Origin of the sequence: Paraburkholderia translucens, assembly GCF_020881035.1 — a bacterium.
In the GTDB taxonomy this organism is placed as follows: Bacteria; Pseudomonadota; Gammaproteobacteria; order Burkholderiales; family Burkholderiaceae; genus Paraburkholderia; species Paraburkholderia translucens.
Genome location: NZ_JAJITC010000001.1, coordinates 514,308 through 695,404 on the forward strand (window position 1 = coordinate 514,308; position 181,097 = coordinate 695,404).

General features: G+C 63.8%; 172 protein-coding genes and 10 pseudogenes (1 of these 182 only partly in view). 70 read left to right on the forward strand and 112 right to left on the reverse strand.

Annotation, left to right across the window (positions count from 1 at the left end):
- From LJ655_RS02320 to LJ655_RS02380, 13 genes are all read right to left on the reverse strand, one after another.
- On the reverse strand, positions 1–607 hold the 5' portion of the coding sequence (locus LJ655_RS02320; protein WP_230559639.1) for a type II secretion system protein. The gene continues 14 nt to the left of window position 1, outside the view; 607 of the gene's 621 nt are visible here — the first part of the coding sequence; the start codon lies at positions 605–607; the stop codon falls past the left edge of the window.
- Positions 604–999 carry a type II secretion system protein gene (locus LJ655_RS02325; RefSeq protein ID WP_230559640.1) on the reverse strand — a complete coding sequence of 132 codons (396 nt, stop codon included), beginning with the start codon at positions 997–999 and terminating at the stop codon, positions 604–606. The genes LJ655_RS02320 and LJ655_RS02325 overlap by 4 nt, the downstream gene beginning before the upstream one ends.
- Before the next feature lie 19 nt (positions 1,000–1,018).
- On the reverse strand, positions 1,019–1,609 hold the full coding sequence (locus LJ655_RS02330) for a type II secretion system protein (RefSeq protein WP_425605760.1): 591 nt from the start codon (positions 1,607–1,609) through the stop codon (positions 1,019–1,021).
- Positions 1,610–1,612: 3 nt separating this feature from the next.
- Positions 1,613–3,823, reverse strand: coding sequence for a secretin N-terminal domain-containing protein (locus LJ655_RS02335; RefSeq protein ID WP_230559817.1), 2,211 nt, complete (start codon positions 3,821–3,823; stop codon positions 1,613–1,615).
- 102 nt (positions 3,824–3,925) lie between these two features.
- Entirely contained in the window at positions 3,926–4,546 is a 621-nt protein-coding gene (locus tag LJ655_RS02340) for a hypothetical protein (RefSeq protein ID WP_230559641.1), read from the reverse strand.
- Positions 4,543–5,109, reverse strand: coding sequence for a hypothetical protein (locus tag LJ655_RS02345; RefSeq protein ID WP_230559642.1), 567 nt, complete (start codon positions 5,107–5,109; stop codon positions 4,543–4,545). The genes LJ655_RS02340 and LJ655_RS02345 overlap by 4 nt, the downstream gene beginning before the upstream one ends.
- Positions 5,106–5,636 carry a PilN domain-containing protein gene (locus LJ655_RS02350; protein ID WP_230559643.1) on the reverse strand — a complete coding sequence of 177 codons (531 nt, stop codon included), beginning with the start codon at positions 5,634–5,636 and terminating at the stop codon, positions 5,106–5,108. The genes LJ655_RS02345 and LJ655_RS02350 overlap by 4 nt, the downstream gene beginning before the upstream one ends.
- Positions 5,633–6,541 (reverse strand): hypothetical protein, encoded by a 909-nt coding sequence (locus tag LJ655_RS02355; RefSeq protein WP_230559644.1) that lies wholly within the window; start codon positions 6,539–6,541, stop codon positions 5,633–5,635. Before LJ655_RS02355 ends, LJ655_RS02350 begins: the two co-directional genes overlap by 4 nt.
- Complete coding sequence (locus LJ655_RS02360) at positions 6,522–8,243, reverse strand: GspE/PulE family protein (protein WP_230559645.1); 1,722 nt, start codon at positions 8,241–8,243, stop codon at positions 6,522–6,524. The genes LJ655_RS02355 and LJ655_RS02360 overlap by 20 nt, the downstream gene beginning before the upstream one ends.
- A gap of 14 nt (positions 8,244–8,257) precedes the next feature.
- A complete protein-coding gene (locus tag LJ655_RS02365; RefSeq protein ID WP_230559646.1) occupies positions 8,258–9,460 on the reverse strand; it encodes a type II secretion system F family protein in 1,203 nt (400 codons plus the stop codon).
- A gap of 43 nt (positions 9,461–9,503) precedes the next feature.
- Positions 9,504–9,953 carry a type II secretion system major pseudopilin GspG gene (gene gspG, locus LJ655_RS02370; RefSeq protein ID WP_230559818.1) on the reverse strand — a complete coding sequence of 150 codons (450 nt, stop codon included), beginning with the start codon at positions 9,951–9,953 and terminating at the stop codon, positions 9,504–9,506.
- 153 nt (positions 9,954–10,106) lie between these two features.
- Complete coding sequence (locus LJ655_RS02375) at positions 10,107–10,799, reverse strand: response regulator (protein ID WP_230559647.1); 693 nt, start codon at positions 10,797–10,799, stop codon at positions 10,107–10,109.
- A 23-nt stretch (positions 10,800–10,822) separates the two neighbouring features.
- Complete coding sequence (locus LJ655_RS02380; RefSeq protein WP_230559648.1) at positions 10,823–11,623, reverse strand: SCO family protein; 801 nt, start codon at positions 11,621–11,623, stop codon at positions 10,823–10,825.
- Between the two features lie 272 nt (positions 11,624–11,895).
- On the opposite strand from LJ655_RS02380, the gene LJ655_RS02385 reads away from it, so the two are divergent.
- Positions 11,896–13,038, forward strand: a complete 1,143-nt coding sequence (locus LJ655_RS02385; protein ID WP_230559649.1) for a sensor histidine kinase — start codon at positions 11,896–11,898, stop codon at positions 13,036–13,038.
- A 23-nt stretch (positions 13,039–13,061) separates the two neighbouring features.
- Here LJ655_RS02385 and LJ655_RS02390 read toward each other — a convergent pair whose 3' ends face one another.
- Positions 13,062–13,853: a response regulator gene (locus LJ655_RS02390; protein WP_230559650.1), complete on the reverse strand. Its 792-nt coding sequence runs from the start codon at positions 13,851–13,853 to the stop codon at positions 13,062–13,064.
- Between the two features lie 545 nt (positions 13,854–14,398).
- Between LJ655_RS02390 and LJ655_RS02395 the strand changes: the two genes are divergently transcribed.
- The gene (locus LJ655_RS02395) at positions 14,399–15,049 is read left to right on the forward strand and encodes a lytic transglycosylase domain-containing protein (RefSeq protein ID WP_230559651.1); all 651 of its coding nucleotides are present in this window, start codon (positions 14,399–14,401) and stop codon (positions 15,047–15,049) included.
- Between the two features lie 14 nt (positions 15,050–15,063).
- Here the strand turns inward: LJ655_RS02395 and LJ655_RS02400 are convergent, their stop codons facing one another.
- The 7 genes from LJ655_RS02400 to LJ655_RS02430 form a co-directional block, all read right to left on the reverse strand.
- On the reverse strand, positions 15,064–16,671 hold the full coding sequence (locus LJ655_RS02400; RefSeq protein WP_230559819.1) for a c-type cytochrome: 1,608 nt from the start codon (positions 16,669–16,671) through the stop codon (positions 15,064–15,066).
- 53 nt (positions 16,672–16,724) lie between these two features.
- Complete coding sequence (locus LJ655_RS02405) at positions 16,725–17,564, reverse strand: LolA-like protein (protein WP_230559652.1); 840 nt, start codon at positions 17,562–17,564, stop codon at positions 16,725–16,727.
- A 28-nt stretch (positions 17,565–17,592) separates the two neighbouring features.
- Positions 17,593–18,414: a LolA-like protein gene (locus tag LJ655_RS02410; RefSeq protein WP_230559653.1), complete on the reverse strand. Its 822-nt coding sequence runs from the start codon at positions 18,412–18,414 to the stop codon at positions 17,593–17,595.
- 35 nt (positions 18,415–18,449) lie between these two features.
- The gene (locus LJ655_RS02415; RefSeq protein ID WP_425605761.1) at positions 18,450–18,920 is read right to left on the reverse strand and encodes a hypothetical protein; all 471 of its coding nucleotides are present in this window, start codon (positions 18,918–18,920) and stop codon (positions 18,450–18,452) included.
- Entirely contained in the window at positions 18,917–27,157 is an 8,241-nt protein-coding gene (locus LJ655_RS02420) for an Ig-like domain-containing protein (RefSeq protein WP_230559654.1), read from the reverse strand. Before LJ655_RS02420 ends, LJ655_RS02415 begins: the two co-directional genes overlap by 4 nt.
- Positions 27,158–27,176: 19 nt before the next feature.
- Positions 27,177–28,718: a multicopper oxidase family protein gene (locus tag LJ655_RS02425; RefSeq protein ID WP_230559821.1), complete on the reverse strand. Its 1,542-nt coding sequence runs from the start codon at positions 28,716–28,718 to the stop codon at positions 27,177–27,179.
- Between the two features lie 67 nt (positions 28,719–28,785).
- Positions 28,786–30,351 carry a multicopper oxidase domain-containing protein gene (locus LJ655_RS02430; RefSeq protein WP_230559655.1) on the reverse strand — a complete coding sequence of 522 codons (1,566 nt, stop codon included), beginning with the start codon at positions 30,349–30,351 and terminating at the stop codon, positions 28,786–28,788.
- Between the two features lie 310 nt (positions 30,352–30,661).
- Between LJ655_RS02430 and LJ655_RS02435 the strand changes: the two genes are divergently transcribed.
- Together LJ655_RS02435 and LJ655_RS02440 are read left to right on the forward strand one after the other, a co-directional pair.
- Positions 30,662–31,198 carry a thioesterase family protein gene (locus LJ655_RS02435; RefSeq protein ID WP_230559656.1) on the forward strand — a complete coding sequence of 179 codons (537 nt, stop codon included), beginning with the start codon at positions 30,662–30,664 and terminating at the stop codon, positions 31,196–31,198.
- Positions 31,191–32,159: an alpha/beta hydrolase gene (locus LJ655_RS02440; RefSeq protein WP_230559657.1), complete on the forward strand. Its 969-nt coding sequence runs from the start codon at positions 31,191–31,193 to the stop codon at positions 32,157–32,159. The genes LJ655_RS02435 and LJ655_RS02440 overlap by 8 nt, the downstream gene beginning before the upstream one ends.
- 41 nt (positions 32,160–32,200) lie before the next feature.
- On the opposite strand, the gene LJ655_RS02445 is transcribed toward LJ655_RS02440, so the two are convergent.
- On the reverse strand, positions 32,201–33,163 hold the full coding sequence (locus LJ655_RS02445; RefSeq protein ID WP_230559658.1) for a response regulator: 963 nt from the start codon (positions 33,161–33,163) through the stop codon (positions 32,201–32,203).
- 609 nt (positions 33,164–33,772) lie between these two features.
- On the opposite strand from LJ655_RS02445, the gene LJ655_RS02450 reads away from it, so the two are divergent.
- Positions 33,773–34,471 (forward strand): hypothetical protein, encoded by a 699-nt coding sequence (locus tag LJ655_RS02450; RefSeq protein ID WP_230559659.1) that lies wholly within the window; start codon positions 33,773–33,775, stop codon positions 34,469–34,471.
- Positions 34,472–34,483: 12 nt separating this feature from the next.
- Here the strand turns inward: LJ655_RS02450 and LJ655_RS02455 are convergent, their stop codons facing one another.
- A complete protein-coding gene (locus LJ655_RS02455; RefSeq protein ID WP_230559660.1) occupies positions 34,484–35,158 on the reverse strand; it encodes an HAD family hydrolase in 675 nt (224 codons plus the stop codon).
- Between the two features lie 523 nt (positions 35,159–35,681).
- On the opposite strand from LJ655_RS02455, the gene LJ655_RS02460 reads away from it, so the two are divergent.
- On the forward strand, positions 35,682–36,842 hold the full coding sequence (locus LJ655_RS02460; protein ID WP_230559661.1) for a porin: 1,161 nt from the start codon (positions 35,682–35,684) through the stop codon (positions 36,840–36,842).
- A 34-nt stretch (positions 36,843–36,876) separates the two neighbouring features.
- Here LJ655_RS02460 and LJ655_RS02465 read toward each other — a convergent pair.
- Positions 36,877–37,036, reverse strand: a pseudogene (locus LJ655_RS02465) (LysR family transcriptional regulator); the annotation flags it as partial.
- 119 nt (positions 37,037–37,155) lie between these two features.
- On the opposite strand from LJ655_RS02465, the gene LJ655_RS02470 reads away from it, so the two are divergent.
- Positions 37,156–37,905, forward strand: a complete 750-nt coding sequence (locus LJ655_RS02470; protein ID WP_230559662.1) for a TerC family protein — start codon at positions 37,156–37,158, stop codon at positions 37,903–37,905.
- On the opposite strand, the gene LJ655_RS02475 is transcribed toward LJ655_RS02470, so the two are convergent.
- From LJ655_RS02475 to LJ655_RS02490, 4 genes are read right to left on the reverse strand one after another with little or no spacing between them, the layout of a single operon-like run.
- Entirely contained in the window at positions 37,902–38,537 is a 636-nt protein-coding gene (locus tag LJ655_RS02475) for a DUF2894 domain-containing protein (RefSeq protein WP_230559822.1), read from the reverse strand. The genes LJ655_RS02470 and LJ655_RS02475 overlap by 4 nt on opposite strands.
- Before the next feature lie 22 nt (positions 38,538–38,559).
- The gene (locus LJ655_RS02480) at positions 38,560–39,213 is read right to left on the reverse strand and encodes an OmpA family protein (RefSeq protein ID WP_230559663.1); all 654 of its coding nucleotides are present in this window, start codon (positions 39,211–39,213) and stop codon (positions 38,560–38,562) included.
- Positions 39,210–41,306: a DUF802 domain-containing protein gene (locus tag LJ655_RS02485; RefSeq protein WP_230559664.1), complete on the reverse strand. Its 2,097-nt coding sequence runs from the start codon at positions 41,304–41,306 to the stop codon at positions 39,210–39,212. The genes LJ655_RS02480 and LJ655_RS02485 overlap by 4 nt, the downstream gene beginning before the upstream one ends.
- Positions 41,307–41,316: 10 nt before the next feature.
- Positions 41,317–42,090 carry a DUF3348 domain-containing protein gene (locus LJ655_RS02490; protein ID WP_230559665.1) on the reverse strand — a complete coding sequence of 258 codons (774 nt, stop codon included), beginning with the start codon at positions 42,088–42,090 and terminating at the stop codon, positions 41,317–41,319.
- Positions 42,091–42,340: 250 nt separating this feature from the next.
- Between LJ655_RS02490 and LJ655_RS02495 the strand changes: the two genes are divergently transcribed.
- On the forward strand, positions 42,341–43,573 hold the full coding sequence (locus tag LJ655_RS02495) for an NAD(P)/FAD-dependent oxidoreductase (RefSeq protein WP_230559666.1): 1,233 nt from the start codon (positions 42,341–42,343) through the stop codon (positions 43,571–43,573).
- Between the two features lie 121 nt (positions 43,574–43,694).
- On the opposite strand, the gene mctP is transcribed toward LJ655_RS02495, so the two are convergent.
- Together mctP and LJ655_RS02505 are read right to left on the reverse strand one after the other, a co-directional pair.
- Positions 43,695–45,176 carry a monocarboxylate uptake permease MctP gene (gene mctP / locus LJ655_RS02500; protein WP_230559667.1) on the reverse strand — a complete coding sequence of 494 codons (1,482 nt, stop codon included), beginning with the start codon at positions 45,174–45,176 and terminating at the stop codon, positions 43,695–43,697.
- Positions 45,173–45,370, reverse strand: a complete 198-nt coding sequence (locus LJ655_RS02505; RefSeq protein WP_230559823.1) for a DUF3311 domain-containing protein — start codon at positions 45,368–45,370, stop codon at positions 45,173–45,175. Before LJ655_RS02505 ends, mctP begins: the two co-directional genes overlap by 4 nt.
- Before the next feature lie 238 nt (positions 45,371–45,608).
- Here LJ655_RS02505 and LJ655_RS02510 point away from each other — a divergent pair, with 238 nt between their 5' ends.
- The 7 genes from LJ655_RS02510 (at position 45,609) to LJ655_RS02540 (ending at position 53,195) form a co-directional block, all read left to right on the forward strand.
- The gene (locus LJ655_RS02510) at positions 45,609–47,024 is read left to right on the forward strand and encodes a cache domain-containing protein (RefSeq protein ID WP_230559668.1); all 1,416 of its coding nucleotides are present in this window, start codon (positions 45,609–45,611) and stop codon (positions 47,022–47,024) included.
- Positions 47,021–47,674, forward strand: a complete 654-nt coding sequence (locus LJ655_RS02515) for a response regulator (protein WP_230559669.1) — start codon at positions 47,021–47,023, stop codon at positions 47,672–47,674. The genes LJ655_RS02510 and LJ655_RS02515 overlap by 4 nt, the downstream gene beginning before the upstream one ends.
- A 50-nt stretch (positions 47,675–47,724) precedes the next feature.
- Complete coding sequence (locus tag LJ655_RS02520; RefSeq protein WP_230559670.1) at positions 47,725–48,267, forward strand: hypothetical protein; 543 nt, start codon at positions 47,725–47,727, stop codon at positions 48,265–48,267.
- 216 nt (positions 48,268–48,483) lie between these two features.
- A complete protein-coding gene (locus LJ655_RS02525; RefSeq protein ID WP_425605765.1) occupies positions 48,484–50,358 on the forward strand; it encodes an arylsulfatase in 1,875 nt (624 codons plus the stop codon).
- Positions 50,359–50,365: 7 nt separating this feature from the next.
- Positions 50,366–51,457: a formylglycine-generating enzyme family protein gene (locus LJ655_RS02530; protein WP_230559672.1), complete on the forward strand. Its 1,092-nt coding sequence runs from the start codon at positions 50,366–50,368 to the stop codon at positions 51,455–51,457.
- A complete protein-coding gene (locus tag LJ655_RS02535; RefSeq protein ID WP_230559673.1) occupies positions 51,454–52,248 on the forward strand; it encodes a MetQ/NlpA family lipoprotein in 795 nt (264 codons plus the stop codon). Before LJ655_RS02530 ends, LJ655_RS02535 begins: the two co-directional genes overlap by 4 nt.
- Positions 52,249–52,304: 56 nt before the next feature.
- The gene (locus LJ655_RS02540) at positions 52,305–53,195 is read left to right on the forward strand and encodes a hypothetical protein (RefSeq protein WP_230559674.1); all 891 of its coding nucleotides are present in this window, start codon (positions 52,305–52,307) and stop codon (positions 53,193–53,195) included.
- 35 nt (positions 53,196–53,230) lie between these two features.
- Here the strand turns inward: LJ655_RS02540 and cls are convergent, their stop codons facing one another.
- The 4 genes from cls to LJ655_RS02560 form a co-directional block, all read right to left on the reverse strand.
- Entirely contained in the window at positions 53,231–54,505 is a 1,275-nt protein-coding gene (gene cls, locus LJ655_RS02545; protein ID WP_230559675.1) for a cardiolipin synthase, read from the reverse strand.
- A gap of 87 nt (positions 54,506–54,592) precedes the next feature.
- Positions 54,593–55,099, reverse strand: a complete 507-nt coding sequence (locus LJ655_RS02550; protein ID WP_230559676.1) for a hypothetical protein — start codon at positions 55,097–55,099, stop codon at positions 54,593–54,595.
- Between the two features lie 22 nt (positions 55,100–55,121).
- The gene (locus LJ655_RS02555; RefSeq protein WP_230559677.1) at positions 55,122–55,970 is read right to left on the reverse strand and encodes an H-NS family nucleoid-associated regulatory protein; all 849 of its coding nucleotides are present in this window, start codon (positions 55,968–55,970) and stop codon (positions 55,122–55,124) included.
- A 211-nt stretch (positions 55,971–56,181) separates the two neighbouring features.
- Complete coding sequence (locus tag LJ655_RS02560) at positions 56,182–56,520, reverse strand: hypothetical protein (RefSeq protein WP_329959671.1); 339 nt, start codon at positions 56,518–56,520, stop codon at positions 56,182–56,184.
- Positions 56,521–56,932: 412 nt separating this feature from the next.
- Between LJ655_RS02560 and LJ655_RS02565 the strand changes: the two genes are divergently transcribed.
- A complete protein-coding gene (locus LJ655_RS02565; RefSeq protein WP_425605766.1) occupies positions 56,933–57,184 on the forward strand; it encodes a hypothetical protein in 252 nt (83 codons plus the stop codon).
- 97 nt (positions 57,185–57,281) lie between these two features.
- Here LJ655_RS02565 and LJ655_RS02570 read toward each other — a convergent pair whose 3' ends face one another.
- The 3 genes from LJ655_RS02570 to LJ655_RS02580 form a co-directional block, all read right to left on the reverse strand.
- Positions 57,282–58,355 (reverse strand): DUF6765 family protein, encoded by a 1,074-nt coding sequence (locus LJ655_RS02570; protein WP_230559679.1) that lies wholly within the window; start codon positions 58,353–58,355, stop codon positions 57,282–57,284.
- Between the two features lie 271 nt (positions 58,356–58,626).
- Positions 58,627–59,088 carry a DUF488 domain-containing protein gene (locus tag LJ655_RS02575; RefSeq protein WP_230559680.1) on the reverse strand — a complete coding sequence of 154 codons (462 nt, stop codon included), beginning with the start codon at positions 59,086–59,088 and terminating at the stop codon, positions 58,627–58,629.
- Positions 59,089–59,192: 104 nt separating this feature from the next.
- Positions 59,193–59,594, reverse strand: coding sequence for an FKBP-type peptidyl-prolyl cis-trans isomerase (locus tag LJ655_RS02580; RefSeq protein ID WP_230559681.1), 402 nt, complete (start codon positions 59,592–59,594; stop codon positions 59,193–59,195).
- A gap of 74 nt (positions 59,595–59,668) precedes the next feature.
- On the opposite strand from LJ655_RS02580, the gene LJ655_RS02585 reads away from it, so the two are divergent.
- The 4 genes from LJ655_RS02585 (at position 59,669) to LJ655_RS02600 (ending at position 65,522) form a co-directional block, all read left to right on the forward strand.
- The gene (locus tag LJ655_RS02585; RefSeq protein WP_230559682.1) at positions 59,669–60,115 is read left to right on the forward strand and encodes a hypothetical protein; all 447 of its coding nucleotides are present in this window, start codon (positions 59,669–59,671) and stop codon (positions 60,113–60,115) included.
- A gap of 712 nt (positions 60,116–60,827) precedes the next feature.
- Positions 60,828–62,192, forward strand: a complete 1,365-nt coding sequence (locus LJ655_RS02590) for a hypothetical protein (protein ID WP_230559683.1) — start codon at positions 60,828–60,830, stop codon at positions 62,190–62,192.
- Between the two features lie 1,134 nt (positions 62,193–63,326).
- A complete protein-coding gene (locus tag LJ655_RS02595) occupies positions 63,327–64,715 on the forward strand; it encodes an FAD-binding oxidoreductase (protein WP_230559684.1) in 1,389 nt (462 codons plus the stop codon).
- Positions 64,716–64,931: 216 nt separating this feature from the next.
- A complete protein-coding gene (locus LJ655_RS02600; protein WP_230559685.1) occupies positions 64,932–65,522 on the forward strand; it encodes a BPSL1445 family SYLF domain-containing lipoprotein in 591 nt (196 codons plus the stop codon).
- A 50-nt stretch (positions 65,523–65,572) separates the two neighbouring features.
- On the opposite strand, the gene LJ655_RS02605 is transcribed toward LJ655_RS02600, so the two are convergent.
- Entirely contained in the window at positions 65,573–67,132 is a 1,560-nt protein-coding gene (locus LJ655_RS02605; protein ID WP_230559686.1) for a methyl-accepting chemotaxis protein, read from the reverse strand.
- Between the two features lie 107 nt (positions 67,133–67,239).
- Entirely contained in the window at positions 67,240–67,794 is a 555-nt protein-coding gene (locus tag LJ655_RS02610) for a YbaK/EbsC family protein (protein WP_230559687.1), read from the reverse strand.
- 152 nt (positions 67,795–67,946) lie between these two features.
- On the opposite strand from LJ655_RS02610, the gene LJ655_RS02615 reads away from it, so the two are divergent.
- The gene (locus LJ655_RS02615) at positions 67,947–69,194 is read left to right on the forward strand and encodes a YihY/virulence factor BrkB family protein (RefSeq protein ID WP_230559688.1); all 1,248 of its coding nucleotides are present in this window, start codon (positions 67,947–67,949) and stop codon (positions 69,192–69,194) included.
- Positions 69,195–69,641: 447 nt separating this feature from the next.
- A complete protein-coding gene (locus LJ655_RS02620; RefSeq protein WP_230559689.1) occupies positions 69,642–70,844 on the forward strand; it encodes a porin in 1,203 nt (400 codons plus the stop codon).
- A 146-nt stretch (positions 70,845–70,990) separates the two neighbouring features.
- On the opposite strand, the gene LJ655_RS02625 is transcribed toward LJ655_RS02620, so the two are convergent.
- The 5 genes from LJ655_RS02625 to LJ655_RS02645 all read right to left on the reverse strand — a co-directional run bounded on the left by LJ655_RS02625 (position 70,991) and on the right by LJ655_RS02645 (position 76,199).
- Complete coding sequence (locus tag LJ655_RS02625; protein ID WP_230559690.1) at positions 70,991–71,863, reverse strand: proteasome-type protease; 873 nt, start codon at positions 71,861–71,863, stop codon at positions 70,991–70,993.
- Positions 71,864–72,063: 200 nt separating this feature from the next.
- Complete coding sequence (locus LJ655_RS02630; RefSeq protein ID WP_230559691.1) at positions 72,064–72,864, reverse strand: transglutaminase family protein; 801 nt, start codon at positions 72,862–72,864, stop codon at positions 72,064–72,066.
- Positions 72,865–72,876: 12 nt separating this feature from the next.
- Positions 72,877–73,827 (reverse strand): alpha-E domain-containing protein, encoded by a 951-nt coding sequence (locus tag LJ655_RS02635; RefSeq protein ID WP_230559692.1) that lies wholly within the window; start codon positions 73,825–73,827, stop codon positions 72,877–72,879.
- Between the two features lie 159 nt (positions 73,828–73,986).
- On the reverse strand, positions 73,987–75,396 hold the full coding sequence (locus tag LJ655_RS02640) for a circularly permuted type 2 ATP-grasp protein (RefSeq protein WP_230559693.1): 1,410 nt from the start codon (positions 75,394–75,396) through the stop codon (positions 73,987–73,989).
- Positions 75,397–75,746: 350 nt separating this feature from the next.
- Positions 75,747–76,199 carry an HU family DNA-binding protein gene (locus LJ655_RS02645; RefSeq protein WP_230559694.1) on the reverse strand — a complete coding sequence of 151 codons (453 nt, stop codon included), beginning with the start codon at positions 76,197–76,199 and terminating at the stop codon, positions 75,747–75,749.
- Between LJ655_RS02645 and LJ655_RS02650 the strand changes: the two genes are divergently transcribed.
- A complete protein-coding gene (locus LJ655_RS02650; protein WP_230559695.1) occupies positions 76,198–76,509 on the forward strand; it encodes a hypothetical protein in 312 nt (103 codons plus the stop codon). The genes LJ655_RS02645 and LJ655_RS02650 overlap by 2 nt on opposite strands.
- A 35-nt stretch (positions 76,510–76,544) precedes the next feature.
- On the opposite strand, the gene pdxR is transcribed toward LJ655_RS02650, so the two are convergent.
- Positions 76,545–78,032: a MocR-like pyridoxine biosynthesis transcription factor PdxR gene (gene pdxR, locus LJ655_RS02655; RefSeq protein WP_230559696.1), complete on the reverse strand. Its 1,488-nt coding sequence runs from the start codon at positions 78,030–78,032 to the stop codon at positions 76,545–76,547.
- A gap of 116 nt (positions 78,033–78,148) precedes the next feature.
- Here pdxR and LJ655_RS02660 point away from each other — a divergent pair, with 116 nt between their 5' ends.
- The gene (locus tag LJ655_RS02660; protein ID WP_230559697.1) at positions 78,149–78,586 is read left to right on the forward strand and encodes a carboxymuconolactone decarboxylase family protein; all 438 of its coding nucleotides are present in this window, start codon (positions 78,149–78,151) and stop codon (positions 78,584–78,586) included.
- Between the two features lie 24 nt (positions 78,587–78,610).
- Here the strand turns inward: LJ655_RS02660 and LJ655_RS02665 are convergent, their stop codons facing one another.
- The 7 genes from LJ655_RS02665 to LJ655_RS02695 all read right to left on the reverse strand — a co-directional run bounded on the left by LJ655_RS02665 (position 78,611) and on the right by LJ655_RS02695 (position 85,242).
- Positions 78,611–78,910: a hypothetical protein gene (locus LJ655_RS02665; RefSeq protein ID WP_230559698.1), complete on the reverse strand. Its 300-nt coding sequence runs from the start codon at positions 78,908–78,910 to the stop codon at positions 78,611–78,613.
- A gap of 101 nt (positions 78,911–79,011) precedes the next feature.
- The gene (gene panE / locus LJ655_RS02670) at positions 79,012–79,947 is read right to left on the reverse strand and encodes a 2-dehydropantoate 2-reductase (RefSeq protein ID WP_230559699.1); all 936 of its coding nucleotides are present in this window, start codon (positions 79,945–79,947) and stop codon (positions 79,012–79,014) included.
- Positions 79,948–80,120: 173 nt separating this feature from the next.
- Positions 80,121–81,545: an efflux transporter outer membrane subunit gene (locus LJ655_RS02675; RefSeq protein ID WP_230559700.1), complete on the reverse strand. Its 1,425-nt coding sequence runs from the start codon at positions 81,543–81,545 to the stop codon at positions 80,121–80,123.
- Positions 81,546–81,554: 9 nt separating this feature from the next.
- Entirely contained in the window at positions 81,555–83,126 is a 1,572-nt protein-coding gene (locus LJ655_RS02680) for a DHA2 family efflux MFS transporter permease subunit (RefSeq protein WP_230559701.1), read from the reverse strand.
- A gap of 7 nt (positions 83,127–83,133) precedes the next feature.
- A complete protein-coding gene (locus LJ655_RS02685) occupies positions 83,134–84,234 on the reverse strand; it encodes an HlyD family secretion protein (RefSeq protein WP_230559702.1) in 1,101 nt (366 codons plus the stop codon).
- 81 nt (positions 84,235–84,315) lie between these two features.
- Entirely contained in the window at positions 84,316–84,738 is a 423-nt protein-coding gene (locus tag LJ655_RS02690) for a MarR family winged helix-turn-helix transcriptional regulator (RefSeq protein WP_230559703.1), read from the reverse strand.
- Between the two features lie 81 nt (positions 84,739–84,819).
- On the reverse strand, positions 84,820–85,242 hold the full coding sequence (locus tag LJ655_RS02695; RefSeq protein WP_230559704.1) for a MarR family winged helix-turn-helix transcriptional regulator: 423 nt from the start codon (positions 85,240–85,242) through the stop codon (positions 84,820–84,822).
- Positions 85,243–85,301: 59 nt separating this feature from the next.
- Between LJ655_RS02695 and LJ655_RS02700 the strand changes: the two genes are divergently transcribed.
- Entirely contained in the window at positions 85,302–85,625 is a 324-nt protein-coding gene (locus LJ655_RS02700) for an energy transducer TonB (protein ID WP_230559705.1), read from the forward strand.
- On the opposite strand, the gene LJ655_RS02705 is transcribed toward LJ655_RS02700, so the two are convergent.
- From LJ655_RS02705 to LJ655_RS02720, 4 genes are all read right to left on the reverse strand, one after another.
- Positions 85,618–85,791, reverse strand: a complete 174-nt coding sequence (locus LJ655_RS02705) for a hypothetical protein (RefSeq protein WP_230559706.1) — start codon at positions 85,789–85,791, stop codon at positions 85,618–85,620. The two genes, LJ655_RS02700 and LJ655_RS02705, sit on opposite strands and share 8 nt — an antisense overlap.
- A gap of 3 nt (positions 85,792–85,794) precedes the next feature.
- Positions 85,795–86,607 carry an META and DUF4377 domain-containing protein gene (locus LJ655_RS02710; protein WP_230559707.1) on the reverse strand — a complete coding sequence of 271 codons (813 nt, stop codon included), beginning with the start codon at positions 86,605–86,607 and terminating at the stop codon, positions 85,795–85,797.
- Positions 86,604–86,762 carry a hypothetical protein gene (locus LJ655_RS02715; protein ID WP_230559708.1) on the reverse strand — a complete coding sequence of 53 codons (159 nt, stop codon included), beginning with the start codon at positions 86,760–86,762 and terminating at the stop codon, positions 86,604–86,606. Before LJ655_RS02715 ends, LJ655_RS02710 begins: the two co-directional genes overlap by 4 nt.
- Positions 86,763–86,881: 119 nt before the next feature.
- A complete protein-coding gene (locus tag LJ655_RS02720) occupies positions 86,882–87,415 on the reverse strand; it encodes a hypothetical protein (protein WP_230559709.1) in 534 nt (177 codons plus the stop codon).
- A gap of 88 nt (positions 87,416–87,503) precedes the next feature.
- Between LJ655_RS02720 and LJ655_RS02725 the strand changes: the two genes are divergently transcribed.
- Positions 87,504–88,436: a LysR family transcriptional regulator gene (locus LJ655_RS02725; RefSeq protein WP_230559710.1), complete on the forward strand. Its 933-nt coding sequence runs from the start codon at positions 87,504–87,506 to the stop codon at positions 88,434–88,436.
- On the opposite strand, the gene LJ655_RS02730 is transcribed toward LJ655_RS02725, so the two are convergent.
- The 4 genes from LJ655_RS02730 to LJ655_RS02745 all read right to left on the reverse strand — a co-directional run bounded on the left by LJ655_RS02730 (position 88,423) and on the right by LJ655_RS02745 (position 95,754).
- Positions 88,423–88,653, reverse strand: a complete 231-nt coding sequence (locus LJ655_RS02730; protein ID WP_230559711.1) for a hypothetical protein — start codon at positions 88,651–88,653, stop codon at positions 88,423–88,425. The two genes, LJ655_RS02725 and LJ655_RS02730, sit on opposite strands and share 14 nt — an antisense overlap.
- Positions 88,654–88,730: 77 nt before the next feature.
- Positions 88,731–89,621 carry a transglutaminase family protein gene (locus LJ655_RS02735; RefSeq protein WP_230559712.1) on the reverse strand — a complete coding sequence of 297 codons (891 nt, stop codon included), beginning with the start codon at positions 89,619–89,621 and terminating at the stop codon, positions 88,731–88,733.
- Positions 89,618–92,239 (reverse strand): circularly permuted type 2 ATP-grasp protein, encoded by a 2,622-nt coding sequence (locus LJ655_RS02740; protein ID WP_230559713.1) that lies wholly within the window; start codon positions 92,237–92,239, stop codon positions 89,618–89,620. The genes LJ655_RS02735 and LJ655_RS02740 overlap by 4 nt, the downstream gene beginning before the upstream one ends.
- 29 nt (positions 92,240–92,268) lie before the next feature.
- Entirely contained in the window at positions 92,269–95,754 is a 3,486-nt protein-coding gene (locus tag LJ655_RS02745) for a transglutaminase family protein (protein WP_230559714.1), read from the reverse strand.
- Between the two features lie 314 nt (positions 95,755–96,068).
- Between LJ655_RS02745 and LJ655_RS02750 the strand changes: the two genes are divergently transcribed.
- Entirely contained in the window at positions 96,069–97,187 is a 1,119-nt protein-coding gene (locus tag LJ655_RS02750; RefSeq protein WP_230559715.1) for a zinc-binding metallopeptidase family protein, read from the forward strand.
- A gap of 205 nt (positions 97,188–97,392) precedes the next feature.
- Positions 97,393–98,541: a GNAT family N-acetyltransferase gene (locus LJ655_RS02755; RefSeq protein WP_230559716.1), complete on the forward strand. Its 1,149-nt coding sequence runs from the start codon at positions 97,393–97,395 to the stop codon at positions 98,539–98,541.
- Between the two features lie 278 nt (positions 98,542–98,819).
- Here LJ655_RS02755 and LJ655_RS02760 read toward each other — a convergent pair whose 3' ends face one another.
- Both LJ655_RS02760 and LJ655_RS30045 read right to left on the reverse strand, forming a co-directional pair.
- Positions 98,820–99,242 carry a phasin family protein gene (locus LJ655_RS02760; protein WP_230559717.1) on the reverse strand — a complete coding sequence of 141 codons (423 nt, stop codon included), beginning with the start codon at positions 99,240–99,242 and terminating at the stop codon, positions 98,820–98,822.
- Between the two features lie 693 nt (positions 99,243–99,935).
- Positions 99,936–100,061 (reverse strand): hypothetical protein, encoded by a 126-nt coding sequence (locus LJ655_RS30045; RefSeq protein ID WP_268991294.1) that lies wholly within the window; start codon positions 100,059–100,061, stop codon positions 99,936–99,938.
- Between LJ655_RS30045 and LJ655_RS02765 the strand changes: the two genes are divergently transcribed.
- Positions 100,039–100,830, forward strand: a complete 792-nt coding sequence (locus tag LJ655_RS02765; protein WP_230559718.1) for a DUF4410 domain-containing protein — start codon at positions 100,039–100,041, stop codon at positions 100,828–100,830. The two genes, LJ655_RS30045 and LJ655_RS02765, sit on opposite strands and share 23 nt — an antisense overlap.
- A 76-nt stretch (positions 100,831–100,906) precedes the next feature.
- Here the strand turns inward: LJ655_RS02765 and LJ655_RS02770 are convergent, their stop codons facing one another.
- The 4 genes from LJ655_RS02770 to LJ655_RS02785 form a co-directional block, all read right to left on the reverse strand.
- Positions 100,907–101,044: a hypothetical protein gene (locus LJ655_RS02770; RefSeq protein ID WP_230559719.1), complete on the reverse strand. Its 138-nt coding sequence runs from the start codon at positions 101,042–101,044 to the stop codon at positions 100,907–100,909.
- A gap of 41 nt (positions 101,045–101,085) precedes the next feature.
- Entirely contained in the window at positions 101,086–101,583 is a 498-nt protein-coding gene (locus LJ655_RS02775; RefSeq protein WP_230559720.1) for a universal stress protein, read from the reverse strand.
- Positions 101,584–101,759: 176 nt separating this feature from the next.
- Entirely contained in the window at positions 101,760–102,110 is a 351-nt protein-coding gene (locus tag LJ655_RS02780) for a hypothetical protein (RefSeq protein WP_230559721.1), read from the reverse strand.
- Positions 102,111–102,128: 18 nt separating this feature from the next.
- Positions 102,129–102,446, reverse strand: coding sequence for a DUF1840 domain-containing protein (locus LJ655_RS02785; RefSeq protein ID WP_230559722.1), 318 nt, complete (start codon positions 102,444–102,446; stop codon positions 102,129–102,131).
- Between the two features lie 290 nt (positions 102,447–102,736).
- On the opposite strand from LJ655_RS02785, the gene LJ655_RS02790 reads away from it, so the two are divergent.
- The 3 genes from LJ655_RS02790 (at position 102,737) to LJ655_RS02800 (ending at position 106,237) form a co-directional block, all read left to right on the forward strand.
- Entirely contained in the window at positions 102,737–103,903 is a 1,167-nt protein-coding gene (locus tag LJ655_RS02790; protein ID WP_230559723.1) for an HPP family protein, read from the forward strand.
- A gap of 115 nt (positions 103,904–104,018) precedes the next feature.
- A complete protein-coding gene (locus tag LJ655_RS02795; protein ID WP_230559724.1) occupies positions 104,019–104,435 on the forward strand; it encodes a MarR family winged helix-turn-helix transcriptional regulator in 417 nt (138 codons plus the stop codon).
- A gap of 2 nt (positions 104,436–104,437) precedes the next feature.
- On the forward strand, positions 104,438–106,237 hold the full coding sequence (locus LJ655_RS02800) for a chloride channel protein (RefSeq protein WP_230559725.1): 1,800 nt from the start codon (positions 104,438–104,440) through the stop codon (positions 106,235–106,237).
- Positions 106,238–106,306: 69 nt separating this feature from the next.
- Here LJ655_RS02800 and LJ655_RS02805 read toward each other — a convergent pair whose 3' ends face one another.
- Both LJ655_RS02805 and LJ655_RS02810 read right to left on the reverse strand, forming a co-directional pair.
- On the reverse strand, positions 106,307–106,618 hold the full coding sequence (locus LJ655_RS02805) for a hypothetical protein (protein ID WP_230559726.1): 312 nt from the start codon (positions 106,616–106,618) through the stop codon (positions 106,307–106,309).
- A 210-nt stretch (positions 106,619–106,828) separates the two neighbouring features.
- A complete protein-coding gene (locus LJ655_RS02810) occupies positions 106,829–107,731 on the reverse strand; it encodes a glutamate/aspartate ABC transporter substrate-binding protein (protein WP_230559727.1) in 903 nt (300 codons plus the stop codon).
- A 262-nt stretch (positions 107,732–107,993) separates the two neighbouring features.
- Between LJ655_RS02810 and LJ655_RS02815 the strand changes: the two genes are divergently transcribed.
- Positions 107,994–108,617, forward strand: a complete 624-nt coding sequence (locus tag LJ655_RS02815; protein WP_230559728.1) for a LysE family translocator — start codon at positions 107,994–107,996, stop codon at positions 108,615–108,617.
- Between the two features lie 18 nt (positions 108,618–108,635).
- Here LJ655_RS02815 and LJ655_RS02820 read toward each other — a convergent pair whose 3' ends face one another.
- Positions 108,636–110,051: an aminotransferase-like domain-containing protein gene (locus LJ655_RS02820; protein WP_230559729.1), complete on the reverse strand. Its 1,416-nt coding sequence runs from the start codon at positions 110,049–110,051 to the stop codon at positions 108,636–108,638.
- 190 nt (positions 110,052–110,241) lie between these two features.
- On the opposite strand from LJ655_RS02820, the gene aptA reads away from it, so the two are divergent.
- On the forward strand, positions 110,242–111,570 hold the full coding sequence (gene aptA, locus LJ655_RS02825) for an omega-aminotransferase AptA (RefSeq protein WP_230559730.1): 1,329 nt from the start codon (positions 110,242–110,244) through the stop codon (positions 111,568–111,570).
- A gap of 63 nt (positions 111,571–111,633) precedes the next feature.
- Here aptA and LJ655_RS02830 read toward each other — a convergent pair whose 3' ends face one another.
- On the reverse strand, positions 111,634–112,158 hold the full coding sequence (locus LJ655_RS02830; RefSeq protein ID WP_230559731.1) for a DUF6496 domain-containing protein: 525 nt from the start codon (positions 112,156–112,158) through the stop codon (positions 111,634–111,636).
- A gap of 187 nt (positions 112,159–112,345) precedes the next feature.
- Between LJ655_RS02830 and LJ655_RS02835 the strand changes: the two genes are divergently transcribed.
- Positions 112,346–112,597 carry a hypothetical protein gene (locus tag LJ655_RS02835; protein ID WP_230559732.1) on the forward strand — a complete coding sequence of 84 codons (252 nt, stop codon included), beginning with the start codon at positions 112,346–112,348 and terminating at the stop codon, positions 112,595–112,597.
- 67 nt (positions 112,598–112,664) lie between these two features.
- Here LJ655_RS02835 and LJ655_RS02840 read toward each other — a convergent pair whose 3' ends face one another.
- From LJ655_RS02840 to LJ655_RS02865, 6 genes and pseudogenes are all read right to left on the reverse strand, one after another.
- Complete coding sequence (locus LJ655_RS02840; RefSeq protein ID WP_230559733.1) at positions 112,665–113,873, reverse strand: ABC transporter substrate-binding protein; 1,209 nt, start codon at positions 113,871–113,873, stop codon at positions 112,665–112,667.
- Positions 113,874–113,953: 80 nt separating this feature from the next.
- Positions 113,954–114,235, reverse strand: a pseudogene (locus tag LJ655_RS02845) (c-type cytochrome); the annotation flags it as partial.
- Between the two features lie 27 nt (positions 114,236–114,262).
- Positions 114,263–114,976 carry an ABC transporter ATP-binding protein gene (locus LJ655_RS02850; RefSeq protein WP_230559734.1) on the reverse strand — a complete coding sequence of 238 codons (714 nt, stop codon included), beginning with the start codon at positions 114,974–114,976 and terminating at the stop codon, positions 114,263–114,265.
- Complete coding sequence (locus LJ655_RS02855) at positions 114,973–115,785, reverse strand: ABC transporter ATP-binding protein (RefSeq protein WP_230559735.1); 813 nt, start codon at positions 115,783–115,785, stop codon at positions 114,973–114,975. Before LJ655_RS02855 ends, LJ655_RS02850 begins: the two co-directional genes overlap by 4 nt.
- The gene (locus LJ655_RS02860; RefSeq protein ID WP_230559736.1) at positions 115,782–117,734 is read right to left on the reverse strand and encodes an ABC transporter permease; all 1,953 of its coding nucleotides are present in this window, start codon (positions 117,732–117,734) and stop codon (positions 115,782–115,784) included. The genes LJ655_RS02855 and LJ655_RS02860 overlap by 4 nt, the downstream gene beginning before the upstream one ends.
- Positions 117,735–117,906: 172 nt before the next feature.
- A complete protein-coding gene (locus LJ655_RS02865; protein ID WP_230559737.1) occupies positions 117,907–118,326 on the reverse strand; it encodes an amino acid synthesis family protein in 420 nt (139 codons plus the stop codon).
- Between the two features lie 5 nt (positions 118,327–118,331).
- Between LJ655_RS02865 and LJ655_RS02870 the strand changes: the two are divergent.
- From LJ655_RS02870 to LJ655_RS02900, 7 genes and pseudogenes are all read left to right on the forward strand, one after another.
- A pseudogene (locus tag LJ655_RS02870) lies at positions 118,332–118,532 on the forward strand (TetR family transcriptional regulator); the annotation flags it as partial.
- A gap of 660 nt (positions 118,533–119,192) precedes the next feature.
- Entirely contained in the window at positions 119,193–119,516 is a 324-nt protein-coding gene (locus LJ655_RS02875; RefSeq protein ID WP_268991319.1) for a tlde1 domain-containing protein, read from the forward strand.
- Entirely contained in the window at positions 119,513–119,893 is a 381-nt protein-coding gene (locus tag LJ655_RS02880) for a hypothetical protein (protein ID WP_230559739.1), read from the forward strand. Before LJ655_RS02875 ends, LJ655_RS02880 begins: the two co-directional genes overlap by 4 nt.
- Before the next feature lie 161 nt (positions 119,894–120,054).
- On the forward strand, positions 120,055–120,222 hold the full coding sequence (locus tag LJ655_RS02885) for a hypothetical protein (RefSeq protein WP_230559740.1): 168 nt from the start codon (positions 120,055–120,057) through the stop codon (positions 120,220–120,222).
- Between the two features lie 33 nt (positions 120,223–120,255).
- On the forward strand, positions 120,256–120,459 hold the full coding sequence (locus tag LJ655_RS02890; RefSeq protein ID WP_425605762.1) for a hypothetical protein: 204 nt from the start codon (positions 120,256–120,258) through the stop codon (positions 120,457–120,459).
- A 735-nt stretch (positions 120,460–121,194) separates the two neighbouring features.
- On the forward strand, positions 121,195–121,584 hold the full coding sequence (locus LJ655_RS02895; protein WP_230559741.1) for a hypothetical protein: 390 nt from the start codon (positions 121,195–121,197) through the stop codon (positions 121,582–121,584).
- A gap of 14 nt (positions 121,585–121,598) precedes the next feature.
- A complete protein-coding gene (locus LJ655_RS02900; RefSeq protein WP_230559742.1) occupies positions 121,599–121,946 on the forward strand; it encodes a hypothetical protein in 348 nt (115 codons plus the stop codon).
- Positions 121,947–122,092: 146 nt separating this feature from the next.
- On the opposite strand, the gene pcaC is transcribed toward LJ655_RS02900, so the two are convergent.
- The 5 genes from pcaC to LJ655_RS02925 form a co-directional block, all read right to left on the reverse strand.
- Positions 122,093–122,494: a 4-carboxymuconolactone decarboxylase gene (pcaC, locus tag LJ655_RS02905; RefSeq protein ID WP_230559743.1), complete on the reverse strand. Its 402-nt coding sequence runs from the start codon at positions 122,492–122,494 to the stop codon at positions 122,093–122,095.
- Positions 122,491–123,282: a 3-oxoadipate enol-lactonase gene (gene pcaD / locus LJ655_RS02910; protein ID WP_230559744.1), complete on the reverse strand. Its 792-nt coding sequence runs from the start codon at positions 123,280–123,282 to the stop codon at positions 122,491–122,493. Before pcaD ends, pcaC begins: the two co-directional genes overlap by 4 nt.
- Positions 123,283–123,287: 5 nt before the next feature.
- Positions 123,288–124,667: a 3-carboxy-cis,cis-muconate cycloisomerase gene (locus LJ655_RS02915; RefSeq protein WP_230559745.1), complete on the reverse strand. Its 1,380-nt coding sequence runs from the start codon at positions 124,665–124,667 to the stop codon at positions 123,288–123,290.
- Between the two features lie 300 nt (positions 124,668–124,967).
- Positions 124,968–125,627, reverse strand: a complete 660-nt coding sequence (locus LJ655_RS02920; protein WP_230559746.1) for a 3-oxoacid CoA-transferase subunit B — start codon at positions 125,625–125,627, stop codon at positions 124,968–124,970.
- Positions 125,628–125,640: 13 nt separating this feature from the next.
- Complete coding sequence (locus tag LJ655_RS02925) at positions 125,641–126,348, reverse strand: 3-oxoacid CoA-transferase subunit A (RefSeq protein ID WP_230559747.1); 708 nt, start codon at positions 126,346–126,348, stop codon at positions 125,641–125,643.
- A gap of 437 nt (positions 126,349–126,785) precedes the next feature.
- On the opposite strand from LJ655_RS02925, the pseudogene LJ655_RS30155 reads away from it, so the two are divergent.
- From LJ655_RS30155 to LJ655_RS02935, 3 genes and pseudogenes are all read left to right on the forward strand, one after another.
- Positions 126,786–126,891, forward strand: a pseudogene (locus LJ655_RS30155) (LysR family transcriptional regulator); the annotation flags it as partial.
- A 98-nt stretch (positions 126,892–126,989) separates the two neighbouring features.
- The gene (gene folE, locus LJ655_RS02930) at positions 126,990–127,628 is read left to right on the forward strand and encodes a GTP cyclohydrolase I FolE (RefSeq protein WP_230559748.1); all 639 of its coding nucleotides are present in this window, start codon (positions 126,990–126,992) and stop codon (positions 127,626–127,628) included.
- A gap of 194 nt (positions 127,629–127,822) precedes the next feature.
- A complete protein-coding gene (locus LJ655_RS02935) occupies positions 127,823–128,932 on the forward strand; it encodes a VTT domain-containing protein (RefSeq protein WP_230559749.1) in 1,110 nt (369 codons plus the stop codon).
- 62 nt (positions 128,933–128,994) lie between these two features.
- On the opposite strand, the gene LJ655_RS02940 is transcribed toward LJ655_RS02935, so the two are convergent.
- Positions 128,995–130,590, reverse strand: coding sequence for a sensor domain-containing diguanylate cyclase (locus LJ655_RS02940; protein ID WP_230559750.1), 1,596 nt, complete (start codon positions 130,588–130,590; stop codon positions 128,995–128,997).
- A 287-nt stretch (positions 130,591–130,877) separates the two neighbouring features.
- Between LJ655_RS02940 and LJ655_RS02945 the strand changes: the two genes are divergently transcribed.
- Both LJ655_RS02945 and LJ655_RS02950 read left to right on the forward strand, forming a co-directional pair.
- Entirely contained in the window at positions 130,878–131,471 is a 594-nt protein-coding gene (locus LJ655_RS02945; protein WP_230559751.1) for a short chain dehydrogenase, read from the forward strand.
- Positions 131,472–131,710: 239 nt separating this feature from the next.
- On the forward strand, positions 131,711–133,297 hold the full coding sequence (locus LJ655_RS02950; RefSeq protein ID WP_230559752.1) for an inorganic phosphate transporter: 1,587 nt from the start codon (positions 131,711–131,713) through the stop codon (positions 133,295–133,297).
- A gap of 14 nt (positions 133,298–133,311) precedes the next feature.
- Here the strand turns inward: LJ655_RS02950 and ppk2 are convergent.
- Both ppk2 and LJ655_RS02960 read right to left on the reverse strand, forming a co-directional pair.
- Positions 133,312–134,238 (reverse strand): annotated as a pseudogene (gene ppk2, locus LJ655_RS02955) (polyphosphate kinase 2).
- Positions 134,239–134,390: 152 nt separating this feature from the next.
- Positions 134,391–134,789: a VOC family protein gene (locus tag LJ655_RS02960; protein WP_230559753.1), complete on the reverse strand. Its 399-nt coding sequence runs from the start codon at positions 134,787–134,789 to the stop codon at positions 134,391–134,393.
- 168 nt (positions 134,790–134,957) lie between these two features.
- On the opposite strand from LJ655_RS02960, the gene LJ655_RS02965 reads away from it, so the two are divergent.
- On the forward strand, positions 134,958–136,010 hold the full coding sequence (locus tag LJ655_RS02965; protein ID WP_230559754.1) for a S1C family serine protease: 1,053 nt from the start codon (positions 134,958–134,960) through the stop codon (positions 136,008–136,010).
- A 33-nt stretch (positions 136,011–136,043) separates the two neighbouring features.
- On the opposite strand, the gene LJ655_RS02970 is transcribed toward LJ655_RS02965, so the two are convergent.
- Positions 136,044–137,447, reverse strand: a complete 1,404-nt coding sequence (locus LJ655_RS02970) for an MFS transporter (RefSeq protein ID WP_230559755.1) — start codon at positions 137,445–137,447, stop codon at positions 136,044–136,046.
- Between the two features lie 112 nt (positions 137,448–137,559).
- Positions 137,560–137,810 (reverse strand): annotated as a pseudogene (locus LJ655_RS02975) (CDP-alcohol phosphatidyltransferase family protein); the annotation flags it as partial.
- 185 nt (positions 137,811–137,995) lie between these two features.
- Between LJ655_RS02975 and LJ655_RS02980 the strand changes: the two are divergent.
- Complete coding sequence (locus LJ655_RS02980) at positions 137,996–138,427, forward strand: hypothetical protein (RefSeq protein ID WP_230559756.1); 432 nt, start codon at positions 137,996–137,998, stop codon at positions 138,425–138,427.
- Between the two features lie 61 nt (positions 138,428–138,488).
- Here LJ655_RS02980 and LJ655_RS02985 read toward each other — a convergent pair whose 3' ends face one another.
- Positions 138,489–139,025 carry a hypothetical protein gene (locus tag LJ655_RS02985; protein WP_230559757.1) on the reverse strand — a complete coding sequence of 179 codons (537 nt, stop codon included), beginning with the start codon at positions 139,023–139,025 and terminating at the stop codon, positions 138,489–138,491.
- Between the two features lie 523 nt (positions 139,026–139,548).
- Here LJ655_RS02985 and LJ655_RS02990 point away from each other — a divergent pair.
- Entirely contained in the window at positions 139,549–140,058 is a 510-nt protein-coding gene (locus LJ655_RS02990; protein ID WP_230559758.1) for a hypothetical protein, read from the forward strand.
- Between the two features lie 140 nt (positions 140,059–140,198).
- The gene (locus LJ655_RS02995) at positions 140,199–140,711 is read left to right on the forward strand and encodes a metal-dependent hydrolase (protein ID WP_230559759.1); all 513 of its coding nucleotides are present in this window, start codon (positions 140,199–140,201) and stop codon (positions 140,709–140,711) included.
- An 8-nt stretch (positions 140,712–140,719) separates the two neighbouring features.
- On the opposite strand, the gene epsC is transcribed toward LJ655_RS02995, so the two are convergent.
- Both epsC and LJ655_RS03005 read right to left on the reverse strand, forming a co-directional pair.
- Positions 140,720–141,646: a serine O-acetyltransferase EpsC gene (epsC, locus tag LJ655_RS03000; RefSeq protein WP_230559760.1), complete on the reverse strand. Its 927-nt coding sequence runs from the start codon at positions 141,644–141,646 to the stop codon at positions 140,720–140,722.
- A 157-nt stretch (positions 141,647–141,803) separates the two neighbouring features.
- Positions 141,804–142,037, reverse strand: a complete 234-nt coding sequence (locus LJ655_RS03005; protein WP_008920927.1) for a hypothetical protein — start codon at positions 142,035–142,037, stop codon at positions 141,804–141,806.
- 283 nt (positions 142,038–142,320) lie between these two features.
- Here LJ655_RS03005 and LJ655_RS03010 point away from each other — a divergent pair, with 283 nt between their 5' ends.
- Positions 142,321–142,773 carry a DUF3005 domain-containing protein gene (locus LJ655_RS03010; RefSeq protein ID WP_230559761.1) on the forward strand — a complete coding sequence of 151 codons (453 nt, stop codon included), beginning with the start codon at positions 142,321–142,323 and terminating at the stop codon, positions 142,771–142,773.
- Positions 142,774–142,919: 146 nt separating this feature from the next.
- Positions 142,920–143,525 carry a short chain dehydrogenase gene (locus LJ655_RS03015; RefSeq protein WP_230559762.1) on the forward strand — a complete coding sequence of 202 codons (606 nt, stop codon included), beginning with the start codon at positions 142,920–142,922 and terminating at the stop codon, positions 143,523–143,525.
- A gap of 3 nt (positions 143,526–143,528) precedes the next feature.
- Here LJ655_RS03015 and araD read toward each other — a convergent pair whose 3' ends face one another.
- From araD to LJ655_RS03050, 7 genes and pseudogenes are all read right to left on the reverse strand, one after another.
- Positions 143,529–145,265 carry an L-arabinonate dehydratase gene (gene araD, locus LJ655_RS03020; RefSeq protein WP_230559763.1) on the reverse strand — a complete coding sequence of 579 codons (1,737 nt, stop codon included), beginning with the start codon at positions 145,263–145,265 and terminating at the stop codon, positions 143,529–143,531.
- Between the two features lie 31 nt (positions 145,266–145,296).
- The gene (locus LJ655_RS03025; protein WP_230559764.1) at positions 145,297–146,232 is read right to left on the reverse strand and encodes an ABC transporter permease; all 936 of its coding nucleotides are present in this window, start codon (positions 146,230–146,232) and stop codon (positions 145,297–145,299) included.
- Complete coding sequence (locus LJ655_RS03030; RefSeq protein WP_230559765.1) at positions 146,232–147,119, reverse strand: ABC transporter permease; 888 nt, start codon at positions 147,117–147,119, stop codon at positions 146,232–146,234. The genes LJ655_RS03025 and LJ655_RS03030 overlap by 1 nt, the downstream gene beginning before the upstream one ends.
- Positions 147,116–148,195 (reverse strand): ABC transporter ATP-binding protein, encoded by a 1,080-nt coding sequence (locus tag LJ655_RS03035; RefSeq protein WP_230559766.1) that lies wholly within the window; start codon positions 148,193–148,195, stop codon positions 147,116–147,118. The genes LJ655_RS03030 and LJ655_RS03035 overlap by 4 nt, the downstream gene beginning before the upstream one ends.
- Before the next feature lie 72 nt (positions 148,196–148,267).
- Positions 148,268–149,437 carry an extracellular solute-binding protein gene (locus LJ655_RS03040; RefSeq protein WP_230559767.1) on the reverse strand — a complete coding sequence of 390 codons (1,170 nt, stop codon included), beginning with the start codon at positions 149,435–149,437 and terminating at the stop codon, positions 148,268–148,270.
- 247 nt (positions 149,438–149,684) lie between these two features.
- Complete coding sequence (locus LJ655_RS03045) at positions 149,685–150,629, reverse strand: SMP-30/gluconolactonase/LRE family protein (RefSeq protein ID WP_230559768.1); 945 nt, start codon at positions 150,627–150,629, stop codon at positions 149,685–149,687.
- A pseudogene (locus tag LJ655_RS03050) lies at positions 150,626–151,078 on the reverse strand (dihydrodipicolinate synthase family protein); the annotation flags it as partial. The pseudogene LJ655_RS03050 and the gene LJ655_RS03045, both read right to left, overlap by 4 nt.
- A gap of 547 nt (positions 151,079–151,625) precedes the next feature.
- Between LJ655_RS03050 and LJ655_RS03055 the strand changes: the two are divergent.
- Positions 151,626–152,330 carry a helix-turn-helix transcriptional regulator gene (locus LJ655_RS03055; RefSeq protein WP_230559769.1) on the forward strand — a complete coding sequence of 235 codons (705 nt, stop codon included), beginning with the start codon at positions 151,626–151,628 and terminating at the stop codon, positions 152,328–152,330.
- On the opposite strand, the gene LJ655_RS03060 is transcribed toward LJ655_RS03055, so the two are convergent.
- On the reverse strand, positions 152,314–152,631 hold the full coding sequence (locus LJ655_RS03060) for a helix-turn-helix domain-containing protein (RefSeq protein ID WP_230559770.1): 318 nt from the start codon (positions 152,629–152,631) through the stop codon (positions 152,314–152,316). The two genes, LJ655_RS03055 and LJ655_RS03060, sit on opposite strands and share 17 nt — an antisense overlap.
- A gap of 156 nt (positions 152,632–152,787) precedes the next feature.
- Between LJ655_RS03060 and LJ655_RS03065 the strand changes: the two genes are divergently transcribed.
- Entirely contained in the window at positions 152,788–153,381 is a 594-nt protein-coding gene (locus tag LJ655_RS03065; RefSeq protein WP_230559771.1) for an acyl-homoserine-lactone synthase, read from the forward strand.
- 57 nt (positions 153,382–153,438) lie between these two features.
- Here the strand turns inward: LJ655_RS03065 and LJ655_RS03070 are convergent, their stop codons facing one another.
- Complete coding sequence (locus tag LJ655_RS03070; protein ID WP_230559772.1) at positions 153,439–154,128, reverse strand: FadR/GntR family transcriptional regulator; 690 nt, start codon at positions 154,126–154,128, stop codon at positions 153,439–153,441.
- 281 nt (positions 154,129–154,409) lie between these two features.
- On the opposite strand from LJ655_RS03070, the gene LJ655_RS03075 reads away from it, so the two are divergent.
- The 3 genes from LJ655_RS03075 to LJ655_RS03085 all read left to right on the forward strand — a co-directional run bounded on the left by LJ655_RS03075 (position 154,410) and on the right by LJ655_RS03085 (position 157,315).
- Positions 154,410–154,877, forward strand: a complete 468-nt coding sequence (locus LJ655_RS03075) for a universal stress protein (RefSeq protein ID WP_230559773.1) — start codon at positions 154,410–154,412, stop codon at positions 154,875–154,877.
- A 374-nt stretch (positions 154,878–155,251) separates the two neighbouring features.
- Positions 155,252–155,908, forward strand: coding sequence for a helix-turn-helix domain-containing protein (locus LJ655_RS03080; protein ID WP_329959672.1), 657 nt, complete (start codon positions 155,252–155,254; stop codon positions 155,906–155,908).
- 114 nt (positions 155,909–156,022) lie between these two features.
- Complete coding sequence (locus LJ655_RS03085; protein ID WP_230559775.1) at positions 156,023–157,315, forward strand: SUMF1/EgtB/PvdO family nonheme iron enzyme; 1,293 nt, start codon at positions 156,023–156,025, stop codon at positions 157,313–157,315.
- 289 nt (positions 157,316–157,604) lie between these two features.
- Here LJ655_RS03085 and LJ655_RS03090 read toward each other — a convergent pair whose 3' ends face one another.
- The 7 genes and pseudogenes from LJ655_RS03090 to LJ655_RS03120 form a co-directional block, all read right to left on the reverse strand.
- Entirely contained in the window at positions 157,605–158,351 is a 747-nt protein-coding gene (locus LJ655_RS03090; protein ID WP_230559776.1) for an SDR family NAD(P)-dependent oxidoreductase, read from the reverse strand.
- A 122-nt stretch (positions 158,352–158,473) separates the two neighbouring features.
- Positions 158,474–159,463 carry a zinc-dependent alcohol dehydrogenase family protein gene (locus LJ655_RS03095; protein WP_230559777.1) on the reverse strand — a complete coding sequence of 330 codons (990 nt, stop codon included), beginning with the start codon at positions 159,461–159,463 and terminating at the stop codon, positions 158,474–158,476.
- A 27-nt stretch (positions 159,464–159,490) separates the two neighbouring features.
- Positions 159,491–160,599 (reverse strand): annotated as a pseudogene (locus LJ655_RS03100) (LLM class flavin-dependent oxidoreductase).
- 56 nt (positions 160,600–160,655) lie between these two features.
- On the reverse strand, positions 160,656–161,492 hold the full coding sequence (locus LJ655_RS03105; RefSeq protein WP_230559778.1) for an alpha/beta fold hydrolase: 837 nt from the start codon (positions 161,490–161,492) through the stop codon (positions 160,656–160,658).
- Positions 161,493–161,645: 153 nt separating this feature from the next.
- Positions 161,646–161,966 (reverse strand): hypothetical protein, encoded by a 321-nt coding sequence (locus tag LJ655_RS03110; RefSeq protein WP_230559779.1) that lies wholly within the window; start codon positions 161,964–161,966, stop codon positions 161,646–161,648.
- Positions 161,963–162,310, reverse strand: coding sequence for a winged helix-turn-helix domain-containing protein (locus LJ655_RS30305; protein ID WP_425605763.1), 348 nt, complete (start codon positions 162,308–162,310; stop codon positions 161,963–161,965). The genes LJ655_RS03110 and LJ655_RS30305 overlap by 4 nt, the downstream gene beginning before the upstream one ends.
- A gap of 257 nt (positions 162,311–162,567) precedes the next feature.
- Positions 162,568–163,449: a LysR family transcriptional regulator gene (locus tag LJ655_RS03120; protein ID WP_230559781.1), complete on the reverse strand. Its 882-nt coding sequence runs from the start codon at positions 163,447–163,449 to the stop codon at positions 162,568–162,570.
- 150 nt (positions 163,450–163,599) lie between these two features.
- Here LJ655_RS03120 and LJ655_RS03125 point away from each other — a divergent pair, with 150 nt between their 5' ends.
- The 7 genes from LJ655_RS03125 to LJ655_RS03155 all read left to right on the forward strand — a co-directional run bounded on the left by LJ655_RS03125 (position 163,600) and on the right by LJ655_RS03155 (position 168,871).
- A complete protein-coding gene (locus tag LJ655_RS03125; RefSeq protein ID WP_230559782.1) occupies positions 163,600–164,346 on the forward strand; it encodes an SDR family NAD(P)-dependent oxidoreductase in 747 nt (248 codons plus the stop codon).
- A 58-nt stretch (positions 164,347–164,404) separates the two neighbouring features.
- A complete protein-coding gene (locus tag LJ655_RS03130) occupies positions 164,405–165,607 on the forward strand; it encodes an MFS transporter (protein WP_230559783.1) in 1,203 nt (400 codons plus the stop codon).
- A gap of 65 nt (positions 165,608–165,672) precedes the next feature.
- Positions 165,673–166,083, forward strand: coding sequence for a DUF427 domain-containing protein (locus LJ655_RS03135; protein WP_230559784.1), 411 nt, complete (start codon positions 165,673–165,675; stop codon positions 166,081–166,083).
- A gap of 42 nt (positions 166,084–166,125) precedes the next feature.
- Entirely contained in the window at positions 166,126–166,872 is a 747-nt protein-coding gene (locus LJ655_RS03140; RefSeq protein ID WP_230559785.1) for an SDR family NAD(P)-dependent oxidoreductase, read from the forward strand.
- Positions 166,873–166,923: 51 nt separating this feature from the next.
- The gene (locus LJ655_RS03145) at positions 166,924–167,325 is read left to right on the forward strand and encodes a nuclear transport factor 2 family protein (RefSeq protein WP_230559786.1); all 402 of its coding nucleotides are present in this window, start codon (positions 166,924–166,926) and stop codon (positions 167,323–167,325) included.
- Between the two features lie 215 nt (positions 167,326–167,540).
- Positions 167,541–168,290: an SDR family NAD(P)-dependent oxidoreductase gene (locus LJ655_RS03150; protein WP_230559787.1), complete on the forward strand. Its 750-nt coding sequence runs from the start codon at positions 167,541–167,543 to the stop codon at positions 168,288–168,290.
- Between the two features lie 17 nt (positions 168,291–168,307).
- Positions 168,308–168,871: an MFS transporter gene (locus LJ655_RS03155; RefSeq protein WP_268991295.1), complete on the forward strand. Its 564-nt coding sequence runs from the start codon at positions 168,308–168,310 to the stop codon at positions 168,869–168,871.
- Here the strand turns inward: LJ655_RS03155 and LJ655_RS03160 are convergent.
- Positions 168,839–169,021 (reverse strand): annotated as a pseudogene (locus LJ655_RS03160) (helix-turn-helix domain-containing protein); the annotation flags it as partial. The gene LJ655_RS03155 and the pseudogene LJ655_RS03160 overlap by 33 nt on opposite strands.
- A gap of 112 nt (positions 169,022–169,133) precedes the next feature.
- On the opposite strand from LJ655_RS03160, the gene LJ655_RS03165 reads away from it, so the two are divergent.
- The gene (locus LJ655_RS03165) at positions 169,134–170,120 is read left to right on the forward strand and encodes a zinc-dependent alcohol dehydrogenase family protein (protein WP_230559788.1); all 987 of its coding nucleotides are present in this window, start codon (positions 169,134–169,136) and stop codon (positions 170,118–170,120) included.
- A gap of 358 nt (positions 170,121–170,478) precedes the next feature.
- Here the strand turns inward: LJ655_RS03165 and LJ655_RS03170 are convergent, their stop codons facing one another.
- Positions 170,479–170,667 carry a hypothetical protein gene (locus LJ655_RS03170; protein WP_230559789.1) on the reverse strand — a complete coding sequence of 63 codons (189 nt, stop codon included), beginning with the start codon at positions 170,665–170,667 and terminating at the stop codon, positions 170,479–170,481.
- An 11-nt stretch (positions 170,668–170,678) separates the two neighbouring features.
- Here LJ655_RS03170 and LJ655_RS03175 point away from each other — a divergent pair, with 11 nt between their 5' ends.
- Positions 170,679–171,263, forward strand: coding sequence for a TMEM175 family protein (locus LJ655_RS03175; RefSeq protein ID WP_230559790.1), 585 nt, complete (start codon positions 170,679–170,681; stop codon positions 171,261–171,263).
- A gap of 33 nt (positions 171,264–171,296) precedes the next feature.
- On the opposite strand, the gene LJ655_RS03180 is transcribed toward LJ655_RS03175, so the two are convergent.
- Together LJ655_RS03180 and LJ655_RS03185 are read right to left on the reverse strand one after the other, a co-directional pair.
- Complete coding sequence (locus LJ655_RS03180; RefSeq protein WP_230559791.1) at positions 171,297–173,051, reverse strand: MOSC and FAD-binding oxidoreductase domain-containing protein; 1,755 nt, start codon at positions 173,049–173,051, stop codon at positions 171,297–171,299.
- 5 nt (positions 173,052–173,056) lie between these two features.
- Positions 173,057–173,722, reverse strand: a complete 666-nt coding sequence (locus LJ655_RS03185) for a DUF427 domain-containing protein (RefSeq protein ID WP_230559792.1) — start codon at positions 173,720–173,722, stop codon at positions 173,057–173,059.
- 264 nt (positions 173,723–173,986) lie between these two features.
- Here LJ655_RS03185 and LJ655_RS03190 point away from each other — a divergent pair.
- Positions 173,987–174,100 (forward strand): annotated as a pseudogene (locus LJ655_RS03190) (short-chain dehydrogenase/reductase); the annotation flags it as partial.
- A 204-nt stretch (positions 174,101–174,304) separates the two neighbouring features.
- On the opposite strand, the gene LJ655_RS03195 reads toward LJ655_RS03190, so the two are convergent.
- The 3 genes from LJ655_RS03195 to LJ655_RS03205 form a co-directional block, all read right to left on the reverse strand.
- Positions 174,305–175,120 (reverse strand): methyltransferase domain-containing protein, encoded by an 816-nt coding sequence (locus tag LJ655_RS03195; protein WP_230559793.1) that lies wholly within the window; start codon positions 175,118–175,120, stop codon positions 174,305–174,307.
- Positions 175,121–175,541: 421 nt separating this feature from the next.
- Complete coding sequence (locus tag LJ655_RS03200; protein ID WP_230559794.1) at positions 175,542–175,871, reverse strand: DUF4148 domain-containing protein; 330 nt, start codon at positions 175,869–175,871, stop codon at positions 175,542–175,544.
- A gap of 328 nt (positions 175,872–176,199) precedes the next feature.
- Positions 176,200–176,478, reverse strand: coding sequence for a hypothetical protein (locus LJ655_RS03205; protein WP_230559795.1), 279 nt, complete (start codon positions 176,476–176,478; stop codon positions 176,200–176,202).
- Between the two features lie 503 nt (positions 176,479–176,981).
- Between LJ655_RS03205 and LJ655_RS03210 the strand changes: the two genes are divergently transcribed.
- Positions 176,982–180,608, forward strand: coding sequence for an AAA family ATPase (locus LJ655_RS03210; protein WP_230559796.1), 3,627 nt, complete (start codon positions 176,982–176,984; stop codon positions 180,606–180,608).
- 57 nt (positions 180,609–180,665) lie between these two features.
- Positions 180,666–180,950 carry a DUF4242 domain-containing protein gene (locus tag LJ655_RS03215; protein WP_230559797.1) on the forward strand — a complete coding sequence of 95 codons (285 nt, stop codon included), beginning with the start codon at positions 180,666–180,668 and terminating at the stop codon, positions 180,948–180,950.
- Positions 180,951–181,097: the final 147 nt, after the last annotated feature.

Consider the following 181,097-nt stretch of genomic DNA (forward strand, 5'->3'; position numbering starts at 1 on the left):
CGAGGCTGCGGGGTGTAAAACTCGGCAAACCGTTATTCATCGGGTCGAAAGGCGCGTTGAGCGAACCGGGCTTGGCCGGTCTGGAAGCGCCATTCATACTCGATGTATTGTGATGCACCGGTGGAAGATAGACGAACTGCCAGTCCGCGTAACTCTGCTGCCCTTCGAAGTTCTCATATTGCTGAGGAAAACGCGCGATCTTGATCGGCACATCGGTCGAACTGCTGTGTAGTCCTCCAATTCGCCCCGCCTGATAGATGAGCACCCAATCGTTCTGGCCGGTGACAGGGTCGGCATAGGCGCGCCGCAGATGATGCAGCGGCACAGGAACACGCGTGTCGTTGAGCAGATCGTCGATCGACGCGGGCAGCGCACGTCCTGCGCGGTAATAGCGCAGTATCGCGAGCCGATATTGATCGCCGACGAACAGCAGTTGCAGCTCGGCTTCGCGTTTGCGCTGAAGCGACCAGACGTCGAGCGCGCCCATCAGCGCAATCGACAGCAGCAGGAGCGCGATCAGCAACGTCAGCATCACGAGACCGCGTTCGCGCGTCGAGCGAATTGCCATCCGTTTCACGCAGCGAATACGTGACCCAGCAATGGTCATCTGCCGTCTCCCACTGCCGCATCCGACGCGCTCGCCTGCGGGCTGCTCGCGGGCACGATGTCATAGACGCCGGGCTTCGTCTCGTCCGGCGAAGCGACCACGGCCCACTTGTCGTCGCCATTCACGGGGTCGAGAGGAATCGAGCGCAGATAGCGACGCGTCACGAGCACGTCGAGCGTCTCAGGATACACGCCGTTATCGCCGTAGTACTTGTCGATCGCATCACGCATCACAGCGAGGTTCTGCGCACGCACCTGTTCCTTGCCCCGGTCGATGCTGTGCATATAGCGCGGCAGCGCGATCGACAGCAGCAATCCGATGATCGCCATCACGACGATCAGTTCGATCAGCGTGAAGCCAGCGCAGCGCTGGCGTGTATGGGCACTTATCATGGCCGCGCTCACTCTGTCCTCACCACAGACGATAAGGAATGCCGTTGATGCCGACGCGATCCGACTTCGACGTCACGTCGAACACGTCTTTGCCCGCCACGTTCGGTCCCGAAGAATCGCTGCTACTGCTGTTGGTCTCGCTGTCGGTGCCGCCGGAATCAGCGTGCGCAGGAGGTTCGCCAAATGCTCGCACGTTCCAGGTGTCTTCGGGCGGCGTGTCGGGATCTCCCGGGAAAAACGGATCGCGCGGCACGCGGCGCAGGAACATCAGCAAGCCACCCTTCGGGTCCTTCGCATTCTTCACGCCGTCCACCAGCACCGTGAGCGACGGCGGATAGCCGGACGCGTCCGCCGCACGGTCGATCAGACCGACGTCGCTGGCTTCCTTGTACGCATCGAGTGCCGTACGGATCTCGCGCAACGCGACGCTCAGTTGCTGTTCTTTCTCGCGCTGCACGATCAACTGGGAAAATGGCACGACGGCGAGCGCCAGAATACCGACGAGCGCCAGCGTGACCACGAGCTCGATCAGCGTAAAGCCGCGCGATGCCGCGTGGCGCGCGTGGCGCATGCGGTCGAAGTCTTGATCGAAGTACGCGAGGCCGAACATGGTCTAGTACCCGCCGTTCTGGACCGGGTGAAGCGGGTTGTCGCTGGACATGTCGCCAGGCGGCATCACGAGGATCGGCGGCGGCGTGGTGGGTGCGGCAGGCGCCGCGGGCTCTGGCGGCGTTGTGGAAACCGCCGCTTGCGCCGCGGGCGCTGCGCTGCTGTTCTGCGCCGCGCCGCCGTTGGCATTGGCATTGGCACTATCGCTGCCTGACGGCGCTTCGGCCGCACCCTGACCGGCGGGCGGCTGAGGGCCGTTCGTGGCAGGCGCCGGCAGCGCGGGCAAGGTCGAATACCGGCCGCCAAATGGCTGGGGCGGCGGCGTCGTGCGCGGCTGCGCGGGCGGCTGGCCGAACGCGCTCTCGGGCGGCGAAGTCGCCGGCCTGCTCTGGGTGCTGCTGTGCGGCGTGGCGGCCGGCGCGCCTTCTGTGGTGCCGCCGCCCACGCTGCCCGGCCTGCGGACCACGGGATGAGGCGTCGTCGGCTCCAGTTCCGCGACGACCGGATCGAGCCGCAACTGGTCCGCGTGGACGTTGACGTCGGTGCCCGACCAGACTTCCTGCGTATCCGCATCGGCGCTCGTCTGCGCACGCACGATATGCGGTGTGATCTGCAGCACGATCTCGGTCTTCACATGATCGTTGTTGTGATTGGAGAACAGCCGTCCGAGCACGGGCAACTGGCCAAGACCCGGCACCTTGTCGGCCGACGCCCGGTCATTATCGGAAATCAACCCGCCGAGAATCTGCGTCTCGCCGTCGCGCAAGCGCAGACTCGTCGACGCGTTGCGGGTGCCGATCTGATACGCCAGCGTCGTCAGTCCGCCCGAGGAACTGCCGCCGGTCTGAATCGTATTGGTGATATTGCTCACTTCGAGGCTCAGCTTCATGCCCACGTCGCCGTCCCGATAGACCTGCGGCTCGATTTCGAGCTTGATGCCGACGTCGAGATACTGCACCGTCTGCGTATAGGACGGCCCGCTCGTGCTCGGCGTGCTCGAACTCGAAATCACCGGCACCTTGTCGCCGATCAGAATGCGCGCCTTTTCCTTGTTGCGCGCGCGTATGCGCGGACTGGCAAGCAGGTTGGCGTCGGTATCGGTCAACTTGAAGTTGGCGGTCGCCGACAGCCCGCTCACGTTCAGCGCGTTGATGGGCAAGTGATGCAGATCGCCCCAGGTACTGGCGGTGGACGGCGTGGACATGGTGAACGAGTTCGGCCATTCGATGCCGAGATCGGTTAGGCGCTCGTGCGACACTTCGAGCACCTGCACTTCCATCATCACCTCGGGCTCGGGAATATCCTGCGCGGCGATCATTTCCTCGGCCACGCGGATCGTATCGGGGGTGCCGCGGATCGTAACGGTATTCGCATGCTCGTCGACCACCACTTCCTTGAGCTTGAGCAGGCTCTTCAACAAGCCCTGGATCTGCTTGGCATCGACATTCGAGAGCTGGAACGTACGCACCTTCAGTTCCTGATACTCCAGTTCCTTTGCCGGCGTGGCCGGGTAGATGAAGAGCGTACTCGCGTTCAGTTGCTTCTTGTCGAGCTGGCTCTGCATCAGGATCATGTCGACGGTGTCCTGCAGCGTCGCGTTCGTGACGAAGATCGTCGTCTTCAGATCGGCGCGCACGTCGCGATCGAAAATCACATTGAGTCCCGTCGTTTTCGACAGCGCTTCGAACACCATGCGCACGTTGGCATCGCGAAACTGCAGCGAGACGGGCGTGTGCATGATCGACGAGGCGGCGACCTTCTCCTCCTTCAGGGCACGCTGCTGATTGCGTTTGTCCTGAATCTCCCGGAGCATCTGCTGCGCGAGCGGGTTGGTCGGATTCTGCACCAACACGCGATGCACCCGTTCTTCAGCGAGCGCATACGAGCCGCGCTGCATCATGCGGTCGGCTTCCTGCAAGGAAGTGAGGTCGCGCCGGTCGCGGTCGAGCCGCGCGCCGATCTTGCGGCCGCGCTCGCTCGTCGGATCGATCTGGTAGGCCCGGATGAGGACCTGAACCGCGAGATCATACTGGTAGCTTGCGATGTACGCTTCCGCTTCGTCGAGCAGCGCATTCATGCGCTCATCGCGATCGCGCAGATAATCGACCTGCAATTGCGCGTTGGTGGGCTCGGTCTGACGCGTAGGTGCCGCGCAACCGCCTAGCGCGAGCACGGCCAATGCGATGTACGCGGCCACGCGCTTCGTGAGCGGCATGTCGGTGGAGCGGCGCCTGCGGGGCGTCGAAGCGCGCGGATCACACCCAGGCGAGCCGCCGCCCCCGACGCGGCACTGATCGTGGCTGCATGCGGTTTTCATTTATTTTCCTTCGCTTCGCATGGAGATGACCTGCCGCTGGTTCAAAGGCAGATAGGTCAGCACGATGTCGGTATCAGAGATCGACTCGACGCGATACTGTCCATCGACGACTTCACCCTGAGACACGATCAGCAACTGATCGCCGCTGCTGAGAAAGACGCGCGGCTTGAGCGCCGAGCCATCCATCTTGCCGAGATACACATAGGGCAACGGCGGTGCGATTGGCGGCGGCGGCGGTTCGGGCGGGGCCTGCACCACCGGGGGCGGCGGCGGCAGCCACGACGACGCGGCAAACGGGTTGTTGCGCGATTCGAGCGACATTGGCTTGCGCAGGGCCGCGAGTTTGTCGCTGGCCGTGTTCGCTTCGTCCGGCGGGTTCGGCGTCCTGGGAGCGCTCGCGCTCGCAGTCTGTGCTGGCTGCTTCGGCCGCTCCACACTCCCATGGTCCGCCGCAGCATCTCGCGCGGCGGAAGCCGGCAGCGCGCTACCCGGACGATTGAGGTTCACCGCCGCCAACGCGGTGGACGTCCAGCGCGAGACATGCCATTGCTTCACCGACAGCGCGATCGTCGCGACCAGGCACAGGCCGAGCACGGTGCGGCGAATGAAAGCGCTTTTCATGGCCGTGCGGACCGATAGACGAGCTCGAAGCGAACCCGCGCATCCAGCACATTGCCGTCGACAGCCGGCCGCTCGACATGAATCTCGCGCAACGCGGCATTCGGTACCGTGTTCAACACCGAGGCAAGGAAGCGGCGGATCGTGCCGTACTGATCCTTGACGGGCAGCAGCATCTGATAGCGCATGTAAGGTCCGCCGGAATCGGCGACCACCAGATAGTCGGCGGAACCGATTGCCAGATCGCTTTCGCGAGCATGCGCGAGGATCACGGCGATATCGTCCGCACTGCGCGCGAAGCGCGGAAACAGTTCGGGCAACGTCTCCAGCATCGCGGCGTCGGGGCGCGGACCAGCGTTGTCGGTCGCGTGGGGCTTCTTCGCGGCATGCGTGGGCCGCGCGTCATTCGAGAGTTCACGTGTCTCGTTGCGCATACGCACCGTGCTGTCCACCATGACGGCGGCCACACACAGCAACAGGACAGCCACGAGGCCGGGCAAACCGAGGCGGCGTGTCAGTTCGAAGCGCAAGGTCACAAGGTGTTCACGCAGCGCGCCGGGATTCATGATCGGCTCCAGACAGCGGTGATCTGAAAGCGCACGGGCGTGCCCGGCACATTCGCTTCGATCTGTTGATCGTTGAGTACCGCCTCGCGCAGCAGCTTGCTCGATTGCAGATAGCGCAGATATGCAATCATCGAGTCGAAGTCCTTCGCCTCTGCCGTGATGCGGACCTGGCTCTGCACCGGGTTCTGGTCGATACCGATCAGCGCGACATCATGCTCCGGATAGTCTTCGACGATCGACAGCAAGTCTTGCCACGGCACGGTCAATTCCCGCAGCACCGCGAGATTTTGCTTTTCGGCGAGCAACGCGGCGGGTGTCGCCTGCACCTTGACAGGATGGGACTTCGAGAGCGAACGGTGGCGTTCTTCGTCAACTCGCGCTTGCATCTGGAGGTTCTCGTCATAGCCTTGCCATAGACGCGCACCGCTGACGAGCACCAGCGTCAGCGCAACGCATAGCAGGACCAGACCGGCCGGTGCGATACGCGGCCGGTTGCGGGCGAAGTCGATATCGAGCGCGCGGCTCATTGCGCGTACTCCAGCAGACGGCGCGCGAAACTCTCACCCGTGTCGTCATCCATCTTGCCAACCGGCGAGGCGAGCGCCGTTACGCTCGCGAAGCGCGCGTTCAGCGGTGCAGGATCGATATCGAAGCCGTACAGGGTGAGCCCGCACTCGTCGCGTCTAACTGTCGTCCCTTCCGCGCAGCGCTCGAGAGCCTGCTCCGCGAGTACGGCGACCTGTTGCGGATCACATGCGTCGCCGGCGAACAGCCGTTGCGCGTCATAACCGACCCAGCCCTTAGGCTCGACCAAGACGGCTTGCATCAGTGCATCCGTGGCGAAGATCAGCATCGCGCTCGCCCGAGGCATCTTGTCGAGCGCGCGATTGAGCATTTCAGGCAGACACAGTTTCAGCGTCCGCACGCCGACGCCGGCCGACGCACCCGCCTCGCGGATGCCGTCCGCCAGCGTACGCGGCAGCGCACTCGCGAAGACCGCGCGGCCGCCGCGCTGCACGCACGCGCGCACCATGACCGCTTCGGCGTCGATACCGTAGGCGTCCGCGAAATGAGCGAGCGCGACCTCGTCAACCTCTCTTGTGCGCAACGAGCGGAAGTCGCCGCGCAGTATCGCGTGATTGCCCCAGAAGTCGTCGAGCACGATATGTGCGCCACGGATGTGCGCAGGCGTTCGCTTTTCAGGTGCCGCCTCGCTGTCCGGCGCTGGGTCCAGCGCGGCTCGCAATCCATTGAACACGCCTGTTTCGGTAAAGCATTGTTCCTCAGGCATCGGCACGCAGAACGGTTCTGACGGGGGCGTGGATTTGCGCATCCAAGTCCAGCGTGACGCACGCGGTCCCACGGCAATCTCGCGCGTACCGATACCGATGTTGATACGCGCGCCCGACGATTCATTCGACCATGGTGACACGATTGATCTCCTCCAGGGTCGTTTCGCCCTGCCGCACAAGCCTGATCGCCGAGCCGCGCAGCGTCTTCATACCCTGACGCATCGCGGCCGCCTTGATCTGCGTGAGCGGTGCGCGTTCCGACAGCAACTGCCGTAACTCGTCGTCCATCCGCAAAGCCTCGGCGATTGCACGACGTCCGCGATAGCCGCTGCCGCGGCATGCGGCACAACCTGTGCCGTGCCGGAACAGATACTCGCCCGCCGTATCGGGATCGATGGCCGAGCGCCGCAAGGTATCAGCGTCGATGGTGTCTTCAGTGACGCAATCGGGACAACACTGCCTCAATAGGCGCTGCGCGACGACACCGTTCAGCGCGGAAACGAAGCTGTACGGATCGACTTCCATATTCGTGAAGCGCCCGATCACGTCGAACACGTTGTTCGCGTGAACGGTGGTGAAGACCTGGTGACCCGTCAATGCGGCTTGTACGGCGATTTGCGCCGTCTCCGGATCGCGGATTTCGCCGACCATGATCTTGTCCGGGTCGTGACGCAAGATCGAGCGAAGCCCGCGCGCGAAGGTCAGCCCCTTCGCCTCGTTGACGGGAATCTGCAGGATGTCGCCCAACTGATACTCGACGGGATCTTCGATGGTCACGATCTTTTCGAGGCCGTCATTGATTTCGGTGAGGATCGCGTAGAGCGTCGTGGTCTTGCCGCTGCCCGTCGGTCCCGTAACGAGCAGCATGCCGTACGGCATCGCGGCGACCGTGCGCATGAAGCGCGCGTCTTCCTGCTGAAAACCCAACGCTTCGAGCGTCAACCCGCCGGACGCCTGCGACAGCTGATACCGGTCGAGAATCCGCAGCACCGCGTCTTCGCCGAACTGGTTGGGCATGATCGACACACGAAAATCGATTTCGCGGCCTGCGTAGACCGCCTTGAAGCGGCCGTCCTGCGGCACGCGCCGCTCGGCAATATCCAGTTCGGAAATGACCTTCACGCGCGACAGCACCTGATCGGCGACGTCGCGCCCTTCGGCGCGCCCCACCACGGTCAGCACGCCGTCCACGCGGCATTTGATCATCAAGCCATTGGCGCGGCATTCGAGGTGAATGTCGCTCGCCATCATCTTGAGCGCGTCGTAGATGGTCGAATTGAGCAGGCGCACGACCGCGCTGTCGTCGTTGCTGATACCTTGCAAGGTGAGCGCGAGCGATGTTGGGTCGCCGGCGTGCTGGCTCGTCTGCTCGAGCGCTAGCGAGTCCATCGCGCGCACGTCTTTTTCGCGCACCGCGAGCCAGGCAGTGATATCGCCGACGCTCGCGAGCGCCCATCGGTAAGGCACCGTGGGCCGCGCGCGCATGCGCTGCTCGATGCTGCCGCGCGTGCGCCGGTCGAGCGGATCGGCGATCACGAACAGCAGGCCACGCTCCTCGTCCGGATCGCGAAAGCAGATGGACAGACGCGCCGCCGCCTCGACGAACGGCACGATCTCGAAGTCCGGCTCCAGACCGTTCAACTGCCGCATCGTGAAGGGCCGCAGGTGAAACTGCGCGGCGAGTTGCGCGAGCACTTCGTCGGGGCCGGCGGGCGTTTGCGCGTACAGGTTTTCGAGCGCGCGTATGCCGGACCCGTGCCGTTCGGCGAGTGCGCGCAGCGCGTCGCGCAGATCGACGCTGTCCGTGCCATCGATGCTTTTCGCCATGCTCCCCGTGTCCATGACACCCTCGCCGGCTATTGAACGCTCGAAGCGATTTCGAAGATCGGCATATACATCAGCACGACGATGCCGCCGATCACGACGCCGATGAAGATCATCATCGCCGGCTCGATCAGCCGTGAGATCAGATCGATTGCGCGCGCGACCTGCGCCTCCTGAAACGCCGCGATCCGGTCGAGCACGGGGCCGAGTCCGCCCGTCTTTTCGGCAACGGTCAACAGCCGATAGGTAATGGCATCTGCAAGCGACACCTGCTGGAACGCATCGGAAATCTTCGCGCCGTTGCGCACCTGGTCGAGCGCGCGGCCAAGGGCAGCCTGATCGGAACGGCCCACGAGGCCCCGGGCAAGATCGAACGCGCGCAGGGCGGGAATGCCGCCGTCGACGAGCATCGCTGTCGTACGATAGAACTGCGATTGACGAAACACGCGAACATACTGGCCGACGCCCGGCAAAGCGAGAATGCGATCGGCGATCCATTCGCGCGCGGACGGGCGGCGCAGCATGATGGCTGCCGCGAGCACCAGCACTGCGAAAGCGACGGCGAGTTCCCGGCCATGCGCGTGAACCATGCCGCCCCACGCGATCAGCCATTGAGAAAGCAGCGGAAGTTCGCGTCCGCTATGCTCGAGCAGTGTCGCGAAGCGCGGGACGACGAAGCCCAACAGAAAGATCACGACTACCGCGCCCACCACGAGCAGGACTGTCGGATAGATCGCGGCCGACACCACGCGGCCGCGCAGCTCATGCAACATCGCGCTGTTGCGCGAATAGCGCGTGAGACTGTCCGCGAGACCGCCCGTCTGCTCGCTCGCTTTCACGCAGGCCACGAGCACGGGTGGAAAGACATCGCTGGCCTGTTCGAGCGCCGCGGACAACGACTGCCCCTCTTCGAGCCGCCGCAACAGTCCGCGATAAACGGCGGCGGAACCCTCGCGCCGCTCGTTGCTCGCGAGGGTACGCAACGCATCGACGACACCGACGCCCGCCGCCAGCAGCGCCGCGAGTTCGCGTGCAAAGAGCTCGACGTTGAACTTGCCGCGTGCGATCGCGGGTGCGCGCAGGCGCATCCGCGCGGCTGCGCGCTCGCCGCGCACCGACACCACGCGCCAGCCGCGTGCTCGCGCGATCGCTGCCGCTGCCGTCGTCGAATCGCTTTCGACGCGCACCGTCTGCACCGATCCATGGGTATCGAAGACACGCAGCACATACTTCACGTCGTTTCTCCTTGCCTGGCTTGCGGTTCCGTTCTCGCAGCGCTCACCACGACGACACGGTCGCGTTCTCGCCCGAACCGCCGGGCTGACCGCCCTTGCCGTACGTGTACAGGTCGTAATCGCCATGCTCGCCGGGCGAGCGGTATTGATAGGGGCGATCCCACGGATCGAGCGGCACGGCCTTCTGCAGATAAGGGCCGCTCCAGTGCGGCGCGTCCTGCGGCTTCGTCATCAGCGCCTGCAAGCCCTCTTCCGTGGTCGGGTACTGGCCGACGTCGAGCCGGTATTGATCGAGAGCCTTGCCGAGCGAATCGATCTGCGCATGGGCGATCTTCGTATTCGACTTGCCAATCTGCTCGAAGTAGCGAGGCGCGACCAGACCAGCCAGCAGTCCGATGATGACCATCACCACCAGCAGTTCGAGCAGCGTAAAGCCGCGTTGGTGTGTGAGCTTCCGTAGACGGGTATCGACGTCGCTGCTGGACGGGGACATGAACCGGATGTCGCTCATGTTGTTGTCCTCCCTGTGGACTGCTGCGCCTTGAACCGCCGCGACGCTAGGTGCATTCTTGTTCACACCGGCATGCCCGCTAAGTAGGGAGACTCGTGCAATCGGATGGGTAAAGACCCTCCAGTTTTTCGGGGCTCAGATGAAGTGCTTCAACCCATCTGTGGCGTCGTCGGGTAACGCGAGCACGCCAAGATCGAGGGCCGCGTGCACGAGTCCCGTCGCATTCGACACGCCGAGCTTGCGCATCAGGCTTGCACGATGTTTTTCAATGGTTTTCGGGCTCAGATGCAACTGCTCGCCTACCTCGCGGTTCGTGCATCCTTCCGCGACGAGGCGCAGCACGGTGCGCTCGCGGCACGTCAGCGAGCTCCAGGTCTGCGTATGCCGCATGTTCGACGCAAGATCGGGTGCTTCGTCGTGCCGCGCGCCGTATGCGTCGAGGGTCGCGTTGCGCTGGCCGAGCATGACGAGCCGCATCGCTTCGACAAGTTCGTCGAACGACGCATCCTTGAGGACATAGCCGTCGACGCCTGCGGCCAGCGCCTTGCGCATATGAAAGTCGCTCGAATGAATGGTCAGGGCGATGATCCGTATCTGCGGAAGATGCCTCTTGATATGCGCGATCGCTTCGACGCCGCTTTTGCCGGGCATCGACAGATCCATCAGGATCAGATCGGGCAGCAGCGTCGCGGCAAGACTGCATGCCGCGATGCCGTCGCCCGCCTCGCCCGCCACGCTATAGAGCGGCAGCGCGCGCACCATTGAACAGAGGCCACCGCGCAGCAGCGGCTGATCGTCGACGATCAGCACCCGGTGGATCTTCGCCACTTTGCCAGCTCCGCGCGCTGCGTTCACGATCCGTTGCGGGCGACGACTTCGTGATACGCGCTGAGCAGTTCGCCAGGTGTCGCGGGACCGTCCAGACGCAGCCACGGCTTGCCCGGCGCGGCGCGCAGGAATGCGACGGCAGTGTGATTCATCTTGTCGCCGCGATAGACGTTGAATGCGCGCTGCGCGGCGATGCTCGCATCGACGGTGCCGGTGTAGTACTGCCATTGCGGGCCTGCGCCGAAGCGTTCCGCATAGGCTCTCAAACGGGCGGGCGTGTCCTGTTCCGGATCGATCGAGATCGACACGAAATGCACCTTGTCGCGCTCGCTGCCCAGTTCTTCCTGCAACTGTTCGAAGGTTTGGCTGACCATCGGGCAGATCGTCGTGCACGACGTGTAGATGAACGTCAGGACGACGGGGCGGCCATCGTTCAGTTCATCCACGAGCGAAACGGACTTGCCGTCGGCGCGCACGAGCGTCACCGGCGGCAACGTGTAGTCGGCTGTGGTGCGGGTCGTGCCCGGCGCCATGTTGTGATGATGCGCGTGCATGTCCTGCTCGCCGGACATGGAGTGGAGTTTGTCCGAGGTGTCCTCGGCGCCGATGTCCTGAGCCGGCTTCGCGTCGTGCGCAGCGGCTGCGTCGCGGGTTGGCGGCGTCGACATGTCGTCCATCGGCATATTCATTTGCATCGCGTGGGCGTTTTGTGCTGTCGCGTCGGCCGCGAGCATCGGTTCCGCCCCGGCGCTCAGCGCCGTTCGGGCGGTCAGTCCCGCGCCCGTCAGGATAAGCGCAGCAACGACGAGCTTTGGAGTTTTCATCGCGACCTCCTCATGACGCAACAGGCTGCGGCCTGGCACGGCCCGCCTCTCGCCTTTGCTCACCCAGTCTCGTCAATCGCGTCCAAGGTGTCACTGGATGAAGCCCCCCAAAGCACGGTAGGACACCTCCACCTACGTGATGCCCCGCCGTTCGCAGTACGAGTGTTCCCCGTGCGTAATGCTGCATATGCCCCGTTGTGGCGCACCCATGTCGCGGCTTACAATCCGCCAAAGGCTTGGGAATTTCGCGGCTCAACCAGTCTGGAGCACCCATGCATGCCATTCCGCCGCCTGAACCACCTCTGAGGCTGCGCGATCTCATCGACGCAATGCGCAAGCTGGGCCACGCGGTACGGCAACTGCAGCCGCCGGCCCACGTCAGTGACGCACGCGGCGCGGCGCTTGCAGTGACGACGTGCGAGGGTGCCATCGTCAGTGTGAATCGCAGCGCCGCGGGGCTGCTCGGCTATGCGAGCGCGGATCTCGTCGGCAAACAACTGGCCGACTTCGCACATGATGAAGACCGCGCTGCCTTCGAAAAGCCCCTATGCAGCGGCACTGACGATGCGTTCCGTTCGTTCGATGTAATGCTCGCCGGCAGGACCGGCCGTCGCATGTCGTTTCACGTGTATCAGCAGACCTTCGCATCGGGCGACCCAGGCAGACGACTGCGACTGATGCTGTTTGTCGAGCCTGTTGTAGGGACCGCTGCGGAACTTGCGCCAGCGGCTGCCCATACGGAATTGCATGAAGATGCCCAACACCGGCGAGCGGCCTGGCTGAGCATGGGCCAGCAGCGTGAACGCCAGCGCCTGGCCGCTGAACTTCACGATGGCATGGGCCAGGCACTCACGTTGATCAAACTGATGGTCGAAGATGCGCGCATGCGCTTGCGTCGCGGCCAAGCCGACGACGCCGCGCAACTGCTCGATGCGACCGTTCTGCAGATCCGCGACACGATCGGCGAGATGCGGCAGATCTGCGGAGAATTGCGGCCGCTCGCGCTGCAAAGGCTTGGGCTGCCCGCCGCGTTGAGCACGCTGTGCAGGCGTGTGGAGCAAAGCAGTGAACGGTTGCGGGTCGTATTCGCTTGCGGCATCAACGACGGGAACATCCCCGATCACCTGAAAGCGGACATCTTTCGGGTCGTGCAGGAAGCGCTCAATAACATCGTCAGCCATGCGGCTGCGTCGGAGATTCACGTCGAACTGCAAGGCGATGCAACGACGCTGCTGCTGTCGATTCGCGATGACGGAAGCGGGTATGACATGCATCCGCTCACTGGCGGCGCTGCCCACTCGAACGGGCTCGGCCTGATCGGCATGCAAAATCGCGTCGAAGCACACGGCGGTGCGTTCACGGTCAGCTCGCGCAGCGAAGGCGGCACTGAAGTCGCGGCCAGTTGGCGCCTCTAGTTCCCGTCATTGTTCGTCCTCCACTAGCCCGCCTTGGTACTGCTCAAACGCGGCAGTTCATCGTTGTGGACCTCGCCTGAATCGCCTTGCATCTGAACACCGGCAACCGGCAAGTGCGGCAGTTTGCCGTCGCTCTCCGACTCCGCGCATTTCGAAGCCAGCGTCGTCAGCAATCCCATGCTGATCGCCGCAAGCACCAGTTCCGTGACGTTCTCGATTGCGAGCTTGTGCATCACGCGCGCGCGGTACTTTTCGATCGTCTTCGGGCTCAGGTTCAGATACTGCCCAACCTGCCGATTGGTGCGCCCTTCCGCGATCAGCTTCAACACGCTGCGCTCGCGTGCGGTCAACACGCTCCATGCTTTCTTCGGCGCGGTGGTCTCGTGCCCCGTGACGAACGGCTCAACCATGAAGCCGTAGACGTCCGCGCTCAGATGTTTCTTGCCCAGCATGACCGTGCGCATCGCGAAGAGCAGTTCGTCGAACGACACATCTTTCAGCACATACCCGTCGACGCCCGCACGCAACGCTTCGCGCACGTAATCCTCGCTCTGATGCACGGTCAACGCGATGACGCGCACGAGCGGCGTGCGCCGTTTGATGGCCACCGTTGCGTCGATGCCGTTCATGCCTCGCATCGACAGGTCCATCAGGATCAAATCGGGTGCTAGAGACATCGCCATCTGACATGCCTCCTTGCCATCGCGCGCTTCGCCCACCACCTCGTAGTCGTTTTGCGCCGAGAGCATCGAACGCAACCCGTTGCGCAGCAGGTCGTGATCATCGGCGATGATCACCCGGTATTTGATGTTCACGATCGGCTCCTCGTTCGCGAAGTGGTGTGCGCCCGTTCATCAGCAGGCGCAAAATTCTTCTTTTCTCGATTATTACTTTCGACCTAATTTCTTTAATATTCCAATTTGCTGACATTACCCGGAAATCCCAGCCCAACACGCGTTTGCGTGCGAACAAGCAAAGATCTTGCCAATTGGTCAAACCCAACGTCCGTACCCAATCGCTCAAAAATCGTTGGTGATCGGTAAAAAGTGCATGTCTAAATGTTTCATTCTCGATCAATTTATTACCGCCCTCTCGCACGGTAATAATTTTGGAGAATTTGGTTCTACGCAGAAATCGGTTTTAGGGGGCGATTCTCACTCCGGCAGCGTCATTTCTGATGGTTCCGCTTCGTCGCCCGTAGCCGGACCATTGGGGGAGCAACGACGCGAGGCTGCGCGGCTGTAACATTTCTGTACATTGGGTGAACGCCCGCCGTGCGCGCCCCTGAAAATGGGGAACCCGCCCCATTGCTTCCCGCTAGCCGCCACACCACAATCAATGGCACCAGTGGAGATCCAGCATGCGCGGGCATCCAGCGAGACGACCGGCTCACTCACTATCCGCGTCATCGCTCGTACCCGGGATCGTTCTCAGCGTGGCCTTCGCGCAGCCCGCGTGGGCCGATATCTTCGGCCAGGTTGATAGCTCGGGCGCGGTCGTGCTGACCGACACGCCAGGCAAGCCGGGGATGTCCGTCATCGTCGCCGCGCCGCCGTCTGCTTCGCCCGGCCGCGCGAAGCAATCCGGCACGGCGCCGTCCGCACATGCCGATGCCGCCCGGTACCGGAACGTCATCGCGGAGGCGAGCCGGGCCTTCCACCTGCAACCCGAACTCCTGCACGCCGTCATCGACGTGGAATCGCGCTACAACCCGAATGCCGTCTCCGACAAAGGCGCCTTGGGTCTCATGCAGTTGATGCCCGACACCGCGCGCCGTTTCTCGAATGGCGACATGTTCAATCCGCGCGAGAACGTGCTGGCGGGCGCGCGTTATCTCCGCTTTCTGCTCGATCTGTTTCAGGACGATATGGAACTGGCGCTCGCCGCGTACAACGCCGGTGAGAACGCTGTGATTCGCGCGGGGTACCACATTCCTTCGATTCCCGAGACGCGCTCATACGTGCCGCGCGTGCTCGAAAAATACCGGCAACTGCTGCCTGCGAACAGTTGATTACGTTGCTTCGATTACGGCACGATCCAGTCGCTATCCGCAACGACGCGCATCCGGTCGGGCTCCGCGAAACGCACGATGTAGCCGCCCTTCGACGCGAAACGCTGACCCGGCGCCAGCGTGAGGCGTGGATAGTAGCCGGTGAGAATGCGGTGCTCGAGCATGTCGTCGATACGCTCGACCAGATAGTCGCGCACGAACGCATCGACCATATGACTGAGGGTCTCCGCCAGCAGTCCGCAGGCGAGATAGGTATCGGCCTGCACACGTTCATCGAGGACAGGAATATGGCGTATCGCGAACCAGCCGAACGCATAGTCGAGGCGCACGCGCCGTCCTTGAGGCAGATCGATGGGATAGGCGAGGCGCGCGCTGTCGCGCCATCGAGCGGGCATCGGCGCACGATCGAGCCCGCCCATGAGCCCGGATACATACACCGTCGCCGATCCGGGAGGCGCGTCGCCGAGTGTGGCAAGGTCCGGCGGCCGCAGCCACAGCACGATTGCATCTTCATGTGATGCGCCACGCAGCGCCGTGGCGACATGCGCGCTCGCCGGCAACGCGCGGTTCCGGACCTCGATGCGGCTCCTGCTCAAATCCGCGGCGAGCGCTTGCGCCGCCGCTTCGCCGCTGTCACCCGCGCGATACACCTGCACCACCCTCCTGACCGGCTGCCCCGAGCCAGCCGGCTCCTGTAGCCGCTTTGCGATCAGCGCTGCTTCAAGCAACACCCCACGCGAGAAATACATCGAGTACACATCGTGCTCGCCTTCGACTGGCACTTCCACATTCGGAAACAGACACGGCACCTGTTCGTGTTCGCAGAAGTCATGCACCGGAGCCCAGTTCCGTCCACCCAGGCCCGACAGCACCGCGAACACTGGCTGTTGCGCAAGCTGCTGCTTCAACTGCGCTTCCCATGTATCCGGCGCGCCGTGCAGCTCCCACACATGCAGTTCCCAGCGCCGGTTGACCATGAACATCATCTTGCGCGACGAGCGCAGCGCGGGCGTCGCGCCGAGCGGCGCGGCATTCTTGTCGGCGAAGTAGTGATTGAGCACATCGAGCATGCCCTGCTTCCTGACGGGATCGGCATCGGGCGTGATGATCGTCGCGAAGTGCAGCACCGTATCGGTGACCCCAGGCGCCCGGCGTTGGTCGAGCGTCTTCAGATACGCGACGAGTGCCTGCATATCCGCGTCGTTGAGCGCGAACTGCGGCATCAGATAGTCGAGTGGTCTGCCTTCGGAATCGAGACCTTCGCGAATCGCGCGCGCGAGCGTCGCCTCCGTATAGGGCTCGCGATTCGTCCGCATGCCGTCGACGAACGGCACCGTGACTTCGTCGGGGCTCTGCGCGCGCGGAAGAAAGAGATACTGCGCAGCGATAGGCGGAATTGTCGTGTTGCCTTCCTTCGAGCCGAGGCCGCTGCGCCTATGGCAGTTCATGCAGGCGGCCGCGGCGCCCTTCATTGCAAGCTGGCCCTGATGCGTGGCTTCGACAGGGCGGCCATCTCCTGCGATGCCATTGCGGAAGATCGCTTCGCCGACTTCGACGGGCGGCGCACCGCGCGCGCACTGCGCGGCGGCAAACAACGCGCAGCACAGCGCGCCTGTCCACATGATCCGCACGGCCAAAATATAGGCCCATGCATGGAACCGGTCCTTCATCATGATCAGGGCATCTGCCGGAATGCGGAACGCGGCGGCGGCGCCCCCTCCACGCCCACCGTCACCGATCCACGCCGCCCCGCTATCGCGGGCTTGACGAACATGCCGTCGTTGAACGGCGGATTGATCGACACCCTGTCGATCACGAGCTTGTCCTTCTTCGGCATACCCACGACACCGCTTTCGATCGTGTACGGCAGCTTCAGGCCGTCCACGTCGCGGAAGTCGCGGTAGCTCACTTCGACCGTCACCGGCTTGCCCGTCAGACTCGGCGCTTCACGGTCGTACTTGACGTCGAGGAACGATTGGGCATCGACCCACACATGACGATGCGCGCCCGAAGGCAAGGTCACGAGCAGCCGGTACGCCTTTCTGTCGTCGATCACGTCATTGCCGTCGAGCGACACCGCTATGCCCTTCGCGGCGTGATCGAGCAGCGGCCCGTCGATCACCTGCTCTTCGCTTGCATAGCGCACCTCCGCGGGCGAATAGGCCTGCACGTCCGGCATGCCGCCCGAAGATGGCCGAATTTTCCAGCCCTCCTTGCCGTCGAACATGCGCAGAACGCGCTGGTTCATCGCGGTCATTTCGAAGCGCGTGCTGCTGGGGCGCTTGAGCGCGAGCACGAAAGGCACGCTCGGGGTCGGCGCATTGGCGCTGTCGATGTGTCCCGCCCACATCATCGCCTGGACCTTGCGCCATGCGTCGTCGCCGCCGCGCGCGGCTGCGTTCCTCGCGACGATTTCGTCCACCGTGAGCGTCTGCTCGGCGGCAGGCATCTGCATCCACGCAACCGCCAGCGCAGACGCACAGCCCGCCAGTAACCATGGTCTGATGCGTTTCATGATCGTCACCTCATCGAGCGCAGGAGCGTCATTTCGCGGCGACCCTGGCCGCCGGCGCGTGGGGTTGCGTTTGCGGTTGCGCGGGCAACTGCGGTTTCGCGAAGAGCGCATCGTCGGCAGGCTGATTCACGGTGACGTGCTGGATCGTCATCTGATGCGTCTGCTTCACGCCCGCAACCGTGGTTTCGAGCACGTGCGGGATCATCAGACCGTCCTCGCGCCGGTAGTCGCGGTAGTACACGGCGACGTCATGCATGCGGCCATCGAGCTTGCGCGGGTCGCCCTCGACCTTCAATTCCAGAAAGCTCGATGCGTCGATCCACACCTGCCGTTGCACGTGATCCTTCGTGGTCAGCAGAAGCCTGTACGCACGGTGGCCCTCGATGGTATCCGTCCCCTGCAACTCCACCTGACTGCCCTTGGCCGCATAGTCGATCAGCGGTCCGTCGAGGTCAGCCGTTTGCGCCGCCGATTTCGCTTCGACCGGCGTATAAGGCTCGGCTTCATTGCGTCCAAGGAAGGGCCGCACCTTCCAACCCTGAGTGCCGTCATACGCCTGGTACGCGATCTGGTTGTCGAAATTCACTTCGAAGCGGCTCTTGTGCGGCCGCTTCATCGTCATGATGAACGGCAGCTTGACGGGCTTCGTGCCTCCCACGTCGATCTGTCCGCTCAGCGACAGCGTATTGACGGCGCGCCACGCCTGCAAGCCGCCGCGCGCCGCGACATTGCGCTCGACGATCTGTGCCGCGCTCATGCCGCCGCCTGATGCAGCCAGCGCACCCAGCGAAGCGAAGCCCGCGGCCACCGCGGCCGACATCGAAATTGCGCTCAGTAATCCCCGGGTCATGTCGATCTCCTCTGTGTGATGCCGCACACTGCGTTCTATTCGACCACCAGCCCATCGATGTGGAGCGAACCGATCAATACGCTGACGCGGTCCCCCGCCTTCACCAGATTGCCCTTGTTCGAAAACACCATCCAGTATTCCTGCCCGGCGTCCAGTTGGCCCGTCTGCCGCAACTGGCCGATGTTGTCCATCACGGGTATTTCAAGCAGCACGTGATTCGCCGTGCCGTACAGATAAGGCGTCGCGTTCTTGTCGCCGAGCAGTTTCGCCTGCGCCGGGTCCGTCACGCGATAGCTGAAGCGCAACAGGTTGCCCGACGCCGTGCGGCGGACGTGCATGTGGTCGATGCCCCCAGTCGACTGATAGAACTCGCGCTCATGCAGGGTCAGCTTCATCGGTTCGTAGCGCGACACATGCTGCGACACCGTTTGAGCCTGCTGGGCCGCCGCCGGCATCGCTGGCAGTGCGGCACAGCAGGCCCACGCGACGATCGTCGTGCGTCTCATTGCAGCACTCCGGAGAGCGGTCCGTACAGTTGTAGCAGCAGCTGCGCCAGGTTACCCGTTCCGTTGCCGTTGCCGTTGCCGTTGCCGTTGCCGTTGCCGTTGCCGTTGCCGTTGCCGTTCCCGTTGCCATTGCCCGCAGATTTACTTTGCAGGAGTTCGACTGCACCGATGTCGTAGCCTCCGTTCTGCGGTCTCGCCGTGCCGAAGAAGTCATGATCCGGCGCGCCCGCACCCGTAGCCGCATTGAGAGCCGGCGAAGTCGACCGGATCGAGTAGTTGCCGAGCGGTAGACCGTAACCCGTGCTGCCTGAACCCAACGTCATGTTGAACAGCGAAAGCGGCCCATACGACATGTTGATCCACTGGTTGCCTTCGTCCGGTGTGGCCGACGGCAGCAGGCTGAACAGCGGGTTAGGCAGCACGGTATCCGCAATGCCGGGCGGCACCGCGAAGCCCGCGAAGGCATTGGCACCGGCGGTAACGGCTTCGGGCGGCACGCGCGAGCCGTTGCAGTATTGGCTCGTCACGAGCGGATTCGCTCCGCTGTTATGCGCGGACGCACTGTTGTAGTCCGTGATGTCTGTGATGATCGAATACTGCGGCGACAGCGTCACGCCCGACGAGTGATTCGCCGGTCCCGTATCGCCGTACGCGCCGATATCCCAGTACACGGCGGCCGGATCGCAATAGCCGGTCGCATGTCCCGCCTGGTTCAACGTCGGGTTCAGCGTCACGAGGTTCTGCACGCCCGGAATACTCGTGTTCTGGCCGGCCACGGTGATGTGGAACGTGCGGTTCTGCCAGAACACGTCGTTGGTGAGCACAGGTATCGAGAAATGGCTGCAGTCCTGTCCGGCCGGGCAACCCGCGTTTCCTTGCGTGAACGCCGCCAGGAAGTTCTGCGTATGCCTTGCGGTCTCGAGTCCCGACGGCTGATTCGTCGACGTCGTGATCGGGCTGCACGTCGTTTCCGACCCAACGGTCGTGCAGTTCGGCGGACCGACGTTGGCCTGCGCGGCGAGTGCCGTGTTGAACAGCACGCCGGCGGAAGCCGTCGAGTCGTTCGAGATCACGGTATTGTTGATGAAGCTCACCCGCACCGCGTCCTGCAGCGACACGCCGCCACCAGACCAGCCCGCTACGTTGTTCGCGATGATGTTGTTGATCACGCTCACCGCGTACCAGCGGTCCGGCTTGTCCGGGCTGCGCTGCACGTCCATGCCGTTGATGTTCTGCAGCCGCAGGCCACCGCCCTTGCCGCTTTCAGCCGTATTGCCGAGAATCAGATTGCCGTCGATCACCAGACCCGGCCCGACGCCATCGGGAAGCTCCGGCGCGCAGTCGAGATCAACCGGCGAGTTCTCGCAGAACGTGCCGTCGGGCGGAACGCCCTGGGCGATCAACCCGCCACCGTAGGTCGGCAGTGTCGGGTTGTTGCTCTGGTTGAACAGGATCCAGTTGTGCGACAGATCGCCGTTGTAGCTGAAGCCGAAGTGCGCGACACCGCCGCCGTCGCCGCTGCTGATGTTGCCGCAGACCCAGTTGTTGTTGAAGTGGTAGTAGTCTGCTCCCGAGCAGAATGTCACACCCGCTGCCGACGAAGGCGTCGTCGAGTTGATCTCGTCGCCGTACGATGCGTTCGATGTCACCGAATTGTGATGCACGTTGACATACGTGTTGTACAGGAAGGGCAACTGGGTATAGCCGTTGGCCGCGATCGTGCCGTCGGGCACTTCCACCTGGCCCACAGTGATCCCGCCGGTCAGCGTACCCGCGTTGCTGAACACGCGGTTGTTCGACACCTCCGTATAGTGGTTCCAGCCGTGCAGGAAGATGCCGCCGCCGCCCTGGGAGCTGTTCGTGATCGTGAGGCCGTCGATACGCGACGGATTGCACAGGAAATTGCTCGGGTACGCGGTGCAATCCGACTTGCTGCTCGTGAGCGGGGTGCAGATGCCGTTCGCGGTACAGTTCGCGTCGGCCTGCCCGTTCACATCGCGCACGCCCTTGGCGAGCACCGTGATGCCGGCGCCTTCGTACGCACCCATCAGCGACGGTTCCTGCAGCAGTTCTCCCAGGTTGCCGTTGAGCGTGTTGTCCCAGCCGACGGTCGGTTCAAGCGGAATTGCGTCCACCTTGCGTTGCATCGCTGTGGAGCACTTGTACGTGCCGGTGGGATCATACGGGTTGCTCGACGAGATCGGGGTGCCGTTCAGCGCGATGCCGAACAGGCAGTCGACCTGTCTGCGCCATGGGTCCATCTTGCCCGACGGATGCGTGTTCGCGTTCACGACCACCGAAGGCGCACCCACGCCCTGCAGACGCACCGGCTTCCACATCAGCACCATTTCGTTGTAGGTGCCTGGACCGACGATGATGAGGTCGCCCGGCGTGGCATTGTCGATAGCTGTCTGGATCGCGTTATTGGTCGCGTTCTCGCCGCCGACATAGCTCGGCGCCTTGCCGCCGATCGTGACCGTGACGGCATCGATCGACTGCTTGCCGTTTGCCGCCGTGACGACCAGTTCACCGCACCTCGTCTGTGGAGCGCCGCTCTGCGGGATCGTGCAGCTCGACTGGTTCGCATTGAGCGACGGCGTGTCGACGACGATCTGCGTATCCGACCACGACCGGACGTTCGCACTCACCCCGCCAATCGTTACGCTGCCTTGCGACGCCCCGAAACCGTAGTGCCGCGTGATGAACTTCTTGTTGTACGGATCCGCCGTCGCCGACGGTCCACCGTACGCGTGGTTCAGCACGGTCTGGTCGCCGAGCGCCTTGATGGTCAGCTGATGCGTGCTGCCCTTGTTCGGCGTCGCGTCACTCACCCACGGACCCGCACCGCCGCCGCTCGCATCGCCCGTCACCGACGAGATCGCCGGCGTACCGTCCGGATACGCGCAATCGGGCGGGTTATAGCCATCGGCGAAGGCCGATACGGGCACGACAGGCGTGTCCATGTATTGCGTCTGACCCGGCATGAACGGAATCTCGTAGCAGAACTGGCTGTACATAGGGTTGAAGAGCGGATCGCGGATCGTCTGCCCCGGATGCGCGGGGTCCGGCTTGTCGGGGTCGTTCATGCAGGCGACCATCATCGTCGGCGCGTAGCCCGTCGGGTTCGGCGGGTTCACTTCCCACGTCGAATAGTTCAGGCCGTTGAAGATGCCCCACGAATCCGAATACACGCGGCTCACTTCGTTGCCCGCAAAGTCCTTGAGCGAGACAGGCACGTTCGGCACCGCGAACTTTTCGCCGAATTGCGGCGAGTACGGATCGAACTCCGACGAGAAGTCATCGAGCATGAAGCCCGTGAAATGCGCGGCCACGTGCGTCGAACTGAAGATCCAGAACTTGGCGCGCGCCGTCATCTGATCGCTCAGCGTGACTTCCTTGCGATCGCACAGATGGCGCGATGCACCCGCGAACGGCGCGACTTCCTGCGACCTGGGGAACAGGCTGATGTAGTCCGGCACGACGCGCAACGCGCCCACGCACGGCCACAGCTGTTCATCGCCCTGCTTGCCTTCGTCGGTGCGCGGCGGCGAGCCCAGATCGGTGGTCGAGTTCACCGCGTTGTTCTTGTTGTACGTCGCGTTCACTGCTGCCTGGTCGGGCAGGATGAAAATGTTGCCGAGCGAGCCGAACTGCTGCGTGACGGGCGCGATGTAGTTGTCGCCGATCAGGATGTTCTTGTCCTCCTCCTTCACGAGTTCATAGCCCGGCGGCACGATGATCTCGACCACGTACTTGCCAGGAGGCAGCATCTTCGAGTTGTACCTGGTATCCGTAGGGTTCGCCACGCAGACGGTGCAGTTCGTGCCCGTCACTTTGCCCGCCGAATCACGGCCCGTTACGCTCGGGAACTGGTACATGCCGTCGTACGGTGCAGGCTGCAACTGATTGAAAGCATGCATGCCGTCATAGCACTTGAACTGCGAGTTATTCGGCAGCGTGCGCTTCTGCGGATCGAGCCATTGCGTGGAGTTTTTCAGCGTGAAGAAGAACGGATCCTTGGTAGGCCCGGTATCGGCTTCCTGGCCCGGGCAGTTCATGTTCGGCGTTTTGCCGTCCGGACGGAAGCCCTGCGCCCAGTCGTCCCAGCTGCTGGTCTTCGTCGTATCGACGAGCGTCAGGCTCTGCGTACCGTCGGGCGCCGTGCCCTCCTGATACAGATTGACCGTCACACCCGGAACGTTCGGTGTCCAGCTGGCGTGAACGAGCAGGGTCGGGTCATCGAACGGGCGCGTCGACGCGTACACCACCTCGCCGACAATTCCGCCGTTCTCGCCGGTGGCGAACGGCGCCTTGCCGAACTCGAGGAACGAGCTCTGCCCCGAGAATCCCTGCCAGCCTTCCGTCGTGACCCATGGCGGGTCGATGCGGCCCGTGGACGGATTGGTCCCTGAGCGGTCGTTGCAGTCCGCGTCATTACAGTAGATCGCGCCCGGCACGCGCAGATTGGTCGGCAGGTGCGCCGTCGCCGATTCCTGCGTGTTCGCGTAATGCGCGGCGATCGTCGAGCCGCCGCCGCCCGGCGTGCCATCCGGCGGCCCGCCCGCGTCATAGACGGCATGCACGCCGGTCTGCTTGTAGCGCGTCGTGTCGGCCTCTACGACGTACCAGTTGAAGAGCGGGAACACTTCGTTGAACGACGCATAGCCGTTCAGGTCGGTGGTGTTGAAGTTCGAATAGCTGCCGTCGCGGAAGCGGACGTTGGTCGGCACGAGCGCAAGCCCCGCCTCGCCGTCCTTCGACACGCCGGTATTGCTCGAATCGAGATACGTCCGCGTGTACAGGTTCGTGTGCCATTGCAGCACGGCAAGCTGGCCGACATCCGCCGTCTGCCCGCCCTTGACCTGCACCGCCGTCGCGAGACCATCGACGATCTGGTCGTTCCACTGGTCGAACACGGTGATACGGAACGTGCCGTCCGGCAGTCCGCCGATGCTGAACGTACCGTCCGCATTGCACCTCGTGAACGCGATATCTTCGCCATCAGGATCGCCGACGCTCACGTAGCACTGCGTGAAGCTCAGCGACTGGCGCGAACCGCTGCTGTACAGGTTCTCGTTGGGCGGACGGCTGTAGTGCAGGTTCGTGATCATGCCTTTGATGCCATTGTTGCAGGTCACGCCCTGGCAGTAGCCCGGCAGCCGGCCGTTGATGATCTTCGGGTTGGCGAAGCCGATCGTCACATGGAACCCCGCCGGACCAAACTCCTGGAAGTACGCGGGACCGCCGACCTTGATGAACGCGTCATGCGCCTTCTGGCCGTCCAGCGTGTTGGTTTGCAGCCATTCCTCGCCGCGTCCGATACGATCGGCACCCGGCGTGGCGACGACGCCATAGCGGCCCGGCATCAGGTTCGCGATGACCGCCTGGCCGACCAGCGGCGAAAGCGTCTTGCCGTCGGACTCGAACTTCGGGCAGGTCGGAATCATGCCGACGAGACCACCGTTCGTGGTCGTCGAGATCGGGCACGCGTTGAGGCCCGTGCTCGGGTCGATCATGCCGTTCAGCGAGTTCGAGAGCGGCATGTTGAACATGTCGTACGTCATCTGGCCGGTGGCATCGCCCGTGCCGCCCGCATCGTCGAAGAGCTTGATTTCGAAGCCGCCCAGGCCCGGCTCGCGGGCGGTGCCGAATGCATCGGTGCCACCGCTCACATCCACTTCTCCATTGACGGGCGCATCGTCTTCGAAGACGAACACGGAGATCTTCGCGGTCTGCAACGGCGTCTGCTGCAGCGCCACGTTGACGCTTGTCTGCGCGGGTGCGATCGGCGCACCACCCATAGCGTGACCACATTTACCCGTGCCGGGAGCGAAGTCCGCGCCGCCCGGACCCGACGGACAATCCTTCGCGATATCGAACTGCCGCTGCGCACCGGTCGGGTTCTTCGGGTTCACGGGCTGTGGCGCGCCCGCGCCGTTCGAGAAGGTGTTACCCGCGTCGCCCGGCAGGATCGACAGGTAGTAGTGCTTGGTCGGATCGAGCGCGACCTGTGACGGATCGACGGGAGTCTGTTGGGCGGTGCCATCCGTGCGGCACTGGCCATCGCCGATGTCGCACACCGTGCTCACGTGGGAGTTCGTGGCCGGGTTGAACACCGTCTGACCGGACTCGCACGAGACCGTGCCGACGCATCCCGCCGCGACAACGGGCATATAGCTCGTATGGAAATTGGTGCCGAGGCTCGGTACGGGAAGCGGCGGACAATTCGACGGACGTGTCGACGAATTCACCTGGCACGCCGGGTCGATCTGGAACGTGCGGTCTTCCTCGATGATCCAGCGGTAATCGGTGAGCTGAACAGGGGTCTTTCCCGGCGCGGTGCTCGGTGCATCCAGCACCTTCACAGCGAGCCCGCTGCCGCCCTTGAAGGTGACGGTGACCTTGGCCGTATTGCTCGACGTGTTTTGCGAATTGACGGCCTTGTACTGGAACGTGACCGTTGCGGTCGCGCTGCCTTTGGGCGGCGTCGACGGCACGGCATTGAACGAGCCGTCCGCGTTGAGCGTCACCGTGCCGCCCGTCGCGCTGCCGACGATCGACGCCGTGAGCGGCAGACCTGACGGATCGTGGTCGGGAAGCAGCACACCGGGCGCGCCGAGATGATATTGCGACGCGATGTAGCTCGTATAGGCGCCATCCACTGCAACAGGCGCACTCGACAGGCACTTCGCCGCCGTCGTGCAGGGCGCGAGCGTTACCGTCGCGGTGATCGCCGGATTGCCGTTGGCCTGATAGACGAAGCTGTCCGAGGTTGCGCCGGCTTTCGGTACATAGGTGAACGTGCCATTGGCATTGAGCGTGAGCGTGCCGTTCTTCGGCGGGGTCTTGAGCTGCACGCCATAGACGCCCACGTCGTTCGCGATCACGCCCTTCGCCGGGTCCGAGACCGTGAGCGTATTGCCGGCGACGAGGAAGTACGAGTCAGGATTGGCAACCGCATTCGCACTGCCGGCAGCCGATGTCGGTACGGCGCCGTTGTTCACGGCGATATAGCCCTGCATGCCGCCGTCGCGCTGGTTGTTCGCCGACAGGCTCAGTTGACGGTCGAACACCGGCAGGGCGAGCGAGCCCGTTGCGGGTGCGTTGATCATGACGTCAGTGGTTTTTCCCGCGGCAAGAAACACGGCCGACTGAATGCGCGGATTGCCGGGTAGCACGTTGCCGTCCTCGGCCATTAGCGAGAAGCCGGATGCGGATGCAGTACCCGTTTGCGCGCCGACGATGGACGGGACATGCATGCGCAAACCCGCGTTCACGAAGCGCACCAGCACCTGGCCATTGGCGGCGGGTGCCGTCGCGGGGAACGCCGAAACGGTCGGGTTCGTCCGATCGAATGAAAGGCCGTTGATCAGGTAGTAGCGCGGGTCGTAGTTCACCGCGGGCGGATAGCAGGTGTTGTACGTCGTCGAAGCGGGATCGCCGCATTGGCCCGCGAGGCCGGACCACACGCGGGTCTCGCTGAAGCCGGGGGTGGCGACGGCCGTTGCGACCGACTGGTTCTGCACGGGGTCGATCTCGCTCAGCACGAGGGGCACGTCCGCGTCATAGTTGATGCCCGGATAGGCCACTCCTTGCGTGCCGGTACCGGGGGGCGTCGTGACGACGAGCACGCCGTAAAGGCCCATCGGCCCCTGAATCGACGGATGCGTGCCCGATTCGATCAGGTAGGTGCCGGGGCTCAGATTGTTCCAGGTCATCGACACGGGCATGGTATTGCCGTTCGGCACTTCCGTCGCGAACGACTGCACGCGCGGCCCCTGCGCCGGGGGCGTGAAGGTCGCGCTCGTGCTCGTGCTGGCCAAGGGCCAGGTCGAAGTCTGCGTCGCGTGAACAGGGCTCGGCGTCGACGTGGCGGTGCTGCCGAGACCGCCGCCCAGTTGCCCGACGATCACGAGTGACGTCGGCACCCGTGCAGGCAGGTTGTTCGTGAGGTTGATGGTCAGCGAGCCGGGCAGCGACGTGATCAGGATGGGCGACCAGTTCGTGCCCGCGCTCGGGTTCGCCGTTGCACAGGTTGCCGCGCCGGTAGGCGTACCGGTGCATGTGTAGCCCCACATCGGCACGGTTTGCCCATCAGGGAGCGTGACCGTCTGCGCCTTGGCGATCAGGTTCACGCTATGTGCGGACACCATCGCGCTCGCCGTCATCAGCAACGACGCCACGACGCCCGTTTTCACGACGCGTGCAAGCGTCCTTTTGAAATCGTCGGCTCTCATCGCGGTTCTCCCCGTATTCCTAGTAGCCTTCGTTGATCGTGAACGCCTGAGGATCGACGAGCATCATCATCATCATCCCGCCGGGGAACGTGTTGTTCGTCGTGATCTCACGTTCATTGTGCGAATGCCACATGTAGGCGAATCCGGCTTCCCCTGTCGGCGAATTCGCGACCGTGCCGCTCGGCGGCGTCGTACCCGTATATGACGTGGCTCGCATCGTCGCGTCGGGACCGAGATAGGGACTGCCGCCGAACCAGGTGCCATTCGTCACAATGCGCGCGTCGGGCAGCGTCACAGGACCGCCGCTGGCGACGTTGCCGAACGGATGCGCTTCGAGCGGCTTGTCGTGATCGGCGCACCACTCGTAATAGTTGGGCGCGGTCGGATCGGCCGTGTAGTAGCCGTTTGCATCGGGAATGCACACGCTGCCGTCGCCCGGTTTGTGGCCATACACGTCCCAGTTCAGCCCTTTACCCGTCCAGTAGAAGATGCCGTCCATCGCGAGACCGGGCGTCGTGGTCGTCGTGAAGAGCAGCGGTCCGGCGAGCTTCGTCGAGTCCGTCTTGCTCAGCAAAAGGTTGCCGTCGCGCGCGAGAACACGCACATGATTGCCGTGCTCGTGAAACGGATGCTGCCAGCGGCCCAGGCCAATTACGCGCAGCAGCACGAGTTCGCCCGGATGCATGTGTGGATTGCCGTTATACGGCTGGTGCGGGTACTGCTGCGAGTAGTTCGGATCCATGTCGTCGGGCATCGAGCGGCCGTTGATCATGAAATACGCGGGGTGATACGGCTCTGTCTCGACAGTCATGCAACCCGTCTGACGCGTGCATGGCTTGCTCGCTTCCTGTTCGGCCTCGCTATGAATGCGCGAGTCCATCTCCGAGAACTGGAACAGGTACTCGCGGTCGTAGCACGTCGCCGGATGGTCGTACGCCGCAGCGGCGTTGCGATAGTCTGGCTGTCCGTCGGGCAGATTTGACTGAACGGTGCGGCAACCGCTCGGCACCGTGTTCGGCAGCACGATGATCGCGCCCGACAGGCCCATCTCGACCTGCAGGTCGCCCTGTGTCCCGCTGTAGTAGGTATGCGTGCCCGGCGTCGTCGCGACGAAGCTGTAGGTCACGGTGTTGCCGTGCGTCGCCTCGCGCGTCAAGAGGCCCGGCACGCCCGTGAGGGTCGAAGGGCACGTGCCGTCCGCATTGAGCACGGCGGCGCAAACCTGGAAGCCCGGAAAGAGAATCGAGGTATTGCCTGCCGCGACCGGCAGGTTGTTGGTCAGCGTGATGGTGACGACGGCGCCCTCCTTCACGATCAGCGTGGGCCCCGGCACCTGCATGCTCGGACAGGTCGCGTTCGTGATGTTCGCGGGCAAGAAGCCTGACGGGGCCGTGCTGCAGCCATAGCCCCACGCGTAAACGCTCGACCCGTCAGGCTGGCTGATGCGGTTGGCTTCCGCGCTCAGCCTGAATGACGTCCCCGTAATGCCGGGCGCGGCGGCTTGCGCGTTCACGCAGTGAATGAGCGCAATGACGATCGCATAGAACAGCGCGAGACGCACGGCGGATCCGCGGCGCACAAGCGTATTGCGCCGGAAGTTGTCGATGATGTTGCCCACGGCTCATCTCCTAGGTACAGGACTTCGTGGTCGGGTCCACCGAATTGCAGATGTGAACCTCGGTCATCAAACCGCCGAAGTTCTCGGCATCGTTCGACAGGTGATCGAGGTTCGGTGTGTACAGGTAGAAGATCGAGCCCGCCGTATATCGAGTCGTGTCGCTTGCATCGAGAATCACGTCGACCGATTCGCCGCCGCCGAGCGTCACCGAGTTGGTCAGGTACGTCATGTCGTTGCCCGCCATGTCACGCAGCAGGCGCGCGTTGACGCCTATCACGTGCATAGGAATGCCCAGCGAGGCGAGCGTCTGGAACTCCGTGACGTCGAGATCCGAAATGCGCAGCAATGCCTTGCCACCCGCCGGAATGTTGATGAGCGCAGGCAGCGGCTGCGAATAGTGCAGCGTGCCGTCGGCAACCGGCGTTTGCATCGGGCCGGGCGTGACGGTGTCCGGGTAGCTGCGTCCGTTGAGCAGGAAGTACTTGTCCTTCATGTCGACGAACGGCTCGGGGTTGAACGTCATGCCCACGAAGTGGAAGTTCGGATCGAAGCCGTGTATCTGCACGGGATACTCGACGTCGTAGGCCGTCGATCCGTCGCCGTCGTTGTACGCGTACAGCGTCGGCTTGCCGCTCTTGTTGTTCACGTGAAGCACGCTGTTTGACGGCGGTATCGGCGTCGAGCAGAGAATGTCGGTGCCGCATGCCGTGCGCGGATCCTTCTGCTGTTGCATCAGTGCGTTGTACAGCGAGGCGCCGCCCGGCACACGATCCTGGCGCGGTCGAACGTAAATCTGGCCAACCATGCCCATTTGCAGGTGCTCCGGCGGCGTGATGTGGCAGTGCCAGAAGTAGGTGCCGGCATCGGGCGCGACGTAGTAGTACGTGAAGCTCCCGCCGATGTTGATCGCCACCGAGGCATCCGGCACCCCGTCATAGAACGACGACGCATTCGGATAACCGTGGAAGTGCACGGTGTGCTGCTCGAACAGGTCGGGGCGCATGATCATCCCGACGTTGGTCAGCGTGAGGAAGAACTCATCGTCTTCGTCGATGGCCATCGTCGGCGCGGGGATGTTGCCGTTCATCACGCCCGTCTGCATGATCTGCCGGGGATCGACGTGGCCGGTTGTCAGCGAACCGGGCGGCGTCGATTCAGGATCGGGTACGAGTCCGATCGCTCCGTTGTAGTTCGGATCGGCGGACGTGCCCTTGACGTTGAACACCGACGCGAATTCGGTGCCGGGCTGACCATTGCGAATATCCGCGAGGCCGGACAATGGGCCGAACGAGAACAGGTAAGTCTGTGTCCCGTCGCCCATCGTTGCGTAGCCGTCGCCGCCCGAGATCTGCTGGCACTTGATGGCGCCGTTGACGACGCCGGTCGACTGCGAATTCTGTCCGGTCACAGATGGACCCGTATACGCAGGCTCGCCAGCGCCTGCCGGCAGCGCGTTCGGATGCAGGGTGGTCGTCGGCGGGCATTGCACCCGGAACGACTGCGCGAGTGACGGCAACGCGAACAACAGCAGCAACAGTGCCGCCACGCCGTTGCGGTAGGCGAGGGTGCTGAACATAGGACCTCCGCTGAGGTGTCCGACAGCGCCGGAAGTGTGCTGCCGTCAAGCTCTGCGATCACGAGACCGGGTGCATCGTTGCGAACCCCGTATCTGGATTCTGCAGATCGCCTGTGTGGGAGGAAATGGGGCACCTCCCTACACTTGCGGGAGGATTGACCCAACGGGCAAGGGGAACCGTGGTATCGTGCGATGGGCTCGGCGCAGTGACGAAAGCTGCGGGTTTTAGGACGCGGGTCGGGGCTGACAAGCGGTACGATCCGCTACGATCCGCCGCGACCAGCGCATTCGATCGAGGAGAAACCTGCTCATGTCGCATCCCGTTGCCCTGCCCTCCTACCGCGACAGCGTGCGCGCCGAATGGGTCGACTACAACGGCCACATGCGCGACGCCTTCTACATGCTGATCTTCAGTCTCGCGGCCGACGTGCTGATCGATCTCATTGGCCTGCCCGACGCGGTGCGCAAGGAGCGGCATCGTTCGATCTATACCCTCGAAGCGCACCTCAACTATCTTCACGAAATCAAACAAGGCACGCAGCTTCGCGTCGACATGAGGGTGCTTGGGCACGATGCGAAACGAATGCATCTGTACTTCGAAATGTTTTCGCTGGACCCGACGCCGAACCAGCACAACGGCCCGGTCGCCGCGGGCGAGCAGATGCTGCTGCACGTCGATACCAGCGGCCCGCGTGGCGTCGCTTTCGACCCGGACGTCAAAGCGCGCATACACGAGCTCGCGCAAGCGCACGCGGCGTTGCCGCCGGCGCGATTCGCCGGACGTGTGATCGCTCTGCCGTGCGCCGCGCAACCCGAAACACAAGCCGAACGGAGTGGCCATGCTTGAGCCGCAAATCGCCGCCTTTATCGAACGGGCCAGCGCGCTCTATCCGTCGCATCACGCGGCGATGACGCCGCGCGAGCAGCGCGATCTGTACGACCGCTATGCCGCATCGTTGACGCCGCCGCTGCCCAGCGAACTGATCACACAGGACGCGAGCTTGCACATCGACACGGGCCATGCGATCCCGCTGCGGCTCTACCGGCATCCGGCGAAGGCGCGCGAAAACGGCGGAATCCGCGGCACGGTGCTGTATTTCCACGGCGGCGGCTTCGTGCTCGGCTCGCTGAACAGTCACCAGATGATCACCGCGCGGCTCGCCGCCGATACCGGCCTTGACGTGATCGCGGTCGACTACCGGCTCGCGCCCGAGCATCGGGCGCCGGCCGCGCACGAGGACTGCCTCGCCGTCACCCGTGCCGCGTTGACCCACCGCCTGCCGTTCGACCTGCCCGACAACGGCGCATTGCAACTCGCAGGCGACAGCGCCGGCGGCACGCTCGCGGCAAGCATCGCGCTGCGCTTGCGCGACGACGGCGTGAGCGGGGTGCGCGGCATCGCGCTCGTTTATCCGATGCTCGGCACCGAGCCGCAATGGCCCGCGCGCGACACGGAGGCTCATGCGCCGATGCTGACGCTCGCGGACGTGCATCAGTTTCGCGACGCTTACTGGGGAAAAAGTGAGGATGGAGGCGAAGCCGCGCCCGGTCCTGCATGGACGATCCCGCTCGCCGCCACCCGCTTCGACGGACTGCCACCGACGCTCGCCATCGGCGCCGAGCACGACCCGCTACGCGACGACGCGCGCGTGTTCGTCGAACGGATTCGCGCGGCAGGTGGAGATGCCCGGCTCCTGATCGGTGCGGGGCTCGTACATGGATGCTGGCGTGCGCTCGAAACGAGCCCGGGCGTGCAGGCCATGCACCGGGCCGTATGCGATTTTCTCCGCGAACACGCACGCGACTAGCGCACCGGCACGAACCGCCGCGCCCGACGCGTGAGGGCAGATCAGCGATTGCGCTCGCTACGCCACTGCGCGAACGTCACGAGATCGAGGCCGACCTCGGCCAGCTCGATGCGGGTCCAGCCGAAGAACGCGTCGTCCCAGCCGGGGATGCTTTGCGGCGCCAGCGAACGGAACTTCATGCCGGAGCGATACGCGAGGTCAGGCCAGAACAGCGGCATCACCTCGCGCACGGCGAGCTGCCGCAGCAGGTCGGATGGCCCGCCCTCGTCAGCGACGATCTCACCCTGCGAGATCCAGTCGTTCTCGGCCCACGCGACGAACACGCTGGGGTTGCCCGCGCCGTCGAACATCAGGATCACGTTCTGCTCGGGCCGCCAGTAATATTCGACGATGCCATGCGCGGTCACCACTTCGTCGATCACCTTGCGCGTGCGCGGATCGCAGTACGTCATGCCGTTTTCGCCGAGCGCGAGCCAGCCCGACTCCGCGCAATGACGGCTCTTCGCGTCCTTGAGGAAATGCGTGAGGCGATTGGCCGAGTCCGGGTCGGTCTTGCGCAGGTACAGATCGACGATGCCGGCGTTGAACGCCTTCACCGCGACGGTTTCATCGGCGACTCCGGTGAGCAACACCTTCGCGCAACGCAAATGCGAGATCGACGACAGAAATTCGACGCCGCCGATGCCCGGCATGTCGTAGTCGACGACGACCGCCGCCACCTCCTCGAAGCGCGACGGCCGCGCGACGATGTCACGCTCCGCCGACGTCTCGACGAAGCGCTCGACACCCGGCTCGCTCAGACACGCCGACCCCGCCGCGAACTCCAGCGCATTCTCGCGCGCGTGCTGGCGGATGTAGTTGAGCGCCGCTTGCGGACGCGTGAAAAAGAGGTTCGTGTAGGTGCCGGGGAAAAACCGGCGCAGCGCATCGAGGTAGCTGTCGTTGTCGTCGACGAATACCACCGTGGACGGATAAAAAACGGGAGGTCGAATAAAGTTGTTCATATCTTCACGTGTTTCTCACGCTCTCACGCCGCCGCTGCAAGCGCCCCGGACCAACCGGCCAGGATGGCGTCTCGCAATGCGACTGCCCAAGGTATGCCGGGCGATGTCTCGCCCGCGGGTCCGCATGATCATTGGGTTGTTGCCGCTACTTCCGGTCACCGCCTGCCGTCGCCACCGCTAGCAATGCTGTTCGCGCATGCCGGGTGGCGCAGTATGGCGGGCCTCCCGTGTGCATTGTGAGCGAGTCGTGGCAAGTCACCTCTGCACGCCGGATAATCGAACGGTGGCTGCCGGTCGTCTCCAACGGTTCGTATAGTACAGGGTCCGTGCATTGGCGGTCCAACTCATATCGTATTGCCGCCTATTCCTGCCGCGCGAATGCGGCGACATTAATCGAGTCAAAAAAGAAAATCGCTGCACGCGGAAAAATATCTATTTTCCATATTACATGCGAGTCGCCATATAGGCAGGCATGCTCCCTTTTGGTGCCTGGCCGATTCGGACATCGACCATCGAGAAGCGTCGCGAAATACAGGGCGGGAAGCCTCGGTGGCGGAGCTGTCGTTTATCATCCATTCATCACCGTTGTTGAATGGTAGTTGCTTAGATATGACGAATACCGGCAAGTTGTTGATAGTCGGGCTGCTCGTGGTCGACGCGGGCGTCGCCGGTTATCTGCTTTACCCGAGGGACGATCAGTTGCCGGCCGTGACCGGCACAGTGACTCGTGGCGCCACCGGCGCGGCTGACCAGCAACCTCAGACCGACACGACGCGCGCGGCCGGCGGCAGGATGATGCCGGCGGAACCGGCGAGCCCGGCGCCGCCGCATATGGGTATCGCGAATAACGTCGTGATCGCGCCACAAGCCGCGCTTCCGCGGACGGATTCCGCCGCACCGGCTCCGGCTGCGCCCCCTTTGGCGAACCCGGCCGAAGTCGCGCATGCACGCTCGAAGCCGCAGCCGTACGCACAGCAATCAGCCCAAGCGAGGCCGCAGTCGGGACCGCGCGTCGATCAGACCCAAGCCCGCCGGCGCGAGAACACGCAGCCGAACGGTGCGAATTCCGTTGCCGCGATGCTGACGAACGAACTGGTCAGGGAATCGGCCAAGCCTGACCCGTCGCTGCCGATGCCGTCGGGCTTCACCGTCCCGATGCCGGCTGGCACCGACGCTGGCAATGGCGCTGCCACCGGCCGCGGCTCGAATCCGGTCGCCTCGGCGATGACCGACCAGCTCGTGCGGGAATCGTCGAAATTGACGCCGACGCGCCCTGCGTCGGAGCCGCCGCCCCTCAACAAGCCCTGATCACCGCTGGCCTCACGGCCGCGACGCTACTTCGTCGAGATGCGCGAGCAGATCGGCGGGATCGTCGTAGACGCGCAACGCCCCCGCGCGCTCCAGTTCCTCGCTGCCGTAGCCACCCGAGAGCAGGCCGACGCCGAGCGAACGGCAGCGGCGCGCGGCAAGCATGTCCCAGATGCTGTCGCCGACCACGACCGTGTGCTCGATCGGCACGCCGAGCCGCGCGGCCGCGGCGAGGAACAGATCCGGATCGGGCTTCGCGTATTTGACGTCGTCGCGCGTGACCACGACCGCCTTCGCCGGATCGACGCCGAGCGCCGCCAGATTCACCGCGGCGGTCTCCATCCGCCCGCTCGTCGCGATGGCCCACGGGGTGCCGGCTTGCGTCAGGGCGTCGAGCAGTGCGCGCGCGCCCGGCAGCGGACAGACCTGAGCGCGCATCCGCTGATAGGCGGCCGTATGTGCGAGCCGCAGCCGGTCGGCGCGTTCGACGCTGATCTCGCCGTGCGTCTCACGCAGCAACTGGTCCGTGAACAGCCCGCCGCTCATGCCGATCTTGCGATGAATGCGCCACACTGACAGCGCAATCCCTTCGCTGTCGAGCGCCTCTTTCCACGCCAGCACGTGCTGATAAACGCTGTCGACGAGCGTGCCGTCGAGATCGAAAAGAAAGGATGTCTGGATACGCATGCCGGCCTCCGGTGATGATGGATTCAATCACAATGCCACGTGCCGATGAAGCCGCCAGGGCAAACCGCACGCCCTGAAACCGCTCATCGCGTCTACAAGATGGTGCGGATCCGCGCAAACCCGGACCGAGTTGCCCCGATTTCGCTCGCCCCGCTCCGGGCGCGCACCGGAACGGGGTACGCTCGCTCCCTTCGTCGTTTGCGTCGTCAACCGCTTTTCGTTCAGTCCCTGCCTTATTCGCCGCGAGACGGCCGGAGCGTAAGCTCCACGCTCCGCGCCATACGTTGGCACGCCGCTTGCTTTCGACTGGTTCGCCAAATTATCCGAGCACCGGCTCGCTGGCCGCGTGCAAAGACATTGGTACGCCGTTGTTCGCAATAAAAAGCGAGGAAACAACCGACATTTTTCGATTATCACAATAGCTCGATATCACACGCTGAATGCACGCGCGACAGCATCCCGCGAATCGCGCAACGGGCTCAATTCAATCGAAAACACGTTTGTAAATCAAAAGGAACCCGCTATGAAAAAGACCCTACTCGCCGCCGCGCTGTGCGGCGCTTTCACCATGTCCGTGCACGCTGAAAGCAGCGTGACGCTGTACGGCCTGTTGGACACCGGCCTCGTCTACACGAATAACCAGCTCGGCCACAGCAACTGGCAGCTCGCGAGCGGCACCACGCAAAACACGGTGTTCGGCCTGAAGGGTACGGAAGACCTCGGCGCGGATCTGCACGCTGTCTTCAAGCTCGAGCAGGGCTTTCTGATGAACAACGGCGCGCAGGCGTTCGCCGGCAGCGCGTTCGGCTCGCAGGTATGGGCCGGGCTGCAAAGCGATCCGTACGGCACCTTGACGTTCGGCCGCCAGTTCGACGTGATGAACGACGCCGTCGGTCCGCTGACGGCCGGCTTCAACACCTGGGGCGGCAGCATCGCCGCACATCCGTTCGACAACGACAACCTCGCCGCGAACTCGGTCGTGATCAACAACTCGGTCAAGTACGCGAGCCCGGCGTTCCACGGCGTCACGTTCGAAACGATGTACTCGTTCAGCAACAAGGCCGGCGCCTTCGCGAACAACCGCTCGTACGGCTTCAGCCTCGCGTACGCGCAGGGCCCGCTGAACCTGGCGGCCGGCTACCTGCAGTTCAACAACGCGGGCAACGGCAGCGGCGCCGTGACCACCGCCGACACGAGCGCGAACTTCATCGCCGAACGCCAGCGCATATGGTCGCTCGGCGGCAACTACACGTTCGGAGCGGCGACCGTCGGCCTCGTCTGGAGCCACACGCAGATCGACAACGTCGCGGGCGTGTTCTCGTTCGGCACCGGCACTTATCTCGGCGCGGCCGGCGACGCCACCGGCACGCTCGGCGGATCGCTGCGCCTCGACAACTACGAGGTCAACGCGAAGTACGCGCTGACGCCGGCATTGAGCGTATCGGGCGCGTACACGTTCACGCATGGCGCTTATAACGGCTCGTCGCCGGCATGGAACAGCGCGATGCTGCAGACCGACTACGCACTCAGCAAGCGCACCGACATCTACCTCGAAGGCGTGTACCAGAATGCGCACGGCGCGCCCGCGGACTCGGTGTTGTCGCACGCGATGCTCAACACGCTGTCGCCGTCGTCGACGAGCACGCAGGTCGCGGTGACGGTCGGCATGCGTCACGCATTCTGATGCAGCGCGGCGCGGGCGTGGCGGCGCGATGCCGTCACGACTGCGCCGCCGCGATCAGCTGCGACACGAGCGCATGATGCTGGCCGCGTCGCGAGCGGATCGCGTGAATCTCCTCGATCACGCCGTCCGCGGCCGAGCCAGCGCAAGCCCCTCGATAACGCGAGATCTTCGGCGCCGAGTTCCGCGAGTGGAAAGGCCTCGCTGAAAGATCTGCTCCGCGCGATTCGTTCAGGTTATCACTGGTTCATCCGAACCCCGAACGGGCCCATGATGGCGGTTCCGCCGCCCACGGCACAACCGGTTACGCCACGTCATGGACTCCCTGCTCGCACTCGTTGCCGATCCCGCCGCCTGGGCTGCGCTCGTCACACTGATCGTGATGGAAGTCGTGCTCGGCATCGACAACCTGATCTTCATTTCGATCCTCAGCAACCGCTTGCCGGAAGCCCACCGCGCGCGCACGCAGCGCATCGGGCTGCTGCTCGCGCTGGTCATGCGGCTGGTCCTGCTCAGTACAATCGCGTGGATCGCCAAGCTGACCTCGGTCGCGTTCGAGCTGTTCGGTCATGGCTTTTCCTGGCGCGATCTGATCCTCGTCGCCGGCGGCCTGTTCCTCGTGTGGAAGGCGACCAGCGAAATCCGCCAGCACGTAACCGCCGACGACGAAGCCGCCGCGAGCGTCAGCTCGACCGTGCCGTTGAGCGTGGCGGCCGCAATCGGCCAGATCATCGTGCTCGACCTCGTGTTTTCGGTCGACAGCATCATCACCGCCGTCGGCATGACCGAACATTTGCCGATCATGTTCGCCGCGGTCATCGTGTCGATCATGGTGATGCTGTTCGCCGCGCCGCCGCTCGCGCGCTTCATCGACCGCAATCCGACCATCGTGATGCTGGCGCTGAGCTTCCTGCTCGTGATCGGCGTGACACTGATCGCCGATGGCTTCGGCTCGCATGTGCCGAAGGCCTATATCTATGCGGCGATGGCGTTCTCCGCGTTCGTCGAGTCGATGAACATGCTGGCGCGGCGCGCCAAAAGGCAACGTGCGGCAAGCCGCCCTTAACGCGTTTTCTTGCGAGCGCCCTTGCCGCTGGCCGCGGCGCGCGGCGCCTCCTTCTCGAGCGGCGCGCCGCCGTTCATCTGCTCGAACCACGACAGCGTATCGACATACGACAGGAACTGCTTCAGATAGCCCGGCGACAGCTCACGCATCAACGACAGCGCGCGATGCACGAGCGTGCTCGAATTGAGCGGCCCCGCGTTGCCGGGCACCTGCGCGAGCGACTGGCGCAGCTGCTTTTCGGTGCGGACTTTGGACCAGACTTCACGGAAGTACTCGAGTGCGGGGAGTTCGGGGTACGCCTCGGCGTGCGGTGCATCGGCGCTCGCGTGGTGACGGGCAAGGTGTTCGAGCAGCGCCGCAAGCGTGGCGTCGTTGGCTTCGTTAGCTTCGATGACGGTGGATGGCGACGCCCCCGCATCCGCAGTCGCGCGCTCGACCTCCGCCGTATATTCGTCCAGCAATACTGACAACCGGTGTTCGAGCACGCGTCGCGCCTCACCGCTGTGCTGCGCCGCGCGCCGCGCAAACGCCTCGAGCAGATGAAAGCGCACGGGATCGAGCCGATCCGCACCGCGCGCGCGCCATGCATCGAGCGTTACGCGAGCCGCGTCGATCACGCCGTCGGCGGTCATGGCGTTGCCGTTACGCGCGCCGTCAAGCACCGGACTTCTCCGCTGCCGCTGCGCTCGACAGCCGCGGCACCGGCGCGATTTCGACGCGGCGGTTTTTCGCGCGGCCCGCTTCGTCGCTGTTCGAACTGACCGGCTGCTCGGAGCCGAACGCAGCCGCAAACACCGACGACGCCGGTACACCCTCGTCGATCAGCGCGCGCGTGACCGTCAACGCGCGTTGTGCCGACAACTCCCAGTTGTCGGCGAAACGCCGGTTGCCTTCGCGCAGGCGTTGATCGTCGGTGAAGCCGCTGACCATCAGGATCTGGTCGCTCGCGCGCAGATACGCGGACAGCGGCCCGGCGAGACTCTTCAGCAGCGCGCGGCCCTCGGGCTGCAACTGGGCGGAGTTCAGCGCGAACAGCACGTTGCCGCTAATCCCGATGCGGCCGTTGACGAGCGTTACACGCCCCGCCGCCAGCGGTCCGGCGAGCGCCTGTTCGAGCGTCTTGCGACGCTGCGTTTCGGCCTGACGTTGCTTGACCTCCTGCTCGAGCTGGTTCGACAGTTCGAGTTGCACGCCTATCACGCTCACCAGAATCAGCACGAAGGCGCCGAGCAACACCGACATCAGATCGCCGAACGCGGCCCAGATCGGCGCGGACGTTTCCACGCCGCCGTCGATGTCCTCGCTCATACCGCATCGGCTCCGGCGGTCGCGCGCTGCGCGGCCAGCGACTGCAGATCCTCGACGATCTGCTTCTGCGACATCACACTGAGGTCAACCACGTCACGCGCCTGCGCGACGTAGTAGGCGAGCTGTTCGTCGCTGCGGGCGAGCGATTTGTCGAGCGCCGCTTCGATGCGTTCGAGATGCGTGAGGAGCTTGTCGTTCGCTTCGCCGAACAGGCGCACGGCCGCGCCGAACGCTTCGCCGAGGCTCGCGACCTCGACCGCACTGCCCGTGACCTGCGCGGCGACCGAGCCGAGCTTGCCGGTCTCGCGCTCCAGATGCTCCGTGAAGCGGTTGCCGACGCGTTCGAGCAGATCCGCCGACGTCGCGACGAGGGCATCGACGGCCGTGCGCTGTTCGGTCGACGCGTGGTTGACCGCGTCGAGCAACGTCTCCAGCGTGGCGAGCAGACGGCTGCGCTCGTCGAGCATCGCGGTATCGCGGACCATGCTGTCGGAGAGCTTCTGCCGCAGCTCCGCGACGACTTCGGCAGCGGCCTTCGGTGCTTCCGACGCCGCCTGCACGAGGCGCTCGATTTCGGCGATCGTCGCGTTGGCATGCGCTTGCGTCTGCGCAGAGATATCGCGGGCGGTGCGCGCAAGCGCGTCGCAGATCTCTTGCTGATGGCTCGCGGCTTGCGCACCCGTCCGTTGCCACTGTTCGCTCAGCTTCGCACCGAGTGCGTCGAGCGTCTCGGCCCAGACGCTCAGACGCTGCTCGTCGCGCACGGTCAGTTCCGTCTGCAAGTCCGCATGCGAGCTGCCGACCGCGCTCAGCAACGCCGCAGCATGCTGCTCGAACGTCGCGGCGGCGCGCGCCAGCGCCTGTTCGTTGTCAGCGGCGAGCTTCTCGCCCGCGCTCTGCTGCCGCGCCAAGGCGTCGCGCCAGGCCTGCGAGATGCCGCTCGCCGTCGCTTCGAACCGCGCGGACACGCCGTCGAGCAACGCGGCGGAGCGCTGTTCGAACAGTTCGGCGACGCGCTCGATCGACGCGCGCTGCTGCGCAGCCAGCTCGTCGCTCGCGTCTCGATGACCGGCAAGCGCGTTATTGCAGATTTCGGCAACGTTCGCGCTGGTCGCCGCGAAGCCGCTCGACATGCCGTCGAGCTGGCGCTGCACGGCCTGCGTCACGGCGGCGTGCAACGCCGCGGTTTCGCGCGCAACACCCGCCATCGTCGCTTCGACGACCGGTTGCAGCGCTTGGCCCGCGGCCTGCGCGCTGCCGGCCACGCTATCCTTCAGCGATTGCTCGATCACGCCGGCCAGGCGCAGATACGCAGCCTCCGTGCGGCCGTAAAACGCGTCGAGGCTCGCAATCTGCCGCTCGTTCGACGCCACGCTCTGCTGTTCGAGCGCGCTCATCATCGTCTGCAGACGTTCGACCAGCAGCGGCATCGCCTCGGCCTGGCGTTGCAGCAGCCGGAAGCTCTCCTCACGCTGATGGCTCTGCGAGTAGACGCGCAAGGTCGTCGCGATCTTCACGTCGAGCTGTTGCGCTGCTTCGAGCCGCTCGCGGCGGCACAGCGCGGACAGCAGCCCGAGCATCGCCGACGTCGCGACACCCGCGATCGAGGTGCCGAACGCGAAGCCCAGCCCCTTGACCGGCGCGGCCAGCGACGCGCGAATCGCCTGCAGGTCGCTCGCGCTTTCCAGCGCGAGGCCGGTGCCGCGCAGCGTCATCACCATGCCGAGCAAAGTGCCGAGCATGCCGAGCAGCACCAGCAGGCCGACCAGATACGGCGTCAGCGCGGGTCCCGGCAACGCGATGCGCTCGCCTTCGACGCGCAGCCGCACGCTATTGCGCAAGCTCGGATGCACCGGTTCGAGAAACGCAGCGAGGCTCGGCGGCGGTCCCGACTGCGCGGCGAGCGCGCCCGTCAGCGTGGCGCTCGCCTGGCTGTAGCGGCGCAATTCGAGCGCGCCCAGCACGTAGAAGACGCCGATCAGCAGCGTAACGGCGAACGCGAGTGGATTGGAGACGGCATAACCAGCGGCGATCCAGCACGCCGCGGCGAGCCCCGCGAGAAACACAACGAGTTCGATACGATATCTGGACATGGGGTCCCAGTTAGCAGGCGCGAAGAGCCGCGAGCAGCCCTTCGACCGGTTGAAAACGAACATCCAGTTCGGCCAGCAAAACGCTCTGCATGTCCTTGCGAAATGCGTCGAGCCATGCTCCGGACGCGGCGGCGTTGGCCTGGACCGAGGCGACCTCGAGTTGAATGTCTACGCTTGGGGTGGTGTTTGCCGCTTCAGCGCCGGCTCTCGAGCGCTCGAAGTGTGCGCCGAGCAACCCGGGGACCGCGCCGAGCAAAGTCCGCTCGCGCTCGCCGAGTGCACGCTCCATCACCGCATCGACGACCGCGAGCCGCGCGAGTGCAGGCGCTTGCGTCGCCAGCAGCGCGCGCAGGCGGCCGCGCAACGTGCCGATCGCCGTTTCCATCGACTGCTGAAGCGCGAGATAGCGCTGCCGGAACACCGCATAGTCGGCTTGCGTGCCGATGGCCGCGTGCGCCGACATCCGGGCGGACGACGCCGCCGATCCACGCCGCCGCGAGCCGGCGAGCACGCTGTCGCTGGCGATCGCGTTCACCAGCGAGCGGCGCACGCGCGTGCATTCGTCCTCTTCCGCTTGGCCGAACGCGCGCGCACCAGCGGCGACGGCCGGCGGCTTGGCGTTCAGCGCCGAAGACAGCGCGATCGCATCGGTCCAGCCGAGCCACTGGCTCAGCCGATCCGCCAGCGATTGCCGCGATTCGGCGACGTCGGCCTCGGCGAGACGGGCCAGTAAGCGAACGAGCGCGGGCCCGCTGAGGGCGCTACGCTGAGGGGCTTGCAACATACCACCGGAGGCAAAAAAGTCAGCAGTTTACACGCTGAGGCCAGCGAGTCCGAAGTCGTCCGCTCGAACGCGGGATTAAAGACAGCATTTCGTCCGAGCGAGCAGAACATTCGCGCGTTTTTCCGGGCGCGGCATTTGCCAATGGCGAAGCGAGCCGGTCCCCGTATAAGATGAAAGCACGCACTTCGCCGCCCGCTGGCACACGGCGCAGCGTCGACAACACAGAACACACGCAAGGCGGACAGAAAGAATGAAATTCGATACCGTGGTGCTCGGCGCCGGCATTGTCGGTGTGAGCGTCGCAGTGCATCTGCAGAAGCGCGGGCGAGCGGTCGCGCTGATCGATCGCAAGCCGCCGGGCAACGAGACCTCGTTCGGCAACGCCGGGCTGATCCAGCGCGAGGGCGTTTACCCATACGCATTTCCGCGCGGGCTCGGCACCCTGCTGCGCTACGCGCGCAACCAGTCGCCCGACGTGCGCTATCACGCCGACGCCATACTCGAAGTCGCGCCGTTTCTGTGGCGCTATTGGCGCAATTCGCATCCGGCAAAGCACGCGGAAATCGCGAAGTCGTACGCGACGTTGATCGAGCATTGCGTCAGCGAACATCGCGCGCTGGCCGCGCAAGCCGGCGCGAGCGCGCTGCTGCGGCCGATCGGCTGGATCAAGGTATTTCGCCATGCCGCCGCGCGCGACGCCGAAACCACGATCGCTGAACGATGGCATCGCGAGTACGGCGTCGAGTTCGAGACGCTCGACGCGCCGCGCCTCCAACAGCTCGAACCCGATCTCGACAAGCGTTTGCAAGGCGGACTGCGCTATCCGCAATCCGATTCGGTCAGCGATCCGAATGCGCTCGTCACCGCGTACGCGCGCTACTTCGAAGCGCTCGGCGGACGGTTCTTCATCGGCGACGCCGATACGCTGCGCGAAGGCTGGCAAGTCGATACGCGCGAAGGGGCGATCACGGCCGCGTCGGCGGTGATCGCGCTCGGACCGTGGTCGGATCGCGCGAGCACGCGGCTCGGGTATCGGCTGCCGCTCGCGGTCAAGCGCGGCTATCACATGCACTACGCGCCGCGTCAGGCCGCGCGGCTCAATCATCCGATTCTCGATGTCGAACACGGCTATCTGCTCGCGCCGATGGCGCGCGGCATCCGGCTGACGACGGGCGCTGAAATTGCGCGAGCCGATGCGGCCAGGACGCCGGTACAGCTCGACGCGGCCGAGCCGATCGCGCGCACCCTGTTTCCGCTCGGCGAGCGTCTGGACGCCGAGCCGTGGATGGGACGCCGCCCGTGCACGCCGGACATGATGCCGATCATCGGGCCCGCGAAAAAACATCAGGGACTGTGGTTCGCATTCGGCCATGCGCATCATGGCCTGACGCTCGGACCGATTACGGGGCGGCTGATCGCCGAGATGATGACGGGCGAGCAGACGCTGGTCGATCCGCGGCCGTTTCGGGTCGAGCGGTTTTAGCGGAACGATCTGTTAGGTCGCTGGCCCGATGCCTGAAGCCGGCGAAAGACTCCGAAGAAAATAAAAAACGCCGCGGGCCGGCAGCCCCGCGGCGTTCTTCATCGAGCCGGACGAACGTCGATCAGGCCGGCACGACAGCCCGTCGCGGCGCTACCGCCGACACCGCGAAGCTCACGACGATATTGGCAGCCAGTGCGATCAGGCCGATATACAGCGGATAGTTCTCGTGGCCGAAATGCAGCCCATACACCGGCTTGAGCCCTTGCGAAATCGCGAGGCCCGTGCCGAGCGCGATACCGACGAGCCAGCCGACGAACAGACCCTGCGTGTTCAGACGACGCGTGTACAGCGAGAACACGACGGCCGGGAAAATCTGCAGAATCCACACGCCGCCGAGCAGTTGCAGATCGATCGCGTACTGCGTCGGCAGGAACACGATGAACAGCAGCGCACCGAACTTGACGACCAGCGAGACGATCTTCGCATTGGCCGCTTCCGCTTGCGGCGTGATGTTCGGCGACACCAGCGGACGCCACAGATTACGCGTGAACAGATTCGCCGCGCCGATCGACATGATCGCGGCCGGCACCAGCGCGCTGATCGCAATCGCGGCGGCAGCGAAGCCGACGAACCACGACGGGAACAGCGTGTTGAACAGGGCCGGCACCACGTCGCTCGGCGACTTCACGTTCACGCCTGCTGCGATCGCCATATAGCCGAGCAGCGCGATCAGGCCAAGCAGCACCGTGTAGGCGGGCAGGAAGATCGCGTTTTTGCGCACCGTCTTCGCCGACGCCGAGGACAGCACCGCCGTCATCGTATGCGGATACATGAACGCGGCGAGCGCCGAGCCGAGCGCGAGCGATGCGAACGCGGTGTACTGGGTCGGCTTCAGCAGGATGCCGGTCGCGCCGCCCTTCGCCTGGAAGTGCGCATCCGCCAGTTCAAACACGTGCCCATAGCCGCCGAGTTTCACCGGAATCAGCCATACCGCCGCGATCACCACGATATAGATCATGATGTCCTTGACGAACGCGATCATCGCCGGGGCGCGCAGGCCGCTCGCGTACGTGTACAGCGCGAGGATCACGAACGCGACGATCAGCGGCGTTTCGCCGCTCACGCCGAGCCCCTTGATCACGACCTGCATGCCGACCAGTTGCAGCGCGATATACGGCATCGTCGCGACGATACCGGTCAGCGCGACGGCCGCCGGGAACCACTTGCCGCCGTACTCGCCATGCACATAGTCCGCCGCCGTGATGTGGTTGCGCGCATGCGCGACCTTCCACAGTTTCGGCATCACCGCGAACACGAACGGATAAACGATGATCGTGTACGGCAGCGCGAAGAAGCCATACGCGCCCACCGAATAAACGAGCGCGGGCACCGCGATTACCGTATACGCGGTGTAGAAATCGCCGCCGACGAGGAACCACGAAATGACCGTGCCGAACTGCCGGCCGCCCAGGCCCCACTCGTGCAACTGCGTCAGATCGCCGCGCTTCCAGCGCGCGGCAAAAAAGCCGATCACCGTGACGAGCACGAAGAACGCGATGAAAACCGTCATCGCAACCGGGTTCACAGGATTGAGTTCGCTCATTTGAGACCTCGATACACGATGTAAATCAGCAAAGAGGTCAACGGCACCCACAGAAACTGATACCAGTAGAAGAAAGGAAAGCCCGCGAGCGGCGGATGCGTGTCGTTATAGAACGGCAGCCACAGCAGCGCGATATAAGGGATCAGCAAAATGAGCCAGAGCCATGAACGGCCGGCCGGGGGGGAGGTCTCCACGAACGTCTCCTGAGTAATTATCGACAGCACGCGCGATGGCTCGTGGCCCGGCGCGCGGATGCCCGGTTGCCTGAGATCAGGCGGGAAAACGGGGAACGCCGCATACTTGCCCGCCAGGCGCAGCGCAGCGCGGTATACGACGGGCATGTAGTATTCGCCTTCACGCGTTTCCTTACAAGCGCGCAACTACGTAAGCCGGCTACGTAATAATACGTAGCCTGTCAGCCGGTTTTCGACGATGAAACTCAAAGCAAAGATTGTGTTGCTCGCGATCGTGCCCTTCCTGGTCTCGATCGTCAGCATCGAGACGGGCGTGCGCCGCGAAGCCACGGCGCTCGCCGAGCGGCAGCACGCGACCACCCAGGCCGCGTACATGGCGAGCAAGGAGATCGAGCTCAAGCACTATGTCGAACTGGCTACCACCGCGATCGCGCCGCTCTACGAAGCGGGCCGCGAGAATGCGCGCGACGACGCGCTGTTGCGCACGCGCGCCCTCGATATGCTCGAAAAAATGAATTTCGGCAAGGACGGTTATTTCTTCGTCTATGACATGCACGGCCGCTCGCTGATGCATCCGCGCGAGCCGGATCTGGTGGGCCGCGATCTGTGGTCGTTGCGCGATAGCCAGGGCACGCCGACGATCCAGCGACTGCTCGCCGCGGCCGCGCGCGGCGGCGGCTCCGTGCGCTACCTGTGGCATCGTCCGTCGACCGGCAAGGTCGAGTCGAAACTCGGCTACGTGGTGCCGCTCGAGCGCTGGGGCTGGATGCTCGGCACCGGCATCTATCTCGACGACGTCGACACCGCGCTCGCGCATATCGACGCCGAGGCCGCGGCCAATATCGATCGAACGATGCGGTGGATCGACGCGATCGCGTTGGCCGGCCTCGCGGTGATCGCGCTGTGCGCGCTCGTGCTGAACGTCACCGAATATCGCAGCGCCGACGCGAAACTGAAGCGGCTCGCGCAGCAGGTCGTCGAATCGCAGGAAAACGAACGCGCGCGCCTGTCGCGCGAATTGCATGACGGCATCAGCCAGATGATGGTGTCCGTGAAGCTGCTGCTCGAATCGGCGCTCGCGCGACTCGAACGCGGCGAGGCGCGCGAGCCCGCCGCCGAAGCCGCATTGTCCACCGGACTCGCGCGGCTCGGCGAGACGCTGCGCGAAGTCCGGCGCATCTCTCACGCGCTGCGTCCGTCGATGCTCGACGATCTCGGCGTCGCGGCCGCCCTCGAACAGCTAACGCGCGAACTCAGCGACGAGTCCGGCATCACGATCGGCTTCACGCAGGTCGCGCACACTCATGCGGCCACGTTGCCCGAGGGGGTCAACACCGTGCTGTTTCGCATCGCGCAGGAAGCGCTGACGAACATCGTGCGGCACGCGCAGGCGTCGAGCGCGGCGCTGGCGCTCGAAGTATCGCGCGATGCCGTCATGCTGACGATTTCCGACAACGGCCGCGGCTTCGACGCGACCGACGCATTCGTCGGCGGACGCGAAGGTGTCGGGCTGCGCAACATGCGCGAACGGCTGGAAGCACTCGGCGGCACGCTGTCGTTGAGCTCGCAGCCTGGCCACACCGTCGTCACCGCGCGCGTGCCGCTGCAAACGACGCACGCATCGGCGCCGTCCCTGCAGGAAATCTCTTCATGAACGACACGTCCTCTTCTTCCATTGCGCGTCTGCTGCTCGTCGACGATCATCCGCTCGTGCGCGACGGGCTGCGTGCACGCCTCGAAGCAGTGCGCCATTTCGAAGTGGTCGGCGAAGCGGGCGACGCGCAGGAAGCGCTCGCGCTCGCCGAACGGCAGTCGCCGCATCTGGCGCTGATGGATGTCGGCATGAAAAGCGGCATGAACGGCATCGCGCTGGCAGGCCTTTTTCACGAGCGTTTCCCGGCGATTCGCGTGCTGATGCTCTCGATGCACGACAACCTCGAATACGTCACACAGGCGGTGCGCGCGGGCGCGAGCGGCTATGTGCTGAAAGATTCGCCCGCGCTCGAAATCATTCAGGCGATCGGCGCGGTGCTCGACGGCAAGACGTTCTTCAGCGCGGAGATCAGCGCGCGGCTGATCCAGGCGTCGGCGACGCAATCGCCGGTCGAACGTTTGACGCCGCGCGAGCGCGATATTCTCGATGCGCTTGCCGAAGGGCTGTCGAGCAAGCAGATCGCGCAGCGCAACGATCTGTCGGTGCGGACCGTGGAAACGCATCGGCTGAATCTGAAGCGCAAGCTCGATATTGAAGGGCAGGCGGAGTTGATCAAGTTCGCGGTCGAGAATCGGCGCAACAAGCGCTGAGCGGTGGGGCCGCGCGATAATAGGCGCTCCACGCCCGGAGCGACGACACCATGAAACGCGTGTTGGAACTGAGCCTCGCCGGCCTGGTGCTTTGCACGGCCACGGCTTACGTTTATGGCGAACCGGCGCGCGTCAATCGCGGCCACGATCCGTTCATGCAAATCTCCAAAGCAATCGCCGATTGCCCAACGCCGCTCGGTCCATTCGAAACCGAAAAGGAATGGCTCGCTGACAGCCATTACCGGATCGAGCGCGGCAATAGCTGTTGGATCGAAGGACGTTGCCGTTTGCCGAACGCGTATCAGTACGACGCGGAAATCGCCGGGAGCGTGCAACGGCGTCTCGCGAACCTGAACGCCGCGACGCACTGGCGCGAACAGTCGACACTATGGCTCACGCTGCAACGCCGCTTCATTTACGTCGAGGGCTGCGTCGCGCCAGGCTTCGACAAAAAAACCTTCCTTACCGAACTCGCGAAGACGGCGGACGTCGAGCGCGTGATCGACAATATGATCAGCGATCCGCATGCCGCGCAACTGCCCTACCGCACGCAGGCGGACCCCGATAAGCCCGTGCTGAACCCCGGCAATTGATGCGGTGCGCGACGGCATCTTGCCAATGCGATCTATATCGACAAAGGTCGATAGCAACGCAGAAATCGTTCGTTTGGCCTTGGCGACGTCATTGCTAACATCGGCGGCCCAACCATACGGTTCGCAATAACAATGACGACATTCCGATTTCGCCGTCCCGACTTTCGCCCTTCATTTCGCGTTGGCTTGATCGGCGCCGCCGTCGCGAGCTTCGTCATGCTCGCCTCGTGCGGCAGCGACAATCTGGCCGACCCGACACCGACCCCTGTCGTCGCGCAGAAGCGGCCCAACATTCTCTACATCATGGCCGACGATCTCGGCTACTCCGACATCCACGCGTTCGGCGGCGAAATCAACACGCCCAACCTCGATGCGCTCGTACAGACCGGCCGCATCCTGACGAATCACCACGTGGGCACCGTCTGCGCGATTACACGTTCGATGCTCATCTCTGGCACCGACCACCACCTGGTCGGCGAAGGCACGATGGGCGTGCCGACCGACGAGCGCAAAGGACTGCCCGGCTATGAAGGCTATCTGAACGACCGCGCGCTATCGGTCGCGCAATTGCTGAAGGACGGCGGCTATCACACCTACATGGCCGGCAAGTGGCACATCGGCTCGGGCATCGTCGGCAGCGCGACAGGCAGTGGGCAGACGCCGGACCAATGGGGCTTCGAGCACAGCTACGCGCTGCTCGGCGGCGCCGCGACCAATCACTTCGCGCACGAGCCGGCCGGCTCGAAGAACTACACCCAAGACGGTAAGTACGTGCAGCCGGGCCAGCCGGGACAACCGGGCGGCACGGGCGGCAGCCCGGCGGTGTTCTATTCGACCGACTTCTACACGCAGCGGCTGATCTCGTACATCGATTCGAACAAGGGCGACGGCAAGCCGTTCTTCGCGTACGCGGCCTATACATCGCCGCACTGGCCTCTGCAGGTGCCCGAACCCTATCTGCACAACTACGTCGGCAAATACGATGCCGGCTACGATGCGATCCGGGATGCGCGTGTCGCGCGGCAGAAAGCGCTCGGCATCATTCCACAGGACTTCGTGCCATACGGCGGCGCCTCCGAAACGCTGGCGGCGAGTCCGGCCACCGCGAACAACGGAACCGCGAACGCGAAATACGTGAGCGCCGTGCACAGCGCCGCGCAGGGCTACAGCGATTACGGCCCCGGCTATGTGAGCAAGAAGTGGGACAGCCTGTCACCGGCCGAGAAGAAAGCGCAGGCGCGCTACATGGAAATCTACGCGGGCATGGTCGAGAACCTCGATCACAACATTGGTCTGCTAATCCAGCATCTGAAGGACATCGGCGAATACGACAACACGTTCATCATGTTCCAGTCGGATAACGGCGCCGAAGGCTGGCCGATCGATTCCGGCGCCGACCCCACAGCCACCGATACCGCAAACGCGACCGATCCGACCTACTCGCAACTCGGCACGGACAACGGCAAGCAAAACGCGCAACGTCTGCAATACGGCTTGCGCTGGGCCGAAGTCAGCGCGACGCCGTTCCGCCTGACCAAGGGTTATTCGGGCGAGGGCGGCGTGTCGGCGCCGTTGATCGTGCATCTGCCGGGACAGACTGAGCAAAAGCCGACCCTGCGCGAATTCACGCACGTGACGGACAACACCGCGACATTCCTCGCGATTGCGCAGATTGCGCCGCCGACCACACCGGCCCCCGCCCTGATCAATACCCTGACCGGCGTCGATCAGAACAAGGGCAAGGTGGTCTACAACAACCGCTACGTATATCCGATCACCGGGCAATCGCTGCTGCCGCTGCTTAAAGATCAGAGCACGGCACCGGTGCATAGCGCGTCGTTCGGCGACGAAGCGTACGGTCGCGGCTACCTGCGCAGCGCCGACGGACGCTGGAAAGCATTGTGGACGGAACCGCCGCTCGGTCCTGTCGACGGGCACTGGGAACTGTATGACATGAGCGCCGATCGCGGCGAAACGCAGGACGTGTCCACGCAGAACCAGTCGATCATCGACGGTCTCGTTCAACAGTGGAACGACTATATGACGAGCGTGGGCGGCGTCGAGCCGCTGCGTCCGAAGGGCTATTACTGAGCACACGATGGCGTTTTCATTCAAGCTCAAGGGCGGCGTGGCGCTGTATGCCGCGTACGCCGCGATCGCGGCGGCTGCGTTCGCCGTCGCGTTTGCCGCGCCTTCCATCAGCGCGGTGAGCGCAGCCGTCTTTGGCGAACGTCCGTCCAGCGCATTCGACAACCTCAATCGCTCGCGTCCCCTCGCCGCGCTCGGCTCCGAACAGCAATGCGAGCGTTACTCGGGCTTGCCCGCGGGCTGGCGCGACGATCCGCAGGCCGGCATGGTACATCTGCATGGCGGCGACTTCGTGTTCGGCAGCAAGCTCGGCTACGAAGACGAACGTCCAGCCGGTGACGGCAAGACACATGTCAACGGTTTCTGGATCGACCAGACCGACGTCACGAATGCGCAGTTCGCCGCGTTCGTGCGCGCGACGGGCTACGTCAGCGATGCGGAGCGCCAGGGCGGCGCGGTGGTATTTCACACGCCGACGCACGATGAGATGGACGCGCGCGATCTCGCGTGGTGGAGCTGGGTCAAAGGCGCCGCGTGGAATCATCCGACGGGTCCCGGCAGCAATCTCGACGGCCTCATGAATCAACCGGTGACCATGGTCACGCAGGCCGATGCGCTCGCGTACGCGCACTGGCTGGGCCGCGATCTGCCGACCGAAGCCGAATGGGAATACGCGGGCAAAGCCGGCCATGAAGGCGCGGATCTCGACACCGCGCCGCGCGACGCGCACGGCAAGCCGAGCGCGAACTACTGGCAAGGCGTGTTTCCGGTGCTCAACACCGGCGAGGATGGTCACGTCGGCATCGCGCCCGTCGGGTGTTATGCGGCGAACGACTTCAAGCTCTACGACATGATCGGCAATGTGTGGGAATGGACCAAGGACGCGTATACCGGTCCGCATCAGTCACATACGAACGGCGATACCGCGGCCGTCGCGCCGCTCAGCCGCCGGCACGATACGCCGATGGTCATAAAAGGCGGCTCGTTCCTGTGCTCGCGTGACTATTGCGTCAGGTATCGCGCGGCGTCGCGCGAACAGCAGGAAGCGGACTTGCCGGCTTCGCACATTGGTTTTCGCACGGTGTCGAGGGATCCATCATGAAGCGACTGATCGTTGCCGCGCTTGCGCTCGCGGTGTTGCCTGCTTTGCTGCCTGAACGCCCGCACGCCGCATCGCGGCCGATCAGGGTCGGCGTGAGTTCGGGCGCGCAAGCGGAGATCATGAACGAAGTGCGCCGCGTCGCCGCGACCGAGGGCCTCGCGCTCGATGTCGTCGTATTCGATCAGCCTTCGCGGATCGACGCCGCGCTGGTCACGAAACAGATCGACGTCGCGAGCTTCGAAGACGAACCGGCACTCGAGGCGCAGCGCAAACGGCATGGCTATGCGCTGACAAGCGTGGCGACGACGATCACGTTTCCGGTCGCGCTGTACTCGCGCAAACTGAGGAACCTCGCGCAACTGGAACGCGGCGCGACGATCGCGATTCCCGACGACCCCGCAGGCACCGCACGCGCGCTGATCCTGCTGCAAAACGAAACGCTGTTGACGTTCCGCGACAGCGCCGGTCTGCATGCGACGCTCGCCGACATCACGAGCAACCGGCTCCGTCTGAAGATTCGCCAGGTGCCGCGCGCGCGTCTATACGACACGCTGAACAGCGTCGCATTCGCAGTGATCGACAGCGACACGGCGGCGCGCTCGGGTCTTCACCCGGCACGCGATGGCCTCAGTCTCGAAGACGCGCGCTCGCCGTATGCGAACGTACTGACCGTGCGCGACAGCGCTCGCCAGGATGCATGGGTCGGGCAACTGGTCGCCGCCTATCATTCGAACGAAGTCGCGCATTTCATTCTCACGCGATATCAGGACTCGGTGCGTCGGCCGTGGTGAACACGTTTTCGTTTTCCTGCTCCGCGTGCGGTCGATGCTGCAACAGCCCGCCGTCGATGACGCTGGCGGAACTGTTCCGTCATCCTGACCGGTTTATCGGTTGCATCGCAATTGGACGAGTCGCGCGCAGGCGGCCCGGTGAACGGCTGCGCGTCGGCCGACATGAAGCGTTGCTCGACGAAGCCGACTGCGCGGCGTTCGACGGGCTCGCCGAGACGCTGCTGTATCGCCCGGGCGATACCTTCAGCATCGTCGCGCAGGGCTTCGACTATCCGTCGCTTGCCCGCTGCCCTGCTCTCGCGGACGACGGACGCTGCGCGATTCATCTGAAAGGCAAGCCGTTGACGTGCGAAGTGGTGCCGCTCGATCCGCTCGTGCCGGACCACCTGCAACACCTGGTACTGGCAGAACGCGGCGACAGTGCCGTCTATGCCGGCAGTGCCTGCATTCAGGAAGGTACGCGTGACGATCTGGCGTTGCTGGTCGACGAAGGCCGCATTGCCGATCTGCATGCGCAACATGCGCTCGCGCGACGGCGGCGCGCGCTCGAAGAAGAGCGTTCAATCTGGACGCAGGCCGTATTCGACGCATTGCGCGCCGAGCTATTTGACTCGCCCGCCGCGCTTGCACGCATTCCCCCGGGCGGCTTTCTGACGATCTCGCTCGTACCCGCGCTGCTGAGCGTCGCGGCGGCATCCGCGCGCTGTCGCGCGCTGTGTATCGACTATATCGACAGCCAGTTGGCATTGATCGAACGCTGCATCGCGCAGGCGCTCACGCGGCGCAGGCTCGACGATCGTCCGGTTACGCAGCAACTGCGTGGTTTTGCCAATGCGTATCGGCACGCAAAAGCGCGCCTCTTCGATGCGGGCACCCTTGAAAAGGACCACGGCGAACCCGCCGCGCGCCCCGACATCGAAGCGTATCTGAGCAGCGCCGTTCAGTGATCCGTCGGCGCCCCTCACGCAATCCGCACTGGCTTTCAAAGCTGCGGGTCCAGCACGCGCACGAACTTTTCGATCATTTTTTCGGTGAGCGAGCGCTGCGTCCAGGCTTCGAGCGTGACGCGCTTTGACTTCGCGATGTCTTCGGCGAACGTGGCGGTCTGCTGCTTCGCGAAATCGCCGTCGTAGATGTTCAGGTTCGCTTCGTCGTTCAGCTTGAAGGAGCGGCTATCGAAGTTCGTCGAGCCGACCGACACCAGGTATTCGTCGACCACCAGCAATTTGCAATGGAACATGGTCGGCTGGTACTCGTAGATCTCGACGCCCGCTTTCAACAGATCGCCCCAGCATGCACGCGATGCTTCGCGCACCGTGTGGGTGTCGATGCGTTTGCCCGGCGTGACGATCTGTACTTTCACACCGCGTTTCGCGGCTTCGACGATCGCATTGATGGTGAGCTTGTCGGGCACGAAGTACGCGCTCGCAAGATGCAGACTGCGCGTGGCCGCAGTGATGGCCATCAGATACATCAACTGCATGTCGTCGCTGCCGCCCGATGGCGAACTGCTGAACATATGCGCGAGACCCTCGCCCTCTCCTTTAGGCTCGGCGCCAATGCTCGGAAAATACTCGGGACCGTGCAAAACGTTGCCGGTCGCCTTGATCCAGTTGTCCATGAACACGGCTTGCATATGGCCGACCACCGGACCTGTCACGCGAAAATGCGTATCGCGCCAGTGCCTTTCGTCCTGCGCATTACCGGTCCACTCCGGCGCAATCCCGACCCCGCCTGTAAAACCGATCCGGCCGTCGATCACCAATAGTTTGCGGTGGGTCCGATCGTTCATACGACCGAGTCCGGTCCAATGCGGCTTGTGAAACTTGACGACTTGAGCACCGGCCTCGCGCAGCAGTTGCAGATAGCGCCGATCCATTTTCGACGAACCGATCCAGTCGAGCAGTACATGCACGGCGACGCCTTCGCGCGCCTTATCCGCAAGCGCGTGCGCAATCTGCTCACCGATCTCGCCGGACCAGTAAATGAACGTTTCAAACGTGATGGTTTCGCGCGCCGAGCGGATGCCTTCGAGCATCGAAGGAAAGATGCGGTCGCCATTGAGCAGCATCTCGAAGCGATTGCCCGGCACCACGGGCGGTCCGAGCAATAGGCCCATCGAGCGAAGGAATTGCGGATCTTCGCTCTTATATAGACGCTCGATCTTGTGTTCTATCTTCTTCTCGCCACTCGACAGATTGGCGATCACAAGAACGATCAGGAGCGTGACGAACGCGGTAATGACAATAGTCAGCATGCGTGGCCTCGATGCCCGGCGACAGGACAGGCCATGCACAGCGCGTGCCCGAATCGGGACCGCACCTTGCTAGATACTTGTAATGCTTCATCTGACCAACGCAAATGCCTCGCGACTGGCTATTTCGCCCGCGCCGAAAACACCGATGATCGTATAGTCGGACGCCACGCATTCGAACGTCGACGCCTGAAACGTGATGACGAAATGCCGCCGCGCAGGAGCCGCGGGACCGGTGGCCATCGAGCCTGCCGCCACCGTGGCAATCTCAGCGCACAACGACGAATTGACGACTTCGTGCACCGCAGAGCCGATCAGGCCTTGCGCCGCGAGCGGATGAATGGACAAATCGGCATCGCCCGGCGGCCCGAGTCGATGAAAGACGGCGTCGGCAAACAATACCGCGCAAAAAGGATCGTCGTCGGGATCGAATGGGCCGAACCGTTCAAAGTCCGACTCCGCGATCGGATAAGTCAGGATGACTCGGCCATCGCTCGCGACGATGAAAGGCTCGGCGGTATCGGCTGCCGGACGAGGAGCGGCGTCCAGCAGGACGACCCGGTCTTCCTGCTGGGATGCGTCGAGCGGGCTAGCCATCTACTTCACGATTCCGCGGTCATTACGCGCTTGCTTGCGCCTCGGGCGTTTGCTGAGCTGCCGCGACGGGCGCCGCCGTGCTCGTTGCAGCAGCCTTGCGTGCCGGTGCTTTTCTTGCCGTCTTGACAGCGCTCTTGCGGCCGGCGGTTTTCTTGACCGTGGCTTTCCGGCTTGCCGGGGTCGCCTTGGTGGCCGCGGCCTTCTTCACCGCTGTCTTGCCCGCTGCCTTTTTCGCCGTTGCTTTTTTCGCCGTGGTCTTTTTGCCTACCGCGCTCGCGGTCGCTTTCGCCTGGCCGCCTTTTGCCGCCGCTTTTGCCGCCTTCGGAGCGGAGGTCGCCGCGCCTTCAATCAGGAATTTGCTGCGGTCCTTGACCGAAGCAAGCCAGGCCGGCGCCGGACCGCGGCCGCTCCAGGTCGCGCCGGTTTTCGGATTCAGGTACTTCGCCGGCTGCGCGCCTTTCGGCTGACCCTTGCCGCGCTTCGCGGCGGGCACAGCCGCGGATTTGTGTTCGCTCGCGGCATTGATCAGGAACGCCGTGCGGTCCTTCACGCCCGCTATCCAGCCAGGCGCGCGGCCGTGACCCGTCCATGTCGCGCCGGTTTTATGGTCGCGGTACTTCGCCGGCGTTGCCGATTTGGCGACTTTGCTCGGGCCCGCGGGTCTTCCCCGACCCTTGCTTACGCTGCCATTCTGACCTTTCGCGGCCCGTCGTGCTTTCGCCTGAGCTTCGATATCGGCAGTCGTGAGACCGTGCTTGAGCATCAACTCGCGAATCTGATCGACTGCGGCTTGTGCCTTTCGGGCAATGAGAACGTCAGCCTGGGCCTGGAGCTTCTTAAGCTTTGCTTGGATTTGCTCTAACGAAGGCATTTGATTGCTCCTTATGTGGTAATCGTCGAACTATGCCATGAATGACGGAAGAAAGGCAGTCTATTTACCTATCCTGATCTTCAATTCATCGATACGAGCGCTGAAGCAGCGTTCAAATAACAAAACTTTCAGGTCTTCTACCCCACTCATCGAAGCTTTCTTCCTTTTCCTTTCCCCCGGGAATTCTACTTTTCAATTTGGGTTCCACCACTCAGATAGGCGTAAAAACGACGACCTGGCGATCGGCAATGTACCTCACACTCCGTATAAAGCGGTAGTGCTGACCATCCGCCGTTATCCGGTTCAAGCCAAGGCGGGTCAGGACCAGCATTTCATCTGCCTGAAATGCGTCGACGACGCCAGAATCCGTTAAATCTTCCAATGCACCGGATGGATTTCCGACATAGACGTTGCGCAGTTGCATACCGATCCGCATGACGACGACGCTTGTTCCCTCGTCGAGCGCCAACTCGAGAAAGCTCGCGAGCGTGCGCAACGACTCCGGCGTGCTAGTTCTGGTCTGATAGATCGCTGCGTCCGATGGCGTCATTTCTGTTTCCCCGTCATCCGCACCGGCGGCAAAAAAGGGCGCCGCCGTGCTTGCTGGCATTAGTCGCTTCTACTATAGGCAAGCATTTGAATATTCAAAGTAGAGCAGTCCACTTTTTATTTGAAAACGGTCGTTTTTCGCGGGCCAGCTATAGTGCACGGATTGCAGCGTGCACGAAACGCTAGCGGCGATCAGGCAAAGACACGACCGCTGCTCCCGTAACGGGCCGTTACCGATCTTGCAGCATCTGTTGCGCCCGTACCGGCATCGTCCATTTACACTACGTGACCGTGCCCGGCAACGGATGTTGGGCCAATAGAGCGTCTTTGCGAGCCAGCGTGCTCGTGGCGGCTATTGAAAAAGACGCCGGGCCACCCTATTTTCGATCCACTCAAACACGATGGTACTCACCATGAAAGCTGGTTTTATTCGGACCGCCCTCGGGGCAATCGCAGTCTCCCTGGCAATGGCCGGCACCGCGAATGCGGCCGGTTGCCTGAAAGGAGCGGTCGTAGGTGGCGTCGCCGGGCACTATGCGGGTCATCATGCGGTGGTCGGCGCAGTCGGCGGCTGTATCGTCGGACGACATATCGCTAAAAAGCACGCCCAGGAGCAGCAGGCGGCGGTTCAGGCTGCGCCACATCAGCAGGCCACAGCGCAGTAACCGAAGCCAATGCGGGCGCCGCCGAAAGCATTCGCGCAAGCGGCGCGGCAATGATGTTCGGTTTCCCGTTCGCGGCAGGGCGCTCCGCTCCGATCAGTCACGCAATGCGTAGTCCGCGAGCGGGCAAGATCTCCTGAGTGGTCACGTAACGGTGCTGTTTGACCGCGTCGTGAAAAAGGCGATAGTCGCTATTCTCGAAGGCGTTGGTCCATACCGGTCTGTCCCCGGTGTCGTCATCGCACAACAATCCGGTGGCCTGGTGCTTCCATGAACCGGGTCCTTTGGCGACATAGTCGGGCACGGGCTCTTTCAAACCCGGAATACGACCGGCTTTCACCCAATTGCAGACGGTTCGCAGACGCAGGTGATCGTCGGGATTGCGGTTCGTATCGAGCAGATCGGTCAATGCGTCCTTGACGTCGTCCGGCATGCCGGCCTGGGTTTCGAAATCTTCGCGTCCTGCCAGATAAGCTCGCACGACGCGGCAACTCATGTCCGCCGCCTGCACGAAATCGGGCAAATTATGTCGCGAGATGAAGTGATTGCGGCCGTCGATGTAATGCCACCGAGCCCACGGCTGGTCAGGGTAGTGCAATGCAGCGCCGTGACCGACCGGCAAAGCGATCGTCAGAACGTCCTCCTCGACATGCTGGATTAGATGCGCGACGGCGAGTTCGAGGTTCGCGAGCCAACCTTTGCGCGTGCAATCCTGCGCTTCCAGAAGATGCACGCGATTCCACGGGCTTTCGATGCCCGCGAACCCCTGGTGCGCCCAGGTATCGACATAGGTATGAAGCGTCACGCCGAGCCGGTGCAACGCAGTCTCCGAATCGCGCTGCCGGATTGCGCGACGCACCACTTCGCGCGCGACTTCACTGTCGGGGCGACAGATCGCCTTCTCTTCGAGGCTCTCACCAACGCCTGCCGGCAGAAAATGGAACGGCGTCCACACGAGCCGATTCTGGTCGTTCTCGGTATTGGCGTAATCGAATAACTTGTGCGCGGTCGCGAAACGCTCGAATGTCTCTCCGCCTTTGAACCGCAGTATTCCGCTCGTCGTGGCGTCGTCCACATATTGGCAGGCATGCGCGACGGTTTGCGCGTCACCAGCCGTCATGCCGCCGACGCGCGCGGCAATATAGACCACGCCGTAATGGAAGTCGATGTTCATGGCAGGCGCTCCTCGCGCGCGTAATCACGAGCGGTCTGTTGCCGCCGGTAGGGCAAGACGAATACACGGAGCTGCGGGTGAGTAGATAGTAGACGAGCGAACGGAACGCACCTTGAAAAAACCCGCATTTGAGGCGTGCTTTTCCAAGTTCGCGCTAGCCAAACGTTCGGGCTACTGAAGGACGTAATGGCCAAGCCGGCCGCGGTGCAAGCTGCCGGCACGGAATACCGCCCGGCAATCAGGGAATAAAGCGTCAGCCGGCCCGCGCCGTTCAGGTCAGGTGCGTAACGGCCAGACGACTATTCCATTGCTGGTTCAGATATTCGAGCGCGAACATCCTGTGACAATGATGTGGTAAATGTTCACTGCAAAGCAGGCACCCGGACTCGAATAGCGCGATATCCAGATTACTTTCCACGCGGCGGCGCGCAATGAGGTCGCAATATTCCTCGCGAAAGTTTTCCCAGCTCAATTGCTTGCCCTGGTAGCGCTTGAGCAGCTCCGGCTCAGGAGCGAGTTCAGGTATTTCCACGTACGCCGCATCGCACAACTGCTCGAGAAAGTAAGGCAGGTCCTGCTTTTTTGCAAAGCCGGCAAGTTGCGACGTGTTATTGAGGCGAATGTCGAGCACCGTGCGTACATGGGCGTCCTTCAACAAGCCGAAGAATTTCTCCGCGCTCTTGCCGGTAAAACCGATGCTCGCTACCTGAACGGCACTTTTGTCGCGTTTCATGGTGAATCCCTTGTTGGACCATCTTGCGCCCGCAAAAAAGCCTCGCTGCGATGGGCGCAGCGAGGCCCGGGTCTCAGTGCATCTTTAGCGCCGCCCGCGCGCCTTTACTTGACGATGCTGACCAGTTCGACTTCGAAGGTCAGATCGGTGTTCGGCGGAATCGGGCCGACGCCGCGATCTCCATATGCGGTTGCCGCCGGGCATGTGAGCCGCGCCTTGCCGCCAACTTTCATCTTCTGCACGCCTTGGGTCCAGCATGGAATCACGCGATTGAGCGGGAAGGTGGCGGGGCCGCCATGCTTGGCCGAGCTGTCGAATTCGGTGCCGTTGGGCAGCGTGCCGCGATAGTTGACCTTCACGACGTCGTCCGCCGACGGTTGCGGGCCCGTGCCTTGCGTCAGATGTTCGACGATGACGCCGGACGGCAGCTTCTCCGTGGTCGGGCCGGCGGCCATCGCGGTCGAGGACAGAACGGCTGCGGCCAGCAAAGCAACGAGTGATTTCAAAGCGAGTCTCCAGTGAGGTAATCCGGCCGATTGTAACGGATCGGATGTCGGCCGAGGCGGCCAGGTATTGTTCGATGCCGCCGGTCGTTGCACGCCGTTCGGGCACGTTGCTGAACCGCCACGCGGCCAAAGGCGTTCGGCGTGCTGGTGCTGCATCTCGTCACCATTGCGATTGGCCGTGGTTTCGTTGCATACGAGCTGCACGATTAAGTTCTGCATACCTATGCATAGCGCGATCCGGCCATGCTCGGCGCAATGCTCCTGGCACGCTTTCCATTTCGCTGTACGACTACGATTCTGGATCTCTGTGCGCGCAGGCATTCGATTGGGACGCGCGATTACAGAATGACCTGCCTTCCCCCAAAGAACTCGATCACGATATTCTCGCGAGTTTCGATTCGTCCGAGCTCTCGCTGCGCCGTTTTCGGGCGATTGCGCCCGTGTCAAGACTCGTGTTTAGGGTGCATCCCGGACGGAGGAAACCGCGAAGCAATTGCAGATATCGCCAGGCTCGCCTATGAGACCTTTCGTCGGCACGATCGCGGCAATCTTCTGCTCGGCCAGGTCGCTACCGAAGTACTGCTGCCGGAACTTGAAGTGCAACGCATTTGTACCCTGCTCGAACCAATGCACGCTAGCCGCGTCGTCGTTACGCGGAGCAGGATGCCGACACGGTTCGCGTTTGCGTTTGCGTTTGCGTTGATCGCCGGACGGTTCGTCGAAGGCGACCACGATCGGCGTGCGGGCGCGTTGCCGCAGACGTCGGATGTCGAAGCCGTGCGCGAGCCGTGCTTCGCTTTGGAATCGATTGTGGGGTGCTGCCGGTGTTTGGAAGTTTCACGAGGCTGCGCGTGAGACGGGCCGCGTTGCGGGGCAGTGGGTTCTTCCGGTGGTGCACCAGAGAGTGATCGAGTCGCGGAATTGATCGGACCGTGGGGGCCGTTTATCGGGTGGCCTGGTTGGTTTCCTCGCTGGCTTGTTGGCTGCCAGTTTCATGTGACGCTCGATCGTGTTCGGTATGGAGGTCGGGCGGCGCCGGCCCCACGCTTGATGGGAGTCCCGCAAGCTTCGCGGGACTCCTGCGACTGGTTAGTGGTTACCGCCGCCGTGGCCGCCATTGCCGGAGCCACCACCGCCGTAGCCGCCGTGGGAGCCGCCCTTGCCTTCGCCACCACTGTTGCTGGCCGGGCCACTACTGCTACCGTGGCCGCTGGCGCCACGACCGCTTTCACCATGGCTGCCATCGCCTCGACCGCCGTCGCCATGGCTGCCGTCACCACGACCGCCGTCGCCATGGCCGCCGTCACCACGGCCGCCGTCACCATGGCCGCTGGCGCCACGACCGCCGTCACCATGGCTGCCATCGCCTCGACCGCCGTCGCCTCGACCGCCGTCACCATGACTGCCGTCACCACGGCCGCCGTCACCATGGCTGCCATCGCCTCGACCGCCGTCGCCATGGCTGCCATCGCCTCGACCGCCGTCGCCTCGACCGCCGTCACCATGACCGCCGTCACCACGGCCGCCGTCACCATGGCCGCTGGCGCCTCGACCGCCGTCACCATGACCGCCGTCACCACGGCCGCCGTCACCATGGCCGCTGGCGCCTCGACCGCCGTCACCATGGCTGCCATCGCCTCGACCGCCGTCGCCATGGGTGCCATCGCCACGGCCGCCGTCGCCATGGCTACCATCGCCACGACCGCCGTCACCATGACTACCATCGCCACGACCGCCGTCACCGTGGCTGCCATCGCCTCGACCGCCGTCACCATGGCTGCCATCGCCTCGACCGCCGTCACCATGGCTGCCATCGCCTCGGCCGCCGTCACCATGGCTGCCATCGCCTCGGCCGCCGTCACCATGGCTGCCGTCACCATGGCTGCCATCGCCATGGCTGCCATCGCCACGACCGCCGTCACCATGGCTGCCATCGCCTCGGCCGCCGTCACCATGGCTGCCGTCACCATGGCTGCCGTCGCCATGGCGGCCATCGCCACGGCCGCCGTCGCCATGACCGCGATCACCATGACCACCATCGCCATGACCGTGACCGCCATCGCCATCGCCACCATGGCCATGCCCATGACCGCCATCGCCATCACCACTGTGGCCATGACCATGACCGCCGTCGCCGCCACCATCACCACCGTGGCCATGCCCATGACCGCCGTCGCCGTCACCATCACCACTGTGGCCATGACTATGACCGCCGTCGCCGTCACCATCACCACCGTGGCCAAGTCCATGACCGCCGTCGCCGTCGCTATCGCCGCCACCATCGCCACCGTGGCCGTGGCCCTGCCCATGGCCACCATCCCCGCCGTTATTCCCTCCGCCATCGCCACCGGTACCGCCAGTGCCGCCAGTTCCCGATCCATCGCCACCACTACCAGCACCGCCGCTACCATTGTTGCCAAAACCGCTGCTGCCGCCGCCCGCCGACGACCCGGTGGACGACGTCGAACCCGATTTCGCCGCCGCGACGCCGAAGCCGCCCACCCCAGTCTGGCCGCCTGCTCGCAATGTGCATCCCGGCCCGGCTCCCGGCGGACATACGCCGTGCGCACCCATCTCGGCGGGCATCACCATTTCTGAATTCGTTGCCGGCGCCGCGGAACTGACAGAATTCGTCTGCCCACCCGCCATCGCCGCATAAAGACTGACCGCCGCTGCAAAGGCCGCCCGTCGCGTCCCCAATGTCCACGCGTCCCCGTTTTGCCTTTTCATTTCACTCTCCTAATTATTTTCCCCAGAATGACCGGCCCAATTAACGATTCAATCTCCGCTCAATAGGAAAAAACGGAAATTCAAAGCCTCCGCCCTTCGCTTTATGCGAATTAAAAATGCGCCCGCACTGAACATTTCTCCCACGGAAAATCCCCGGCCGGATTTGGCGCGTTTCGAGAGAATGGGCTGGCCATGCGCGCACAACATCGTGCAAACCGCACAGCGAGGCTTGATGGACGTTGAAGTTATTCGTAGCGCGATCGCGCGACCGTGCGTTAGGGCACGCAATGCGATATTGCCGATTCAGCCTACGAGGCGGCGTCAATCGACCAACCGCCCGCCAATGCCGGCAATACAGACTCTTCAGACAGGGAGTGAAACCTTATTGCCATCGATGCAATCCGATCGACGCACGAAAATCAGTTCAGGGTTTTCTCGGACAAACTCGGGCTATTTACATACCGGTCGTTTTATTCATGTGTTTGTCCGCACACAAAAATAAAAATGCGAAAAGCCAAATGAGCGCAATCCCATAGACAGCGCAATGAAAATGATCGAAACGCGCGCGCGAAACATCGTGCGTCGCGACGCTGCTCGTGCGCGGCGAAATCGCTGTCGCAATGTACGTTGCCTCTCACTTCGTCGAACGCGTGCCTCAGGCGCCGGCAACCGCAACCAACCCCAAAATCCAACGTGTCGCGGCATAACCACCACCGCATCAGAAAACCAACACATCAGCGCGCCCGGTTTTCGCGGAGCATTTCCATCATCTCCGCCGGTGCAGCTTCGCAGCGCCGCCGCTGAGTTCGCAAAAGCCTGTCCCGCGAGCGACAGCGCGGGATCGCCTCGAGGCGCGGGTAAACCTTTGTTTGACTTCGACACGCCACCCCGTTTACTGCACGCAGCCGAACCTCTCAATTCGCTTTCATTCCCCGCCCGCACTTCGTTTGGTCTGCTGAGCAGTGTTCTGCGAGCGCCTTCCTCTCTCTGACGAGGTACATCATGGTTTCTATCTCCAGCAGCGCGGTAGACGAATTCAAATCCGGCCTACGCGGCCAGCTTCTGCTGTCCGACTCGCCGGGCTTCGACGAGGCGCGCAGCATCTGGAACGCGATGATCGACCGTTGTCCCGCGATGATCCTGCGTTGCGCAGGCGTCGCCGACATTCGCCGCGGCGTTGCGTTCGCGCGCGACAACGGCCTGCCCCTCGCGATTCGAGGCGGCGGACACAACATTGCTGGCAGCGCGCTGTGCGACGACGGCCTCGTCCTCGATCTGTCGGCGATGAAATCGGTTCGCATCGACCCGGAAGCGCAGCGCGCGTATGTCGAGCCTGGCGCCACGCTGCACGATGTCGATCACGAAGCGCAGGCATTCGGACTCGCGACCCCGCTCGGCATCAACTCGACGACCGGCGTCGCGGGTCTGACGCTCGGCGGCGGCTTCGGCTGGCTGAGCCGCCGCTACGGCATGACGATCGACAACCTCCTCGCGGCGGACATCGTCACCGCGGACGGCGCATTGCGCCATGTGAGCGCCACCGAAAACGACGATCTGTTCTGGGCGATTCGCGGCGGCGGCGGCAATTTCGGCGTCGTGACGCTATTCGAGTTCGCGCTCCACGCGGTCGGCCCGACCGTGTACGGCGGCCTCGTCGTATTGCCGCTCGCCGGGGCGAAGGACGCACTGATCCAATACCGCAATGCCGCGCCCGCGATGCCCGACGAACTGGCCGTGTGGGCCGTCGCGCGGCTCGCCCCGCCGCTGCCGTTCCTGTCGCCCGACGTGCACGGCAAGCCCGTACTCGTGTTCGCGATGTGCTACAACGGGCCGGTCGAAGACGGCCCAGCGGCGGTTGAAGCGGTGCGGGGCTTCGGCACGCCGCTCGGCGAACATCTTGGTCCGATGCCCTATGAAAACTGGCAACAGGCCTTCGACCCGCTGCTCGCCCCAGGGGCGCGCAACTACTGGAAGTCGCACAATCTCGCGACGATCGACGATGGTCTGATCGACGCGCTGATCCATGCGATCGACGTGCTGCCGTCCCCGCAATGCGAGATCTTCTTCGGACTGATCGGCGCGCAAACGCAGCGCGTGGCGGTCGACGCGACCGCCTACCCGGCCCGCGAGACGCTATACGCGATGAACGTGCACGGCCGCTGGGACGATGCGCGCGACGACGAGCGCTGCATCGCATGGGCGCGTGAGTTTTTCGACGCGTCACGGCCCTTTGCGCTCGGCAGCGTCTACGTCAATTTCATGACGCAGGAAGAAGGCGGCCGCATCGCGGACGCCTATGGGCCGAACTATGATCGTCTCGTCGATGTGAAGAACCGCTACGACCCGCACAACCTGTTCCGCCAGAACCAGAACATTCGCCCGACGGTGTAGCGACGAAGCGTGACGCACGGCGGCGCGGCGCTTCGGCACGCTCCCTGCTAGTCTTGCAATGGATGCCCGCCATGCGGGCGTCGCGGCACGCCTGCGCCGCCACGGCAACCGCGCGCACGGAACCTCCTGCGCGCAAATGAGAACAAAGCAAGCGGGCGACTCGTCGCACACTCCCATAACGAACGAAACGCGTGAGAAACGCAAAGGAAAACAGTCATGCGCAGACGACAATTCATCATGACCGGCAGCGCTGCATTGGCCGTCGCAGGCCTGAGCCTCACCGGTTGCACGACGACTTCGCCGTCCTCGGACGCATCGCCATCGGCCAACGCCAGCAAGCGCGACACCATCAACGCCGGCGTCGATCTGACGCTCGCGCGTCTCTATGAAAACGTCGATGGTTCGCGCGAGCTCGTGTCCAAAGCGCGCGGCGTGCTGGTGTTTCCATCAGTGATCGCAGCCGGCTTCTGGATCGGCGGACAGTACGGGCAAGGGGCGCTGCGCGTCGGCGGCCGCACGGTCGGTTACTACAGCACGACCGCGGGCTCGTTCGGATTGCAGATCGGCGCGCAATCGAAGGCGCTCGTGTTCCTGTTCATGACGCAGGAAGCGCTCGACGAATTCCTGCACAGCCAGGGTTGGGCAGTCGGCGCGAATGCGACCGTCGCCGTGCTGAAGGTCGGGGCGAACGGCGCGGTCGATTCGTCGACCGCGACGAGCCCCGTGCAGGCTTTCGTGCTGACCAACGGCGGCCTGATGGCCGGTGTGTCGCTCGAAGGCACGAAGGTGTCACGGCTGATCATCTGAGGGGAGCTTTTATCCGGCAGCGGGCAGCGGGCTGCGCGCGAGCCATGCTGCTACCGCTGCTTCGGCAACGTAAACACCGCAATGGCCGCCGACAACTGCCCGGTCTGCGTCTTCAGCACGTCGGCAGCCGCGCTCGCTTCCTCGACGAGCGCCGCGTTCTGCTGCGTCGCCTGGTCCATGCTCGTGACCGCGACATTGACCTGCTCGATGCCCGAAGTCTGCTCGGCCGACGCCGCGCTGATTTCGCCCATGATGTCGTTCACGCGACGCACCGCCTGGACGACCTCCTGCATCGTCTCGCCCGCGCGCCCCACATACTCCGAGCCACCCGCGATCTGCGCGGCCGATTCCTCGATCAGTACCTTGATCTCCTTCGCGGCCGCGGCGCTGCGTTGCGCGAGCGTGCGCACTTCGCCCGCGACCACCGCGAAACCACGGCCCTCCTCGCCCGCGCGCGCCGCCTCGACGGCCGCGTTCAACGCGAGAATGTTGGTCTGAAACGCGATCCCCTCGATCACACCGATGATGTCGCCGATCCGGTGCGACGACTGCGAGATCCCGCGCATGGTCTCGATCACCTGGCCGACCACGTCGCCACCGCGCGCCGCAGTGTCCGAGGCGTTGTGCGCGATTTGGCTCGCCTGCTTCGCGTTGTCGGCGTTCTGGCGCACGGTCGCGGTGATCTGCTCCATGCTCGATGCGGTCTCGCCGAGCGCGGCCGCCTGCTGCTCGGTGCGGCGCGACAGGTCCGCGTTGCCCGCGGCAATCTCGTTCGATACCGAGGAAATCAGCGCCGCGCCGCCGCGAATCTGCTCGATCGCCTGGGCGAGGCGCTGCTGCATGCGCTGCATCGCCGCGAGCAGGCTCGTGCCGTCGCCGGCCTTCGTGTCGACGACCACATCGAGATCGCCGTCCGCGATACGCGACGCGATCTGCACCGCGTACGCCGGTTCGCCGCCAAGTTGGCGCAGGATGCTGCGCAGGATCACGCCGATCACCACCGACACGAGCGCGCACAAAACCAGCGCCGCAATCACGTATTGCACGAGGGTGCGGTAGAACACGGCATCGATGTCGTCAGTGAAGACGCCGGTGACGATCGTCCAGTCCCACGGCTTGTAGAGCCGCATGTAGTTGCTTTTCGGCGCGAGCTTGCCGGTGCCGGGCTTCAGGAACTGCAGATGGACGAATGCCTCGCCCTCCCGCTGCGTTTGCTCGGAACCTTCCTTGAACACATGACGGCCGTCCGGATCCGTGACGGTGGTCATGTCCTTGCCGACGAGGTCGGCGCGCGTGGGGTGCATCAGCACGTGCGCACGGCTGTCTTCGAGCACGACGTAGCCGCCGGCGCCGTCGTAGCGCATCGCACGCAGGTCGTCCATCGCGGCGCGCTGCGCGTCCGCGAGCGGCATCGTGCCGGCCGCGACGAGCGCGTTGTAACGATCGAGCACGCTGTATGCGATGCTGACCACGCTTTTCAGCTCGCCCTCGCGATCGGCGATCATCGTGTCGCGCGTCTTGAACGCACCCCACAGACCGATCGCCAGAATGCCCATGCACATCACCGCGAGCGCGAGCCACAGCCGCACCTTCAGGCGAAACCGTTCCATCTTCCGTATCCCTTGTAGTGGTCGGCGGCTGTCCGCGCAAACGGACGCCGCAAACGTTTGTCGTTCTCGGGATTAACGGCGCGACGGCGGAAAACTTCAGTGTGGCTTCAGGGTTGCGGGCTTGACTCCGCCGCCAGCGTCAAGGCGGCGACCTCGCAGCGCGGCCACTGCCGCAGCACGTCCGGCGCGAGCAGCAGCTTCGCCGCGCGCACGCCGGCGCCCATTACGATCTGCGCGCGCTCCATCACCGCGGCGTCGACGAGGACTCGCCAGTCGGCCGGCAGCCCGAACGCAGTAATGCCGCCGAACTCCATCTGGCTATGCTCGACCGCCGCCTCGCGCTTGGCGAACGACAGCCGCTGCGCGCCGAGCGCCGCCTTGACGGCGCCGTTGATGTCGAGCCGCCGCGAGCCGAGCGAGACCAGCGCCGCATAGTGCTCGCCGCCGTCTTTCTTGTAGCGGACCACGATGGTGTTCGCGCAGTCTTCGAGACCGAAGCCGTAGCGCGCGCTGAATGCGGCGGTGTCCGAGGCGTCGTCGGTGACGGCGAACACCGTGATTCCCTGCGCCGGCAATTGGTCGACGACGTGCGCGGGCAAATGCGCACCCCACCGGTCGCGGTCGATAACGTCTAGTTGCCGTACGAGTTCGTGCGAATGCATGATGAGCGCAAATGTGAGGATAACCCGCTGCATTCTAGCGGCACGGCCCCCCAGTCGCGACGTGCCCCGCCTGGCTATAGTGAGGGGCACAAACTATGCGTCCGGCAACGAAGCCAACAACGTGAAGGCGCCGGCCCGATTCGAAGGCGATCATGGACATCGACACCCTTTCTCGCGAGAACCTGCAGCAGGCCGCGCGTCAGCATGCCAACTGGGCGATCGGCGCCCTGCGCCAGTTTTCGGACAACCGCTGCCCGGCGATGGCGGCGAGCATCGCGTTTTATGCAGCGTTCTCGCTTGCGCCGACGCTCGTGATGGTGCTCGCGGTGGCCGGCTGGTTCTTCGGCCCGGCAGCCGCGCGCGGCGAACTGTACGGCCACATCAACGGACTGATCGGCGACCAGGCCGCGGCCGGCGTGCAGACGATCGTCGAGAACGCGCATCACGCGGGCGCCAAAGGCGGCATCGCGACGATCATTTCAGTTTCGCTGCTGGCGATCGGCGCGTCGGCGACGTTCTCGTCGCTGAACAGCGCGCTCAACATCGTGTGGCCGTACAGCGGCCAGCGCACGTCGAGCGTGCTCGCGCTGGTGCGCGTGCGGCTGATTTCGTTCGGGCTCGTGCTCGGCGTCGCGTTCCTGCTGATCGTGTCGCTCGTGCTCGACACGGTGATCGTGTTCGTCGGCGACTGGCTGTGGGGCAGTTCGCGATACGCGATGATCGGCAATCTGCTGCAACTCGGCGTCGGGCTCTTCGTGCTGATGTTCGCATTCGCCGCGCTGCTCAAGTTCCTGCCCGACGCGCCCGTGCGGTGGCGCGATGCGCTGGTGGGCGGTGTCGTCGCGGCCGTGTTGTTTACAGGCGGCAAGAAGCTGTTCGCGCTCTATCTCGCGCATGCGGGAATGGCCAGCTCGTTCGGCGCGGCCGGCTCGCTGGCGGTGCTGATGATGTGGCTGTACTTCTCGGCGGCGGTGCTGCTGCTCGGCGCGGAGTTCTCGGCGGCGCGCGGCCGCCTGCACGATCCGCGTGGCGGCTGGGGCCTCCAGAGCGAGCCGCCGCCGGGCAGCCGCGCAAAGCTCGCGTCGGTGCTGGCGGCATCGACCTTCCCGGCGGCGCCGTTGGCTCCCGCGGCTGCGAGCGCCGCTCGCCAGTCGAGCGCGGCGCCGGCGGCAGGAACAGGGGGAAGCGCGTATGAAACCGCGGCGGACGTCGCACGCAAGGTACTCGACGCCGAAGCGCAAGCCACCCGTCTCGCGGCATCGGCGCTGCTCGAAGCGCGCCGCCAGGCGACGGCCGCGGACCGCTACGTGCGACGCAACCCGTGGACCTCGGTGCTGCTGGCCGCCGCCGCGGGGCTCACCGCCGCGGCCCTGGCGCGTCGTGTCGCCAGCGAGCGCTGATGCGGATGCTGCAGGCTGCCCTCCTCGTGCCGATGTCGTTGTAGACGCGCCGCAGTTGCAACTGACGGCCGACCGATGATGCCTGTGCACAACGCGCCGATTCCGTCCAGCCTGTCTAGTCGATTCGTCGGCCGAAGTCTCATGCCGTCGTTGCAGAGTCAGGCGGTCGTATAGACGACCAAATTACATTGCGCATTCAAATCGATGCCGATTGCAGGCTCTGTGACTTGGTCACTATCAACGAATCAACAATAATGCACATCCGGCCAATAAATATTGCGCAAATAGAAACAATAGCAACTAGGCCGTAAATACAAGGGTTTGCGCCGATTGTCGGTTTTTGGCGACACTCTTTTTTTTCCGTTTCTACCCCGTAGACCGGGTGAGCTATTCTCCTTCCCGAAACAACGACCAATCCAACAAACAATCATCTGCGTGGAGAATTGGATGAAACGAATTGCACTGTCTTCCCTCTCGCTGGCTCTCTTCGGCGTCGTTGGTGTCGCTCATGCGCAAAGCAGCGTGACCCTCTACGGCGTGCTGGATAACTCGATCCAGTACGTGAACAACGCTACGCCCGCTGGCGGCCATGTGTTCCAAATGTTTGGCGGCAACCTGCAAGGTAACCGTTTCGGCCTGAAGGGCACGGAAGACCTCGGCGGCGGCCTGAAGGCAATTTTCCAGTTGGAAAACGGCTTTGACATCAACAGCGGCAAGCTCGGTCAGGGCGGCCTGATGTTCGGTCGTCAGGCGTACGTCGGTCTGACGGGCGACGCTTGGGGCACGTTCACGGCTGGCCGTCAATACGACCCGCTGGTCGACATGATCCAGCCGCTGACGGGCGACAACTACTTCGGCAGCACGTTCGCTACGCCGGGTGACGTCGACAACAACGACAACAGCTTCCGCGTGAACAACGCGCTCAAGTACGTGTCGCCGGTGTGGGCGGGCTTCCAGTTCGAAGGTTTGTACGCTCTGGGCGGCGTCGCGGGCGCAACGGGTTCGGGTCAAACGTGGGCGGGCGCGGCAACGTACGCAACGGGTCCGTTCAGCCTCGCGGCTGGCTACCTGCGTGCTGACAATGCAAGCACCACTCTTCCTGTGCGCCCGGCCCCGGGTTGGAACAGCTCGACGGTCCCCGGCGCTACGTTCGACACCAACTTCCCGAACAACGCAGGCATCAACCAGGCTTACGCCACCTCGAAGTCGATCAGTATTGCTTCGGCAGCTGCTCAGTACGTGACGGGCCCGTTCACGGCCAACCTGTCGTACAGCAACGCGCGCTACAAGCCGGACGCGCAATCGACGTTCACGTCGACGCAGGTGTTCAACGTCGGCCGCGCGTACCTCGGCTACCAGATCACGCCGGCGGCGCTGCTGGGTCTCGGCTATGCGTACACGCACGGCTCGGGCGACGCCAAAGCGACGTACAACCAGGTTTCGCTGGGCGCGGATTACTCGCTGTCCAAGCGCACGGACGTCTATACGGTTGGCGCATGGCAGCACGCGAGCGGCAACCAGCGTGTTCCTGTTGTCAACGGCGTTGGCGGCGGCCTCGTGTCGTCCACGGCTTCGATCGGTTCGTACGGCAACCAGTCGAGCACCGACAACCAGGTCATGGTCAGCGTCGGTATCCGTCACAAGTTCTAATCGGACTTCAAGCCGGACCTGCTACGCGGCTGACGAGTTGCGTAGCCAAACAACCAGCCAAAGGCTTTGCCGATGGCTGGTTTTTTTCGTCCTGAGTGTGGTGGCCGAGCCGGGCGGGCTGGATGCCCGCTTCGAAGCGAAGGCAGCTAGCGCCGCTGCGCCTTCCCCTTGTCGGCCTGCGCGAGTATCTGCGCAGGCGGCACGTCCTGCTCGTGCTCGATGCCATCGGCGCCGACCGGGGCACGATACATCACGAGCGCCCGCTCCGAGTGCGGCGACGGCGCATCTGGCGACTGCTGCCAGTCCGGATTGGGAATCTCGGCGAACACCTGCCGCAGACGCTCGCCCCACGTGCGGTGAATCATGTCGAAGTACGCGTTATCGCGGTCGATCGACACGAACCGCGTGACGCGCAGCGCATCCTTCTCGTACACGAGCAGATCGAGCGGCAACCCCACCGACAGGTTCGAGCGCAGCGTCGAGTCCATCGAGATGAGCGCGGACTTGGCGGCTTCGTCGAGCGGCGTGGACGGCGTCAGCACCCGGTCGATGATCGGCTTGCCGTACTTCGACTCGCCGATCTGGAAATACGGATTCACGCTCGACGTCTCGATGAAATTGCCCGCCGCGTAGATCATGAACAGGCGCATCCGGTTGCCCGCGATCTGCCCGCCGAGGATGAAGCTGCAATTGAAGTCGACGCCGAACTTCTGCAGCGCCTCGGCGTCGCGCTGATGCACGCGACGCACCGCGCTGCCGACCACGCGCGCCGCGTCAGCCATCGTCGGCACGGTCCAAAGCGTGGGCTCGCTGGCACCGGCGGGCTCGGACAGTTCGTGCAGCACCGCCTGCGTGAGTGAAAGATTGCCGGCGCCAAGCAGCACCAGCAGGCGTTCGCCGGGTTGTTCGAACACCGACATCTTGCGCGCGGTACTGACGTGATCGACGCCGGCATTGGTACGCGTGTCGGACAGGAATACGAGGCCGTCGTTGACGGCCATCGCTACGCAATAGGTCATGAGGAATCCGCAAAGGGCAAATGGACGGCGCCAACTATTGTAATGCCGTACACAGGTGCCCCTTATCTGTATTTACGGCGCTTTTCGCAGCCGGTTCGCGGCCGATTCTGAACATTTGCCAGCAATGTCCAATACCGCCACGCACGGATGGCACAGGCACATCGTCGCGAAACTTTGGGCGCGTTCGCGTTGCAACGCGGCTACTGCGAGCTCTGCGTGCTGACCGTCACCGCCACGTCCAGCTGCTCTTCGAGCCCGCCGATACGTCGGCCGCGCACCGGCGCCGCCGCTTCGTAGTCGCGGGCGACCGCGAGCCGGCAGTAGATCTCGCTCGCAAACACGGCATGCGTGACGTCGATCGAAATCCAGCCCTTGCCGGCGAGCCATACGTCGACCCAAGCGTGACTCGCGCCCTGCGGCACGTCGCCCGGTTCGATATAACCGCTCACGTAGCGCGCCGGCACGCCGCGCGCGCGGCAGCATGCGAGCATCAGATGCGCATGGTCCTGGCACACGCCGTTGCCAAGCGCGAGCGCCTCGGCCGCCGTGCTCGTGACCGCAGTCACGCCGGGCTGATATTGCACGCGCTGCACGATCTGCTCGCACAGCGTAATCAGGCTCGCCGGGCTTGCCAGATTCGGCACCGACGCGGCCAGTTCGCGGATCGCGCCGTCGGCTTCGGTCAGGCGAGTCGCGCAGGTGAAATGTTCGAGCGGGATCGGGCCCGGCGGATCGCGCAGCACGCCGTCGACGAGCGGTATCGTGTCCACCTCGCCCGACACGTGCAGATGGATCTCGTCGTGCGGCTTGTTGATGACGAGCGTATGCAGCACGTTGCCGTATGCGTCGAGCGTGGCGTCGAGCTTGCCCGGCGCGTCGATGCTCCAGCGCCGCACCGTCTGCGCGGCGCCGCTCGCGGGCGTCAGGCGCAACTGCTGGATCGAATAGTGAACCGTCGCTTCGTAGCGGTAAGAGGTGTCGTGGCGGATCGTCAGGTCCATGAGAAAACTCCGTCAGGCCACTGGCAGCATCAGATAGGTGCGCGCGACCAGATTGCCCAGCTCGAACACGCGCGCGAGGAACTGGGTCAGATAGCCGTGCAGACCGCTCTCCAGAATCTGCCGGATGTCGGCATACAGCAGTTCGGCGCGCAGCTTGCCGGCGAAGCGTTCGCACTGGTTCGAGCCCGAGGTGCGCAGCATCGCGAGATTGGAGCAGACTCCATCGAGCGAGGCGAGCAGCGAGCGCGGCATCTGCTGATTGAGGACCATGAGCTCGACCACGCGCGCGGGCGTCACGACGTCGCGATACACCTTGCGATAGATCTCGAGCGCCGATACCGAACCGAGGATCGAGGTCCAGTAATAGAAATCCTCGAGCTGGCGCGCGGCGTCGCGCGAGTTCGGTTCGACATTCGCGAAACGCACGTCGAGAATCCGCGCGGTGTTGTCGGCACGCTCCAGATACGTGCCTAGCTGCGTGAAGAAGAACGCGTCGTCCTGCAGCGCGGTGCCGATCGTCACGCCACGCGACAGATGCGAGCGGAATTTGACCCACTCGAACAGCGCGCCTGGATTGCTCGCGGCCTGGCCGCTCGAGAGCCGCTCGTTGAATTCGAGCCACGTGTCATTGATGGTTTCCCACCACTCGGTCGTCAGCGTGCCGCGCACCGCGCGAGCGTTTTCGCGGGCGGCCTGCAGGCACGAATGAATGCTCGACGGATTGCTCGCGTCGGCAACCATGAAATCGAGCACGTGCTCGCGCGTCGGTTCGTCGTAGCGCTGCTCGAAGGCGCTTTCGAGTTCGGAGATGAGCAGCACCGAGCGCTGCGCGCGGGCCTCCTGTTCGGGCGTCTGCGGCAGCAGTTGCGCCTTCAGGTTGATGTCGAGCATGCGGGCGGTGTTCTCCGCGCGCTCCATGTAGCGGGCCATCCAGAAGAGGTGATCGGCGGTTCGGCTAAGCATGACGGCGTTCCATGGCTGAGATCTGAACGCGCGAGGCCATCGTCAGCGACGAAGGTCCGCGCCGGTTATCCGTTGAGCGCCAGCGGCGCATCAGGTTGCAAGCGTCGCGCCCTGCTTTGCCCTGTTGCGAGCGAGGCGGGAAACGCGGCGGCAATCGCGTCAGTCGACCATCCAGGTATCCTTGGTCCCGCCTCCCTGCGATGAATTGACGACGAGCGAGCCCTCCTGCAACGCGACGCGCGTGAGGCCGCCCGCCACCATCGTGGTGGTCTTGCCCGACAGTACGAACGGCCGCAGGTCGATATGGCGCGGCGCAATACCCGATTCGACGAAGGTCGGACACGCGGACAAGGCCAGCGTGGGCTGCGCGATATACCCGGCCGGACGCGCGATCAGCCGCTCGCGGAAGGCCTCGATCTCGGCCTTGGTCGACGCTGGGCCGACCAGCATCCCGTAGCCGCCCGCGCCGTGCACTTCCTTGACCACCAGCTCCGGCAGATGGGCGAGCGTGTAGGCGAGATCGTCGGGCTTGCGGCACTGATAGGTCGGCACGTTGTTCAGAATCGGCTTTTCGCCGAGATAGAACTCGATCATGTTCGGCACATACGGATAGATCGATTTGTCGTCGGCGATGCCGGTGCCCATTGCGTTCGCGAGCGCGACGCGCCCAGCGCGATAGGCGGTGAGCAGACCCGGCACGCCAAGCGCCGAGTCGGGGCGGAACGCTAGCGGGTCGAGAAAGTCGTCGTCGACGCGCCGGTAGATCACGTCGACGCGCTTCGGCCCCTGCGTGGTGCGCATGAACACGTAGTTGTCGTCGACGAACAGATCCTTGCCTTCGACAAGCTCGACGCCCATCTGCTGCGCGAGGAACGTATGCTCGAAATAGGCGGAGTTGTACATACCCGGCGTCAGCACGACGACGACCGGATCGTCCACGCCTTCGGGCGCGACCGAGCGCAGCGTATCGAGCAGCAGATCGGGATAGTGCGCCACCGGCGCGATGCGGTTCTGCACGAACAGCTCGGGGAAGAGCCGCATCATCATCTTGCGGTTTTCGAGCATGTACGACACGCCCGACGGCACCCGCAGGTTGTCTTCGAGCACGTAGAACTCGCCTTCGTCGCCGGCGCGCACCACGTCGACGCCCGCGATGTGGGCATACACACCGAGCGGCACGTCGACACCCTGCATCTCGGGGCGATACTGCGCATTGGTATAGACCTGGTCAGCCGGCACGATGCCCGCACGCACGATCTTGCGATCGTGATAGACGTCGTGGATGAACAGGTTGAGCGCCTGCACGCGCTGCCGCAAACCCGCTTCGAGCGTCTGCCATTCGCTGCGCGGAATGATGCGCGGAATCAGATCGAATGGAATCAGCCGTTCGGTGCCAGACAGGTCCCCGTTCACCGCGAAGGTGATGCCGACACGCCGGAACAGCAGGTCCGCTTCCGCACGCTTGCGCGCGATCGCTTCATTACCCTGACTGTCCAGCCATCGCTCAAAGCGCGCGTAATGCGGGCGTACGCCATCGTGGTGATGACGCATCTCATCATAGCATCGCATGTCAGCCCCTGTCTTGTTGTCAAATAGAAGGCGAATGCGCTGCGCATTCGGTACCAGACCTTCGATCAAGCAAGCGCTATGCCATTGAATTTGTCGTGATAGAGCGTGTTGGCATGCACGCTTGCGGCGCATCCGCCGGGCAGTGTCATGACTGGATCGTACTGCCGTGGATCATGATGCGCCAATCAGGTGCGCACGCGCTGTTCGAAAGCGCACTATGTGGCACGCGACTGCTGTTTGCCAATGGTTTCGGCGAGCCCGACGAAGCGTGCGCATAAAAAAGTCCCCGTGGATTCGCATCCACGGGGACTCCGATTACCTGCATGCAGGCGCTGATTCAGGCAACGCGCTTACGCAGCCGCTGCGTCCTTCAGCTTCTTCAGCGCGCGCGCCTTGATGCGCACGCTTGCCGGCTTGGCCGGGAACCAGCGCTCTTCACCCGTGAACGGGTCCTTGCCGAAGCGCTTTTTCTTCGCCGGCACAGCCTGCACGACGATCTTCAGCAGACCCGACAGCGTGAATTCGCCAGCGCCCTTCTTGTGCACCGAGCCGAGGATCGTGTCTTCGAGCGCGGCCAGCACGGCCTTGGCGGTCTTCGGTTCCACTGCAGCGCGCTCAGCGATGTGAGCTGCCAACGAGGCCTTCGTGAAGGTGTCTTTGATCGGCGACGGTGCGCCAGACGCCTTCACGGCGACCTTCTTGGCTGCGACGGCTTTCTTCGCAGGGGCATTCTTTGCAGCAACCTTCTTGGTCGGTACCGGGGCAGCAGCCTTCTTGGCCACCTTTTTTGCGGAAGTCGGCATGTTTCTCCTACCTGTTGTGGTCAGTGAATTGCTCGAAGCGCACACCGCATGTGCACGCTTCAACGCCGGATTCTACAAGCGCTCAAGCGATTTGCGCGACTCTTTTATGTATCGCGATGAAGTTTTTTGCGCGGCACCGACACTGCCATACGTTTTAGCACCTGTTTTAGCGGGTAAAACGCACGCGGCGGGGTACTCGATATCCATGCGTCACGCACGTTACAGTTGGTTTCGGCGGCGCGTTCAACGTGGTTGCCGCGGGGCGGCCCGGCATTTTCGCCCCTTGAATCAAGGCATTTTCTTCGTTTGACGCGTCAAACGACGCATGCCGCGCATCGCTTCGTTTCAGCGTGCAATGCGCTGCAGGATGCCGGCGAGCGTCGTCAGGGCCGAGTCGATATGCTCGGCCGCGATGCTGCCATAGCCGAAGATCAGCCCAGGCTGAGGCGTCACGCGATGGTGAAAAGGCGCGAGTCCGTAGAGGCCGATCGACGCTTGACGCGCCGCGGCGATGAGCGCCGCCTCGCCGAGCGAGGCCAACGGCCCCTTCAGCCGCGCGGCCAGGTGGATCCCGGCGGTCGGCACGATCGGTTCGAACCAGCGCGCGAGGCCCCCTTGCAGATGCTCGAGCAGCACGGCGCGGCGCGCCGCATAAGCCTTGTGCGCGCGCCGCAGATGGCGCGCGAAATCGCCGTTGAGCATGAACGACGCGAGCGCCGTTTGCGTGAGCGTGCAGCCATGACAATCAGCGATCTGCCGCGCCTTCAGCAGCGGACCGCGCAACGACGCCGGCGGCACCAGGTAGCCGATCCGCAGCTCGGGGAAGATCGTCTTCGAAAAGGTACCCACGTACGCGACGAGACCGGCGCGATCGAGGCTCTTCAACGGCTCCATCGGCCGGCCTTCGAAACGGTACTCGCAGTCGTAGTCGTCTTCGATGATGACCGCACCGCGCTTTTGCGCCCATTCGAGCAGTTCGACGCGACGCTCGAGGCTCATCGGCATGCCGAGCGGAAACTGATGCGAAGGCGTCACATAGACGAGCCGCGCCTTGTCCGGCAGCTTACCGACGATCAGGCCTTCACGATCGACCGGAACCGGCACCACCCGCGCGCCCGTCACCGTGAAGCATGCATGTGCGGGCGGGTAGCCGGGGTCTTCGATCGCCGCGATTGCGCCCGGCCGCAGCATGATGCGCGCCATCAGATCGAGCGCGTGCTGCGCGCCCTGCGTGACAATCACGTCTTCCCAATTGCTCGACACCGCGCGGTTGAAGGCGAGGTAACGCGAGATTGCGAGGCGCAGTTGCTGGTCGCCGGCCGCCTCGCGATAAGTGCCGGGGCTGCGCGCCTGGCCGCGCAGTGCATGATTCACGCAGCGGCGCCAGACGTCGAACGGAAACAGCGTCTTGTCGACGGCACCACCGATGAAGTCGAGCGGCGACGGCACCGACGGCCGCGGCAACGGCAAGCTGTCGGGCATCTGCTCCCACAACGGCTGCGCACGCGCAGCGGCCTTCGCTTGCGCCGCGGCCCGCTCGCGCGTGCGATCCACTGCGCGCGCCTGCGCGGAGCGCTTCTCGGGCAGACGTTCGAGCCCGTCGGCGACGAAAGTGCCCGAGCCGGCCCGGGCGCTCAAATATCCTTCGGAGAGCAGGCGCTCGAACACGTCCAGCGTGGTCTTGCGCGATACGCCTAGCTGCGTCGCGAGATCGCGCGTGGACGGCAGACGCGTGCCGCCGGCCAGGCGTCCTTCGAGGATGCCCGCGCGCAATTGCCGATAAATCTGTCCGGACAGATCGTGATGACCTTCTACCGCGATGTGGATGTCCATTCGGGTGGTTACCTCAAATAACGGCAAAATGGTTATTTCTAACGACCAGTCGAGAACGTAAGCTTACCTCCGTGGACGCCGTTCCGGGCGCCCCCGACATTCACGAGGACTCTTCAATGCAAGCACGTCTCGATTTCTACAAGGCCTGCCCCGGCGGGACCCGCGCGATGCTCGCGCTCGAGGAAACGATCGGTAAAAGCACGATCGACAAGACGCTCGCGGAGCTCGTACGGATTCGCGCGTCGCAGTTGAACGGCTGCGCGTTCTGCCTCGACATGCACGTGAGCGACGCGCGCAAGCACGGCGAAACCGAGCGGCGTCTCGCGACGGTCGCCGCGTGGCGCGAAGCGCCGTTTTTCAGCGCGCGCGAACGCGCGGCGCTCGAATGGACGGAAGCGGTGACGCTGATCGCGCAAACGCGCGTACCGGACGAGGTATGGGAAGCGGTGAAGCCGCATTTCAGCGAGCAGGAAATCAGCGACTTGACGCTGCTGATCGTCGCGATCAACGGCTGGAACCGGATTGCGGTGTCGTTCAGGAAGATGCCGGAGTAAGCCGCGCGCGCCTTCGCGGCAGCGTCAGAAGATCACGGAGACTGCCACCGCGAGCCAGATGGCGGTCACGCCCGTGAGAAACAGATGCCGGGCGATGCGCACTCGCGAATCGCTGTTCTCCGGCTCGACGGGACTCGTCGCCATCCACGGCACGAGGCCGAGGCACGCGAAGCCGGCCAGCGCGAGCACGAACACCACGACGTCGGCCTTGTGCCAGGCGGTCGGTTCGTACATGCCCCAGTAGCCGAGAAACACGATGCCGATCGAGAACACGGTCGCCGAAGCGGCGCTGAGCGCGGGCACCGAACCAGTGGGAGTAGGCATGCTTGATCTCCGATCGTCAGCTTGCGGCGGCGCTCCATCGGCCCGATCCGCGTTCGCGCCGGCCGCGGCGAGCCGTGACGGCGAGCCGTGACGGCGAGCCGTCAGTAAGTGCGGGTTTGGCGCGCTTCGTACGTCTTCAGATGACTGTAGGCGATGCGCAGCAGCGACAGGCTGTGCTCGCCCTTCTGCGCGTCGCCCCCGCGCGCGATCAGGTCGCCGAGAATATGATCCGCCTCGGTATGCGAGTGGTTCTCGACGTCGCGCAGCATCGACGCGGTCAGCGGCGACGGCGTCAGCAACACCTGGGTGGCGCGGGCGTCGAAGTCCGCGTCCATCGGGAAGCCGTTTTGCTCGGCCACCGCGCGGCATTCGCCGAGCAGATTCTCCATCGCGCGCCTGCCGTCGGGCGCAGCCAGAATATCGCCGACCGAACCGCGCATCAAGCACGTACTCCCGGCCAATGTCGCCAGGAACACCCATTTCTCCCACATGCGCAGCAGAATGTTGTCGCTGACCGCGACGTCGAAGGTCGCGCCGGACATCTCATCGGCGATCGCCTCGGTCCGCTCCGACGTGCCGCCGACGAGTTCGCCGAACGTCATGGCATGCATGTCGTTCAGATGCACGACGTGCTGCTCGGCATTGAGCGTCGCGGCGATCACGCACTGGCCGCCGAGCACGCGCTCCTTGCCGAAGCGTGCGGTCAGCACGTCGATATGGCGCATACCGTTGAGCATTGGCAGGATCAGCGTCTCTTCGCCGACGAACGGCGTGAACGAATCGATCGCGTCGTCGAGACTGTAGGCCTTGCAGCTGAGCAGCACGAGGTCGAACGGTTCGGCTGCGACACCGGCGAGAATCGTCTTCACGTCGCGCAACTCGAGGTTGCCGCGCGGGCTCCTGATGACGAGGCCATCGCGCTGCAGCTTTTCCGCACGACCGGCGCGCACGAGGAAGGTCACGTCCTGCCCCGCCTCCGCCAGGCGTCCCCCGAAATAGCCGCCTACCGCCCCCGCTCCGACTACCAGAATTCGCATCTTGAGCCTCGAAAGATTTCAATGTTGGCGATCATGGGCGTCGCTGGCGGACGCATCCCGATGGCGCCGCGTACGCGGCGCCTGTGCAGGAATGTAGCAAAGATTGCGGATCGGTTCCTGCCAGGTTCCACTAGTTGGCGCCCATGCGATCGACGCCGCATGCCGTGTTTGCCTCACTGCCCCGCCGCCACGGTTTCCCGCTGATCCCAGCCGCCGCCGAGCGACCTGTACAACGCAATCGCGGATAGCGCGTGCTCGCGCCGGGCCTGGTTCAGCGACTCCGAGTCGCGCAGATACGCTTCCTGCGCGTCGAGCACATCGAGGAAGCTCGACGCACCACCCTTGTACAGCTCGGTCGACAAACGCAGCGCGTGGTTCGACGCATCGAGCGCACCGCCCAAACGCTGCACCTGCGCCGCGCCGCTGACAAGATCGCTGCGGTTGTCCTCGATTTCCTTTAGCGCCTGCAACATCGTCTGCTGCAAGCCGAGCTGCGATTCGCGCATCCGGCTCTCGCTCGCGTCGATGTTCGCGGTAATGCGTCCGGCGTTGAAGATCGGGCTCGTGGCATTCAGCGCGGCGCTGAACAGGTTGTCGGTCATGGTCGGCAAACCGAGGTACGACGACGCGAGCAGCCCATTCGTCAGATTGATCTTGAACTGAGGATAGCGCTGCGCTTTCGATACCCCCACTTCCGCCGCGCGCTGCTCGACGAGCGCATATGCGGTGCGCACATCGGGCCGATGCAGCAACGCGTCGGACGGCAACACCAGCGGCGCGCTTTGCGCGGGCACCGGAATCTCGCGCGCGTCGGACAGCACGAGCGTATCGACGCTTTCCGGCGTACGCCCCGAATACACGGCGATCAGACTCAGTTGATGCTGCACCGCCGATTGCATGCGCGGAATCTGCGCCTGCAAATCCTGCAACTGATTCAGCGCGCGGGAGACGTCGAGCTGCGTCGACAGGCCGTAATGCAGACGCTCCTGCGTGAGCTTCAGCGCGCGGCTGCGAATCTGCTCGTTGTCGTCGAGGATCTGCAATTGCGCCTGCGCCCAGCGCAGATCGATATACGCGGCCGCCGCGTTCGCGGCGAGCGCGAGCCGCAACTGGTTCAACGCCGCGACGCTACCCGACTCCTGCGCCTGCGAGGCCAGCACCGCGAGCCGTTCGCCGCCGAACACGTCGGGAGTCCAGCTTGCGGCGAGGCCGATACCGGCCTGCCGCACATAGCCGAGTGGCGGCGGCGTGTTCTGCCGCTCGGTCGACGCGCGCGCGTTCGCATTCAGCTCCGGCACGAGCGCCGCGCGATTCTGTGTCACCAGATCCTGCGCCTGCTTCACGCGCTCGGCCGCGGCCTGCACGTCGAGATTGCCCGTCAACACCGACTCGATCAGTTGATGCATGATCGGGTCGCCGAATTGCGCCCACCACGCGTCGGTAGTCACGCTGTCTTGCGGCGCGTCGACACTCCACGCGGCCGGCGCGAGCGTATGCACCGCATGCGGCAAATCCGCGTGCGTCGCCGGTTGCACCGCGCAGGCGGCGAGCGTCAGCAACGCCGCGCTCGACAGTAATTTCATCGCGATTCGTTTCATGTTGGTCTCCTAGTGGGCATCGGGCGGCGGGGCGGTATTGCCGAACGGGCGCGAGAACAGCACGCTCAACAAGCCCACCACGAAGCACAGGGCAACCGCCAGAAAGGCGTCTGAGAATGCCTGCACCAGCGCTTCGCGCATCAATACCGCGTGCAATTCGGCGAGCCCCGCATTGGCGGCGTTCAGGACATCGCCACCCACGGCCGACAGGTACTCGGCCTGCTTCTGCAAGATCGATTCGACGACCGGACGGCCCGCATTCAGATGTTCGTCGAGCCGCTCGTAGTGGAGGTTCAAACGGTCGTTCAACATCGTGCTGCTGACCGCAATGCCAATCGCACCGCCGAGGTTGCGCATCAGATTGAACAGCCCGCTCGCGGAGCGCAGCCGCGACGGCGGCAACGCGCCGAGCGCCATCGTCACGATCGGCGGAATACAGAACTGCTGGCCGATACCGCGCAGCGCCTGCGGAATCAGTAACTGCTGCCAGCCCCATTGGTTCGTCAACGGCACGTACAGATAGCAGCCGATGCCAAACAGCGCGAGTCCGAACACCATCAGCATGCGCATATCGACGAAGCGCGCGAGCGTCGAGTATGCGGCGAGCGCGAGCAACTGGAAGCAGCCGACGGACAGCAACGCGAGGCCGATCTGCAACGAATCGAAGCCGCGCACGCGCGCGAGGAACACCGGCGTCAGAAACACGGTGCAGAAGATGCCGATTCCGGTGATGAACGACAGCAGACTGCCGATCCCGAAGTTGCGCAGCGCCAGCGCGCGCAGGTCGACGATCGGTTCCTTCGCGGTGAACGCATGCACGATGAACAGAAACCCGCAGATCGCCGCGACCCACGCGCACAGCACGATCACGTCGTCGCCGAACCAGTTCTTGCGCGGCCCTTCTTCGAGCACGTATTCGAGGCAGCCGAGAAAGCCCGACATCAGCAGAATGCCGAGATAATCCCCCTTCTTCAGCAGCGACAGGTCGGCCCTGTCGATGTTCACGTACTTCGGCACCAGCAGCGTGACGGCAATGCCCGGCACGAGGTTCAGATAGAACAGCCAGTGCCACGACCATTGCGACGTGATCCAGCCGCCGATCACCGGCCCGATCGTCGGCGCAAGCGAGGCGAGCGCACCGATCGTCGTCGATGCGATGAGGCGCTGCTTGCCGGGAAACAGCACGAACGCGGTCGTGAACACGGTCGGGATCATCGCGGCACCGAGCGCGCCTTGCAGACCGCGAAACAGGATCATCGAGTTGATGTCCCAGGCGAGGCCGCACAGCATGCTGGTGAGCGTGAAGCCGAAGGCCGAGAACGTGAAGACCCAACGCGTCGAGAACACGCGCGTGAGCCACCCCGACATCGGAATCACGATGATCTCCGCAATCAGATAGGAAGTCTGCACCCAGGAGAGTTCGTCCTGACTCGCGGACAGTCCCCCGCCGATATCGCGCAGCGACGATGCGACGATCTGGATATCGAGCGTCGCCATGAAAAAGCCGACGCACATCAGCGCGAATGCGAAGACCTTGGTGCGGGTCGGCTGGTCGGCCGGGTTGTCAAAAGCGTGAGTCATGATCGGATCACCCCTGCGCGGCCGGATGGCCCGCACCGACGTGCACTTTCACGGTCGCCGAGAGGCCCGGACGCAGTACGCCCTGCATGTCCTTCGGCACATCGAGGCGCACGCGCACCGGCACGCGCTGCACGATCTTCGTAAAGTTGCCGGTGGCGTTTTCCGCGGGCAACACGCTGAAGGTCGCGCCGGTCGCCGGTGCAAGACTGTCGACCACGCCGTGCAGCCTGGTGCTCGACGCGTCGAGTTCGATATCGACGCTGTCGCCCGCGTGCATTTTGCGCAATTGATCTTCCTTGAAGTTTGCGTCGATCCAGAGACCGCTCGCCGGCACGACCGTCAACAGCGACACGCCGGTGTTGGCGAGCAGCCCGACACGAGCGGTGCGATTGCCGACATAGCCATCGATCGGCGAGCGGATCGTCGTGTACTCGACGTTCAACGCTGCGACGCGCTGCGCGGCCTGCGCGGTCGCGATACGCGCTTTCGCGTCGCCGATCTGCGCGTCGAGCACCGCAATCTCGCGTTGCGCAGCAAGCAGCGCCGCGCTGCTGCGATCGACCGCGGCGCGCGCTTTGGCCAGATCGGCGTCGGCCTTCTCGACGACCTGGTTCGACACCGCGTCGTCTTTCACGAGCTCGCGGTAGCGCGTCTGGTCGGCTGCGCTGCGCGTCAACTCCGCGCCGGACGCACGGACCTCGGCGGCCTGCTCGCTGATCGCCGCGAGCTGCAGTGATTTTTTCGCTTCGAGTTCGGTGACGGCGGCCTGCGCGCTCTCCACTTCGGCGTTGGCCTGAGCGAGACGTGCGTCGTAATCGCGGGCATCGAGACGCACCAGCACCTGATTGGCGTGCACGAACTCGTTGTCGTGCACGAGCACGTCGGTAACGAAGCCGTTGACCTTCGGCGCCATCACCGTGACGTCACCGCCGACGTAGGCATCATCGGTACTCTCGACGAAGCGGCCGACGAAGAACCAGTACGAAGCGGCCAGCGCCAGCACGACGAGAACGGAGAGGATCGCGAGCGGCATCCACGGAATGCGCCGCGCCGGCCTGGCGGGTTGTATCACGCTCGGCGGCGCGACGGTCGAAGGAGTGGTGGACATGATGTCGATATGTGCGTATGCACTCTCAAGATTGAAAAAAACGGCGCGGTGCGCCGGCCTCCGCCATCTTCAGCGTTTACGTCAAAGCGTATCCTGGGTGATCGCAAACAGCTCGGTGCGCAATGCAGCCGCACGCTCCTCGCCGAAGCGGTGTTCGAACTCGGCCTGCGCGGCATACCAGTGCGCGCGGCCCGCGGCCAACCGCGATTGGCCTTCGGCGGTCAGGGAGATCAGCAGCGCGCGCGCATCCGCGCCCATCGTCTCGCTCGCCACCAGCCCGTCGCGTCGCAGCGGCTGGATCGTGCGGACCAGTGTGGTGCGCTGCATTCGCATGACCTCGGCGAGCTGCTTCATCGTCATCGGACCGCTGCGCTTCAGGCGCCCCAGCAGCGAAAACTGCGTGATGGTCAGCCCGACATGCGACAGATGCCGGTCGTAGATCTGCGATACGTGGCGCGCGGCCTGGCGGATCGCAAAACAATCGTCGTCTATGAGCGCTTCCATTCGCCGTACTTCCCTGTTCTTTAGTGCATATGCACATTAAGCGTCGCAACAAACCCGCCGAAGCGGGTTACTCAAGTTGATCTAGTCGGTGATGCTGAACAGCTCGGCGCGCAGGGTCTTTGCACGGGCGCGGCCGAACTTCTTTTCGAATTCGTCCTGCGCGGCGCGCCAGGCGACCGCAGCCTGATCGAACGTGGTCTCGCCCTTTTCCGTGAGGCTGAACAGCAACGTGCGGTTGTCATGGTCCGCCGGTTCGGCCAACACGAGGCCGTCGCGCTGCAACGGCTTCATCGCGCGGACCAGTGTGGTGCGCTCCATGACCATCGCGTCCGCTAGCTCCGCCATTGGCAGGCGCGGCGTGCGCGCGAGCTTCGCCAGGATCGTGAACTGCGCAGCCGTCAACCCGACGCCGGCGAGATGGCGCTCGTAGATTTGCGTGACGTGCCGCGCTGCCTGGCGCAGCGCGAAGCAGTTGCATTCGTCGTAGGAGATGGGACGGTTCATGCAGCGAAGTTTATGTGTGCATATGCACGGTGTCAAGTTTTTCGATGGACCGCAGGTCGATGTCTCGCCGGTTGCGCTTCGACGACGGACAGTTCGCGGCGGCTTCGGCAGCCGCCAACACCGCCGCCCGCTCGATCTCGCAACCGCTACCGTCTCTCCCGGACGAGTTGCGCGGGCGAGCCTATCAAACCGTAGCGACCGCACGCTTCACGATCCACGTAGACGGCTCGGTCGACGTCGAACTCATTCAGGCAACGCCGATCCCCCGCCTCAATCAGATGCTGCTCGACACCTTGCGGCGCTGGCGCTTTTTCCCCGCGCTGCGCGATGGCCGGCCCGTCGAAAGCACGCAGGACATCCGTGTGCATTTCAACGTCAGCTGAGCCGCGCCCACTGGCTTGCGCGCTTGAAATACGCGCGCTGCAAGCCTTCAGCGCAAGCCGAGGCAATACTCGACGCGTTGCCGCTCGTGGCTGACGGGCTGACGAAGTACGAGTACCAGCCGGTGGGACCGCTCGTGCCGCCAACGTGGTTGGCGGCACGTTTCAAGACTTACTGCCCCACCTTCTCCGATTCAACGACCAGGTCCAGCACATAAGCGACCGAGGCCCCGTCTGCAGGCGGGTTTTTGATCGCGAAACGCTTCACGCGCAGCACGTTACGGATACCCGGCGTGTGCGCATAACCTTCGATAGCCTGATTCAACGGTTGCCATGGCCCAGGCGTGCCGGTCGCCAGACCCTGCTCGTCGAAGAAGCGTTCGCGCACGAGCAGACATTCCCCGTTGGGCATCGCCGGATGGTTGCACGGCACGGGCTGCGGCGCCACTTCAAGAAACGCTAGCTGACCGGGGGCGCCATAGCGCGTCTCGGCCGTCGGAAAGCCGGTGAAGCTCAGCGTATCGCCGCTATCCGTGATCAGTTGCAGGCTCGGCGCGTCGTCACGCACAAGCAGGTTCACGTTGACGCTCCCGCGCACGCGCTGCGAGATCGCATCGTCGAGTGCGGCAAGCGCGGGATCGGGGCAGGCCATCATCGTGCTGACCATCGGGCCGATCTGCAAATACCCTTTCCTGACGGTGTAACCCGCTCCCATGCTGTTGCAGCCATTGACGACAGTGATGCGGTACGGACTGAAGTCGAGTTGCAGGGGCTTGTCCGGGCGGACGAACAGCGCATCGAGGTGCGTGCCATTGCGATCGATCGCGTTGTTCAGTTGCCAGTGGTACCGGGTCAACAGATCGGTGCCGCTCGGCGATACCGGGTTCGCGGCGGCCGTGCTTGCCGGTGGCACCGGCGCTGTCACTTCGGGTGTCTGTGCACAGGCGGCGAGGACGAGCGGCAGCAATAGGATGCGATATTTCATGTCGGCACCTCGCTGAGTTCGGTGATTGTTCCGGGGCGTCTGCTCGCGTCGCCGGGGCGAAGGGACGCGAGAATCAGGTCGCATGCGCGAAAGCCGGAAGTGCCGTTGAAGGTACCACCCGGCCGCATCAGGCCGGGTTTGCGCACCTGCTTCATTCAGGCCGCGAGCATCGACTCGACGACCGACAGCATAACGCAGGTGGAAGGCGTAAAAACGTCACTCGATGTTGTTCGGATGCTTCGTTAGGTGATCGAACCGCGGCCGGTGAAGCAGGCTACGCCTGGGAAATGTCCCGGCCGACGGACGGAACGGCGTGAAGCCGCTTCAGCCGAGGGCGCAACATCAGATAGAAGGCGGCAACGTGCGTGATCGCCAGCGTCGGCACATAGATGATCGGAATCGCGTACAAGGCGCCCAGTTCTCCTGAATGTGCGGGCAGATCGGACGCCACCGCGCGGTAGTAGTCGACGATCAGATCGGCCATACCAACCAGATTGAAAGCAACGACGAACGACCAGAAAAGCGGACGTATGCGAGCCGTCAGCAACGCCAGCATGGCCAGCACGCCCGTGGCGAAATCTCCATAGGCAGCAAACGCGGCGAAACTCGCGGACAGCTGCGGACTGACGACCCCGGGCAACAGAAAGGCGAGCCCGAAGAAGCGGAAGCTGTGCAACGTGGCGATCGCGCGTTGCGCGTCGAATGGAGCCATCGACTTGAGCTTCGGCCACACGTAGGTGCCGAAGCACAGCAGCCAGGCGACATAGCCAAAAACGAGGTGTAACTGGAACAGAAGCCGCGGTGACATGGTGCCTCCTTGTCAAAGGTTGGACGTCCAGGTGTTAGGTGTACCATCGTCTCGCGCGAGTGACTATTCCTCACAATGTTGACAGGCTATGAAGCAGAACTTCACGGTCAGGCAGGGCGCGCTCGATGGTGTCGAGGTCTTCCTCAGCGTCGCCGAGCAGCGCAGTTTTCGCGGCGCCGCCGCGCAACTCGGCGTGACGCCGTCCGCCGTCAGTCAGGCGGTGCGTGTGCTCGAAGCCCGCATCGGCGCGACCCTGTTCATCCGCACTACGCGCAGCGTCGGTTTGACCGAGGCCGGCGAGCGCTTTCTGGCTCGCGCCAAGCCGGCTTTCGAGGAACTCGTCGCCGCTAGCGAGGTGGCGCGCGGACTGGGCGAACGACCTTCCGGCCTGTTGCGTCTTTCCGTACCGCGTGCGGTCGTGCCGATCCTGCTGGAGCCGCTGATCGCGTCGTTCTGCAAGGCCAATCCCGAGGTCGAGGTGGAGGTCGCGGCGAGCAAGGAACTGATCGATCTCGCGACGGAAGGCTTCGACGCCGGCATCCGGCTGGGTCAGTTCGTCGCCGCCGACATGGTCGCGGTGCCGCTTTCGGCGCCGTTCCGCTTTGTCGTGGTAGGCAGTCCCGGCTATTTCGCGTCCCGCAGCCGCCCCGAGCACCTGGACGATCTGCGCGAGCATGCATGCCTTCGCTGGCGGCGCTCCAGCGGCGCGCTCGCGTCGTGGACGTTCAACGTCAACGGCCAGCCGATAGAGATCGCGGTCTCCGGTCCTTTCATCGCTAGCGATTTTCCGGGCATGCTGGGCGCGGCGATCGAAGGCATTGGCCTTGCGCAGCTACCCGAGCCGATGGCCGCCGAGGGGTTGCGAACGGGAAAGCTGGTGCAGGTTCTGGATGCGTACGCGCCGATGGTCCCGGGCGTGTTTCTCTACTATCCGAGCCGCCGCCAGATCATGCCGAAGCTGCGTGCGTTCATCGATCATGTGAAGAGCCGCACGATGCGATCGATGCCTATCGATAGTTGACGAAGTTGATGATGTCGTTGAGGAACCACGGCAGAATCAGTTGCGTGTCGGGATAGCTGGTGCCGACGGTGAGTCTCGGTGGTTTCGATGCGGCGGCGGGAGCGTGCAGCATGTAGGTGTTCGAATCGTACGCCGTCTGAGGGTTCGCCGGCGACGAGGTCGAAGCGCAGCCGGCAGTGAGAACGACGAGAGCTGCTGCGAAGCAGAGTGACTTCATGGCGGGGTGAACTCCGGCGACGTTTCCGACATTATGGCCGAACTACGTCGAATTCCGCGAATGGACCGCACCCGCCGTCACAACTCCAGCACCGTCACACCCACTTCCATCCGATGCGCGCCGCCGCCAAGAATCGTCCCGCGCAGCAGCGACACATCGCTGTAATCGCGCCCGATCGCAAGCGTCACATGATCGACATCGGCGAGCACGTCGTTGGTCGGATCGAGATCGATCCAGCCGCTCGCCGGACAATGCACCGACACCCACGCATGCGAGGCATCCGCGCCAATCAGCCGTGGCTGGCCCGGCGGCGGATCGTTGCGCAGATAGCCGCTCACGTAGCGCGCGGGCAAACCGAGCGAACGCAAACAGCCGATCATCACCTGCGCGAAATCCTGACACACGCCGCTCTTCAGCTCGAACGCGCGTTCGGCCGGCGTATCGAACAGCGTTGCCGACGGCTTGTACGCGAAGTCCTCGTGAATCCGATGCATCAGATCGATCGCGCCCGCGACGAGCGGCCGGCCGCGCGTGAAGCTCGGCAACGCATAGGCGCGCAGCGCCGGCCGCAGCGTGATATTCGGCGACGCGAAACAATACTCCGCTTCCGGTCGGAACGCGCCGCCCACGCAAAAACGCAGTGCCTCGGCCACGCTTTCCCAGTCGGGAGTCGCCTCGGCATCGAGGTCGGTCCAACGCGGCGTCAGCGCGACCGTGGTTTCGCTGACGAGCTGCAGGCGCTCGTGCGGTGTATCGAGCGCGAAGTACAGCACGTCGTTGCCGAACGCGTCGATACGGCTATGCTGATACGACGGCTTCGGCTCGATCCGCTCGCTGCGCGAGATCACCCGCTGCCACGGGCACGCGAGCGGCCGGATCGTCGCCAGATGCTGCGCTGTTTCGACATACGTCGAGTAATGGTAAGTCGTGCGATGTGAGACCGACAGCACGGTCGGCGCCTTCTTCATACCCATACCTGCGAGGCGACCGTGGTTGCGTGACTGAAATAGCGCGCGCTGATCTCATGCGCGGCCGCGTTGGCCAAGCCGCCGATCTGATCGCACAGCGCGATCAGCGTGGCATGCGATCCGTTTTCGTCGACCTCGCACAGCGATTCGAGCGACGGCAGCATCTCGACGGGCGGCAGCAGCTCCGCAAACGGCCGATGCCGCAGGCTGCCCGCCGCGACGGCGATTTCGTCGAGCTTGTTGCGCAGCCGCTCGTACACGCCATAAATGCCGCGCGGATTGTGCGGTTCGATCACGAGCAGATCGAGCAGCGCGGGCACTTCGAATCGCCCCGGGTACAGCGATCGATACGTGAGCGTGCTGTCGAACATTTGCAGCAACAGATCGAAGCCGGCGGGCGTCGCGAGCTGGCCGTTCGCGGCGACGACGCGCATGAACGCGGCCATGCTCGCCACGCGTTCGATATGACGCCCGACGAACAGCAGCCGCCACGCTTCGTCGCGCGTCATGCGGTCACCCTGCGCGCCGCTGATTGCCGATAGCTGCACCGACAGATGCTCGAGCGCATTCGCAAGCGTCACGCGATCGTAACGATCGAACGCACTACCGCTATTCGTGCTGCCATTGCCCGCGCCCACGGCCGGCAGCAATACCTGCAACGCGTCTTCAAAGTCATTGCGCGCCGCGAGGATCATGCGCCAATGATCATTCGACAAGCGGCCACGCACCTCGCCGTTCGCGCGGGCCTGGCAATTCAGGTTCTGGCTGATGCTCACGCTCCCCGCGCTCCCGCCGAGATTCGCGACGAGCGCGCGCTCGAACGTCTGCGGCGACACCGGCGCGTGCGGCGCCGCCATGTCGCCCGCCTGCACGAGGCCGCACCACGTCGCAAGTTCGAGCAGCGTCGCGAACATCGCATCGGCGTCGTTGCCTTCGAGCGAGCCGAGAATCAGCCGCAGCAGCCGCACGTTGTTTTCCGCGCGCTCGCCGTAGCGGCCCGCCCAGAACAGATTTTCCGCGGCGCGGCTCGACACCGTGCGATGCTTGCGCGTGAGGTCGGCGGGCTGCAGCGGCGAAGGCAGCAGCGTAAACGTCGAGGTCGGCTGGCTCGACAGCACCCATGTATCGACACTGCTGCCGCCGTACTGCATCGATACCGTGGTCTGCCGCTCGGCGGCCATGCGCGTGAAGCCGCCCGGCATCACGTGCCAGCCGCCGTTGACGTCGGCGATCGCATAGACGCGCAGCACCGACGCCCGGCCGCCGACCGTGCCCTCCTCGTAGCGCGGCGTGCAGGAAAAGCGCTGCTCCTGCTGGATCGTGAACGCGTCGGGCACCGCCTCGATGCGCTCGCGCCATGCCGCGAGCGGCTGCCTGCCGCGCTCGATGCCCGGCGGCGCGTCGCGTCCGGAGACCGGCCAGGTCGGCACGATGAACGCCTCGTCGAGATGCGCGAACGCATGCTCGCGCGCGGCTTGCTCGCCGCACCACCAGGTCGGCACGCCGGGCAGCAGCAATTCCGCGCCGAGCAAGGCCTCGGCGATTCCCGGCAAGAAACCGTGCAGCGCCGGCGATTCGGCGAATCCCGAGCCCGGCACGTTCGACACGATCACATTGCCTGCGCGCATCACCTGCAACAGCCCTGGCACGCCGATCGTCGAATCGGCGCGCAGTTCGACCGGGTCGCAGAACGCGTCGTCGAGACGGCGCAGTACGACGTGCACGCGTTCGAGCCCGGCCAGGGTCTTCAGATAGAGCCTGTCGCCCCGCACGGTCAGATCCTTGCCTTCGACGAGCGTGACACCGAGATAGCGCGCAAGGAACACGTGCTCGAAATAAGTTTCGCTATACGGCCCCGGCGTGAGCAGCGCGATATGCGGCGACGCGTCGGCGCTTTCACCGTCGCGCATCGTCGCATGGGCGGCCTGCACGTGTGTGGCGATCAGTTGCGAATAGAGCGGCGCGAGGCGGCTCACGCGCAGCGAGCGGAATGGCTCGGCGAGCAGCGTCGAGATGATCAGGCGGTTCTCGAGCGCGTAGCCGAGGCCGGACGGCGCCTCGGTGCGATGCGCGATCACGCTCCACTCGCCGCCCGGCGTGCGCGCGAGATCGAGCGCGACGACCTGCAGATACTGGCCACCCGGCGGCGTGAAGCCCTTCACCGAGCGCAGATAGCCCGGATGACCGAACACCAGCGCGGGCGGCAGTTGCCCACGTTCGAGCAGGGTCTGCGGTCCGTAGATATCGGCGACGATCGCGTTGAGCAGATGCGCGCGCTGCGCGACGCCGCGCTCGATTTGCGCCCACTCGGCCTCGCTGATCAGGAACGGCAGCAGGTCGAGCGCCCAGGGCCGCGACTTGCCGTTGTCCGCGTAGACGTTGTAGCTGATGTCGTTGTCGCGGATCTGCTGCGCGATCGACGCGTGATGGTCCGCGAGCCGCGCGACGCCGCCTTCGCCAAGCAGCGCGAAGAACTGCCGCCACGGTTCGCGCAGCGCGCCGGAGGCGTCGCGCAACTCGTCCCAATGTCCGTCATGACCCGGCAGCAACCGCAACATGGACGAAGCGTCCGCCGGCAGCGCGGACGCTTCAAAGGGCAAAGTCGATTGAAAGGCCAAGATCGTGTGGTGTCAGCGATGCATGTTGTTCAACTGTGCCGCAAATCGAGCGTGAACGGAAACTCGAGACTGCGCTGCGGCGTGCCCACGGCGAGCGGCCCCGGCGTATGGCCCGACGCGAAGAAACGCGCGCGCCGCCGGCTTTCCGCCTCGTAGGCGTTGACCGGGAAGGTCTGATAGTTGCGCCCGCCCGGATGAGCGACATGATACTGGCACCCGCCGAGCGAGCGGCCGCTCCAGGTGTCGACGAGGTCGAACGTGAGCGGCGCATGCACGCCGATCGTCGGATGCAGCGCCGACGCCTGCGACCACGCGCGAAAACGCACGCCGGCCACGTACTCGCTGACACGGCCGGTGGGCTGCAACGGCACCGGCACACCGTTGACGCTCAGCACGTGGCGATTGCCGTTCAAGCCCAGCGCACGCACCTCCAGCCGCTCGACCGATGAATCGACATAACGCACCGTGCCGCCCGCGGCGCCCTCCTCGCCCATCACGTGCCACGGTTCGAGTGCATTGCGAATCGTCAGATCGATGCCGCTCAGTGTCATCTCGCCGACGAGCGGAAAGCGGAATTCGAAGTGCGGCGCGAACCACGCGCTGTCGAATGCGAAGCCCGCTTCGCGCAGCTCGGCGAGCACGTCGTCGAAATCCATTTTCACGAAGGTGCCGAGCAGGAAGCGGTCGTGCAGCTCCGTGCCCCAACGCGTGAGGCGCTGCGTGTACGGCGTGCGCCAGAATCGCGCGACCAGTGCGCGCAGCAGCAGTTGCTGCACCAGACTCATGCGTGCATGCGGCGGCATCTCGAAGCCGCGCAGTTCCAGCAGGCCGAGGCGGCCGGCCGGCCCGTCGGGCGAATAGAGCTTGTCGATGCAGAACTCGGCGCGGTGCGTGTTGCCGGTCACGTCGATCAGGATGTTGCGCAGCGCCCGATCGATCATCCAGGGCGGCAGGTTGCCGCTGTCGCGGCCGCCGAGCAGATCAACTTGCCGTTGCAGTTCGGCGAGCGCGATTTCAAGTTCGTAGACCTGATCGTTGCGGGCTTCGTCGACACGTGGCGCCTGGCTCGTCGGCCCGATGAACAGCCCCGAGAACAGATACGACAGAGACGGATGGTTGTGCCAATACGCGATCAGGCTCGCGAGCAGATCGGGCCGCCGCAGGAACGGGCTGTCGGCCGGTGTCGCGCCGCCGAGCACGAAGTGATTGCCGCCGCCGGTGCCGGTGTGGCGCCCGTCGAGCATGAATTTCTCGCTGCTCAGGTAGCTGTGCGCCGCCGACTGGTACAGGTACTCGGTGTGATCGACGAGCTCGTCCCAGTTCGCGGCCGGATGAATGTTGACTTCGATCACGCCGGGGTCCGGCGTGAGCTGCAGCACTTTCAGGCGCGCGTCGCGAGGCGGCGGATAGCCTTCGAGCACGATCTGCATCTTCAGTTCATCGGCCGTCGCTTCGACCGCGGCGAGCAGGTCGAGATAATCGTCGAGATCAGTCAGCGGCGGCATGAACACGTGCAGCAGCGTGCGGCCGCTGCCGAACGAATGTGCCTCGGCTGTGGGGCCTGCCGCGCGTTTCGGGTCGCGCGCCTCGACGCACACCGCCGTGCGCAACGTGTCCTTCGACGACTGCCCACGTGCCGGCGCCGACTCGTCATGGCGCGGCGGCGCATATGCGAGCACCCCGCCGTGAGGCATTCCGCTCAGCAGATCGGCGGCCGACAGCGATAGCGCGGCCGCCTGCCGTGCGCTGGCCGCTTCGTCAGCGATCTGCCGGCCCTCGCGCCCGCCCTCGTACTGAACGCGCAACTGCGCGGCCGTACGCAGCGGCTGCGGCGGCGCGAACGGATCGTGCGCATGCTGATACGGATAGTCGGTCTTCGACACCCACGGCAGCGAATCGAGCGGCAGCCGGTAGCCCATCGGCGAATCGCCGGGGATCAGATACATGCGTTCATCGCGGAAGAACCAGCGGCCCGTGATCCACGTTGGTGCGATGCCGGGCGCGCCGCGCTCGCGGCCGATCGGCAACACATAGCCCGACGGGCTCGCGAGCCCCGCGTCGAACACGCGCCGCAGCCGCACGCGTTCGAGTTCGTCGTCGAGGCGCGCGTCGAACGGATCGACGTTGACCGGCAGACGGCGCTCGCGCCACAGGTAGTACCAGGCGTCTTCGTAGCCGGGCTGAATGCAGTCCGCGTCGAGAGACAGCTTTGCGGCCAGATGCGCGATGAAGCGTTGCGCGTCCCCGGCCGTGTAGCGGCCCGGCTCGCGTTCGTCGGCGAACAGCGCCGGGTTGTGCCAGCACGGCTCGCCGTCGGCGCGCCAGTACAGCGACATCGCCCAGCGCGGCAGTTGCTCGCCCGGATACCACTTGCCCTGGCCGGTATGCAGGAAGCCGTTCGCGCCGTAGCGCTGGCGCAGCCGGTCCATCAGCGCGACCGCATAGCCGCGCTTGGTCGGTCCGAGCGCATCGGTGTTCCATTCGGCGGCGTCGCGATCGCGCACCGACACGAAGGTCGGCTCGCCGCCCATCGTCAGTCGCACATCCATCTCGGCGAGGTCGTCGTCGACTCGCGCGCCCATCTTCAGCACCTCGCCCCATGCGGCTTCGCTATACGGCTTCGTGACGCGCGGCGACTCCAGCAAGCGTTCGATCGACATTTCGTGCTCGAACTCGACCTCGCATTCGTCGACCGCGCCCGAGATCGGCGCCGCGCTGCCCGGCTCCGGCGTACAAGCAACCGGAATATGCCCTTCGCCCGCGAGCAGCCCCGAGGTCGGATCGAGCCCGATCCAGCCCGCGCCGGGCAGATAGACCTCGCACCACGCGTGCAGGTCGGTGAAGTCGACCTCGGTGCCGCTCGGGCCGTCGATCGATCTGACGTCGGGCGCAAGCTGTAGCAGATAGCCGGACACGAAGCGCGCGGCGAAGCCGAGTTGCCGCAGCGTCTCCACGAGCAGCCAGCCCGAATCGCGGCACGAGCCCGAGGCGTTGGTCAAGGTCTCCTCTGGCGTCTGCACGCCCGGCTCCATGCGGATCAGATAGCGGACCTCGCGTTGCAGCCGCTGGTTCAGCGCGACGAGAAAGTTCGCGGTGCCGGCCGGCGTGCGGTCGATGCTCGCGACGAACTCCGCAAAGCGCGGCGTCATCGGCCGCTTCACGCAGTAAGGCGCGAGCTCGGCCGCCAGTTCCGGCGCGTACTCGAACGGAAACTGCTCCGCCGACGGTTCGAGAAAGAAGTCGAACGGGTTGTAGACGGCCATTTCGGCGACCAGATCGACACTCACCTTGAACTCGCGCGTCGGCTCGGGAAATACGAGCCGCGCCTGGTAGTTGGCGAACGCGTCCTGCTGCCAGTTGATAAAGTGCCTCGCGGGCTCGACGCGCATCGAGTACGACAGGATCGGCGTACGACAATGCGGCGCGGGCCGTAGCCGCACGACCTGAGGCGAAAGCGACACCAGCCTGTCGTAGCGGTAATGAGTAACGTGATGCAACGCGACGCGTATGGACACTCCGGACTCCTCGACGAAAGGGGCAGCCCGCCAAAAAAGCAAGCTCTATGCCGTTGTTGGACAAACTCGAATGAACCGCCTGATGTTGCCTGACCTGCGTGTGCGTTTTGCGTACCGCTCACCTTCCCGCTGGTCCGCGCCGAAGCATGCACCAAAACGGAGCAGCGCCGTTGCACGAACATGACCGTACTGTGCGTTAAAGCGGTGAGGTCTGGCAATCCCGGCATGAAGATTGCGGCCCGCTTTCGCCGACTGGCGCGCTGACTACGGCGCTCAACATGACTCGTCACAACACTCATCACGAGGCCCGCCCGATGAAAATCTTTCACTGCAATCGCTGCGCGCAACTCCTGTTCTATGAGAACGTCCGCTGCGAGCGCTGCGACTCGCTGCTCGGCTATGTGCCTGAACAGCGGGAAATCAGCGCCTTCGAAGACGCTGGCGACGGCTGCTGGCGCAGCCTGCACCCCGAGGCGAACGGCGCGCTGTTCCGGCAATGCCACAACTACGCGGTCGAGAATGTCTGCAATTGGATGATTCCCGCCGATTCGCCCGACACGCTGTGCCGGTCCTGCCAGCTGACCCGCACGATTCCGAACCTGAGCGAACCGGAAAACCGGCTCTACTGGTACCGGCTCGAAGTGGCGAAACGGCGTCTGCTCTACACGCTGGCCGGGCTTGACCTCGACGTGCCATCGCGCGAAGCGGACCCCGAGCACGGTCTCGCCTTCGAATTTCTCGCCGACGGCAGCGACGGCGAGCGCGTCATGACCGGTCACGACAACGGACTGATCACGCTGAACATCGCCGAGGCCGACGACGCGCATCGCGAGAAGGTCCGCACCGCGATGGGCGAACCATACCGCACGCTGCTCGGCCACTTCCGCCATGAGACGGGCCACTACTTCTTCAGCCAGCTGATCGAAACCGAGCCGCGCTGGCTCGAACCGTTTCGCGGGCTGTTCGGCGACGAGCGGGCCGATTACGGCGAAGCGCTCGAAGCCTACTATCGCGAGGGCGCGCCGGCCGACTGGCAGGCATCGTACATCAGTGCGTACGCGACGATGCATCCGTGGGAAGACTGGGCGGAGACCTGGGCGCACTACCTGTTGATCGTCGATGTGCTCGATACCTCGACGTCGTACGGGCTCGCGCTGGTGCCCGACGATCCGCGCGAGCCGACGCTGACCGACCGCACGCCGGTCGAGGATGCGAGCTTCGGCAATCTGATGAAGCGCTGGTTTCCGCTGACGTACGCGCTGAACAGTCTGAACCGCAGTCTCGGCATGCCCGACGGCTATCCGTTCACGCTCGCCGCGCCGGTGGTCGAGAAGCTGCGCTTCGTGCATCGCGTGATCGCGGCGGCGGGAGACAGGAGCGCAGGGAAACGCTCGCCATCGGCCCACCAGCAAAGCCCTGCGCAAGCTCAGTAAGCCACGTAAGACCCCGTCCCGCCCGGCGTTGCCTGCTGCGCGATAACGGGCGTGTGTCAGCTACCGCACGGACGCAACCCGCCTGAAGCCTCAAATTTCCGCCAACCGCGGATTCGCACCGGGTAGCCCGTATGGCGAACGGTGCCGATCGATACCACAAGGACAGCGGCGACACGAACCACTTGAGACCAGCCTGAGCGACGCCATGCAGCGATTTGAAGACAACGTGTGCAACCAGCAATCCGGCCTTGAAATCATTACTGATCCCGACGCTTTCCTCGCGCTTCGACACGCATGGAACGCGCTCTGGTCGAAAGCCGACGGACGCCACCACGAGGCATTCGATGTCTGCTGGTTGTGCTGGACTCAGGTGGCGAAGCCGCGCGGTCGCCGGCTGCATTGCATCGTGTATCGGGAAAACGGTGAACTCGTGCTGGTCTGGCCGCTCGTGAGCCGCCGGCGGTTCTTCTGGACCGTGCTCGAACCGCTTACGCCCGGTACCGCTGAATACACCAGCATTCTCAGCGCCCCCGGTGCGAGCGTGGCGATCGAGGCAGCTTGGCGCGCCGCGACCCGATACTCTCAAGCCGATATCTTCAATATTCCGTACGTAGTCAAGAACGCGCCGTTCTACGATCTCGCATCGCGACACACGGGCCTCGTCGCGACGACGCAGCATGTCTCCGCGATGGCGTTTCTGCGCAATGAGCCGGATTGGACGGCTTACTGCAGCACGCTGGGGACGTTGTCGAAGAAAAAGCCTGGCGCGCGCGAAAAGCGCTTCCAAAAGGAAGGCACGTTGGAAATCCGCGCTCTCGACGCCAAGGACACGCACGCGCACGCCCAATGGGTGGACTGGATGCTCGCGCGCAAACGCGAGTGGGCGGAACGCGTCGAAAAACAAGGGCCTTGGCTCGATTCGCGCGAGTACCGGGACTTTCTGGTCAACCTCGTCGACGGCACGCACACGCAGCCGATGGGAATACTTTTTGTGATGACGCTCGACGGCGCGCCGGTCGCGGCAAGCCTCATAGGCTTGGGGCATACGTGCATCAACGGTCTGATCGCTGGCTTCGACCCGAAGTTTTCGAGGTTCGCCCCCGGTTCGATCATGATGGAGCGTTGCATCAAATGGGCCTGGGAAAATCGTATGGATGTCGACTTCGGCATCGGCACGGAGGATTTCAAGGCGTACTGGAGCCGCGGCAACATACTGCCGAACACGAGCTTTCAGATTGCTACCACGCGCTGGGGAAAAATGGCGTTTTACGCCAGGGGTCTCGCGAAAAGATTGGCGGATAGGCGCGCCGCCGGAGCACGCGCCAATGCCGGCAAAGCCACGATGACCGCCTAGTGCGGCCAACTTCCGGTATCACGCAGCCGCTGGAAGTTGAAGTAAGCAATGCGCTTCCCGAATGGTCGCGGCTCTCTCGCGGAAAATCCAAGCCAGAGGGAACCAGCAGATACCGCTTCGGGATATAACGACCCTGACTTCGAAGAAGCGGTGGCCTTCGCAATCGAAGTCGAACGCGAGCGCCAGATGCCCTACCCGCATGAGTGGGAATAACGCCGCGAAGGGCTTGTCGGCCCTCCGCGGTATCGATCGTTTGAAACGCCTCGCCTGCGTTACTGTTACTTCTTCTGCTGTAGAAGCGACTTCAGCTCCTGCACGTTCTCCTCGACGCGTTTGGCGATTACCGCATACGACTCCGCCTGCGTCTGATACGCCGCTTGCGCGAGTTGCTGCATGTCGGCAAGCGCCTTATGCAGACTCTGCTGGATCAGCTCCGCGGTTTTGCTCGACGGCGTAACGCCGGCCGCGGTGAGCTGCGTCGTCAGCGACTGTAGCTCGCCCAGCGTGGCGCGCAGCATCTCAGCCTGTTTCTGCGCGAGCGACTGCATCCCCTGGAATGCGGTCTGATTCGCCTGAACCAGCGCTTCCATGTCCTTGCGGCGCGCTTCCATGATGGCGGGCACGTCGAAGCCGGGGAGCTTGAACTGCTCCAGCATTTTGGTGAAATCGCCAAACGGATTGGCTGCTTCGGGTCGGTCCATGCGAAATCCTCCTTGCGGTTGAAGACTCATCGCCTTTGCGCCGCCGGGTGAGGCGCGACGCCGATGCCGGCGGCGGCGCGTGCCGCGCGTGCCGCGACGGCGAAATGGTTTTGGGGTCGCACGGCACGTCGCAGCAATCATGCGCTATCCGGCTTCGTTGCGCCAGTGGGCCCGCCCTGGCGTGAACCCACTGCGCTGACGGGCGCCGTGAATGGTCCGAAAGGTGGGCCAGGCGCTTGCGCTCGCGGACCACTGAAGCGCTCCCACCATCCGCCCCGCGCGGCTTTTCGGATTGCGTGGGCTGTCCCACATTGGCGCTTCACTGGCGCTTTTCATCTTCCGTCAGGAGATTACGATAGGGACTTCGCAACATCAGGCGAGGGTGAAGGAATGCGCTATCCGCTGGACGTGGCCATCGCCGCCGCCCTGCTCGTGTTGGTCCTGTGTTGCATCGTCGGGCTCGCTCTGAACTGATCGGCGGCCGACGTTCGCCTGTTCTCGCCCACGCCCTCTGCTTCGTCCATTCCCTCGCTGCTTCGCAGCGCATGGCACCGCGCGCGCCCGTGCTTCGCGCCTTCATTTCGCCGTGACATCACTCGAAATAATTGTTGAATAGAGTTCGGCGGACGACTCCCCCATACTTCGTTCGCTGCCGGTGCGTCACGAAACACAGACGCATGAGATCGAAAGGCTTTACGTGCGAATCCCTTCGCCGATGATCGACGATCCCACGGTTGCCCGATCATCGGCGACGGACTCGAACAGACCGGCACCGCGTGCCGACACCAGGATCATCATGTCGACTTCAGTGAACTTCATCAACAAGAACGCCGCCCGTTTCACCTGCATCGCACTCGTCTGCGGCAGCGCGCTGCTGAGCGGCTGCGCTGGCGCCAGCGTCACGAATCTGAGCGCGGCGAGCACGTCCGTGACCGCCGACGCAGGCACGCAGTCGACGATGCATCCGGACACGATCTACGTGTACACGTTCGATGCCGATCCGCAGCAGGTCAAGCTCGACAGCGGCGGCATGCTGCACAGGCTGAAGACGCAGATGTCGGGTTCGTCGGACGCGCAGAAGCAGGTCGCGGATGCGGCCCAGGTGCGCGAGCAGGTCGCCGACGAGATCGTCCATCAGCTACAGGCGATGGGTCTGCATGCGATGCGCACCGACGCGCCGGTGCCCGCCGACCAGAACGCGCTGCTCGTGCAAGGCAGCTTCGGGACGATCGACGCCGGCAATCGCCGCCGTCGCACGCTGATCGGCTTGGGCGCGGGCAAGAGCGAGGTGAGCAGCGTGGTGCAGCTCGTCTACCAGCCTGCGGGCGGCGCGCCGCGCGTCGTGCAGAGCTTCACGGCCAACGCGGACAGCGGCAAGATGCCGGGCATGGCGGAAACCGCCGGGGTCGGCGCGGCGGCCGGCACCGTCGCGACCGCGGCCGCGGCGGGCGCGGGCTTGCATGGCGTGAGCGAAACGAAACGCGCGGGCGTGTCGGACGATGCAAAGCGCCTCGCCGATGCAGTCGCGAAGCAGATCGCGCGGTTTGGCGTCGAAGCCGGCTGGATGCAGGCCGCGCAAAAGAGCTGAGCGATCGACCGCGGCCGGCTGCGAGCCTGGGCCAGATAGTGCGGCGGGGTACAAACGGCCCGCGCGCCGCTTGGCGTCACTCGACAGGCGGCTCGCCTTCGGGCTTTTTCTTCAGCCGCTGCGCATCATCGTCGCGCGGCGGCAGCTTGCTTTTTTCGTTATCGCTGTGCCTGGCGGGCTGGGGATGCCTGAGTTGCTCCTCGACGTCTTTCATGTGTGCCTCCCGGCGAACGCAACACAACACAAACACGACGCTCATGAATGTTCGGCGGACCGCGCGGTCTCGCCGGTGCCCGTCACCACGGCTGGCGCATCGGCTGCCGCGCCGATCGTCACGAGCACGCTGCATGTGACGCGGTCGAGCAGCAGCGCGTCGTGGCGGCCGCCCCACCAGCGCGCGAGCCCATGACTGCGACGATGCCCGACGACGACCAGATCGGCCTTCAGATCGTTGGCGAAGAACGAAATCTCGTCGAGCGGTTCGCCGATTGCGAGATGACCTGTCGCGCGAATACCGCGTGCGGCGAGTTTCTGCAAGCCCTCGTCGAGCACCGCTTTGGCGGATTCGTTGATGAAATCGATTGGCACCGCGGAGGTGATGTCCGCGCCCTGCATCCAGGCCGTATTGTTGAGCACGGAAAGCAGGTGCACTTCTGCTTGCAGATCTTGCGCGAGAGCGGCACCGTCCTTCAACGCGTGTTGTCCTTCGCGTGTTCCGTCGTAACAGAGAAGAATGCGCTTGAAGCTCGACATGGGAACCTCCTTGCGCCGCGTGCGCGCCACATCCTCATGAAAATTATATGTCAATTGGCGACATACACTGCGCCGCGTCAGGCATGCAAATATCCACGGAAACGCCGCGAAAAAGCACTATTCGCGAGATTCGGCGCTCGCCGCATCTCCGCGTCGCGCCTGTCTGGAACGCTGCGCTACGACTCCGGCCACAGGAAGAAAACATGCGCCGCGTTTGCCGCGGGATCGACGGGCAAACCATAGCCACGCGAATGAGCGGTCCATCTTTCGTGCGGCGAACCGTTCGGCCATTTCACGAGCACTACGGCTCCGCTGGACAACTGGTCGACAACGGTGCCGCCAAACACGCCGATCACACTGCCCCGCACCCCGGCATCGCGCGCCGCGGTGCACGAGTCATGCGTCGTCGGCTGATATCGATCGGTTTCCCGCGCGGGGGAGAAAGCGTAGGCGTAGGTGGTAAGCGGAACGGCGCAAACTGAAATCAGCAGGATTGCCAAACGTCGCCGCGACACACGTCGTTTCATCGCAACTCCTTCGACGAACTACAGCCCCCAGATAATGTCCGCGTCCGAGGCGCGCGCCGCGCGCATCATGTGCAGAAACGGCCATGCCCGCTGCGACAGCCGGTTGGGCGAATCGCGCTGATTGCTGGGCGAGCAGTGCAATGCTTCGAGCATCGTCTCCGCGGCCGCGTCTTCGGTAATGGCGGCTTCGAGCCTATCGATCGCGTGCGGCAACTCATCATGGCTGATGACGCCTCGCTCGCCGAGCCGCTTGCCGATCAGACCGAGCAGGTATTGCGCAAGATCCCTGAGCATGACGACATCCGGCGACGCCGTCGATTGAAATGTGATCATCATGATGGCTCCCTTATAGAACTATCAGATAACGGGCCAACAAATCCCTGTCACCATTTTACATCACGTCATGACAGAAAAGAGCGCATGAAAGCCCATCGCGGTGGCGTGTTGGACGACGTGGGCCGCGGTGCCGACTCTCTACGATTGCCAACAGATTGCCCGCGCCGGGAGCCGGGTCTGGAACTTTTTATATCATATTGAAATATAATCATGACCAGACTGTATTCGCGTTGCCAGGGTTCCCCCGGTAATGTCGGGCCCGGCATCATCGACTACTTTCCGCTCCCATCTTGTCCCGCACATCTGTTTCCGGCTGGCTTGCCAGCTTTCTCCCTGCTCCGGTCACCGTGAAATGGCACGAGCGTGCGCGCTCTTGCCTCGGCGCGTTGCTCGGCATCGTGTTCACCGGCGGCCTGATGCTTCTGCTGTTCGGTCCCGCGGCGAACATTCCGCTGCTCGTCGCGCCGATGGGCGCGTCCACCGTCCTGCTGTTCGCGGTACCCGCGAGCCCGCTCGCGCAGCCATGGTCGATCATCGGCGGCAACCTCGTGTCGGCGACGATCGGCGTGACCTGCGCAATGCTGATCGGCGATCCGACGCTCGCGGCCGCGCTCGCGGTGTCGCTGTCGATCTGCGGCATGTTCGCGCTGCGCTGCGTCCACCCGCCGTCGGGCGCGGTCGCATTGACCGCGGTGCTGGGCGGCCCGGTCATTCACGCACTCGGCTATCGCTTCGTGCTCGAACCGATAGCGATCCAGTCTGCCGCGCTGCTGTTCGCGGCGCTCGTCTATCACGCGGCGACCGGCCACCGCTATCCGCACGCGGGCCGCCAGGATCGCGCGACGCCGAGTCAGGCCGCCGACGAAGCCGCACGTGTCGGCTTCACGCGCGACGATGTGAAGGCCGTGCTCGCACGCCGCGATGAAATGCTCGACATCGACACCGACGACCTCTATTCGCTGCTGCGCGAAACGCAGCTTCAGGCGTTCTCCCGCAGTTTCAACGAACTGCGCTGCGAGGACGTGATGTCGCGCCACGTCGTATCGGTCTCGCCGGGCACGCGCGCGGCGGCCGCATGGCAGCTGTTCAAACGCCACAACGTGAAGGCGTTGCCGGTCGTCGATGCGGCGCAGAAATTGGTCGGCATCGTTACGCGCGCCGATTTCGTCGAGAGGAAAAGATTCGGTGCGCTGGCGCCGATCCTCGACTACTTCGACGGCTGGCTGCGCGGCGATGCGCTTCGTATTCCGAACGTAGGCAGCGTGATGACCACCGACGTTTGCAGCGTCGCCGCAAACGCGCCTATCACCGAACTGGTGCCGATGTTCGCGAATTTCGGCCATCACCACGTCCCGGTGCTCGATCACGCGGAGCGCGTGGTCGGCATGATCACGCAGGTAGACCTGATCTCGGGCCTGTATCGACAAACCGCCACCCGAGCCCGCGAGGCGGCCTGATTTCAATTAAAAGAGCCAGGAGACCGGGCGCGCAATGCGGTAGTGAAGGCCGCAACTCACCGAAATACATCATGAAATGATATATTTCAGGCTTCTTCGAATCGGCAGATACCCTATGAAAGTACGGACTCGCAAGCTCGTCAAGAGCGATTTCGAGCAGCTATCGAACTTTCGCTACCAGATGCGGCGCTTCGAGCGCTTCTCGGAGCAGGCCGCGCAAAACGAGGGCATCACGCCGTTGCAATACCTGTTGCTGCTGCATATCAAGGGCTATCCGGAGCGCGAGTGGGCCACCGTCGGCGAACTCGCGGAGCGGCTGCAGGCGCAGCATCACGGCGTCGTCGCACTGGTCTCGCGCTGCGAAGCACTGAATCTGGTGCGCCGCCAGGTCAGCGAAACCGATCGCCGCCAGGTCGAAGTACACCTTGAAAAAGCGGGGGAACGGGTGCTCGAGCGGCTCGCGGAACTGCACCGCGCCGAATTGAGATCACTCGAAGGCTCCTTCCAGGTTCCACAGATCGATCTCGACTAACCATGAGCATGGATTCCCACAAACGCGACTTTGCGGCGAATGCACGACTTCCCGGCATTTTTGCGCTCGCCGCGTGCATCGGCGTCGTCAGCACATTTGCCGCCTTTGCTTTGCTGAATCTGATTCGCCTCTTCACCAATCTGTTCTTCTTCGGCATGCTGTCGTTCGCCGACCGCTCGCCCGCCACCAACACGCTCGGCGTGTGGGTAATCGGCGTGCCGGTGATCGGCGGCCTGATCGTCGGGTTGATGGCGCGCTTCGGCTCCGAGAAGATTCGCGGCCACGGCATTCCCGAGGCGATCGAAGCGATCCTGTTCGGCAAGAGCAGGATGTCGCCGAAAGTGGCGGTGCTCAAGCCGCTCTCGTCGGGCATCGTGATCGGCAGCGGCGGGCCGTTCGGCGCCGAAGGCCCGATCATCATGACCGGCGGCGCGCTCGGCTCGCTGATCGCGCAGTGCGTGAAGCTCACTTCGGCTGAACGCAAGACGCTGCTCGTGGCCGGCGCCGCGGCCGGCATGACCGCGGTGTTCGGCACGCCGCTCGCGGCCGTGCTGCTGGCGGTCGAACTGCTCCTGTTCGAATGGCGGCCGCGCAGTTTTCTGCCGGTCGCGGTGGCTTGTGCGGTCGCCGGTTTCGCCCGCGCGATTTTCTTCGGTACAGGTCCGCTGTTTCCGCTGCAGACTGCCGCGCCCAATGGCTGGTCGCTGCTGTCGTGCGCGGTCGCCGGCGTATTGTCGGGCGCGCTGGCGTCGGGCCTATCCGCCGCGCTCTACAAGGTGGAAGACCTGTTCGGCAAACTGCCGATCCACTGGATGTGGTGGCCGGCCCTCGGCGGCATCGTGGTGGGCATTGGCGGCTGGCTCGAACCGCGCGCGCTCGGCGTCGGTTACGACGTGATTGGCGATCTGCTGCATCAGAATATTGCGGTGCAGGTCGCGCTCGTGCTGCTCGCCGTGAAGGCAGCGATGTGGGTCGTCGCGCTCGGCTCGGGCACGTCGGGCGGCGTGCTCGCACCGCTGCTCATGCTCGGCGCCGGGCTCGGCACGGTGCTCGCGCACTGGCTGCCTGGCGGCGAACCGGCCCTGTGGCCGCTCGTCTGCATGGCCGCAACGCTCGGCGCCACGCTCGGCGCGCCGCTGACGGCCATCGTATTCGCCTTCGGTCTCACGCACGATGCCAATGCGCTGCTGCCGCTGCTGGCGGCAACGCTGATCGCGCACGGTTTCGCCGTGCTCGCGATGCGGCGCTCGATCATGACCGAGAAAATCGCGCGGCGCGGTTATCACATCTATCGCGAGTACGGCGTCGATCCGCTAGAGCGTCACTATGTCGACGAAGTGATGACCGGCTCGGTCGAATCGGTCGATGCCGCCGCGACGGTCGGCGCGACACTGCAGACTCGGTTCGGCGCGAACCAGTCGCGCCGCGCCTATCCGGTGGTACGCGACGGCGTGGTAATCGGCGTGGCCGAGCGCACGTCGCTCGAACGCTTCTGCGCCGAAGACTCGGAGCGCAAGCGCACAATGACGCTCGCCGACGTATTCGCGCAGCACAACACCGCCTTCGCCTTGCCCTCCGAAACATGCCGGCTCGTGGCGACGCGGCTTGCCGTGCTGGGTCTCGAACGCTTGCCTGTGGTCGCCGATAGGAACAGCATGCGTCTGGTCGGAATCGTATCGCGCAGCGATCTGGTCAAGCCGTCGCTGGCTCACTTCGAAGAAGAACACAAGCGGGAGCGCTTCCGTCGCATCGGACCGCCGCTGGGCAAGCGGCGCTTTACGCCGGTTCGTAAAACCGGCTAAAGGAAACAGCGATGATCGATACAAGGCCGAGGCCCGTTCGGGACTCGGCCTTTCTACTTGCACAGCCGGTCATTTGCCCGCACCGCGCGACTCGGCGCAACCCAGCACGAGCGTATCGCCCGATTTCACGCCGGGACTCAGCGCTGCTGTGTGAAAGTCCGCGTGGTCGCAATGCCATTCGGCGCTGAAGTTGCTCGCGCACGTCATCGTCGTGCCGTTCAGGTGCAGGCCGGGCATCGCGTAATCACACGTCTGCCGTCCGTTGCAATGACGCGCGAGCTCGCGAGTCAGATTGCCGTGCGGCGCGCCGCAATTCTCGCCAAAGCTGCCCGAGACGATCGTGATGACGCGCATCTGGGCGCCACTGTTCGCAGACGCCATGAAAATGCCCGCCAGCACGAGCGCACCGCTGAGAACTCCTCTGAGAAAAACTCTTTTGTCCCGCGAACGCTCTATCGGCCTCATCACTTTGCACCTCCTTCCTGCGATCCGGCGACGCATTCAACCGCAACGCGTCGCCTGTTCCAGGTATAGAGGGAAAAACAATGCCACGCCACTGCGAAACGCACGCAATGGGCGCGATCAACGCCGCTATTCAAGCGCCTTGTCGTTCGGCTTTGCGTAAAGCTGCTTGAGCGAATCGCTCATCGGAAAGTCGAAGCTGATGTTCTTCGGCGGCACGGGCTTGACGAACCATCTGTCGTACATCGTGTGGATTTCCGATCCTTTCATCGTCTGTTCGAGCGTGTCGTCGACGAGTTTTCTGAACTCGGGATCCTCGCGGCGCATCATGAAGCCATACGCTTCCGACGATTGCGGCGTGCCCGTGATGATCCAGTCCGACGGGTTCGCGGTCAGCGTGCGTGTGCCGGCAAGCAACACGTCATCCATCATGTACGCGACGGCACGGCCGCTCTCGAGCGTGAGGCGCCCTTCGCCGTAATCCTTCGCGCTGATGATCTGCATGTTCATCTTTTTGTCTTCATTCATCTTGCGCAGGATGCGCTCGGACGTCGTGCCCTGATTCGTCACCACCGTCTTGCCCGCGAGATCCGGGAAGTCCTTGATGCCCGAATCCTTGCGCGTCAGAAGACGCGTCGTCGCGACGAAGAACGTGTCGGCAAACGTCACCTGGCTTTGGCGCGCGGCGAGATTGGTCGTCACGCCGCATTCGAGATCGACCGTGCCGTTCTGCACGAGCGGAATGCGGTTCTGCGAGGTGACAGGTATGAAGCGCACCTTGAGGTCCGCACGCTTCGTTTTCACCTTCACCGCATCGATAACCTTGTTGCACAGGTCCTGCGAAAAGCCGATCACCTGGTTGTTCGCGTCGACATACGAGAACGGCACCGACGTCTCGCGGTGGCCAATCGCGATCACGCCGCTTTGCTGGATTTTCGCGAGGGTGGACGTCACGTCCTGCGCGAATGCGCCCGGACTCGCCGAGGTTGCCGCCACGAGTGCGGCAACTGCAGACCAATTCATCACTTTCATGGCTATCTCCAATCGTGCGGTAGGTTCCTGATGGATGGCGGGCTTCTTCCGGGCCAGTCCTCTACATATGTTGCCACTAAAATAATAATTGCAACATATGTTAACTACCGAGTATTGAAACGCCACATGAGCCAGTGCTTGCTGTCCACTCGGTCACCGGCAATCCGTACCGGGGACCATTCTCAAAACCGTACAGGTACTGTACCGGGCGCTGTCGCTAGAATGAGCTTCACCGTTTTCTATTGGCGACACCGGAGCCCCCATGTCTTTCGTCACTCTCAGCGCGCTGCCGGCCGGCATTCTGTTCGCGCTCGTCACCTCGATCACACCCGGTCCGAACAACACGATGCTGCTCGCGTCGGGCGTCAATTTCGGCTTTCGCCGCACGCTGCCGCATCTGTCCGGCATCAGTGCCGGCGTGGTGCTGTTGATGCTGTCGGTCGGTATCGGTCTCGGCGAAGCGTTCGCGCACTTCCCTGTCCTGTACACCGTGCTCGAAGTCGTCAGCGTCGCTTATCTGCTGTATCTGGCGTGGAAAATCGGCACGTCGGGCGAGCTAAAGCTCAGGAACGGCGAGCGCCGGCCGATGCGCTTCCATGAAGCGATCGCGTTTCAGTGGGTCAATCCGAAGGCATGGATGATGGTGCTGACCGCGGCGACGACGATCCATCTGAGCAACAGCTTCGGCATCAACGCGGTCGCGATGGCGGCGGTGTTCTATGTAATCGGCTTTCCGTGCATCTGCATATGGGCGGGTTTCGGCACGGCGATGCGCGAGGTGCTGTCGAATCCGAAGCGGCTGCGCGTCTTCAACATCGCGATGGCGCTCCTGCTCGTGGCGTCGCTGTATCCGATCGTGCTCAAGCTGGTTGGGCTGGGCGGCTGAGCGCACGCGAAGCGGCGCCTACCACGTCCTTTGCCCGACCCGCTCGATGAAGCGCCATAACGCGTCGTCGGTCGAATACGGCGCGTTGAAGCGGAACCAGCTGCTCGGCGCGTCATCGGGACGGAAGTACGATCCCGGCGCGAGCCAGATGCCGTGCCCGAGCGCGGCAGTCGCGACCTCGGCGGCGCGCTCTGCTTCGATCGGCAGGCGCGCCAGCATGAACAGTCCCGCGCGCGGCCGGTGAAAGACTTCGAGCCCAAGCGCGTCGAGCCGTTCTTCGAGCGCCGTGTGCGCGAGCTTCAGCCGTTCGTTGACCGTCTCGACATGGTGCGCGTAACGCCCTTCCACCAGCACTTTGTCGACGATCCGCTCGATCGTTTCCGACGACGTGAGCCCCACCGCCATCTTCGTGCGTGCAAGCTCGCGCAGCACCGCCTGTTCGGCGACCACGTAGCCGCAGCGCAGCGCGGGCGTCACCGTCTTCGAAAAACCGCCGACGTACAGCACGCGCTGCAGGCCTTCCATCGCCGCGAAGAGCGGCGCGCCGGCCGGCGCGAGTTCGCGGCTCACGTCGTCCTCGATCACCCAGAGGCGCTCGCGCTCGGCGATCTGCAGCAAGCGGAACGCGGCCGACATGCCGTACGTCGCGCCGGTCGGATTCTGCAGCGTCGTATTGACGAAGATGGCCTTCGGCTTGTGCCGCTCGACCAGCGTGGCGAGCACGTCCGTATCGACGCCGGCCGGTGTGCGCGGCACGCCATGCACGACGAGCCCGGCGAGCTTCAGGATTTGCAGCAGGTTGCAGTAACCGGGATCCTCGACGATCACCGCATCGCCCGCGCGCAGCAGCGTACGCACGATCAGATCCAGCCCCTGCGTCGCGCCCTGCGTGAGCAGCACGTTCGCAACGTCGACGGGCAGGCCGCGCCGGTCGAGCTGTTCGGCGATACGCTCGCGCAGCGGCGCGAAGCCGTACGGATGGCCGTAGTCGCCAATGCGCGCGGCCGGCACCCGGCTCAGCGCGCGCAACGCGTGTTGCAGGCCGCTCTCGTTGATCCATTCGCTCGGCAGCCAGCCGCAGCCGGCCTTGATCGGCACCGAATGATCGGCGAACACGTCGGACAGCAGCCACGTCGCGGTCAGGCTCGGCGGCTGCCAGTCGGCAACGGCCGCGCGCGTGGCCACGAGGCGCGCCGCCACGCGGTAGCCGGAGCCGCGCCGCGCGACCACGAGCCCCATCGACACGAGCCGGCTATACGCCTCCGTCACCGTGAAGGTGCTCAGCGCGTGGCTTTGCGCGAGCTGGCGCACTGATGGCAGCAGCGCGCCGGCGCGCAGCGATTGCGCGTCGATCGCGCGCGCGAAGCCTTGCACGATCTGTTCGACGAGCGTTGGCGCAGCGCGCCGGTCGCGTTGAAGGTCCAGTTCAATCATGATGCGGGCAAAAAGACCAGCGGCCAAAAAAGCGAAACGCGGACCGCCCGCTAACCTTCACAGTTCGCGCGAATCCGCCAGCACAGTTGGCATCACACCTGGTCAACTGTTTATGCCGCCATTAAACCTCGGGCGCTACAGTTTGGCTACGCCCCAAGCCCCCGACCGACACTCACTTCGAGGAAATGCCATGACTTCGCGCCCCGTCATCGACGATCTGTCGTCATTCTGGATGCCGTTCACCGCCAATCGCCAGTTCAAGGCCGCGCCGCGCCTGCTGGAATCGGCGAAGGGCATGTACTACCGCAGCACCGACGGCCGCGAGATTCTCGACGGCTGCGCCGGGCTGTGGTGCGTGAATGCCGGCCATAGCCGCGACGAGATCGTCGCCGCGATCACGCAGCAACTCTCGACGCTCGACTTCGCGCCAACGTTCCAGATGGGTCATCCGCTCGCGTTCGAAGCGGCGGCGAAGGTTGCGGAACTGATGCCCACCGGGCTCGACCGCATCTTCTTCACGAACTCGGGCTCCGAATCGGTCGACACCGCGCTGAAAATCGCGCTCGCCTACCATCGCGCGCGCGGCGAAGGTCAGCGCACGCGTCTGATCGGCCGCGAGCGCGGTTATCACGGTGTCGGTTTCGGCGGCATTTCGGTCGGCGGCATCGCGCCGAATCGCAAGACGTTTTCGGGTGCGCTGCTGCCGGCGGTCGATCATCTGCCGCACACGCACAATCTCGAACACAACGCGTTCTCGAAGGGCCAGCCCGCGTGGGGCGCGCATCTGGCCGAGGAACTGGAGCGCATCGTCACGCTGCACGATGCGTCGACGATCGCCGCGGTGATCGTCGAGCCGGTGGCCGGCTCGACCGGCGTGCTGATTCCGCCGCAAGGCTATCTGCAGAAGCTGCGCGAGATCTGCACGAAGCACGGCATCCTGCTGATCTTCGACGAGGTGATCACGGGTTTCGGCCGCCTCGGCAAGGCGACCGCGAGCGAATACTTCGGCGTCACGCCGGACCTCATTACGCTGGCGAAGGCGATCAACAACGCGTCGATTCCGATGGGCGCGGTCGCGGCGAGCCGAGCGATTCACGACACCGTCGTGGGCAGCGGCGCGCCGGGCGCGATCGAGCTGTTCCATGGCTACACCTACTCGGCGCATCCGGCGGCGGCCGCGGCCGCGATCGCCACGTTGGATCTGTATCGCCGCGACCATCTGTTCGAGCGCGCGGCCAGCCTCGCACCGAGGTTCGAAGCGGCCGCGCATGCGCTGCGCGACGCGAAACACGTGAAGGACGTGCGCAACCTCGGCCTCGTCGCCGGCATCGAGCTCGAAGCGCGCGACGGCGCGCCGGGCGCGCGCGCTTACGAGGCGTTCGTCAAATGCTTCGAGGCGGGCGTGCTGATCCGCTTCACCGGCGATATTCTTGCGTTCTCGCCGCCGCTGATCGTCGACGAAGAGCAGATCGCGCGGATTTTCCAGACGGTCGGCGAGGTGCTGGCGACCGTGCAGTAAGAACGCGCGCAATCGGCGACAACCATCGCGCGGCGGCACCCGCAAGGGTGCGCGCCAGGCGTGTCAGTGATGCGCGCGCGACGCCCGCGTATGCGCAGCCTTCTTCGCGGCGGCGGAGCGTGCGGCCGCGCCCTTCGTCGCAGCGCCTTTCTTCGCCGCTGCCGAGCGGCTCGCCGCAGGCCGCCTGGCAGCCGCCGACTTGGCCTGCTTCGACATCGCCGCCGGCGACGCCCCGGCCTTGCTCTCGCGCTTGAGCACGCCGGTCGTCACGCGCGAGCGCTTCGCGCTCGACTCCTTGCTTGCGCTCTTCTTCGCGGCGCCTTCGCGCTTGCCCGCCGCGCTGTCCTTCTGCGCTTTCTTGCGGGTCGCCTCGCTCGCCGCGCCCTGCTTCGGCGGCTTCAGGTCGACGCCCGCGCGGCGCGCCTGCGACAGTCCGATCGCAATGGCCTGCTTCGCCGAACGCACGCCGTGCTTGCCGGCGCGCACCTTGTCCACCTGTTCCTTGACGAACTCTCCTGCTTGAGTGCTCGCTGATTTGCCGGCGCGTTTATCGGCCGCGGCACGTTTCAAGGTTTTCTGCTCTGGCATGATGGTCCTCCGGTTGTGGGTGGCACTTCGACGTTCAGCAACGAACGTGCCGGAGCGCCCGCGCCAGTCAACGTTCAGCGCGCGACGCGGGGGACTCGCGTGCATAGGCAGGACGGCGTATGGTGGTGGACAAGGGGCGGCACAGGGTCTGCTCCGACGGCATTGCTTGCTGTGCAGGGAGACAGCCATGAAGACCGCTACCGTTCGCGCCGGCGCGCACATCGAGGGCGTTCACTGGATCGCCGAGTACGCCGAAGACGTCCACGAGATCCGCGTGTTTCGCGAGGGGCAGGAAGTGGACGTGCACGACGCGCCGTCCACACTGTTCGGCGATGAAGAGAACGCGGGCTCGAAAAACACCGCCGATCATCGCGCGATGGAAGCGGCCGTGCTCGCCTATCTGAAGCGCTTCGTCACCGAGCACGACGCGGAAGAGTAGTTTTCCGACCCGCCAGCAGCCAACGCCATCGCGCGGCAGTCACCACGGACCGCCGCGCACCACGTCCTCAATCCGCCGGCCGCAGCTTCTTCACTTCGGCATCCGACGGCTGCACGCTCGCGCCATCCACGTACCGGTACGACGTCATCACCCCCTTGCCATCTTTCAAGCCGGTCACCCCGACATACGCGCCCATCGTCGACTGGTTGTCCTGCGCGCGGTACGTGATCGGCCCGAACGGCGTCTGCACGTTGAGCCCCTTGAACGCGGCGGCGAGCTTGTCCGGGTCGGTCGAACCAGCTTTCCTGATCCCCTCCGCGATCGACATCAGCGCCGAATAGCCGACGACCGAGCCTAGCCGCGGATAGTCGTGATACTTCGCCTGATAGGCGTCGACGAATTTCCTGTTCGCGGCCGTATCGATCGAATACCACGGATAGCCGGTCACGATCCAGCCGCTCGGCGCTTCGGCGCCGAGCGGATCGAGGTAGTCGGGCTCGCCGGTGAGGAGCGACACCACCGCGCGATCCTTGAAGAGCCCGCGCGTATTGCCCTCGCGCACGAACTTGCCGAGGTCGGCGCCGAACAGCACGTTGAAGATCGCATCGGGTTTCGCATCGGCGATCGCCTGGCTCACCGCGCCCGCGTCGACGTTGCCGAGCGGCGTCGCCTGCTCGACGACGAACTGCACGTCCGGCTGAACGGCGCTCAGCAGCTTCTTGAACGTCGCCACTGCCGATTGCCCGTACTCGTAGTTCGGATACACGATCGCCCAGCGCTTTTTCTTCAGCTTCGCGGCCTCGGGCACCAGCATCGCCACCTGCATGTAAGTCGAAGGACGCAGACGGTACGTATATTTGTTGCCGTCGGCCCAGACGATCTTGTCGGTCAGCGGTTCGGCCGCGAGGAAGAAGATCTTCTTCTGCTTCGCGAAGTCGGCGAGCGCGAGGCCGGTGTTCGACAGGTAGCCGCCGAACAGCAGCTGCACCTGCTCCCGCGCAATCAGCTCCTGGGCGACGCGAATCGTGTCGCCGGGGTTGGCGTTATCGTCGCGCGAGACCACTTCGAGCTGCTTGCCGAGCACGCCGCCCGCCGCGTTCACCTGGTCGAGCGCGAGATTCCAGCCCTGTTTGTAAGGCCCGAGAAAGGCGGGCTGCGCCTTGTAGCTATTGATTTCGCCGATCTTGATGGTCTGCTGGGCGCTCGCGCCGAGCGCGGCGAACGAGCACGCGGTCGTCACCATAAGGCGAGAGAGCCATCCTGCGCGTGTGGTCATGCGTTTCTCCGTTATCAGTAGAAATGGTGATTTTTATCAGACGTGTGAGCGTGCAAGCGTTCGGACGGACGATGGGCGGCTCATTGCTCGCGCGGTTGCGGGCGAATTCTGGCCATACTCGCAGCCACGTCCTGCCATGCCTGCTTGCCGCCCGCGAACCGCGTGCGCGGATACGACACGAGTTCGGCGATTGGGGCGTCGTTGAAGCTGTCGCGGTAAGGCGGCATCGTACCGACTTCGGGCCGGGCAGGCGAGCCGACGCCGTCGAGAATCACGCGCATCAGGTGGTCCGGCGTCGCGCCGTCCAGGTTCTTGTTCAATGCGAGCGACGCATGCGCACCAAACAGGTGCGGCCCGCCGCCGGCTTTCGCCCGGATTTCCGGATCGATTCACACGCTCAGATAAGCGCGCCTCACGGTTTCGTTCCGTGCGAGTTCGCCAATCGTGCCGCTGAAACGGATCTGCCCTTTTTCGAGCACATACGCGCGGTCGCTGACCAGCCCGGCGAAGTGCAGATTCTGTTCAGATAGCAGAATGGACAGCCCTTCGCGCTTCAGTTCGAGAATCATGTTCGCCATCTGCTCGACGATCACGGGCGCGACGCCTTCGGACGGTTCATCGAGCAGCACCAGATACGGATTGCCCATCAGCGTGCGCGAGACGGTCAGCATCTGCTGCTCGCCGCCGCTCATCTGGCCGCCGGGCCGATTGGGCATTTCGCCGAGATTCGGGAACAGGCGGAACAGCTTTTCGGGCGTCCATTGCGGTGCGCCTTCGCGCGGCGGCTGACGGCCCGTGTCGAGGTTCTCCAGCACAGTCAGGTCCGCGAACACGCGGCGGTCCTCAGGCACGAAACCGGCGCCCATGCGCGCGATCTTGTACGGCGCGAGCGCGCTGATGTTCTGGCCGCGAAACGTCACTTCGCCGCGGCGGCGCGGCAGCAGTCCCATCACCGCTTTCATCGTCGTCGATTTGCCGGCGCCGTTGCGGCCCATCAACGCGACTACTTCGCCACGGCCGACTTCGAGTGCGACGTCGAACAGGATTTGAGCACGACCGTAGAACGCGTTGAGGCCGGAGACTTTCAGCATCGGTTCGCTCATTGCTGCGTCCCCCGCCCGTTTTGCGCGTTGTCCGCGGAGTTTCGTAGCGGCGCGTGCGGGCGGAACGTCTTCCCCGTGCCGAAATAGACTTCCTGCACGCGCGCGTCGTTGCGGATCGTGTCGGCGTCGCCCTCGGCGATCAGCTTGCCGCGCGCAAGCACGATCATCCGGTCGGCGTACGCGAATACGACGTCCATGCTGTGTTCTGTGAACAGCACGCCGATCTTGTGTTCCGTCACGAGACGTTTGGTCAATGCCATCAGTTCGTTGCGCTCCTTCGGCGCCATCCCGGCGGTCGGCTCGTCCATCAACAGCAGCTTTGGCCGGTTTGCAAGCGCGATCGCGAGTTCCACGCGCTTTACGTCGCCATACGCGAGCACGCCGCACGCGCGCTTCGCATGCTCGCTCATGCCGACCTGTTCGAGCAGCGCGAACGCTTCGTCGGCAAAGTGCGAGCCTGCCGGCTTCCACAGGCCGAAAGTCTTTTTCTCGCGCGACACCAGCGCCATCTGCACGTTTTCGAGCACCGTCATGGAGTTGAACGTCGCGGCGATCTGGAACGTGCGGCCGACGCCACGTCGCCAGATATCGCGCGGCCGCATGCCGACGAGTTCATGACCATCGAGCAGGATCGACCCCGCCGACGGCTGCAACTGCCCGTTGACCATGTTGAAACAGGTGGACTTGCCCGCGCCGTTGGGACCCAGCAGTGCCAGCAGTTGCCCGGCTTCGAGCTCGAATGAAACGTCGTCAACAGCCTTCACTCCGCCGAACGACCGCGACAGACCGCTCACGCGCAACAGGCTCATAGGCCCTCCTTGACCGCGGCGGTCCGTTGTGACGGCGACGCGGCGCCGCCGTTGGTCTTGTCTGCCTGATCGTCGTTGGCATCGCCGAAACGCTCGCGAATGAAGCCGACGATACCCTGCGGAAACGCGATCACCAGCAGCAGGATCGCGAAACCGAGCAGCGCCTGCCAGTAGTCGGTCTGGCGCGCGACCGTATCCTGCAGCCAGGTGAACACGGCCGCGCCGACGATCGGCCCGCTCAACGTTTGCAAGCCGCCGAGCAGCACCATCACGAGGCCATCGACCGAACGGCTCACGCTGATCACTTCGGGCGAGATATTGCCCTTCGAAAACGCGTACAGCGATCCGGCGAGTCCGCAGAACAGCGCGGCGATCACGAACGACGCCCACTGCACCCGCTTCACGTCGATGCCTATCGCCTCGGCACGCAGCGCGGAATCGCGCGACGCGCGCATCGCGTAACCGAGCGGCGAGAACAGCATGCGGCGCAACAGCCACACACCGAGCACCGCGCACGCGAGCGTCAGGTAGTAGAACGCGACCGGCGAGGACAGCCAGTTCGACGGCCACAGGCCGAGGATGCCGTTGCTGCCGCCGGTCACGTCGTCCCACTGGAACACGACCGACCAGACGATCTGCGCGAACGCGAGCGTCAGCATCGCGAGATAGACGCCGGAGAGGCGCACGCAGAACCAGCCGAACACGAGTGCGCCGACCACGGCGAGCAGCGGCCCGAGCAGAAGCGCGCCTTCCATCGGCAGGTTCAGCACCTTGAGGAACAGCGCCGCGCCGTATGCGCCGAGTCCAAAGTACGCGGCATGGCCAAACGAATGCAGGCCGCCCGGACCCATGATGAAATGCAGGCTCGTCGCGAACAGCACTGCGATCAGGATTTCGACGAGCAGCACCGGCATATACGGAAACACGCTGGCCGCGAGCGGCGCGAGTATGAGCACCAGCAACACGAAGGCGACGAGCCACTTCAGACGCTTGCCCGCCGGGCGCAACGGCGTTTCCGGCGCGCCCATCGCGCGCACCGCGGCGCTCGCGCGGCCGAGCAAACCCCATGGCCGCACCACCAGCACGACCGCCATCACGACGAATTCGGCCACCAGCGTGAAGCGGCTCAGCGACAAACCGATACCGAAGATCGTCACGTGTCCGATGCCGATGCACAGCGCCTTGATCTCGGCGATCAGCAACGCCGCGACGAACGCGCCAGGAATCGAACCCATCCCGCCGACCACGACGACCACGAACGCATTGCCGATCGTCTCGAGATCGAGCGACAGGTTCGCCGACATGCGCGGTCCTTGCAGCGCGCCACCGAGTCCCGCGAGAAACGCGCCGGCGAAGAATACCCCGGTAAAGAGCCATGCCTGATTGATGCCGAGCGCGCCGAGCATCTCGCGATCCTGAGTCGCGGCGCGCACCAGCGTGCCCCAGCGCGTGCGCGTCAACGCGTACCACAGCAGCAGCAGTACGGCCGGGCCGATCACGATCAGCGCGATATCGTAAGCGGGCAGCGGATGACCGAGAAAATCGACCGCGCCCGCGAGATGCGGAGCGCGTGGACCGAACAGATCGTCGGGGCCCCATAGCCATAGCGCGGTATCGCGAAAGATCAGCACGAGCGCGAAAGTGGCGAGCAGATGGAACAACTCTGGCGCCTGATAGATCCGCCGCAGCACGACGATTTCGACGAGCGCGCCGAGCACGGCGACCGCGAGCGCGGCGGCCAGCACCGACAACCAGAAGCCGGCCGCCGTGTGGCCGAAGCGGCTCGCCATGCTATACGCGACGTAGATGCCGAACATATAGAACGAGCCGTGCGCAAAGTTGACGATGCGCGTCACGCCGAAGATCAACGACAAACCGGCGGCGACCAGAAACAGCGTCGACGCGTCGGCGAGTCCATTGACCAGTTGTACGAGCAGATTCGAAAACATCGCGACCCTCGGAAGCTCGCCGAACGACGCTTGCGCAACGCGCGCAGCGCCCCGATCGGCGGACGTTGCAGCGCGGGCGGCACCATGCGCGCCCGCGTCAACGGCAGGACACTACCAGTGAAACAACCCAGGCAACAAGCGAAGGTAACAAAGCGGCGGAAAAAGCGCCCGCTCAGCGCAAACCGTCCTCGCCCTTGATCTCGCTCGCCTGCAGGCCGCCGATGCGCGGCAGCGGCCGGCCCGACGCGGTCACTGCAACCGCCACGACGATTTCGCTGGCGCGCGGCTCGTCGGCCACGCGCGTCTTGATCGCGTCGAAATGGCTGCGCACGTCGGCGGCGTCCTTGTGGCCGAGCGGCACGTCGATCGCGGTGCCGAGGGTGCCGATCTTCTTCTCCGACGGCACCATTGCGGCGCCCTTCCCGACCGCCGCGCGCAGCGGCGCGTCGGGCTTCGCCTCATAGCGGCCCGCATACGGATTATCAATCGCCGCGATCGCGACCGCGCGGCGCGCGGGCGGCTCGACGGCCTCTCCCATTTCGATGCGTGTTTCGTCGACCTGCACGGCCAGGTTGCGAAGCCTGATTGCCATCTTTCGAGGTGCGCGACGTATACCTGATGATCGCGTCGCTCGGCTATTTCTATAACGCCAATCAGTACACGCTCGGCGCTTTTCTCGGCGAACCGCTGATGGACGAGGCGGCACTCGCGCAGTGGCGCGAGGTGATCAAGGAGACGGTGCTGCGCGCACTGTGTGTGCAGGTGCCGGTAAGCGTTGTGGCGACGACTACCGCATAAAAAATATCGGCGCGCGCCGAATTCGCGAATGCCGTGCGGATTCCTTCTATACCAATCCTGAACGGCGGTCATTCCTTCACAACCGTAACAGGTGGTTTCGTTTTGCGGCTTTCGTTTGTTGCGGTTTTCGTGGCTTGAGGCTTCACTGCGCCGACGTTCCTAACGTCCGGCTTTTTGCACATCTGGACTTTTATCGTTTTGTTCGTTGCGACTGCATTCTCCGCGTTCCCTTTTTGTTGCTTGGATTCGCATTCTTTACATTGCGTTGCGCCGCACCGTGCGGCGTGACTTCGCGCTCCTGATGAATAGTCCGTTTTTCAAGCACAAACGCGCAAAAATCATAGGTGTGATTTTGTACGTTTTACCCGGTGCATCTGGACCGCGGGGTGGCCTTGGGGCGTCACACACACTACAGGGGGTACTCGCAACCTGGGCCATTTTTCGCCGTATGCCCAAACGGTTGATTTCGGTACAGTGCGTGTCCGCTGACGCTCGCGTCCAACAGCGCGATGCAGGAGCGCAGGTGAACCATTTTCACATATCTTAAAAATTGTTCTCGACAGGATGATCTGGTGTAATCGTTGATTCGTAAAACCAACGAGGAAAAAACCAATGGCGTGGATTTACAGACACAGCAGCGGCCTCCTGTATCACGACACGATGCTCGTATACACAGGTGGGTATTCCGGTCGCGGCAAAGGGAAGGATAATCACGACATGCAATATGTACGCGACATCGGGCCCATCCCCGTTGGCGAGTACACCATCGGGGCGCCGTTCAGGCATGACCATACAGGACCGTATTCGATGCGGCTCACTCCCATCAACGGGACGAATACACACGGGCGTGCTGGCTTCATGATCCATGGCGACAGCATAAAAGAACCCGGCAACGCGTCAAACGGCTGCATCGTTTTGGACCCCACTATACGGATGAGAATCTGGAACAGTGGAGACAGACTGCTAAAGGTGGTGCATCCATGAAACGTTCTGTTGCAATCCTGCTGTTATCACTTTCCGCGGTGTGTCTGGCGAAACCCCCACCCTGCGACAGATGGCCAACCAACGTAGCAGAAGGCAGACTGAGAAACGAGGGCATCATTGACCCGACGAAGATCGATCATTCCAAAACCATGGCCGTACGACTTGCCTCGGAGAAGATCGGCAAAGACCGGTTCTACGGCAAGGACCTGTACCGTGAGGTCTATCACATTACCTACTACGAAAATAGCGGAAAGCAGGTAAGCGTTATTACTGTGAACGACGCCGGATGGTCAGAATGTTCGATGAGTGGTGTCGAGGTTTTTCTTGTGTCGCAACACATGGGACCAGTCGAACCGCTGATTAAAGAGCTAAAGTAGCTTTTCACGCGCGCCTTCCGACAAGCATGCGAAACTGACCGTGAAACGACAGGCGGTGCAGTCACAAAGGGAGCCAGTCACGTTTCGGTATGGTTGTCGTTACCAGTCAAAGATCGAGGTGTGCGTGGGCTCCCTTTCCATATTGCACTGGTTGATCGTTGTTGTTTTTTATCACCATCGTGGAGGTCATCCCTCTATGGCTGATCCTGAAAAAGGCGGGATATCCGGGAGCATGGTCGCTGTTGGCCTTCATCCCGGTGGTGAACATCATCCTGCTGTGGTTCAATGCTCTGGCCCGCTGGCCTGCGCCGAACACAGGACGACCCTGACTGGTGAGGGCCAGTCGGAATCAACGAACTGAAATGGCCGGCCGCTACCGCAACCTTTCCTACTGCCAGTTCGGCTATTTCTATAACGCCAGTCAGTACACGCTCGGCGCTTTTCTCGGCGAACCGCTGATGGACGAGGCGGCACTCGCGCATTGGCGCGAGGTGATCAAGGAGACGGTGCTGCGCGCACTGTGTGTGCAGGTGCCGGCGAGCGTTGTGGCGACGACTACCGCATAAGTAATATTGGGCGCGCGGAATCGCGCAAGCCGTGGGGATTGCTTCGGTACCGTCAATCGTTGCGGCGTGGTTCTCTTTTCCCCTCGAATACAGCGCCTTTCAAGAACGGATTTGAATAGTCACGCCGTTTGGTTCCGCGCGTTCGCCCCCCGGATTGGACTGCGGGAGCGCTGTGGGGGCGTCACAGGAGATATCGGTGGTACGCGCAATCCGTACTCATATTTGCCGTGATCCCTCGCGATCCATGCGCTCGCCTCTGTCCGCTCAATACGGCATCCAGATGAAACTGACGCCTATCTTAAAAATTGTGCGCCGCTGAATGGTCTGATTTAATCGTTGGTTCGTACAACCAATATGGAAAAAGGACGATGGTTTGGATTTACAGGCATGAAAGCCGCTTGTTGTATCACGACGACGAATACATCACAAATACCGGATATTCCGGCAAGGGCGAGCACAAGGACAGACACAGCAGCCAGTATGTCCACGACAAAGGACCGATCCCTGTCGGCCTGTATGAAATTACGGTACCGTTTCCGCACCCCAAAACCGGGGGGATTCAATGCGGCTCAACCCCGTTGCGGGAAGGAGCCTAGGCGGACGCGACGGCTTCATGATCCACGGCGACAGCATGAAAGAACCCGGCAACGCGTCAAATGGGTGTATCGTTCTGCGCTTGCCATTTCGGGAGAAAATCTGGAACAGTGGGGACAGAATGCTTAGGGTGGAACATCCATGAAATGCGCTCTTCCAGTCCTGCTGCTATTCCTTCCCGCACTATGCTTGGCGCAAGGCAGACCGAATCCACCATGCGACAGGTGGCCGACCAACATCGCCGAAAACAGCCTAAGAGACACAGGCATGCTTGGCAATATCGACTATACAAAAACCCAAGCCGTGCAACTGGCGTCCGAAAAAATAGGAAAATATGAGGATGGCGAACAGTTGTGGCGTGAGGTCTATCACATTACCTTCCATGAGAAAAACGGAAATAAGATCAAGGTGATTACTGTGAACGACGCTGGCGAATTCGAATGCTTGATCAGTTCCGTGGAGGTCTTTGTCGTTTCGAGGCATTTGCTGCCAGGAGTCGAGAACGACAGAATGTTCAAGCAGATAGAGTGAGGCCCTTTGAATCCATGAAACACGCTTTTGCAGTCCCGCTGCTATCCCTTCCCGCGTTATGTCTGGCGGAACCCGGATCATACCCGCCATGCGGCGACCGGTTTCCGGCCTATGTGGCCGAGATGGCGGTGAGAAAAACTGACATCCTCTCGCTGGATTTTGACCGTACGAAAACAAGGGCGGTGCGACTGGCGTCCGAGAAGATCGGTATATATGAGGATGGCGAACCAATGTGGCGCGGGGTCTATCAGATTACCTTTGAGGAACGAAACGGAAATAAGATCAAGGTGGTTGCTGTGTACGGGATAGGCGAATCGGAGTGTACGATTCGTGACGAACCGTTTCGTATCGTTTCCAAATAGTTGCAGCTTGTCAGGGGGGACACTCGGTACAGGCAGATCGAGTGAACCGCGCCGGTCTAGACCCGGACCCGCATCGCGCGGCCTCAGCGCGACGAAGACGTCCGTCGCGCTGTGGCTGATGAAGCGGAAGACCAAGTGCCCAGTCTTTAAGGCTTCGCCGCCGCGGCCGCCGCATCGTCCTCGCGGAACAGCTTGTCGGCCAGGTGGAACGCTGAGTTAGCCGCCGGCACGCCGCAGTAAATCGCGGTCTGCATCAGCACTTCCTTGATCTGCTCGCGCGACACGCCGTTGTTCTTCGCGGCGCGCAGGTGCAGCGCGAGTTCTTCGCTGCGGTTCAACGCAACCATCATCGCGATCGTCAGCAGGCTGCGCGTATGACGCGGCAGACCTTCACGCGTCCAGATCTCGCCCCACGCATAGCGCGTGATCAGGTTCTGGAACTCCTCGGTCAGCTCGGTGCGGTTCGCGAGCGAACGGTCCACGTGCGCGTCGCCCAGCACCGCGCGACGCACCCCCATGCCGGCTTCGTAACGGTCTTCGTCGTTCATTTTGTATCCGTCAGAAAGTCGAGCACGGTTTTCGTGAACTCGTCGACCTTCTCGATGTTAGAAATATGCGAGGCGTTGAGCTCGACGTAACGTGCGCCCGGAATCGCCTGCGCGAGTTCGCGCCCCTGCGCGGGGGTCGCGGCCAGATCGTGCGTGCCACTGATCACGAGCGTCGGCAGCTTGATGCCCGGCACTTCAGGGCGCAGATCGGCCGCGTCGATCGCGTCGCAGTTCGACGCGTAGCCTTCCTTGTCGGTATGCACGAACACGTCGCGGATCATCGCCAGAACGACCGGCTCGCGCTCGATGAAGTCTGCCGTGAACCAGCGCGGCAGCACCGCGTCGGCAAGCGCGAACATGCCTTCGTGGCGCGCCTTCGCGGCACGCGGCACCCACACTTCCGGCGAGCCGATGCGCGCGGCGGTGTTGGACAGCACGACGCGCTCGAAGCGGTCGCCGTGACGCGCGGCAAGCGCGATGCCGGTCAGGCCGCCCATCGAGATGCCGCAGAAGTTCGCGCGCGCGATCTTCAGCGTGTCCATCAGGCCGAGCACGTCGCCGCTCAGCTGTTCGATCGTGTAGGGCCCCTTCGGTGCTTCCGAATGACCGTGGCCGCGCGTGTCGTACCGCAGCACGCGGAAGTGCTTCGACAACGCCGCGACCTGCGACGACCACATGGACATATCGGTGCCGAGCGAATTCGACAGCACGAGCCACGGCGCATGGCCATGACGATCGCCGTCGATACGATAGTGAAGCTCGGTGCCGTTGACTGCGGCGTAAGGCATGCCGGTTACTCCTTGGAATGGGCGCGCTGCGCGCGCGAGGTGTGAAGCGCCAGCGCGGCGTCGACATATGCGTGCGCCTGGCCGACGTATTGAGCGGGATCGAGCAGCCGCTTCAGGCGCTCGAGCGAAAGATGTTCGGTGACGACCGGGTCGGCGGCGAGCACGTCGTACAGCGTCTTGCCGTCGCGGATCGCCGCCTTCGACGCGCGCTCGACCAGATGATGCGCGTCGAGCCGGCCGATGGAATCGCCGAGCGCGAGCATCACCGCTTCGCCGAGGATCAGGCCGTGCGTAACGCCGAGATTCGCGGCGAGGCGCGCTTCGTTGACGTTCAGGCCGGACGCGATCTGCTCGATGTTCGCGAGCGCGCCGCCCGCGAGGCGCGCGAGATCCGGCAGCGCGTCCCATTCGGCCTGCCAGCCGCCGAGCGCGCGCTCGTGCTCCTGCACCATGCCGGCAAATACGGTTGCCACCAGGCCGGGCGCGCGCGTCGCGGCGGTCAGCACTGCTGCGCAGCCGACCGGGTTGCGCTTGTGCGGCATCGTCGATGAACCGCCCTTGCCGGCCGCGGCCGGCTCGGCGAGTTCGTCGATTTCGGTTTGCATCTGCAGCGAAACATCGCGCGCGATCTTGCCGAGCGTGCCGATCAGCATGCCGAACAGCGACGCCGTTTCGGCGATGCGATCGCGCTGCGTGTGCCACGGCAAGGTCGGCACCGCGAGGCCGAGTTCTTTGGCTAGCGACTGCGTGACCTGCGGCGCCGCTTCGCGCAGACTCGCGAGCGTGCCGGCCGCGCCGCCGAATTGCAGCACGAGCACGCGCTCGCGCAGCGCATCGAGCCGCTCGCGATGACGCAACAGCGCGTCGAGCCATTGTGCGAATTTGAGGCCAAGCGTAATCGGCAGCGCCTGTTGCAGCCACGTGCGGCCGATCATCGGCGTCGCGCGATGGGTGGCCGCGAGTTTCGCGATCGCGTCGCAGGTGGATTGCAGGCCGCTATCGAGCAGCTCGAAAGTGTCGCGCAGTTGCAGCACCGTCGCCGTATCGATGATGTCCTGGCTCGTCGCGCCCCAATGCACGTATTTGCCCGCTTCGGCATCGGCGGCCTTGACGCGCGCGGTCAGTTGCTTGACGAGCGGTATCGCGAGATTGCCGCCGAGCGCCGCATCGCGTGCGAGCGCGTCGGCGTCGAGTTGATCGGCCTGGCAGGCGGCTTCGATCGCGGGGACGGCGGATTCAGGAATGACTTGATGGGCGGCCGAAGCGCGCGCGAGCGCGGCTTCGACGTCGAGCATCCGTTGCAGCGTGGCACGCGGCGCCCAGATGTCGTTCATCGGCTGCGTGCCGCAAAGAAGGCCAGTCAGACGGGCGCTGGAGTCGAGCATGGTGGCGTCGATGTTCGAGGGAATCGGAAAGGAAGTAGCGGCGCGCGGCGGCTCGAAGCAGGCGCGGCGACTGCGCGATGCCGTGCGTGGGTGGCGGCATGTGCTGCGTATTGTGCGCCAAACGCCGCCGGCACGTCGCCGAAGTCGCCAGGCGAGCGCTGTCGAGGAATCTGCCTTGCCAGCGCCGGCCCATTCGCGCAATGATGCGCACTGCATGGATGCGACGCAGCGCGTCGTGCAGACGAGGCGCCACGGGTGCGGCCGTCGAACTGCCCGCCGCCGTGACGCCTCAGCCAACCATCAGGCCGCGTGCGCGGCCTGCGTGCCGTCGGTCATTGGCACGCCGGTCAGCTTCAGCAGTTCGTCGAAGCCGATGTCCGTGAAAATCTCGCGCACGACGAGACCTTCCTTCGTAACGTCGATCATCGCGAGGTCCGTATAGATACGGGTCACGCAACCGATACCGGTGACCGGGTACGAGCACTCGGTGGTGATCTTGCTTTCGCCCTGCTTGGTCAGGTGTTCCATCATCACGTAGACCTGCTTCGCGCCGATCGCGAGGTCCATCGCGCCGCCGACCGCCGGAATCGCGTCGGGCGCGCCCGTGTGCCAGTTCGCGAGGTCGCCCTTCGCCGACACCTGGAACGCGCCGAGCACGCAGAAGTCCAGATGGCCGCCGCGCATCATCGCGAACGAATCCGCGTGATGGAAGTAGGCGCCGCCCGTCAACAGCGTGACGTGCTGCTTGCCGGCGTTGATCAGTTCGTCGTCTTCTTCGCCCTTCGCCGGTGCCGGGCCCATGCCGAGCAGACCGTTTTCGCTGTGCAGGAAAATTTCCTTGTCGGCGGCGAGGTGGTTCGCCACCAGCGTCGGCACGCCGATGCCGAGGTTCACGTAAGCGCCTTCAGGGATGTCCTGGGCAACGCGCTTGGCCATTTCATCGCGGGTCAGTTTCTTCATCTCGGTCTCCGGTTCAGGCAGCAGCGTCGTGAGGATTGGGCGTCGGGGCATGCGCTGCTTGCGGCACCGCGATCACGCGTTGCACGAAAATGCCGGGCGTGACGATTTCTTCCGGATCGAGGCCGCCGAGCGGCACCACTTCCGACACCTGCACGATCGCGGTCTTCGCCGCGGTTGCCATGATCGGCCCGAAGTTACGCGCGGTCTTGCGATAGATCAGGTTGCCCCAGCGGTCGCCCTTGTACGCCTTGATCAGCGCGAAGTCGGCATGCAGCGGCGACTCGAGCACGTAGTGACGGCCGTCGATCAGGCGGGTTTCCTTGCCTTCGGCGAGCTTGGTGCCGTATGCGGTCGGCGTGAAGAAGCCGCCGATGCCCGCGCCCGCGGCGCGGATGCGCTCGGCGAGGTTGCCTTGCGGCACGAGTTCGAGTTCGATTTCGCCGGCGCGATAGAGTGCGTCGAACACATAGGAGTCGGTTTGGCGCGGGAACGAGCAGATGATCTTGCGCACGCGTTTGGCCTTCAGCAGCGCTGCGAGGCCGATATCGCCGTTACCTGCATTGTTGTTGACGATGGTCAGGTCGCGCGCGCCCTGCTCGATCAGCGCGTCGATCAGCTCGGACGGCATGCCGGCCGTGCCGAAGCCGCCGATCATCACGGTCGCGCCGTCGTGCACATCGGCAACCGCCGATTGAAGTGTCTCGAAAATCTTGTTGATCATGTCGAATTTCCTTTGGGGGCGCTACGTGCCGCTGGGTTGACAGCCCTACGGGAAGGTTCGCGGCAAGGCTCGCGCGGAAACAGTCTGCGGGCATGCTGGCGACGGCTCCGGCAAGCGCCTTCGATGGGTTCGCGGCAAATTGTTCGCCCTGAGAACAGTGATTCGTTTAGCGAACGCCCGGGGATTATGGTTGTCGTTTGGGCGGGTTGTCAAGGCGTGGAAATCCCCTTCATCATAGGTCGCTCTGCGCGGTTGCGACGGCCTGCGTCGCGCCTGGCCTGCGCGTGAGAAGTTCGTGTGTATATCGAAAGGCGTGGAGTCAACACCGCGCTCGACGCGATGCCGCGCATCGAGAAAGGCATGCGCGACGTGCAGGACTTCGATCCGGCGACGAGCACACACACATTCTCGATCGCGCTGTCCGAGGTCGGCGAGACCTCGAAAAGAAGCGCATCAGGCGGGGCGCCGTGCCTGAAACGCCGCATTTCACGAGTCTGCTGTTCATCCTTGCGCGTACCGATCTGCTTGCGACCGTGCCACAAGGGGCATTGGCACCTTCGGGCGCAAAACATGGAACAATGGCCTCAGTTACTGACCCCGCGCGTCCCACCGCGTCGACGCGCGCTCCAGGAGGGCGACGCATGACCAGCAGCAAGGCAAAGAAGACCAAACCCGCAGCGGCAGTCGAACGTCCAAGCCGCGAAGAAGCTGAAGCAGCCGTGCGCGTGATGCTGCGCTGGGCCGGCGACGATCCCAGCCGTGAAGGCCTCATCGACACGCCGGCGCGCGTAGTGCGCGCTTACGAGGAGTTCTTCGCCGGCTATCAGGTCGATCCGCGCGACATCCTCGCGCGCACCTTCTCCGAAGTGGACGGCTACGACGAAATGATCGTGCTGAAAGACATCCGCTTCGAAAGCTATTGCGAGCACCATATGGTGCCGATCATCGGACGCGCGCACGTCGCGTATCTGCCGAATCATCGCGTGGTCGGCATTTCGAAGCTCGCGCGTCTCGTCGACGCGTTCGCGAAACGGCTGCAGATCCAGGAAAAGATGACGGTGCAAATCGCCGATACGCTGAACGACGTGCTGCAGCCGGCCGGCGTCGGCGTGATTCTCGAAGCCGCGCATCAGTGCATGTCGACACGCGGCGTGCATAAGGCCGGCGTCACGATGGTCACGTCGCGTATGCTCGGCACGTTCCGCACCGACCCATCGACGCGGCGGGAGTTTCTGGCGATCGTCGGAAATCCGGGGGTAGTCGCGATGCCGAATGCCTGAAGGAGTGAACATCGGCGGGGGCAGTTTGCGGTTCGTTCGCCGACGATGCCGCCTCCGCCCTTGCGAATCGGCCTCGCCCTTCGCGCGCACTCTGGTCGAGCACACGGGTAATGTCGCGGTGAGCATGCGGGGTTGGCCGTTAGTTGCGTATTTGCAGGCATACCGGCTCAACAGCATCGACAGGAGCGCCTCAATTGGTCCAGTTTCCGTTGTCCGCGGTTTCAACCTGGGGCAGCGCGATCGTGTTCGTCAACGTCCTGCTGACGCGCCTCGGCGTACCGATTCCGGCTGTGCCGATGCTGCTGTTCGCGGGCTCGGCGATCGCCGCGGGCACCCTGTCGTTCTGGCCGATCCTCGGCGCGGCGGTGCTGGCCTCATTGATCGGCGACGGCACCTGGTTCGCGGCCGGCCGCCTCTACGGCCGCAAGCTGCTCGCGTGGCTCGGCCGCCTGTCGCCCGCCGTCGATGCGAGGCTCGAAACGGCGCGCGCGCTGTTCGAACGCTATGGCATGCCCCTCGTGTCGATTTCGAAGTTCGTGCCCGGGCTCGGGCTGATCACCCCGCCGCTGATGGGCACCACGGCCGTCGATATCCGCATCTACGTGCTGTGGGATCTGGCGAGCGTGGTCGCGTGGGCGGCGTTCTGGCTGCTCGGCGGCGCGGCGGTGGAACGCCAACTGCACATGCTGCGCGCGTTCGCCGAGCGGCGCGGCGGCACGTTCGCCGACATGCTTCTTGCCGTGGCGCTCGTCTATCTGTTCTACAGGCTGCATCTGCGCTATCGCGAACGGCGTCGCTTCGCGCGAGCCGCGTCGGGCCCAGCCACGCCGGCGCCGGACCTGCCGACCCGCGCCTCACCGCCGAGCGCCGCGTCGAGGATGTCGTGGCGCTGGCGACGCCTCGGCCGGACGAGCCGCATGGCGCAGTCCCGTGTGTTCGATGCCCGGCCCGGCGCCCCGCTGCCCGACCTGCAATGTCGGATCCCCAATGCGCTTGCGCTCGATCCGCATTCGCCCGAACAGATCGACGGCGCACTGCGCGCGCACGACATGGTGATCTATTGCATCTGCCCGGACAGCGCGACTGCGCTCGCGGTCTCGCAACACATGCGCAGCCACGGCTATACGCGCATTCGCGCGCTGCGCGGCGGACTCGATGCCTGGCAGCGGCGCGGCTTTCCGGTGGCGTTGCTGGCGAATGCGGACGCTTCGGCTGCTGATGCGCAGCCCCCGGCGTCGCGCGACGAGACGTCAGCGGCGGTGACGTTGCGCGGATTCGCGCCATCTGGCGCGCAACGCGCCTGAATCACGCTGCACCGCGACAGCTCGGCCCCGGCAAAGCGCGCCCGCCCCCGGAGCGCGCAGCGTTAAAGCCCGGCCCCCGCACGAGAACCCGCCTGCGCCGCCGCCCCCTCTTTCCACTGCGCCGAACAGGTGCGATTGCGCCCCTGATGCTTCGCCACATACAGCTGTTGATCGGCGGCGGCCAGCAGATCGAGCCCGTTCGCGACATCGGTCGACGGCGGCAGCGCCGTCGCGCAGCCGACGCTCACCGTCACCCCGCGCGGCGCCCCCTGTTCCGGCACGATGACCTGGCTTTCCACCTTGCGGCGAATCTGCTCCGCGACCGCGAACGCACCTTCCGCCGTGGTATCCGGCAGCACCACCGCGAACTCTTCGCCGCCGTAGCGCGCGACCAGATCGCTCGAGCGTCGCGCCACCGACGCGATGCAATCGGCCACCGCGATCAATACCTCGTCGCCGCTGTCATGGCCGTAGGTGTCGTTGAAGGTCTTGAAGTGATCGATATCGATGAACAGCACCGAAAGCGGCTTCCTCTCGCGTTGCGCGCGCCGCCATTCGTCGTCGAGCCGTTTGTCGAGCACGCGGCGATTGTCGAGCCTCGTCAGTGGATCGGTCGTGGCCAGACGCTGCAGCGCAGCCTGCGCACGCTGCTTGTCGCGCAGCGCGAACGCGAGCAGCCATGATACGAACACGAACACCGCGCCGAACCCGATGGTCAGCGCAGCGGCGACATGACTGCGATGCTGCCACGGCGCGAGCACGTCGTCGACGGCGGGCGCGACCACCGCGATCAGCGGCGTGCCCGGCACATGGGTGTACGTGTAGATGCGACGCACGCCGTCGATCGTCGCGATCGCCTCATAGGTGCCAGAGCCGTGCGTGTCCATTTCGCGAAAACGCGGCGGCATCGCGATGTTCGAGCCGATCTCGGGCGCGGCAAGCGGCTTACGCGCAAGCAGCGTGCCGTCCGTCATCACGATGAAGACAGAGCCTTGGGCACCGGTATCGATCCGGTCGAGCAGGTGCTGGAAGTACTCGATGCGGATCGCGAGCAGCGCGATGCCGGCAAAGCGGCCTTGCGCGTCGTCGATGCGCCGCGTGAGCGCGATCGACAGTTCGCCGCCGCGCAGCCGCGAAGTGTACGGATGCGAGAAACACAGGCCCGCCGCAGGATTGCGCTGGTGCACCTGAAAGTATTCGCGGTCGTCGAGACGGATGGTGGTGTTGGCGTCTTCATACTGCGCGGCGGCCACCTGGCCGTTGGCGTCCACTACGTAAGCGCCGCCGAGATAGGCCGCGGTCGTGACGCGATCGAACAGCATCGCCTGGCGCTCGGGAGCCGGCAGCGTCCAGGTGAGCGGATCGCGGGCGACATCCGCCATCGCTTGCAGAGACAGACTATAAATCTCGACGTTGCGCTCGAGATCCGCGGAAATGATCGACACGAGGTTTTGCGAGGTCTGGCGAGCATGATCGAGCGTCTCGCTGCGGCCCGCGCCGACCTCCAGCGCGATCAGAATCGACATGGCCAACGCGACCAGCGTGCCAGCGATGCCAGCCACCCAAGGGCGGTTGCCCACATAGCGTGTCATCCCCACCCGGACGAAACGCCACGTGTGTCGCAGCCGATGACGCAGCGAAAGCGCTTGCCGTGCCACGCTCATCGCCTCCTTTTACGGACTATCCCCGCGCACCGGCAACACGGTGCGCCTTGCAGATCTGACGTCACTCCAGCGTAGCAAAGATAATCCTCACCCGCGATTCGCGGGCGATTCGCGGGCGATTCGCGGGGGCTTCGCGCCGCATGTCCGCCGCTTTGCCAATCGCGCGATGGCGGGCCGCCTCGCCAGCGTCTATCCTCGACCCGTAGGGCCGCGCGCATTGCATGGCTCGACGATGCAGTGTGCAGCGCGGCAAACACGGCAAACCAATCCCGGGAGGATGTATGCGCATACTTGTTGTCGGTGCGACCGGCTTGCTCGGCTCGCACATCGTGCGGCTGCTCGCCGCCGAGCATGACGTGGTCGGCGCAAGCCGCAAGGGCTCCGAATTACATGTCGACCTGTCGGACAAGCGCAGCATCGAAGCGATGTATGCGCAAGGTGGCAGCTTCGATGCGATCGTTTGCGCGGCCGGCTCGGCAAAATTCGCGCCGCTTGCATCGCTCGCCGACGAAGACTTTTCGTTCAGTCTTGCCAACAAGCTGATGGGCCAGGTCAACCTGGTGCGCTGCGGCACGGCGCATGTCTCCCAAGGCGGCTCGTTCACTCTGACGAGCGGCGTGCTCGCGCAACAGCCGATGGAAGGCAGCGCAGCGGTCAGCATCGTGAATGCGGGTGTCGAAGCGTTTGCGCGCTCGGCCGCGCTCGAGTTGCGCGGCAAGGCACGCGTCAATGTGGTGAGCCCGGGCTGGGTCGCCGAGACGCTCGAATCGATGGGCCGTGATCCGTCGCAAGGGGTGCCGGCCGAAATCGTCGCGCAGGCTTATAAACGCAGCCTCGGCGGCAGCGCGAGCGGGGAAGTGATAAGCGCATCGTAAGCGTAACTTCCGGGCGTTCGTCGCCTCGTTTTCGTTCGCCATTTGCTTACCGTTCGATTCGGACATCCTGCTAGCCCGATCCGCCATGCGCCGCGGTAATTACCGGTGTAAGCCGGGCAGGATAGGCCGAATCGCGTCTGTTTTTCCGTACCCCATTGGCGTCACGCAGCCGTCATCATTGCGACACACAGCGAAAGCAGCATCGAGAACTCTGCGACTACACTTTTGGGGCTCACGTCATGCCGGAACTTTCGTATCCGCAACCGGGCGCCGCCAGCGGCAAAGGCCGTAGCGCGGGCCTGGTTATTTTCGTCGCCCTGCTCATTGCCGGCGCCGTGTACTGCGCCGTGCATCTGATAGACGATTTGCAGCCCGTGCGCGAAAGTTCTGTGATGCCGTATTTTCTGCTCGGCGTCGCACTGCTGATCGCGCTCGGCTTCGAGTTCGTCAACGGCTTTCACGACACGGCGAACGCGGTCGCCACGGTTATCTACACGCACTCGCTGACGCCGAATCTCGCGGTCGTCTGGTCCGGCGCGTGGAATTTTCTCGGCGTGCTGACGTCGAGCGGGGCGGTCGCTTTCGGCGTGCTGCAACTCCTGCCGGTCGAGCTGATTCTGCAAGTCGGCAGCAGCGCCGGCTTCGCGATGGTGTTCGCGCTGCTGATCGCCGCCATCATCTGGAACCTCGGCACCTGGTCTTTCGGCCTGCCCTCGTCGAGCTCGCACACGCTGATCGGCTCGATCATCGGCGTGGGTCTGATGAATCAGTTGATGCACGGCACGAACGGCACGAGCGGCGTCGACTGGAATCAGGCGCTCGGCGTCGGCAAATCGCTGCTGTTTTCGCCGATCGTGGGCTTTCTGCTCGCGGGGCTGCTGCTGCTGATCCTGAAGGCCGTCGTGCGCGTACCTGCGCTGTATGCCGAGCCGAAAGGCAAGGAGCCGCCGCCGTTCTGGATTCGCTGCCTGCTGATTCTGACCTGCACGGGCGTGTCGTTCGCGCACGGCTCGAACGACGGCCAGAAAGGCATGGGCCTGATCATGCTGATCCTGATCGGCACGGTGCCCACCGCCTACGCGCTGAACAAGGCGGTCACACCGGCGCAAACGCAGACCTTCGTCGCGGTCGCGCATCAAACCGCGGCGATGCTGTCGCGCTACACGCAGGGCGCGGCGCCTTCCGCGGATCCGCGCGCCGACGTCGAGGCATTCGTGCGCACCCGTACGCTGACGCCCGCTACGCTGCCGGCGCTGCAGCAACTGACCGAGCAGATCGGCCGCCAGGTCGGCGAATCGGGCTCGATGGCCGCGGTCCCGCAAGGCATCGTCGATAACGTGCGCAACAACATGTATGTCACGTCCGAGGCGATCCGTCTGATGCAGAAAGCCAATCAGCCGCAGTTCTCGCCCGAGGACGCGAAGATCCTCGCCAACTTCAGAACGCAGATCGATCACGCAACCAAATTCATTCCGCCGTGGGTCAAGGTGGCGGTCGCGATCGCGCTGGGGCTCGGCACGATGGTCGGCTGGAAGCGCATCGTCGTCACGGTGGGCGAGAAGATCGGCAAGCAGCATCTGACGTACGGCCAGGGCGCGGCGGCTGAGGTCGTAGCGATGGTCACGATCGGCGCCGCCGACGTCTACGGTCTGCCGGTGTCGACGACCCACGTGCTCTCTTCCGGCGTGGCCGGCACGATGGCGGCCAACGGCTCGGGTCTGCAATGGGCCACCGTGCGCAGCCTCGTGCTCGCCTGGGTGTTGACGCTACCCGCGTCGATCGCGCTTGCGGGCGGCTTGTACTGGCTATTCCGTTCGGTGTTCTGAGTCCGCCCCGCTCCTCAATACACCTCGGGCACGATCATCGACTGAGGCACCGGCTGACGGCTATAGTCTTCGTGATAGACCCGCGGCGGCAACTCGATATGCGGATGCTCGATCTCGTGATACGGCACCTGGCTCAGCAGATGCTGGATGCAGTTCAGACGCGCGCGTTTCTTGTCGACGGCCTGCACGACCCACCACGGCGCTTCGGGAATGTGCGAGCGCTGCAGCATCACTTCCTTCGCCTGCGTATAAGCTTCCCAGCGGCGCCGGCTCTCCAGATCCATCGGGCTCAGCTTCCACTGCTTGAGCGGATCATGAATGCGGTTCTGGAAGCGGAGCTCCTGTTCTTCGTCGGTAATCGAAAACCAGTACTAGAGGATCTGCACGCCGCTGCGCACCAGCATCTTTTCGAACTCCGGCACCGAGCGGAAAAACTCCTCGTACTCGTCGTCAGTGCAGAAGTTCATCACTCGCTCGACGCCCGCGCGGTTATACCAGCTGCGATCGAATAGCACCATCTCGCCGCCCGCCGGCAGATGCGATACATAGCGCTGGAAATACCATTGGGTGCGCTCGCGGTTGTTCGGCGCGGGCAACGCGGCCACGCGGCACACGCGCGGATTGAGGCGCTGCGTGATGCGCTTGATCGCGCCGCCTTTGCCGGCCGCGTCGCGTCCCTCGAAGATGACGACCAGCCGATGCCCCGTCGCGACGATCCAGTCCTGCAGCTTGACCAGTTCTCCCTGCAGCCGGAACAGTTCGCGGAAGTAATGTTTGCGCGCCTCACGACGCTCGGGCGTAAAAGCGGCCGCGCCGTCGATGATGCGGTCATCGACTTCCATTTCGAGTTCTTCGTCGTAGGCGTCGATGAGGTCTTCCTCGAACCGGCGTTGCCGCTCCGCCATCAGTTCGGTATGAGATCTCGAATCCGGCTCTTTCATTGCGGCTCCTCGCAACTGGAATGGGTTGGCGCGCGGCGGCCAGCAACGCGGACGCGCTCGATTATCGAAGCACGAGGTGTCAGCCGTGTTACCGCGTGGGCGGGCGCTGCACAACCGGGGAAACACTCATGATAGCGAGATTTGCGCCAACCCTAACGCAGCGGTCGCGCAAAGCTCAATTCATGGCCGTCCGGATCGGTGATATGAAAATAGCGCTCGCCCCACGGCGCATCCGACGGCGCGAACGACGGTTGCAGACCCGCCGCCAGTGCCTTGTCGTAGATCGCATCGACGTCCGACACGTAGATGATCACGCGCCCCCACCAGTTGACCGGCGCGCGCGGATCGGCGATCAGGTTCAGATACGAGCCGCCGAACCCGAACGACGTGAACGCCTCGCGCGCACCGCCGTACCTGAGCGGGAAGCCGAGCGCTTCGTAGAACGCGACGGCGCGCTGCATGTCGCCGGTAGCGAGCGTGATCGCGCTGAGCGACTCGATGCGTGGATCCGGCTGCGGGGAAGGCGGCGCTGAAGCGGTCGATGCGGACATGAAGGGGATCTCCGTGGCGCGTGGGTAGCGGCGTGCGGCGGCGCGCTCGGGAAAGTGTCTCACACGCGGCGGCAGTCAGCCTCGCGCCGCGCCCCGCGGGCTCCCGGATGCCCTTGAAAACCCCAGAGACGCCCCGCATCTCGCAGCCCGTCTATCCGGAGCATCGTTATGGGAAGCCGCCCACGCTTCATCGATGACCTGTCGAGCGCCGCATCCGACGCCCCCGGGCCGCAATCCACCGACCTTTTGACTCACAACGACGACGCACTGCTCGACGCCTACTCCCGCACCGTGATCGGCGCACTGGAGCGCGTGCAGCAGGCGGTCGCGTTTATTGCCGTCGAACACCAGCTGCCGGGCGAGACGTCCGCGCATCCACGGCGCGGCCCGCGCGGCGGCACCGGCTCGGGCTTTCTGTTCACGCCCGACGGCTACCTGCTGACCAATAGCCACGTCGTGCATGGCGCGACGAATATCCAGGTGACGCTAGCCGACGGCGCGAAGTTCGACGCCGACCTGGTCGGCGACGATCCCGGCAGCGATCTCGCGGTGCTGCGCATCGGCTCACCGGAGGCGCTGCCGCACGTGGAGCTCGGCGAATCGTCGAAGCTGCGCGTCGGGCAGATCGCGATTGCGGTCGGCAATCCGCTCGGGCTGCAGCAGACGGTGACGACCGGCGTCATTTCGGCGCTCGGCCGTTCGCTGCGCTCGAATTCCGGCCGCATGATCTACGACGTGATCCAGACCGACGCGGCGCTGAATCCGGGCAACTCGGGCGGACCGCTGATCAATTCGGCAGGCCAGGTGATCGGCGTGAATACCGCGATCATTCCGGGCGCGCAGGCTATCTGCTTTGCGACCGCGATCGATACCGCGAAGTGGGTCATCATGCAGATCTTCGCGCACGGCCGCGTGCGGCGAGCGTATATCGGCGTGGCCGGCACGACGACGCCGCTGTCGCGGCGCGTGCAACGCTACTTCGGGCTCAGCGCGCAAAGCGGCGTGCATGTGATGGAGATCGTCAAAGGCAGTCCGGCCGCGCTCGGCGGCTTGCGTACCGACGACACGATCGTCGCCATCGACGCGCAACCGGTGCAGGATGTGGATGGCCTGCAACGCACGCTCGACGCCTCGCGTATCGACAGACCGGTCAGCGTGACGGTGCTGCGCGGCGCGCAGCGGGTGGAGCTGACGGTGACGCCGGTGGAGCAGGCGGGGTGATAGCAATAGCGCGGGATAGGCAGCGAGGCGTGCTCACGCGCGCCCGCGGCTGCCGCGCGCGATCTCGTCACCTGCGTCCCTCGGCAGACGCCGTGTAATCGGAATCGACAGACATGAGAACAGACCGACGACGAGAAACGCCGGCCAGAAATCGGAGAACACGATCTTCGGATGCCCTTGCAGGCGATGCGAAATCTGCAGCACGATGCCCGAGATCGTCACGCCGAGGCCGAGCGACATCTGCTGGATGACGCTTGCCACGCTCGTCGCGCGGCCGACCTCGCTGCTCGGTATGTCCGCATAAGCAAGCGTATTGAGCGACGTGAATTGCAGCGACGGAAAAAAGCCGCCCGCCAGCACGATGCACCAGATCACCCAATGCGGCGTGCCGGGAAAGAACAGCCCATACACGGCGATCGCAAGACCGGCGCACGCGGCGTTGACCATCAGCACGGTGCGAAAGCCGAAACGTTCGAGAATGCGCGACGCCATCGTCTTCATGAAGATCGAGCCGAACGCGGACGCGCAGGTGATCGCGCCGGCTCTGAACGCGGTCATGCCGAGCCCTTCCTGCAATGCGAGCGGCAACAGGAACGGCACCGCGCCAAGACCGATGCGAAACAGCGAACCGCCGATCACGCTCGCATGGAAACTCGGAATGCGCAGCAGACGGAGATCGAGCACCGGCAGCGCCACGCGCCTCGCATACAGCACATAGGCCAGCAGCAGTGCCATGCCGATCACGCACATGCCGGCCGACTCGCGCGTCGATACCAGCTCGCCGCCGACCAGCGAGAGCCCGAGCATGAACAGCGATGCCCCGCTCGCCGACAGCACGAAGCCGAGCCAGTCGAGCCGGCCGGGATGCGGCTCGCGCGTATTGGCGATGTATTTGTTGGTGAGCCAGATGCCGAACAGCCCGATCGGGACGTTGATCACGAAAATCAACCGCCAGTGCAGATAGGTCGTGATAAAGCCGCCGAGCGGCGGCCCGACCACCGGACCGAGCAGCGCCGGCACCGTCAGATAGTTCATCGCACGAATGAACTCCGACTTCGGCACCGACCGGAAGATGATGATGCGGCCCACCGGCACCATCAGCGCGCCGCCGATGCCCTGCACGAAGCGCGCGAGCACGAAGGTATCGAGCGAAGTGGAGGCCGCGCACAGCAGGGAGCCCGCCATGAAGATGCCGATTGCGGTGCGAAACACGTTGCGCGAACCGAAGCGGTCGGCGACCCAGCCGCAGATCGGGATAAAGACGCCAAGACCGATCACATACGCGGTGACGGCTAGCTTCAGCGTGATCGGATCGTGGCCGAGGTCGCGCGCCAGAACCGGCAGCGACGTCACGATCACCGTGCCGTCCACGTTTTCCATGAACATCGCGCATGCGACGATCAGCGGGACGATGAAAGCGCCTAAAGCACGCAGCATTGTCGTGGCGACGGGGCGGCCAGCCATCTATGGAAAGCGTCGATTATGGCATCGCGGCCGCAACAGATGTTGTTGCGGGCAGGCATTTTGCCGCGCGCCGCCGTGCATCATCGCGCGCGGCACGGGCGCCCATGCCCATGTCAATGCCCAGGAATGGCATCGCCGTGACGAGCGCATCGCAGGCGAGATCGTAAAAATGACCGATCCCGCTCGCCTTGCCGCCGATTCGCGCGGGTTCGCGGTCCGCATGATCGACGAAGCTCGACAGGACGATCAGCAGCGCGCCCGCATGGGCCATGCGAATCTGCCATGCGCAAGGCACAACGCGCCTGCGATTCCGATCGGCAGGCGCAGTGTGGTCAAATGGCTCGGCGTGACGCGTGGGCCCGTCGCGAAGAAAGCGCAATTCGCCGAATCGCGATAAAGTGCGAATCCAGTTGTGCCTGTCATGCGCAATTCGATCGATGCGCAGCACCGTTCGTGTCCTCACTGGGATGGCGCGGCCGTTGCTGGCCCGGGGCATCGACTGTAGACGAGCGCCTACACTCATGAACCGTCTTCTTGTCCTTCTGCTGGTTGCCGCGGCGGCCGCGCTGCCGCTCCCTTCATTCGCCGTGGAGCTGGATGGGCCACTGGTGTGCAATGAGACCGGCCACCAGTTCATTGCTGATCTCATGCAGCAGCAGTTGATCAACCCTAAGCCGACGCATGTCGAAAGCAACTCGATCAACGCGTTCGCGCTGATGCCCAATGTGCATCTGAGCGCGTTTGGCTTCCACGTGTTCGCGGTGGTCGGCTTCGAAAAAGACGACCCGATGTTCCAGGTCGGCGACGGCGAGCCGGTCGCGCAGTCCGCGTACGGCGTCGTCGTGTTCGGCAGCGACGACAAGGTGAAAAGCGCGCTTGAGAACGCCGGCAGCACGGCGATCGTGCATCACGTCGCACCGTTCATCACCGCGATTTTTTGCAAGCGCAGTTAGGGGTTGGTGACACCCGCGCCGCATGCGGCCATCGCTACGCAACGGCACCCACCAGCGTCGCTCACCCCGGCCGACGAAACTCGTTTGCGACCCACGCCGCGGCGCTCGCCTTGCTGAGCTTGAAGGTCGGCGCAACCTGGACCTGCGCGATCTGCTCGCCGAAGACATCGAGCGCGCTCAGCAGGGCATACGGTTCGTCTTCGTCGGGGACGATATCGAGCGTGATGTCGAGTTCGCCGTTGCCGTCCGCACTCGGCACGCGCACCGCCTTGTGCAGTTGCGCGCGCAGCTGCTGCTCGTGACGACGCAGCACTTCCGACGCCGTTTTGACGAGCGTGTTGAACGCCGATGCGTCGAGCGGCTTCGGATCCTTCTTGTTGCGGCCCATCGTCCACGGACCAACGAGCGCGGGCTCCGCCTCGCCGTCCTTGATCATTTCGACGGCCCAGCCTTCGTCGTCTTCGTTCTTGATGATGCGCGCGGTCCAGCCGCTGTCGCGCCACAACCGCTCTTCGTGCACGCTATCGTCCGCTCCCGACGAGTTGTCGGCCAGAACCTCGGCATTCGTGTCGGACGGGGGAAAGGGCGTGTCGTTCATCACAGGATTACTCACTTCGCGAGGCGCAAAACAGATTTCGAGCCCGCGATTCTACCTGCCCGGCCGCCCCAACGATCGAAACTTCTATTTCCCTCGACGCGGCAACGTATGCATCAGCGTTAGAAATTGCATAAAAAAACGCGGCCCGAAGGCCGCGAGTAAAAATGAAAAAGACACCCTTTGGTCGAAGGGGTCGCCGAATATTATAAATGGCATCCCACCTGGATTTAAGGCTTCCTTCGGAAGACTGCATTGCGCAAATCAACCGGAATCAGCGGACACGGCACCATCCGGGTTTTCCGCCCGGATCCTCGCTCCGTATCCATCTGAGGACATCGTGGCGCTTGACGGCAAATCCGCCACTCAGCGCTACAAATGGCGCCGTTTTGCGAATCCTCGGTGATGCGATTAATTAACATATTCCCGGATTCGAGGCCGAGTTATTGTAAGACGTGTAAGTAATTGTCCCGCATAACGCAATTACCCTATAAGCGCACGGCCGCACTAGTGACGATGTCAATGGATGCTCGCTATACTGCCCCGGCTGCCGTGCGACATTGCGAGACCGCGACGCCTGCACAGCGGCTTCGTCGCGAAGCATCGTGTTGTGCGCCAACGCACCTCGCTTCGCCCGCGCCTCACTTTCCCATGCATGAACGGGAACGCCGCCGATCGGACCATGAAGAGACTTCTCCTGCTTGCCCCCGCTGTCGCCCTCACTGCCACCCTCGCCGCTTGCGGTTCGTCGAGCGGCCCCGCGCGCGATGCATCCGCGCCGCTCGTGTACGTGTCGTCCTCACGCACGCCTGCGTCTATCGCGGCCTGCCTCGACGAGCGTCTGTCGCGCGTGCGTGCCTCGCACGCCGGCGGCGTGACCGAACTCGCGGTCGGCGCCGATTCGAACAACTCGTACTTCATCACGTTGACGCCGCTCAACGGCTCGACGGTGATCAAGGTCATGCATCCGGCCAACGCGCCCGACGATCCACCCGAAGCGGAAATGCGCTTCGCCATTGCGCGCTGCGCGACCTGAGCGGCGCGTCGCACGTGAAGGTCGTGCGCTACCGGCCGTTGCGCGGATTTTTGTCTCGCGCATCGGCTATTTTTTTATCCGCTCATCTGCGAACATAGCCGCCCTTTGTTTTTCGCGCGGCACGCGTGCCGCGAGCTTCAATGGCATCCAGCAAAGCGCATCATGCGACCGGTTTCGCGGCCGGGGTCATCGCGGCGGCGATCGTCGCGCGCAACGGCGGCGGTCCGTTTCATCCGGGCGTGCTGCTGAGCTTCATCGCCGGCGTGGCCGGCAGTACCGCGCCGGACTGGCTCGAAGTCGCATGGTGGTCGCGCGCGCGGCGGCTGTGGATCACGCATCGGACCTTGACGCATTGGGGCGTCGGCTGGCTCGCGTTGCTCGCCGTGTCATACCACGCGCTCGGGCATTCGATCTACGCGGCGCCGGCGTTCGGCTTCGCGTGCGGCGGCCTGATGCATCTGTTCGCCGACTGGCCGAATCCGCTCGGCGTGCCGTGGATCGCAGGGCGGCATTCGTTGAATCTATGGAATAGCGGGCACTGCGATCTGATCGTCGTCGCGGCGTCGTGGGCGGCCGCGTGGTTTATCGGCGAGCATGTGTGGCTGCATGGCGTGCATGCGTTGCCGTGGTTGCGGCATTGGCGAATGAGCTAGGCGCTGCGTCACTGCCGCCCGTTGTCGTTGCGCTCTCCTTCGCGCACCCTGCCTTGCGACACGCTGCTGCCCGGCGGCACGCTATGCGTGAGCCACACGTTGCCGCCGATCACCGAGCCGCGCCCGATCGTCACGCGTCCGAGAATCGTCGCGCCCGCGTAGATCACGACGTCGTCCTCGACGATCGGATGGCGCGCGTTGCCCTTGATCAGGGTGCCGTCCTCGTCGGCCGCGAAACTCTTCGCGCCGAGCGTGACCGCCTGGTACAGACGCACGCGCTCGCCGATGATCGCGGTCTCGCCGATCACCACGCCGGTGCCGTGATCGATGAAGAAGCTGCGCCCGATCGTGGCGCCCGGGTGAATGTCGATGCCCGTCGCCGAGTGCGCGATTTCGTTGATGAAGCGCGCGAGCAGCGGCACGCCGAGCCGATGCAGCGCATGCGCGATCCGGTGATGCGTCATCGCCCAGACGCCCGGATAGCACAGCAGGATTTCGGTGATGTGCTGTGCGGCGGGGTCGCCGGTGAAGGCAGCCTGGATGTCGCTGACGAGCACCGCGCGTATGTCCGCCAGTTGCGTCGCGAACTCGCGCGCCACCGTGAACGCGCGCTCCTGCAACTGCGCGTCAGGCGTCGCGCCGTACTCGGGCAGGTAGCGCAGCGCGCGGCGAATCTGTTCGGCCAGCAGCCGCAATGTGCTTTCGAGCGTGTGGCCGACGTAGTAGTCGACGGTCTCGTCGGTCAAATCGGGCGCGCCGTAATGCGTCGGAAACATCGCGGCGCGCAGGCCCGTCACGATGTTGACCACCGCTTCGCGCGAGGGCAACTCGCGAATGCCGAGCGGATGGCGCGTGCGATGCAGCTGTTCGCGCGAGGCGCGCAAGTCGGCGACGATCTGTTCGAGGCCCCAGTTGTGGGAAGGCGCGTTGGACATAAGGGAAGGCGGCGCGCGGCGCGCACGGTGTGAAGTGGTTATGCAGCAGAGATTACCGCGTTTTAACGCCGCCCGCGCGGCACCGTGCAGGGCGGCTCGGCTTGACAGCGTCGACTTGCATTGGCGCGCAGCGACGCACGCGCACCGTTTCCTGTCGTCAGATGGTCAAGCTGCTCGCGTCGATCCAGCGCACGGCCCAATCGCGCGCATGCGCGATTGCGGCGGCTTCGTCGGAGAAGCGCAGTTCGGTGGGGAAGAAACGGTTGGCGACCAGTTCGCCGTCGCTCGAGCGCGAGATGACTACATACGGTTGCCAGGAGCCGTCGCCTGCGCGCGCCGGTTCGCAATTCAACAGATAGCCGCGATGTGTAAATGCAGCATCGAAGTGCATGAGTCATCCGCCCCTGAAGCCCCGGAACATGTTTTCAGTCGCGCGGCCATTTGCTTGTTCGTTGTATACGACCATGATGGAACAGCCGGAGCATCTCGTCAATTTCACCGCGCATCGCTCGCCGGAGTAAAATCATACTCTGTAGAAAATGCGCGTTCATTAAAAAAAACGAAAAGGATCGCGGACGTCATACGTACCGCAAGTCTCGCGCATCGCGGCGCCGTCTCGGTCGGAACGGCTTTTGCTCACTTCTTCGACGAAGCCCTCTTCAGGAGAATGCACGATGAACAGCGCGATCAGCAAACCCGAAAACGCCGGCACGAAACCGGACCCGAAGGACCCGCGAACCACGGACATGCACAACGACCGCACGCACGACAGCTCGGTCGACACCGACGGCAAAAACCACGAAGCAGCGCTTCTCGCGGGCCACGGCGCGATCTCTCCCGACGCCATCACGACCAGCAACGCGACGCTCGACAACAGCGTGCCCGAGTCGCTCGACGGCATGGCCGGCTTCGACAGCAGGGTCGGCGGCAATCATCTGCTGCTCGCGCTCGAGCCGGGCTATACGGTGATAGACAAAGGCATGGCCGAGCCGCTCGCCGCTTACTCGGCTGACCTTCAGTACAACGACCCGCGTCCGGTCGGACAGCGTCAGGACCGCGGCCGCATTCATTACGCGCTCAATCATTTGCGACCCGCGCGCGTGATCGAATTGCAGCGGCTGAAATAAGCGGGCGCGCGCGTATCATCCCTTTATGCGCGCGCGTTTGAATCAAACCATTCATTGCTATTGATCAGGCAGTAACGCGGCACGCGCAGTTAATTCTGGTGCGTGCTTTGCTTTGTTTTACGTCGATTCGTTGAGCGGGGTCGCGGATGAAAAGAATCGTCGTCATCGGTGCCACGGGCACGCTGGGTCAGGCCATCAGCGCGGAGCTGAAGGCGCGTCACGAAGTGATCGAGGTGGGCGCGACGCGCGGGCAATATCACGTCGACAGCACGGACCCGGCGAGCGTGGAGCGGCTGTTTCGCGACATCGGCAAGGTGGACGGCGTCGTCACCGCGACCGGCAAGGTGCATTTCGGACCGCTGGCGCAGATGAGCGTCGAGCAGTTCTGGGTCGGGCTGCGCGACAAGCTGATGGGTCAGATCAATGTCGTGTTCGCGGCGCTGCCCTACGTGAATGACGGCGGTTCGTTCACGCTGACGAGCGGCATTCTTGGCGACGAGCCGATCCTCCAGGGTGCGAGCGCGACGACCGTCAATCTCGCGCTCGGAGGCTTCGTGCGCGGCGCGGCGATCGAACTGCCGCGCGGGCTGCGCATCAACGTCGTGAGTCCGACCGTGCTGACCGAGGCGATGGAGGCCTACGCGCCGTTCTTTCGCGGCTTCGAGCCGGTCAGCGCGCAACGCGCGGCGCTCGCTTATCTGCGCAGCGTGGAAGGTGCGCAGACGGGGCGCGTGTATCGCGTGGGGTATTGAGTCTCAGTGAATCTCCGGCTCGGCCGAACTGTCGCGCCTCGCGCCGCCGCGCTGCAGGAAGTCGAAGTCGCAGCCTTGATCCGCCTGCACCACGTGGGCCTGATGCAGCGCGCCGTAGCCGCGCTCGAACCGCGCCGCCGGTCTGACCCACGCAGCCTTGCGGCGAGCGAGCTCTTCATCCGATACCAGCAGATTCAGCCTGCGGCGCGGCACGTCGAGTTCGATCAGATCGCCGCTTCGCACCAGGGCCAGCGGCCCGCCGACGAACGACTCGGGCGCCACGTGCAGCACGCACGCGCCATAGCTCGTGCCGCTCATCCGCGCATCGGAAATGCGCACCATGTCGCGCACACCTTTTTGCAGCAGCTTGCGCGGAATCGGCAACTGCCCCCACTCGGGCATCCCCGCGCCAACGGGCCCCGCATGCTGCAGCACGAGCACGCAGCTTTCGTCGATGTCGAGCCTGTCGTCATCGATGTGCGCGGCCATCTCGTTGTAGTCGCCGAACACGACCGCGCGTCCCGTGTGCACGAGCAGATGCGGCTCCGCCGCGCCGGGCTTGATCACGGCGCCGCCGGGTGCGAGATTGCCGCGCAGCACCGCGAGGCTGCTGTCGCGCAGTAGCGGATTGCCACGGCGGCGGATCACGTCGTCGTTGAAAATGCGCGCGCCTGCGAGGTTCTCTCCGAGCGTGCGGCCGTTCACGGTTTTCTGCGAGCCGTCGATCAATTCACCCAATTCCGCCAGCAACGCGCGCAAACCGCCGGCGTAGAAAAAGTCCTCCATCAGATACGCGCCGGTCGGCCGGATGTTCGCGAGCACCGGCGTACGGCGCGCGATTTCGTCGAAGCGATCGAGCGTCAATTCGATGCCCGCGCGCCGCGCAAGCGCGATCATATGCACGACCGAATTGGTCGAGCCGGACAGCGCGACGCACGTCGTCACCGCGTTATCGACCGACGCCGCCGTAATCAGGTCAGACGGCTTCAGATCCTCCCACACCATCTCGACTATACGCATGCCGGTTTTCGCGGCCATCTGCGCATGACGCGAATCGGGCGCGGGAATCGACGCGAAGCCGGGCAACGTGAAACCTAGCGCTTCCACGGCGCTCGTCATCGTCGAAGCGGTGCCCATCGTCATGCAGTGCCCGGGCGAACGCGCAATGCCGGCCTCGACGCCCTGCCAGTCCTCGGGCGTCAGCGCGCCCGCGCGCAGCTCGGCCCAGTACCGCCATGAATCGGACCCGGAGCCGAGCGTCACGCCGTTCCAGTTGCCGCGCAGCATCGGGCCCGCGGGCAGGAAGATGGCCGGCAAATCCATCGAGATCGCGCCCATCATCAGCGCGGGTGTGGTCTTGTCGCAACCGCCCATCAACACGACACCGTCGGCCGGATACGAGCGCAGCATCTCCTCGGCTTCCATCGCGAGGAAATTGCGGTACAGCATCGTGGTGGGCTTCTGGAATGGCTCGGCCAGCGTCTGCACCGGCAGTTCGATCGGGAAACCGCCGGCCTGCCAGATGCCGCGCTTCACTTCCTCGACGCGCTGGCTGAAATGCGTGTGGCAAGGATTGATCTCGCTCCACGTGTTCAGAATCGCGATGACCGGCTTACCCGCATATTCGTCGCGGTTGTAGCCCATCTGCGCGGTACGTGAGCGATGACCGAACGAACGCAGATCGTTCGCGCCGTACCAGCGATGACTGCGCAACTCCTCGGGGGTCTTTCTCTTCGTCAACGTCTACTCCACGATTGCCGCCGACCATGCGTCAGCGCCTCTGCTCTTTCACGCGAGAGACGATCTGCGTCGGGCTCACGAATTGTAGGGCGATCAGCACCCAGATCAACGTGATCGCCATATAGATCATCGCCATCGCATCGATCGATTGCGGCGCGCGCACGCCGGTCGAAAACACAGCGTAGTACAGCGCGACCACCAGCGTTTGCGTCGCCGGACCGGCCGTAAAAAACGTCAGCTCGAACATGCCGATCGTGCGCACCAGCACGAGCAGCCCTGCCGCCAGCATGCCCGGCACGAGCAGCGGCAGCAGCACGAAACGGAAATAGCGGAACGTGTTCGCGCCGAAAACGCGCGCGGCCGCCTCGAGGTTCGGATCGATCTGCTCGATGAAAGGCGTCATTACGAGAATCACGAACGGCAGCGCCGGAACGAGGTTCGCAAGAATCACGCCCCAGAGCGTGCCGGCAAGTCCGACCTTGTACATCGCGGTCGCCATCGGAATGCCGTAGGTGACGGGCGGCACCATCAGCGGCAGCAGGAAGATCAGCATGGCAAGGCGCTTGCCGCGGAATTGCACGCGAGCGAGCGCATAGGCGGCCGGCACACCGAGCAGCACCGACAGCAGCACGACCGCGCCGACCACCTGCACGGTCACCCACAGCACGCTCGCGAGCTGGAAGTCCCGCCACGCCTGCGCATACCAGTGCAGCGTGAAGCCTTGCGGCAACGCGGTGCCGAACCAGCGCGTCGCGATCGAATTGACGGCGACGGTCGCGATCAGCAGCACGACGTTGATCAGGAAGAACGCCATCACCGCCCACACCAGCGCCTGCCAGACGAGGGCCGGCAGGTTCGCGCGCTGACGCGCGTGTTGCGCGGGCTCGCGGGCACCATCGCCCGGCTGTTGCGATGCGGACGCGGGCCCGGACCAGTCGGGCTGCGCCGCGCGACGATCGGCCGTCATCAGCCTTTGCCTCCGGTTGCGGGACCACGATAGAACCAGCGACGCGCGCCGAGCAGCGCGGCAACCACCAGCAGTTGCACGAAGCCCATCACCATCGCGATCGCCGACGCGAGCGAATAGTCGTAACTCTCGAACGCGGCTTCGGCCGCGGCAATCGACATCACGCGCGTCGGACCCGCGGGCGCGCCGAGCAGCACCGCCGACGGAAACACCGAGAACGCCTGCACGAACGACAGACACGCGGCCATCGTCAACCCCGGCACGAGCAGCGGCAGATAGATGCGGCGAAACTGCTGCCACGGATTCGCGCCGAGCGTCGCGGCCGCGCTCGCGAGCGTCGGGTCGATGCCGGTCACGTAAGACAGCGTCAGCAGAAATGCGAACGGGAACCCCGACACGATCAGCGACAGCAGCACGCCCGTGAAGTTATGCGTGAGCCGCACTTCTTGTGTATACAGATGCAGCGCCTGCAACGCCTGCGGCAGCCAGCCATGCGGACCGAAGTACGTGAGCATGCCGTCGGCGATCAGCACGGTGCCGAGCGTCACCGGGATCACCAGCAGAGTCGTGACGATTTTCTGATAACGCGAGTAGCGGCGCAGCGCGAACGCGACCGGCACCGACACGCCGACATTGATGAGCGTGGCCGGCACCGCGAGCTTCAGCGTGACGAGGATCGTCGGCCACATCGACGTGTCGGTGAAGAACGTCAGATAGTTGGCCCACACGCTGCCGCCGTTCATCGGCTGAAACGACAGCGCAAGACCATACGCGAACGGATAGATGAACAGCGCGGCGATGAAGAGCAGCGCGGGCGCGACGAGCCACGCCTTGGGGTCGCGCGGCGTGCGTGACGCAAGCGGCGGCGACAGGGTTGGCGTGCTCATGCGGCCTCGGCTGCGTAGACGAGCACGCAAGACGGCCGCACGCGCAGCGTGATGCGATCGCCCTCAGCGCATTCGCCGGTCACGCGCGCCCACACGTCGCCGAACGCCGTCTTCGCGCGCAGCAGCGAATCGTGGCCGCCGTATTCGACCGCCTCGATCAGCGCATCGAACGCGTTGTCGGCGCCGGGCTCGGCGCGCTCCATGTCTTCGGGACGCAGCGCGACGCTCACGCGCTTGCCGTCGAAGCCCGCCATCGGCGTGCCGACGAGCCGCACGCCGTTCGCACTGACCACGACGCCATCGCCGTGCATGCCCTCCAGCGTGAATTCGGCGACATTGCGATAGCCCATGAAGCGCGCGACATGCAGGTTGCGCGGCCGCGTATAGACTTCCTTCGGCGTTGCGACCTGCTGCACGACGCCCTCCTTCATCACGACGATGCGATCCGCCATCGACAGCGCTTCGTCCTGATCGTGCGTCACGTACAGCGTCGCGCGTTCGAGCTGCGTATGGATGCGGCGAATCTCCGCGCGCATTTCGATGCGCAGCTTCGTATCGAGATTCGACAGCGGCTCGTCCATCAGGATCAGCGGCGGCTCGATCACGATCGCCCGCGCGATCGCCACGCGCTGCTGCTGGCCGCCGGACAACTGACCGGGCAATTTCTGCTCATGACCGGTCAGTTGCACGAGTTGCAAGGCCTCGCGCGCGCGCCGCGCGATCTCGCTCCTGCCGACGCCGCGCATCTTCAGTCCAAAACCGACGTTCTCGAGCACGCTCATATGCGGAAACAGCGCGTAGTTCTGAAACACCATGCCGAAGCCGCGCTTTTCGGGCGGCAGCACGTCGATGCGCCGCTCGTCGAGCCAGATGCCGCCGCCAGTGAGCGGCTGCAATCCGGCGATGCAGTTCAGCGCCGTCGATTTGCCACACCCCGACGGCCCCAGCAGCGCAATGAACTCGCCGCGCCGGATCGTCAGATCGAGCCCCTGCAGCGCGGCGATCGCGTGGCCTTGCGCGTTCATGAAACTGCGGCTCACCGAATCGAGCCGCAACTGCTCAAAGTGATGCTTCATAGCGGTTCCCTGATCCGCGTGAGTGACCACCGCGCTGCGTTTCGACCCATTTCCCGTCGCATCGGCGAAGGCCTAACGGGTCTTCTGCGCGCCGACGTCGCTATCCCACTTCTTGAAGGCCGCCACCATCGCCGCCGCATTCAGCGGCAACGTGTGCGGATGATCGGTCAACATCTTCGCGTACTCCGGGCGGCCATACTTTTGCAATACTTCCTGGCTATGCGCGGGCGCCTGCTCGACGGTGACCCCCTTGATCGCCGGGCCCGGATAGAAATAGCCGTCGTCGTAAGTCAGCGCCTGCTGCGCGGGCTCGATCATGAAGTTCATCATCTTGTACAGCACGTCGAGCTTTTCCTTCGGCACGCCCTTCGGAATCACCATGTAGTGCGCGTCGTTGACCCATGTCATGTTGTCGAACGGCTGCACGCGGAATTCGGCCGGCACGATGCCGAGTGCGCGCGGATTGATATCCCAGCCGGTCACGGTCACGGTCATGTCGCGCGTGCCCTCGCCCAGTTCCTTCATCACCGCCGAGGTGCCGCCCGGATAGTAGGGAATGCAGTCGTTCAACTGCTTGAGGAACGCCCACGTCTTGTCCCAGCCGTGCACCGGGTCCTGCGGGTCCTTGTCGCCGAGCACGTAGGGCAAGCCCATCAGGAACGTGCGGCCAGGACCCGAATTCGCCGGCCGCGCGTAGATGAGCTTGTCGGGGTGAGCCTTGCACCATTGCAGCAGTTGCTCGGGCGTCTTCGGCGGATCGCTGACCTTGGCGGGGTTGTATTCGATCAACGGACCGGCCGGCATGTACGCAACTTCGAGGCCGTAGCCTTGCGCGAGGTCCTGCATCTTGCGCGGGCCCGGTGCGTACCTGTCGAGTACGCCGGGGAACTGCGCCGCGTTGTCGGGCAGCAGCTTGATCCACAGGTTCTGTTCGATGCCGGCCGCGAGCGCGTCGGTGCCCGTCAGCACGAGGTCGATGTCGGAGCGGCCCGCGGCCTGCATCGCCTTGATCTTGCCGGGCAATTGCGGTGCGGGCGCGTTCGTGTACGTGATGTTCGCGACGAGATTCGGATACTTCGCCTTGAACGCCTCGAAGCCCTTCTGCGTGAGTTGAAGATCGCCGGCCACGTCGACGATATTGATCGTGACCGGATCGGCCGCACGCGCGGCAGGAGTGAAGGCGGCGCCCGTGGCGATACAGAGAGATACCAGCTTGAGCGACAACCTGTGCGATACAGTCATTGCGTCTCCTCGCTTCTTGGTATGGAAGCCCGCCGGTCGGTGGGTGGCGGGCGTTGTCTTTCTCTCAATGGAACATAACGAAGCGCAACAGCCGATGTCAAGCAAATAGTCATGGCGGCGCAAGCCGCGCGCAAACGGCCACTATGACGTGCAATGCTTGCCAGTCAAGGTCCGGCGACGCGTGTTAAGGGCAAACCGAGCAGCCGCTGCGGCTGCAGTACGTGTTGTCTGGTAAGCGGACAACTGCTCAGCCGCCGCGCACACCCTGCGTGTTCACGAACAGCGCGTACAACCCGTGGCTCGCCGCCATGAACAGACGGTTTCGATGGCGTCCGCCGAAACACACGTTCGCGCAACGCTCCGGCAACGCGATATGGCCGAGCGGTTCGCCTTGCGCGGTGAACACGCGCACGCCGTCGAGCTCGTCGGTGCCCATGCCCCAACCGCACCACAGGTTGCCGTGTACGTCGACACGAAAACCGTCGGGCGTGCCCGGGCCTGCGTCGATCAGCACGCGATTGTTCGAGAGCCTCGTGCCTTTCCCATTGGCGTCGACGTCGAACACGCGGATCTTGCGCGGTTCGCCGCGCGATTGGACGACGTAAAGCAGCGATTCGTCCGGCGAAAACGCGAGACCGTTCGGAGCCAGCACATCGTCGATGACCATCGACACCTCGCCCGACTGACCGTCGATCCGATACACGCTCGCCTTCAACTCGGACTGCTGCAGTTCGCCCTCGTAGAAACCCTCGATGCCGAAGGTCGGGTCGGTGAACCAGATCGAGCCGTCCGACTTGACGACCACGTCGTTCGGCGAATTGAAGCGCTTGCCCTGATAACGATCGGCGAGCACGGTGATCGAGCCGTCGTATTCGGTGCGCGTCACGCGCCGCGTCAAGTGCTCGCAACTGACGAGACGCCCTTCGCGATCACGCGTATGGCCGTTCGCGTTGTTCGACGATTGACGGAAAGTGCTGACCGCGCCCGTCGTTTCGTCCCAGCGCAGGATGCGGTCGTTCGGAATGTCGCTCCACAGCAAATAACGGCCGTCGCCGAACCACACCGGCCCCTCGGACCAGCGCGTGCCCTGATACAAACATTCGACCGACGCAGACGCGAGAATCAGCGACTTGAAACGCGGGTCAAACACGCGGATGGAGGGATCGGGATAGCGTCGGCTGTTGTCGGTCATAGGGTTGCCTTCGGGTCGGAGCGGTTTGGGTGGGTTGAGGCGAACTCGCGCTCGAGGGCGAGCAGCGTGTGCGCGGTCTGCGTGATCTTCGCATGATGCTCGCGCGGCGTCGAACTGAGCAGCGGCAGCAGCGGCCCCATGTCGGCGAGGCCCGTGAGCGTGATCGCGTCGTGCAGCACGTGGATCAGCGAGAGGTCGTTGCGCAACGTTTCGAGCGGCAGGAATGCATCGTACCGACGTTCGGCGATGGCGTGGTCGGCGTGATCGGGGCCCGCGGCGCTGCGGCCGCTCTGCACGGCGCGCAGTAGCGCCATCGCCATGCGCGGCGCAATGCAGCCGGAGCCGGTCGTCCAGGCGGCGAGCCCGAACTCGCGCAGATGCACGAGCGCCGGCCGCTTGCCCATGCCCGACACGGTCCTCGCGGCCGGCACGTTTTGCAGCAGCGCGCGGGTTCGACGGTAGCATCGGCCTCGCAATGTTGTCAAACAACCCGCGCCCGAGATCGCCTGAGCATTTTGCCCGCGCCGGACCGTCCGGATCGAATTCACAAAATTCGCTTTTGTACGACAATGGAGCTACCGGCAAGCCGGGTAGCATCGCCGCAGGCTCTTTTTTGCAGGCCCGCAGCGGCGAGCAATATCCGGTTTCCCAGATAATCGGATAAATGCGGTTGATTTTAGAGCCCAGCGGATTTAATGCGGCCAAAGACTCGCATTAAAAACCTGTCACCGGGAACCGATTGGTCGCGTTGATCACTTGCAAATCTGGGGCGGGGCAAAGGTTTATTTCAATCAGCATGATGAATGACGACGTCGCCCCGGCTACCGCGGGGTGCCATCGTTTGCCTCGCAGAAGATCTGCGCAATGCTTTTCATTTTTTAGTGATAGATTATGCGGGCCAAAAGAGGGGACGAAGTTTGGCCGCCATTAACCGCGAATGAGATGTTTTGCGAGCCTGAGAGAGTCAATAAATTGTCGCTACACTTTATCGAGCAGATGGCACCGCTACTGGACGCCGCCAACGAGGCGGAATGGTTCGGCGCAATTACGGGCCTCGCCGAAACGTGGGGCTTTGACAGGATTCTGGTCGCGATGCTGCCGCGGCCAACCATCCGTCTGGAGGACGCCTACCTGCGTAGCACTTACGCACCGGCATGGCGCCGGACGTATGACGAACAAGGCATGGTTCATTTCGACCCGACGGTCACGCACAGCCTGTCACGCTCCGCGCCGCTCATCTGGACACCGGAGATTTTCGCCTCCCCGGCGCAGCAATCGCTCTATGAGGAAGCGCGATCGTACGGTCTGGGCGCCGGCGTGACACTACCGATTCATGGGCCGAACCAGGAAGCCGGCATGATGTGTTTCGTCAACGACGACAAGCCATCAGACGACTTTCGGCGCCATGTGAACGCCGCATTGCCGAATCTCGTGCTGTTGCGCGACCTGGTGATTGACACCAGCAAGCAGCATCTGAATTCGCATGCGCAGGCCTTGCTGCCCAAGCTCACGCCGCGCGAGCGTGAATGTCTGAAATGGACTGCACGCGGAAAATCCACTTGGGAGATATCCCACATCCTGAGTTGCTCGGAAGCCGTGGTGAACTTCCACATGAAAAACATCAGGATGAAATTCGGCGTGAATTCGCGGCGTGCGGCAGCCGTGATTGCCGCGCAGCTCGGGCTTATTGACCCGGGTTGAGCAGCGCGGCGGCGTCGGGGCTGTACATCACGCGTTCGGCGCGGCCCAGATCGGCGTCCGACACGGTTTTCATGAAATACAGACCCAGCAGGATCGACACGGGCGCCGGAATCTCCGCGCCGGATTCGAAGCGGCTGCCGCGCGATTGCGTGACGCCAAAGCGAGCCCAGAAACGGCGTTGGCTCTCTTTTTTCTTCTTGCGGTAGGCAATGATCAGAACGCGATCCACTGTCGAAGACACCTCCGGGGGACGCGCCTGGAGATGGGTTTGCGGTTGCCAGTGATTGTCGAGCAGTTCCATTTTAGAGCCTTGTAGGTTGTGGTCGGATACGTGTCTGAATTCTGCGATACCCGATAAGCATGCACACCTATCCAGGTAGGTAGGTGGCGCAAAGATTCAGAATGCATAAGTTTTCCTGCGTATTTGGCACTCGCCCAACACGTACAGGAGAAGGTCATGCAAACCACGATCCGAATCGGAATGCGTCAGGAATTCGACAACGAGCTGATCAACGAGATGTACCGACTGCGAGCCCGGGTCTTTCACGGCCGCCTCGGTTGGGAAATTCCCACCATCGCGGGAATGGAGATAGACGGCTACGACGCGCTCGGGCCTTACTACATGCTGATTCAGGGCGAAGACCAACAGCTGCGCGGCTGTTGGCGCCTGATGCCGACCGAGGGTCCCAACATGCTGAAGGACACGTTCCCGCAGCTGCTGCATGGCGCGGCGGCGCCGGTCGGACGGCACATCTGGGAGCTGAGCCGTTGGGCGATCGAAACCGGAGGTGAAGTACAGTCTTTTGGTTTCACGGATATGACGATCCGTGCGATCCAGGAAGTGATGCGCTTCGCGCAGCGCATGGGAATCACGCAATACGTCACGGTGACCACCACGCCGATCGAACGCATGCTGCGCCGCGCCGGGCTCGATATCAGCCGGCTTGGTGCACCGCTGCAGATCGGCGTCGAGCGGGCCGTTGCGCTCAACGTGGCGGTGAACGAGAAAACGCTGACCTCGCTGTTCGGGCCGGTTGCTGCCGCGGCCTGAGCCGCGCCCGAAGCCGACCTCACGAAAGTCGCGACGCCCTCACCCGCGCGCGCAGACTCAGGAACCGAACATCCGTTCGAGCGCGTTCTCGAGATGCGCGCGCATCGCCGCGCCCGCGCCCGCCGCGTCCTTGCGGCGGATCGCGTCGAGCACCGCCATGTGCTCGGCCTGCACGAGCCGCTGTCGCTCGACCGTTTTGACGAGCGACAGATTGCGCGACAGGTTCATGCTGAACAGGATCTGTTCCTCGATGAACGACATCACCGTGATGAAAAACGGGTTCTTCGACGCGCGCGCGACTGCCTGATGGAACAGGAAGTCGTCCTTCGCGCCGATCCCTTGCGCCTCGATGACGCGCTCGAGTTCGTCCCACGCATGCTGGATCGCGGCGAGGTCGTCGGCGTCGGCCTTCAACGCCGCGTGCGCGGCAGCGCCCGCCTCGGTCACGATGCGAAATTCATAGCAGCGGCGGATATCGGAGAGCGTCTCGAGCGGTGCGAAGCGGCGCACGTCCGGGTCGGGCCGCCGCGCGACGGTCGTGCCCGAGCCGTGCCGCGTCGAGATGATGCCGTCGGCCCGCAACCGCGCAAGCGCCTCGCGCACGGTCGGCCTGGATGTGGAGAAACGCTCAGCCAGCGCGTGCTCGGTTGGCAATCGGTCGCCTTCCTTGTACTCGCCTTCGAGAATGCGGTTGAGAATGTCGCCGTAGATCTGGTCGGGCAAGCCCTTGGTTTTTCGATCGTTCATCAGCGGACGGGGCAACTTGTCTAAATATGGCCCGATTGTAAGGCCAACCCTATTCCGGCTTCACGAAACTTACGCGGCCTGTGTACACGGGAGGCCGCGCGCGCGCGCCGCGGCGCCCCAACGATGTCCGTTCGACGCTCCAGATATTTGGCAAATGTTTGATTTACATCCAGGTCGGGTGCATCTTTTACGTCAATCAACTAAGCTTCATTGGTATAAAAGACCGACAAACTCTGCCTCGACAAGCATCGCGGCAGACGCATCCTTGACGCGGAGCCGATATGTACACACGCATCCTTGTAGCGGTCGACGGCAGCAATACCTCGCGCCGTGCGTTCGAAGCGGCGCTCGATCTCGCCAAATCGAATGGCGCGGTGTTGCGGCCGTTTTATGTCGTCGAAAACACGCCGATGTACTTCGAGGCGCCCGGCTACGACCCGTCGATCCTGCGCGACCGTCTGATCGAGGAAGGCCAGGAGCTGCATGCCGAGTTTTCGAAGGCGATGGCCGAGCAAGGCGTGAAGGGCGACCCGGCGGTCTCCGAGGCTTCATCGCTCGGCGATGTCGCCGAGATCGTGCTGCAGGCCGCGGCCGAGTTCAACGCCGATCTGCTCGTGATGGGCACGCACGGCCGGCGTGGCTTCCAGCGGCTGATTCTCGGCAGCGTCGCCGAACGCTGCGTGCGCCAGGCCAAGCTGCCCGTTCTGCTGATACCGTCCGCCGCGGGCGCCGACAAGGAAGCCGCCTGACTCTCTCATCGCTCGCAAGGCGGCGCTCCACGCTTGCCTGCCGGAACCGAGCCGCGATACCTGTCGATGCGTGCCGTCGGCATAACCCGCTTCGGTTCGCCTTCCCGCTTTTGCAGGCGCACACGCAATGGCTGCGGACATCCGAGCAGCGCACGCGTCGCTGTGTCGCCGGCTGCACGGCATAGCGGGTGGGACAATTTCACTACCCATAAAATCACGCCCACGACATGCTGAATCCCACTGCTGTGACCCGTTCCTCGAACCGCTCCGCTGGCAACGCCGAGCGCGCCGCCGGATTTCCTGCACGCGGCAACCGCGGGGCCGTCACGGTGCGCGAAGCCGCGCGCACCGCCGCGCGCTGTTCGAGCTGCTCGATGCGCCAGATCTGCATGCCGCAAGGGCTGTCGGCGCAAGAACTGCCGAAGCTCGAAACGCTGATCTGCTCGGCGCGCTCCGTGCCGCGCGGCGAAGCGCTGTATCGCAGCGGCGACCGCTTCGACAGCATCTACGCGCTGCGTTCCGGTTCGATGAAGACCGTGATGGTCCATCGCGACGGCCGTGAACAGGTCACCGGCCTGCGGCTCGCCGGCGAGCCGCTCGGGCTCGACGGCATCAGCGCGGACGTGCATGCGTGCAGCGCCGTGGCACTCGAAGACAGCACGGTCTGCATCGTTCCCTATGGTGCGCTGAAGCTGCTGTGCCGCGAGATCGGTTCGATTCAGGAGCGCATGCACAAGCTGCTGGGCGCGCAAATCGTCACCGAGGCCGCGCAGATGATGGTGCTCGGCTCGCTGTCCGCCGACGAACGCGTCGCCGCCTTCCTGCTCGACGTGTCGCAGCGCAATGCGCAGCGCGGCTACTCGTGGTCCGAATTCAATCTGCGCATGACGCGCGAGGATATGGGCAGCTACCTTGGCATGACCCTCGAAACGGTCAGCCGTACGCTGTCAAGATTTCAAAAGCGCGGCCTGATCGACACACAGGGCAAGCACGTTCGGATCGTCGATCTCGAAGGGTTGCGGCAGGTCTGAGCGGCCGCGCAACGTCGAACGGACGCGCTTTTCGCCTTGGCACGCCGCCTGCAAGCGGGTAGAGTTTTCAGACCGTCCCCTCACGGCAACCGTGTTGCATGGAGACCCGGCGAAATGAATCGCGCCCCTGCCCCACATCACCCGCTCGTGCAGCGCCTGATCGACGCGCGTCAAGTGACCGACGCCCTGTTTGCAATAGTCAAACCCGACTATCTGTACGAACGGCCGATCCGCGAGCGTCACCGCATTGTGTTCTACATCGGCCATCTCGAAGCCTTCGATCGCAATCTGCTCGACCAGCGTCTGTTCGATCTGCCGGCGTTCGCGCCGGAACTCGATCAATTGTTCGCATTCGGTATCGATCCCGTAGACGGCGGCTTTCCTACCGATCAACCCGGAGATTGGCCATCGCTTGACAGCGTGCGCGAGTATGCGACGCGCGCTCGCCGGCAGATCGACGCCGCGCTTGACGAGGCTGGCAATCCGGCACGCGACGAGGCGGCCACGCAGTTGTTGAACGTCGCGATCGAGCATCGCTTGATGCATGCGGAAACGCTCGCGTACATGCTGCATCAATTGCCGCTCGCGCAGAAGAACACCGCGCTGCGCGAGCCGGTGGTGACGCGCACGGAGCGGCGCCATGCGTTGTCGTCGATGGTCAGCGTGCCTGCCGGCACGGCCGTGCTCGGGATGTCGCGCGAGGCTGGCCGTTTCGGCTGGGACAACGAGTTCGGCGAAATGAGCGTGGACGTACCCGCGTTCGAGATAGACCGGTACATGGTCACCAACGGTGCGTTCCTCGAGTTCCTCGAGGACGGCGGTTATCGCGAGCCGAAATGGTGGTCGCCGAAGGACTGGGCGTGGAAGGAAGCGGAGCACATCCGGCATCCCGCGGGCTGGTCGCAACGCACGGTGCACGACGGCCGCGCCACGTGGACGCTGCGCACGATGTTCGACGACGTGCCCTTGCCGCTCGACTGGCCTGTCTATGTGAGCCACGCCGAAGCGAGCGCCTACGCTCGCTGGGCCGGCAAAGCCTTGCCGACGGAGGCGCAATGGCAACGTGCGGCGCACGGGGTGCCGCAAGCGGTGTCGGGCAACTTCGATTTCCGGAACTGGGACCCGCGGCCCGTCGATGAGCATCCGGACAACGTCAGCGTGTTCGGCGCGCAAGGGCAGTTCGGCAATGGCTGGGAGTGGACTTCGACACTATTCGATGCGCTGCCGGGCTTCGAAGCGTTTCCGTTCTATCCCGGCTATTCGGCCAACTTTTTCGATGGCCAGCACTACGTGTTGAAGGGCGGCTCGGCGCGAACCGCGCGGTGCATGCTGCGGCCGGAATTTCGCAACTGGTTTCAGCCGCATTATCAGTATGTGTATGCGGGGTTTCGGTGTGTGCGAGGTTGACTAATAAAGCGGAAGCTGCAATTTGTTTTCAACTTCCGCTTGATTAATCACTCCATTCGCCACAGCGATCTGCTGGCCGCCTTTCCACGGCGCTTCGCTGGACGCCTTACGAACCAGCCGAGTTTTCTGTCTAGCGAAGACAATCGCTGCTGCGCAACCGATTCCAGAAAGCGCACCCGTCACAAGTACTACGAGCGAATCATTGATTTTCCGGCTCCTTTGGCAACAAAGATTCTGAGTGATGCGAGCCACGAAACGGTACAAATTGCGCCACGTGGCTCGTATTGCGTTACGCGCTATAGCCGCCGTCAACGGGAATGATCGCGCCAGTAATGAAGCTCGCCGCGGGGCTGGCGACGAAGGCGACCACAGAGGCGATCTCTTCAGGCCGACCGAAGCGTCCGAGTGCAGTGGCGGCTGCCTGCGCCTCGGCAAAGGGGCTGTTATCAGGATTCATCTCGGTATTCGTCGAACCGGTGCCGATAACGTTCACGGTAATACCCTTCGGGCCCAGATCACGCGCAGCACCTTTGCTGTAACCCTCAATCGCGCGCTTCGTTGCGCTGTAGTCAGCAAGGCCGGGCCAGGTCGATCGCCAGGCGAGGGCCGACGAAATCGAGATAATCCTGCCGCCGCTCTCCATCACCCGCGAGGCTTCTCGAATTGCGGTTACCACGGCTTCGTAATTGATCTTCTGTTGTCGCTCAAAGCCCGATGTATCTGTGGTCTCGTCCACCGTGCCTGTCACGAAAACGGCGGCGTTGTTGACCAGGATGTCGATCCGCCCCAACCGCTCGACAACTTCCGCAATCAATGCTTTAACCGCTGTTGCGTCCGCCTGGTCGGCCTTCAGGGCAATAGCCTTACCACCGGACGCTTCGATCGTTGCAATGACCTCTCTGGCTGCGGTCTCGCTGCTGGAATAACTTAGCGCTACGGTGGCGCCTTCCGCAGCGAGCTGGATGGCGGTTGCGGCGCCGATACCGCGAGAGCCGCCGGTCACAAGAGCAATCTTTCCTTGAAGAGTACTTGCCATGATTCCGTCCATTAAGTAGAGGGTGAGTCGCGGGCACATAGATCGCCCGGATGCTTTCGAACGCTAGAAGTGCGAGTTGAAACTTTGTTGCGCGGGAGTTCGTTACAGACGACTGCCGGAAATTACAGAGTGACTACGATCCTGCCGATATGCTGGTTCTTCTCCAGCTCGCGATGCGCTTCGACGATCTGTTCGAACCGGAAGTACTTCGAGATGGTTGCCTTCAGCTTGCCCGCTTCGAGATTGTCATAAACGAATCGGGCAACTTTGGCCTGACGGGATGGGGTGGTCGTAATCGAAAACAGGTTATAGCCCCGGATCACGACCTCCTTTGCGAGCGTCCGGAGCATCGGAAGCGGTGTCACTTCGTCGCTCAACGCGCCATAGATCATCACGGTGCCGCCCGGCGCCAGGGCGTCGATAAGCTTCGGGAAAGTGGGCCCACCGATCGGATCGAACGCGACAGTTGCACCCGCGCCGTGGGTTATCCGCTCGACCTCGACTACCAGACCCTCTTCGTCGGTGACGATCACATGGTCTGCGCCCGCCATTCTGATTTGCGAGACCTTTTCCCTGGTGCGCGTAGTTGCGATCACCTTCGCGCCCGCAAGCTTCGCCACCTGGATCGCACCGATGCCCACGCTGCTCGAACCGGCAGTGATAATCACGGTATCTTTATCCGTGACGATGCCGCTTTCGATGAACGCTCCCCACGGCGTGATGAAGGGATTCCAGATCGAAACCGCTTCTTCGAACGAGATTGACGTTGGCTTCTTGACCGCCGCACTTGCCGGAGCCAGCACATGATCGCCGTACAGACCGTAATCGTTCATCGAGAAGGCCGGCATGGTGGTAACCTCATCGCCCACCGCGAGGTGCGTGACGTTTTCTCCCACGGCCTCTACGACGCCCGCGGACTCATAGCCCAGCCGACCGGGGAGATTGACCGGTTCAACATAGACGCCCGTGCGCCACATCGATTCCGCGCGGTTCAATCCGATCGCCTTGACGCCGATGCGGATCTCATCCGGTCCCGGCTCCGGCAATGCGACTTCCTTGATCTTCAGAACATCGGGGGCGCCATATTCGGCAAAGGTGACGATGCGTGCCATGATGAAATCCTTTATCGAAGAATGAAATCAGACGACCGCGCTGGGCTCGGCCGGAAAGAAACGGTTGGAAGGCCGCGAAAGGCGAGATGCTCCCTCAATGTGCGCCCTTCATATTCGCGTCTGAACAGACCGCGCCGCTGGAGCTCCGGGACGAGCTTGTCGACCATCTCGTCGAGGCCACCCGGAATCCAGGGAAACATGACGTTGAAACCGTCGGAGGCCTCAGTCTCCAGCCACTCCTGCATCTCATCGGCGATCGATGTTGCGGTGCCGACGAAGGCGAAACCCGAATAGCTGCCAGCGGCTCGCGCGAGCTCCCGGATCGTCAGACCTTTCTTCCGGGCGAGATTGACCATGCGCTCGCGCTGGGAGCGACCCGCCTCAGTTTCCGGAATCTCCGGCAACGGTCCATCGGGATCATGGCCGGAAACGTCGAATCCAAGCATCGAGTTCAGCGAGCCGATGCCACTGTCGTAGTGGACGAGACTGTCGAGCGTCGCCCGGCGCTCGAGCGCCTCATCCATGCTCTCTGCTACGACGACAAAAGCGCCAGGCAGGTAACGCAGCGTGTCGGGTGTGCGGCCGATCGCGGCCATGCGCGAACGGACATCAGCATTGAAGCTTCGTGCAGCCTCTATCGTCGGCGGAGCGCCAAAGATGACCTCGGCGGTTTCCGCCGCGAGCTGGCGGCCTGCCGGTGACGCCCCGGCCTGAACAATCACGGGCCAGCCCTGCGGAGGCCGAGCGATATTGAGCGGGCCGCGTACTTTCAGTGAGGGGTCCAGCGACGCAAACCGCCTGGCAATGTGGTAAGGCGCATCGAAGGTGGTCGAGGCTGTTGCGATGAGCCCGATCCGTTCAGTCACCGTCGACAGCGCCGAGAGCAGCGTGAAGGGCTCAAATGACGTCACCGTGTGGCTCCTCATGAGCGCCGCGATCGGCATATTCAATAACGCCAGGTGGTCGGCCATGAAGAAGGCATCGAACTTCGCCTCTTCCAGCCGCCGGATCGAGCGACGCATTTGTTCGAGGCTGAAATTCGCATGCGGGTCGGCGCCCGGATAGCGCCACGCGCCCGTGTGGATGGCCGCTGGCCGCATGAATGCACCGAGGTGGAGTTGGCGATGACGAGCCATCTGTCGTTCTGTCCTGTCAGGTGCCGCTGGCCCGATTGATGGGTCAGCGGCTGATTTCAGGCGTCGAGGAAGGTCGTCGCGTTGGCGACGAACGTCTCCGGATACTGATAGATCGACCCGTGATTGGAGTCCGGATAGACGATCAACTGCGCGTTCGGCAGATGCTGCTGGAGCGTGAACGAATGCCTCGTCGGAATAATGACGTCATTGCTGCCCTGAACGACCAGCACGGGCTGCCGGATCGATTTCAGATACTCCAGCGCGCTATCGTTCGGCACATGCCACTTGCCGATCGCCTCGTCTTGGGCGGCAATGGTTTGCGCGCTCACTTGCGGATCGCGATCCTGACGACGCAGCTTGCGTTCGAGGAAAGCAAGGCCGGCCTTCTGGCTGGCTTCGGAAGGTCCGAAATGGACGGAAAGCCACAAATGCTCGGGCGGATCATAGGTGGCCGAGAAGAGCTCTGCCGAGCGGCTTTCCGACATGTCCTGCGAACGATGCCCGGTGCCGACGAGGATGATCTTGCGGACAAGGTCGCCGCCCTGCAGCGCGATCTCCTGCGCAACAAAACCGCCAATCGAGATGCCAAGCACGTCGACCTGGGTCAGACCCAGCGCGCGAATGAAGGCAATCGCATTGGCGCCCATTTCCTGGAAACTCGTCGGGGTCTCGCCCGAAGAGCTGGAGACGCCAGCGTTATTGAAAAGGATCACTTCCCGGTCCTTTGCAAAGCCATCGGTTACTGCCGGGTCCCAGTGGTCCAAGGTGCCGGTGTAGTGCTGATTGAAGACAAGCGGCACGCCGCCCTGCTTGCCGAAGCGGCGGTAGGCGAAGCGGATGCCGTTGGCCTCGACGAATTGGGTCGGCGCTGTATCGTGATTGATGCTGTTCATGGTTCAATCCTCTGTGGGCTGGGGTGAAATGCTCTAACTCGTGCATGCATAGTAGCGTTCCAGCTCGCAGCGGAAAAAGACTTTCGAGGCTCCCCCGCATGCCTGGGAAGCATGGCCCGACGTCGGGAATAGTGGGAAAGCATGACTACCCGCTCACGCTAACGCTTCGTCGCCCCGGGTCGCGACCAGCACCTCCGCCTTCGCTCTCCATAGCTCAGGCAGACCGCCGGCAAGATGATCGCATCGACGTGATGACGTCGCCGCGAGTTCACTAAAACGTTGAGCGAGCGGGATGGCTCGCGCATATTCACCGTTCAGGTAGTGGCACATCCAGCGTCCCCACATGCCCGAGAGTTGATAGTCCGGGTTTCCGACACGAGCCGCAATGTCGACGACCGATTCGAAGTCATCGCTGGTGCTGGTTGCGACAGTATGGCAAAGCAGACACATCCCTCGTGCCGCATGGTGCTTCATATGCCGCTCGAATTCGCGGCTTGCGGAAACAGTTCTGCGATGAACTGATATCCACGCCCCGTCACCGTACGTATTGCCGCGCGGTCGTCTCCGAGAGCGCGGCGAAGTGCGGACACCTGAGCTTCGACGGCATTGCTTTCGACGACCCGGTCGTGCCACACGCTCGCGATGATCTCCGGCTTACTCAGAACGGAACCGCGCGATTCCGCGAGAAGAAGAAGCAGGTCGAACGCCCGATCTCCTATGTCGACTCTGATTCCACGATGCAGTACCTCCCGGCGGCGCGCCGCGACGACCGTTGCTCCGAAAGCGAAGTCACCGTGATGCAGCATGCACACGTCCATTCGGACCTCCTCGTGACGAAGCGAAAACAGCGGGGGGCCTCTCTGCTTTTCAGTACCAGGAAAGAGGGTGCGCGGTTCGAGCGTGCATCGGATCGTACCGCCGGGCGGCGACGAAACGATGGGTCATACTGGACTCAGCTTATTGGTTTGACATGAACCGGCGAGAATCAGCCTCTTTCAGTACGTTTCAGCGTGCGCCGAACTGCGTCCCGTGCAGGTCGGAGTTTTCTAACGTACTACCAACGGCGGCGTCCAACTTATTGCTTGATCTGGTCGAGGCGCGACAGAAACGTCGACAGGATCGCCGAGCGGTTGTTCCGGTTATAGCCGACCACAAGCTCGATTCTCGGCGGTTCGCCCTTGAGTGGTCGGCTTGTCACCGACCAGGGCAGCAGTTTCTCGGCATAGGCGGGCAGCAGTGCGACGCCTCTCGTCGAGGCGATCAGCGACATTGCCATCGTCAGGTTGTGGACGCGATGCGCGGGTTCGATGACGAGATCGTTTGTCGCCAGATAGTTTTCGATCGCACCGCGCATGGGACCGGCTACGTCCGAACCGCTGATGAAAAGTTCACTCGCCAGTTCGTGCACGTCGATCTCATCGAAGGCCGCAAGGCGATGGTCGCTCGGCATCAGTACGACGAAAGGCTCGCGTGCGATTGTCACGTATTCGAGGTCGGGTCGGTTGGCTTCCGCACGCATGAAGGCGACGTCCAGCCGTCCCGTCGACAATCCCTCTGCGAGATCAGGGGAGTGCTCGCTCGATACCGTCATCTCGATGTTATGCAGATCGCTCGCGAGCACACGAGTCGCTTCGCCGAGCCAGGTCACTTCCTGCCCGCTCAGGAAGCCCACGGCAAACGTCGGCTTCGACGGGCGCGCCGCCCGCCGCGCCGCCTCGCACGCCGCATCGACCTGCGCAAGGGCCAGCCGTGCATGGTCCAGAAATGCCTTGCCGGCATCGGTCAGCTCGATGCCGCGCGCGCTGCGTACGAACAGTTGCGCACCCACTTCGTACTCGAGGTCCCTGATCTGCCGGCTCAGAGACGGCTGGGACGTGTATAGCCGACGTTCCGCCGCGACGGTCAGGCTGCCCTCTTCGGCCACAGCGACGAAATAACGAAGATGACGCAGTTCCATACACGCGTTCCTTTCAGTCATGCCTGACAGGTATGGGGGTCAGCTTACAAAGTCTTTTTCTCGCGGACAAGTGCCGACTATCGTTCGATCACATCAGCCAGACGAAATCCCCCCTCGCCTCAACGTCAGTTATCTGCTGGAAGCACGATCATGAACCCCCTGACAGGAAAGACCGCGCTCGTCACCGGCGCTTCCCGTGGCATCGGGCGCGCTACAGCGCTTGCGCTCGGGCAGGCTGGCGCTCAGATCATCGTTCACTATGGCCGCAGTGCATCTGAGGCCAAGGCCGTCGCCGCCGAAATCACTGCGGCGGGCAGCCGTGCCCGATGCCTTCAGGCCGATCTGGCCGAATCCGATGGGCCGCACCGGCTCGCGCGCCATGTCCGGGCAATTGTCGGCGAACGGCTCGACATCCTCGTTGCCAACGCAGCCATCGCGAAGGGAGCCACGCTGGAGGAAACAGGCGTGGAGGATTTCGATGAACTGTTCGCAGTCAACGTGCGCGCTCCGTATTTTCTTGTGCAGCAATTGCTGCCGATCATGTGCAAGGGCAGCAGCGTCACGCTGCTTTCCTCGCTCGCGGCGCACGCAGCCATCGGTGAGCTGTCGGCCTACTCCGCGACGAAAGGTGCCGTCGATACGCTCGTACGCCATTTGGCGGCTGACCTCGGACCACGCGGTATCCGCGTGAACGCGGTCGCGCCCGGCGTGGTTCAAACCGACATGTCGAGTTTCACCCGCACAGACGAAGGCCGCGACGTGACGCTCGGCCTGCAGGCCATCAAACGGCTCGCAGAACCCGAGGACGTCGCCGCTGCGATCACCTTTCTCGCCTCCGATCAGGCCAGATGGACGACCGGCGCGACGCTGCATGTTGACGGCGGCTCGAAGCTCTAGGCGCGTCAAGCGCAACGCTGTCATTTCAGCAACCAACACGATTCACGCACCGGAACACATGATGACTCAAACCACCTCAATCCAGCCCCGGCGCACGCGAGACTGGCTCGCTGTTCTTTCGGTCGCACTCAGCGCGACCGTGTTCTGCACGACTGAATTCCTCCCCGTCGGGCTACTGCGCTATATCAGCCAGGGACTGGGCATCAGCGAAGGGACCGCCGGTATCATGGTCACGGCGCCCGGGCTGCTGGCCGCCATCGCCGCACCGTTTCTTACGATAGCGGTTGGACGTTTCGACCGTCGTCGCGTACTGCTGGGCTTGGGTCTGCTGCTCGTGATCTCGAATCTCACGGCCATGCTGGCGCCGAACTTCGCGGTTCTCGTCGTGGCTCGCGCGCTGTTCGGATCCGGAATCGGCGGATTCTGGGCGATCAGCGTGGGGCTCGGCGCCCGACTCGTGCAGCAGGAGCATGTCGGCCGGGCGACATCGTTGATCTTCGCGGGCGTCTCGCTCGGAATGCTGATCGGCGGCCCGGCCGGGGCACTGATCGGGGACCTGGCTGGTTGGCGTGCAGCATTTGGCGCAGCGCTCGCGCTCTCTGTTGCGGCGCTGCTGGCCCAGTGGGTTTCGTTGCCGTCGCTGCACGTAGCGCATCGGGTCCATACACGCGATCTGCTCGGCATCTTCGCTACTCGACCGGCGCGCATCGGGCTGATCGCGATGACGCTTGCGCTATGCGGACAGTTTGCGACCTATACGTATATCACCCCGTTCCTCGCGACGGTGTCCGGCTTTGGCGGCAGGGTCATCTCGTCGCTGCTGCTCGGTTACACGTTCATCGGTCTGGCCGGTAATTTCATCGGTGGCTCCGCCGCGCAACGCAACGTCAAGACGACATTGATTGCAAGCATCCTGTTTATCGCGGTGCCGCTCGCCACGCTGCCCGTACTCGGCACCAGCCGGTCGTGGGTGCTGGCCGCGCTGGCCGCATGGGGGACCGCGTATGGCGCGCTGCCGGTCGCACTGCAGATGTGGATGGCGCAGGCAACCCGCGAAGTCCGCGAAGGCGGCATGGCGCTGTTCGTCGCCAACTTCCAGATCTCGATTGCACTGGGTTCGTTCGTCGGAGGCCGGATCGTCGACGGCTTCGGTCTCTTCAACGCAATGTACTTCGGCATGGGACTCGCCATGGTCTCGATCCTGACGCTCTCGCTGACCGGCGGGCGTCCTCGCAGGATCGACGAGCCCGCCACCACCTGAACGTAATCCGGCGGGCTGCCTTTCGCGCGGCCCGCTGCCCTCCGCTTTTCCACAAGGAGTTGATCATGTCCACCACGCATCCGCACGACAAACCCGTCAAGATTCCGGGCCTCGACCATCCGATCACGATCGAGCGTCATCCGTCGAGGATCGTCGTCAAGGCCGGCGGCAAGGTGATTGCCGATACCCGCGAGGCGCTGACGCTGCGCGAGGCACGTTACCCGGCTGTGATCTACGTCCCGCGCAAAGACGTCGACATGACGCTGCTCGAGCGGACCGGCCACGCCACCTACTGCCCATACAAGGGCGACTGTGCTTACTTCTCTATCCCGTCCGCTGGCGAACGAGGCATCAATGCTGTCTGGACCTATCAGCAGCCTTACGGGGCCGTTGCACCGATCCGCGAGCATCTGGCTTTCTACCCCGACCGGATCGACGCGATCGAGGAACTGCCTGCCGACGCAATTTCCGGTTGATCCGGTTCTCTGCGTAGAACTCCATGAGAGAGGAGAAGCAATATGAACAACGCACCCGTCGTACTGATCACCGGCGCACTGTCCGGTATTGGCCGCGCCACCGCCTTCGCCTTCGCCCGCGATAAGGCCCGTGTCGTGCTTGCCAGCCGCAGGGCTGAAGTCGGCGAGAAGCTCGCCGAAGAACTGCGCGCAACCGGCATCGAAGCCGAATTCATCCAGGCAGACGTTCGCCATGAAGAGGAGGTCGAAGCGCTCGTCCAGGGAACCGTCGCCCGCTTCGGTCAACTCGACATCGCCGTCAACGCGGCGGGTGTCGAAGGTGAGACAGGCCCGGTCACAGAGCAAACGCCCGCACGGTACGCCGCCGTCTTCGACGCCAACGTGCTCGGCACCCTGCTCGCGATGAAGCACGAGTTGCGCGTGATGACGGCCCAGCAGCGCGGCAGCATCGTCAACGTGTCATCGACGATGGGCCTGCGCGGCGCTGCTGGCATGTCTATCTACACGGCGAGCAAGCATGCAGTCGAAGGCCTCACGAAATCTGCGGCACTGGAAGCGGCCGCATCGGGCGTGCGCGTGAATGCCGTCGCGCCCGGTCCCATCGATACGGAGATGCTTACCCGGCTGACCGGCTCCAGCGAGCGCAAGGCCGCCATGCTGTCGAGCGTTCCGCTCGGACGCGCCGGAACGCCCGAGGAAATCGCCGAGGCCATTGTCTTTGTCGGATCGGACAAGGCCAGCTATATGACCGGCGAAATCCTGCGCGTCAACGGCGGCAGGACCGCCTGAACCCGTCGGAGCAGCGTATTCGAAGTGCTCTGATAGCCACTGGAGAACGACATGACCACGACCACCCCCGCACAAAACAAGGCGCTACTGCTCGAGGCCTTCAATACGCTCTTCAACCAGCGCGACTACGCCGCAGCAGAGCGCTTCTGGTCCGACAACTATATCCAGCACAGCGTGCACATTGCTCCCGGACGTGAAGGCCTGTTTGACCTGATCCGCACCTTGCCCGACACGTTGCGTTACGAGAATCAGCTCGTGGTGGCAGAAGGCGATTACGTGATCGCGCATGGCCGGTTTTCCGGTAATGGCAGGCCCCATGCCTGGATTGCCGCCGACATCGTGCGATTCGAGAATGGCAAGCTGGCAGAGCATTGGGACGTGCTCCAGGACGAGGCCAGCGCGGCGCAGTCCGTCAGCGGCCTGCCGATGTTCGGCGAACGTTTTCCGTCCTGATTCGCGTAGAGCGCCGGCAGCCATGCATGTCCCATACGTGCCAGGCATGGCCGCCTGCTTACAAAGGCTGCCCAACTGATCATCTATCCGGACGCCAATCACGGCTCGCTCCATCAATACCCGGAGCGCTTCGTGGAAGACGTTTCCAGATTCCTTTCCTGAGCCGTTAGTCGCCACACCCGAATTTTCGACGTGTAATTCAAGGAGAATTAATTGTGAGTACTGATCTTGATGGCAAGACCGCCCTCGTCACGGGCGCTTCGAGCGGCATCGGCCGTGCAACCGCTTTGGCCCTGGCCGCAGCAGGCGCGCGCGTGCTGGTGCATTTCGGCAGCGACGAACCGGCTGCGAATTCGGTGGTCGAGACGATCCGTGCATCGGGCGGCGCGGCCGACAAAGTCGCTGCAGACCTGAGCACCGCAAACGGCCCCCACGAACTGGCCCGCCAGGTGCGCACGCTGGTCGGCGACCGCCTCGACATTCTTGTTGCGAATGCCGGTATCGCGAAGAACGCGCCCATCGAGGAAACGACGATCGAAGACTTCGACCGCCTGTTCGCCGTCAACGTACGCGCACCGTACTTCCTCGTCCAGCAACTGCTGCCCGTCCTGGGCGTTGGCAGCAGCGTGGTCCTGCTGTCCTCGCTTGCTGCCCGCAGCGCGGTTGGCAACCTGTCCGCCTACGCCGCGACCAAGGGCGCGATCGATACGCTGGTCACGCACTTCGCCGCGGCGCTCGGCGAGCGCGGTATCCGCGTGAACGCCATCGCGCCGGGTGTCGTCGAGACCGATATGTCGAATTTCGCCAGAACCGACGCCGGACGCGAGTTCACACTCAGCTTGCAAGCGCTCAAGCGCGTGGCGCAACCCGACGACATCGCAAGCGCGGCGCTGTTCCTTGCCTCCGACGCAGCGCGCTGGGTGACAGGTGACACGCTGCGTGTCGACGGCGGCTCGAAGCTCTGACACGCTGGGAGACGACCATGCGCCATGCAGTCTGCCGGTCCGTCCCCACGAATCAAGGTGGAGGAACCCGTCGATACACGCGAGTCGCGCTCGACCGCCGGGCCTGCTTCTGGGTTTCGGCCGGCGTGGTCGCGCATGTCCTCTGGACCAGCGCGGCGCCAGCCATGACGTACCGGCTATACGCAAGCGAATGGCATCTCACATCGACGACTACGGCCGCAATTTTCGCCATCTACCCGGTCGTGGTCGTCGGGGTCCTGATCCTGTTCGGCGGACTGTCCGACAAAATCGGCCGGCGCGCGACGATGTTGCTGGGCCTCGGGGCATCGTTCCTCGGTGCGCTGATCCTCGCACTCGCCCCGGATGTGTCATGGCTTTTCGTGGCCCCTGCATTCATGGGCGTGGGCGTCGGTCTGACCGCCGGACCATCGACGGCGGCGATGGTCGAATTCAATGAAGGCAGTTCGCCCCGGCGAGCCTCCGTGGTAGCAACTGCCGCCCAGGCCGCAGGCTTCGCGGCAGCGCTTATCGTAGGCGGCGCACTGACGCAATACGAAGCCATCGCTCGTGCGCTGGAATAGCGTATGCCCAAGCGCTTCCTCGAGCGCACGCAACCTGCGACCCATGGTGGGCTGGGTCTGGCCCACGCGCTTCGCTGCCGCCCCCAGCGTGCCGCAGCGGGCAATCGCCAGAAAGATCCGGACATCGCCCCAATCCAAGGGGGCATTCATTTTTGCATGGCTCATGCGCAGGAACATTGATTTACATGCGTTCTAGCATAGACCATGATGACAGACGTCGACCCATTCGCTCGACGGGAAAGCAACCCGATAGGGACCCACCATGACCATGCAGGCGCTCGTCCTCAACCGCTACAACGGCCCGCTCGAATTGACCGAAGTCTCAATGCCGGAACCCGCACGCGGCCAGGTACGCGTGCGCATTGCCGCAAGCGGTCTCAATCCGCTCGACACCAAGATCCGCGCTGGTAGCGCAGCGCATGCGAAGCATCCGCTCCCGCTGGTGCTCGGCATCGATATGGCTGGCGTGGTCGATGCCGTTGGGCCGGGCGTGACCGCTTTCCATGTCGGCGACGAGGTCTACGGAATGACGGGCGGCGTCGGTGGCATTCAGGGCTCGCTGGCCCAGTATGCGGCAGTCGATGCCGACCTGCTTGCGATCAAGCCGGCCAACCTGTCGATGCGTGAATCCGCGGCGCTGCCCCTCGCGTTCATCACCTCCTATTCCGGCATTGTCGACCGCGCCCATCTGAAAGCGGGCCAAACTGTGCTGGTGCAAGGCGGAGCAGGCGGTGTCGGGCATGTCTCGGTGCAACTGGCGCGTGCACTCGGCGCCCAAGTCTTCGCAACAGCGAGTTCACGCGACCACGATCTCGTTGCGCGTCTGGGCGCTACGCCCATCGACTACCGGTCGCAATCGGTCGAGCAGTATGTTGCTTCGTTGACGCAAGACACAGGCTTCGACGTTGTGGTCGACACCGTCGGCGGCCCTTCGCTCGATGCGTCGTTTGCGGCAGTCAAGCATTTTGGCCATGTCGTCAGCGCATTGGGCTGGGGTACGCATGCGCTGGCTCCCTTGTCGTTTCGAGAAGCGACGTACTCAGGAGTCTTCACCCTCTATCCGCTCCTGACGGGCATGCATCGCGCGCATCACGGAGAGATGCTGCGCGAGGCCACGCGGTTGATCGAAGCCGGCAAGCTCGCGCCGAATCTCGATCCTCGCCGGTTCGACCTGAGATCCGCAGAAAGCGCCTACGACGCCATCACGAACGCCACCGCACACGGGAAAATCGTGGTGGACGTCGCGTGAGATCGAACGCGCCAGCTTCGCTGTGTCGATTCACGACTGGCCGACGGGACGTATGCTGGCGGCCTTCAATCTACCCGTAAGCAAAAGGTCGCTATCCGAATGGACCGGACATTCGAGTGTCCGTCGCAGTGAGCGAGCGAATGACTAAATCTGGCCGATAGTACGCCTCCACGCAGTTCGTCCGAAAGCTGCCGGCGAGGATTCCACCGTTCGCTCTGTGGGACGCGCATCGAACTGGTGCTCTCGGCCAACCCCGGTCGTTCGCCCTCGTCCTTACACGGCCATTAGTGGACCGTTCCGGCCAGATAACGAACCTTCACGCTGGCACACGGTCGAGCAGCTCAAGCTGCGTGAGCCGCTAACGGCGGGTGTCACCGTATAGCGCCTGCACGCCGGCGAGCCGTCGCTCGACGGCATCGAGATCATGTTCAAGGGCGGCCAAATGGTCGACGCCGATGTGCTCGAAAGCCTGATTACATGCTGAGATCGACAATTCCCGCACAGCGGATTTACCTGCATCATCACGGTTGACATCCTGCTCATCCAAGGGAGGACGCCATGCGTGAAGTGAAGGTAAACGCGGAACGGCTAACCGCGTTTTCCGATGCGGTCTTCGCGGTGATCGTGACGATCATGGTGCTGGAAATCAAGGCACCGGAACGCCCGGAATTGCCGGACCTCTTGCCTTTGTGGCCGATGGCCGTCAGCTATGCGGTGAGCTATGTGTTCATCGTCATCATCTGGATCAACCATCATCATCTGATGCGCTTCGTCAGGCCACCGACGCTCGGACTGATATGGATCAACTTCATCCATCTGTTCCTGGTCTCGCTCCTGCCTTTCGCCACCGACCGGGTGGCGAGCACGAAGCTCGCGTCGTCCCCCGTCGTGCTGTATGCGGGGCTCTTCGTCTGCATCGACATCGCGTACAACGTCTTCGGGTATCAGGTATTTGCCCACGCGAACACCGCCCAGGTGCCCATGCGAATGCGACGGATGGCGAGGTCGCGCTCGCCCGTCGTGCTTGCCGCTTTCGTGATCGCGATGCTGGTTGCGCTCCTTGCGCCGCGCTTTGGCTTTGCGTTGATCTGCGCGGCGCTGATGCTTCACTTGTGGCCGGACGTGTCGGGCAATGGGTCGTGACGGTTTTGCCTTGCCTATCGAATCGCGTCTCGGTTAAAGATCGACGACGATGTCGCGAACCGGCTGCGAGCAGCAGACGAGGAGGTTGCCTTCGGCGGGCTTGTCGAGCGGCTCCGGCCCGTAGGCCACCGCGCCCGAAACCAGACCGCTTTCGCAGTTGTGGCAGACGCCCGTGCGGCACGACCAGCGAACGGGAACGTCGCAGGCTTCCGCCAGTTCAAGAACGCTCTGGTAGACAGACGGATTCCAGTGCGCGGCGATGCCGCTGCGCGCGAACGACACCAGCGGCCCCGTGTTCGCGTCGTCTTTCGGCAGATGCGGACTACGCCTGTCCGTCCCGACGATGCCCGGATTCAGCGACTCGCCGCCGTTGAAGATCTCGGCGTGAATCCGTTCCGGCGCGACGCCCAGGCCGGCGAGCGCCGCTTTCATGTCGTCCATGAAGCGCGTGGGTCCGCAGAGATAGATGTCCGCGTCGCGCGTCACACCGGCCTCGTGCAGAACCGCTTGCGACAGGCGGCCCGTCGCGTCGAAATCCACGCCCTTACGGTCGCGCGTGTCCGGTGTGCTGTAACAGACGTAGCTACGTCCATGAGCGAGCATGGGCATCAGACGGCGAGCTTCGGCGGCGAACGGATGATGCTGTCCATCGTGCGCCGCGTGCAGCCACAAGACCTGCCGCGTCGAGCGCGCCGCCGACAGCGCGTGCAGCATCGACAGAACCGGCGTCGCGCCGATCCCCGCGCTGAGCAGCACCACGGGTCCGTCGCCAGGCTGTAGAACGAAGCTGCCGCGCGGTGAGCTAACGTCGATCGTGTCGCCCACCCGCACGTGCTGCTCAAGGTAAGTCCCGGCCGCGCCATTCGGCTCGATCTTCACGCTGATCCGGTAGCTTTCCGGCGAACGCCCGCCTGAAATCGAATAGCTGCGGAAAAGCGGCTGTCCGCCCGCCGTTCGCTGCAGACGCAACACCACGTATTGGCCCGGCAGAGCGGGTTGCAGCGGCTGACCATCCGCGCTCTTGAAGCTGAGTGAGAGCACGTCTGCGGATTCAGGCTCGATCGCCGTCACCGTGAGTGGCCGGAAACCCGGTGCAGCGGGATTCGCTGCCGCTGCGGGGGCGAGCCCGGCATTTCCCCCCTTCGCGCTGCTCTTCAATAGCGCCTCGAATGACCATCGCCAGCCTGGCGACAGCGCTTCGATCCGCAACGCTCGCTCCAGTTGATCGCGAGGATGATGAGCCGAGTACAGCAGCGCATTGACCTGCGCGACGGTCATGCGCTCTTTGGCCTCGCCGACCTTTACTATCTCGTCGCCCGCTCCGACCTCGCCTTCCCGGAGGACGCGGAAGTAGAAGCCGGGCCGTCCGCTCGATGTCAGCAGGGCGGGCATCCGGGGTTCGTTCATGCGGATGCCGACGCGATAGCAGGTGACGCGGGGCTGCGTCACCTCGAACAGCGCGTCGCCGATCCGATAGCGGTCGCCGATGCACACGTCAGAATCGGGCAGTCCTTCGATGGTGAAGTTTTCGCCGAACTGTCCGTAGGCAAGATCGTGCCTCTTCAATTCCACCTGCCAGTAGCGCGACGATTCGATCTGGTAGACGAATACGGCCCGCTGCTCGCCGCCGTGCCCTGCCAGATCGCCTTGACCGTCGCCGTCGAGGTTCAGCCGCCCGGCGCGGCATCGGCCCCGCACGGGGTCTTTCCAGATCCCGGTATGTACCGTGCGGCCTTTCCATTCGATGTCGCGCGGCAGTCCGACATTCACCGATAGCAGTCGCGCCATGGCCGTCACCGCTTGTGCGACAGCGACACTTCGGCGATGGTCAGCTCGCGATCGACGCCGTGCGGAATCACCGTCTGCCCGGGTCCGAGAGGAAGCTGCCTGCCGTCGAGATGCACTGAAATCTTGTCCGGCTCGAACGACATGAAATCCGAGATGCGCCCCACCTCGGTATACGCCTCCGGATACGACCATGCCGCCAGACGCGCGTCGCCGATGTTGTAGTAGCTGCAATTGCCCTCGTACGGGCAGAACGTCTGAGTCTCGCGCGCCAGGCGAAGGCGACCCGTCCTTGCAGTTCGCTCGGGTGGGCGGGCAGGCCGATGGGCGGGCGGGCCGATGTGCTGCCACGCGCCGCGCGGCGCGGTCTGATCGCCGGCGCGGCCGGCAAACGACGATGTGGTCCCGAGGTCGGCATGCTGGGTGGGATGGTCGATGCATTCGAGCGCAGCGGGAACGATGTCACCTTCCGGAAAGTAGCCGACGGGATAACGTGCCGGCTCGAACGGGAGCACGACTTCCTCGCTATCGGCGATCCAGTTGCCGCCGAAGCGCACGCGCATTCGCCGGCGCAGCTGCTCGGCGTACAACAGTCTCTTCGGCAGCGGCCCGGGTACGCGAAACCGGCCGATTGCGCCCGCCGAAAGCGGACCTTGTTGCCACGACAGTCCCATTGCTGTTCTCCCGCTGTCAGGATCGACCGCCTGGAATCGCGCACGTCAGACCAACGTGCCTCCCGGACCTTGCGCCGAAGTTCCAGAGTGAATGATGAGACAGACACAGCGTGCGCCGCACCCGTCAACGGACCCGCGGCCCAAGGTCCGCCTAGTTTAAACGCCCTCGCGCGAGAGCGTCGCGGCATCTTTGATCGGATAAATGATGCCTTCCCGATGGCCGCCAGAGCATCGGGATTGCGTTAGTAGAAGAACGCATAGAGACCCGTCCATCTTTTACCCGGCAGCGATGCACTCGGCCTGGTGCGAGGCAAGTTGTCGGCACTCGAAGACGAGATCCGGGGGTGGGAGACCGTCACGGTCTCGACGGATGGCTGAGTAGCGCGGAAGGCGGAAGGGATGTCCCCATGCGGCAACGGGGCAAAAAACTGCGGGCGACCGTAATGCGATAGTCCGCATGTCAATGCACAGCGGACGCTCAAGTATCTCTGGCCACCGTCTGAAACGGGCCGATAGCGCATGCAAATAGACCGGTTGAATCCGTCCTCCCGAACGGCAGTAGAACCGACCGTCTATGGCCCTTCAGGACGCGTTCGCTCCTTTACCAATCATCGCGTAGAAGTTATATCCGGCAAAGAATGTGCCGTCTTCGCTCGCCTTCATTTGTCGGGCGACGAAATCCTGCATGTCTTCCGCCGTCGCGACACCCGTCTTCGGTACGAGAATGCTGAACGAATTCAGAGCAGCGACAAAAAAGTCGGCACGGCCAATCTCTGTCATCAGCCATCCGCGACTATCAATCAGTTCCAGTCCGACATGGCGAAACAGCTGTGGCATCGCCCGCATCACTCGCGGATTTGCGATCACGGCAGAGATGATCTTTTCGTCCATCTCGCGGTCGGCGCCAAAGGTCATCGTCGCGTAGTCGCCGTCGAACACGGCGACTGTGCCGCTGCCGCGCACAAGCCGCGCTGCTTCGCGCACGACTTCGACAGGCCGCGGCACATGACTCACCAGTGTATGCGCGATCACAACGTCGAAGCCCCCGTCTGGCAGCGTCACGTTCTGCGCATCCTGAACTTGCCAATCGATGCGGTTTGCGAAATCCTCGTGAGCGGCGAGCTGCCGTCCTCTTTGAAGCAGATCAGCGCTTATATCCGTGGCTGTTACCTTGCCCCGGAACTCCGATCGTCCGAGGAGCTGACGCACTTCGACGCCAGTTCCACAACCGAGCACAAGCACGTCTTTTGCTTTTGCGAGGTCGAGCAAAGCAAGATACTCGTGCAGCATGGCGATGTACTTCGCGTTTCCCGAGCGAGCTTCCAGCCGGGTCGCGATTGCATCAATGAATTGAGCGTCAAGTTCGTGGGTCCGGCCATAAACATCGAGAATGGACATCAACAGCTCCTCAAAAGTTTGCATCCGACAAAGCGGCCATTCGACTATAGTCTCTCAACAGGTCGATACGACGAGCCAGATTATCGGGGCACCGAGCGATCCGTTCTCGCAACTGATTTCCCAGCAAACCGCGACTGCGACATCGTCACCGGTGTGCAGAAGAGTTCTTGCGTCGCGCTGGCTCAATCGGCGGGTGCGCCCGGATCTCGGAGAGTCATGGCGTGACCAGGTGCGGCGACGTCCCGAACGCCGTACAAACGCACAAGCGGACGCATGCCGGGAATGCGTGGCGCGTCAACTTTTTGCGGACCGTTAAGGCGACTCGAGCTGGTCGCAGTCGGATTGTGTACAGCCGTCAGACCCTGACGAGCCAGGCACGTTACCCGGATCGTCGACGCGGTGTCGGGCGGCCCATCAGCGGTCAATTACCGAAGAAAAGGTTGCAGTAACTCGCGGGACCAGTGCACGAAGATGGCGAGGGCTTCGACACATGCTGGGCACTGCCGGAAGCTGAGGCGCCAGCGGTCGTGCCGCCGACGTCATTGCTGCGCGCCTGCTGGCTCGCCTGTGCAGCGCCGTTGGTCGTCGCGCCGCCAACGTCACTGTTGGCCTCCTGCTGGCTGTCCTGTGCAGCGATCTTCACTTCGGCAGCCTGAATGTCACGCGTGACCGGCTGTTTCGATTGCGCGAAAGACACGATCGGCGCGGCGATCGCGGCCGCAAGCGCAACTGCCTGGATAAGCGACTTCATGATGCACCTCCTCATAGTTGTCTATCCGGCACCCTGGCGATACGAGTGCACATAGACGTTGCCCAGAAAATCAAGAACGTCCCTTCTCAGGAAAGGCCCCGGCCCGGCGCTACTGACGAAAATCGGTTCTGGCGACCAAGCGTGTGCTGGACCGACGTAATTCGCCAGACTGACTCCCGGCAGCACCGCGACGAGCGTGAGTGCAACCACGGGTTTGCACTTGCGCATACGACCTCCTCACGAACGCACGTAACCGTTCCCGGCCGTAGCGTGCTTCGGAAAGATCTGGTCGGCGTGCCGATTTTCTTCGAGTGCTGCCTCGAGCACATCAACCTCCTCGATACATCGGATCGATGGAGTCGCCCCCGGGGACGCGTTTGCCGGACCGCGACGGGCTCGGCACGCCGCCGTTGACGCCGCCATTGTTCTTGTGAACCACGCTGGCGTGGTGCAACGGCATCGTTTTACCGCTTTGCGTTGCTGTCGCTCCGCTGTCTGTGCGACAAGGTACGTAGGCGCCTGCAAAAGCAAGGGCAGCCAGCGATGCCAGGCATGCGACCAAAAGATAAGCGACAGTTTTCGCAACTGCCTGGTTAGGCGACTTCATGATGGCACCCTCCTGGTGGTCTATCCGGCACTGCGGCAATCCGCCTGCTCATAGGCGATAGACGATATACGGTGCCAAAAAATGCAAAACGCGCGTCACGAGAACAAGCCCAGCGCGGCGCTACGCCACGAAAAGTCGACTTGGTGGCCAGCCGGATTGACATACGGTGAACCGCGGGCGCTGGGAGACGGCTCAGGTCGGGTCCAGCCGATCGCAGTTACCCGTGCTCGTCGCCCCCGTTTGCAAACCGCATCCGGCGGCACGCGGCCATCTAGCCCCTCGCTGCGCGCTAGAATGGATATTCCAGCGCCTGCTTTACCCAGATTGCGGACCGATCATGAGGCCGCACAATTTTCGTTGCCCTTACTTAATCAATACCGACGCACGCGCCTGCCGTGCCAGGCGTCTTGTCCAGCAGTCGTTTGGAGTGGAGGTGAAGGCGCATGAAGAAGTTGCGTTACGTCGCCGAACATAGTCCTGGACGGTAGACGAGAGGTCCAGCAATGACGACCGACGATCTGGCGACGTGGCTGGGGCAGATCGGCCTCGGTAGGCACGCTGCGAAGTTCGCCTCGCAAGGGATCGACTGGGACGTGCTTGGCGACCTTTCCGATGAGGACCTGAAGGAACTCGGCCTGACGCTCGGTGACCGCAAGCGGCTCGCGAAAGGAATTGCTGCACGAACGGGAGTTGACGCGCGATCGCCCGAACGAGCGAAGGAACGAGGGGAATCGTCTTCGACGCCTGTGTATGGAACCGAAGAAGCCGAGAGGCGGCAACTTACGGTGATGTTCGTCGATCTCATTGATTCAACAGCGCTCGCAGAGCGATTCGATCCCGAGGACATGCGACGCCTACTAGGGCGCTACCATGAAGTCTGCGCCAGCGCGATCGAATCGCATGAAGGTCACATCGCGCTTTACCTCGGTGACGGGCTGCTCGTTTATTTCGGCTACCCGGATGCACACGAAGACGATGCCGTGCGCGCGGTACTTTCCGCTCTCGCCGTGGTGTCGGCGCTTCGCGAGGCCAACGATCGCATTGAAATCGAGCAAGGTGTACGGCTGCAAGTGCGTATCGGGATCGAAACGGGACTGGTCGTCGCCGGCGCGATTGGCGCTGGATCTTCGCTGGATCGCCAGGCGATCGTCGGAGAGGCACCAATCTTCGCCGCAAGGCTGCAGGCACTCGCGCCGCCCGACGGCATTGTCGTGGGCCCGGCAACGCAACGTCTGATCGAAGGATCGTTTCTGCTTCAAGACCTCGGTTTGCAAGAACTGAAAGGCGTCTCCGGTCCGATTCGGGTGCAACGCGTGCTCGCGCAAACGGATGCGATCGACCGCTTCGAAATCAGGGCGGCCCACGGCATAACGCCGCTCATCGGACGAACCGCGGAACTCGACATGATCCGGCAGCGCTGGAAGCAGAGCACAGACGGCGAGATGCGCTGCGTGATGTTGATCGGCGAGCCGGGCATCGGGAAATCCCGCCTGCTGCGAGCATTCGGCGACAGCATCCGCGCGGACCCCCATGTGGTCGTTTCGCTCCACTGTTCCCCGTACCATCGCAACAGCCCTTTTTGGCCTGTGCTGCGCTGGCTACGACATGTCTTTGGGCTCGGACTCGACCCGCCCGGCGATTCGGATCTCGAACTGCTGGAGACTGGAATTGCAAGACTCGGATTCGATTTCGACGAAGCGGTTCTTGTCCTCTCAACCTTGCTGGGAATTCCGGCGTCCGAGCGCCACCAGGCGATTGACGTGTCTTCTCCTGCTTTCAGGCGACGAACGCTCGACATGCTCGTCACCATCGTCGAAAGGTCGACGCGGGTTCAGCCGGTGCTCGTCGTTGTCGAGGACGCGCACTGGATTGATCCGTCTTCACAGGAGTTCGTCCGGCTCGTGATCGAACGACTGGTGACCGCCCCGTTGCTTGTTCTGCTCACGGCGCGGCCCGAGTTCGAACCAGGGTGGGCTTACCCTCATCTCGTACAGCTCAATCTCGATCGGCTGTCGCGTCGCGATTGCATCGCGATGATCGGACGGCTGACCGATGGAAAGCGGCTTCCCGGTCTGGTGCTCAATCAGATTGTCTCCAAGACGGACGGCGTGCCGCTTTTCGTCGAGGAACTGACGAAGACCATCCTGCAGGGCGATTTGTTGCAGGACGCAGGCGTCAGCTACGAGTTGAAAGGACCGCCGCAGATCATTGCGATTCCTGACACGCTCCAAGGCTCCCTGCTATCGCGGCTCGACCAGCTGGAGCCGGCCGTCAAGGAGACCGCCCAGATCGCGGCCACGGTGGGGCGGGAGTTCGGCAGGAAACTGCTTCGCCTCATTGCGTCGAAATCAGAGACTGAGCTGCAGAAAACGCTCGACCGCCTCGTCGCAGCGGAAATCGTCGTTCCCGCTTCCGGTACGCCAGCGGAGGGTGACACGTATCAGTTCCGGCATGCGTTGATCCAGGAGATCGCGTACCAATCGCTGTTGCATACGCGCCGCCGCCAATACCATGCGCTGATCGCCGCCGCTCTCGAGGACCACTATCCGGAAATCGCGGAGCGGCAACCTGAACTGATCGCGCAGAACTTCGCCGCGGCCGACTTGCCGGAGCGCGCGATCGGCTACTGGCAGCGAGCCGGCGAACAGGCACTGGCCGGCGCGGCCTACGAGGAGGCTATCGCACATGCGCAACGCGGGCTTGAACTGCTAAACCGATGCTCCTACGGTGATCAGGATCGGGCCACCCACCTGTTGCCTCTGCTGCTGACAAGAGGCGGAGCGGAGCTCAGATTGGGCCGGCGCGAAGCGGTGACGACCTTCGGGCAGGCGGCGCAAATTGCCCGCGAACAGAAGCTTACGTCGTTTCTCGTGCAGGCGGCCCTGGGATTCGACACTGCGGAGACGTTCCTCGAAGGCTCCGGCAAAGCATCGCTCTCCTTGCTCGAAGGGGCGCTTGCCTTGATCGGAACCGACGAGTCGATCGAGCGTTGTCGTCTGTTGAGTCGACTAGTCCGCACCCACCACATGACGGGCGCGCGAGAACCAACTGGCGAAGTGGCACTGGAGGCAGTCACCCTCGCGAGACGCCTGAACGACCTGCCGAGCCTGTTCGATGCATTGGTGTGCGAGGTAATGCATGTCGGGGCCCGCCCTTTGCTCGCGGACGCGTTCCCGGAGCGTATAAGCATGTTGCAGGAGTTGAGCCAGATTGCAGAAGATCTCGGTGATGCGAGCACCATAGGTCACGCATGTGCTCGATGTCTTGCCGGCTACCTGGAGGTTGGCGAGGTGGAACGCTTCGAGAGCGCCCTGGAGAGGTATCGGGAAATTGCCACCAGTGAACAGCACTTCGTCGACAGATGGTGTGTCACGGGTGCGCAGGCGATGCGTGCCATACTCGTCGGGGACTTCGCCGAGGCGGAGCACAAGGCGCGAGAGTCGTTCCAGATGGCGCAGAGCGTCGACGCGAAACTCGCAACGGGCATCTACGGCATGCAGATGTTCACAATACGCCGCGAACAAGGCCGGCTCGCCGAGGTCGCATCGCTGTTCAAGCGGTTCGTCGATGAGCATTCCGAAGACTCCACGTGGCGGCCCGGGCTCATGCTGATCTGCAGCGATCTCGGCTTTGAACCGCAGGCCCGTGACAATCTTGATCGGCTCACGGCCACCGAATCGGGCATCCCCACTGACAGCAAGCGTCTCGTCACGTTGACGTATCTGGCGGAAGTTGCTGCGCGGCTCCGGGACGTCGAGCGTGCCAAACACGTTTACGCACTTCTTCTGCCGTTCCGGGATCAGGTCGTGACCGTGCCTGTGTTTACACTGTGCTGCGGATCTGCGGCACGGTATCTGGGTATGCTCGCTCACGCTCTCGGCGACTGGACTGCCGCGGAGGAGCATTTCCAACACGCGCTAAGTATTGACGGGCGTTTGCGGGCGTACCCCTGGCTCGCGCATGACCGGCACGAATTCGCCCTCATGCTGGCAGCGCGCAATCGCATCGAAGATAGAGCACGAGCGCAGAATCTGCTTGCCACAGCGGCCGCCGCCGCCAAAGAACTGAAGATGTTCGCTCTCGTCGAGCGCATCGGTGGCGCACAGACAGGCACAAGGCTCGGAAATTAGAACAGGCTGTCGCTCAGTTTGAGCGGCAACCTGCAGCCACTACTCAAGGAGAATCACATGCCGCGTTTCATGATTGAACGAAACTTCGCAGAACAACTCGAGGTTACCGGCGAAAGTGCAGCCGCTGTGAAGCGAATCAACGACGAGGAGGGCGTCGAGTGGCTCTTCTCGTTTCTTAGCGCGGACAGGAAGAAGACTTATTGCCTGTATGAGGCGCCTGACGCCGAAGCCATCCGCGCCGCCGCACGCCGGGCGAACCTGCCGGCCGATGTGATTATCGAGGTGAGCGACTTGCGGCCGGAGATGTTCGCTTTAATGGGGCCGGGACCTGCCGGCAGTTGAGGAGGTGCGGATGACCGTCGTACATGGCGGATTCAACCGGTCGATGCAACACAATGAACGTCGCATGAGCGGCGGGAGTGTTGCAAATGAAACAGAGGCGCCGGATCTATTACAGCGAAAGCCAGAAGGCGTTGATGTGGGAACGCT

Coding starts and splice junctions, on each gene's coding strand:
- LJ655_RS02325 (WP_230559640.1), bottom strand. CDS start 999: ATGATAAGTGCCCATACACGCCAGCGCTGCGCTGGCTTCACGCTGATC.
- LJ655_RS02330 (WP_425605760.1), bottom strand. CDS start 1,609: ATGTTCGGCCTCGCGTACTTCGATCAAGACTTCGACCGCATGCGCCAC.
- LJ655_RS02335 (WP_230559817.1), bottom strand. CDS start 3,823: ATGCCGCTCACGAAGCGCGTGGCCGCGTACATCGCATTGGCCGTGCTC.
- LJ655_RS02340 (WP_230559641.1), bottom strand. CDS start 4,546: ATGAAAAGCGCTTTCATTCGCCGCACCGTGCTCGGCCTGTGCCTGGTC.
- LJ655_RS02345 (WP_230559642.1), bottom strand. CDS start 5,109: ATGAATCCCGGCGCGCTGCGTGAACACCTTGTGACCTTGCGCTTCGAA.
- LJ655_RS02350 (WP_230559643.1), bottom strand. CDS start 5,636: ATGAGCCGCGCGCTCGATATCGACTTCGCCCGCAACCGGCCGCGTATC.
- LJ655_RS02360 (WP_230559645.1), bottom strand. CDS start 8,243: ATGGACACGGGGAGCATGGCGAAAAGCATCGATGGCACGGACAGCGTC.
- gspG (WP_230559818.1), bottom strand. CDS start 9,953: ATGTCCCCGTCCAGCAGCGACGTCGATACCCGTCTACGGAAGCTCACA.
- LJ655_RS02380 (WP_230559648.1), bottom strand. CDS start 11,623: ATGAAAACTCCAAAGCTCGTCGTTGCTGCGCTTATCCTGACGGGCGCG.
- LJ655_RS02385 (WP_230559649.1), top strand. CDS start 11,896: ATGCATGCCATTCCGCCGCCTGAACCACCTCTGAGGCTGCGCGATCTC.
- LJ655_RS02395 (WP_230559651.1), top strand. CDS start 14,399: ATGCGCGGGCATCCAGCGAGACGACCGGCTCACTCACTATCCGCGTCA.
- LJ655_RS02400 (WP_230559819.1), bottom strand. CDS start 16,671: ATGTGGACAGGCGCGCTGTGCTGCGCGTTGTTTGCCGCCGCGCAGTGC.
- LJ655_RS02405 (WP_230559652.1), bottom strand. CDS start 17,564: ATGAAACGCATCAGACCATGGTTACTGGCGGGCTGTGCGTCTGCGCTG.
- LJ655_RS02410 (WP_230559653.1), bottom strand. CDS start 18,414: ATGACCCGGGGATTACTGAGCGCAATTTCGATGTCGGCCGCGGTGGCC.
- LJ655_RS02415 (WP_425605761.1), bottom strand. CDS start 18,920: ATGAGACGCACGACGATCGTCGCGTGGGCCTGCTGTGCCGCACTGCCA.
- LJ655_RS02420 (WP_230559654.1), bottom strand. CDS start 27,157: ATGAGAGCCGACGATTTCAAAAGGACGCTTGCACGCGTCGTGAAAACG.
- LJ655_RS02430 (WP_230559655.1), bottom strand. CDS start 30,351: ATGTTCAGCACCCTCGCCTACCGCAACGGCGTGGCGGCACTGTTGCTG.
- LJ655_RS02435 (WP_230559656.1), top strand. CDS start 30,662: ATGTCGCATCCCGTTGCCCTGCCCTCCTACCGCGACAGCGTGCGCGCC.
- LJ655_RS02440 (WP_230559657.1), top strand. CDS start 31,191: ATGCTTGAGCCGCAAATCGCCGCCTTTATCGAACGGGCCAGCGCGCTC.
- LJ655_RS02445 (WP_230559658.1), bottom strand. CDS start 33,163: ATGAACAACTTTATTCGACCTCCCGTTTTTTATCCGTCCACGGTGGTA.
- LJ655_RS02450 (WP_230559659.1), top strand. CDS start 33,773: ATGACGAATACCGGCAAGTTGTTGATAGTCGGGCTGCTCGTGGTCGAC.
- LJ655_RS02455 (WP_230559660.1), bottom strand. CDS start 35,158: ATGCGTATCCAGACATCCTTTCTTTTCGATCTCGACGGCACGCTCGTC.
- LJ655_RS02460 (WP_230559661.1), top strand. CDS start 35,682: ATGAAAAAGACCCTACTCGCCGCCGCGCTGTGCGGCGCTTTCACCATG.
- LJ655_RS02470 (WP_230559662.1), top strand. CDS start 37,156: ATGGACTCCCTGCTCGCACTCGTTGCCGATCCCGCCGCCTGGGCTGCG.
- LJ655_RS02475 (WP_230559822.1), bottom strand. CDS start 38,537: ATGACCGCCGACGGCGTGATCGACGCGGCTCGCGTAACGCTCGATGCA.
- LJ655_RS02480 (WP_230559663.1), bottom strand. CDS start 39,213: ATGAGCGAGGACATCGACGGCGGCGTGGAAACGTCCGCGCCGATCTGG.
- LJ655_RS02485 (WP_230559664.1), bottom strand. CDS start 41,306: ATGTCCAGATATCGTATCGAACTCGTTGTGTTTCTCGCGGGGCTCGCC.
- LJ655_RS02490 (WP_230559665.1), bottom strand. CDS start 42,090: ATGTTGCAAGCCCCTCAGCGTAGCGCCCTCAGCGGGCCCGCGCTCGTT.
- LJ655_RS02495 (WP_230559666.1), top strand. CDS start 42,341: ATGAAATTCGATACCGTGGTGCTCGGCGCCGGCATTGTCGGTGTGAGC.
- mctP (WP_230559667.1), bottom strand. CDS start 45,176: ATGAGCGAACTCAATCCTGTGAACCCGGTTGCGATGACGGTTTTCATC.
- LJ655_RS02510 (WP_230559668.1), top strand. CDS start 45,609: ATGAAACTCAAAGCAAAGATTGTGTTGCTCGCGATCGTGCCCTTCCTG.
- LJ655_RS02515 (WP_230559669.1), top strand. CDS start 47,021: ATGAACGACACGTCCTCTTCTTCCATTGCGCGTCTGCTGCTCGTCGAC.
- LJ655_RS02520 (WP_230559670.1), top strand. CDS start 47,725: ATGAAACGCGTGTTGGAACTGAGCCTCGCCGGCCTGGTGCTTTGCACG.
- LJ655_RS02525 (WP_425605765.1), top strand. CDS start 48,484: ATGCTCGCCTCGTGCGGCAGCGACAATCTGGCCGACCCGACACCGACC.
- LJ655_RS02530 (WP_230559672.1), top strand. CDS start 50,366: ATGGCGTTTTCATTCAAGCTCAAGGGCGGCGTGGCGCTGTATGCCGCG.
- LJ655_RS02535 (WP_230559673.1), top strand. CDS start 51,454: ATGAAGCGACTGATCGTTGCCGCGCTTGCGCTCGCGGTGTTGCCTGCT.
- LJ655_RS02540 (WP_230559674.1), top strand. CDS start 52,305: ATGACGCTGGCGGAACTGTTCCGTCATCCTGACCGGTTTATCGGTTGC.
- cls (WP_230559675.1), bottom strand. CDS start 54,505: ATGCTGACTATTGTCATTACCGCGTTCGTCACGCTCCTGATCGTTCTT.
- LJ655_RS02550 (WP_230559676.1), bottom strand. CDS start 55,099: ATGGCTAGCCCGCTCGACGCATCCCAGCAGGAAGACCGGGTCGTCCTG.
- LJ655_RS02555 (WP_230559677.1), bottom strand. CDS start 55,970: ATGCCTTCGTTAGAGCAAATCCAAGCAAAGCTTAAGAAGCTCCAGGCC.
- LJ655_RS02560 (WP_329959671.1), bottom strand. CDS start 56,520: ATGACGCCATCGGACGCAGCGATCTATCAGACCAGAACTAGCACGCCG.
- LJ655_RS02565 (WP_425605766.1), top strand. CDS start 56,933: ATGAAAGCTGGTTTTATTCGGACCGCCCTCGGGGCAATCGCAGTCTCC.
- LJ655_RS02570 (WP_230559679.1), bottom strand. CDS start 58,355: ATGAACATCGACTTCCATTACGGCGTGGTCTATATTGCCGCGCGCGTC.
- LJ655_RS02575 (WP_230559680.1), bottom strand. CDS start 59,088: ATGAAACGCGACAAAAGTGCCGTTCAGGTAGCGAGCATCGGTTTTACC.
- LJ655_RS02585 (WP_230559682.1), top strand. CDS start 59,669: ATGCCGCCGGTCGTTGCACGCCGTTCGGGCACGTTGCTGAACCGCCAC.
- LJ655_RS02590 (WP_230559683.1), top strand. CDS start 60,828: ATGGCTGCCATCGCCTCGACCGCCGTCGCCATGGCTGCCGTCACCACG.
- LJ655_RS02595 (WP_230559684.1), top strand. CDS start 63,327: ATGGTTTCTATCTCCAGCAGCGCGGTAGACGAATTCAAATCCGGCCTA.
- LJ655_RS02600 (WP_230559685.1), top strand. CDS start 64,932: ATGCGCAGACGACAATTCATCATGACCGGCAGCGCTGCATTGGCCGTC.
- LJ655_RS02605 (WP_230559686.1), bottom strand. CDS start 67,132: ATGGAACGGTTTCGCCTGAAGGTGCGGCTGTGGCTCGCGCTCGCGGTG.
- LJ655_RS02610 (WP_230559687.1), bottom strand. CDS start 67,794: ATGCATTCGCACGAACTCGTACGGCAACTAGACGTTATCGACCGCGAC.
- LJ655_RS02615 (WP_230559688.1), top strand. CDS start 67,947: ATGGACATCGACACCCTTTCTCGCGAGAACCTGCAGCAGGCCGCGCGT.
- LJ655_RS02620 (WP_230559689.1), top strand. CDS start 69,642: ATGAAACGAATTGCACTGTCTTCCCTCTCGCTGGCTCTCTTCGGCGTC.
- LJ655_RS02625 (WP_230559690.1), bottom strand. CDS start 71,863: ATGACCTATTGCGTAGCGATGGCCGTCAACGACGGCCTCGTATTCCTG.
- LJ655_RS02630 (WP_230559691.1), bottom strand. CDS start 72,864: ATGGACCTGACGATCCGCCACGACACCTCTTACCGCTACGAAGCGACG.
- LJ655_RS02635 (WP_230559692.1), bottom strand. CDS start 73,827: ATGCTTAGCCGAACCGCCGATCACCTCTTCTGGATGGCCCGCTACATG.
- LJ655_RS02640 (WP_230559693.1), bottom strand. CDS start 75,396: ATGCGATGCTATGATGAGATGCGTCATCACCACGATGGCGTACGCCCG.
- LJ655_RS02650 (WP_230559695.1), top strand. CDS start 76,198: ATGTTTCTCCTACCTGTTGTGGTCAGTGAATTGCTCGAAGCGCACACC.
- LJ655_RS02645 (WP_230559694.1), bottom strand. CDS start 76,199: ATGCCGACTTCCGCAAAAAAGGTGGCCAAGAAGGCTGCTGCCCCGGTA.
- pdxR (WP_230559696.1), bottom strand. CDS start 78,032: ATGGACATCCACATCGCGGTAGAAGGTCATCACGATCTGTCCGGACAG.
- LJ655_RS02660 (WP_230559697.1), top strand. CDS start 78,149: ATGCAAGCACGTCTCGATTTCTACAAGGCCTGCCCCGGCGGGACCCGC.
- LJ655_RS02665 (WP_230559698.1), bottom strand. CDS start 78,910: ATGCCTACTCCCACTGGTTCGGTGCCCGCGCTCAGCGCCGCTTCGGCG.
- panE (WP_230559699.1), bottom strand. CDS start 79,947: ATGCGAATTCTGGTAGTCGGAGCGGGGGCGGTAGGCGGCTATTTCGGG.
- LJ655_RS02675 (WP_230559700.1), bottom strand. CDS start 81,545: ATGAAACGAATCGCGATGAAATTACTGTCGAGCGCGGCGTTGCTGACG.
- LJ655_RS02680 (WP_230559701.1), bottom strand. CDS start 83,126: ATGACTCACGCTTTTGACAACCCGGCCGACCAGCCGACCCGCACCAAG.
- LJ655_RS02685 (WP_230559702.1), bottom strand. CDS start 84,234: ATGTCCACCACTCCTTCGACCGTCGCGCCGCCGAGCGTGATACAACCC.
- LJ655_RS02690 (WP_230559703.1), bottom strand. CDS start 84,738: ATGGAAGCGCTCATAGACGACGATTGTTTTGCGATCCGCCAGGCCGCG.
- LJ655_RS02695 (WP_230559704.1), bottom strand. CDS start 85,242: ATGAACCGTCCCATCTCCTACGACGAATGCAACTGCTTCGCGCTGCGC.
- LJ655_RS02700 (WP_230559705.1), top strand. CDS start 85,302: ATGTCTCGCCGGTTGCGCTTCGACGACGGACAGTTCGCGGCGGCTTCG.
- LJ655_RS02710 (WP_230559707.1), bottom strand. CDS start 86,607: ATGAAATATCGCATCCTATTGCTGCCGCTCGTCCTCGCCGCCTGTGCA.
- LJ655_RS02715 (WP_230559708.1), bottom strand. CDS start 86,762: ATGAAGCAGGTGCGCAAACCCGGCCTGATGCGGCCGGGTGGTACCTTC.
- LJ655_RS02720 (WP_230559709.1), bottom strand. CDS start 87,415: ATGTCACCGCGGCTTCTGTTCCAGTTACACCTCGTTTTTGGCTATGTC.
- LJ655_RS02725 (WP_230559710.1), top strand. CDS start 87,504: ATGAAGCAGAACTTCACGGTCAGGCAGGGCGCGCTCGATGGTGTCGAG.
- LJ655_RS02730 (WP_230559711.1), bottom strand. CDS start 88,653: ATGAAGTCACTCTGCTTCGCAGCAGCTCTCGTCGTTCTCACTGCCGGC.
- LJ655_RS02735 (WP_230559712.1), bottom strand. CDS start 89,621: ATGAAGAAGGCGCCGACCGTGCTGTCGGTCTCACATCGCACGACTTAC.
- LJ655_RS02750 (WP_230559715.1), top strand. CDS start 96,069: ATGAAAATCTTTCACTGCAATCGCTGCGCGCAACTCCTGTTCTATGAG.
- LJ655_RS02755 (WP_230559716.1), top strand. CDS start 97,393: ATGCAGCGATTTGAAGACAACGTGTGCAACCAGCAATCCGGCCTTGAA.
- LJ655_RS02760 (WP_230559717.1), bottom strand. CDS start 99,242: ATGGACCGACCCGAAGCAGCCAATCCGTTTGGCGATTTCACCAAAATG.
- LJ655_RS02765 (WP_230559718.1), top strand. CDS start 100,039: ATGTCGACTTCAGTGAACTTCATCAACAAGAACGCCGCCCGTTTCACC.
- LJ655_RS30045 (WP_268991294.1), bottom strand. CDS start 100,061: ATGAAGTTCACTGAAGTCGACATGATGATCCTGGTGTCGGCACGCGGT.
- LJ655_RS02770 (WP_230559719.1), bottom strand. CDS start 101,044: ATGAAAGACGTCGAGGAGCAACTCAGGCATCCCCAGCCCGCCAGGCAC.
- LJ655_RS02775 (WP_230559720.1), bottom strand. CDS start 101,583: ATGTCGAGCTTCAAGCGCATTCTTCTCTGTTACGACGGAACACGCGAA.
- LJ655_RS02780 (WP_230559721.1), bottom strand. CDS start 102,110: ATGAAACGACGTGTGTCGCGGCGACGTTTGGCAATCCTGCTGATTTCA.
- LJ655_RS02785 (WP_230559722.1), bottom strand. CDS start 102,446: ATGATGATCACATTTCAATCGACGGCGTCGCCGGATGTCGTCATGCTC.
- LJ655_RS02795 (WP_230559724.1), top strand. CDS start 104,019: ATGAAAGTACGGACTCGCAAGCTCGTCAAGAGCGATTTCGAGCAGCTA.
- LJ655_RS02800 (WP_230559725.1), top strand. CDS start 104,438: ATGAGCATGGATTCCCACAAACGCGACTTTGCGGCGAATGCACGACTT.
- LJ655_RS02805 (WP_230559726.1), bottom strand. CDS start 106,618: ATGGCGTCTGCGAACAGTGGCGCCCAGATGCGCGTCATCACGATCGTC.
- LJ655_RS02810 (WP_230559727.1), bottom strand. CDS start 107,731: ATGAAAGTGATGAATTGGTCTGCAGTTGCCGCACTCGTGGCGGCAACC.
- LJ655_RS02815 (WP_230559728.1), top strand. CDS start 107,994: ATGTCTTTCGTCACTCTCAGCGCGCTGCCGGCCGGCATTCTGTTCGCG.
- LJ655_RS02820 (WP_230559729.1), bottom strand. CDS start 110,051: ATGATTGAACTGGACCTTCAACGCGACCGGCGCGCTGCGCCAACGCTC.
- aptA (WP_230559730.1), top strand. CDS start 110,242: ATGACTTCGCGCCCCGTCATCGACGATCTGTCGTCATTCTGGATGCCG.
- LJ655_RS02830 (WP_230559731.1), bottom strand. CDS start 112,158: ATGCCAGAGCAGAAAACCTTGAAACGTGCCGCGGCCGATAAACGCGCC.
- LJ655_RS02835 (WP_230559732.1), top strand. CDS start 112,346: ATGAAGACCGCTACCGTTCGCGCCGGCGCGCACATCGAGGGCGTTCAC.
- LJ655_RS02840 (WP_230559733.1), bottom strand. CDS start 113,873: ATGACCACACGCGCAGGATGGCTCTCTCGCCTTATGGTGACGACCGCG.
- LJ655_RS02850 (WP_230559734.1), bottom strand. CDS start 114,976: ATGAGCGAACCGATGCTGAAAGTCTCCGGCCTCAACGCGTTCTACGGT.
- LJ655_RS02855 (WP_230559735.1), bottom strand. CDS start 115,785: ATGAGCCTGTTGCGCGTGAGCGGTCTGTCGCGGTCGTTCGGCGGAGTG.
- LJ655_RS02860 (WP_230559736.1), bottom strand. CDS start 117,734: ATGTTTTCGAATCTGCTCGTACAACTGGTCAATGGACTCGCCGACGCG.
- LJ655_RS02865 (WP_230559737.1), bottom strand. CDS start 118,326: ATGGCAATCAGGCTTCGCAACCTGGCCGTGCAGGTCGACGAAACACGC.
- LJ655_RS02875 (WP_268991319.1), top strand. CDS start 119,193: ATGCTCGTATACACAGGTGGGTATTCCGGTCGCGGCAAAGGGAAGGAT.
- LJ655_RS02880 (WP_230559739.1), top strand. CDS start 119,513: ATGAAACGTTCTGTTGCAATCCTGCTGTTATCACTTTCCGCGGTGTGT.
- LJ655_RS02890 (WP_425605762.1), top strand. CDS start 120,256: ATGGCCGGCCGCTACCGCAACCTTTCCTACTGCCAGTTCGGCTATTTC.
- LJ655_RS02895 (WP_230559741.1), top strand. CDS start 121,195: ATGAAATGCGCTCTTCCAGTCCTGCTGCTATTCCTTCCCGCACTATGC.
- LJ655_RS02900 (WP_230559742.1), top strand. CDS start 121,599: ATGAAACACGCTTTTGCAGTCCCGCTGCTATCCCTTCCCGCGTTATGT.
- pcaC (WP_230559743.1), bottom strand. CDS start 122,494: ATGAACGACGAAGACCGTTACGAAGCCGGCATGGGGGTGCGTCGCGCG.
- pcaD (WP_230559744.1), bottom strand. CDS start 123,282: ATGCCTTACGCCGCAGTCAACGGCACCGAGCTTCACTATCGTATCGAC.
- LJ655_RS02915 (WP_230559745.1), bottom strand. CDS start 124,667: ATGCTCGACTCCAGCGCCCGTCTGACTGGCCTTCTTTGCGGCACGCAG.
- LJ655_RS02920 (WP_230559746.1), bottom strand. CDS start 125,627: ATGAAGAAACTGACCCGCGATGAAATGGCCAAGCGCGTTGCCCAGGAC.
- LJ655_RS02925 (WP_230559747.1), bottom strand. CDS start 126,348: ATGATCAACAAGATTTTCGAGACACTTCAATCGGCGGTTGCCGATGTG.
- folE (WP_230559748.1), top strand. CDS start 126,990: ATGACCAGCAGCAAGGCAAAGAAGACCAAACCCGCAGCGGCAGTCGAA.
- LJ655_RS02945 (WP_230559751.1), top strand. CDS start 130,878: ATGCGCATACTTGTTGTCGGTGCGACCGGCTTGCTCGGCTCGCACATC.
- LJ655_RS02950 (WP_230559752.1), top strand. CDS start 131,711: ATGCCGGAACTTTCGTATCCGCAACCGGGCGCCGCCAGCGGCAAAGGC.
- LJ655_RS02960 (WP_230559753.1), bottom strand. CDS start 134,789: ATGTCCGCATCGACCGCTTCAGCGCCGCCTTCCCCGCAGCCGGATCCA.
- LJ655_RS02965 (WP_230559754.1), top strand. CDS start 134,958: ATGGGAAGCCGCCCACGCTTCATCGATGACCTGTCGAGCGCCGCATCC.
- LJ655_RS02970 (WP_230559755.1), bottom strand. CDS start 137,447: ATGCTGCGTGCTTTAGGCGCTTTCATCGTCCCGCTGATCGTCGCATGC.
- LJ655_RS02980 (WP_230559756.1), top strand. CDS start 137,996: ATGAACCGTCTTCTTGTCCTTCTGCTGGTTGCCGCGGCGGCCGCGCTG.
- LJ655_RS02985 (WP_230559757.1), bottom strand. CDS start 139,025: ATGAACGACACGCCCTTTCCCCCGTCCGACACGAATGCCGAGGTTCTG.
- LJ655_RS02990 (WP_230559758.1), top strand. CDS start 139,549: ATGCTCGCTATACTGCCCCGGCTGCCGTGCGACATTGCGAGACCGCGA.
- LJ655_RS02995 (WP_230559759.1), top strand. CDS start 140,199: ATGGCATCCAGCAAAGCGCATCATGCGACCGGTTTCGCGGCCGGGGTC.
- epsC (WP_230559760.1), bottom strand. CDS start 141,646: ATGTCCAACGCGCCTTCCCACAACTGGGGCCTCGAACAGATCGTCGCC.
- LJ655_RS03005 (WP_008920927.1), bottom strand. CDS start 142,037: ATGCACTTCGATGCTGCATTTACACATCGCGGCTATCTGTTGAATTGC.
- LJ655_RS03010 (WP_230559761.1), top strand. CDS start 142,321: ATGAACAGCGCGATCAGCAAACCCGAAAACGCCGGCACGAAACCGGAC.
- LJ655_RS03015 (WP_230559762.1), top strand. CDS start 142,920: ATGAAAAGAATCGTCGTCATCGGTGCCACGGGCACGCTGGGTCAGGCC.
- LJ655_RS03025 (WP_230559764.1), bottom strand. CDS start 146,232: ATGACGGCCGATCGTCGCGCGGCGCAGCCCGACTGGTCCGGGCCCGCG.
- LJ655_RS03030 (WP_230559765.1), bottom strand. CDS start 147,119: ATGAGCACGCCAACCCTGTCGCCGCCGCTTGCGTCACGCACGCCGCGC.
- LJ655_RS03035 (WP_230559766.1), bottom strand. CDS start 148,195: ATGAAGCATCACTTTGAGCAGTTGCGGCTCGATTCGGTGAGCCGCAGT.
- LJ655_RS03040 (WP_230559767.1), bottom strand. CDS start 149,437: ATGACTGTATCGCACAGGTTGTCGCTCAAGCTGGTATCTCTCTGTATC.
- LJ655_RS03045 (WP_230559768.1), bottom strand. CDS start 150,629: ATGACCGACAACAGCCGACGCTATCCCGATCCCTCCATCCGCGTGTTT.
- LJ655_RS03055 (WP_230559769.1), top strand. CDS start 151,626: ATGGCACCGCTACTGGACGCCGCCAACGAGGCGGAATGGTTCGGCGCA.
- LJ655_RS03060 (WP_230559770.1), bottom strand. CDS start 152,631: ATGGAACTGCTCGACAATCACTGGCAACCGCAAACCCATCTCCAGGCG.
- LJ655_RS03065 (WP_230559771.1), top strand. CDS start 152,788: ATGCAAACCACGATCCGAATCGGAATGCGTCAGGAATTCGACAACGAG.
- LJ655_RS03070 (WP_230559772.1), bottom strand. CDS start 154,128: ATGAACGATCGAAAAACCAAGGGCTTGCCCGACCAGATCTACGGCGAC.
- LJ655_RS03075 (WP_230559773.1), top strand. CDS start 154,410: ATGTACACACGCATCCTTGTAGCGGTCGACGGCAGCAATACCTCGCGC.
- LJ655_RS03080 (WP_329959672.1), top strand. CDS start 155,252: ATGCGCCAGATCTGCATGCCGCAAGGGCTGTCGGCGCAAGAACTGCCG.
- LJ655_RS03085 (WP_230559775.1), top strand. CDS start 156,023: ATGAATCGCGCCCCTGCCCCACATCACCCGCTCGTGCAGCGCCTGATC.
- LJ655_RS03090 (WP_230559776.1), bottom strand. CDS start 158,351: ATGGCAAGTACTCTTCAAGGAAAGATTGCTCTTGTGACCGGCGGCTCT.
- LJ655_RS03095 (WP_230559777.1), bottom strand. CDS start 159,463: ATGGCACGCATCGTCACCTTTGCCGAATATGGCGCCCCCGATGTTCTG.
- LJ655_RS03105 (WP_230559778.1), bottom strand. CDS start 161,492: ATGAACAGCATCAATCACGATACAGCGCCGACCCAATTCGTCGAGGCC.
- LJ655_RS03110 (WP_230559779.1), bottom strand. CDS start 161,966: ATGAAGCACCATGCGGCACGAGGGATGTGTCTGCTTTGCCATACTGTC.
- LJ655_RS30305 (WP_425605763.1), bottom strand. CDS start 162,310: ATGGACGTGTGCATGCTGCATCACGGTGACTTCGCTTTCGGAGCAACG.
- LJ655_RS03120 (WP_230559781.1), bottom strand. CDS start 163,449: ATGGAACTGCGTCATCTTCGTTATTTCGTCGCTGTGGCCGAAGAGGGC.
- LJ655_RS03125 (WP_230559782.1), top strand. CDS start 163,600: ATGAACCCCCTGACAGGAAAGACCGCGCTCGTCACCGGCGCTTCCCGT.
- LJ655_RS03130 (WP_230559783.1), top strand. CDS start 164,405: ATGATGACTCAAACCACCTCAATCCAGCCCCGGCGCACGCGAGACTGG.
- LJ655_RS03135 (WP_230559784.1), top strand. CDS start 165,673: ATGTCCACCACGCATCCGCACGACAAACCCGTCAAGATTCCGGGCCTC.
- LJ655_RS03140 (WP_230559785.1), top strand. CDS start 166,126: ATGAACAACGCACCCGTCGTACTGATCACCGGCGCACTGTCCGGTATT.
- LJ655_RS03145 (WP_230559786.1), top strand. CDS start 166,924: ATGACCACGACCACCCCCGCACAAAACAAGGCGCTACTGCTCGAGGCC.
- LJ655_RS03155 (WP_268991295.1), top strand. CDS start 168,308: ATGCGCCATGCAGTCTGCCGGTCCGTCCCCACGAATCAAGGTGGAGGA.
- LJ655_RS03165 (WP_230559788.1), top strand. CDS start 169,134: ATGACCATGCAGGCGCTCGTCCTCAACCGCTACAACGGCCCGCTCGAA.
- LJ655_RS03175 (WP_230559790.1), top strand. CDS start 170,679: ATGCGTGAAGTGAAGGTAAACGCGGAACGGCTAACCGCGTTTTCCGAT.
- LJ655_RS03180 (WP_230559791.1), bottom strand. CDS start 173,051: ATGGCGCGACTGCTATCGGTGAATGTCGGACTGCCGCGCGACATCGAA.
- LJ655_RS03185 (WP_230559792.1), bottom strand. CDS start 173,722: ATGGGACTGTCGTGGCAACAAGGTCCGCTTTCGGCGGGCGCAATCGGC.
- LJ655_RS03195 (WP_230559793.1), bottom strand. CDS start 175,120: ATGTCCATTCTCGATGTTTATGGCCGGACCCACGAACTTGACGCTCAA.
- LJ655_RS03200 (WP_230559794.1), bottom strand. CDS start 175,871: ATGAAGTCGCTTATCCAGGCAGTTGCGCTTGCGGCCGCGATCGCCGCG.
- LJ655_RS03205 (WP_230559795.1), bottom strand. CDS start 176,478: ATGAAGTCGCCTAACCAGGCAGTTGCGAAAACTGTCGCTTATCTTTTG.
- LJ655_RS03210 (WP_230559796.1), top strand. CDS start 176,982: ATGACGACCGACGATCTGGCGACGTGGCTGGGGCAGATCGGCCTCGGT.
- LJ655_RS03215 (WP_230559797.1), top strand. CDS start 180,666: ATGCCGCGTTTCATGATTGAACGAAACTTCGCAGAACAACTCGAGGTT.